The sequence below is a fragment of the Enterococcus sp. DIV0691 genome, assembly GCF_051711145.1.
Taxonomy (GTDB): Bacteria; Bacillota; Bacilli; order Lactobacillales; family Enterococcaceae; genus Enterococcus_B; species Enterococcus_B hirae.
In genome coordinates, this window is the sequence record NZ_JBIOLY010000001.1 from 1822570 (window position 1) to 2053255 (window position 230686).

Below are 230686 nucleotides of genomic sequence, written 5' to 3' on the forward strand. Positions count from 1 at the left end.
AATACATGCAACTGGATAATTTGTCCAGGGATCATTGGATCAGGCGTTCCCATTTCGTCAGCCCAAGCCCATACAGTAGCGTAATGCCCAAATGGAATATTCCAGAAACTATACTTCTCACTTAAGTAATTATCCTTAATTAAATGACCGGTTGCTTGTGCTACAGTCTCAGGTGAAGCAAAACCTGCATTTCTCTCGGTAGCAAGCGCATGTGCTTGCTGGTCGTTACCATCGCAATGAATAGCAAACTGATCCAACATATAATCAATTGCTTGATCTCTTGTCATATTTTCAAACATTATCCATCACTCCTTCAATATAAAAATGACCGTTTGGTTGCTCGTCCCACACCGTTCATTATCAATTTTCTTGCTGTTTTATCAATTGACAATTGATAAAAAGCTTCAAAATCAACACTAGTATCTTTAGTAAATGCACAAGTTCCAACTATCATTTTCAAAGTACCTAGATTTCTCACCGTTTCCCAATGTTCATGCCCGCAAATGTAGGCAATAACGACACCTGGTCCTTTTGTGCTAAAATCAAATACTTCACTTCCTGTAACGGACTCCGATGGTTCTCCAGTTAGCGAATCATAATCAATGGTTACTGATACACCTTGTTTAAACCCATCAATAAGTGTCCGTAATGCTGCAGTATTCCATACACCTGTTGCGGAATCATCTAATGGGATATGACCTACTAATAAAACATGATAGCTACGATCTAAGTTCGTGAGGAAAGTACCGAAGTCTTTCAATTGTTCTGCTCCGATTTTCCCTATTTCACCATCTTTTGTATGGCCACTGAATTCTTTGTACTGACCGTTGCTATCAAGTGCATCACTATAATCATCTGTATCAATGCGATAGATTGCAATTCCTTTATCTGGGAATAAACGACCACCGAATGTGCCATTATATAAATGGTGCATATCCGCACTATTTAAACAAGTTTCTGGTGTATGCCCTATCCAAGCATAAGGAATTTTTCCAGTATCATGATTTCCACGACAAACGATGACATCTTTTTTCCATACACTAGCAAAATTTGCGAAACGTTTTTGTATGGCCATTGAATGTGTTCTCCCAAAGTCACGAACACCAATCTTGAACTCTCCTGTACGCCCACTATTACAATCACAGTTATCTCCACCGTAAACAGTCACATCACAGTGTTTGGCCATTTCTTTAAATTTTGCTAAAGTACTCCAACGCCTAGGATTCGTTGAACTATCTCCTGTTGTAAAAGCACTGTCTTTCCCCATCCCATCGACGTGAGTATCTGTGATGAACGCAACGTTAAATAACTGATGATCAATGTTGGCAATAACTTCATCAAAATTAGACGGAACAGAATATCCACCGTCTGTAATCTGTCGCACAGAACTAGGCACAGAAAGTTTTTTATTTTGAATGTCATCTAAGCGATCAGCTAAACTCTCATAATTTCCTTTCGCTTCATTCAAAATGTTAATGATCGTACCACCAGGATCTATGTTTTCCAGTAATTCACGATTATTTTCTAACCACTGCTCCCAGTCACTTTTTCCCTGATTCATGTAATCTTTGAATTTTCTTAGCAAATCCTCAAAGGTCCACACGTAACCAGAATCCCGTAACTGACTTCTAGATATTCCAGAAATAACCTGATAAGTGAAATCCTGCGTGCTAAATTGTTCACTCCAAGTACCATCGCCGTTAAGTGAACGGAAACTGAAATGTGCAGTGTTTTCACCACCCCATTGCCAGTCAGGCTCACTTAACGTATAGACAAGCCTTGCTTGTGATGGACTATATTCTTGTACTTTTTGTTCCACAGGTTGGTTTTCACCAAATTTTGTTGTGTTAATAAAAAATGGCACTAAGCCATCGAATGTTTTTAGTTTTCCATGTTCTACTACTTCAACAACGAGCTTTTGAGTTAAAACATCCCCTTGACGAATCCGAATCAAATTTATTCCGTTATTTGATTCTGTGGTGGATAGGACTAGTTTATGCTGCGTTTCTACCACGACTATCCCTCCTTTAGAAATTGATATAGTCTCTTGCATTATGGAAATGGCCAGAAGAAGATGGATAAAATTCATCCATAAATTGGAAATGAAGATGTTCTCCAGTTGATGGTCCTGTTGTTCCCATAAGTCCAATTTGCTGGCCAGCAGTTACTTTTTGACCTTTTGAGACATCCACACGACTTTGGTGGGCATAGCCTGTATACATTCCATCAGCGTGTTTGATTACTGTCCAGTTTCCATACCAGTCATAATAGTTCGCATCTCCTGCAACAATCACTTCGCCATCAGCTGAAGCAAAGATAGCTGTATTAGGATTTCCATTTACAAGATCGATACCGTTATGAAATTCTTGTGCTCCCGTGATTGGAGAAGTGCGCCAGCCAAATTCGCTCGTCACTGTGATGGGATCCGCAATTGGCTTTATATACCCTTTTGATGCAGGAATTTCCAAATCTTTGAACTTGTCATACCATTCTTGTGCCCATGTCGTCCGTTCTGGATGTGGATCACGTGGTCGTTCAAAGTTAGCCACGAATGCTTGTGCTGATGTGTTGATATCCGTCAGATTCATGAATTGTGTCCATGTATAAGGATAAGCACTAGTTGCGATCCATTGCCCATTTGGTGCATGCCACATCAACAATTTGAACTGCGCAGTGATCGTGTCTGGATCATCACTTATGCCAGCCTTTGTCATTAAATTGATCATGTAGACACGTCCGCTAGTTGCCCCTGTGGAATCCGTCCATTGCCATACACCATAACCGAACCCAGGTGCGCCATTACCCTCATCGGCGGTTGGATTAGCATCTGATTCTCCTTGTGCATTTCCAAGCAGAGCTGCAGCGGCTTGTTTAGTAAAGCCTGCACTTATAGCCATTGCCCAAATCTGCCAATAACGTTTATCCCGATCAGTAGTTACTTCTGGTGGATATTGTCCATTCCAACCATTGTCGTTTCCTCCGCCACTGTTTCCACCACCGTTAGTATCAATTTTCACACCATTTACATAAAGCTCCTTGACATCTAGCCGGCCATCCACGGTTATATTTCCTTTTGAAAATTTACCATCACCGTAAAAATTATATTTGCGTTTATCAGCAGTAACATCTGCAGGAATTTGAAAAACGGGATTCCCTAGATCTCCACCGTTCCCAGCATTAATGGAAAAAATATAGTTCGGTTCCTTCCATACAGCAAAGCCGTTAATCCCTTTAGAACCATAAGTAGATACAATTGAACCTAGGCGTTCTCCATGTACATCATCTAAGCCAGTAGAGTTGACTTTTTTTTCAAAGGAAAGTTCTCCTCCTTCTGCCACTAATTGGAAATCTTTATCATCTAACGTCTTTAAAGCTACCCCTTGTACGAGAATACCCGAAAGAATTCCCGCTTGAATAAAATTAGCATTGAAGGTTCCATCCAACGTCCAAGCAGTTGTACTATCGCCGTTGTGTACATCTTGAATTGTTTTCCATTCACCTTTTTTACATTGTTTGAAAGATATTCCTGAGTTATTTTGAACCATAAAGAAACGCGACTCAGGAATGTTAGGTCCATTCATATAAACAGTTTCATAGATTTCTCTACTATCACTAACACCAGCTTCAATTCCATTTACCCAATAAATAGAACCACCATTATCTCCTGCACCTCGCATAATATCATCTTGATATTTTCCAATTTCAGTTGATTCATAGAAAGTCATTTTGCTGGATTCTAGACTATTAATATTATTGATAATCGATGCTGTTTGTTTCCTAGCATCTTTGGTTAGATTATCTCCTAACTCGATAGTGGTCTTTCCTGTCAGACGATTCAAAGTAGATTTATAAATGCGAGTCTTATAATGGTAGTCTTTATCATATCTGTGTATAGTAACTATATTGCCAATCACATCCCCCCCGACCACCTCAGCTTTAAACTGAACTAACGGTCTAGCAGATTCTACTAATGTGGCATAAGTATTCTTAAGTAACTCTTCAGGATCTTCGATGTCATCGAAAACAACTACCGTTTCTCGCTTTCTCATTGACCCGTCTTTTTGTGGAATACCATACTTTTGAGTCGCCTCGGGATCTTCAAGCCAATTTTGTCCTTTAGGTTTATCTAAAGGATCACCATTTGCTTTTTTCCATTCGATATCTGTGAATTCAATTCGTCTTCCATAGCCATCTCCTACCTCTTCCCCTCGTCCTCTACCAATCATAGAAGTGGAAATCGAACTACGGTCGATTTCTCTAACAACGGTTAGAGCTTTGCTTCCGTATACAAATCGTGTATTGGATTCCTCACCAATTTGTTCATATACTTCAATCCATTTATCTTTGATACCGTCAGCATCTAAAGAACATCTAAATAGAATTTCCATTCCTAAAGTCTGCAATTGTTTCAATGCTTCTTTAACTGATATATAGTAAAAAGTTGCTGTCACTGCTGGCAACATCGCATCCACATGACCGACACGCCAGTTTCCCTCTGTAAAACCAATCAAACGCTCAAGAACGTTTTTTATCGGTTCACCGCTAGGTCTAATATCTTTAATGATATAAGCGTCTAATTCATTCGGCGCAAATCCTATCCCAGTAAATTCTAAAGTCTCGGCGGGATCACTAATCTTTGTTATCCGATACAAAGAAAATGACGATTCGTTTTCACGAACCGCCATAAAACTCGCTTCTTCAATTTTTTTATCATACGTGGTTGTAACTTGTAGCGTGTCTTTCATTAAATCGCTTTTGTCAGAGGTGATTTCTTTTTCTTGGGAGTCTTCGATTATACTTCGTGTATTTTTTCTTTTGATAAGTTTCTGGAGATGATCGAAAAAATAAACTGTTTCACTCAAATTGTTGCCCCCCTATAAAAAACTTTAATTTTTCCATTATCACTAACTATTTTCTGCCCTTGCTCAAGATGAAAGTTCTCGAAATCACTTTCTAAATCAATGATTGAAGTACGGTTTTCGCCATTCACCAGTACTTGTTCCTCCATAAAATCAAAAACAAGCAAGTCACCAGCCTTTATGTCCGCATCCGTAATACTTATAGTTTGCATGCCATTTGTGATTTTAATTGAATTATCAAAACTTAAATTAGCTTCTATTCTGCGAGGAGTGACAGGAAATTGGATAAAGTTTCCAATGTATCCCTCACTGACAACCTCTCTCGTATACTTTAATGGATCTGAACAAAAGATTGTAAAGCTTGAAATAATTGAATTGGAGTCTCCTGGTACAATGTCCGCAGTTGTATAACGTCCATAGTAGTAATAATCCAATTCATCATGGAATCTAATTTCAATATCTTCAGTCCGATATAGGTAATTCAGTAATGTCTTGAATTTAAATTGTAATTTCTCTGGGTTTCTATCTTCCAATTTATAAGAAATTTTAAGCGATCTTGAAGGCAAGGTTTGGTTAGTTATAATTGATCCCACCTGTATTTCTTGTTGTTCAATTTCGACAGAAAGCATTTCTCTACCTTCTACGGTGAGCGTTTGATATCCATCTATCAAATCTTCTAAATACATTCCATCGTACATCATTGCAGACGTAGGAAGGAAGCGTTTAGAACTATTGAGATTAATGGTTGTATCTTTGAATGAGTACATTTTATTTTCTCGTTGATCCAAAATATTCCCTCCTAAAATTCCAGATTAATATCTGCACCTTCGCCCATAGCTTGTGAAATATCGTCTACAAACAATCTAAATGATTGTCTTCCAAGATTGAATTTAAATATAGCTGGTTTAGTAGAGCCGCCCATATTTACTTTATGTTCAACTTGTGTATCAATATTTCTATTTGCATTTTTAAGATTTGCAGCTATATCTACATCAGGATTTGCATTGAAAAGTTCCGCGATAAAGTCTGCCATACTTCCAACAGTATTCTGTACATCATTGAAACCTCCTGTCAGTCCTTTATTTAGACCGTTCATAATAGCCTGACCAGCTGGAATCAATAGCTTTCTATCGTATTGGATAGGTCCTTTGTGTTCACGAATCCAATCACCAATACCTCCAACAAAATCTTGCACAGATTTCCATGCATTTTGTAACCCTTCTAAAAAACTATCCATGATGGCTTTCCCGGCTGCTAGTAAATCAATATTTTTCAAGTTATCAAACCAGCCAGTTACTCTATCCACCGTATCACTAACAGCATTTACTAAATTATCCCATGCCTCTTGAGCACCATTTACTAAATTATTAAAAGTATCTATAGTACCTTGTTTTAGGTTTTCCCATCCATGAATGATATTATCCTTAGTTCCAATAACTAGATTAATAAACCAAGCTTTGAAAGAATTCCATAAATCCTTCGCTCCTTGAATCATATTATTAAACAGATCGATTGTCCCTTGTTTCAGGTTATTCCATCCCTGTTTAATACTATTTACAATATTATTAGTTGTCTCTTTGATCCATGTAGTAAAAGAATTCCACACATCTTTGATAGTAGTAGCTAACACATTCCAGATATTTATAACAGTATCCTTTAAGGAGGTGTAATAACCAACAACTATATCTACAAACGTTGTGATAATGTTTTCGATATTTGTAGTTAATGTAGTCCACAGCATTGAAGCATCTTCTTTTAACTGATTAAAATTACCTGTTATCAAATCAATTAAAAGTAGAATTGGACCCATTACAGCAGTTTTTATAATTCCCCATGCAGAACTTGCAATTGATCCAATTTGAGTCCATAGGTTCGTAAAGAAATCAATCATTGGCTGAAAAACATTTTTTATTGCAGTAACGTATGGCGAAAGTATGTTTAAGACACCTTCCCAAGCTTCGCTAGCTGATTCCTTGATACCTTTCCAAATATTTGAAAAGAATTCTTTAGTCTCAGACCATTTGCTAACAATCCAGTCTGCTGCTTTCCCAGGAGCTTCTTGAATGGTAGTCCAAACATTATCTGCGCCTTCTTTAATGGATTTCCATAAATTGTTAAACCATTCTCCTATAGATTTCCATGTGTTCTGAATCCATTCTACTGCCGAGCTTACAGCAGACTTGATTTCCTCCCATAAGCCAATCCAAAAGTTTCTAAAATCTTCACTCGTATTCCAAAGATAGATGAAACCTGCAACAAGTAGTGCTACCGCAGCTATAGTCAATCCAACTGGACCGGTAAGAAAACCTATAGCGGAACCAATCTTTTTAAAAATAGAGATAGTTGTACCCAATTCCCCTATAGCTACTTTTAATTTCACAAACCACATGATGGCTGAACCGATAATAAAAATTAAAGGTCCTATAGCAGCAACAATCAAGCCAAGCACTACTACAAATTTTTGTACCGGTTCAGGGGCATTGACAAAAGCTTCTGCGACAGAAGCAACTGCATCAGCAACTGTTCTAATAGCTGGTGCAATAATTTTCTGAATGACGATAGCAGCAGATTCCAATGCTCCCATCATTTGTTCAATAGATGAATTAGCATTATCCTGCATCGTTCTTGCCATTTCGTCAGCTGCACCATCTGAGTTTTGGAGACTCTTAGTTAACGAATCAAGTTTTTCTGGACCAGCATCAATTAAAGCTAACATCCCACTTAAGGCGTTTGTACCGAAAATAGTTGCCAGTGCAGAGTTCCGTTGATCATCTCCCAGACCTTTTGTTTTCTCACGTAACTCTGTAATAATTTCACTCAAACTCTTCATTGATCCATCATGATTATTAATAGCAATGCCCAATTCTTGGAACTTGTTGTACATTGCTTCTGTTGGATTCATTAAACGAGTTAACGCACCACGCAAAGTAGTTCCGGCCTGTTCACCTTTGATACCTGCATTTGACATAATACCAATAGCTGCTGCTGTTGATTCAAAGCTCCAACCAGCCGTGTGTGCTGCTGTACCTGCATATTTCAAGGCATAACCCATATCATTACATTCAGCGTTTGTATCTGCGGCCGCTCTTGCAAATACATCTGCCACATGTCCTGCATCACTAGCGTCTATTCCGAATTGTCTTAGTGCACTAGCGGCATTCTCTGAAGCCATAGCGACATCGCCGCCAGATACGGCAGCTAAATCCAACAGACCTGGCATGGCTTGCATGATTTCTTGTGCGTTAAATCCAGCTGAAGCAAGATTCTCCATGCCGGCAGCCGATTCTTTTGCGCTAAAAGCAGTTTTTGCTCCTAGATCAATCGCTTGCTGTTTCATCTGTTCGAATGTGTCGCCAGTTGCTCCTGATATAGCTTTTACACGACTCATTTGTGCTTCAAAGTCACCACCAACTTTAGCAGCTGCTACACCTACTCCTATAAGAGGTGTGGTAATATACTTTGTCATTGCAGCACCAGTACCTTGCATCACTTTACCAACAGCGGTTGTCATACTATTTGAATTCTTTTCAAAAGTTTTAACAGCATCTTGTGCATCTTTAAAAGTCTTTACAAATCCACTGTCTGTGGCTTTTAATAAAGCTTCAACAGAAAATTGTTCCATGATTTTCCTCCTTTCCTCAAGAGTTAGCTTTAGTTAGTAAGCTTTGGAATTTTTTATCTTGTTTTGAAAGTTCGGAAACTCCCATGATTGAATCTTCGATTTTTTGATAATTGAAGAATTCTTCAAAGGATCGATATACAGGAACTGTCTTTTTGCCTACTTTTTTCTCCGCTTGGACTTGCTGATTTGCCCACGCTAATTCGTGAATCAACTTTTCTTTGTCAAGCCAAGATAACTGGGCTGCAGTCATACGAATGTTGTATTCATATAAAGTCATTCTTTCGATATCTGAGATATTGGTCATTCCCAAATATCGAAAAGAATTGATAAGAATTTGTTCGTATGCAAGTGCAGAATCTATTCCGCTTGTTGTTTTTCCGCTTCTTTCAATTTCTGATTCAGGTTTTGGACCGCTAACTTTCCCGCATTCGACTCCGCCAATTCTTTTAGGACTTCATCAAACAATTTTTCGATGTCTTTAACTTCATCGATGTAATCATCCATTTCATCCAATGTGATAGTTTCATCTTCTGTTCTATTTGCTATTTCTAAGATTCGTGACAACGTGTTGACATTATAAGAACGTAATTCCGGTAAGACTTTTGCTGAGAGTCCCATTCCGAATTCCATATTTCCATCGATGAAAGGCATCACTTTGTCTAATTCACGTACAAATTTAGTGCCAAATTTAAACGAATATTCTTTACCTTTAATTTTTAATTTCAATATTTTTCATCCTCCTAAAATAAAAAAGAGATCATCTAAGACCCCTTATGCTCCTGTTGAAGTTGCTTTCACGGTATCTTTGAATGTATATTGAACGACAGCAGCTTGATCTTCTGTCAAGGTTGCATAACCATCTTGACCAATACCATTTACTGCAAATGATAGACTTAATTCAACGTTATCCTCTGCAGCAGCCGATGGAGTAAATTCAGACACATATGCTTGATAATAAGTAGCTTTGTATTTATTTGCATTATCATCTGTTCCCTGTTCTGCTTTGTTGATTTCCCAAATTTCAATGATATCGCCATTTAATAAGGCTTGTTTCATTTCATCTACATGAGGATCCCCTTTAGCAACTATTGAAGTAGCCGAAAAATCATATTCAACCGGACTCAAACTTTGAACGTTTCCGTCTTTTGTCACTGTAGAGTCTGAATCTCTTGATAAACCATTTTCGTGTTCTGTTTGAAATGCCATTTTCCAAGCAGCTTCCTGAGTTTCTTTTTTCAATAAGCGATAAAGCAAAATGACATCAATACCTTTTAATGCTTCCATATTCTTCCTCCTATCTAATTATGAATTCAAGCGTGATCAATGCTCTTTTTAACGGTGTGTTTGTCGTTGTATCATCCATCACTTGAATTCCACTTGCTTGATAATTCAAAGCCCAATAATAGCCTTCTGTGGCTTCTATTAATCTGGCTTCATTAAAAAGAGCAGATGCCATGTCGGACACCTGCTTTCTCTTCTTCTGTAATCCCCAAATGGATAAAACTACAATCACAGACCCCTTGATATCAGTTTTATTTGCTTCATGAGTAGTTTGAGTATTCTCAATTTCTACAAAAGGATAGCCAACATCATCTAAAGGTTTGTAATCGTATGTTTTATATCCAAGTTTGTCTTGGGATATTTTAAAAAGTTCATCAAAAATTGATTGATCTCTTGTTTTAATCATCATTTCACCAAGGCTTTCATTTCAGCCATAAATTTGACTTTTTGATAATTAAAAGCTGGTCTAACATAAGGCTTGGCCGACATAAAACGAGTTCCATATTCTACATAAGGAGCATAGTCTGCCGTCGGTCCTACAATACCAGTTAAACCAGCTTCTAAAAGACTCATGTTTATGGATCTTCGTAAATAACCTGTATCCACTGGCGCACCTTTTTGCATTCGTTCAGCCATTTCAGCAGTATTATTTTTCACGACTTTTTGAACATCATTAAGCGTTGCTGCTTTTTTCAGATGTCGCATCAGCTGATCGATTCCTTTATATTCAAGTTGTGCCTTCATCAAGAACCACCTCTTGCACAATTAAACTATTTCTATATGCCGGATTTCTAGCTGTTGTTTGTTCCCAAGTCTTTCCTTCAATCTCGATATAGTCAAATGTAGGGATAGAAAAAAGAGGCTGCGTCCTAATGACCTTCGCCCCTTCTTCTACACTACCAAAAATAGTCACACTTCTATCAGTGCCAATATCTGTCACGTTTGCCTCTGTTCTTGTTCTTTCTGGTTTGCCTTCAACCCACTCACCGAGATCTGGATCATATTTAGAGTCAGATGAACGTTTAACAAATATAATTTCATCTGTAAATCTCATATAAATTTAAACCTCCCTCGCTTTGGCTTGTATAACTCTTCCTGATCTTTACGCTTAAATTCGTCAATCTCATTTTGATACTCTGAAAAATCCGAATCAGGAAAAGCCATAGATAAACCTTCTTGAGAATATGACTGCATACCTTCTTGACCAATTCTATTGAATCTTTTCAACGATACTTCATATACAACTGTTTCAAATTCTTTTGGAACTTCTTGCGTATTTAACAAGGCTTTCATACGCTCATTCGTTCTTCGCTCAATAACTTCAAGCTTTTCATCTATTGTTCCTTTAAGAAGTTTTTTAATATCATCTGAAATCGTCATATTTTTACTTCCTAACTAGCAGGTTGCCCTGTCACATTAATTGAAGTAGTGAATTCTCCAGAAGTAAATGTGAATGTTGCTGACCCTTCTGCTACAATCGTTCCATTAAAATTACCATTTTCATTTTTGGTCACTGTTGCAATAGCTCCATCACTTGAAGTTGCTGTAGTAGCTGCAACAACAGTAGCTGCATCGCTAGCATCTGTAGCCACAGCTGAAATAGTAAATGTTTTAGTATCGCCTACTTTACCAGTCCATGTCTTTTGATTTGGCACAATACCGGTAGCAGGCGTTACGCTTTTGGGGAAATCTTCCCAAAAGCTTCATCTTTTACAATCATAAATCCAACATCCATTGTTGCACGCAAAGCAATTAGTTCTTGCTCAAACAAGTTAACTGGGGTTCCATCTTCATTAGTTAAAGTAGACAATTGGGCTTCTTCAGAAATCTTAAATGAAATATTATATGGGATTCCATAAAACATGTAGTTGAAGTCTCCAGCGTAAAGAGTCCCTTTATCTAAAGACTTAAGGTCTACTACTGGTAATCCGTCAATTGTATTAGCAGAGCGATCATAAATGAACTCAACATTTGACCCGACTGTTTGAGCTGCAGAACGTAATTCTGTACGATTTTTTCGGTTTGAAATAAACGCATTAGGTTCGAATTCATTTTCTGCTAACTTGTCTTCTAAGGCTAGGATATTATCATAAGTTAATCCGCCTTCAACCACATTCCCCGCACTAATAACTGATTCATCTAGTGACTGAGGAAATGGGTTTTCTTTATTTAATAAAGCAGCTGCATCAAATTTTTTATAAAAAGCTTCAGCAATTTTCGGTTGCATCTCCTCAAAGAAATCTGATAATTTATAATTTAAGTATTCACGAGAAACCGGAAGAATGACACCGAGTTTTTTTGCAGTCATCGTAGCTTGCATCCATTTAGGTTTAGATGTTTTAATTTTTTCACCTTCACCCACCCAGTATGCGCCTGGTCCTTCTGCAAAGTATTCAAATTTCTTTTCTTTGTCAGTCATTTCTTCATATTTTGCTAACTGCATGATCTTAGAGTTTTCCATAATTTCACTCAAAATGAGCGTATTATATTTATCAGGAATTTTCCCTTCTTTTGTTTCATAAACCATGACATTGTCTGGATCCCATGTTTGAGCAAACATTTGCAAGTTCATTGGTAAAAGTTGTTTCTTTTTCATTAAGTTTTCCTCCTATTTTATAATTCGATTTTTAGCAGCTAGTTTAGCTACGGTTTCTTTAGTATTTTTAGATGCTGTAAATTGTCCACCTTCATTTGGTGGTGTTTGTCTTGCATTTTCTTTCTTAATCAAAGAAGCAAAGTTAGTGATGACTGCTACAGCTTGTTTTGTGGCATCTGCATCATCAGAAACAATCAGTCCAAGCAAATCATCATCGTGTGGTAAATTTGCATCTGTCAGCATTTTAGAAGCTTCTTTCGTCATTTCAGATAATGCCTGCCCACGCTTTAATTCAGCGATTTCAGCTTCTTTTTGTTTCAACTCATGCTGTAGTTTTTCTTCCGCATTCATTTTTGCCAGCTTTTTAGCTTCTTCTTTTTTTGCTTCTAGTTCTTTTTCCCACGCTACTTTTGCTTTGTTCGTCTCAGCAGCAATCATTTTCGCTACTTCATCACGAGAAAATGTTTTGCCAGTATTGTTTTCTTCTTTTGCTGTGGGCGGTGTCTCTTGTGAGCCAGCTGGTAGGTTTCCTTTTTGTCCCTCATCACCAGATCCACCATCTCCTGGTTCAGAAAAAAATTGTAAGCTCATTGGCATAAATAAACGTTTTTTCATGATTAATCCTCCACGGTTACGCCGCTACCCGATAAATTTGACCAGTTACGCCAGTCAGCCGAAAAATAGCTTTCTCTTTAACGCCTGTAAGCTGTAAGAAGGCACAATAAAAAGCCGTTAATTTGTATTAACGACTTGATGTTTGTTCTATATAAGGTGCTGTACTGCATCGACAAAATGGATGCATATTAGGAGCGTTACTTCCTGGCTGCATATTGCCAACATCAAAAACTTGATTATTTAATGGTATACATAGTTTGCACGCCGTTGGTTCTGCTATATAGATATACTGGGTAATGCCTGCATCTCTGTAACTTCGCTCTTGGATCCCTACCTGAACTCTAGTCGTTTCAGTCACCATCAAACGCTGGGTATTGAATTTTGTATTTTCACGACCTTCAGCTGTTAAGTATTTTGATAGTTCTGATGCAAGTTGCTTCGGATTCTTGCCCATCGTTATGCTTCTGATTAATAATCTATCTAATTCTGCTTTCAATTCAGATTGATACATCCACAAACGATCGCTAAAAGACACGTCATCACTCAAAAAGGAGCTGTTTATTACTAGTTCTATCAGCTTTGCATATCCACTTGAAGCAATAGTCATTTCTAAAATGCCGGCTTGTCTCTTCAATTCATCTAAACCAGCTTTTGTTAATTCATTCGAAAAGTACTTATCCAATTCATTAAACAGTGAAATCAATTCAAGTCCGATATTAGCTTTTAAGAGCTCTAATCTATTTACACGCATCGTAAGATTGTATAGCTTTAATTCTTGGTTTGCTGTAGGAGAAAAATCTTTCTCTTTAACATACTTCTTTGCTTTGCGAGCGAATGCTTTGACATCCATTTCACTAGCACGCTTCATCGCTTCGCTACGTGTGATTTTCTGACCATTGGAGAAACTGTCCCACTGCGCGTCTATTTCTTTTTGTATCGCATCTTGTGCGTATTGCATGCGACTTTTAATTTCTGCCATGCGCTTTTTATCATCTTTAATTTGTTGCTTTTGCCATTCTTTTTCCCGTTTGATCCAATATTCTTGGGAGTTCATTTAATCACTCCCCTGTTTCATCTTTTTTGTTGTTAATTACTTCTTCACTATCTGAATCAAAAATGCCAATCTGCTTTTGCGTTTCTTTATTTACTCGTTTCAACTCTGCCTGTACATCTGGAACAAAAGAAGCGAGTCCTAAGATCGTCTCTTGACTAAGTTCAGCTCCAGCATCAACCAAAGATTTCAACTCTTCCAGAATCGCTTTAGGTAAATTAGGCGTAAATATTACACGTAAGCCTTTCAAATCGGAGTTATCCATTTCAGAAATACTTGATTTTAGGCTAAATAAAAGACGATAACGCCGCATAAGACCTTTTTTGAATAGCCTTTGCTTTGTTGCCGTCATTTGTTCAAATCCAAATAATTTATATTTCATTGCCTCTCCTGATTGCACTCCGGAAAAATTGTCATCAGTAAGATCAGGAACCATTGAGATTTCGTGGATATCCTTGCGTACTCTGTCTTTGTATGCTTCTACACCGTTCACATCATATTGTTTGTAAATATATCCTGCAGTCACACTTGTTTTATTACCGTTCACATCAGTTCCAGATTCAAGCAAAAGCATATTCGCTTCTTTCTGCTTGATAGCGTCCTCTGTGGATAGTCCTGCTGCTTCAATATCGCCACTAATAACTAGGAGAGCATCGTTTAAATCAGTCATATAGTTGGCGGTATCAGACTGCCCTGCATCGTATAGATCAATCAAAGATAGTACATCTTCATACAAGCCCATCCGAAAACGATTAGGAGAATACTCTGTAATAGGTACCTCTTTATATTCATGTGGTTCGTCTTGAGGATTCTTTAACTCAATTGCTGTTAGTGTCGTCTCATCATAAGTGATACTTTTTTCTTTCGTGTATACGATTGGTTGAATGTAGTGTTCATCACCATCCTTGCTGAATCTTGTCTTTGGATACCGTACAGCCAAAATAGGCTCTCGTTTTACTGTAGTATCATATACAACAAACGTTTCAAATACATTAGCCAAATCAACGTAATCTGTATCATCTGAATCTCGATAGATAATCTCATAGGCTCTCCCATACTTATCCATATCAAGCCATAGCTCAGCATTTAACCCATCTATGTCGTTATTAGTATTAAACTCTTCGATTTCTTTTTGTTGATTTGTGTCCTCGATTTGCACTTTTATAGGATTGCCTGTGTTGTACCCAACATCAAACGTACAAAGAACTTTTCCAAAGTTATGTGCTGATCGGTGATCCGCTTTTTCCTTTTCTCTACGTCTACGGTTATCCATGATATTTGTATTTCTAGCTTTGTAATAATCATCTAATACACTTAGCCGTTTTACCTGATATTCATGATGATGTTTTATCATTGCTGCTAAAGTATCTGAATCGTTAAGTAAATCTTCTGCTGAGCTAAACCTATAGTGAAGATTGGAATCTACGCTAAACTTTACATAATTTGTGTTTACGTCATTCGAATAATGTATATCAGCTCCGTATTCAAACTCGTTTACTTTATCCATTTTTCACTCTCCTTAAAACATGCGTTTAACACGTTTAATCTTTTCATTGACATTAACTTTTGGTTTCTTAAGAAGCTCATTAGTATATATCGCATATCGAACGGAGTCTAGCACATCATCATATTCTTTTATTGGCTCGCCTTTTTTCTTGTCCCAAATGTATTGATAAATTTCATCCCGAAATTTCATCACTCTATCTTGACAGATAAACAATTTATCTTGTTTAAATCTCTTAGCGACTTCCTCAACTCCAGATAACCGTGCTTTATGAGCATTTTTAGCATTAATCTTTTCTCTTTTAAACCTAGCCACATGCTCCGGTCTCGCAGAGTCACAATAAAAAGGCACTCGTAAGCCGTAACGCTCTTGAATGCCTTTTGCTACATCTACCCAATAATCAATCTCTTCAAACTGAGTAGCATGTTCTTCAATTAAATAAGACGTTCCATCATCTGTTTCACCTATAACCACGATTGATCCCCAGTGTTCATATCCCCAGTCAACACCACAATAATAATTGCTCAAAGGTGGCAAGTCTTTTGACTGGATATAGTGCTTGCTGGCATCAAAATCACGATAAACGACACCTTCAGCAGAAACCCATAGTCCTTTGATGTCACGATCATAAAACATCCCATTTGGAGTTGATTCTTTAATATTATTTCTATAGCGTTCAGATAAAAAAGTATTGTCATCCAATTCAAAGTGGAACGATTGGATGTTTTTGCTTGAATTATCAATATACTCTTTCTTTAGCCAGTGTTCTGGGTTGTCAGGGTTTGTATCAGCTAGAATTCTCGCTCCTGTTCCTGAACAACGTGAAATGATTTCTGCAAATACTTCCTGCCGAGCGAGCGAGGCTTCATTGATGTAAGCGCCATATGCTGTCATACCACGAATTGCCCCAACACCGCCGATGTTTCCTGTATATGCTTGTACTACCTTAACTCCAAACAACTTGAAGTTTCCGTGTTTGTCGAATTTAGGCTCTATGCTGTACATGTTGTATAGTTCCTGTAAGATGTTCTTTTGGATCGTTGCACTAGAAACTCCTGCTAGGATATACATCGGTTCCTTAATGCCTTCCTTATCTGCAATCTTTCGCACACGTCGCAATTCAAACAAAAACAAATCATTGTTTATTTTTGTTTTACCAGAACGTTTTGCTCCATGTAATAGCGTGATGAACCAATCATTCTTAATAGTTTTGTTTAACACGTCGATTTGCTTTGGATTATAAATATCAACTAGTGCCATCTAATTCACCACTAATCTTTTCTAACAACTCATCAAGTTTTTCTTCGGTAGATTTTTCTGAGTCACTGCGTAACAAGTTAGCTTTTAGTTTCAGCATATCAATTTCAACCTCTAGCTTATTGGCTTGGTTGTTATATACTTTGTTTCTTGATTCCTCTGTAGCTAACGCATTAAGCTGTTTAATTGCCTTCGTTAACTGGTTGCTGATTCTAGTAAGTGCATCTTCAATAGATAAAATGTCATCTATTTTTCGATAAGTCTTTCTTGAAACCTGTACGTCTTGCATAACCTCTCGTTTGATTTCTAGCTTTCTACCGTCTTTTTCAATCGGCGTTTTGATTTTCCTTAACTGTTGCAGACGTTCGATTTCTTCATCGTTTAAACCAGCCTCGGCTTGCTGTATTCTTTTCATCATTCGCAGCTGTCTTATCTTCAGCAATCGTATTTCCTCAGACAAAACAAAAGAAGGATCATTATTCAAATTAGAATAGATGTCCTTCTCTTCATCGCTTAATGTTTCATAAAATATGGTTTCATACTCGCCAGTTTTCAAAGCGTTCTTGTTCCCTACTGGCGGTGATGCTCGGCTATTGCCTTTATTCCCTTTTGCATTCTGATTACCAAAAGGAGCGCCACCTTTATTGGTAACGTTACTTTTACCAATGGTAACATTACCTTTCAATTCAGCACTCCATTTATCAATTGATTTCCATTTTCTAACTTGTGAATCTGAAACATTTAATTCTGATGCAATATCCTTTAATTGCTTTTCTCCGTTGGATTCTAACCAAATCCTTTTGGCTTTATCACGTCTTGGATCACGTTTTCTTGCCATTCAAATCACACCACCTCGCATTCTTTTTAGGTTGAGTTTTGTTTTCTATTTATAAATTTTTTCTAATTCATCTTTCACATTAAGAAGAATATTAGAAGTGATTGTGTTAATTTTTTCTACTTCTAAATTAGTTCTAAGTAAATTTATATGTTCTCCATCTTCGGTCAAACATAAATGTTTAAAACTATTAGTTCCATGTACCTCCATACATAAATATCTATACACACCGTCATACAAATGAGATTTACCCAGTCGTTTAAATAGGCTGGAAATATTACTTGTCTTTTTATCGTCGTTATACCACTTTTTTAATTTATGTCCATAGAGTGAATCAAGCTCTTTTAAGTTATTTTCAATTAATTCCTTATTTGTATTGTATAGTGTAATTTGCTTGTTAAGAGACTCATCTTGTTTTCTCATTTCTTCTAACGTTTTATTAGTTATTTGTTCTTTGACTTGTTTATCCATTTCTTTATAAAAACTCAGTTGATAGGCTCTGCTTCTCCTGAAAGAATCCTCTGACAGTATATATACTAAATAAATATAATTTTCTAACATATTCCGTGATAAAGTTAAGATTCCAGCATAACAATTTTCATTGAGTAAAGCATTAATAGATAGTTTCAAATCTAAAATTTCATAGCCAATTTCTGTCGCTACCATATAAGGCAAAGGTTCTCCTACTTCTGGTATCTTCCTTGCGATAGCTTCTAGCACTTTTTCATAATCTTTAATAATTCGATTGACTTCGTTAATATTATTTTGCAATTTAGTAGCCTCCCTTATTTCCAATATGTTGATTATCTCTCAATCATCAATATCTTTCAATATAAGGTCAACCTCAATCAATATCTTTAAACCGGAAACTTTGTCTAAATTGGTTTGTCCTGAATAGAGATTTTTAAGCCATTTTCCTAAAGTTACTTGAATTTCGCCTGGCCATCAACGTTTGGATGCGGATATTCATTTGATAGTAATACACACCAGTAACTTCTCATTAGACATTCTTCTCTTCAATCGCATTTAGATCATTATAAATAGCTTTTGCTGTAGCTAGCTCGACTCGCAATCTTCTTTGAATAACTCTAACAATTAGCTCACTAACAAGTTCTTCAAAGTCCTTCTTTAGTTGCTTCATTTCCTCAAAATCTTTAGCAGTCTATTGTTTCATAATTTTATTCCTCCTTTATGTAAAAAATTAGCTTAAAAATTTCCCCACCCAAGTGATCACCTTATCAAAGCCAAACATCTTACCAAACTTAACTTTCACTTGAACCCAAGCTTTTCTGAGATAGTTTAATGATTCATCGAATGTTTTACTCTCTGTCATGTTCTCGTTCCCTTCGAACAAAATAAAAAGACCACTCAACGAGTGATCTCATATGTAAAAACTACACCACATCAACAAGTCTATTCAACCAAAAATACAAAACCCACTTAGCTTTAATACAGCTAAACAGGTTTCGAGTCCTCTCACTTAAGGAGGTACTATTTCAGTAAGTAGTCTTTCAATCTCCGTACAGTTTTGCTAACTGGTAGCTTGGGATCACCGTAAACCCAAAGTCACTGGCAAGGATTTGCACCTTGCATGATATCTACCCTAATTTGAGCTAAGCTCCGCCCTTGACTGATATCCTTTGGAAGGACTAGTGCGTCTACCTATTCCGCCACAGCGACATGATATAAACAGACAGCAACCAGTTGATAAATACGAAGAAATTAACAAGGAGCTTGTCACTTCCTTTTCGTTTATTTTTTTGTTTGATTGGTTGCTGTCTATCAAAGCATAATTACAACGATGAGGGAGACTACCTCCCTTCGTTTATTCTGTCGAAGTCCTGTTTCCTAATCTTTCGACACTAACATAATATCACTGGTAAATGGCTAAAAACCGCCATCATTCCGCCAAAAAACCGCCAAATTATTTATAAGCAATTTTTCCCCCATGCCTATATGCTTCTGCAAACTCTATTAGAGCTTCCGACTTCATTCGTTGAATACTTCGTTCTGAATAACCTAATTCACGACTAATCCTGTAGTTTGAGAAACTATCTGGCACACAGAAACTGTAGTATAGTATCTGACGACTAATTAGACTAAGCGCCATCAAAGCCCTCAAAATCGCATCTCTTTCTGCTTCAGCATCTGCTAATTGGATCATGGCATCTTCTGCTCTGTTTCCATGACTAGGAACCTTAGGCATATCTGTTATAACTGGTGACTTAATATCTATCAAAGAGCGACCTGCTATGCGCTCTAAACGTCTAAAATTCTTTAAAACATTTCTGGCATTATCTCTTGTTTGTTTGAAATCTACTTCTCGTAATAAATTTATCAAGCAAAATCGCTCCTTTTATGTTATAATGAGAGAAACTTTCAAACAATTTCCATTTTATGTAGCGACAGCCAATTTTGGCTGTCTCTTTTTATGTTTTATATTAAGAAACATTATCCCATAGATCCATTTGAGGATAATGTCCCTCGTCTTTCAATAAGTTGTAAATAAATAATCTACCTTTTTGTGTCCACTTCGTACTCATGACTATTTTAACCGTACCGTCAGATTGCTTGATTTCGCTTGTATGTGATTTTGTATAACCACAATTCATATGCTTTTTATAAAGCAACCATTGACCACTAACCTTACGTTGTACGCCTAATTGATGTAGTAATTTGTTTAGCTGGATAGCGGACATCCCATAATCTGCCGCAATCTGAGAGGTACTAACTGTATCTTTTGAAGCCAGAATCGTATCAAGATAAGTAATTTTAGGCTCGTACTCCGCTACCTTTTGTTCGGCTATCAATCGCTTGGTTCGTTCTTCTTTAAGCTTAATTGCTACCTCAATCAGTAAATCAGGGTTGTCTAGCAGTTCGTCTGTGGCATACATACCGTGTTTTCTGATTTGTGGTAGGACTTCACTAGTTACCCAACGTTTGAATTTTTTTGATGATGGTAGCTTAGATTTAAGTATTAAGCTGTATAGCCCTGATTCGTTGATGATCGTCATGTTTTGTTTTCCTCCAAGGGTGTCCCATTTCGTTACCCCCTTGTCTTCTTCATCCACATGATTTAGGATTGCTTTTTGAGTGTTGCTATATCCTAAGACTTCTGCAACGTCTTTACCTACAAAATATGGTTCGTCGTTCACTAAAATTGTTCTAACTTGATTGTCTTCAAAACTAAAAATTTGTGGTTGATCCATTCTCTTTTTCTCCCTTCTTCAAAAGTTTTGAGTTAGCCGTTCCATTCTGAATGGCCTTTTGTTCCAAACGGCGTTTTTTCTTCTTGATTTTCGATTTCGTCTTTCCCATTATTTCTTGTTCTCCTCTTGTATGATTACTAGCATAGAAACAAAAAGTACAATAAAGATAAAAGGATAGATCATTCTTTTTCCTCCACATCAATTGCAATGACGATATCACTCTCAATCCCTACTCTATCTCCGTCAGGGTTCAATTTAAATCCAGTTGGAGTCATTAAACACTGCTTACCATTTGAAATTACCCAAAAATACAGCATAGCTTCTGCCGGCATATTTTCTAGTATTTCCAATGCTTCATTTACTTTCATTCCGCTTCCTCCTGTCCCAATCCCCATTGCGCGAATGCTGCTAGGACTTCGAATTGTTGATCATCATTTAATTCCATCAAAGGATCGCTTAATTCATCTAAATGCCCCCATGCTGTGTTATTGATCATCCAGAATATATTTCGTATTGGACCATTTGCTGATTCATTTTCTTTCAACCACTCCAACACAATTTTCTGGTTGTCGTTGAGTTTAATTTGTCCCTCTAACTCTCTCAAATCTTCTAATTCAGTTTTGAGATAACAAATTCGAGTCGTTTTCGCTTGCTCAATAATTGGAAATCCTAGACCTAAGCTATCTTCTAAACTTTGCAATTCCTTTTCTTTCTCAGATATGAGTTGTTTCAGCCCTTTCATTCTTCTACCACCTCATACGTTTTCTCGAAAATATCTGGCTTACATGGATAAAATTCGCCTTCCACACCTCGAATAATATAATCATTAATATCGGCGCACATGGTACCTTCTAAAGTTGAAATATATAGATCATATCCACTTGTTTCTGCATTAGGTACTAGTTCACCATTGCACCAATCTTTCACTTCTAACAAATTTTCTTCCGTAAGTTGCACCGCTTCAACTACTACTGGTTTCTTTCTGTATTTCACTCTCTCGACCTCGTATCCAAATAACCATGCTTGAGCAAAGATGTTTTGGTTCATGCTGTCATTTAACCAATCTACTGCTTTGTGAAGATACTCTGGAAGTTGAATTTTCCCAGTTATAAGTGCCTCTCTCAACGTCCACTCATTCGCCATACAATAATTTAGATATTCCGCCACGAACGAATCAATAACTGGCTTCTGAGGTTCGTCTAGTTGTTTTGCTAAGCCAAGTGCATTGTCATACGCTTCTGTTTTTCCCTGCCAATACAAATCACGACCATTTGTTCCGATGACGCGTTTAGAATTTTTCTTAAGCTCTTCTAATGTTTCAATCAATTCTTGTTTATTCATCTTGTTCCCTCGTTTCGTCTTTAACATCGTCTGCCCATATAGCATAAAAATCAAAATCATATCCGTCTTTTCTCGGATCTTCGTCTAAACGATCTGCGTCATGTATTATTGTTGCTTGTTCCAATACCTCGCTTGTTTCTTCCGCTCCCCATACCAATTCATCAGGTATTTCAATTGAAACTATCCTCACTGTTTCGTCTCCGCTTGGATCATCAGCCATCAAATAATCTTTTTCGTCTTCGTAGTCTTTGTACACTTGTCCGAACCCTTCGCTCCAATAACCAATATTCTCGGAGCTTTCATATCTATAGAATTTCATCTTGTTCCTCCTTCAAAGTCGAGCTTTTCGTTCCGCCGCTCCGCCGCAAGCGCAAACTATTGCTAAAGGCCAATCAATTTCTGCAACTTCTTTAACTTTCTGATCGGTCGGATCATATAATCTAAACTTCGGTATCATTTGCTGTCCTCCATATTTTCCAATCCCAATATATTGCATTCTTCAACTTCACCACCGAATTTTTCCGCAGTTTCCATTGCGTTTTCATAGCTATCAAACCACTGAGAATCTTGTAATAGAGAAGTTAAATTTAATGAAACAACATTTATAAATCGATCACTTTTTCTGTAAAAATATTGACCAAACTTAATTATATAAAAATTCATTCGCTGTCCTCCCCGTATTTTTCAATCAATTCCATTACTTTTTTTACTGTTTCAAACTCAACAGCTTTTGATTCTTCGAAATCATGTACAATTTCTGGATATAGCATATCGTCAACTACCCATATGATAATTTGACGTTCGTCAGCAAATTTTATGATTAGATGATCAGATTCCACAGATACTGTTGCTCCTGATTCGATATCATATAAATCCATGCTGAATTGAATGAGCTGTTTTATCATTTGATGTCCTCCTCCATGTATTCGTCTAATATCTCTTTATATTTCTCTATAAACTTGAAACGATCTTGATGAAGTTTCTTGCTCCAATTTGTTTGCTTATCCAGCTCACGCATCTGATCGAACCCTTTTTGAATTTCGTTGTAATAAAATTCAATATTAGACGCTGCTTTCCAATGTCGAGCGGTTCGAACTCCTGAACCAGTTTCAGCCATTTCCAATTTAACTATTTCAGCTCGTTTTTTTGCTTTTTTATCTTTCTGAATCTTCATCATAATTTTTTTGAGAATGGTATCACTGTATTGATTAATAAGATCCATTATTCGTTGTCTTTCTTTCGAATTAATAACATTGGTTCTGGCATAATCTGATCATCTTTCAAAAATTCATTTGGATAATGCTTTCGTAACTTTTTATTATTGGTAAATGTTTTCAACAACCATTGACTCGTTTCACTTTTGTTCTTGCCAACAAAATAAATTTTTCCAGTTTGTATTCCTGCAAGTTGAATCATCATCTTCACCTCAAATCAAATTTTTTTCTGCTATATGGAGCAAAAGTAATCCGACATCAAGAATCTTTTGATCCATTATTTCAGCTACTTTGCTTGGCTTAACTCCTTGAGAAAAGAGCAAGCGTGCTTGCTCTATCTCTTCATGAGTCCAAATAAATTTGGCTTCCTCAAGGATAATTACTGGATCAGTTGCTCTCATTGTTCCTCTGGAAAAATGATGTCATCTTTATGTTTAGACCAGGTATCTGCATATGGAGCAAAGTATTGTCTAGCTAACTCGATTTGATCAATTAAAGCTGTTTCTGATAATTCATGATCTGCAGCAATTTCATTCATACTATCGCCTTCATCTAAACGGATAAGAACGTCTCGAACATTTACAGTTACGTTTTCTGGCAGTTGCAATGTCGTTGCTGTTTTAATAAACTCATCAATCGTTTCTTTTGATACAAGGAATTCAATATTCTCAACTTCTTCCACTCCATCGCCAATATCCAAAGAAGTTTGCTCTTCTTTTAACATTTCAATTGTGCCATCTGAATTCACAACATATTCAATATTTGGTTTCTTCGTTTGCTTGTTTACTGGCACTGTGTATTCGATTGTTTCTGGTTGAATTACTACAGTTACTGTTGAGCCAAGAAATTCAGTTAAATTTTCAGTACTACCTCTCAATGATCCGTTGCTAACAACTAGTAATACTTCTGTGTTCCCATTTGATTTTGATGTTACTTTCTTCAATTCTGGTCTGAAATTCACTTGTTTTGTCATTTTATTTTCCTACTTTCTTTGATATGCTTTTTATTAAGGAGTTGAATAATTGTGTTTAATAAAATTAAAGAATCACTGAAAAAATATTTTAGAAAGATTCGTTATAAAACAGCGGAATCAAAACTCTATAAAAAATTTTTCAATAAACAAACAGATTCACGAAAAATGAAAAAGTTCTTAAAAAAAGTGTCTCAGAAAAAATATATCCCTACAGGTCGTGATTCAAAAGGGCATCCTATATTATACTTACCCCCAGGAGAAGACCCCGCTATTATTCAAATTGCAATTGATGACCAATTTGTCCGAGGAATAGAACTTAGTATTGAATCGGAATACTTTTTTGTCTTAAAAATAGAGTATCCGTCGGTTACTGTTCTTGGAGAGAACTTTTTACGTAATCAATCTTTTTATAACAAACACCCTATTTGGTCAGCAATTTTAATAGCAATTGTTTCATCAATGTTCACTATACTTATAAGTGAATTTTTTAAATAACTGATTCTAATGAAGAAGCTTCTTATTGGAGCTTTTTTTTCTTCGTTCTGCTTGTCTCTTTCGTTGCTGTCTAGCAGACTCAAAGCAGTCCATTTCAATGAACTTATTGATTTTTGAATCGAATTTTGCAAATGTCACTGGAAAACCGTATCGACGAGCGAACATCTTCATTTTCAGCATAGAAATGGCATCTTGATAACCTTTGACATCAATCACTTTTTTCACTTGGCCATTTTCATAAATCACAAAATCAGCTCGATAATAAATCGGTGCAATCTTACGATCGTTACATAGATAACCTTCTTGAAGCAGAACATTTTCTTGCATGGCACAGTAGGTTTCAGATAATGGCATAAAACTCATACCGTTTCGTTTTAACTTCATGTAATAACGAGCTTCTGCTTTAGAATCAAAAGTGATGCCGTCTACTTCGTGCTTTTTGTTTCCGTATTTGCTTCTTGTTGCCATTTGCTATGCTCCTTCTTTAGTCTTTCTAGTCGCTCTTTTGAACGTCGTCCATTTTCATTACATACTGGACAGGGTTCACAAGTTGACCATCCAAGCGATGTCTTATACCAAATAACTGTTTCATCGTTGCATTTTAAACAAGTCATTTTGCACCTCTCATCCATGCTTGGTTACTTTTCGGACAACAACACTCTTTTTTCACTGGCTTTGTCTTAGGTTTTGAAAATCGTCTTTTGGGTTTAATAACTTCGACTACTTCGCCGCCACAAACACTTGCAACAAGGTCAGCCTCTTCTTTAGTCGTGTGGTGTTTAGCAAACTCAACACTAGCTTCTCCTCGCCCTCGGCTATCTAAGTAGCACATTTTTTTCACTACAAAGGTCAAACTGGATTCCTCCTTTTGTCTGTCGTTGTTTTGAATACAGCGATGTTCCCTTTCGTTCCATTCATTACACGAGAGAACACTCGCTCACCGTAAGCGTGTTTTAATTGCTTCGATGATAAATTGGTTGTGAATATCGTAGCTTTGTTTAGACGAGCTTCTGTTAGAGATGTGAGAACATCAACATCGTATGGTGTTGCTTGATTGTTTTCTTCCATTCTTCCTAGCTCCGCACCTAAATCATCAATCACTACAAAATCCGTCTTTTTAATTTCAGCCATCAACGATCCTGTCACAGCTTTTCTTGCTTCTGGATCATTCATTGCAAATTTCAATTGCTCTAATAATTCTCGATAGCTTATAAATGAACAGGCAATTTTATAATTAGATGCCATCATTACTTCTTTGATCACTGCAGCACCTAGATGAGTTTTTCCGGCTCCTGTTCTACCCGTAATAACCGCGTGAATCGTGCTACCACTTACGATTTTTTTAGCCCATTCTTGAGCCATCGCTTTTATTTGTGCTGTTTCCTGATCAACTACTTTGTATCCATCAAAATCGAAGGTCCATATGGCATCATCTGTAATCATTGAACTGTTAAGCATTCGATTGATGGCATCCTTTTTCATTGCTTCATTCGCTTTTTTGATGGCTTCTTTTTGGTTTTTAGTTACCATTTCTCGGTAACCACAAATCTTATTGATACATGTAGGACCGCATCGATCAGTACCATCTTTATTTTTTGTTTTCCAGATATACAATGGATCGCCACATTTCGGGCAATTATGATCTGCTGTTTTTAATCCGCCGTAAGGTGCAGCCATTGCACTTAGTTTTTTATCCATTACCAATCCTCACCTGTTTCTGGTAACTCATCATTAGAAATATTTTGTTGCTTTCTTTTATTTTTTTGGATAGCCATCTTATCGAAATGCTTTCTTAAGCTAGTCGGTGATAAAATTACCCCTGACCAGAAATCATTGCTTGTGGCCCAAACAATCATGTCTTGAACTTCTCTACCAGTTCGTTTGTCAGATTCAATTGTTAAACGAATCGTATTCGCCCATTTATCCAAATCAGGTTCTTTGATGTTTTGATTTTTTCGAATTAGTTTTAATAAAAGAATGGCCAATTTTTTATTTGGATCGTCATCTGCGTACACGCGTTTTTTGCGTGTTGCGACATAATTATTATTCTTATCATTCTTTTCATTCTTATCATTCTTGTTTGTTGTCACTGGCTTGTCACTAGATTGTCCGTCGCTTGTCACTGGCTTGTCACTAGATTGATAGTCAGACCAATTTATTATTGTTATAACGCTATATCTAGCGTTCGATTGGATTGTCAATAATTCTTCGTTTTCAAATTTCTTAAGCCATCTCCATAGCGTTCGCCATGCAATTGCTTTGTCACTCGGTACTCCTTCGTTGTACTCTTTTGCCATTGCATGGGCTCCTGTGACGAATTGTCCGCTTGTCAAACGTACTTCTTGACCGTTAAATAAAAATTTTCTATCTTCATGACTAGCCTTCATTAAACACAATATCCATAGCTTGAACATATCGGAATTGGTCCAAACGAATGAACTAGTCACTTTACGGTATAACTTGATGTATCCTAGATTCATTCGCAAAGCACCTCCGTTTAAAGATCGTCCATGCTAGTGAATCCAGTAATTGGAATATTACCTCTACAGTACTCGCATAAACCGCAATGGTTCGGCTTCTCTTCACCATTCTTCACTCTGACAATTCTTTCAATTTTTTCTTTTAACATAACCAGCTCATAATCCATATTGTCCTGGTCAATTGTGATCAGTCTTGCTTCACTTGGTGTTTGTTTAGAAACTGCTGCAATAATCGGTGTGCACGTCTTTCCGTATTGTTGTAAAAGTAACTCCTGATATATAGCCATTTGAAGTACATATCCAAAATTGACTAGGAATGTTTCTCTTGATCCATAATTTTCATTCCATTTACGTTCGTGCATGTCTTTCGTTGTTTTGATATCGACAAAGTATTCTTCTTCTAAATTCAAGCAGTCAATTTTGCCTTTCCACTGAGTTCCAAATAATTCACCAGTTACAATCGTTTCTTTCTCACCTTGATAAATGTTCATGAAAGCTTCTTCTTGTTTTAGTCGAGCAATCATCTGTTCAGCAATCTGGAAATCTTTCAATAAGCCATATGGCTTCCGACTAGAAAACATTTTGGATTTATTTTCTTCTTTGAACGCTTCGTGTATCTCTTTCGATTCAAAATAAGAATGTACGTAGTTTCCGACTAAAAGAGCTTTAGGATCAGATATCGGCTGCCAATCGCCTTTGAGTTTGGCCAATGCTGCAGCTTCACATTTTAAAAAGGACTTATATTGTGATGTTGACATGTACTGCCAGTCAGCTTCATTTGAATAGTAATTCTCATCAGAAAGGATAGTCATCGTCATCGAAGTCAGCCACATCGTCTACACCTTCCTCACGTCCAAAGTCCGGAATATCTAATAATTCTTTTTGAATCGGTTCGTTCAATGTTTCTTTTTCAATAGGATGCGCTTGTTCAACTTCTGAATGTCCTGGAATAGTTGCAATACGAATATTTTCTTCTTGAATATCGTTAGGAATCACAATCTCTTCTGCTTCTTTTTGAATTGGTTCAACAGTTTTATTTGAAAAAAGTTTTTCTTCAAGTGTGGCCACTTTTTCTGTTTGTGGCGTTACGTCTTTCCGATCATTGTCAAATTCATTTTCTAACGTATCTTTTGCGGCTTGAACCAACAAATCGTTATCGTTGCTTGTGTTGATTAATGCTTTAGCTGCACGATTAATCACTGTTCGTTTAGCCATTTCTTCTGGAAATTCCTTTTGCGGTCCAGAACCCTTCATTTTTGACTTCGCCCAACTTTGATCAATTTGCTTTTTCGTCATAACTGTTGTTGTTTCTTTGCCATTTGCTAATTTGATAACTACGTATGCCGCGATGATTTCGTTGTCTAAATTCTCGAATTTTGTTTCATGCTTTTTGACAACCATGTTTGGTCCATCCATTGCAACTTCAAACTCATCATTTTGTCGAACGACTACAGGCGTAATATCTGCCCCTCCAGTTACACGATCAAGGACTGCCATTGTTCCAAAATATGAACGCATTAGCTGAACCTTGTTTCCGTACTTGATGAAGTAACACTGTTTCTTCGCTGGTGATAGTCCTTGAATAACCATGTCTAAGAGTGCATTAGAAATAGAGGTTTTCATTTCTTGATTATTTGTGGCCATCTGTAGCAAATTTCCACCTGTATTGTTAGTAAGCTCGAAAAAAGCACTCTTTAATGCATTTTGTGGACTGTATCCTGGAGGCATCTCTAAACCCTGTTCTTGTAACCGTCCAAGATTACTGATCACCTGCTCGTCTAATGAACGTTGTGTTGTTTGTGTTAAATCGTTTGCCATATTTTATTCTCCTTTGTTTTGCTATACTTATTTTGAAAGTGAGGCGATAAAAATGTATAAGTTAAAAAAAGATACCTATAATGAGCTTTCTGGAATCTGTCGATTAGTTATGCAGAACATTAGAGATCTAGAGGAAGGTAGTAAAATGGACTTATTCGATCCTCGTATTAGTAATGAAGAATATTATTTATACTCATCTGTTCTTAAAAACTATAATTCTTTAGGAAATCAGTTGCTCAATAATTGGGAAACTTTAAAGTTTGACGATATAGACGCTTTTTTCACTAAACTGAGTACGTATATTAAATACTTAGATTTGTTCATCAAAGAACCAACTATAGAAAATCAGTTGAGATTAACGTCTATTTACGACAGTCTTGATAAACTTAATCAGCGTATTTAAGATCATCATCTGCAAAAACAATCAGGATTGCATCTGTCATAATTTGTCCGATATGAAAATTTGCATCGAATCCATCAGATGGAATTTCTCTTCTGAATTCATTTAACTTTTTGTGTAAAAAGAACAGTTCTTCTTCTTTCATCGAAGGAAGAAGTTCTTTTTTTGTTTCCAAAACTTTATTGAAAAACTCTTTGCTTAGACTTTGTAATTCATTCGCTAATTTTTCTGATACATCATTGGTCATCCCTAAATTCCTCCTAGTTCAATCTTTGGAAAATGTTGTTGTACATATTCCAAAATGTCCTCTTCTTGTACATATCCATCTTCGGTTAAGTAGCAAGAGTCCCCTGAATATAAGGGATTCCCTTGCCAATCAACTACGACAGGGCTAGCTTCATTTGGCGGTTGCTGTCTAGCACCTAAAGAATCAAAGTCTTTCATCATGATCACCGCGATAATAAATCATTGCTCTCAACTCGCTTTCCAGTACTTCAATCCTTTTTTGAACTGATTTGGAAACAAGCTTACGAATTTCTTCTTGAATCTCTGTGATACCAAGATCACGTTCAAGCTGGACATTATGCCACCTACTTTGCTCTTCTTGGAAAAAACCTCTCCCTAAAAATTGAGTAGGTACACCGATGGAAATATCAGTCATAAGCTCATTAAGATTATTCAGTGCTGGTGATTTTAAACTGATAAGTAAATCTTCCGCCTCATTGATTTGATCAATGACATGCTCCATTTTTAAAATTTGCTTTTTAGCTACATCCTTTACGCTCATCATTTGCCTCCTAAAATTCCCAAAATAATTTGATGGTGCCATCATCTTGCTTGATGTTTGAAATGCCTTCACTTTCCAGTGCCACTAGAAATGATGGTGTAAGTCCTTTTGAACGAACAGTGCAACTCGTTTGTCCATAGCTTGCTGTGGTTAGAATTTTTTCTTGGATGTCTTGTTGCGCTTTATTCATCATTACTTCGAATATTTCATCGCCTAATCCCTTTACTGAAATCATTTATTTCCTCCTGTGGTATAATGGTTTAAAAGATTTTTATTTTTTTGACACGATTATGCTTGCCGGCGGTCGTGTCTTTTTTTGGTTCTATACTCAGCTTCATCAAGACCTATGAAGATCCATACCATGTAAACAATCGTGCCGATCAATGCTTGTTTGCTTCCCCAAAGACCTAAAGCGTAGATAATTAGCGGTGCGCTAAATACTAATGATCGATTAAACTTGCCCATGCTGTTCTCCTTTTAAATTTTGTGTTTAGCCATCAGTTCATCGATGTCTTTTTTGTCATACCTTAAAAAGCCATCTATACGAATTTCTTTTAAACCGTGAGCGACTAACTTCTCAAATCCTTGATCATTTACACCTCCCACATATTTTCTAGCTTCGATTTTTTTCAAGTATCGTGTTTCTGACAAATTCTTTTTTGAAAGCTGACTAAGTGCATCCTTCACAACTTCAACAATTGCGATTCTCAAACGAGTCAGAAACTCTTCGCTTAGAATATTCATGACTAGCCTCCTAACGAATTCTGTAATCACGAATGATCTCTAGAATAGTTCTGTTTGCCTTTGGTCCACTCCAGTGTCCATCAAGAATTTGTTGCATTCGTACACGCGTGTGACCATAAGCAGTAGCCAAATCATCCATGGTTATCCCGTTTTCTTTCATAAATTCTTTGATTGCCGCACGACCATTATCCAAGTTTGACATTATCTCACTTCCTTTTTTATAATTTTGTAAGTTAAAGTGATAGAAAAATATAATTTTCATTGACATTTTTAACCCTATCGGGTAATATCAAAGCATAGTTAAATAAGCCTATAACAAGCCTTTTATTTGCACTCGGTCTCCAAACTTAATGCTATAAGGTGTGTTTTTAGTTTGCTTTTTTTCTATCAAATTAACTTACAAGAAGATAATAACCCATAAAGGTAACTTTGTAAACAGTTTTTATCCCTTTAGGGTAAATTTATTCTTTTTGTGTTGGAGGATTGCTGATATGACAACATTTGAAAGGATAAAAAATATTTCGAAGCAAAGGGGGATAAGTATAAAAGAACTGTCAAAAAGAGTCGGATTTGGTGAAAGCACTATTTACAAATGGAAAAATCAAGAACCAAAATCAGAATACTTAAAAAAAGTTGCTGATTATCTAGATGTCTCTACAGATTATTTATTAGGTAAAACAGAAACTCCCGGAACCACAGCAAATCAAGTAACGGAAACCGAGTTAGAAGAGGCTCTGAAAGGTGCCATGACTTGGAATGGCCAGCCGCTTACCGAACAAGATAAAGAAGCGGTAAGAATATTTCTGGAAGGTAGAAAAAGTAATAAGTGAGGTCGTAGTGTATGGATAATGTTGAAGATTTGTTAAAAGAAAACGGGATTGATGTAGAAATTACCAATATTGGATCTGAAGGATTCTACCTTCCAGAACTAAGGACAATTTTCATTAATCAAAATTTAGTTGAAATAGAACGAAATAAAGTTTTACTACATGAATCGCGACATGCGCTAGGACACAATGAATTAATCGCATTATACAGTAAATCTGTTTTTCACTCGAAAATGGAAGATGAAGCAAATAGATTCATGATCGAAGTTTTATTGCAAGATTATATGAATCTATTCGCTTTAGCTGTAGATCAAATCAATTATATGAAGTTCATGGACTACTATGGAATCGATTATGATTGTGAAGAATGTATAAAAAAATTACTTGTGAATCATCTAAAAACAAGTACATATTTACATGTAATGTGAAGGAGAGTTTAGATGAAAATAGGACTGAGAAAACCAAGTATTAAAAAGTCTATCAGCGCTAGAACAACTGGAAAGGCTAAAAGAGCTGTAAAAAAAGCGGTGATCCCCGGTTACGGTAAAAAAGACTCTGGATGGATAAAAGATCCAAAGAAAGCAACGTATAACAAAGTATATAAGAAAACCACCTTCAGCTTTTGGGATCTATTCAAATAAAAAAATCCCGTGCTGGCACACGGACTAGAAACCTTATTTCTAAGATTCTCCAATAAAATAATATCATAGAGATAAGGAGTAGAAAATGAAATTTATTAAATTTGGAATTATTGGATTACTATCAGTAACAATTATGGGAGGATGTGGATCGTCAACAGCTGAAACAAAGGAATCAAAAAATTATAGTGAGACAAACAGTACTATCAAAGAAGTAGGCTCTGATCAAACTGCTGAGTTTGCAACTATTGCCGAGAAACACATTAAAGAAATATATTCAATAGATAATTTGAAGATGGATTTAAAATCTATCAAAGTTACTCAATTTCCTGACGATAAAAATGCAGAAACTGGTGAAGAGTACAAAAATGTCTACAATGGTACTGGAGATTTTACTTGGCAAGACAAAAAATACAACTTTTCTTTGATTTACTCAAAAAAAGATGCGACTAATTACACTGTCCTATATCTATATAGCAATTTAGACACTAATAAAGGCGTAGATACACCATTAGTAAGTGATCAATAAAAAAGCACATTTGCTGCCCGACCAAGAACGCAAATGTGCAAAGAGCTACGGTAAAGTAGGTCTATTTGTTGTACCCTATTTTACCATCTCGAAATCCGCTGTACAACCGAACAAACGTACGAAAGGAAAGATAAAGATGGCTAAACGAGAAATTGATAAACGCATTAAAAGCTATTTGACAAAAAAGAATGAAACAAAATACATGTTCTACATTTACGCTGGTGTAGATCCAATGACTGGCAAAAAAAGAAAAGTGAAAAAAATGGGATTCAAAACTGCTCTTGAAGCAGATCGAGCTTTAAGAAGAATTGAAACTCAAGTAAAAAATGAAGGTGCTGACTCAGTAAAAGTAAAACAAAGTAAAAAATTCTTAGAAATATATAATTTATGGTTCGAAAATTATAAAAAAACTGTAAAAGAAAGTACTTGGGCGTCTACTGAAGAAATTTTTAGGCTCCATATTCTACCCGTCTTTGGAGAAAACTTTATAAACAAAATAGACGTATTTTTTTGCCAAAAAGCTGTGAATGAATGGTCTGAACAATATCCAAAAACATTCAAAAAATATAAAAACTATACTTCCAATGTTTTTGACTATGCTGTTTCAATCCAGGAAACAGAAAACAATCCTATGAAAATTGTCACAGTGCCAAAAGGTGAAATCCTAAGCATAGAAAAAAAGGATATTGAATTCTACACTAAATATGAGTTACTAGAATTCTTGAGAGCAGCTAAGCAAGAAAAAGACACTATTTACATTTTTTTCTATTTGTTAGCTTATACTGGCTTACGTAAAGGCGAGGCATTCGCTTTGACATGGTCAGATATTAATTTTAATACAAATACCCTAAACGTCAATAAAACTATCACAAGGGGCAAAAATGGGCGTTTAATTGTAAATGAGCCAAAAACGAAAAATGGAGTTAGAACTATATATTTAGATCATGAATTATCAAACGCTCTAAAAAAATATAAAAAAAGCAGTAATAAACTTACTCATATTTTCGATAGTACAAATTTAGTTTTTTCCAATAATGGAGAATTGTATAATCCAACAATTACACGTTTTTGGTTGAAACAAATTTATAAGAAAAACGAAAAGCTGAAACGAATATCCGCTCATGGATTTCGACATACACATGCAAGTTTACTTTTTGAATCTGGGGCTTCACTAAAAGATGCTCAAGCAATATTAGGACATGCAGACATACAAACAACAGCGAATATCTATACGCACGTTACAGAAAACAAAAATAAGACCACTATTTCTAACTTTTCAAATTATATGAAAGGATGAATGGGATAATGTCAAAAGGGGTACTAAAAGGGGTACTCTTTTTTAAAAAGAAAGCTATCCAGCAAACGCCAGATAGCTCAGAAACGTTGATACAAAGGAAGGTACGGGATTTGAACCCGTGCGCCGGTGTTAGCCGGTTCGCCGGATTTCGAGTCCGGTGCATTACCACTCTGCCAACCTTCCATACCTATTATTTTTAAACTTTTTTTAGTAAAAAGTCAAGCCTATTTCCCGATAGAAATCAAAAACCGGCATATTTATTTTATGAGAAGACAAAAAAACACAAGAATCATTTTCTGCTCCTTCTTAAATAGTGCCCAATGTGAAGTAAGAAAGAGTATTGGAATGAACCTTGTGTTATCACACTTCATAAGTAGATCTAACTAATTGTTTCAGGATTTTCTAAAGAAAGAATAGAATCAATCGTTCGCTTGATGAACGAAATAATTTGTTCTTCAGTTGGGTGCATGATGTTTGAAGACATTAAAGATGCGATTCCAGTAACTGCAACCCAGGTTCCAGTGTGTAATGCATCAACGTATTCATCTGACAACTGGTTGTATCGATGATCTTGTTTGACGATTTCACGGAAATAGTTATAAGAAAAATCATGCATTTTTTGTCCATCGCCATGTTCGTCGATATATAATGCCATGTAAAGACTATGATGTTTTTTTGCAAAGTAGATATAGTTTAATCCTAGGTCAATAATTTTATCTCCAGTACGTTCAACTGGAAAAACATTTTCTTTGAGTTGTTCAAAAATTGAGTCTAATAAAGTATTTTTTAGATCCTCCATGTTTTTGAACTCTAAATAAATAGGTTGTGTGGATATACCCATTTTTTTAGCAATATTTCTCGCAGTAAACCCTTTAAAACCTTCCTTTGCAACAACATCATAAGCAGCTTTTAGAATTTGATCTTTAGTATAGACTTTTCTTCTCATTAAAACTCCCCCACTTCTTACTGCAGTATATGTTGTTTTATTGTAACCGATATACACAGTTTTTGGCAAATAATTTACTCAAAACGTTATATTTTAAGTTTTTTTCTTATTTATTTTTAACAATGATACAATATTATTTAAGAATAAACAAAAATACTGTTTCCCCTTACAAAAATTGATTTTTCTGTAACTGTTAGTTGACCAAAAGATTTCTTTCACGTTATAGTTAAAGAAAACGACAAAGAAGGTATGTAATGGTTAATAAAAACGACGTTATTTATATTCACCCCATCAAAAAAAAGCCATCTCAAAAAAATAAGTATTTTTATTTAACATTTACTGGCTTGTTTTTTCTAATAATCGGGCTTGTTTCTGGACATCCGGTTGAAACTATTGAGGGGCTCAGCAATATCCTTACTTCTCCTAGTAATCTGATGACCGATTATTTGGCAATAGGTGGTTTTGGAAGCGCATTTATCAATGTTGGTGTCCTGACTTTGTTGTCCGTACTTCTTTGCTATCATCATAAAGTCTATCTAAATGGACTAATCTTTGCTTCTGTATTAACCGTCACAGGCTTTTCTTTTTTTGGAAAAAATCTGTATAACTCTCTTTCCATTATTTTGGGTGTCTATCTCTATGCACATTTTGTACATAAACCTTTTTCACAGTATATTATGGTTGGCTTATTTGCTAGTGCCTTGTCACCTGTAGTTAGTTATATCACTTTCGGTATGAACTTACCATTGGGATTAGGTATTTTATTTGGTAATCTGACTGGTGTACTCGTTGGTTTTTTACTCCCTCCTTTGGCATCGCATACCCTTATTTTTCATCGTGGATTCAATTTGTATAATATTGGTTTTACTTCTGGATTGATCGCCATGGTCGTGGCTGGTATCCTTCGGTTATTTGATTTTTCAATTGAAGTTCAATCGTTCGTTTCAACAGGCTACCATCAAGAACTTACATTAGTCATTTTTCTTTTTTTTAGTTTAACTACGCTATTTGGTCTTTTTATTAATTCATGGAAGCTCACTGGTTTACATGACATTTTTCAAACTTCAGGAAAAGTAACTACTGATTTTATGGCGATCTCAAGTATCGGTGCCACCTTACTAAACATGGGGTTAGTAGGGCTAATGCTTTCCATCTATGTTCTTCTTATTGGTGGTGAATTCAACGGCCCGATTATTGGTGCAATCCTATCTTCAGTTGGATTCAGTGCCTTTGGTTGTCATCTAAAGAACAGTTTCCCCATACTTATAGGGATTTATCTTGCTTCATATCTGGCTACTATCCATGATGCCTCTCAAACAACAATGATCGTAGCAGCGATATTTGGTACTGCACTTGCTCCCATTAGTGGTTTTTATGGTAGTATTTTTGGTATTTTAGCTGGATTTTTGCATATTGTCTTAGTCCATAACGTCAGTGCATTACATGGCGGATTAAGCCTATATAATAGTGGATTCTCAACTGGATTCGTTGCAGGTTTTCTTGTACCGATCTTAGACAGCCTGACTGTTGGCAGAAAGGAAAAGGATGACATTGGAAAAAGAATTATCAAAAAGAATCATTAGTGAATTTTTAACCTATCTTTATTCTCACGAGATCACTGAAATAAGGATTGGGCTAGAATCAACACCCGAAGGATTATATATTGAAATTCAAGGAACTTGTTATTCTCCTCCTTCTGATTTGCATGAGTTAGCGGAAATGCTCAATGAACCAAGAAATCCTACTATGGATCTATATTACCAAGAGCTTGGAAATGTTTTTCTGGATCAATCAGATTTCCGATTACTTGGAAGTCTGATTGATGATGTGGAACTCATGTACGAACTTCCCATCTTAAATATAAAAGTATTTAGACGAATCCTTTGATTTAACAGGCTTAGTGAAAAGACAAAATGAGACACTGATTTTCACTCCCCTGAGATATTCCCTTTAGCTTTCATATAGTTATGGCGTTCAGAGTATTCTATCCACGTAAGTAAGCTAGAAACGCATAAGAGGTAAAGCAAAAACTTCTTCTTTTAGTTTCCTCAGCTTATTTTAAAGATTTAATACTTGAACGCCGATTTTTCATTTAATAGAGGATATTTTCCCTAAAACTACAGGCACAAAAATAATACTTCAAATACATCTCTAGTTGGATGTTTTTGAATCGTTTTTAAATTATACTTATTACAACTTACAAAATTGTTTGATAACTGTCATTTAAAATAGTGGCACAAAGAGTCACTAATAAAGTACATTAGTAATATAAGAAAACGTATCAAAGGAGTTGATAGACGTTGAACATTGCGGCATCACGGAAATTGATCAATTTTATATCTATCATTGGATTAGTAATTTCGATAGGCTTAACGATTTATTTTATCAATTTGGGTGTATTTAAAGATTTAAATTCTTTAAGAGGATTAGTTGGAGATTCAATTATCTTAGGTCCTATCATTTTCATCTTAATCCAAATCCTGCAAGTTGTTATTCCAATCATTCCTGGAGGGATAAGTACAGCAGCCGGTGTATTAATTTTTGGACCTTATGCTGGTTTTATTTATAATTATGTAGGGATTTGTATCGGTTCGATCATCATCTTTTTACTTGGTCGACGGTATGGTAAACCATTTATTTTATCTATGGTCAGTGACAAGACGTATAACAAGTATGTTGGTTGGCTCGATAACCAGAATCGCTTTGAAAAGTTATTTGCTTTAGCAATTTTTCTACCAGTGGCCCCTGATGATGCGCTTTGTTTAATGGCTGGTCTAACAAATATTTCTGTAAAAAAATATACTTGGATCATTTTATTGGCGAAACCCCTCTCGATTTTCTTATACAGCATGGCTTTGATTTATGGTGGACATTTCTTAAGTGGATTACTAGGATAGTTTATTATAAGTGGGCGTACTGCGTTAAGTATTTGCGCAATCTGTCCACTTATTTTTATTTTTACGTTATAATATTTATGGTAGGTGATTGAATGTTAATTTATTTAAAAAGAAGTTTAGGAAATGCTTGGGACTTTCTTAAAGGAACTCAAGCATATTTTCGTGATGTTTTGATTATGCATTTATTTATTTTATTTATTTGTTTACCCTTATTGAATAGTACGACCAGATTCATCTTGAATCGAGGAGCCATTGATTATATATCTAGTGATAATATCTCTACGATCCTTTCACAGCACCCAGGTGTCTTATTGTCTTTGACTGCTGTCTTACTAACTATCTTACTCCTAGTTTATTTTGAGTTTACTTTTTTATTGATGAGTGTTTACTTTATTAAGAAACAAACACCTATCTCGTTGAAACAGTTACTTCAAGCAACGTTTCGTCAATTAAAAAAAATACGCCCATTGACTTTTCTTTTTTTCTTAGCTTATTTCGTACTTATTTTACCGATTAGTGGGTTGAGTTTTAATTCTGATTTACTATCTAAAGTTAAAATCCCAGCTTTTATCATGGATTTTATTTTTACTAATCGTTGGATCGTGGTTAGTAGCTTCATTCTGTTTTATATCTTTTTAGCTTACATTGGTATCCGTCTCATTTTTGCCTTACCAGAAATGATTCTACGTGATCGACCATTTAAACAAGCGGTTAAAGAAAGTTGGTATTTAACCAAATCACGTTTTTTTGCAATCCTTGGACAGTTCATCATTATTGGTGGTAGTATTTTACTCATTTCATTTGCCGGCTATTTAATTGTGCTCCTCGCACAAATAATTGTAGAACAATTTTTCCCTAATTATTCATTGATTAGCGCTGTTTTTGCAATGACGATTCTTCAAGCTATCCTTTTATTCAACATCGTTATGTCAACAGTCGGAATTTTTTACATTATTATTGATTTCATGGATGATGAAGGTTTTCTTCCTGAGACTCCTAACTGGTTTCGTTTAGAATCTCCTAACAAACGTTTTTCTGTTCTTAAAAATACAAGCTTAGTTTTATTTGCTGTATTTTTTGGTGTAGGTGTTTGTCTCTACAATATGGATTATTTGACTTCTGCTTCTCAAACGAAACCTGTAACGATTTCTCATCGTGGTGTCAGTGGAGGTAACAGTGCCCAAAATACTTTAGCTGCTTTAGAAAAAACAAGTCGTACCTACCATCCTGATTATGTGGAGATGGATGTACAAGAAACCAAAGATGGTCAATTCGTTGTCATGCATGATTTTAACTTAAAAAAATTAACAGGGATAAATAAAGCACCACAAGATCTAACCTTGAAAGAATTAGAAAAGTTAAAAGTAACTGAAAACGGTGCGAAAGAACCTGTCGTTTCCTTTGATACTTATTTAAAGAGAGCCAATGAATTAAATCAAAAACTTTTAATCGAAATCAAAAATTCAAAAAATGATTCTAAAGATATCGTTGATCGCTTTGTCAAAAAATATGAAGAAAACATTTTAACTCATCAGCATATTCTACAAAGTCTTACGTATCAGACAGTATCTGATCTGAAAAATGCCAATCCTAATTTTTATGTAGGCTACATCCTACCATTCAATATTGTTGGACCACCAGTTACTCCGGCTGACTTTTTGACGATGGAGTATAGTACGATCAATCGGAATTTTATTGATTCAGCTCATCAAGATGGTAAAAAAGTGTATGTCTGGACGGTTAACGACTCAGATGGAATCAGTCGTATGATGTTTTATGGTGTTGATGGGATCATTACTGATCAAATGACTATCTTAAATGAAAATATCAAAGCAATGGATGAAGAGATCACCTATTCAGATAAATTATTGAATTTCGTTTTAGGTGTTGGTTAAAAAAAGAGCCCCATGGATTGAATCCATGGGGTTCTTTTTCAATTACTTTATCTTTCTCTCGCGCTTTTCACCGCACGAACCACTGCTAAGATTGCCGGAATAGCAGAAATAACTGCTAAGATAATGCCCATTTTACCTGAACTCTTTCTTTTTTGCATGTTTTTTCGCTCCCTTCTCTCTCCTCTAATTATAGAGAAGTTTACGATATTTCTCAAAAAAAGTGTTTATGAAACCAAAGCAGATTCTGCTACTGTATAAATTTCGTCCAGTTTAACTAGTAGACGAAACTTACTATCGTAAACAGCCAACCGATCTCTCTGATCATAGCTTTCTACAAAAATAACAGCCGTATTAGTATATGTACGTTCCACGCAACCAATCACTTCATAGTTCACTCCAATCGGTTTGCATATGTATGACTTGCCTATTTCTAATTTTAACATTTCTCAATTCCCTCCTTTATTTTGTTAATCTTTAATTTATAATAACAAAAAAAAGAAGATTTGAAAACGATTTATTGAATTTTTTTATATTTTTTCTTAGAATTACACGATTTCAATCTAGTTTCCCCTTTTCCTCACATAACTAATACCAAGATATAATTGTAATTTATAAGTGACAGATTTGTTTGAAACTGTTAGCCTTTTGTTCGTGTAAACCTCCGAAAAAGCATCTAAACTATTCTGTGAGGAGGGAATTTCATGATTGTTATTCAAGCTACTGTATTTATCCTATTATTGATTGGATTGCTTATTGGACTCACAGAAAATTAAGAATCCCTTGTTGACATAGCAATTAATTGCGAAAAAAAAATAAGGGTGCTACACTGATTACAGGAAGGAAAATTTAACAGAAAATTCCAACCACAATTTACATTAATAAAAAAAGAGGTGACTTACATGACATTTACTAAAACAAATATTGAATACCGAGTTGCATTTGATACTGTATCCAATCAATTTATGGCAATTGATGCTACAAATGAAAACAACGTGGCATTTGGTATCACGATTGAACAAGCTGTCCGTGCATTAAATGAATCCAAATAAGGAGTGAATCATTTCTAATGACCGAAAACAACTCGGGATCGAAAAAAGAATAAAGACGTTTGCAACTAATACAGTTAGCAAACGTCTTTTATTATTTATTCAATTTGAGTTTGTGCTTTATTTTCCCCCATGAAATTTTGCTGATTCCCAGAAAGATTAGAACCATCGCAATTTGCATGATTGGTACTCCTGCCCCCGTATACACACTTAGAAAATAATCTTTTTGCTCTGGCGAGTAGGAACAAAACCATGAAACCCCAAATAAAAATAAAAACTGGGTCAATATCAAACCACTAGTAATGACTAGTGCAGAACAATAAAAACCACGATCTTTTTTAGCATAGATTGAACCTAAGATCAAAAATAAAAATCCTAAAATCGCTAAACATAGAACAACACCACTTGTCTTTTGATAAATCGCAATCATAATATTAGAGATTTTCGCTGTTTTTGATAAAACTAAAATCGGCGGTTGTGGATCTTCACTATTAATCCAATTATTCAATAAAGGAACCCGCAAAAAGTTTTGCGCTGCTTCTACATCCGCATGGGTTCCAAAACTGTAATTCCCTCCTTGATGAAAATCTTTGTAAAATAAATTGTCACTATAAGCTGTCCTAAAAAAATCTAAGAGTACTGGAATATCCTCGGCAATCTTCCCATCTCCTGTACTCATTAAGTAGACTTCACGTTTCTTCTTCAAATCTCCCTTACGATAAGCAGCCCTTAACTCTTGATTGACTTGTTTCCAAAATTCATTGGTTTCTTTTGCGTTATTTTGATAGTAGCCAGACTCATTCAACACATCTCGCAGTGCCCAAAAAATAATGTCTCCCTTTAATTCCTTTACTTTTCCTGCCTGAGTCCAAGCATGTGTCGTATATAATTCTTTGATTCTAGCAGCTTCTTTAGCAAAAGCAGGTGACACAGCTAATGCTTTATTTAACGCTTCATGAGAAACCCAAATCCTACTGTTCTCTTTGTTTATGTTCGTTCCATCATCTATTCGAATCAAGTTCTTCATCAATTGAGCAAACTCTCCGCTCGTACGATCATTGACTACTGCAAGATGATAGACTTCTTCATTTTTATGCTTAATCATTTGATTTGTCACGATAAAGCTGATCATAGGAAGAAAAAACAAACTGAGCTTGATCAGTTTTCTTCGATCAAGGGTAATTTGTGAAAAAAACTTTTCAACAGTTTTCGTTGGTCTAAAATCCACTCCTAATAAAATCTGAACAAAACTAATGATTAAGGCTGCCAGAACAAACGGCAACAACCAGAGTGAATCTTCGCGAATATACCAGTAAAATGGAAAGATTAGAGACAACAAGAAAAACCAAGGTAAAATAGTTTTTGTTGCACGATATTTACGATAATAAATAGCTAATAAACAAGCAACGATAATTACGACAGATGGAATTACAATGGCGTTTCGATAAATACGTGTCGAATATTCATGGGTAAAACCGATTGGTGAAAATAAAAAAAAGACATAGATAAAAAACAAGATACTATTCTTTTTAACGATCGGCTTTACACTCAGTGTAATCAGCACGCTAGCTAAAATATTAAACCCACCTAATAATAGCGAGTATGGTAGCTGAATTTTATTGGCAAAAGCTAAAAATAAGCTATAAGAAATACCTTTTGATAAAGTTTTAGCATTGTACTCTCCTAACCACTGCCCGTCCACTAAATTACGGGCATAATGAATAAAAAGCTGGTCATCATAGCTAGCTGTCATATCGATGCTGTAAGTCGCTTTGTAATAGAGATAAAGACGTATTAGTGTAAGAATTAGAGCGATACCACAAATAAAATAAAGTTGTTTTTGCCTAACATACTGAAGCATTTCCTTTACTCTATCCATGTACCCTAACCTTTCCTCCGCCTTTCTTCTTGATACTAATCATATTTGATAATTTATTTTTAACCAATTCACTCAACTCCTTATTCAATAAGCCTCTAATAAGTATAGCAAAAATTCATTTCATTGATATTAACCTTAAAAGATTCTTATTAACTTGTTTGATTGCTTTTTTAGCAGGTTCTAAGCGTTAAAAACAAGAATTATACTGTACTAACTTAATGACTGATCTTTTCCACTTTGTAACTATCGTAATCTGCTGTTGTGCAAATCATTTCCTTTATATATCTATTTTTATCAATAGGTGATCAAAAATTCACATTTTTTATTTTGTAATTTAATTTTTAGATAAAAAACAACTTTGTATATCTTTAGACAAGTATTACAGAATGATATATTTTTTTATTAGGAGGTTTATTTCTTTCATTCCTACATGGAAGGAAAATATTTTTATTTTTGGAGGAAAAAAATGGGAACTTTTTTAGTGTTAGTAGGTTTAATTGGTATTTGTTGGGGGTTAGTAGGACTGATTCGATCATTTTTCAAAAAAGGGAATAAAAAACGAAACTTTATTATTATAGGAACAGCATTTATTCTTATGATTTTCGGAGCGTCTATCTCTCCTACCAGTCATTCCGATAGTTCAAAAGCAAGTACACAATCTGAAAAAAAGATCGAAACAAAAAGAACATCAAGTACTTCTAGTGAAGAACAGCTGAAACAAAAAGCTGAACATAAAGAAAAAGAAAAACGGAAGCTTGAAGCTGAGCGTAAGAAACAAGAAGAAGAAAAACAAAAACTTGAGGCTGAGCGCAAAAAACAAGAAGAAGAAAGACAGAAACTTGAGGCTGAGCGCAAAAAACAAGAAGAAGAAAAACAGAAAATTGAAGCTGAGCGTAAAGCACAAGAAGAACGTCAAAAACAAGCTGAAAATGAAGCAACAACAGCACTATCACAAGCTGAAGCTCATCCAACTAGAGAAAACTATAACTCAGCAGCTACTTTAATCCAGGCTATTCCAAACGGCAATCAACACTTGTCTGCTCGACTAGCTACAGTAGATGCAACGATCAAAGCAAATGAGGCAGCTGAAGCAGAACGACAACGGCAAGCTGCGGCCGCACAAGAACAAGCCAATCAAGTTGCAGCAGCACAAACACCGCAACAAAACAACGAACAAACGGTTTATATTGCTCCAGATCATGGTACAAAATATCATTTAAATCCGAACTGTTCGGGACTTAACAACGCAAATTCTGTCGTAGCTATCTCGCTGCAAGAGGCCCAAGCACGTGGATATACGTTGTGTAAGCGAGGTTAATCTAAAATAATAAAATGAACTGTGACAGCAGTGTCTAGCTCTGATAACTAAGCCGGAGAATCCGAAAATAGTCTCTACTATTTTGGACTCTCCGGCTTATTTCAAGGAGTTGATGCTTGAACACCGTGAATCAGAGGTTGTGAAAAGAGCGTTTTGACCTGAGCGTTAAGGATAAAAATCTCGAAACAGCTCTCCATGTTTTGAGATTTTTTGACTTATCGCCGAAGGTCAGCTCTTTGAACACCGTTTAGAGCAAGAGGTTGTGAAAACATCGGGGAGCTCCGATGACAATAAGAAAAAATTTTTTGAAATAGTTTCTCATATTTTGAAAAATTTAGGCTTATTTCAAGGAGTTGATGCTTGAACACCGTTTATCCATTTTCAAAGCACAATGTAAGATTTGTCTCCCTAATTTATTTTTTATTGTGAACATTTCCGGTGTTCGGTCTCTCCTAACTTTACTTAAGCATGGTCATACAAAAAAACAGAAAATTTTTACAGCCATTCCCCTGATATTAATAGTGGGATATTAGCTTAAATACCATAAATTTTTTTGCGTTTCTCCTTTACAAAAAGAACGTTTGTTCGTATAATGCTATTAAAGAATATTTACGGATTGTCATCCTCGAAATCGCTCATAAGGGAGAGTCCACAATGATTAAGAAATATGGCACAGTAACAAAAATAAAAATACTACAAATTGGGGCTCGTCCCTTGATAAGATTTAGCTTGAATGATACGAACTGTTTAATCGCTGGTCATGGTTTAAACTTTCTTGCTGAAGTAGATGAAGGAATGAAATTAGTAATCAGTGGCTATTATAATCAAAGAAACCAATTGGTCGTCAAAGAATATCATGTGCTAGGTCCCACGAAAATACTGATTGATTTTAAAAAAATCAAGAAAGAATTTATTGGTAAAAAATAAAAATTGGTTTTGAAGTATATAACTCCCGTCTAAAAAAATCAGAACTTTTTTGTAAAAGAAAAAAGGTATCCATCTGTCTCAGCGAGTAGGTTTGGATACCTTTTTAAATCAGCAAAATTAGGTTTATTTTTTATTTATACATAAATGCTGTTCTAGGATTACTTGTTGTTCCTATCTCTTTGGTACCTTTCTATCTTTAAACGGATGATATGGTTAATTGCTTACTTGATTAAAGTCAGAAATGATATCATTCAACTCCGTTTGAAGTGTCGAAACAATCAAATGAAAATTTTCTTCATCCGTTTTATCATATGGGGATGTTTTTGTTACATAAAGTAGCTTCTCGTTTTCTATTTTCATTAGAACCTGTGTTGCGGTTTGTACTTTGTTTTGATAATTAAACGCAGACATTCCACTTTGAATAATCGTTATGATTGCGGAAGCAATCGAAACGACTAATAACAAAGACTTATGATCAGATGCCTCGTGAATTAAAATAGGGATAGCAGCAGATAATACGATTTTTATAATATTCCCTATGCCAATGATTCTATTATACGATTGAATATCTTTTTTTAATTTATTAATTGTAGAATCAATTGATTCAATAAACGCTTTTTGATCCATATCATTTCTCCATTCACTTTATTAAAATTTGGTCGTAAAACTATTATAATTGGATTTACCTATGTTTCAGCTAATTACAAATCAAAACAAATGGCTATTAAATAACAATCATTATTTTATCAAAATAATGATATATTTGTCAATGATAGTATTCGTGCACGGATAAAAGCTATTGAAAAGATCTGAACAAAGATTTAATCATTACAGACGACAGAAAAATTACATTTGATGTATGCTCACAATCTCTGACCAACCGAGCAAAGTAAGCTTGATTGATTTAAAAAATTTATACTGTGAATACTATTGCCCACAGAATTGTCAAACGTGCCCATCTCTCCCCTAACTGTCTATAATGGTAGATATGTGTAAGCAGTGCCTAACCGAAAAGTTGGCATGAAGCATGAAGATATAAGTCATAAAGATATCTCTATTATTCAACTATATGATCAAGTGTCATATGAAAGTATTGAACGAACTTCGATAAGTCCAATGACTATATCAATAATCAACAACGAAAATTTTCTGGACAAAATATTTCTCTGCCAACAAACCAAAAAAGGATGGCTATAATTAGCCATCCTTTTTTATAAATACCTCAATGAGTATCATTTTTCATTTTAAAGGCAAATTGTTTGGATAATTATTTTTAATAATTACCTAAAACTCCTTATCTTAAAGACGTTCGTTCAATTCTTTGGCAAGGTCTTCAAAGCCTGGTTTGCCTAGAAGTGCGAACATGTTTTTCTTGTATCATGTGTACATTTATTACTTTTTTTCTCTTTTGTACCGTTAGAAAACGCCGAAATATCAGTATTTTATCTATCTCCTGCTTTTTCCATCTTTTCTGGTTTTTAATATCACTATCACCAAAACTATCACTAGTTTTTCTATTATTTTTACTTTTTTATATGCATATTGAAACCGGAGTTAGGACAATTAATATAAGAACGAAAAAAACTCAGCCAATAATGATCGGTTGAGGTCTTTAGCTACTCAAAGTCAGATTTGAATCTTTCGGTTTTAAATTTAGCAAAGGATTTAATGAAATCATTGATTTAATCTCTAAAGGCACAATTTCAGATCTCATATTATTTTTCCTTATTTGTAAAATTTTTTCTAGGTATTCTCTACATATATACCTCCGATTTGTAAGTAACGTTAGTGGTATAGAGATACCACTTAAGACAAATAACCGATCACAATCCACCAGAACTGCCATGCGAAATGGCGATTTAATTCTAGAAATCTCTTTATTTGGTAAAATTTCAAATCTATTTAAAGGTGGAAGACCTTTTTTAATATGTTTTAGTCTTTTTGAAGTACAAACAAAAAGACCTTTCCCCGTTTCCTGTCGTTCAGCAAAAATATAAATATGTACTTCTCCTCCATTTTGAGAGGAGATATTTTTATAGAATATTCAAATAAAAATTATTTAGCAACAAAATACTATTTTGTTAAAGAAATTTAAACTAAAAAATGCATCTATTTTCCTGTATGTTCAGTCACGATTTCTTGTGATCTGTTTGCTGTGTCTTCTACATCGCTTTTGGCTTTTTCCAGTTTTTCAATATAATTATTCAAATTACTGTTTTCTGATTGCTCTTTTTCTAGTTTTTGTTGAGTACTTTGCAATTGGTTTTTAATAGTATTTTTTTCATTTAACAATTGATTAATTTGTTGATTTAAACTATTAACAGTATTTTGAGCATCATTAAATTTATTTTGTTCTGTTTGTAAACGATTATTCCAATCAGTGTTTAATTGATTTATTTCAGCTATTTTTTGATTTATTTCATCAATTTTAGCATTGATTTCATTTTGTTTACCTTGCAATTCAGCATTTTTTCCTGATAATTGATTCTCTAAATTTGTTTTATCTATAGTTAATTGATTTTTCTCATTTTCCAAAGTCAACACTTTTTGTTTATATTCTTCAACGTTAGCCTTTACTTGCTCAAGTTCTTGATTATTTGAAGATAATCGTGAATTTAAACTACTAATATTTTGCTCTTTATTTTCTAGTGCTTTATCTAATGTCTCCAAATTATGATTGATTTGTTCAATATTATCTTCTCCACCCCATAACAAAATGTCATCGGCAAAGTTTTTCCCTGCGATCCCTGCTAACACTAATCCACCTATAATTAATCCACTTACTACAATTTTCTTATTCATATCACCATTCTCCTTAACACAAACTGAACCAATTATAGTTAATGATTTCACAATCAGTCAATTTAAATATATATTTTTTTATTTTATTTTTATAAATCTTTTTCTTAATTCGGATAAAGTCAGATGTAACTGCATACAAACATTATTTTTAAAACATTGTATTAATTAATTTAAAATTAGATACAGTTATTAAATTCACATAAAAAAGTCTACTCTTTCGGATAGACCAAAACATCTAACACATTTATTTTACCAATTTAAGAGATTATATATTCTATATTTTTGAAATAAAAAAAACACCCGAAGGTGTATAAAAAAATGGTTTAGTTATAGATAAATTAACTTAAGAGTACTGTTACTACAAGTGTTCTTCTCACTCTAAAGAAAAAACTATCCTATCAAATAAAATAAGCACTTTATTTTCTTATAAAAGCGGAGTCTTTTGCGGAAATATTTTTTATATCTGTTACATATCTTTCAACTTTCATATGCAAATCATATTTTTCTCTAAGTTTAGTAATATGAGCCATCATCGGAGATTCATGATGTTTGTCTAGTGCATCTTGATCTGTCCAACTATCAATTAGAAGAATTGTGTCCTCATCATTCATTGAAAAAAAGTATTCATATTTAATATTGCCTTTTTCTGCACGGATATCTTCTACAACTCCAGTTGAAACCATCTCTTTTGCAAATTTTTTCGCATTTCCATTTGTACCACTATAATAAATGTTCACAGTAATAGCCATTTCTTTACCTCCTTGTATATTTATCTATCCTTATATACCCTGTAGGACTCGAACCTACGACAGGACGGTTATGAGCCGTCTGCTCTGACCATTAGCAATAGAAGATAGCTTATTAATTAATCTCTATTATTCCAATAAAAACTACTTTAAAATCCCTGCTGCGAAAACGAGCATGAAGAAAGATGTATATTTGATATCGTGACGAATGTGTCAGACGCACGGAGCGGTCATCGGCGTTATGACTATATAAAGTATACTTTCGTTGATCCAGAAAGGTATAAAGATTAAAGTAGGCTACCTAAAAAGGTAGCCCGGAACGGATTTTATCACCATACTTATAAAAGGAGATATTTTTAAGTTAGTATTAAGATTGTGTAATATGATGATATCTATATTTTATAGTATCAGTGCTATAAAACCAAAAATAAGTCACTAATTAACTACCACTCCAATTATAAGTCTTTTTCCCATTATTTTTTATAGTTATATGGTATGCTTTTTAATGGCTTCAAATATAAAAGAGTTTAAAGCGTAATACACTTAAGGGAAGTGGTTTGGGGTGCGCTTTAAACTCTTCTTTATTATTATCTCACAGCATGCTTAAAAGGTCTATGGATTAAGTTATGTAAAAAAGTGCCTCTTTAAACGTCCTAAAATCCAAACAAGGATAGCATAATATACACTATTGTTGATCCAGAAAACAGGTAAATAAATTTTGCAAAAGCAATAAGTTAAAAACATTACAAAAAAGACAAGGATATCACATCAAGAAAAAATGTTTTGAAAATATCTTTGCCTTTTTTGTATTATATCTATATTAAATAATCAATCACAACACATTAACTAATTTATATATTTAATTTGTTGTTTTTCTATAATTGGATAACTAATTAACTTATGACTATCTAAGTCTTCTTTATTCATATCAATTGCAGTAATTTGACTGTCTTCATATGTTCGATAATAATAGATTCCTTTGTCAACATTGCAACAAGAAGAATAAATTGTATATTCATATTTTCCATCACCAACATCACACAAACCTTTTTGTTGTTCTACTGAACCTAAGATATGGAAAAATTGACTAATACTTTCTGACTCTGAATCTCCAGATACAGAATTCAGCTTCGTAAAAGTCGCTTTAACAAAACGAGATACTGAGGATAAATCTCCAGGCAAGCCTATCCCTCCCATACCGCGGCTATAGGCATTCAAACTTATTTGATTTGAAAAATTATTTTTAGGAGTTTCACTCGATAAGACACGATAATTGTTTAAATTAAATAATTGATAGTCAAATGAAGGATTATTGGTAAGAACGCCCACAGGGTTATCATATATATGAAGTCCATCTTTCATACTTTCAATGACAATTGATTTTTCTTTATCAGCTAATAGCCAATGTAAAGGGGATAAAGGAAGTTCATCACTATAATTTATATTTGCTAAATTGATATTTTTTAACAATTTTTTAGCTTCTCCTACTGTTGAGCATTGTCCTAAAATCCAAGGAATAAATTCAAAAGGAGATACATTGTCTTTCCCTTCTTGTATTTCTTTATAATCAGCATACCCAGAAAAATTTAGCCCAGCCATACTCAATCCTTTTTCATTTGTCGCATCGTAATAAAGAGGGTAGTCAGCTATACCAGCGGCAATACCAATCATTGCATAATGAGTATCCAAATCATTTACCTTTCGAAAATTCAACTTATAATTTCTTGGAGTAATAGTGACTACTTCATTGTAAGATATTTCATAATCAAAATTCCTTCCAAAATAATGATCACTTGTTACATAAGTAATAGACGTACACATAGTTTATTCCTCCTAAATATTTTTCTGTCCACGTTCATATTACTCCAAAGTTTTCCTCATTCCAAAAGAAAAGCACAGAATACACAAAGAAGCGTTTTTATTTGTATAAACTATATCAAAGTTCTATACTTAAATTATCAAATAAAAAGGACGTGAAGATAAATGTCAAATTTAGAAAACAAAGAAGAAAAAGTTGTAAACAAAATTGTTTCTGTTGTCAATAAACTGGATAAAGAGTTAGACGAACTTGATACGTTATCTGAAAATCCAGAAAAAAAACATAACCTAAAAAAATGGTTAGTTGAACGAAAGGCTATTCATGAAATTAAAAAAGTTCTTCATGAAGCTGATAAATATGAAAAATATGATGAAAAAGAACTTGATAAAGAATTTAAAGAAATCAATGACTTATTACTCTGATCTATTAAACGACTCATTATGAGTCGTTTTTTTATACAAAGAAACTATCTGGAGGTAATCCAAATATAAATATTGATTGTAGTACAAAAAAGAAGCGTCCGAAGACGCTTCGCTGTTTAAATGCGTAAAAAGATTGGGAAATTGATTCATCAGCTATTACGACTATTATTATAATCTCATCCTATAAAAAATCAATACTAAAAAACTATTCTTTCGAGTAGCTCTGAACAGATGTCATCATAACTTATGAAGGAAATAGACATAAGATTGTGTATAAAAAAATAACCGCCCGAAGGTGGCTGAAGAAAGCTTTTATTATTGTCTTTAGACCTAGTTTCACTCGCAAAGCGAGTGAAACATAAAACCACCTGCTATGCGGGTGGGGAATAAATGGTTCTACCAAAAAGCCCTTCATATCGTTAAAATATGATTGTTCAGGTCATATTGATAACGAAAGGAAGGGATAGAAATTGGCTAATAAAGCAAATAGTTTAGCCCATACAAAGTGGCTATGTAAATACCACATTGTATTCACACCAAAGTATAGAAGAAAAATCATCTATAATCAATATCGAGCAAGCATTCAAGAGATTATTAAACGGTTATGCAAATATAAGGGGGTAGAAATATTAGAAGGACATATGATGCCAGATCACGTTCATCTGTTATTGAGTATTCCACCAAAAATGAGTGTATCCAGTTTTATGGGCTATCTAAAAGGAAAAAGTGCGTTAATGATTTTTGACAAACATGCGAATTTAAAATATAAGTTTGGGAATCGACATTTTTGGGCAGAAGGCTATTATGTAAGTACAGTGGGACTGAATGAAGCGACCATAAGAAAATACATTCAAGAACAAGAGAAACATGATATAGCACTAGATAAATTGAGCGTACGAGAATATGAAGACCCTTTCAAGGGTTAAAGAGTAATACAACCACCTTTTTAAAGGTGAGCAAAAGTGGCAAAGGCAATATGGCTTGAACATGAAATGAGAAAGCCAGCGTCTTTAGGCGCTGGCCGGTGTAAAGGGCTTATAGCCCTAGTGCAAACCACCCTTTTGAAGGGTGGTTATGATTTTTACATAAATACTCTTCTAAATAATTTTAACACAGAACTAACTTAATTACTATATGTACCCTGTAGGACTCAACCTACGACCGGACGGTTATGAGCCGTCTGCTCTAACCAATTGAGCTAAAGGTACGAGAAGCCATCACAACTACTGCAAACAAAAAGAATGGACATAGACTAGATAATAATGGTTTTCATTCTTTGTTGTGATGGCACATTAATTATTACACATTTAATAGCAAAAAACTAGATTGTACTTATTCTTTGTAAAATATATTATTTTATGCTATTATTTCCAAGTCATAAAAAGAAAAAAGCTTCAGATACTTATCTTTTTGGGGAAAGACTCTAGGGTGAGGGAGTATCTGAAGCTTTTTTCTATGTTTATTATCTCACATAGTTATTTTTTAGTCTATTATTTGCTTAATTTTTTATATTATAATAATTTTATTTGCTCCTTAATTAGTAACGAACTACTCTAAATTGCTAGCAATAATTACGGTATCTAGCTTAAAATAAAAAAACACCTCAAATGAGGTGTTTAAAGTTCAACATTATTTTACAATATTTACTGCTTGAGGGCCACGTTGACCTTCTTCAATATCATAAGTAACTGCTTGGCCTTCATCTAAAGACTTGAAGCCTTCTCCCTGGATCGCTGAGAAATGTGCAAATACGTCATTTCCATCTTCTCCAGTGATAAATCCAAAACCTTTGTCTGAGTTAAACCATTTTACTGTACCGTTATTCATATATATTTCCTCCTGATACGTATATAATACGTGTTTTGTTGCAATTAATATTACTTTGTAAAAGGAGTTTTTATAGTGTGAATATATCGCTCAGATTACGTTTCAAATTAGATTACTTGTTTAGTATAACACGAATGTAATGGTAACACAAGGCTAACACGATTTAATATAAAGAACTATATTTAAGCATTTAGAAGAGTTAATTGCAGAACGAAAATACAAATACAATACTGATTAAAATTAAATAAAAAAACCACCTTTTGGAGGTGGCCCACAAGGGACGGCGTACTTACATTACGCTTAATAATTATTATCGTATTCCTTGTGTCGGCAGTGCGAAATTAATTCGCCTGTAAGTTAATCATAAAGTAACTATCTGCTAAATGCAATAGTTATGCTTAAAAAAATTTAGCTTATTTTTTAAGGCAACCTCATACAAGAATGTTCCGGTATATTTCTCATTTCTCTGTTATCAATCTTGAACGATGTCCATAATCTGTTTGCCAATATATCACTAGCTTGTATCAAATAATTATGTTTAGAATCGCAATAAGACACATTTATTTCTAACTTACCTTTCCAAATAGGTTCATAAAATACACCATAATTAAAATTATGAACACCATTTTTTAGTTCTTCATATACTGATTCCTCAAAATTATAATAGCCATTACTTGCAGTGGCTTGCTCATCCACACAGATACATAGCTTTAAGTCGTCCTCTGGATTCAATAATCCTCTATTTATCAGCAACTTAATTTTTTCTTTGACCAGTCTTTTTAATACATAATCTTTATATCTGTGTATTGATTTTTTATGATCTAAAATATTTGACTGTACCCTTTTGATATCAACTGTTAATCCCATACTATGTTCGTTTTTTAAAACCCTGTATAATTCGTATTTTTCACTTTTATCTAAATAACAAGCTTTTAATTCTTCTCTGTTACCTCGTTTGGTTTGGATTCGTTGAACCACTTTTTTATATTTTCTTTTTGCAATTTCTTTATTATCCTTGCCAATGAATGCGTATCCAGCGTAGACAAAAAATCTATTAGGTGCATTCCTATGCAAGACGCCTGAATCATCAAAAAATAAATGTAATTCTTCCAACAGCCGCTTCTCCGATCATTTGTTATAAATATATGTTAATTTTACATCTTAGCCGTCTTTATAACAATAACTAAAATTGCAGATGTAGCCTAATTATATGTACTGCCCCTCAACGAGGGGCCATTTTTTATCGTTGCGGAATATTTAAATACCAGCGTTTATCATGAAAATCTTGTGCTCCGCCTTTAGTGTTCCCTTCTGGATCATTCGTTGCCCGCATCATTACATAGACTTTCTTATTAGGAAAATTACGCATATTGAAAGATACATGATAACCAACATTTCCAGAAGTATTATAAGCTTGGTTTACATCTGGTCTATAAATTCCATCAGCTCTTACTCGAGCTAATTCTTTTCCAGTATTGTAATCCATAATGAAAATATACTCGTATTTATAGTTAGCAATATGCCATCCTGCTACATGCAAGTTTGCGTTTTCGATTTCTCCGAACTGATCAATGTGGGCGTAATTTGTTCCATCTGTCAGCGTAGGATTTGCAGCACCTGCTCTAGTTGGATCAATGACTGGTTTATCATCTGAAGTAGTTGGATTTTCATCGGTAAATCCATGAGCTAAATCATATGCTAATTTTTCTTTACTTACGCCCATTTCAGAAAGATAACCGTAAGGATCTGTATGATCGCCCCAGATATTTTGTGTTACCCATAAATGCGATTTGATTCCTGGTTGGTTATAAGGAGTGTCTAATGTTAATGGAATACCATATTTCATTGCTGAATCTCTTGCCAATTCAACGTATACTTTATAGTTCTTTTCAAAAGTTGCTTTATCATGTGTGTGTTGTAACTCAATCTGCACAGGACTATTGGCATTAGCATACGAACCAGCACCGTACTGTACATAACCAGGTTGACCGACTTGATAAACAATTCCGCCGTCTCCCACAATATAAGCAGTGTAAGCGCTAGTCCATGAACGTTGCATATACTGCGCTTCATTTCGTCCTGTTGCTGTTTCGTTAGCCGTCTCATGCAGTAAAATGTACTGATTATTTGCTACTTGTGAGCTACCTTCATTTACACCTAAATTAAATTCATTGTTAATAGTGTAGGCAAAAGCATTCGAAGGCAATAAAAAAAGAGCCGTTAACAGGCTCAATGATAAAATGATTTTCTTCTTCATTTGTTTCCTCCTATTTTTTCAAATTATAAGCAGACACACCAGTGATAACGCCTAAAAATGTTGCTACTGCATTGATAGTGAGTACTGTCATGTCTGTTCCATTCCATCCATATGCTTTCCCTAATGTGGCTACTAATACAGATAAAGCAGGCAATACCGTAAGTACTGTCCATTTAATAATTTGATAATATTTATCGGGTAAAATCATTACTTCTCGCCTCCTTTCATTTCCTGAATATCGTGTTCTGCTTCATTCATCCGTCCTTCTAATAGAAAAGTACGTTCAACAATATGGTTATGCTTCTCAACTTTTTTCTCCAATTGCTCAATTCGATAAATGGTCAGTTTATTTGAAAAAACAATGCCTGCAAACGTACCAACTAACGTTCCTGCAATACTTAAAGCAGAAATAATCGCATCAATACTCATCGTTCACCAACTTTCCAACAAAAAAGCATACTCCAGGGAGCATGCCTTAACTTTCTTTATTAATAATTTTGTCTGCTTCTTCCTCTGTAATGCACAACGGAACAAATTGTCGAACTTGATCTGCAGTAAAGCAATTCCAGTCATACATCATTTTGATATCTTCATAGGAATACATATTATTCTCCCCCTTCATTTTTCGATGATTGAAGTTGATCTTTCAATAAATCGATTTCTTTACTGTTTTGAATAGTTGTAAGCATCGTTTTTGAATTGATTTGTGCTAACGAATCAGCTCTTTTTGTTAATTCTTCATTCGCTTGTTTCAATATTTTATTATCATCTTGTAACCCTTCAGATAAATTTTCTAGCAGAGCTAGTTTTTTAGAAAAATCTTGTGTGACAACTTCTTCCCATTTCCGTTCACTCGGATTCCAAAATTGACGATCTAACGGAATATCTGGTAATGGTGGTACCAAGGTATACGGCACTCCTTCTGGAAAATCATCTGGCATGTTTTCCCATACCTTGCAACCTACCGGATAAAGATATTCATACATTGTTTTCATCATTCATTCCCCCTATTAATTTGGCCACGCATCATTTGTAAAATAGCTGACGGTTCCAGAACACTCTTGATTTTCTGGTAAATTTGTAGTAGAAACCATCACAGCAATTCCCGAAGCATTCGCATAAACAGATAATGCAGGATTTCGATTGGTTTTATTCGCCAAAGTTCCACCCCAATCCTTTAGCGAAGTTGGAGTATATCCTTTTGGAAAAGCCATTAAGTTTTTCCATCCAGCAAAATTTGCTGATTTATTTGTAATCGCAAAATTAGCCACTACACTTCGTCCACATCGTTCAAATCTGACTGAACTTTCATTGGTAAAATCTGTTGTATTCGTTGTTTTTACTGTTTTTGAAACAAAACGATCTAAAATTACTGGTACATCATTCACTGTTGGTGTTTGTAAAAAGTTTTTAAAACCATCAACAGACTGATTACCAGATGTTTGTACTAATGCTTCAGCTCCATCAATTGCTCTAAAATGAGTTTTTAAATATTTAGGCACACCATTTTCTTTTAATTGCACAATATCAGACATTAAACTTCGCCTACTTTCTCAAATGTAATATTTGCTATTCCATCTAATTTTGCTTTATCTTCTTTGGACATTAACCCATTAGCGTTCGTCGTAGCTACAGATGTCGTTGTTGCATTAACTCCAGGATCTCCCTTATCTCCTTTTGGTAATACAAAATTGAATCTAGCCACAGATGAGGTTCCTACATTTGTAACAGAAGCAGTAGATCCACTAGTAACTGTACCTACAGCAATAGTTGCGGACTGTCCGGGATCCCCTTTATCGCCTTTAATTGTTGTGGGTTTGCCTTCTACAGCATTCCAATGAGTTTGAGGGTAAACCTGAACATTATTCTGTTTTACTTTTACAATATCTGTCATTAGTTTATACCTCCCCTATTTTTTCAAAAGTAAAGTTTAAGCTTTTTTCATTTAATTCTTGGAGCTGTTTATTTATATATTCAATAGTCATGTTCCAAATATATTTATTTGGATCTTGAAAGTCTTCCAGTCCTATCCCTACATATTTATATTCTGTCGTTAAGCCAGCTCCCTCATCTTTTGTTAGATAATAAGGTGATTCAAATAAATTAGGCTGATATGGCGTAGCTATTGAAGCTTCTTCTAACTTGATATATTCTATGTTGATTGATCCATCTACTATTTGGGAATTACTATCTAAACGTAGATAAGTACGCTCTACTTGTTTCATTTCTACCACGCTACCAGTAACAGAAATAATTTTTGTTTCTCCCGCTAACATAGCAGATAAGTTCGTTCCCAGTAGAATATTGCCCCCGGGAAATTTTCTATAAGTTAGTCGAATTTTTGATAAGTCTCCTACAAAATCCTCATTCACTGTTATCTTAGCAGAAAGCGTATAGGTTGTTTTGGGTTTAATTTGCACAACATTACCTGTTTCAGCACCAAAACCAGAATTTCTGAATGTCAATTTTACACCTCTATTTTCGTTGGCAATTGTTACATTATCTTTTGTTGTAAAATAATCACTAGTTATAGTACTTAATAGATTTGGGTTTCCACTATAATCATAGTCTCCAAAGTCGATGCTGTTTGAATAAACTTTCTTAATTTGAGAACAAGAAGTTATTTCATTATCGTTTGTTGTACTAATAGTGCCATCTTCTGTAATCGAAATATTGGCTCCTGCTTTCAAAATTTTCAAAGACTCTAGCTTCTGTTTCAACTCTTTAGTAAAATTAAAATCTGTTTGCTTAGTTGCAGACAGAATACCTTCTTCAGTGACTTCTAAAAGTTCACCAACTTTTATACCTCCTAATTTTTCAGCAGTAGCAATTGGTAAAAGATATGTTCCACTTTCACCATTTACAATCTTTTGAAACATTTCGGCAGTTAAAATACCATCAGTATCTTCGCTTGCGTAAGGTAGTTTGGTAATCGCATTTTCTAATCCTAAATCAGCCTTCGTTAGAATGACTGCTCCAGATTTACCGTTAACCGAAAGAACTTTTGACTGTCCCGAGGTAATGTTTTCTAATCCTAAGACTGCAGAAACATGAGTAATTGGCATAAATTGACGTTGAACTCCTGTGTCGTCTGTTTCCATCATACGTTTAACCTTCACCAATTGATTCACCTTCTTCCTGAACAACAACTGATTTTCTTGTTAATTCTATAGTCATATTGTCATACAGTACGACTTGTACTTGATCACCTAATTGAATTGTTTTTCCAGTGTAGTATTTAAATGTGCCATTTTTTAATTCATTGGAAGGGACGATATCTTTTTTCTTACCATTTATTTCAATACCAATTTTTGTTGCATCAAATACTTTACATGTACCAGTAATCCAATCTGTTTTTCCAGCAATATATGGATTAATAGTCAAAATCTTATCTATTACTACTTCCTCCAGAGTAAATACACGCTGTTCTTTATCATCAATTGTGGCTACAATTAACGCTCCTTCGGATATATTATTTTCAATACTTTCTACTTTTTCTATCTCATGATTCCTAGAAAATAAATCATCTTGTAGAATATCCACTACTTCAATTTCAGCATACTCGATAGTAAATAAGCTTGTTCGTAGTTTTTGATACAAATAATTCATATCGGCAAGCAAACGTTCTGAAATTGAATTGTGTCGTTTTCCTTGAATATCTACTCTCGCATCCATTAATTCCGCAAGCATTGTTCCACCAGGATCAATCGTCTTTAAAATATCCTTGATTGATTCAAACCATGCCAAATAGTCTGATTCTTGTCCTTCTCTCCAATCTTGGAAACTGTGTTCCTGTTCTTGTCTCCAACGTTCAAATTCTTCTTTCCTTTCATTCATCCAGTCCGTAAAATCGCCTTTATTTTCATTAATAAAGTCCGTCATATCCGCAATTAAATCTTCGATTGATTGCCAATAAGAACCCATTTCTCCTTCTGTTTTTGAAACAGCATTAATGACAAAATCATAACCACCCTTCAAAAGGGTGGTTTGCACTAGGGCTATAAGCCCTTTACACCGGCCAGCGCCTAAAGACGCTGGCTTTCTCATTTCATGTTCAAGCCATATTGCCTTTGCCACTTTTGCTCACCTTTAAAAAGGTGGTTGTATTACTCTTTAACCCTTGAAAGGGTCTTCATATTCTCGTACGCTCAATTTATCTAGTGCTATATCATGTTTCTCTTGTTCTTGAATGTATTTTCTTATGGTCGCTTCATTCAGTCCCACTGTACTTACATAATAGCCTTCTGCCCAAAAATGTCGATTCCCAAACTTATATTTTAAATTCGCATGTTTGTCAAAAATCATTAACGCACTTTTTCCTTTTAGATAGCCCATAAAACTGGATACACTCATTTTTGGTGGAATACTCAATAACAGATGAACGTGATCTGGCATCATATGTCCTTCTAATATTTCTACCCCCTTATATTTGCATAACCGTTTAATAATCTCTTGAATGCTTGCTCGATATTGATTATAGATGATTTTTCTTCTATACTTTGGTGTGAATACAATGTGGTATTTACATAGCCACTTTGTATGGGCTAAACTATTTGCTTTATTAGCCAATTTCTATCCCTTCCTTTCGTTATCAATATGACCTGAACAATCATATTTTAACGATATGAAGGGCTTTTTGGTAGAACCATTTATTCCCCACCCGCATAGCAGGTGGTTTTATGTTTCACTCGCTTTGCGAGTGAAACTAGGTCTAAAGACAATAATAAGAGAAGTCTTGAGTTGTTCCAATCAAGTCTTCTCCTTTAAATATAATGAAATTGGCTGTTTGTCGATGTAAACACTGCATGGAATATTTATCAAAAATATAGTTAATTTTCCCTTTTTTAGCATCCACAATTTTTGTTTCTAATTGGACTGGATATTTCCCACCTACAACTGATTCAAAATATACCTTACATTCTGATAAATCGTAGGGAAGACCATTTTCAACTATAGTCGCTTCCATAACCTCTGTATTCTTATTGCCTTGTCGAACTTGAATCATCCCCACATAATTATATGGTTCTGTTGTACTTAAAACGACATTCCATTTACTCATAGAATCACCACCTTAAAATTGGATATAATTTCTTGGATTCTCAAAATCAACAACTGGCTGTGGCCAATAATTTTTCATAATTTGAAAATGTAGATGTTCTCCTGTAGATGGACCAGTTGTTCCCATCAAGCCAATTTGAGCGCCTTTCTGGACTTTTTGTCCAACAGAAACATCAATACGAGACAAATGAGCATAACCTGTCCACTTCCCATTATTATGTTTAATAACCACGTAATTACCATACCAGTCATAATAATTAGCACCAGCCTGAACAACTTCCCCATCTAATGCTGCAAAAATAGGTGTATTAGGATTTCCATTTACAAGATCAATTCCATTATGAAATTCTTGACCGCCATTTATTGGACTTGTTCTCCATCCACATTCTGAAGTAACTGTCACTGGTTTTTGAATTGGACAAATGAAATTCCCTCCAGGTTCTGGACTAGTTAATCCATGTAATTTGTTATACCAAGATTGGGCATAATTTTGGCGTTCTGGATGTGCAGAAACTGGGCGTTCGAAGTTCATTTCAAAAGCATACGCTGCACTTTTGGCATCATTGATCGATTTAAATCCTGATACTGTGGTTGGATTTACTTTTCCGAGCCATTGACCGTTGAACATACACCAATCTAATAATTTTACTTGGGCTTCAATACTTCGATAATCTTCTTGAATCCCTGCGGTGTTCATCAAACGCTGAACATACTCTCGTCCGTTCCAAGTTGGTGATCCGACTAACGGATAAGCAGAACCATCCCATTGAACAATCCCATAAGCTGGACCACCAAGTTGTTCTGTATCAGGGTTCATACTTGCTCCAACCTCCCCCTGAATATTTCCTAGAATACCTGCAGCTGCATATTCAGAATAACCACGAGCTTTCAACATTGTCCAAATTTTCCATGCTCTTTTTTCAGCTTCCGTCGTCAATTGAGGAGGGATAGTTCCAGGATCACTTCCTCCACTTCCACCTCCATTCTTATCAATTTTTACACCATTCACATAAAGCTCGCTTACATCTAACCGACCACTTATAGAGGTTCTGCCAAGCAAATCTATACGATCATTAATTAAAAACATGTTTTTTTTACCGATAATTATCCCTTTTCCTTTAGCCGAACTAATAGCAACTGCTTCACCATCAGAATTTAAATTAATTTGTAGTGCTTTACCATCAAAATCTGCATACACAGGATTTCCTTGAGAATCCATACCAACAACTAAGTCAGGAAACTGATTACCTTCAGTTCCCATTGTTCCGATAGACCTGTTACCATACCAGAACTCCATACCTTTTTTTGTTAACTGCATTATTTTTTGATTTTTATTTCTAATTTCCAACAATCCATTAACAAGGCGTAGAACGTCACCAGTTTTATTAAAAGAATTTTGGAATACATCGGCTTTAATAATTCCTGTTTGAATAAAATTAGCATTAAACTTACCATCTAAAGTCCATGCGGTATCAAATGGTCCTTGCCACCCTTTTGATGAAAAGCCTATTCCGCTTTTGTTTATTCGTAAAACAAGTTTTGCTTCTTCTAATTTAGGATGATCACAAAAGAATAAATCAGTCGGTCGATTCTTAGGCCACCATATAACATGACCCCCATCATTACCAGAAATAATATTGGTGACTACATCAATAAAATCACTTGCATATTTTTTACCTGTATACCCTTTTAACGTATTTGATATTTCTTGTTTCTGTTTCTCAAAGAAGGTATATTGTGTATCGCCGGCTTCTAAAGATTCAACTCGCTCGTTTAAAGAATCATAAATTACTTTAGTTATTTGAGCAGTAATATTAATCTTAAAACGTTCATGAAAAATATCAAATGTATCAAATAATCCAACTTCACGAAATTTTTTAAATCGTTTTGCTAAAGCTGTATCTTCCATTTTTCGAATGTTCAATTCAATAGATATATTTGGTTGATCACAATTAGGATTAATGGAACTAAAATATTTCTTTGATACTTCATTTAAACTTTTTTGATCTGTAACACCTTGATCTTCTGTAAATTGAACATATTCTGAATAAATCTCGCCATCATACTTATTGATATTAAGTGAATCTACTGGATTTCCAAATATACGTTCTGTTTCCCCTTCATTATTTTGAACATCTGCATAAGGAAAAATTCGAGTTAGTAACCCATCAAAATTAGTTTCAACTTTCAAACCAGTTAAATTTTTTCTGTATCTAAAAGTTGTCACATGATCTCTACCTCTTCGGTTTAATAAAGATAATTTGAATGGCTCATGTTTCATCTCTCCACCAAATATTTGGTTTAAAGACCCCTCTATTCCCTTAATACATTTTAAAGGATTGGATACTTCGATACTTATTGATCCTACACGAGTAATATCACTAAACAAACGAATATCACTAGATTGATCCATTGATTTTTCTAAACACTTCATTGCTTCTTGACAAGTAGCTCGCTCAAATTCTAATTTCTTCACCGCACGATTTCCAAGTTTCATAGTTCTAGATTTTCCGTAAACATATAATAATCCTGTAGCCATATCTTTATAATGATTGTAAATATAAAAAATATGAAAAGCATCCGTTGCGTTAGGTTTACATTTGATCTGATAATTATGATCTTCTAATTGACTTGAAAATTTAGCATTGATTGGAAAACTTAATTCGACAGTATAACTGCCATTTGCTTCCTCTGTCACTAGACATTTTTTACAATCAGATAATATGCCAATACCTCCAGCGGTAAAATCTGTGTCTGTAGGACTATATAATACTGGTTTCATATCTTAGTTTGCCACCTCGGTTCAATAACAATCTTTTTTACATTGCTATTCCAAATAATCCGATTCTCACCAGAATCTAAATAAGGATAAACTTGGTTACTTAACAACTTCTTATGTTCATTTACTAAAACACCATCTACCTCACGATAAGTTTCCATCACATCTGGATCAGAATCGATTGTAATATCTGAAGTTACATTGGAACATTTTGTCTCTCTTCCATTAATAGAAATTGTCACATTGCCTGATCCATATATTTTAATTTTGGGATAAGATGGATATCGTTCTGGATTATAAATTGAACCCTGTTTTTCTAAGATAACAGGGTTCATTCCTAGAACATTTTTTTTGAAAGGAGCAATACTTAAATCAAACGAAAAAGGAACTCCTCTTAATGTATGAAAAGTTCCTTCAAAATTTGGTTCATTTATTACAATCGCTTGATAAATATATATCGGATCCCAATAAGGTACAAAATCTACATATTCTCCTTTTGTATCCAGTGCTTCTGTAATCAAATCTTCATAATATTGAATGTGTTCCAGTGTAGGTGATAAATAAAAACAATTTAAAGTTTGTTCAACATTTGTATAGTAACCACCATCGTTAACTGCTAACTTATTTAATCCAGAAACTTCTTCTAAATTAAATACCCTTTTAGCTTTTTTCTTTTCTGGTCTCTCACAAATAAATGCATTAAATTCTTTACTCCAATGATTTCCGAGTTTAAACCAACCATCAATCATGATTATCACCCACTAAATTCATTTTTATTTTTTAAATCAACAAATTTATACATCAAATATTCAGCAATTTGATCTAATGTTTCTTTTGGTAAATTACCATAAGCTGTTAAATGTAAATGGATTTCATCTGTGGCTTGTTGTTTAGATAAACCTATATCTACAGCTTTTTGAATATAAGCCATTAGCTTATCTAGAGGCGCAATAGCTTCTTTACCAGCTTCACCGCCACCTAACAATTTATTTCCAGAAGCGCCAAAAATTGTCGGTTTAGTTAAAATCCCACCATCAGCAAACCATTTTACGTCAATCCCTGATGGATAAGAAAATTTTTTACCAAATATTTTATTAGAACTCCATTTCAAACTAAAATGGGGCATTGGTGGAAGTTCAATTTTAGGAATTTTTAATTTTAAAAATTTAAACAATTTTTTTATTGCGTTTAATTTATCATCAAAAGATCCGAACATAAAACTAGTAAGTGTTTTTACAGAGTTAGATAGTATCTTAAATGTTGCATCTGCAGGACCAGAAAATTGTGCCCAAAATTTTGACCACCATTCTTTTAGCTTGTTCCATTTATCAGAAAACCAATCAGTAATGGAACCCCAATTTTTTATTACTGTTATAGCTCCTGCTACAGCAGCTACAAAAATTCCTAATGCTACAATAACTGGACCGCCAACTATCCCTGCTAAAGCTCCCATAGCAACTACAACCCCAGTAATAACGCCTATTAGTGTACCTATTCCTAAAAAAGCTACAATAAAGGTTTTTACTGGACCTGGCAAATTTTGAAATATCTTTAAAATTTTTGTTAATGAATCTAACAGAGGTACTAAAGCTATTGCTAGTTCTTCACCTAATGGAGCTAAAGCTAACTTCAGCTCATTCCATGCTTCTTGCATTTTTCGACTAGTTGTAGTGGTATCATTATTTAATTTATCTGCTGCTCCTTGAACATCCTCATAGCCACCTTTAACACTCATTAGAGAAGTTAATACTTTTAAACTGTTATCCTCTCCTAAAGCGCTCCAAACAGTAGATGCTAAAGATAACGCTTCGGTTTTATTTTCCATCTCTCCTAAATCAGTAAGGAGCGACTGGATAACTTCTGCTTGAGAAGCTCCACCACTCTTATATGATTCAAATAACTCTTTAGATTTTTGAGAAAATGAATCAATATTTTCTTCTATACGTCCATCAGTTAAAGAAATTCCTATTTCTTTAACAACATCATTCACTTTGTCTAAATTATATGCTCCATTACGAGTACCATTCTCTAAAATTTGGAAAGTTTCTGAGGCGCTAAAGCCCATTTGAGACCATAACTGTGAGTATTCAGCCATATTATCTCCAACTTCATCTGCCCATGTACTGCCATTCCTTTGGAGAGCAACTGTGATCATATCCAATGCTTGTTTACCAGTAATTCCGTAATTTTGTTGCATAGCTGCAACTCCACGAATAGTTTCTTTTAAATCAACTCCAAAAGTATTTTCTAAAACTTTCGCATCTTGAACCAATTGACTCAAATCTTGGTTACTCATATCGCCAAGGTTTTTAGATACTAAAGCTACCGCATCTGCAGCATCATTCATGTCATCGAAAAGTCCACTACTAAAAATATCTTTTAAAGCTTGTTCGTATTTTTTTGAGGATTCTGTTCCTGCGACTCCCATAGAAGCGTTTAATTTCTTTTGAGCATCTTCTACTTCTGTAAAAGCTTCAATAGTTTTTCCAGCCATATCTTTGGCTTTATCAGACATTTCACTTAGAGACTCACCAGCATCCAACAGATTGCCTTTGTCGATTTTATCGTCAATTTCTTCTAAAGTGTCACCTATTTTATCTAAAGCATCATCTGCTTTATTAGCATCACTTTTTAAACTATTTAAATCAGAAGAAACCTTTTGAACAGAATTTCCATCATCAATTGAATCGAGTGCTTGTTTCATTTTGTTGATGTCTGCTGTTTGTCCCAATGCAGCTCTACCAATTTTATTTAATGCATCTTCAAGTTGAGAGGAATTGGCTTTTCCTTCTTTGATTGCTGCCGTTAGACGTGTTCCTAAAACGTCTGAAAAATCATTGATATCTGTTCCTGTAGCTTCAAAAAAAGTGGATAATCGCTGTGTATTTTGAGCAAGTTTTTCTTGTTCTACTCTCATACTCGATAATTGCCCTTTAAAACCATTTAGAGCACCTTCAGTGGCTTCAATTTCTCGCTTAAACTTCCGATATTGTTCCTCACCAATTTCTCCTGATTTAAATTGCCTTTCTACATCCGCTTGAGCGCCTTTCAGTGCTTCCAATTTATTGGTAGTTAATTCAACTTGTCGAGAAAGCAATTCTTGCTTCTGTGAGAGTAATTCAACGTTATTAGGATTTAGTTTTAACAAACGTTCTACATCTTTCAATTCTTTCGATACATTTGTCGATTGATTAACAATATCTTTCAATCCAGATGTTACGCCTTTAGTATCTGCATCAAGTGCAATTGTAATTCCTGAAATTTTCTTTTTAGCCATCCATCCCCCTCCTTTCTAAAATGCATCAAAGTCTGCTTGAGTCGCTTTTCTAGTTTTAGATTTTGTAGATGTTTTTTCTTGATGATTATCTATCCATTCTTGAACGAAATCTAAGCAGTCACCTATTTCCATTAACTGCATTTCTTCATTTGATAAACCTACTTGTTTGCAAATAAAAAGAAATGACTCCGTAGTAAGTGTTTCGTCACTAGAAGCCATTTCATCGTTTACTTTTTTTTAGTTTGTATACTATGGGAAATCAACTCTTGTAATTCTCCAGCAAAGTCTGCTAATGGTAAAGAATCCAAACTTTCTAACCAAGTGATTGGATCAGGAATAGTTGAATCTGCCGCTTTAGCATAAGTCCATACAAAATTATATAAAAGGGTTAATTCTACCCTTTTCAAATCATCATATGAAATATCATTTAAGTTAAAACTACCATCTTCATTTTGATTGTCTAAAGCTTTCGCTAAAGTTAAGAGGTCTGCAAAAAAATCACTTCCAAATTGCATCTTATACCGCAAAGGTGTTGCAGCATTAGAAGCTAATCGAATTTCAGTAGCACCAATCTTAATTGTTTTTTCCATAATTAAGCAACTGCTCCTTTTTCATAAACTTTTGTAAACCATTTGTCATAAACACCAGACGGAGTATCTGGTCTTGTTTTAGTTTTTACAGCTTTATCAGAAGGCCGTGGTCCGGCACTAAATGTTAATTCTGACGTATTTGGATCTCCTGAATCCTTAGTTGTCGATCCTACCGTTGGACGGTTTGCTGTACAATAATACAACACATGTCGAGTTGCTGTTTTATCTCCTTCAAATTGGAACATTAGAGCAAAAGGAGAAGTTTCAGCATTCGCATACTCTGTTTGAACTTTATCAGTATCATCTACTTTTTCTCCCAAAATATCTACAGCAAAATCTTCGGGAATTCGAGCGCAGGTATAGGTTCCGTCGTATCCTTGATTGTTTGGAGAAGTATAATAATCAACATTATCTGCTTTAAACTTAATCAGATCTCCAGAAGGTTCAATAGATAATTCAATTGCACCAGGAAAACGAACCGGCGTTCCATAAGTAATTTCTCCCGTTTCTAGATTTAAAGTCGCTTTAGCATAATAAACATTTTCCAATCCAAACTCTACACGATTCTTTTCAGCACTTACTGCTCTTTCTTTTTGTGCCATTTCTTTCACCTCTATTTTAAATATTGATTTCGTATGCTTTTAAATACATTTGTTCGGATGACAAATAAGTTTCATAAGTATCAAAAGGAATTTTGTTTGTACTAAGTAATTCCTCTAATTTATTTTCTTCACGAATATTCTTGGTATTTGTATATAATTCAACAATAACTTCCGTCTTTTTGAGAAATACCTCATTATCAGCATAAAAATTATCACTTGAATTTTCATAGTAAAGTAAATAGGGTAATTCTGGTACTTGCCCTGGTTTCCATTCACGATAAGAAATAGGTAAATTCATTTGATTCAGCAATTGTTTCAATTCAGTTAACAACATACTCATTTCAACCTCCTAATCAACTCTTTTTCTAACGAAGAAATGGCCTTTTCTTCTGCGATAGCTATATGAGGTTGCCCTTTTACTTTCCCTATGGTTCGTCCGCCTCGTTTTAGAGCGTGACCATTTTCTAACAAGTGTGTTAGCCGATAAGTAGGATCTTTTTGAAAAACAATTTGTCCAGTAGGACCTTTCTTTCTTTTGGTCCAATTACGTGCATATTTTCCAGAACGTTTTGGACTATTGCTCTTTAATTCCTGAACAGTTGATTTCGCCACAAGCTCTGTTGCTTCCCCTGCTTCTAATTCAACTTCTTTACTATATGATTTAACTACATTAGAAATTTCTTTTGATAATTCGCTAATGTGGATTGAATTACTCATTTCTATCACCTAAATTCAAACGGCAAATAACTTCTAACTCTTCATAATTTCTTTGATATGTTCGAATAATTTTGTATTTATTTCCTTCGAATTTAAGGTAGTTTTCTCTAGAATACTCATAAGGATGAATAATAAACAAATGAATGTTCTCTATACCATTTTGTCCAGCCTGATAAAATTCGCCTCTACTTACATTATCCTCGTAAGCCATTACTGGATTTTCTTTGTATTTAGCTATCTGATTTCCTATTTCATCACTAGTAAATCCATCATTTTCAAGAAGAAAAATATCTAAATCCCATGTCTTATCCATATTTATCCCTTCTTCATCGAAAGTACTAAATTATGCAATCTAAATTGTAAATTTCTTGGCATAACACCTTCACCTCTCGATCGATATCGCCAAGCTGAATAATCAACAATAAACATGATATGAAGATCATCATTATTATCAATTATAATTCCTTGTTCGCATTCTAATTCACTAATCACACTGTCAATAATTGATAACAAATACTCATTTCGCTTATCTGTCATGATACCTAAATTTACTTTTAATAACTCTAAAATTTGAGTATTCATAGTCGTCTCCTAATCATAACCACCCTTCAAAAGGGTGGTTTGCACTAGGGCTATAAGCCCTTTACACCGGCCAGCGCCTAAAGACGCTGGCTTTCTCATTTCATGTTCAAGCCATATTGCCTTTGCCACTTTTGCTCACCTTTAAAAAGGTGGTTGTATTACTCTTTAACCCTTGAAAGGGTCTTCATATTCTCGTACGCTCAATTTATCTAGTGCTATATCATGTTTCTCTTGTTCTTGAATGTATTTTCTTATGGTCGCTTCATTCAGTCCCACTGTACTTACATAATAGCCTTCTGCCCAAAAATGTCGATTCCCAAACTTATATTTTAAATTCGCATGTTTGTCAAAAATCATTAACGCACTTTTTCCTTTTAGATAGCCCATAAAACTGGATACACTCATTTTTGGTGGAATACTCAATAACAGATGAACGTGATCTGGCATCATATGTCCTTCTAATATTTCTACCCCCTTATATTTGCATAACCGTTTAATAATCTCTTGAATGCTTGCTCGATATTGATTATAGATGATTTTTCTTCTATACTTTGGTGTGAATACAATGTGGTATTTACATAGCCACTTTGTATGGGCTAAACTATTTGCTTTATTAGCCAATTTCTATCCCTTCCTTTCGTTATCAATATGACCTGAACAATCATATTTTAACGATATGAAGGGCTTTTTGGTAGAACCATTTATTCCCCACCCGCATAGCAGGTGGTTTTATGTTTCACTCGCTTTGCGAGTGAAACTAGGTCTAAAGACAATAATAAGAAAAGAGGAAACTAGTCTGTTTCCTCTAATAATGTTAATAACTCTTTTTTGCTCGCATTTGATTTATAACTAATATTTTTTTCGTCAAGAATATTTTTTAAATCAGGAATCGTGAAAGACTCGTAACTATTTTTTGCCAGTCTTGACTCTGGCATCGTTACTCCCCCACTGTATCTAATGTTACTTCTACAAACGCTTCAGGCACTACTGGTTTTCCATCATAACGCCCTAAACCACGAACAGCTGTTTGATCTTCCCTGAATTTATAATGACCTGACATATCTACACGAACCGATTCACGTTCTACCAAAGTATATTTATCAAACACTCCAAATAAGATTTTATCTTGAGGTAAGTAATTATTGAAAACTACTTTTAATCCTAAGAAGTTAGGTTGTGCTAAATTAGGTAATTGAACAACATCGACTCCATTAGAATTTACATGAAGCGTTAGCATAGCAATTCGATTATAGTAAGTTTGACGATGCATAACAGCTACAATCTCACCAGTAGCATCTTCCCCAGTATCAATCAATCCTAACACTGGAATTAGTTCTTCATAAGTTGGTTTTTTTGTTACTTTATTTTTGCTAGGAATTTTAGGAAGAATACCATCAGGTTGTTTATCATCTTTTCCTGTACCAGTAACAATGGCTTTATCCAACCCTTTTGCAATAGATCGTGCAATTCGTTTCGTTAAATAATCATCTAAATTAATAACAGAATCCTCTAATAGAGAATTATCAATATAGACAATTCGACCAATTTTGAAACCGTCAAACTCAACTGCAGTTAGTTTAGAATCATCATTTTCTGGTAATGCTCCTCGCATTTCTAACCAAGTTGCTTCACTAGTATCTACATCTAAAATTAATTTCACACGACCTTTAGCAATCACTTTGTCAACTAATGGATATAGCGTAGTAAAATCACCAATACGCTCACGAATACGGTTGACAATGACGTCTGGAATGATTAATTCTGCGCCACTTGGTCCATCTGGCAAAACTTGACCATTTGCACGCATTTGAAGTCTTTCGCGTAGTTCATTATAAAATTCTTTCACATCTGAACGTTCATGATAATCTGTATTAGTTTTTGCTCTGGTATTTTGTTTTACTGCCATATCTCTTTCCTCTCCTTTATTTGAAGGTTTCTTTTCATTCAACTGTGTTAATTCTTCTTCCAAAGAATTGATTTCTTCTTCTAGTTCTTGGATTTGTTGATCATGAGGTTTTTTTTCTTCATTAAATTTATTGACCTCATCTTCCACTACTTGTTGTTCTTCGTCTGTTTTAGCTTCTTCAATGGCGGTTTCTAACTCTTTTTCTCGCTTTTGAAATTCAGCATCTTTTTCTCTTAATGAATTAAGCATTTCTTTTTTATTAGTAATTTTTCTTTGTAACATAATTTGTTTTAATGCCATGACTATTTCCCCCTATTTTTTAATTGATCCAATAAATTTTTACGCCACTGCTGCGTCTGTTTTTCACGATATTGCTCTAGTTGATTGTGCCTAGCTTGTACTCCTGTGTCTTCATAAGCAGGAAATGTTACTACAGAAACTTCATGAAGATCAATTTCTTTTAACAACCACTTCACCGTGCCATCTTCTCTCCAATCAGTTTCTTCATTCAAAATGTTAAAACCAAATGAACATTGATCCACGTCACCACGTTTTACACGTTCATATAAATTTAAAGCATCTGAATCATTTTCGTTTATGGTGATCTGTCCCCATAAGCCTCTAGAATCAACACTTAATTTCAATGTCCCTGACTTGTTCCTACCTAAAACTAGAGTAGTTTCATGGTTTGTTAACGCTCGTATATCATTGCTCAAAGAGCTGTTGAAAGCTTCTGGTGAAATTTCTTCAAAAGCGCCTGGCCAAAGCTCTGTTTCTTGATTAAAAACAGCAAAATAACCTTCAATAATTTTTTCTCCTGTTGTTTCTTCTCTGGTAGAAAAATTAGTGGCCATGGAACGTGTTTGATTTTCTTTTACACTCACTCAGAATCACCACCCTTTAATTTATTTTGTTCTCCAATCATTCCTTGAGGAATAAAGTTTTCTAAGATAATCAGATCATCTAATCCTTTTTTAGGAGAATCACCTATCATATTCAAAACATCATTTCCTGTATAGATTCCTCGAATATATAAATTCATCCCAATTTCTGCTAATTCTTTAATATCGTAAGCCATTAAACTCTTAGAATTACATTTGAAATACCAATTTGGATTTTCAAGAAGCCCTTTAGTCAGTGTTTGTTGAAAAACATCTGCAATAGCTTTAATTCTTGTACGAACGAAATTGTTATACTCATCTTTATCAAAAGTACCTACTCCTAAAATAAACGCAGGTACATCTAGCAATGCTGCGACTGTTTTCTTATCGATTTCTACAGATTCATTGATTGCAATATCTTTTAACGATAATGGTTTTACTTGTTGTACATCCAATAGCTCTGCAGGAATAATCCATGGCTCTCCTGGTCGAGATTCACCTAAATATTTGTCCTTGATTTGCTGTCTCCCAGCTTCACTTGCAATACTTTCATTCATTGCATCAACCTTTACAATGACATTGGGCATATATTGACCACTCATGAATGATTTTTTAGTCGTATTTGCTTGACGTAAATTATGAGTAACATCTCGTAGTTGAATCCTATAACCCGTTCCTCTCCATGGTTGTTCTGGATCAGGATTGATTGCAAAATGTAAAACTTCATCTGGATTATAAGTTGATGCTCCATATTTAATTTGATATCCTTCATCCAGTTCTATAAAGCTTACTTTGGAAGGCTTTAGTGGTTTCAATTCATGAATAAATCCATCTCTCATTTCTGGAAATACAATCGCATTTCCATCTCCTGGAAGTAACATCGAATACACAATGTTATAGACCCAATTCTTTCTAGTCATATAAGAATAAGGTTCAATATCGATTTTTCTAGATAATTCATTTTTAATACGAATATCTCCACTATCTGAATTTTCCATTAAGTGAATCGTCATTCCTGATACTAAATCAGCAATTTTTTGACAAGCTGTTTTTACTTCTGGATTATCAGACAGTCGAGTATAACCTGGAACTAATACTTCTCTTGCAATATCTGACATAAAAAAACCAACCGTAGGATCACTTGATCCTGATGGTTGGGGTTCTGACCGTATTTTATTGGCTTTTCTTCTTTTTTTAGACAAAGGAAATCACTCTTTCTTCTTTTAATATTTACGATTTAACCATTCTGTGCCAACATTACCAAATGCCATATCTTCTAGCATCTGGCAACAGCTAAATACACTTGCATCAAACAAATCAACACGCTGAACTCCGCCGTCACCATCTAGTTTATCGTACTGAATCATATCATCTGTTTTTTCAATTGCTCGCACATTCTGAACACAATATTCATAGGCATCGGAATGTAAGTAATAGAACTGTTTATTTTTGACTTTTACCTCGATATGACGGAAGCCTTCTGATTTCTTATAAAAGTATTGTGGTTGATCTTTAATTTTAAATCCTGCTTTTTTCATTTTAAAAAAGAACTCTCGACCAAACTTTTTATCAAAACCAACAAGTTTAATTTTGAAGCCTTTTTGTTTCATAGAAATAAACCAATTAACAATATCATCATGTAAAACGGTAGGAGTATTACTCATTGTGAGCCAGCCATCTTCTTTCCAACCAAACAATGGTATTCCATCTTCTTCTGCTTTCTTTACAGCAGCTAATTTAGGGAAGAAAGCATGAGTAATACAGATATCTACTCCTTTATACGAACCATACAAAGCACCTGCAGTTAAATCATGTAGTTTTGATAAGTCCGCACCGCCGTACCAAACAATTGGTAATTTTGCTAGATCTTCTAATGTCCAATCATACTGCATATCAGAGCTTCTAAATTCATTAATATCGAAATAGGCATCCATTGCATTGGTGAATACATTCAACGTTTTATTTAAGAATTCTGCTTTTAATTGTGGTTCATTCATTGCTTGTGAGGCATCATCTAATAGTTCATCCAAAGTGACTGTCACATTGATAGAAGGAGTACACATTTCTAACACTTCTGGATCATCAATTGTAGTGATTTCTCCTTTACTATTTAGAATATTACCTTCTTCGTCTTGATCTGCTTTGCAAATGAAAATGAAATAGGAATCATATGCTGAATCAGTAATTGAACCATTCAATACCTTTTGTAATGTTTTTAAACGGTTAGCTAGAAAACCGTCAGGAATATCTCCTGCGGTTGAAATTCCTATTAATAATTTATTCCGATATGCTTTCATTGCATTTTTCATTAGAGTATATTTTTTAGCTCCTGCTCTTTTCCAAGAATGGAGTTCGTCTAATACTAAACAATTACAGTTTAATGAATCGAGTTTATCTTCTTGGTTCGCAATTGCAAATATGTCACTTGTACCATCACCGAAATTGATTGAAATGGAATGTTCTTGATTGTTATCACGTATTCTTAGTTTTTCAACATCTTCTTTTAATTCGTTGACGTTATCAACTAAAAAATTAAAGCATTCTAGCGTTTGTTTTACTGAATTAGCAACAATGTAAGCTTTAGAACCCGATCGTCTATCTAAAATGCTTTTTGCTTCGGTTAGTGCAGCACTAAATGCTGTTTTCCCCTGTTTTCGTGGTAAAAAAATAAGTGCTTCTTTAAAACGCCTAATATCTGAACCTTTTTCAAAAAATCCAAATAAATTCACACAAACAAATTTTTGCCAATCAGTCAGCAATAATGGTTGCCCTTTATAACTCACACCATTTTTATCTTCTCCTTGAACATGATGGATTGTACCTTCAATTAAATTAATGACAAAATCAAATTGTTCTTGCCTAAAATCAATATCTGTTCGTTCCAAATCTTTCAAAAAGCGTTCGCATGCTAGTCTTCTATCCAATTTAGCTAGTACTTTAAAATCAACAATTGATTTTGCATAATTTAAAGCTGTTTCAAAATGCTTAGATGTAATATTTGATAAGTCCATCTGATCACATCTGTTGTTGTTCTAAAAGTTTAGCAAAAGCGGATTTCTCTTTTTTAGGCATTTCTACTTCAGCTTGATAGGTTCTAGCATTCAGCATCAATCGATCAGAATAAGTACCTATATCTTTTCGAAGATTTTCTAAACTTGCTAAAATTGGCGATTTCTTCCCCCCGCTTTTTTCTGTTTCCAAAATAATTTCATAACCTTGTCTTTCAAACTCACGACTTAGATAATTGTATTGATAAACCATATCAGAATAAACTTCTATAATTTGATTGTATTGTGGCTTATATGTTCCTAATTCTTTCATATATTTAATTGTGCGTTTTTTTATACTTTCACGTTTTGGGATATTTTTAGACAAGTTATCACCTCCTCAAATCAAGATATATTACTGCGAAAAAAAGGGCTTTTTTCTGCACGGTTTTAAACGATAAAAACAGCTCTATTAATTGCTATTATCGTATTTCATCTCAAGGAAAAAATTTTTTCAAAAAGTCCTCGCTATTGGAAAAAGTTCCCATATCCGTTTCCCAAAAAGTAATTTTTAGATTTCAAAAGGAGGGGGGATTCTCTATCCTTTTTCCAACGCTCAAACTCTTTCTGCCTTTTTCTTTGCCAATATAAACCTTCACCAATAATCTCATCATTCTCTCGATCGTGAAACGTATTATGTTTTTTGTGTGTTAATGGTAATAAGTTCCAATCAACAAAAGCTAACTCAGGATATTCTTTTCTTGGATAAATATGATGGACCATTTCTGCTTTCACTCGAATACCATATCTCTTGCTTTCTTGACATTCATATTGATATCTTCTTAATATTGCATTCTTCTTTTTGATCCATCGTTTACTTTTATAAAACGAATCAATTGTCATTGTTACTCTTCTCTTGATTCTCTTTATAGTTTGTTCTAATTATTTCAGCCCCCATCTTCTCATACCATTCAACTGTTTCTTTTAAATTTGGCAATGTATGTGATAATAATTGAATCGTTAAATCAACAGTATCTTTCGAAAAACTGTTGTTAAAATATCGATCTACCTTATTACCAATAACCACATAGGCATAATTGCCATTCCAATGATCTCCCAAACCATTAGGATTATTTTCAGATTCAATAGCTATCTTATAAACTTCTGCCATATTTACATTTACGTTGATTGTTTTAGAGTTGTCTACAATTATTTGATGAATAGCGACTGACAGCTTGCATAGTTGCTCATCATGATCGAGACCTAGTTCATAGATGTCGTTGACTGCTTCAAGCATCTCGTGAATTAGCGTCTCGTCTTTTTGTTGTTTAGTTAGTCCTTCTGCAATGCTAATTCGTTGCTCGAAAGGAGAGTACTCTCCTACCCTCGATGCATTAGCAACTAGATTCTGATCGGTCACTACTTTAACTTGATAACCTGCTATTTTGATTTTCATTAGCGTTACCCGCTTTCGAAAGAATAGATAGACAGCAACCGTTGATAAACACGAAGAATTTAGTCTTTTTTATTTTTTGGTTGGCTGCTGTCTATCGAAGCATAATTTGTGAAACAATAGTAAACGATGTTCTCTGTTTATTATTTTTTGTCGATTTCCTAATCTTTCGACACTATCATAATAAATCATTTGCTAGGTAGTTGATTGGTATAAAAAAGGTATAAAAAGGAAAGCATTTGGGTAGTAAATGGGTATAAAAAGTGTAAAAACTGGCTACTTAAAAGCAACCAGTTCTAAGGAAGAAGCAAATTGAATGATGATTTTGTTTGATTCTGCTTTTACAGATTCCTCGCTCGTATTATTTCTTTGGGCAGTTACATAAATAGACATACCATTGATATAACGATCATAGAATATCTTTTTTCGTCTTTCCGTTACATCAGGTTTATGCGGATGCTGAATCGCGGAATATCCACGAATAAATAATTTGTGCAAGTACTCAAATTCTTTTTGTGCTTCCTCTTTCTCAATCATTATTCGTTCTGCCTCAAATGTATTATTGGCTGTAGAAGGCGGAACCAAGGAGTAAGATGCTGTTACCTTAGGTTCACGAGGTTGACCTACCCTATATCTAGCTGACAGATATGCGGAAAGGAATACAGCGACATTGTGTTTCGTTCGTTCCATATCCACATCTTTTGCCTCTGGTGTCTCATACTTCTTTACATCGAAAAGTACCATCCATTGATTCCTCCAATTATGATATAATAATTGTGTCAGAATTATTATTCATAGTCGGAGGAATCCGACTTTTTTTATTTTCTGTTTTTCCATACAATTGTTTTTTTAGAACAACATTTCGTTCGATTTTGACTATTTAATAAAAATTTGACAGAATTTATTGTTCGTCTTTTCTATTATTTCTTGTTCCCCTCTTGGATGATTATTAGCATAGAAACAAAAAGTACAATAAAGATAAAAGAATAGATCATTCTTTCCCCTCCACATCAATTGCAATGACGATATCACTCTCAATCCCTACTCCATCTCCGTCAGGGTTCAATTTAAATCCAGTTGGAGTCATTAAACACTGCTTACCATTTGAAATTACCCAAAAATACAGCATAGCTTCTGCCGGCATATTTTCTAACATTTCCAGTGCTTCATTTACTTTCATTCCGCTTCCTCCAGCTCTTTATTGCTTAAAAACGAATATCTAGAAATCGTAGTATATGCTTGAGCAATTCTACCAATTATCATTGTGTGAGATTTCTCTCTGCATTCAGGACATAAATCTAAAGATTCAATTAACAGCGTTTGTTCTTCCACTTTAGTGAGATGTCCACGCTCATCTAAAAATCCTATTTGTCTAACAGCGCTCTTTACAGGAAAAATGCTTTGTGGATCACCTTCATGGATAGTTTCTTTCTTTTTACAAACATCACATGTAATTTCAACTGTATATGTTTTTTTAGTTGCCATCACGCTTCCTCCTGTTCTAACGCATAGCCAGCAATATTTTTAGTATAGAATTTCGCCTCACGTCTCACTTGAGTGCTTATTCCATAATATCCAAAAGAAATTTGATCTCTTTGCCAGTCCTCTATAAAATTTGTTACTTTTTCAAATTTCATTGTTGATCCGTTTTTATTCCATATGATTAAACTTTTATCTTTTTCCATCTTATTTGCTCCTTTAGTTTACTATCGCTGACAATTGCTGATTAAAGTACAGTAAATATTTGACTAAAATATGTGGATTTGATATTTTTTACATAGTTTTATTTTAAAGGAGTCTAAAAATGCCATTTATAGTTTTCTTCTTTATTTCATTATTGACAATATACATACCATTTCCAACAGCATTGATGTATTTTCATAGGCTATCTGAAAATCATGACATTATAGTAACATTAGATAAGCACTTTTTATTACTACTTGTCCTAGTGGATTACTGGATCAGCTATTACTGGATCAAAAATTGTAAAATCAAAAAGAGGTATTATTTTTATCTTATTGGACTAAATCTTATAGAATGGTTAATACACATACTTTTGTATTTAAGATTTAGAACTGTAGATCTCACTTTAATTTTAATCTTCCAGACCATTCTTCTAGTGTGCATGTGCACCTTTCCTTTTTCTGTTAAATTCAGAAACTATATATTTGATCAATCTTGATTCCACTATTTCGTCGGATAGCTGACTAATCCTCCAACTTCACAATCTCAACTTCACGGGAAAATCTTTTGTAGTATACGCCGTTTGAATTGATCAGCTGATATATTTTTCCATCTCTCGATATAAAAGCAATTTCCACTATTGAACCAGTGACTTTATCTAATACTTTCATCATTTCACCACTTCCTCGCTCGGCTCATATAGCACCGCAAGCTTCCAGTAATCAGGATTCACTTACTTGATCTGTTCCTCGGTCAGCAACTCATGCCAGTCGCCTTCATTCTCATAATCCCAAATGATGTCATGCTCTCCTCTACGCTCGACTAGTATCTTTTTGTTACCTTCTTCATCTTTTAGGAATGGAACCATGTACAACGGCTCTTTCTCGACCTCATAGCCGTCTTTCATGCGAATGAGGGTTTCAATTGGTTTGTTTTTAGCAACATCTAACCAATTCTCAAAATCTGTCTTGTGTAGCCATTCTTCATCGTCTAATTCTCTGATTGCCATAAAAATCGCTAAATCCAATGCATCTTTATTATCTTCAAACCACTCCGCCACAAACTTCGGCACAACTTGCTTCTGCGGTTCGTCTAGTTTTTGATTACAAGAATGCCCGCCTTTATAGCCTCGTTATAACAAGCCGATCTTGCATCAGTTCCTATCATTTTATAGCTTTCTAATTCCTTCTTTTATGTTCATTGCTGTACCTCCTTGTGTGTTTACTTCCTACATTGAAAAAACTGGAATTTATATCCAACTAACAATTTTGTCATCTTTATTTTTTTCTTAATATTTTTAGTTTATATTCAGCATATCAAAGGAGGAGATGTGGATGAAATCATATACAATTCCCATTATATTTTTTACTGTCGGTTTACTTTTGTTTGCAACTCATTCATTTGTCGGTTCTTATGTTGATTCAAACGGTTTTTTGATTGAACCAGCATTCTTTTGTGTTCCTTTAGGTTATTTATCTTTTATGCTCTCCGTTTTTACCGCAATATATAGTTTCACCAGAAATAAGTTCTACAAAAAATCAGCAAATTAAACGACCAATTGGTCGTTTTTTTAGCGAAATATCTTCCTACTTCTTCTCAGTCACCGTAAACGGTATAATACTTTCTGGCATGTAATTTACTTTGTATTTGTATTCATTGACCTTCGCGCCTTCTAAATCTTCAACCACATACATGTTCCAACTAGTCATGTTTACAAGATGTTTTCTGTATTCATTCTTTCCTGTTTCAACTAGAATAACGAGTTTATTTTTATCTTCCGTATCCACATCTGTCGTAGACTGTCTTCACATATCATACAAATAGATAAATCCATGGTGTCTCATGTTCTGAGTCACACCAAAAGCATTCAACCTCTTAGTTAACTTCTGGAATGAATTTCTTTTTTCTGCTCATGCTTACTCATTTCTTGTTTCAACCAAGCCTGATTTGATTTTGACTGTTTTTCTTTTCTCAAATTTTTCCTTTTAAGTGGATTGATTTTATTAGTTTTTTGAGAATAATCTTTTACCTCCACTACTTCGCCATTACTCACATAGGCAGCTAATTCTGCCATTTCCTTTGATTCATAACGTTTAGCTCCTTTTAAGTTAGGAACTCCATATCCTTCTGAATCGACATAACACATTGCTTTTACAACGTATGCCACACTTAACCCTCCAATAGCTAATTTCTAAATGCTCTGCGTACTGTATACGCTTCGTTAATGATTTTCTTCAACGTATCCGATGGATAGATTCGATGACTTGTATTCTTGGTATCTTGTTCATATAACCAAGCAAGCTGTGATAGAGTATCATCATCAAGAGAAAATCTCGGTCTTTTCTTAGGTGTCCCACCTGTTTGCTTTGGCTGTCCCACCTACACGACTACTCCTTTTGGTTGATTTTCTAAATATTTCTGTAACCCTTGATAACACTCTTCGAATGACAAAAGAGAACATTTCATCTTTCGTACATGAAGCTCTTCCTTTTTCTTTTTTTCCTTTATCAAAATATGTTCCAGCTTTGTTCGGTCTACGTATAGCGCATAATAAACACGCAACTTACTCCAGCTTGAACGATCTTTTTTTATTTGGTCTTCGGTCAAATCTTTTAGCTGGCTATAAACTGCTTGCAAACATTGACGTTCATCACCTTGTTTGCATTCCCCCAGTTTTTTTACCAGTTTGAGATAGTTATATTCTTTCAAAATATCACCTCACGTTTAGAAAGGGACATCATCGTATCGATGCGCTTCTCTTTCTTTTCTGAGCCTTTCTTGTTCTTCATAGTCTGCCAGCCATTTCGGGATAGGTTCTTTTCGTGTTACGTTACGACTTGGCTGAGAGTTAGAGAAAGTCCTTTGGCTTTTCTTCGCTTCCCAATCTTCTTTCGCTTGGACTGCCTCCTGTAACGTAGAAACATTGTTTGACTTCCACGTAGCAAGAATTTTATCCACGTATTTTTTTAACCCTTGCATTTCTACGCTATTCTCATAAGCAGATTGAAATGCAAATAAAATCATTTCTGATCCCCATTCGCGAATCCACGGACCTAATGCGCCTTGCAAAATGCCAGTAGGTGGTTTTCCCCAAGATTTTTGAATGAACTCGTACACGCCCATATCTTCTTCATAATCTTTTATTTCATTTACTTTACTTTCTTTTTCTATTTCTCTTTCTATTTGTGTATTACGAACACCGTTAACTACAGTTGAAGTAGAGTTATTACCTCCATTAACTAAGTTATTGTCGTCATTAACTAGGTACTCTTTTTTTATGGATACTTCTTTTCGTTTTCTTGTTATTAATTTATATCTTTTTTGAATTCCATTTGATGTTAAAATTTGGTATTTTTCATACTTTTCCCGATTAAAAAATCCTACTTGAATCGCTTTAGATACAACTTCTTCTACTAGACCCTCTTTCGCCCCGACATCGTCAGCAACTAAGAACGCCGAATCTTCGTCCCACCGCAAGAAATACCCCATGTCTCCATAGATATAGCCGAGCAGGCAAAGTAGTATCTCACAAGTTTGTGATCCACACGACCTACGAATTTTTCGGTACTTAATATCTTTCAAAAAATCAACATCTAGTGAGTAGTAGTCAACGCCTTGTTTATATGGCCTTGCCACTTTATCACCTCCTTAGATAAGCGAGGGGAAACTCCCTCGCTATAGTGGTGGATTCATATCATCGAACAATGAATCCTGTTGTTCATCTGTATTTGCTGTTTCTTCGTATTCATCAAACGCTGATGATACGTCTTCCACTTTTTCTGCTTCTTTACGTTCTGGTTCGATTGGTTCTGCATCATTTAAAGTCACTTCTTCTACAAGATCATTATTTTCATCAAATCGAAAAACTCTTTCATCAGAAGTAACCGCATTTTGCATTTCTACAGATAAAATCCCCCATTTAGCTAACATGTTACGTAAGACGTTTTTTATCGCCATCGCATCATAATGCTCTTTCCACGCTCCAGTTAGCTTTGTTTTATCAAACCCTTTGGCATGTTTAATACGATGAGCTTCCACTTCTTGCTTTGTCCAATAAACAGTTTTTTTAAACCCATTTAGTAATTCAAAAAATCCAACATAACCGATTACTCGATCAGATTGTTTCGCATTGTAGTCAAACTGAAACTCTTCTGTCAGAGGATTCCATTCAATTAATTGCCCTTCATAAATTTCTATTGCATTAAGTGCTTTGTATTGTCCAGAACGTTGTGCTAACTGAATATAGCCTTTGTATCCTAGGATGAATTGGGCTTCGTTATGCGTAATCCAATCTTTTCCTACCTTTTCTTTCCGATTAAATGGAACAATATAGGCATATCCTAAATTTTTATCTATTGGTAAATCCATCGTTGCTGCTTTTAAAGCAGAAGCGATGATGGTCATCGGCTCTGCTTTAGATAAATAATCATCGCCACCAACTAACGTTAAAAGAGAACCCATAAAAGCATCTGATTTTTCGTGTAAAATATCATTGAATTTCTTTTTCATAGCTGGCTGACTCATCAATGTTTTAAAACCTAATTTTGAAACATCCACTGCTTGATTGTTTTTTTCTGTTAGTTGATTCTTTAAATCTTTACTTGTTGCCATATCACTGAATCTCCTTTATCACTAATCTATTTGAAGTTGATAAACTGTAAATTTCCTCATCTTTCATCACATATGGATATTTCTCTGCTATTTTCTTCAAGTCTTTTCGTTTAGAAACGACTGATTTTAAACAAATAATCCGATTAGGTGTGATACCTGTAGAGGCATTCTTTATTCCAAGTTCCTGAATAATTTGATTGTCGATTTGTCGAATACTCTTCTCTAGTTCCTTCTTATTTTTGAGTAACTCTTCTTTTTGATCGAGTAGAACATCATAATCAGCATGAAGCATAATTTCAGTTGAATCTAATTCTGAATAACGCTCTTTTAGAAAATCTGACGTTGCTTTACTTCCATCGATCAGTGGCTCTTCTCCGCCGATAATGTTCGTTTCCCAAAAATCAACTAACCGTTCTGTGATGATGTCAATCAGTTCTTGATCTCGTTCAACTCGTTTCCATATAAATCTTTGACCACCAATCAACACAGCGATATAACAATAATCCTTGTTCAAAACATTCATGTAATGTTGCACTTGACACAAATAACTAAGTGGCACTTCTTCTCCTTCCCATTCTTTGCTAAAAAATTGATTCGCTGTTTTACATTCAAGAATGGCATTTTCTCCTACTACATCACGATCGATATTTGCTCTTAAGAATGGATGTAACGGATGTTCAAACACTTGGTTTCTTCTACGGACCTTTTTGCCTGTTCGTTCTTGAAATTCTTTGGCAACAACTTCTTCTAAAACATTGCCCCAATAAGCTGGTTCGCTCTCTGAATCTTTTAATTCAATTTGACCCGTTTTCTCAAGCCATAATTGATAAGGGGATTTGTGTTTATTCAATCCAAGTACGGTTGCAACATCTGAACCACCAATACCTCTTTTGCGGTCTTCGAGCCATTCTTGATGGCTCATGTCTAAAGTTGATTTACTCATCTTCATCCTCCTCAGTTTGTGGTCTTCCCCAATCTGGAGTATTTAGGTATTGATCTAACGATGAGGCAAAGTCATTCATTAAACATCATCTCCTTTGTAGCCTTACATGCAGGACAATCGCAATCATTAGTTCGTATACTTTCTTTAAACTTATCGTTCATTAGTGTTAGTACAATTGTTTGCAAAGCAAATGTTCCACCAAATACAACAGTTGCTTCATCTACACTTGGATCAATCGCCCCAAGAGTGATGGCTACATCACTTTCGTTACACTCATGTATTAGTTCTTCAATTAAATTTTTAATTTTTGGATTCATATGGTAAAATCTCCTTAGTTATGTTTTTTTATGTTACCGATTAGCGACGGCCATCGCTGGTCGGTCTTTTTTGTGTTGGCATTTTGAAACTTTCTCTTACAGCAGTAACAACTACTAAAGTTCCCCAATAAATCAGCGCATATGCCGGGTTGATACTTGTCAGTATGATTGCTACAAGACACATAAGCAAAGCGCTTTTGACAGTCATTTTAAAAACCGTTCTCATTGCTTCACATTCCTTTCTAATTAGTATTGCGTTCTTCCCATTCCTTCACTAACTCGAAGTCATACTGCAAAACACCTCGAACCCTTCGAGAAGGTAACGGATCATTTTTTGAATTCGTCCATTTAGAAATAGTAGCTAATGAGACACCGAAATATTCAGCAATATCTTTAGCTTTCTTCCAAACTCTTTCTTTTGGTTGCTTTTTTTGAACTAAAGAGACCACTCTTTCCATTTGTGAAATCTTCATTTTAATTCTCCTTTCATGTATCCTTGACTGATCCAATAAGTTAAACGCTGCTCGCTTAGTTGACGAATATCAATTCCAAGAATTTCGCATAGTACACTGATCAGAGTCACTTCAATCATGATCTCGTCTAAAAACTCATATGCATATGAAATGATTTGCTGACGATCCTCAGCGGTTAAATAACCCTCATTTTTGAGAAGAATTTTCTCAACTTCTTGTTTCTTTTGTTTTCGCTCATCGGATTCTATCATTTGAAGCTTATCTAGTGACGAGGGGTCTCTTCAATAAACATCTCCATCAATTGATTTAAATAATCCAAAAAATTTATGGATTACATGGAGAGTAAAATCTGAATCTCGAAAATGATCAGTTAAAGCTTGAGCATTTTCTAACGTCACAGGCTTAGTATTATGTGGCGTTGTCCAATCACTCAATGACTGTTGAGACACATTAACTTGCTTTGCTATTTCTTTCTTCGTTTTGCCACTCTTATTTATCACCTTGATTAATGATTCTCGAATGACAGCTGATTGTTTTAACAGTTTAAACACCTCAATTTCTTATTCGCCCATATATCAATACGAGTAATTTTTTTATACTATTAATTTAAAGAATCAAACGAAAGCTGCTTCGTCTAATTCACGTTCAAGCTCTTTTTGAACTTCTTCAACTAAACGATCAAGTTGAACATCTGTGGCACATTTGATGATGTGTACTAGTCTAGGTCTTGCATCAAGTACAAGGTTTATTTTTTCTTGTCGTGTCATAAAAAATATCTCCTTACTTCTTATTATTTATAGAATGAATACTCCAAGCTGCATAAGCTAGTACTGATAAAGTTATTATTAAAACAAACAACCATATAATAGTTTTAATTAAAAACACATCCTTGTTATTTTTTGATATAATCTCACTATGGAAGGTGGTGAGATTATGGAAGACCATAAATTCTGCTTCAGTTGCAATAAATCTGACCATGAAAAAGGTGCACTGTATTGTTCTAATTGTGGTTTTGAATTAGATTCAAACCATTGTACAAATGAACGTTGCAACGCCAACAATGGACAATGTAGTGTGTTTCCTGAAGATGCTTGTTATTGTGATCTTTGTGGGACAGAAACAAGCTATTTCCTAAATGATTGGATTAGACCAAAAGTTTATGAGAAACAAGATTAATCTTTAACGTAATTTCTCTCCGCAATTTGCACAATAAATAGCTATAGGTCTATGCTTATCGTTGTCACATTTCTTGCAGAAGGATGTCTGAGTTTGCTCAGTTTCTTCCTTCTGTTCATTTAATATTTCTTTCATTAGTTTCATTTTCATTTGACCACCTCTCTATGTTTCGATTTTAGAAACTTTAGGTATAAAAATTTTTGATAAAGGTATACCCAGTAAATTAGCAACACATGGAATTTCTTCTGGTTTAAAGTTGTATTCACCAGCTTCCCGACGATAATATTTAGCTTTATCTTTGAATCCCATTAATTTAGCCATTTTATCTAATGAATATCCCTTTTCTTCACGTTTTTCTTTTATAAGTTTAAGGTTGACACTATACATTTATATCCCCCCTTCGGTTTCTTTTTTAGCAACCTACATATATAATACGTTGCGATTTTAGAAATGTCAATAAAAAAAGTTTCTTTTTTAGCACTTTTAAATATCTTTTATCGCAACTGTGATACAATTGTTGTGAAAAAAGCAACGTAAGGAGGCTTTTTAATAATGAATAACAAAGATTTAATCAACAGAATAATAAATTTAAGAGAATCAAAAGATTGGACACAATCCGAGCTAGGAAGAAAAATCGGGTTAGAAAAATCTGCTATGAACAAAATTGAAAGTGGATCAAGAAAAGTTTCTACCGAAGAATTAAAAAAGCTCTCAAAAGTATTTAATGTAACTACTGACTATCTTTTAGGAATTAATCAAGCCCCCGACTGGGCTGATGAAGAAGATTTAGTCGAACTAGACAAGCTTCTAGAATCTAACGTAAATATGGCTTATGGTGGCGAAACTTTAACAGATGAAGAAAAACAACGTGTGAAAGATGTGTTGACTGGTTTATTCTGGGAGTTTAGAAAAGAAGATAAAAGCAAAGAGAAGTGATTTTCTATGGAAATGGACGTAATTAGTCTAGTCGGTAGACTAAAACAAAAATATAATTCTGCTAATCCCTTTACTATTTGTGAAAAAATGGATATTCAAATTAGATACGTTCCTTTTTTGAATAATCCCAAGGGACAATTTCAAGAATTGTTAGGCCGATCGGTTATTCTTCTAAATCACGAACTGAAGTATTCTGAAGAACGGTTCTATATTTGCGCTCACGAACTTGGTCACGCTATATTTCATCGTGGGTTATCTAGCTATTACGTGTCAACAAGAACATCCAGAAGTAAATCAGAAAGCGAAGCGAATTGCTTTGCCGCTAATCTCATTGTTTCTCTTTATAAAGAAGACAACGATAAATATCCTAGAAAAATTGAGGAATTAACAAATTTGTATGGGCTTCCTGAAAGCGTGTATAGATTTTTAATTTAAATGGTAATAACCAAAGATTAGCCTTAGGGCTTTTCTTTTTAAACACAAAAGAACATAAGTTCGTATAAAGCTCTATTGATACGAAGATTTTCTAAATTTTCGTTCAAATAACATCCCTCCCCTAAAATATTCTTATTATTAGGACTGAAATACGAAAGGAATGATGTCAGTGGCCTCCATTAAAAAATATTACTTAAAGAAATCAAAAGAATATCGTTATGAAGTATATATATCAAATGGAATTAATCCTGGTACTAAGCTACAGAAAAAGATTCATAAAAAAGGGTTTAAAAGTCACGAAGAAGCAGAAAAATTCGCAAAAATTGTTGAAGGACAAATAGCTTCTGAAGAATATATACAAAATAATCCTAAAAATTTGACTATAGAAAAGTTTATGGACGATTGGATTAATAACTATAAAATGAATGTTAAAGAAGGAACAAGAATTGTTCACAGAGCAAATATAAAAATGTACATCAATCCATATATTGGAAAATACAAACTAGATAAATATACTAGAGCTGATCATCAAAGATTCATCAATCAGTTACTTACTAAAAAGGGTTTGGGGAGAACTAAGGAAGGTCTCTCAGTAACAACAGCCAAAAGTATTAACGCCACTCTTAGCAATGCTTTCAAAAAAGCTATTCAGTTAGGATATATAAAAAATAACCCTACTAGTTTTGTTGAGTTTCCAAGAAATCCATCTGATAAAAAGAAAGTTAAATATTATACTTTTGATCAATCTGAACTCTTTCTTGAATTTGCCAAAAAAGAAAAATCATTTATATGGTATCCCTTTTTTCTTATTATATTTGATCAAGGATTGAGAAAATCAGAAGTTTTAGGACTTCAATGGGCTGATATTGATTTTTCTCAGAATACACTTAATATTAATCGTGAACGCCTTGGGGCTGCTGAAAAAGGACCTAACAAAGGTTTAATTATTACAGATGACACAAAAACCCCATCTGGTACACGATCATTGCCTATGACAAAACGAGTAAAGAAAGCCTTATTGACTTTAAGAAATCAAGTAATAAAAGAATTTGGTTTTTTACCTGAAACAGATGCCCACGAAGCATTTATTTTTATAAATACTTACGGTAAAAATAAAGGTATTCCAATAAGAGATCGAACCGTTAACGGTGCTTCTCATAGAATTGAAAAACGTGCCAATCTCCCCCACATAACTGTACATGATGGTAGACATACTTTTGCAGCTAGAACGAGACAAGCAGGAATACCTTTAGAAGATATCAAAGATTTTCTAGGACATAAAGATGTTTCTACTACACAAGTCTATGCCCATATTTCTCCCGAAGTAAAAAAAAGATCCATGAATCAACTAGAAAACTATATAGAAGAGCAAATCATAACCACCCTTCAAAAGGGTGGTTTGCACTAGGGCTATAAGCCCTTTACACCGGCCAGCGCCTAAAGACGCTGGCTTTCTCATTTCATGTTCAAGCCATATTGCCTTTGCCACTTTTGCTCACCTTTAAAAAGGTGGTTGTATTACTCTTTAACCCTTGAAAGGGTCTTCATATTCTCGTACGCTCAATTTATCTAGTGCTATATCATGTTTCTCTTGTTCTTGAATGTATTTTCTTATGGTCGCTTCATTCAGTCCCACTGTACTTACATAATAGCCTTCTGCCCAAAAATGTCGATTCCCAAACTTATATTTTAAATTCGCATGTTTGTCAAAAATCATTAACGCACTTTTTCCTTTTAGATAGCCCATAAAACTGGATACACTCATTTTTGGTGGAATACTCAATAACAGATGAACGTGATCTGGCATCATATGTCCTTCTAATATTTCTACCCCCTTATATTTGCATAACCGTTTAATAATCTCTTGAATGCTTGCTCGATATTGATTATAGATGATTTTTCTTCTATACTTTGGTGTGAATACAATGTGGTATTTACATAGCCACTTTGTATGGGCTAAACTATTTGCTTTATTAGCCAATTTCTATCCCTTCCTTTCGTTATCAATATGACCTGAACAATCATATTTTAACGATATGAAGGGCTTTTTGGTAGAACCATTTATTCCCCACCCGCATAGCAGGTGGTTTTATGTTTCACTCGCTTTGCGAGTGAAACTAGGTCTAAAGACAATAATAAAAAAGCACTCAAATTGAGTGCTTTTTTAAGTTCACTATCACTAAAACTATCACTAATTTTATTCAGAAGCGAACATGTTTCTATCACTGATTTTTTAAATCTAGCGAGAAGCCCTTATCTTACAGGCGTTCGTTCAATTCTTTGGCAAGGTCTTCAAAGCCTGGTTTGCCTAGAAGTGCAAACATGTTTTTCTTATATGCTTCAACACCAGGTTGGTCAAATGGGTTAATTCCATTTAAGTAACCTGAAATACCTACAGCAATTTCAAAGAAGTACATTGTATAACCTAATGTGTAAGCATCCATTTCTGGAATTTTAACTAATAAGTTTGGTACGTCGCCATCTGTATGAGCCAATAAAGTTCCTTCAAAAGCTTTTGTATTGACGAAATCTACTTCTTTTCCTTCCAAGTATCCTAAACCATCTAGGTCTTCAGCTTGTTCTGGAATTGTAATTGATTTACGTGGTTTTTCAACTTTAACGATCGTTTCAAAGATGTTACGGCGTCCTTCTTGAATATATTGACCTAGTGAATGTAAGTCAGTTGAGAAGTTCGCACTTGAAGGGTAGATTCCTTTTTGGTCTTTACCTTCTGATTCACCGTATAATTGTTTCCACCATTCAGAGAAATATTGCATTCCTGGTTCATAGTTGATCAATAATTCAGTTACTTTCCCTTTACGGTAAAGGATGTTACGCATTGCTGCATATTGATAAGCTTCGTTTTCTTCTAGTTTATCACTTGAATAAGCTTTGCTTGCATCTGCAGCTCCTTGCATCAACGCATCGATATCTGCTCCACTAACAGCGATTGGTAGTAATCCTACTGCTGTTAAGACAGAGAAACGTCCACCGATGTCATCAGGAATCACGAATGTTTCCCAACCTTCTGCGTCGGCTTCTACTTTAACTGCACCTTTTGCTTTATCAGTTGTTGCATAAATACGTTTATTCGCTTCTTCTTGACCATATTTTTTAACAAGCAATTCTTTGAAGACACGGAATGCGATAGCTGGTTCAGTCGTTGTACCTGATTTTGAAATCACGTTTACTGAGAAGTCACGATCTCCGATTACTTCAATCAAATCAGCGATATAAGTTGAGCTGATTGAGTTTCCTGCAAAGAAAATTTGTGGTGCTTTACGTTGTTCACCATCTAATAAATTGAAGAAAGTGTGGTTTAAGAAATCGATTGCTGCACGAGCGCCTAGGTAAGAACCACCGATTCCGATAACTACTAAAACTTCAGAATCAGATTGGATTTTTTTCGCTGCTTCTTTGATACGAGCAAATTCTTCCTTGTCGTAATTAGTAGGTAGATCGATCCAACCACGGAAATCACTTCCTGCGCCTGTACCTTCACGTAATACTTTATCTGCCATTGATACTTGGCTTTGCATGTAACCTAACTCATGTTCATTAACAAATGGTGCTACTTTTGAATAATCAAAATGAATATGTGCCATTTTTTATTCCTCCTTTAAAAGATCAATATACAGCTTATACTTTACGTTTTTTTTTACAATTTTTCAAGCAAATAAATGAATTGAAGCTAATATTTACAAGAAAATTTCAAACACTAAACTAATCCTTGCGCATACATCACTTTCGCTACTTTTTCAAAACCTGCAACATTTGCTCCTAGCAATAGATTTTTTTCATTGCCATAAGCTGCTGCCGTTTGGCGACACGTTTGATAAATATTTTTCATGATTTCATCTAATTGGCGATCCACTTGTTCACTTTCCCAAGACAATCGTTGAGCATTTTGACTCATTTCTAATGCTGAGACAGCGACACCGCCGGCATTAGCTGCTTTCCCAGGACAATACCACACATTGGCTTTTTCAAAAACATTGACAGCTTCAAGAGTACATGGCATGTTTGCGCCTTCTGCGATGATTTTCACGCCACATTCAACCAAGTTGTTAGCAAGCGTTTCGTCTATCTCGTTTTGAGTAGCACAAGGAAGCGCGATATCTGCAGTTTCTTTCAAAGTCCAGACAGATTGACCAGCATGATAGACAGCAGAATCACGTTTTTCTGCATAAGCGGTCAACCGTTCCCTTTTTTCTTCTTTGACTTCTTTTAATAGTGGCAGGTCGATTCCTTCTGGATCATAGATAAACCCACTGGAATCAGAACATGTGACGACTTTCCCACCTAATTCTTGAACTTTTTCAATGGCATAGATGGCAACGTTTCCGCTACCAGATACCAGAACTGTTTTTCCTTCAAATGAGTCTTTTTCTGCTTGTAAAAGATGCTTGACATAATAAACCAAACCGTATCCAGTTGCTTCCGTACGAATCTTACTTCCCCAAAAATCTAATGGTTTTCCAGTAAGGACACCGGCATCATATTGTTTTAATCGTTTATATTCTCCAAACAAATAACCGATTTCTCTGGCACCGACTCCAATATCTCCAGCAGGTACATCGATGGAAGGACCGATATGCTTGGATAGCTCCAGCATGAAACTTTGACAAAAACGCATGATTTCATCGTCTGATTTTCCTTTTGGATCAAAGTCACTTCCGCCTTTTCCTCCACCGATTGGTAGACCAGTTAGACTATTTTTGAAAATTTGTTCAAAAGCTAGGAATTTAAGAATACTTAAATTCACACTCGGGTGGAATCTCAACCCGCCTTTATAAGGGCCGATTGCTGAATTGTACTGAATGCGGTATCCACGATTGACTTGCCAGTTTCCTTCGTCATCTTGCCACGGCACGCGAAATTGAATGATTCTTTCTGGTTCTGACAACAATCCTAAAATATTGCGTTTGATGTATTCAGGATGTTTTTCTAAAAATTGAGTAGCTGAAGGCATAAATTCATCAATGGCTTGTAAAAATTCGACTTGTCCTGTGTCTTTTTGATGAATATTATTTTGAATTCGTTGGACGTATTCTGTTGCGTTTGTCATTGTTTCACACTCCTTTTATAATCTTCTTTTATTTTAGCCTATTTTTATTAGATGCTCAAAACATTTCCTGCTTTCTTTTCATAAATATGCTACACTTTCTCTGAGGTGAGGAAATGGAAACAACCTATGATGTGATTGTAGTCGGTGCTGGAACTAGTGGTTTGATGGCTGCAATTAGTGCGGCTGAATATGGCGCAAAGGTTCTCTTAATTGAAAAAAATAAAAAAGCTGGAAAAAAATTATTAATGACAGGTGGCGGAAGATGTAATGTCACGAATAACCGTCCAGTTGATGATTTGATTGCTCATATTCCTGGAAATGGCAAATTTTTATACAGTACATTTTCCCAATGGAATAATTTTGATATCATGGAATTTTTCGAATCTCAAGGTGTTCATTTAAAAGAAGAAGATCATGGTCGGATGTTCCCTGTGACGAATAAGTCAAAAACGATTATCGAAGCTTTGATCCATCGTTTAAATGAATTAAATGTTACGATGCTCTTTGGCACCCGAGTCGAAAAATTAGTGCATAGCGACGGAAAAATCTATGGCGTACGAACGGAATTTGAAGAATTTCAATCCTCTTGTGTCGTATTAACTACTGGGGGGCGAACCTATCCGTCGACTGGTTCTACAGGTGATGGCTATAAAATCGTTAAAAAAGTCGGTCACACTGTCACTCCCTTGTATGCAACAGAATCTCCACTGGTTTCTGAAGAAACTTTTATCAAGGATAAAACCTTGCAAGGATTATCTTTACAAGATATTTCTTTAAGCGTATTAAACAAGAAAGGTAAAGTCATCACCGAACATGTTATGGACTTGCTTTTCACTCATTTTGGGATTTCTGGACCTGCGGCATTAAGATGTTCAAGTTTCATCAATCAAGAGTTGCAAACGACTGGAGAACCTGTCACGGTCGTCTTAGACTGTTTTCCGAATCGTTCGCTTCAAGAATTGATCAACGAATTGACTGCTAAAAGCCACCAATCGAAGAAAACATTGAGTAATGCTTGGCATGGCTTTTTACCTGAACGCTTGCTTCTCTTTTTCCTTGAAAAAAGTGGATTAACGGAACAAACTGGTAGTCAAACGACAGAAAAAGAGATCCAACAATTTGCGGAGCTTTGCAAAAATTTTTCTTTCAAAATAACCAAAACTTTTGCCATCGAAAAGTCTTTTGTGACTGGTGGTGGCGTTTCACTAAAAGAGATCAATCCGAAAACATTAGAAAGCAAATTGGTCAATGGATTATTTTTTGCTGGTGAACTGTTAGATGTTAATGGGTATACTGGTGGTTTCAATATTACTGCGGCTTTTGCAACTGGACATGTAGCAGGAATGAATGCCGCTTTTCTTAGCTGATTAAATGAAAACAGTAACGAAGGGAGTAGAAGATGTCTGACTCTTTTCGTTACTGTTTTTTCTTTTTTTAGTTGATAAACTGATGAATTGCCGACTGCATCACAGTACAAGATCAGCAAAAGTCCCTTTAGTTAAATCACAAATGGCTTGAGGTGCTAGCTCCATTTGGTGACCTCTTTTTCCTGCTGATACAATGATCGTTTCTTGTGATTGTGCTGTTTGTTCTAAATAAGTAGGAAATAATTTCTTCATCCCAATTGGCGAGCAGCCGCCACGAATATAACCAGTGGTAGCTTCTAAGTCTTTCAGATGTAACATTTCTACTTTTTTGTTTCCAGATACTCTTGCTAATTTTTTTAGATCTAACTCTCGATTACCAGGAATGACCGCTACGATCGTTCCTGTTTTGTTTCCAACCGCTACGAGTGTTTTATAAATGCGGTGTTCACTTTCAGAAAGTTGCTCAGCGACAGAAGATGCACTTAAATGTGCTTCATCCCAAGCATACTCATGTTCAGTATACTTGATTTTCTTTTGTTCTACTAAGCGGATCGCATTTGTTTTCACTTGTTTTTTCTTTGCCAACATTTTCACCTTCAAATTAGATTGTTTCAATTTAATAATTTGATTATTGATTTTAGTTCCTTTACAGTGATTTGTCCAGGTGCTGATGCTTTTTCAGAGGTTAACGCACCAAAGGTCATGACCGAACCAGTCAAATTTCCCGATAAGCGCGAAATCATTCCGAGCTGTCCCATTGACATTGTAATCAGAGGCATGGACACAAACGCTCCTGCCCGTCTCGTTAGCTCCATCAAACGTAACACATCTCGTTCGTTATGGGGCATTACCGCTATTTTACCGATATCTGCACCAAGATGTTCCATCATATTCAATTGATACAATAAGACTGGATCAGCTGGGGTCTCTTTAAAATTATGACTGCTGATAATCAACGGGATGTTGCGCTGTTTGATTTCTGCTAACAACTCTTTTTCAAGGCTTTCAATTTTGTCTAATTCTAAATCAACCATATCGACTAAACCAGAGCGGATCATCTGTAGGTACAACTCGTGATATGCTCGGATCGTTATATCTCGTTTGCCACCTTCTGCTATTGTTCTAAAAGTGAAAAGCACCGGTAACCCGTCGAGCATCTCATGGATCAGTACCAACGTTTCTGTGACTTTTTCATATTGAAAGACATCTTCATAATAATCAATTCGCCACTCCACTAAATCAGCACCAGCTTCTTTGGCTAAAATCGCTTCTCGCAAAAGTTCTTCACGAGTGTCTCCGATCATTGGCGCACAAATTTTAGGATGTCCTTTTCCTAAGTTTAGTCCTTTCACTTGCACCATCTGTCCTCCCCCCTTATTTCCTAATTTGATAGATAAATACTTTTAAATAATCCCCTTCTGGAAAGGCTTCAATGGTTTGGAAATCTTGTGGTAATCGAAAACGAGTGACTTCTTCATATTCAACATTGGCTAGCATTAGTTCATTTTCGATCATTTTTTTGAACTGATCGGTACTCACGTTAGCTGCGTTCGTTGAAGCGATAAGCGTTCCCTCGTCCGATAAAATAGCCAAGCTATCTTTAACCAATTCGCCATAATCTTTGGCTACTCGGAACACTTTCTTTTTATTTCTCGCAAAACTTGGAGGGTCAAGCACAATGAGATCATAAGTCAGCTGCTTTCTTTTAGCATATTTAAAATAGGCAAAAACATCCATCACAATGATTTTTTGTGTCTGAAGATCCAAACCGTTGATTTCAAATTGTTCCTGTGTTTTTTTCAAACTTCGCTTTGCTAAGTCAACACTCGTGGTCTCCAAAGCACCACCCATTGCTGCCGCAACTGAAAAAGCCCCAGTATAGCTAAACATATTCAAAACAGACTTTCCTAGACCAAGTCCATCGATCAAAGCTCCTCGGACTTCTTTTTGATCTAAAAAGATGCCTGTCATCAGCCCTTCATTCAAATAAGTGGCGTAAGAGACGCCATTTTCTTTGATGATTAAAGGTTCAGGAGCTGTTTCTCCATAAACATACTGACTTTCAGGAAATTCATTTGTTTCAAAACGGATTTTTTCGTAAGCACCCTTTATCTCAGGATAAACTTGTTGAAACGCTGAGAAGAGCAAATGGCGGTAAGTATAAAGAGTTTCATTATACCAAGAAAATACTGCATAGTGTTCATAATAATCAATGATCAGACCACCGATGCCATCCCCTTCTCCGTTAAATAAACGAAATGCTGTTGTTTGTTCATCTATGAAAAAAGCTTGTCTTTTTGCTTTAGCTTCAGAAAACTTTTTCTCAAAAAATGCCTGGTCAAACGTTTCATTTTGTTGACTCAAAACCCAACCGATTCCTTTGTTTTGTTTACCTAAATAGCCCTTAGCTAAGAAATTATCTTGTTGATCAACCAATTCGATCCACTGCGTGGTTTCATTGTACGACTGGACCAAATCTTCCTTTTGAATCAATGGATAACCGTTCTTGATACGATTTCCTGCTTTTTTCTTAATTTGTACTTTCATTGACTCACCTACTTTACCTTTATCATTAATCAGTATACCAAATATTAAGCAGGCTGTCTTAGTGCTAGCGTTCACAAAAGAATAAGAAATCCTTAATCACCGGTGTAAGCGTTTGGTTTCGATTGACACTGGATTTGCGTACTAGTAAAATAGGATGGAATATGTAGTTTGAGCAATCATAACTTCATAACACTCTGTAAATGAGAAGAGTGGGGAAAGGGAGATTACATTGAGACGAATAAAAACACCCGCCTTTTTGAATAAAAGGCTCGGATTTTTTTCTTTATTAGCTGTTTTACTTTGGCTAAAAACAATTTTTGCCTATTTGTTTGATTTCAATTTAGGCATCGAAAGTGGCATACAATACTTTATACTGTTTATCAATCCGATCGCTACCACGTTGTTGTTAATGGGGATTGCGTTATATGTGAGACGGACGAAAGCGTCTTATATTACAATGATGGTCATTTATTTCCTATTGACTTTACTGGTGTTCTCCAACGTAACTTATTATCGTGAGTTTACGGATTTTATTACGATCAATACCATCTTGGGGGCAGGAAAAGTAGCTAGCGGGCTTGGAGAAAGTGCTATTCGCTTATTTAGACCATATGACGTCCTTTATTGGATCGACTTTATCATTGTCGCTGCATTATTGATAACCAAAAAAATCAAAATGGATCCACAACCGATTCGTGCACGAATGGCTTTTGCGATCTCGACTTTGTCAGTCATGATTTTTTCTGGAAATTTATTTTTAGCAGAAGCCGATCGCCCAGAATTATTGACTCGTACTTTTTCTAGAGATTATTTAGTCAAATATTTAGGTATCAATGCGTTTACCGTCTATGATGGTATCCAGACTTACCAAACGAACCAAGTACGAGCAGAAGCAAGTCCTAATGATCTGAAAGAAGTAGAAAGTTATATCAAAGATCACTATGCTGAACCAAATGATGAAACATTTGGTATTGCTAAAGGAAAAAATGTGATTTATATCCATTTAGAAAGTTTCCAACAATTCTTGATCGACTATAAACTAAAAGATGCCAATGGTGTAGAACATGAAGTAACGCCATTTCTGAATAGTTTATATCATAGTAACAGTACATTTAGCTTTGACAATTTCTTCCATCAAGTTAAAGCAGGTAAAACCAGTGATGCTGAAACCTTATTTGAAAATTCACTATTTGGTTTAAATCAAGGATCGTTATTCACTCAATTAGGTGGAAAGAATACCTTCCAAGCTGCTCCTGATATTTTGAGTCAGACACAAGGTTATACGAGTGCCGCCTTCCATGGTAACGCTGGTACATTCTGGAATCGTAATGAGACCTATAAAAAATTAGGTTACAACTATTTCTTTGATGCTTCTTATTATGATGTCAATGACGACAATTCATTCCAATATGGATTGCATGATAAGCCGTTCTTCCAACAATCAGTACAATATTTAGAACATTTACAACAACCTTTTTATTCTAAATTTATTGCGGTATCTAATCATTATCCTTATTCTAAGTTCACAAACGAAGAAGCAGGCTTCCCGCTAGCTACGACAAATGATGAAACGATCAACGGATACTTTGCAACAGCGAATTATCTCGATACAGCAGTTGAAGAATTTTTCAACTATTTGAAAGCTAGTGGTCTTTATGATAATTCTGTCATCGTCCTTTATGGTGATCACTACGGAATTTCTAACTCTAGAAATAAATCGTTAGCGGAACTAGTGGGTAAAACCAGTGATACATGGACCAACTTTGACAATGCACAAATGCAACGAGTTCCCTACATGATCCATCTTCCTGGACAAACAAATGGTGGAATCAATCATACCTATGGCGGACAAGTGGATGCATTACCTACTCTACTCCATCTGTTAGGAGTAGATACCAAAAATTACAATCAGCTAGGACAAGATCTCTTTTCTAAGCAACATGATCAACTTGTTACTTTCCGTGATGGTGATTTTATTACTCCTAAATACACTTATTATGGTGGAACGATTTACGATAACAAAACTGGACAAGCCATTACAGAACCGACTCAAGAAGTTCAAAATGAGATTGATGCATTGAAAGAAAAAGCGAATAAACAGCTAGCTGTTTCTGATCAAATCAACAATGGTGACTTACTCCGCTTTTCTACAGATACTGGGTTAGACCCAATTGAAGCAAGTCAATTTGATTACAAAAACGGCATGAAACAGTTGCTTGAAAAAGAAAAAGAACTAGGTGACAAATCAACAAGTGTCTTTAGTCAAAACAATAACCAATCAACAAAAGATCTATATGAAACCAAAACTTACCAACAAATAAATGGGACACAGACGAGTGATTCAGTTCCTTCTTCTGAATCTGATAAGTAGCTAGCCTTTCTTTCAAAAGGATTACGTGCCCATAGAAGTAATGATTATAAAAGCTAAGATTGACGAAAACCAATTCTTGTTTTTCGTTAATTCTTAGCTTTTTTCATGCACTTTAATTTGAGTTACTCTGGCGTTTTTCTAGAAAATAGAGCTTAAACTCACGTATTAGAACCATCCATGAACATTGGATTTTATTCACAAAATATAGCGGAACAGTTGATTTATCGTCATTTTCGTTTATTAAAAAATAGGGATTTCCTGATTTTACTATATGAATTTCATACTTTATTCATATTCATTTTCTATAATTTAAAATGAGGTGAAAGTGATGAGAATACTCCGCTATTCAGTTGCAAGAATGCGTTATTATAAAAAACAGACACTCTTTAGTTGCTTATTTACAAGTGTCACTGCTTTTTTATTGATGCTTGTGTGTAACTTATATCATTTACAATCAACACTTTATGCACAAATTGAAGATCGTCTTAGTTTCTTGGACACGACGTCCTTAAAAGTACACTTTCCGTCTTTTCTATCAGTGAAACAATTTTATGTCGAGCTGATCTTGTTGTTACTGTTCTTGTTTGTTGGCGCATTTATCTTTTTCTTTCAGCGAACATTAAAACAAGACCAACGTGAATTGATCAACTGGCGTTTAGCTGGTTTATCGAAAACTAGAATTTTTCTTTTGATCATCTGGCAAATGATCTTACCATTACTGATCTGTTGCATACTCTTATTTATTGGAATTGTGCTTTTTCAAAACATTTATCAAGCACTGTTACAACATCTTAATTTTTGGAGTCTAAGATTATTTGAATTACCTGACACGCATTCACTTATATCGACTACTCGACCATTAGCCATACCGATGGATCAACAAACTTTTTTTAAAATTGATTTTGTAAACGATGCTTTTTTCTTCGATACGTTTAAGAGTTTCCTACAAACGGTTGGCCTTCTTATCTCCATCAGTCTATGTATTAGTCTCTTACAATTTACGATTTTCTATCAACGTTTAAAAAAAGGTAAGGTGATCTTTCATGAATACATGTAAGCCAAGAATGTCTTTAGGAGAATTAGCTGTTATTCTTTGCCCAAAAGCAAAACAAGAAGAACTATTAACAGCGCTAAAAGAACAAGCGATTGTATCGAGTCCCAAACAATTACTTATCGTCCAAAAAGATTGGCCTCTCTTCCCTTATTTAAAAACTAAAGATCAAGTACTACTGAATTTATCTGAAAATAAAAAAGAACGTTTATCTTTTCAAGAAATGCTCAAGATTGATCCAGCACTTCTTAACAGAGAACCTGATCAACTCTCTCTTTTTGATAAAATCAAACTTCAATTGTTGCATGCGTTACTTGCTAAAAAAGACAAACTCATCATTGAAGAAGTGCTGGATGAACTTAAAGTAATTGAAGCACAAGAAATTCTTGATCTATTTGATTATCTAGTCAAAAACAAAAAAATTGCCATTCTTTTACTGACTCATGATGAAACGATTGCTCATAGTCAGTATGTCGACCAAATCTATGATGAACGATAAAAAGAGGTCGTGGAAAGAGCAACTTGACCTATGTAATAAGGATGAAATTCACAGCTTCCTATGTTTTGAGAGTTTCATCCTTATTGCCGAAGATCAGTTCTTTGAACACTATTTAGCTCCTCTCTTAATTGTTGAGGAATTGCTTCTTGAACGCCGTTTATTCGTTTTTAGAGATACTAAAAGAGACTGAACCAATTTTTGGATCAGTCTCTTTGTTTATTTTATTTCTACATCTGGTAATTTAACTGTAAATGTTGTTCCTGTCCCCAGTTCGCTTTCTACTTCCAGTTTTCCTTTATGAAGCCGAACTAGCTGTTGAACGATTGGAAGTCCTAGACCTGATTCCCCGTATTTTGTATTCTTTCTTGAGGGATCAACTTTATAATAACGGTCCCAAATACTCTTCATTTGTTGTTCAGTCATTCCGATACCTGTATCCTTAATTCGGATAATCGTTTCTAGATAACCTTTTTCTAAAGAGATCGTGATCGTTCCATTTTCTGTAAATTGAATCGCATTTTGGATGATATTCACCATGATTTGCACAAATCGGTCATAGTCTGCATACACTTCCACATCATCTTCTGCTTGTAAAACTAAAACATTCCCTGCAGCTTCTGCTTTTGTTTCAAGCTGTGCCACAATATTTTTCAATGTTTCTGTACCATTGAATCTTTTAATAACCATACTGATTTGATTGGTTCTGATTTTTTCATAGTCTAGATTTTCGTTAACTAAGCGTATCAGTCGTTCTGTTTCATTTTTCATCAAGTTGATCGCATTTTCTCTTTGGTCTTCAGGAATTGCATTATATTTTAGACCTTCAAGTAATCCGTTGATTGTGGTTAGCGGCGTACGCATTTCATGAGAAGCATCTGCCATAAATTGTCTTCGGCGGTTTTCTTGCTCTTCGATTTCAGCCTGAGATTCTTTTAAAGAATTCGTCATTTTGTTGAAGTCATCCGCTAATTCATCAAATTCATCTTTATCATGAACTGGCAATTGGACATCAAAATTTCCATTCGTGACTTCTTTCGTTGCATTACGTAAACGATTGATCCTTTTAACCTGAAAAGCAGCAAACGCATAACTCGCTAATATAGCAACAATACTTGAAAAAATAAAACCTTTAAACAGATTCAATGTGACCGATCGAACACTATTATCGATATTTTTAGCCGGTTGACTAACAACCAAGCCACCATAAAATTCATGATTTAAATTAAAAGGTACTAAGGCATAAGACGTCGCTTGATTTTGTCCTAGTATATTTTTGTTGGAGGTAAATTTTACTTGTCTTCCATGACGCAGATTATCCCATTGTTCCGCTTTAATCGTAAAGTTCAATACCACATTATCAGTAGGATAAATGACCCGTTCGTTCTTATCGATAAAAATAAAATTGACATTTTGTTCTGATAAGACTTGTTCCGTTAATAATAATGCATTTTGAAACGCTTGATCTTGGCTTAATTGAGGAAACGTGTCTGTGTATGTCTGTGTTGTCTTCTCGACAGATTCTGCATAGCCAAAAAGTTGTTGATAATTATTTTCTTCAATGGTTTGCTTAGTCAGTTGCGTAAAAGAAACACCTACGATCAAAATGATCATCGCGATCATTCCGCAAAAGGCTAATAACTGCTGGTAAAGATAGCGCATTAGGCCACACCAGAATCATCAAATTTATAACCTACGCCCCAAACCGTTTGAATGACTTGTGGTCCAACCTTTTCGATTTTTTGTCGAAGCTTTTTGATATGCGCATCAACCGTTCGTTCATCACCAAAGTATTGATAATCCCACACTAATTCCAGTAATTGTTCCCGAGAAAATACTTGGCGTGGTTTTTTAGCTAGTGTAAATAGTAGATCAAACTCTTTCGGTGTCAAACCTTCGATTGGTGCTTTATTTAAATAAGCTTCACGTGTTTTTGTATTCATCTTAAAGTGATCTGTTTCGATATCGAAGTGATCGTCCGAGTTGTTTGTTTCTTCTTTTACCTCTACCAATTCACTACGACGGTGTAAAGCTTTCATTCGGGCAATCAAAGTTAGTGGACTAAAAGGTTTGGTCACATAGTCATCTGCACCCATCTCTAATCCAATAACCTGGTCACTTTCAGAATCACGAGCTGTTAACATAATGATCGGAACTGTACTAGAGACTTTCCGAATTTCTCTTCCAACAAGCATACCATCCATCGTTGGCAAGTTCAGGTCTAAAGTGATCATGTCCCAGTAATTCGGTCTTTCTAAAAAAGCATCTAGACCTTCTTTTCCGTCATATTTAAAGGTTGCTTCCCATCCTTCATTCAAAAAAAACATCTGCATCATTTCAGATACGGATTGATTATCTTCTATCATTAAAATATTCATTTTTTATTTCCTCCAATACTATCATCGAGTTCTTGTAATTTTTTTTCAGTTAAGATAAAAATCGGCATAATTGGAAAAACTAAAACCAACATCTCGATTATAAAATAGTTTGTCTGTCCAGTTAATTTTAGTAAATAGCCGATCAAGGCCATCAATAAACCGAAAATAAAAAAATATTTTCCACTTGTTTTTTGTGCTAACCGCCAGTGAACATCGGATTTTGTGGCTCGCGGTGAGTGGTAACCATAAAAAGGCAGATTCCCTTTAGAAGGGATAAAAAGAAACAAGCAACCTAGGATAGTCAAAAATACTCCGACAACTAAAAAAATCATATGATCCCTCCTAAATCTCTCTTTCTAGTATACTCTAAAAATCAACTTGAACCAATATATTCGGGAATTCTTCACGAAAGGTTTGTCTTTTGTTCATTCTTTGTTAAGATAGGGGTAATCGAATAAAAAAGGGGTTTTTTTTGTGTCAAATTATCGTGCAATTACTTTTTTTGATCTTGATGGAACACTGTTAGATGCTCAATCAAAAATCACACCAGAAGTGGCCGAAGCAATGCAAGCACTACAGGCAAATAACGTCCTGCCAGTCATAGCAACTGGACGAACTGAAGCTGAAATCAAACATATCATGTCAGATGCTGGTATTTCCTCTGCAGTTACGATGAATGGTTCTTACATCAGCGTGGATGGTCAAGAAGTTCATTCTGAAATAATCGCAACTGAAGACTGTCAAAAGATGCTCGAACATGTCCAAATACAAGGGCACCAGCTCTCATTTTATAACCATCAACATATTTGGTGTACCGCACACACACAAACGATGATTGATGCCTATAACTTTATCCATTCAAATGTACCAGAAATCAATCCGCAAGCTTATTTGGATCATCCAATCAATATGTTACTTATCCTCTCTCAATCTGGGGATGAATATTATCATGAACAATTTCCTGATCTAACTTTTTATCGAAATGGTCCTTACTCGATTGACACGGTCAAAAAAGGAATCTCGAAAGGTGCAGGAGTGAAACGTTTAAAACAAGAATTAAACCTTGTTGATGTGCCTACATTTGGATTTGGTGATGGACCAAATGACTTTGCACTGTTAGAAGCATGCGACAACAAGATCGCGATGGGCAATGCTTATAATGATCTCAAAGAACTATCCACTTTTATTACAAAGAAAAACACTGAGGGCGGAATCGTTCATGCGCTCAAACATTTTGACTTGATTTGATTTTTAATCGAAAAACGATGAAATTCTGCTGATAAGGATGCTAGCTAGTAGAAAGGTGATTCATCTAGCCAATATCAGGTGAATGTTGAAAGCTTTTTAACTAGATACGATGTATATTTCCGAGTAACTGAGAGATGATTTTTTACAGTATTAGCTATTGAGAATCATCTCTTGATACTTCGGACGATTTGCTTTTTCCGTGATCGTTTCTCATTGAAAAAATTCAATTTTGTGCTATAATATTAATTGTATGAAAAATACACGTAACCCTTGTTTATAACGGGGACGTTACGGATTCGACAGGCACAGTTTGAGCTTGAATTGCGTTTCGTAGGTTACGTCTACGTTAAAACGTTACAGTTAAATATAACTGCTAAAAACGAAAACAACTCTTACGCTTTAGCTGCCTAAAAACAGTTAGCGTAGATCCTCTCGGCATCGCCCATGTGCTCGAGTAAGGGTCTCAAATTTAGTGGGATACGTGACAACTTTCCGTCTGTAAGTTGTTAAAGAGATCATCAGACTAGCGATACAGAATGCCTGTCACTCGGCAAGCTGTAAAGCGAAACCACAAATGAGTTGACTATGAACGTAGATTTTTAAGTGGCGATGTGTTTGGACGCGGGTTCGACTCCCGCCGTCTCCATTGTGAGATTTCGGTAGATTTCACTAAATGCTTAAATCCTTATTTTAAAAGGATTTAGGCATTTTTTATTTTCGGTAGTTTTCGTTAAATGAAATTTATTCAAGCTCATTTTCAAGTCCGAAAGATTCATCTCTCACGCTGATTTTTCATTGGGTCCCACTCAACTATTTTTTGATTCATGCTAAAATTATATGGAAACAAAAAGACACGACCTAAATCGTGTCCGAACATTCATATATGAAATGAAAAATATTTGAATCCACTATTCTGTTTTTTCTTCTAGTCGAATACTGTTTACTCCCCAATATGCAGCAACGCTTCTATTTCTCTCGTTATTCTTATCCATAGTAATATCACCATCATTGTGAACTGGATAAATTGTTTGTGTCTTATAATTTAATGGTGGAACAACTATATCCATTTCGCCACTCTTCATTTGCTTTTTAATGGATTCAGTTTGGCGACTATAACTTACATAATTTTTATAGATGTCTGCAGTTCCATTGAAAAACAATAATAAAAAACTAACTAGTAAATAACTGAAAATCATAGAAAAAACAACTTTATTGCTTCTATCAAAATTTGTTAATAATTCAAAAAGACTAATTACTATAGATATGAAAAGAAAAATAACTCCTCCAAAATAAGATCTAGACCAAGATAATGCAGTTGGAGAAATTGCAAGCACTCCTATTGTCAATATACCTCCCACGAAAAATAACGAACTTAGAATATTACTAAGTGTAAAACTACTATTTAAGTATGATAAAACAAGCAAAGCTAATCCTATCGTTAGAGGGAACATGGCATTATCCTGTAACGCATGACTGATTGCAGGGATTGCATCAAGAATTTTCCAAGCAGTTGAAAGCGTACTTCTATGAAAATAAGTCGCTCTGATATCGTTCCCAGGTGCCATAACCATAAAAAGAAAACCTACAATATTTCCAACAATACCTGCGATCATCCATTTTTCAATTTTTTTCTTCTTATAAAAATAGGAAAGAACAGTATATGCTATAACAATGAACAACGTTCCTCCGGAGGTATTTTCGTTACACCAACCAGCTACTATACCTAAAAGAAGCATGCCTATTGTTTTAAAAAGACTATTATTTTGTTCTTCAGATTCTGCTATATATCGATGATAAACCAGAATAAAAGATAACATAATCACCATTGCAGTGAGATAATTTACAGAACCAGCCAACCATAAGTAAACATTATTGAAAGCTGGGGTAAATGTCCACATTAATGCAAAGATGATAAACGCTTTTAGATAAACATTCTTAGTAGTTCGCTCTTTTACTATGGAAGAAAACATAATAATTTGATAAACCAATAGGGAAAACATGCAAGAATTATACACATTAAAATATATTTTTGGAAGTTTAGTAAAAAAACGAAAAATAATATGGACTACCGATCTCCCAGTCCAAGTCATATATTGTTGATACTCATCAAACAAAATTGTTTTTATGCTTGAAGTCTTTACAAAATAGTAATAATCGTCGTGTACCAAAGGAGACATACTATTTAAAAGAAGCATAAAACCAAAAATACAAAATAAAACAATAAATAAATGTCTGTTGCTCTTAATTTTTTTAATCATACCACCCAATTAACTCCTCTTTATCTCGAAATATAACTTAGTATAACACAGATTTAATAGTGGTTGTGCCAAATTAAGAGATACAGAATTAATATCCTAACCAATCATTTATCCTACTGCTCAAATCAAGTAGCGCTATCCTTCAAATGACTTTCAACAGCTAAATGTTCTGTTTCCCCGACTCTCTTCTCATTTTTACTACAGTGCATTTGATTGTCTCTACGTCGCTCATAACATTTATTGATTTGTCGATAATACCTTGATGCTTCTCCTGTACATTGTTCTGACTCATTACAAATCATCAGTCCGATGAACAGAACTACAAAATGATTTGTTTAGAATTTGCAAATACAACATCCAATATATTTTCATTGCATACAATCCTTCATCGTTTTAAATAACACAATTCCTTAAATGGATATAGTAAAAACTATATCTGCTACAAAAATTTTACTAGTCGTTTGATAAAGTAATAAACGACATGCTGCGAATGTAAATGCACTATCTCTTGTACCCTCTCAATAAAAAAACTTACTTAATCGATTAATGATTTAGCAAGTTTTTTTATTGTTCTAGAAAGTTGACCAGAATTCGAACTGTTGATAAAAGTTGACTCTATACTTTTGATGTTAGTAAGATTCACCGCTATCAAAACATATACACAACAATTTTTTATTCAATTACTTGAAAAAACTAGTCCTATTTTTTCCATAGCACAGAAAAAGATTACGTTACTGCTAGTCGTATAAAGATTGCTCTGGTGATTCACCTACACTTTTGAGGAATAGCTACTAATAGTATATCGTTGGTAACGCTAAAAATTTCACTGCATTTTATGATTATCTCATCAATCGTCAATTTCAAAAATATCATCATCTAATTGATTGAAAGACGTTTTGCTTCCCAAATCCAGTTCGTCTAGTACATCTTTAGCCACATTGAAGAAACAATAAGTTCCCAAAAAAAGTAGCAGAAAAAATGGAACAGTGACTTTGCGAATTTTAATTACGCCATACATCAAGAGTAAGAATGCGGAAATAAAAAAGATAAACATAAATATTAGAAACATACATACCCCTCCTCATTTAATAATTGATTATAAAAGATAGGAACTGGCCTACTACCAAAGAAAATCAACGATGTGTAAAACCAACTCCTCAACGATAGACCTCGACTTTCTAACTAAAAGATATTTTGAAACTTGTTTACGTCATTTCAGCGCTCACTACATCATTTAATACCTTTTTATTTTCCAATAGTTTAACCAAAAATATACAAATTTTTTTCCTTTTTTTATAATTATTTCTTTGAATGAATCATTTTTTTGTTTTCAGAAATTGAAATACGCTGTACATTATCTTCTCAAGTTTGGTTTGGATTGGTCACTGAGCAAAATCAATTCTCTTTCTTCAATTTCTGATTGTCATGAAATCAGATAAGCTTTAAACTTAACTTAGAGATATTCACAACGAGAAACATGTTTCATCTTTGAATGGTTGCGTTATTTCTGATAAGAGAAGAATAATTTGATCCTGAACGAAAGGAGCCCACGTTTTCAATTTTTATAAATTATCTAAAAAGCAGGAGATTATTTATCTAATTTAAGCACTCGCAACTCTTTATTTGCTTAGAGGGCAAGTCTTCTTCTCTTGAACACTAAAGAAAATAGAAAGGAGGAAAGCAAGTGAAAAAAAAGAGCGTTCGTTTATTGGTTTTATTCACATTGTTGTTACTTAGCGCATGTGGATGCCAAAGGAAAAAAGACGAGCAAGCAAATCGTTTAGTTAAGGATCTAAAAGCAAATGCGTGGGTAATTGAAGGGACGGACTCTACTGATGATCCCAAAATGACCCTTACCTTTTCTAACCGTAAAGCTAGTTTTAACTTAGATTTTTCAAGTATCGATTACTCTGTAGACGATGAATCCAATAGTGTACATATGAAGAAATTTATCAAACAATTCAGTAAGCATATAAAAGAAGAGTTTCGTTATACGATTAAAGGAAATATAATGACTTGGAAGGAACTTTGGTCTAAAAGTGACATCATGTCTTACAAAGTCAGTAAGAAGAATGAAACGATTATTCTCACTCCTTTAAGCGAGGAAGAAACTACGGAGACAAAAAATCTCGTGCTTATCCCTTACAAAAAAATACCAAGTAATGAAAGATAAAATTTTATTATCTAGTCTCATTATAAAATTGAATGATTCTGAACATTTTCCTATACTAACGATTGAATCTAAGCATTTCCTGCTGACTGATACATATAAAGCGCATAATTTGAACAATAAGCAACCTTGAACTAGTTAGATTTTGGTTATTTCTCAGTCATTATGACAAAGTTTACTCACATAGATCAATAAAGAATTAACGGTTTTATCCGATCCCGAAAAAATAAGTATCCTGTCCGCTATCACTGCTAGTAAACAGGAAGCGAGAACAAAAACACAGGCCCCCGGAGGTATCTAGATACTTCTGGAGGTCTGTGTTTTTTTATTATTTTTCATTGAATGATTTTTAATCTTGTTTTATTCTATTTTTTCTCTTTAATATGTAACTGATCCCCATTACCGTTACTAAAAGTGCCATTCCTAAACTGCGTAATAAGCGATTTTGTTGCTCTCCTGTTTTTGGTAAAGTAGCTTTTCCAGATACGGTGGTTTTGGTCGTACCTGTAGAATTATTTTTTGTGGTGCTACCATTTTTTGAAGTTGACGTTTGATTTGAATCTTTCTTTTCGGTACTTTCTTTATTTTTATTCGTTTCTGTTGCGGTATCCACTTTACTTTGATCTTGTTTGTTGTCGTCATTCTCAGTTGGTTTATTTGTTTGATCCGTCTTTTCTTGGCGTGTAATTTCTGAGATGACTGATTTTTCTCCGGCTTCATTTTCTGTATAGTATTGAACTGTTTCCCCATTTGCTACAGCTTTAGATAAATAAATCGTCGTCGGTTCTTCTACTTTTACATCTACTAAACGAGAAGAATTGACCTTTTCTTGTTTGGCTTTTCCGATGATTTCCCCGTTCAAAACAACGTACATCGTTGTTCCTCCTGGAATAACCGCCGTCATTTGTTTTCCTTCTGTACCATAAATGAAAGCAACGTTTTCTGCTAACGCTACTGTTGTTTTGATTTTCTTATAGATAAACGTGATCGTGTTTGTTCCCTTTTCAATCATGACTTCTTGTATCGCTAACTTCGGATTAACTAGTTCATATCCTTTGATTAGCAACGCTTCTTCTTTGTGAAGCTTCCCAATCTCTAAATCAGTTATTACTTTTTTCTCCGCAATTGATTGACCTTGCTCATCGATATATTTGACAGTCAGATCGGCTTTTTCATTTTCTGACGGTGATGTTTCTTTGGCTTTATATATAAATGTAATGGTGTTGCCATCACTTTGTACTTCTATCGTTTGGACTTTGGCACTCAGCAATTCGTATCCTTCGATAAGTAACGCTTCTTCCGTATATGTAGAGCCAACCTCTAAGTCTTGGATTATTTTATCATTAGCAATCGATTGACCATGCTCATCAATATATTTCACAGTCAAATCGGCTTTTTCATTTTCTGGCGGCGTTGTTTCCTTAGTTTCATATATAAATGTAATGATATTGCCTTCGCTTTGTATTTCTATCGTTTGGACTTTGGTACTCAGCAATTCGTATCCTTCGATAAGTAACGCTTCTTCTGTATGTGTAGAGCCGACTTCCAGGTCACTTATTATTTTATCTTCAGCAATCGATTCCCCCTTCTCATTAATATACTTAACAGTTACAGCTGCTTTTTCTTTAGTCACTGGATTTTCATCATAACGGAAAGTAATGATATTGCTATTTGGATCCTCGGAAACATTGATTGTATAAGTTTCAGGCCCTACGATCGTGTAGCCATCAATCACCAGTGCATTTCCTATGTATTCTGTTCCAATCTCTAAATCATTAATTACCGTAGGTTCGGCAATCGGTTGACCAGTTTCATTATGTAAATACTGCACAGTGACTGATGAGAAGCTTTCTTCAGGACTATCTTCAATTTTTTTATAATAAAAATTGTGATACATCTCTGGCGTTTCCATATAAATAGTCACTCTATCTGGAGAGATCAATTCATACCCTTCTACAATTTCAGCGAATAAGGATACATCATTTCCGACAAAACTGACTTCCTCTGAAAACCAAAGTACTTTTTGTGTATCTACATCTATCCCATTGACATATACCCGTCCTACTTCCGGTTCAGGCATGGATAGGTCCAATGTTCCTGAATCATGTGATGGTTGTTGCATCTCATCAATCATTTCGATTTCGCTTATGACATTGGTTGCTGCTAATACATTCGGTGCTAACAAACCCACTACAGTAGTCATCAACAATGCTGAGTTCATAATTGTTTTCATTTTTTTTATTTTTTTATTTTGCTTTCTTTTCGTCATTTAATTTATCTGCTCCCCCAGTTATATTTGAAATTTGGCTAACCTAGCTTTTTCTTACTTTATTCTAAGGTTGGTTACTTTTATTTATGTACTTGAATCCGATTATCCACCTCCTTAAAAAACGTTATTTAAAATAAACAATAGTAGTTTAACCTACATATTAATGTTACCTGTAACATATAAGATTCGCAAGATTATTTTATTATTAAACCAAGGTTTTCTGTGTGTTAAAATAAAAAAATATCTAGTTAAGGAATTAAAATTATGATTTTTACATTCTTAAAAAAATTCACAAACGTTATTTAAAATCCGATTCTGTTTATTTAGTAAAAATGATTGATTAACAAAAAAAGCCCGTCACGGTAAATGATCAATCATTTTACCATGACGAACTGGAAATTATTTAGTTACATTTTATAAAATAGATTTAACACATAACTTCTTTAATCAAAAAATTAGTTTACTGTTTGAGAAACATTTATTTCTGTCTTCTTACTACTATACTGACTCATATTTTTAAATAATTGTTGAAGTAACGGACTTTGATTGTGTCCTTCAATCGCTGCTTGATCACGCCAATTTTCAACCATGACAAATTCATTTTCAATATCGATTGATTCGTACAATTGATAGCTTAAGCACCCGTCTTCTTTTCTTGTACTTGCAACAAGTTCACTGACTTCCGCAAGAAATTCATTTCTTTTTTCTGGCTTGATTGAAAATTTTGCATTGATAACGATCATTTTTCCACACTCGCTTTATTTAAAAGTTGTAATTTTTTCTGGAGCCAATCGAACAGATTCATACCCTTCTTCTACTGCTTTCCCAACAGATAAGATCATCACTGGAACATAACGTTCTTTGTCGAGATCAAAAGCTTCAGCCAATTGGTCTGCTTCGAATCCCCCGATTGGATTTGTTTCATAGCCGTGACTACGAGCAACTAGCATGAATTGCATTGCAGCTAAACTAGCATCAATTTTCACAACGTCATTCATTTGTTCACGTGTAAAGTTTTGGTAATAAGGAAGGATCGCAGCAAGTTGTTGGTCTCGAACTTCTGCCGGCATCTTACCTTCTGCTACTGCTTGGTCATAGATTTCTTCCCCATATTCGTAGCAGTTCATATCTCCAAAGATCATGACCATAGCTGATGAAGTATCATTTTGTCTCGTATTAAAACGGATCAATGGTTTCAATTTTGCTTTTGCTTCTTCACTTTCTGCCACCACAAAACGCCATGGTTGCATATTAACTGAAGATGGTGCTGTTGTTGTTTCTTGTATCATTTCTAACATTTCTTCATGAGAAATCTTAACCGTTTCATCATATACACGAACGGATTTTCTTCCAAATACAACACTTGAAAAATCATTGTTTACTAATTCTTTGCTCATTTCTCTCTCTTCTTTCTCCTAATGTAGTTAATAAAGTTTATTCAATAATTTTGTTAGTTCGGTGATTTCTTCATCGGTCAACGAAATGCACAAAGAGTCAGCGGACTGTTGATGATTATTTTCACACTTAGCCAGTTCTCGTTTGGCTGTATCCGTCAGTAGAACAAATACTTCACGATTATTCGCTGGATTGCGTTTTCGTGAAACATAGCCTTTTTCTTCCAATATCTTCAAATGTCTAGAGATAGCCGCATTGTCTATTTTCAGATCTGTTTGAATTTGATTTTGTAAACATTTGCCTTTTTCCCATAAAAACATCAGCATTTCATATCTCGTCAAACTGAATCCAGTTTCTTTCTCGAACAAAGCTGATCCTTCTTGACTGATAATTTTGATTTTATAGAGTAACTGACTGAGTTTTCTTAAATCCATCTCCATCCCCCTTCCGTTGACTTGTCAATTATTGACTTATCAATAATATAAATGTTTTAGTGAGACTTGTAAAGCATAAAAGTTTGAATAACAAAAAAAAAGAGAAAGCTATTCCTCTTTCTCTTTTAAACTATTTTTTATTTATGAGACGAGCGCTGGTTCATAAATTTTTGAAGAAGTTTCAAAAATGGCTTCTATAGTAGTTAAATCATATACATCCGCATATTTCACAACCACTTTCCCACATTTTTCTAATATTTCTTCATGATCACTTTCTTGGTATTTTTCCACACATAACACGATACAATTTTCTAATTTATTAATGACTTCACCTACTACTACATGCTTTAAACCGATTGGCTTACACGCATATTTTTGTCCCAAAATGATTTCTTCGTTATTCATATCTCATCCACCTTTAATCGTTCTAACATTTTATAAAATGATAATAACATTAAAATTAGATTATGAAAACCAAAAGCCATTATAATTTTAGAAAAAAATCAAAAGAACGACTATTTCGAGCGTTCTTTTGATTTCACTTGTTAAAGTTATTGAATTTTTTAAGAAATAACATCTAAAGGCACGATATCAATAAGCATTTCTACGTATTTCTCAAGATATTCTTGATCAATATGATCATACCCGCCTGTTACACCACAATCAATATCTAGAACGCCAATCAGATGTCCTTCTTTGATCATGGGCACAACGATTTCAGATTGAGCTGCAGAATCACAAGAAATATAGTTTTCATGTTTCTTGACGTCATCAACGATCAATGTAGTTTTTGTTTGTGCTGACTCACCACAAACCCCTTTTCCCATTGTGATCCTAGTACAAGAAACACGACCTTGAAATGGACCTAAAATCAATTCTTCGCCATTATATAGGTAATAACCTGCAAAAACTGTTTCTGGTAATGTCTCGTTCAACAGAGCAGAAGAATTCGCTAAATTTGCTAGCCAATGATCTTCCGCCTCTAATAATCCTTTTTGCTGTAATAATAAAATTTGATAGGCATCTTCTTTTTGCTTTTCTGTCCACAACATCTCAACCACTCCTTCTATGAAAAAATTATAGCTTAGAAATGATTTGCTGACTAGTCATTGAGAAAAAACTGACCTTACTAGACAGAAAGACGGGAAAAGAACATCCTTCAAATATAAAATACTTTCATTATTAATTTTTAGCACGGACTCATTAGAAAATTATTCTGCTTGCTGGATCTCTTGTTCCAAGTTTGCATAATCTATTGTCGTTCCAATAAACGTTGGATCATCGCTGGGAAAATGTTGAACAAGTGTTTCGATTTTACTGATTTCGACAGTGCCTTTTGTTAGCTCAAAATCAATGACATGCCCTCCGAATTGTTTAGCTTCATCGATATAGTGCAAATGAAATCCAGCAGCTGCTACTCCTTGAAACAGTTCTGGCGTATAAAATCCAACTAACGTTCCTTGACTATTTGTTTCATGAAATTCAGGTTGAGACTCTGATATTTTTGCTAATCTTCGGTAAGGCTTTTCTTGTTTTGGCATAATACGTGTGTGGACTGTTTTAAACAGCCCAGTAATTTTTATCGCTAAGAATAAGTTGTTTCCTGCTTGACTGGCTAAAATTGATTGTTTTAATTCTTCGCCTTTTGTTTGATTTTCGACTTCAAACCGTCCATCTGTAATGAATGGGGTGATTGCTGCATAAGGAGTGGTTTCTTTTCCTGTCAGCTTAACAACTACTCCATCTGAACGCCCTTGATAAGCTTCGCCATCCAAGAAGATGACTTCCCCATCTAATCCATGTAGCGTTCCCAAACCTAAAGTCCCGTGTTTGAGTATCTGTTCAATCGTCTCAGTACCATCCATTAGTCCTGCCATCAATGCTCCTAGTGTTCCATGTTGAAAAAGTATTCTTTCACTCATCTTAGCATCTCCTTAATAGAATTGATCTGGTAAAATCGTTTCACCAAGTTTTTCATTGTCACGGTAGTCGATTGGAATATCGATGATAACTGGACCTTGCGTTTTAAATCCTTCTTCTATTGCTTGTTCCAACTCAGCGACAGAGGTCACACGAAGCCCCTTAGCACCAAAAGCTTCTGCATATTTTACAAAATCAACCGGGCCAAAATCCACACCAGAAGCTCGTTGATATTTCATGATTTCTTGAAATTCTACCATATTGTAACGGCCATCGTTCCAAATCAAATGAATGATCTTCAAATTTTTACGAACAGCTGTTTCTAGATCTTGAGCAGAAAATAAGAAACCACCATCACCAGATACCGAAATGATTTGTGTCTTAGGACGTACTAATGCAGCGGAGATTGCCCATGGCAAAGCAACTCCTAGTGTCTGCATCCCATTGCTAAATAATAGATGTCTTGCTTCATAACTTCTAAAATGACGTGCCATCCAAATGTAGTGACTACCTACATCTACAGTAACAGTCATCTCATCTGTCACTTTATTTTGGAGTGTATTAATGACTTCTAGAGGATGTAAAATTCCTTCGCGGTCTTTTGTTGGCACAATATCACGCTCAGTTAATTTATTTTGCAAAAAGGCTAAGTATTCTTTCGCATCACGTGACACTTGATGCGGTGTTAAAGAATCCGTCAACAGATCCAATGTTTCAGAGATATCCCCGATTAATTCTCTTTCTGGCTGCATGTAAGAATCAATCTCAGCTGGTGTTTCATCAATAACGATTACTCGAGCATCTTTTTCAGCATTCCAGTTTCTTGCTTCATATTCGATTGGATCATAACCAATCGCAATCACTAGATCACTTCGTTTCAATAACATATCTCCTGGTTGATTTCTAAACAAACCGACTCTGCCAAAGAAATAGTTTTCTAATTTTCTAGAGATCACACCAGCGGCTTGGAAAGTTTCTACCACCGGCAAGCCTGTTTTTGCTACTAATCTACGGATCGCTGCTGTTTCTTTTTTACTTGAACCTCGCATCCCGATTAATAAAACAGGTAATTTCGCTTCTTGAATACGTTCCGCTAAATAATCGATATCGCCAGCAGAAGCAGAACCTAATTGTGGATCTTTTAGAGGTTTGATGACTTCATTTTTTACAGTCGCATCTACCACATCTTGTGGGATACTAATAAAGCTTGCTCCTTTTTTCGAACTTTTAGCCATTCGATAAGCATTGGCAATCACTTCTGAAATTGTTTCTGGATCTTGAATTTCTGCACTATATTTAGTGATTGGCTGAAATAAAGCAGCATTGTCCATGCTTTGATGAGTTAATTTAAGTAGATCGCTTCGTTTGACTTGTCCTGCAATTGCAAGAACCGGATCACCTTCAGCCGTAGCGGTCACTAGCCCAGTTGCTAAATTACTAGCTCCAGGACCACTAGTAGCAATGACGACACCTGGCTCGCCTGTGATCCGTCCAATTGCTTGAGCCATAAAAGCGGCATTTTGTTCATGTCTCGTAACGATTAATTCTGGTCCTTGATCTTCTAACTCATTAAACACCCCATCGATTTTTGCTCCTGGAATCCCAAAAACATATTCGACTTGGTGATTTGCTAAACTTTCTACTACAGCTTTAGAACCTTGTTTCATTTCATCATCCATTACAATATTACTCCCTTTTCATTAAACATTCTCTCGAAAAACGCTTTTTTATTAGTACAGTTTTACAAACTGTTTCATAAAAAGAGTGTAACACAAATTTTTTCATTTGTGTAGTAATATGAAAAATAAGCTGTAGTTTCAGAAAAATTCATGAAACTACAGCTTATTTGATTAGCGATACGATTTTCCCCAAATAGCTAACCCAAGCAATCTCTCATCGATTTGCGCAACTTCAGGCAGTAGACCCCATAAACAATAACCATTTTTTTCAAATAAACGTTGACTCGCTTGATTACTATCAAAAATAAAAGCTAGCACTGTTTCAATGTTTAAGTGAGGGAGCTGTTTTTCTACAAAGTTCACAGCGTATTGCCCAATACCTCTATGTTGATAGACCTCATCAATATAAATACTGATTTCTACCGTTCGATCATAGGCAGGTCGTCCATAAAAATCGCTCAAACTGATCCAACCAATGATTACTCCTGCTTCTTGCATGATCCATAGTGGGCGTTTCTTAGGATCATGGGCTTCAAACCATGCCAATTTATCCTCGATAGTTACGGGCGTTACATCGGCAGTTGATTGTTTCGTTAAAATCGATTGATTGTAAATCTCCACGATGCGAGGTAAATCTTCTTTAGCTGCTATAGAATAACGGATCATATAGTACACACCTTTTTTGTTTAAAAACTATTATACCAGTTCAAATTTTTAAGACAAGAATCTACTGATAGGATCACTAATCAAAACAAACACTTTTTTTAGCAAATGATAGTTTTTACTTATTTTTATTACGTTTGTATTGATGAATGATTTTTAACGCTCTTTTTTTCGTTTTGATATTGGGGCTCTTTAGCCGACGGTAGGCACTCGCTAAGTCTTGTTTTTCCATTGCTTTCTCCCTTTTTCAAGTCTATTTTTATCAAATAAACCGTTCACGAACTCAAATAGTAATGATTACGATTTATATAAACAATATAACTTCATCCAAAAAATTTGTCAATAAAAAATAAAATGAAATAACGATTATTTTATAATGTAAACAGCAAACAAAGATGGTATTATAAAGTAACAAAAAATTATCAAGGTGAGAAAATGAATAACACTCAATTAACGCTATATATATCCCTGGTCAAATTCCTCGGACAAGCTTTAGGGGAAAACTATGAAGTGGTTCTTCATCATCTGGAAGAAGGTCATTTTCATATCGCTGCCATTGAAAACAATCATATAAGTGGACGAGATATCCATTCTCCTGTTACTGGTTTCGCTTTAGAAATGGTGCGCTCAAAGAAATATCTTAAACAAGATTATTTAGTCAACTATGATGCACAAACAATCAACGGGAAAAAATTAAGAGGTGCCACTTTTTTTATACGCAATGATCAGCAGAAGATAGTCGGATTACTTTGCATTAATCAAGATATCAGCAAATATCAGTCACTCTCAAAGGAGATACTCGCATTAGCTGGCTTATCAACAGAAAAACAACCACTTGCAGTGTTTGATACGAATCACCTCCCCGAATCCGTTGAGATCTTGGAAGAAACCATTGAAGGGATTATCTACTCTATCGTCCCCTCCGATCTCTTGGACAAACAAACTCCTTTAAATAAAGAGTTGAAAATTAAAATCATTCGCCAATTAAATGAAAAAGGAATCTTCCAAATCAAAGGCGCTGTTTCACAAGTGGCTAAGATTCTCAACATATCAGATCCCAGCGTTTATCGTTACCTGAAGATTGCTGAAGGAGAAAAGTAAAGAGATTGCGAAAGCATCGGTTACCTCCAATGACAATAAGCAAGCATTTTTTTAACAGCTTCTCAGACATGATGGGCTTTGAAACTAAAGACGGCACTCCTCTTCACTAAGGCGTGCCGTCTTATTTCTTGGTTGTTTCACTTTTGAAACAGATGAAGACTATTGTAAAAACGATCCAATCAGCGAGTTGGTATCAACTCATTCCCTAGATATCGTTTGATCACTAATTGAACACATAACTTTTCCCATTGTCTATTACTCTTCTTCATTTTTTTTATTCAATGGTGCCAAAAACGCTTGTTTATCAAATGTTCCTTCCCACTTATCTACCATAATCGCAGAAACCATTGAGCCTGCGACGTTCAACATGGTACGTCCCATATCAACAATCGGATCGATACCAAATATCGCTCCAATACTTGTGATCGTGTGTCCAAACCCTAAGCCATTAAGAGTAACTGTCGCCGCAACGGTCGCCGTACCAGGCACACCAGCAATTCCGATGGATCCTACCGTAACGACAACGACCACCAAGAAATAAAAGGATAGATCCATTTCTGCGCCAACAGCTGATCCCATTAAAACACCAAGCATAGCAGGGAATACACCAGCACAACCATTCATACCAATCGAAGTTCCTAAAGTAGCAACAAAATTTGCCGTTTCTTGAGATACACCTAGATCTTCTTCCAGATTTTTCAAAGTATAAGGTAAAGTTCCTACACTTGAACGGGAAGAAAAAGCAAACAATAGTGTCGTAAATGCTTTTTTGTAAAAAACAATTGGATTCACACCCATGAATAGTAATAAAATGACATAAACGATCAACATCAAAAGAACACCAGTATATAGAGCTGCAATAAATCCGATCATTCCCATAATTGCTTGAATCCCTCTAGAAATAATTGTATTACTTACTAAGGCAACAACCCCATACGGCATCAACTTGATCACGTTAGTTAAAACGGAAATGACGGTTACTTTTAATGAGTCCAACAACGTAACAAAAGGTGCCACTTGATCCGGTTTTTTGACTTGTAAGAAGCGAATAGCTCCAGCAAACATAGCCGCTATGATCACAACCGATACAATACTCCCATTATCCCCCATCACGCTAACTATATTGTTAGGTATCAGTTTCAAGAAAAATTCTGGGAAACTTTGCGAAGCAATATTACTAATACTTTCTGCTTTATCTGCTGCCAAGTCTCCAGCAAACTCTGCACCGTTAAGCCGATAGAGTTTGACAACCGCAATCCCCAATGCCGCAGAGATAGCTGTAGTCCCTAGTAATGTTGCAAAAGTTTTTCCCGTCAAATATTTTAACCGTTCTCCTTTGACATCAATCACTACTTTGATAATCGATAAGAACACGACAGGAATAGCTAGCAACTGGATCATCTTCAAGAATCCTGAACCGACTAGGGCATACCAGGCATTGATTTCCGTTCGAGCAAATTCGGTATAAATTTCGCTATCGGAACCAATCAAATCAATGACAACCCCTAAAAGCAAACCAAGAATAAGAGCATAAATCATTCGTTTAGAGAAACTAATCCGTTTGTCTTTCAGGTACTTCATTACCCCGAGGGATAGAATCAGCAAAGCGATTCCTCCCGCAGTATAATAATTACTTACTTTCAGAAATTGAGTAAAAAAAGGTGCATCGATCAATTTATTCATCCCCTTTATTTTGCAGTATTTGCTACAACATTTAGTGCTTCCCACGTAGAAGAAAAAGGTGGTGCATAAGCAAAATCAACAAATCCTAATTCTTCAGTCGTCATTTGAGCGTGTATCGCAACAGCTAAGCCAGTCGCACGAAGAACTGTTTCATTTTTCCCGAATAGTTGGGCACCATACAACACTTTTGTTTGTCGGTCATAAACCAGTTTGATCATGATTTTTTCTTGAGTTCCATAATAATTCGAGTGATTCATGGTCTCAATACAAGTCGTTTTGATATCTAATCCTTTTTCTCTTGCCATTTTTTCAGTGATACCAGTCGCTGCTGCCTCGTACTCTCCTACTTTGATCGCACTACTGCCTAATGTCCCTGAATATTCCTGCATCTGTACACCGCTAAGATTGACCCCAACGATCCGTCCCATTTTATTCGCTGTAGTCGCTAAAGGAAGGTAAATATCCCCTAAGATTCGATGGGGAATCGAAGCACAGTCACCTGCCGCAAAGACATCTTTTTGAGACGTTCTCCCGTATGTATCGATTTTAATTGCACCATTTCCTAACAATTCCAATTGATCATTCAAAAAGCTGGTATTAGGAACAAATCCAGCAGCAACGATCACCGCATCCGCCTGATAACTTCCTCTATTCGTTTTGACAGCTACCACTTGTTCATGATTTTTTTCGATCTCTAGAACAGACTCCTCCAAGGAAACCCTTACATTTTCTTCTTCAATAGCTTCTTTAATTTTAGTAGAAAATTCCGGATCAAATGAACGATTCATCAAGTGAGGAGCCATCTCGATCAAATGAATATTTTTTCCTGCTTTCGTTAACTGATCAGCTACTTCAATGCCAATAAATCCACCACCCAGGATGACAATATTTTGATAATTTGATAATTCTTGCTGTAGTCGTTTGACTTCATTAAGTTTCGTAATCGTATACACATCACTAGAATCAATACCAGCAATGTTAGGAACAAACGGCTTTGCACCGACAGCCAGCATCAGACGATCATAAGTTTCATGACTTACTTCATTTGTACTTAAATTTTTTACAGCTAACGTTTTAGTGGCAAATTCGATTGATTCTACTCGATGGCGCAACAATAATTTAATTCCTAAACGTTCGATTTGTTCAGGCGTTCGAGCAAACATCTCTTGTTCATCATTAAATTCTTCGCCTAAATAATAAGGAAGCCCACAAGCGCCGAAAGAGATATAATCCTCTTGTTCAATCACGATGATTTCTGCATCTGGATTGACTCTCTTTGCTTTGGCCGCTGCGCTCATTCCTGCAGCAATTCCACCAATGATTATTATTTTCATTCTTTCTTCCTCTTTTCTTATGCTTTAGATAAAACCCATTCGATTTCTATTAAAGCATCTTTTGGTAAGGCAACGACTTGAAAAGCTGATCGTGCTGGGAAACGTTCACCAAAGTGTTCTGCGTACACTTGATTAAATGCTTCAAAATGATTCATATCAGTTAGAAAACAAGTCGTTTTAACCACTTGATTCATGGTCAAGTCTAGCTCCTCCAACACTTGTGATATATTGATCATGATTTGGTTCGCTTGTGCTTTAATCTCTTCAGAAACGATTTCACCAGTGGTTGGATCGATTGGTAACTGTCCAGAAACAAAGATCAAGTCTCCCGCCACGCGATATTTTTCATACGGTAATTTGTTGCTACTCATTCTTTTCCTCCTTTAATAATTTTTTATCACAGAATACAATTACACTAAAAAATTATCATATATTTTTAAGGCAGTCAACCACTTTCAAAGTTTTTAAAAACCGCAAAAATTCTTTTATTTAAAATAAAATTATAAAAACTGATGTTATTTAAAATCTAACGCAAGCAATTAATTTCATTGATAATTTTTTATCAAGAAAGCGTTGACATAACGGAAATGAATGTGTTATTTTTGAGATACATGAAGTAGGTTTGGAGGAAACCCATATGAATATCAATACAAAAATTCTACACGATTACCCAGTCATCGACCCAGTTACAGGCGCATCGTCGATACCTAAATATCAAACTTCCACGTTTCATCAAAAAAATGTCTTCACTCACACAGGTTTTAGTTACACTCGTTTTGGTAACCCTACTGTCGAAGCGGCGGAAAAATGTATTGCTTCATTAGAAAACGCGCAGTTCGGTTTAGCCTTTTCATCAGGAATGGCTGCTATTAACGCTGTCCTGTTCCTTTTATCCAAAGGAGATCATTTAGTACTAGGTAAAAATATTTATGGTGGAACCTTCCAAAGCATCCATCTTTTCTTAGCTCGTTTCGGGATCGATTGCACTTTTGTTGATGAAACGGATATTGATTCTTGGCAAAAAGCGATTAAAAAAGAAACAAAAATGTTTTACATTGAAACTCCTTCCAATCCATTATTAACAATCACTGATATAAAGAAAGTGACTGAATTGGCTAACGAGTATCAGATCTTAACAGTTGCAGATAATACATTTATGACACCCATTTCACAACATCCTTTAGATTTAGGTGTTGATATCGTGATACATAGTGCAACAAAGTTTATCAATGGACATAGTGACGTTGTTGCAGGTTTGGTCGCTACAAATAACGAGGAGCTGTATCAGCAATTAAAGGAACATCAAAAAGCACTGGGCGGGATTTTAGGTCCTGAAGATGCTTGGCTACTATTGCGCGGCGTTAAAACGCTGGGGTTAAGAATGGAAAAATCAGTTCGAAACGCTAGTGAATTAGCTAACTTTCTCGTCAATCATCCGAAAGTAACAAACGTTTATTATCCTGGTCTTGAACAGCATGCTGGACATTCGATCCATCAACAACAATGCGAAGACTGTGGTGCTATTTTGTCATTTGAAGTAGATTCAGTTAAGCAAATTGAAACCTTATTCACACACTGTCGTGTACCAATCGTAGCTGTCAGTCTCGGAGGTGTGGAATCCATCCTTTCTTATCCTTGGGCGATGTCTCATGCCAGTATGCCTGAAAAGGATCGATTAGCGATGGGTGTCACCGAAACTTTAGTTCGGCTTTCATGCGGGATCGAAGATGTAGAAGATTTGATCGCTGATCTTGATGATGCGTTAAATGCTATGTAGTTTCACTCACTATCTGATATTCATGGTGAGTTCTATCATCGAAAATAAGCCGGATAGTCCCAAAATAGTTCCTCCTATTTGGGATTATCCGGCTTATTTCTTAGAGTTAGACACTTCCGACACGCCTTCTTTTTCATCAAAATTTTTTATTTCATCATTGGTAAAAATTTCAGAACTGTTGTATTTGGGCTATAAAAGTTCTCTTAACCAACTGTTGGCTAACATGGACTAATATCTTATTGTTCTAATAAATACCGATCGTAATTCTCGATTTTCTTATGTAATCGTGTTAAACACTCTTGCATCTCATCGATCTTTTGAATCAAATGCTGTCTTTCTGTCATCAATAATTGCTTCCTAGCAGCAATTGTCTGGTCTCCTTGCTTACACAATTTATTGTATTCGATCAACGACTCAATGGATAAACCAGCATTTCTCATACAAATTGTAAAATCTACCCAGTTGAGGTCTTCTTCTGTATAATCACGAATTCCGCCTTTCGTGCGATGTACAGGTGGAATGAGACCAATTTTCTCATAATAACGTAATGTATCGGGCGAGATCCCTTTCGCTTCGCTCACTTGTTTGATGTTCATAGTTGATATCCCCTTTTTTCTGCTCCATCTCGTTCATAAACGACTATCCTAACATTTATCTGCTTGGCCAAAACCAATAAACGAATGGAGATTTATGCATGATCATCGTCGCTTTTGAAACAACGTACAAAAAATGATCTAGTCTTTCGGCTTTCACTATAAGGGATTTTTCTCAAAAAAGCTAGCAGACCTAAAAAATTCGAGAAGTAACGAACCATACAGCTCCTGTTACTCCTACGAATTTTCTCTTATCATTCACTCGTACATCAAGATGTGGATTTTATTCTTTGTACACGAAATGCTTGATTCTTTGCTAAATAAAAAGGGCGTAAGTATGCAACCGTATTGGAAAGCGGTAAAATGTCTTTACTTAAATCAATGTTTAGCACTTCTTTCAAATACGTTTGACGAATCATAATGCGTTGCCATAATTCTGGATACTTTTCTTTGATTTTTCCTTGCAGTACCTCATCAGCTAATACCACACATTCTTCCGCACTAACACCTGTATAGCCCGGAACTGAAGGAATGATATCTAGTTGAAAAATCATCCCACTTTCAAGTATTTCTTGCGACTCTTGATAAATAGGTGAAGCTAACCACTCTTCATCTGCTGTCAAGTGACCAGGATTTAAATGCCAATGGAACTGTTTTTTTGGTAAAACAGTCTCAACTAGTTGATAAACTTCTTCGCCTCTCATCCCCACTTTGATTGTTTCTAACCAATGAACAATTGCTTGAAAATAAGGTTTAGCCACTTTTTCTAAATAATCCGCTTGCTCTGATGGAAGTTGTTTTTCATGTTCGATGACAAACCCGGTTCTGCTAGATAGACCACCTTTAAACCCAGTAGTTAAAGACAACGCATCCCCAAGTTTAATTGTTTTATCGGTTGGGTAAAGATTAGCATATTCGAAACGTTGCCCTGTCGCAGCAATTGTCACTACCGTGTTCGGTTGTCCTTTTCCATTTAACAATGCTCCAATTTCAGACTCTTTTACACCTACTTCAATCTTGTTTAGTGCTTGTAACATGCAACTAGAAGCTAGATTGGCACCAAATTCATAATGAGCGATCTCATTGGCATTATTTGTTCTCCGTATTCCTTTTTCCCCGATCAACAGCGAACTAGCATTTAGTAGTTCAGTCGTTTCACCTTTTGCTTTTTCGATTGCTTCAATAATAAAGTGAGGAACATCGAATAGCTTGGTCGCTTCTTTCTTCCGTGTAGTAAACATTTTCCAACCAACTACCCCGATTTTTTTCTTTTCAACGAACCCTAACGAGGTAAATAATTGTTCTAAAGGTTGTTCGTGATCCATTGGTTGATTCGGCAATGAAAAAGGTGGATAATGAACCAATTCTGATTGGATTCGTGCATGTTTACATAGTTTCAGATTTTCATTTCCCAAAATCAAGGTACTTTTTCCACTATTTTCCATAACAAATAATCCTTCTTCAAACCGTGGAATAAATCCCGTAAAATATTCAAAATTGCTACCATGCTCACGATCTGCATAAATGATTAGTGTGTCAATCGCTTCTTCTCTCATCCTTTGTATCATTCGTTTTTTTCTCATCTCAATCGTTTCATCTGTTAAGAAAACCGGTGAGACATCTGCAAATGTTTTCGGCTCAGTCAACACATCTAAAATTATATTTTTCTTTTCCATACTTACTCCTTTATTGATCTAATATAAGACATTCCACCTGATTATTTATCAAAGCTTGTTGCAACTGCTTGCTGGGAGGTTGATCTGTTACTAGAAAATCAATCTCTTTTAAATCACAAACCTTAAAAAAACCGGTTTTATCCATTTTTGTATGATCTGCTAAAGCAACCACCGTTTTTGCCTGTTTGACCATTTGGCGTTTGACAAGTCCTTCTTCTTCCGTATGGATGAATATCCCCTCAGACGATAAAGCAAAAACACCTAAAAATGTATAGTCTACACTGTATTGTTTTAATTTCTCAATAGTATCTGCGCCATGTAAAAAAAGTTGTGTTTTGTGCAATTTTCCCGGCAATAGCGTAATCGTAGTTGCTGGCCTTTTTGCCAACAGCATCGCATGAGTCAAGGAATTAGTGATAGCTGTCAAAGGTTTCATCCCTATTTGATTGATCACACTTTCTACAGTAGTGGAGGAATCGAAAATAACCGATGAATTGTCCTTAATGATAGCTGCAGCGGTTTTTCCTAACTGAAGTTTCACTCCATTTAATTTAGTTGAACGTTGCTCATAATCAAAAATAGTTGCTTCTCTTTCTAATAAAATCGCTCCGCCGTGTGTTCTGCGAACTATATTTTTTTCTTCTAACTTCATTAAATCACGTCTGATTGTGTCTTTAGATACTTCCAGCTGTTCTGCTAAGTCATCAATCGCAGCATTTTGTTTTTCTTTCATGATTTTGATTATTTTTTTCAAACGAATTTCCCTCAGCATGAAACCGCCTCCCTTAAGTCACTTTACTACAGTTTGCAACACTTTGCAATATTTTGCAATTTATCGCATTTTGTCGCAAAAAAATTGCCAAATGTAATCAAATGATTTGTGCTATAATAAGCAGACAGCGATGATTCCGTTACTGATATGGAAAAATCTTATATAGGAAAGTAGATGAATCTATGAAAATCGTTCCTCCAAAAATTTCTCCCACATTACCACTTAAGCCCTTTTCTACAATCTATTCCGAAGAGGAACCAATGCTTGAAATGTGCAAAGTAGTCAATGACGAAGCAATCGAAGTATTTTTCGATCGTCCCCGTTTTTACAATATGGAATTTGATCACTGCCAATTTACAAATAGCGATTTTAGTCAGGTCGAGTTCGTAGATGTTCGCTTTAAAAATTGTGATCTTTCCAACGTCAATATGACAAAAGCCTCTATCCACCGAGTAGAATTTATCAATTGCAAACTACTTGGGACAACCTTTCAAGAATCAACGATTAAAAACGTTACTTTTAAAGATTGTCTAATCAATCTAGCTGCTTTTGGCTATGCTAAAATGGAGAATAATCAATTTTGCCATTGTTCACTGGAAAACGCCGATCTTTATCATTGTCACTTCAAAGGAATCATTTTTGACAATTGTGAATTGAACGAAGCGAATTTTCAGCAAACCTCTTTAAAAGGCGTTGATTTAAGCTCCTCTAATTTTGAAACATTAAGCATTACGATCAATGAATTAAAAGGTTGCCAGGTCTCAACCTACCAGGCCTTAAAATTCTCTACATTGTTAGGTCTAATTATAAAAGAGTAAGTGAATAACCTAGGTTTAATTCCCTAGAAGTAATACGATGAACACCATAAAAAGGTCATGAAAGATACAGTAAGCTCTGGTTTGTTCGGAGCTATTTGTTTCTTTCATGACCTTTTTGAACTATCTTTCTTGGATCTAATACTTATTAAACAGACTTCACTGTTTCATCTTTATGTTTACGAGCGGTAATCACGTAAACGATAACCAACACCAATTTCAGTAATGATATATTCAGGCTTCAACGTATTTGTTTCAATTTTTTTGCGGATATTTGACATATTGACTCGCAAAATTTGGGAATCTTCGCTGTATGGTCCCCATACTTGGGTCATTAATGTTTGGTAAGTGACTACTTTACCAATCTGCTCAAATAAACATTTAAGTAATCGATATTCGTTTTTTGTTAAATGGATTTCTTGGTCATTTTTATAAACCAACTGCTTATCAAAATCGATTTTCAATGCATTATTTACTACGATCAACGTCTGTTCTTCTTTGGTTTTCTTATGGCGTAAAGCTGTTCTTATACGAGCTAGAAGTTCGTTAGTCCCGAAAGGTTTGGTGACGTAATCATCTGCTCCTAAATCAAGGGCGGCTACTTTTTCATTTTCGTCCTTTCGTGCAGAAATCACCACGATCGGAAGATCCATCCGTTTCCTCAGTATTTTCAAGAGATCCATTCCATCAATATCCGGTAAACCTAGATCAAGTAAAATGACATCAAATGTTTCTGCCTGTAAAGCAGTTAAAGCTTCCATCCCATTTGCTGCTACCGTTAATCTATATTGTTCTCGCTCAAAAACCACTTCCATGAAGTCGGTAATATTGGGATCATCTTCAATCAATAAGATCATCTTATTCATAAAAAACTCCTTACTTTAAATAGATTCGGACAATCGTTTCCCCATTATCGGCAATCATCTCCATTTGTCCGTTATGAGCACGAATGATCGTGTTGACAATACTTAACCCAATTCCCAATCCGTTTTTAGAATCAACAGGCACCTCATTTGGTTGAGTCAGATTATTTTGGATTTTTTGAAATTGTTCGATAGGAATCTCACCCTTATTTCTAATCTCAATCCTCGTTTCTTCTCCATTTTGGCTCACAGTCAATCGTACAGGTTGCTGTTTTTCACCGTGTCTCAAAGCATTCTCAATCAAATTGAACAAAGCTTGTTCAATTAAAATAGGATCTGCTTGGATGAATAGCATGTTTTCTGGTAATACGACATCTAATTGGCTATCTGGATACACTTTTTTCAAATGACTATACACAGCTTCGATAATTTCTTCAATCGGTTCCGCTGATTTATTCACTTTCATTGTATTCATATTGATCCGTGTAATCGATAATAAATTTTCCACCATTCGAATCAACCATTGGGACTCATCTTGAATATCTTGCAATAATTTTTGTTGGGTTTCTTTCGACACACTTTTTTCATTGTTTAACGTCTCCGCAATCCCTGAAATTGCCGTTAATGGTGTCCGCAAATCATGCGAGACCGCTCGGAGCAAATTGCTGCGGACTCTTTCTCGTTCATTCTCAAGTTCGATTTGCTCTTTCTCATTTTTCAATTGATTTTGTTCCAGAATCGTTGCCAGTTGTGTAATGAGCAACTTTAAATAGTTTAGTTGATCGTTTTGTAGGTCGTGGGAATGACTTCGTTCCATTCCTAAAACAGCTACGACTTTTCCATTAGTAAGGATCGGTAAATAGAATCCTTTTGCTCCTCCGAGGGTATCGGTTCCATTTCCTGCTTCCTGTTGATTTTTTGCTGTCCAAACAGCTACTGCAATTTCTTCACTGATGTTAAGTCTTGATTTTTTCCGATCGACACGATGCACACTTTTCACTTGTCCTTCAGAATCAAAGAGAACCACTTCCCGATCTAACAAACGTGAAAGATACGTCGCAGTAATATCAAAAATTTGTTGTTGATCTTGTGCCAACACATATTGTTTATTCAATTCATAAAGAATTTCCATTTGATGCTCTTTTTCCATAGAATAAACTGCTTGTTTTTTTAACCGCACCATTAAGTTACTAATCATCAGAGCAACTAAAAACATGATCAAAAGAGTGAACGGATAGCCTTGTTTATAGACTGTCAATGAATAAAGCGGCTCAACAAAAAACCAATTGAACGATAGTACACTAAGGATTGATGCTAAAGCGCTCCAAAAATAACCGGAAGTCATCCGAGCGACTAATAAGACGAAAAAGAGATAGATCAACATCAGATTTTGATCACCGACGTTCAAATACTGCATCAACTCAGTAATTAAAGTGGCACAAAAAACAGCACCTAATGCATACCCTAGATCTTTTCCGCCGCCTTCAATGATTTTTCTTGTATGAAATAAAAAAGACGGTCTAGTTTCTTGAAATGGGATCAAATGGATCTCTGTATCATTCAATCGCTTCAGCAATCGGTTTTCAAACGATTCTAAAAATAATCGTTCATACCATGGTTGTCGTAGATTCTTTCCCATGATAATATCTGTAATACCAGTCATTTTAGCGTATTCAACGATCGTTTCAAAGCTTCCTTCTTCTTCCATACTGATCACTTCTCCACCAAGTTTGTCGGCAAGAGGTAAGTTTGTCGGCGTGTCTTCATGTGAACGAATCTGAATAACGACCCATTGCGCACCTAAGCCCTGCGCTAATCTTGCAGTCCAACGAATACACTTTTCTGCCATTTTAGGAAAATCGTCATTAACAATAGTCAACAACTTGCTTTGGATTCGATTGGTTTGACTACTGACTTGATTGATATGATCGGAAGCTCTTTGGATCGCTAAACCTCTCAGATGGTTCAACTTTTGTGGGGTAAAAAAATTTTTTAAGGCTCGTTTTGCATTTTCGTTGGTATAGATCTTTCCTTCTTCTAACCGTAAGATCAATTCTTCCGGCTCAACATCGATCACTTTCAAAGATGCTTGTTGAAAGAAAGTGTCTGGCACGGTTTCTTTTACTTCCACACCTGTTACATTAACAACAACATCATTCAAACTTTCGATATGTTGCACATTAATCGTTGTAAAAACGTTGATTCCAGCATTCAGTAACTCTGCCACGTCTTGGTAACGTTTCTTATTTCTTGAACCATGCGCATTGGTGTGTGCTAATTCATCGATCAAAACTACTTCGGGCTTTCGCTTGATCAAGCGATCAATATCAGGTTCAAATAAAGTGATTGATTTGTAATTGATTTCTTTGGGTGGGATCTGAGGCATACCTTCGAGTAGTTGATTCGTTTCTGGTCGATCATGAGGCTCTATATAGCCAATCACGACATCTTTACCTAAGGCAAATAATTCTCTAGCTTCTAAGAGCATCGCATACGTTTTGCCGACACCAGCCGCAAAACCAAAGAATACTCTTAGTTTGCCCTTCTTCCCTTGCTGTCTTTGCATAAAATCTTCTGATACACTCGATAACGACATCCTTTCCCCCTCCAACTTATCCTTTATGTAAGTCTGAGCCATTTTCCGATTGGCTAAAACCAATCAAGAAAATGGCTAGAACCGATTATGAATCAGACATCTGATCTAACAAAAGATTCAATTGTAATACATTAACGTATTTGCGATCTGAAAACCAATCCTTATGGCTGTTTTTTTCTATTATAGCATAGATATCCGCTTCTTTAAGACCTCGCTCTTGAGCGATTTTTGACACTTGAAAATTGGCTGCTTCCACACTGATATCCGGGTCTACACCACTTGCCGAAGCAGTCACTAGATCCACCGGAACTTCTTTTTGCGCTGGGTTTTCTTGAAGTTGTTTTTTCGTTCTCTGTTCCACACGTGAAGCTTGTTCTTTGGATACCGGCGACAGTTGGCTAACTTTCTCATTCCGTCCAGAAAAATAGCGAGTTGATTCAAAAGGTTGCCCAATCAACTTTGAACCTATGACTTTCCCATCATTGGTAACTTGGCTACCATTAGCTTGTTCATTGAAAAATAGTTGACCGACCCCGGTAACTAGTAATGTATAACCCCCTCCAAAAACAAGTAAACTTAACAGTAAAAAACGAATACTTCCCATAACTGTTTTTCGCATCACTTTTCTCCTTTACAAAATCACGAATGATAAAATGACATCAATCAGTTTGATAAAAATAAATGGTGCAATGACTCCTCCTAATCCATAGACAAGTAGATTATGTCGCAGGATTTGACTAGCTGGTTTTTCCTGGTAAGCAACACCTTTCAACGCTAACGGGATCAATGCCACAATCACCACCGCGTTATAAATGACCGCAGATAAAATAGCTGTTAAAGGCGTACTAAGTCCCATGATGTTCAATTGATCTAATTGTGGATAGATGCTATAGAACAAGACTGGGATCACCGCAAAATATTTAGCAACATCATTGGCAATACTAAAGGTCGTTAACGCTCCACGAGTCATCAATAGTTGTTTGCCGATTTGAACTACTTGCAGGAGTTTCGTAGGACTTGAATCTAAGTCGATCATGTTCCCTGCTTCTTTGGCAGCCTGGGTTCCTGTATTCATTGCCATCGCTACATCAGCTTGTGCTAATGCCGGAGCATCATTCGTTCCATCACCCGTCATTGCTACAAGGTGGCCTTTTTCTTGGTACTCACGGATTAATTCCATTTTGTTTTCTGGTGTTGCTTCTGCCAAAAAATCATCAACGCCCGCTTCTGCCGCAATCGCTGCAGCCGTCAAAGGATTATCCCCTGTGATCATGATCGTTTTGATCCCCATTTTCCGCATATCTGCAAATTTTTCTTTCACACCATTTTTTACAATGTCTTTGAGATAAACGACACCTAAAACTTGGTAATTTTTGACAACTACTAATGGGGTTCCCCCTGCACGTGCGATTTGAGCCACTAATTGATCGCATTCTTCAGGATAGGTATGTCCATTTGCTTCCACGTATTTTTTCATAGTGTCAGCCGCGCCTTTACGAATTTCGTCCCCGCGATAATCGATCCCGCTCATTCTTGTTTTGGCACTAAAATCAATAAATTTCACCTCAGATTGCTGAAATTCACGTTCCCGTAGATTGAATCGTTCTTTGGCTAAAATCACAATGCTTCTGCCTTCTGCTGTTTCATCTGCCAAAGAGGAAAGTTGGGCAGCATCCGCCAGTTCTCGTTCACTCACTTGATGAACTGGTAAAAATTCACTTGCACGTCGATTGCCCAGCGTAATCGTTCCTGTTTTATCCAATAATAAGACATCGACGTCTCCTGCCGCTTCGATTGCTCGACCACTCATGGCAATGACATTTTCTTTTGTCAATCGACTCATACCAGCAATACCGATCGAAGAGATCAACGCACCAATTGTCGTGGGTGCTAAACAAATCAATAACGCAATCACAATGATTAAAGAAAGCGGGCCACCTTTTCCTGCCAGCAGACTACTAAAGTGAGTAAACGGGATCAGCGTAATCGAAACTGTTAAGAAAATGATCGTCAAAGTGATCAAAAAGATTTGCAGCCCGATTTCATTCGGTGTTTTTTTTCGTTGGGTGCCTTCCACCATCGCAATCATTTTATCTAAAAATGATTGCCCGTTTTCGGAAGTGACCCGTATCACTAAATAATCAGAGACGACTGTCGTTCCTCCTGTCACAGCGCTTCGATCCCCTCCGGATTCCCGAATGACTGGTGCTGATTCTCCAGTAATGGCACTTTCATCGACGGAGGCAGCCCCTTCGATGACGTCCCCGTCTGCTGGGATTTGTTCACCTGCCTGGACATAAACCAGATCGTCTTTTTTCAAATCAGAAGAACGGATCTCAATAAAGTTTTTTTCTTGCACATCTTCTAAACGGGTGATCTTATAGGTCATTACTTCTTTCTTCGCTTGCTTCAAACTATCCGCTTGTGCCTTCCCACGACCTTCAGCAACGGCTTCAGCAAAATTGGCAAATAATAGAGTCAACCATAAGAAAACCGTAATCGCAAGACTAAACCATAACGGTACATCCATCGGGTAAAAACACAAAATGGTTGTCAAAATCGCGCCTAAATAGACAACAAACATGACTGGGTTTCTTAATTGCTGTCGTGGGTCCAACTTCTTGAACGATTGACCCACAGCCCATAAATAGATTTTTTTCATTTTTCTCACTCACTTTACTGTAAAATACTCAGCAATTGGTCCTAAGGCTAATGCTGGTAAGAAACTCAAGGCGCCGATCACTAAAATGACAATAATCAACATCGTAACAAACGTTGGACTGACGGTTGATAATGTCCCTGGACTCAACGCTGCTTTTTTCTTATTCCCCATGTTTTCTGCTAGGAATAAAATCGCAACGATCGGTAGATATCTGGAAAGCAGCATCAAGAAACTGCCTAAATAGTTAATAAACGGCGTATCTGCTAATAGACCGCCAAATGAACTCCCATTATTATTCGCTAAGGAAGTTGCACCATATAATAATTCACTAAATCCATGAGGACCTTCATTAGTTAACCAAGTGAAGACTTCACTGTGGCTGATCAAGGCCATAGCTCCAAAGAGGGTCAACATTAAAGGAGTCAAAATAACTAAACTAGCCATCTTGATGTCAAACGCTTCAATTTTTTTCCCTAAATATTCGGGCGTACGACCAACTAATAAACCAGCAATAAAAACGGCTAACAAAAGAAAAGCAAGCATGCCGTATAGTCCACTACCAATCCCACCAAAAATAATCTCTCCTAATTGCATCAAAAAGAGTGGGATCGCTCCACCTAAGGGCGTAAAACTATCTAGCATCGCATTGACCGAACCATTAGAAGCAGCAGTCGTGCTGACAGCCCATAAACTTGACCATCCCACACCGAAACGAACTTCTTTTCCTTCCATGTTGGCCGAACCTAACACTTGAGTAAAGTTTGGTCCATAATATTCACTAACTGTTACCCCGATAAACGCTAACAGAACAAAAGTGGTTGCAACGATCAAGATCGTCCGTCCTTGTTTCCATTCTTTTACCCAAAAACCTAGTGTAAAAATCAATGCAGCAGGAATGAGCAAAATGGCAATATTTTCCAAAAAATTCGCTAAAATCGTTGGATTCTCAAAAGGATAAGCTGAATTTGCTCCAAAAAAACCACCACCGTTCGTTCCTAACTGCTTGATAGCTACTTGGCTTGCTACTGGTCCTAGATACAACCACAAATCTTTTCCTTCTAATCCTTGATAAGCTAGCCCTGATTGAAACGTTTGGATCGTTCCTTGAGAGATCAATAAGATGGCTAAAACGATGGAAAGCGGCAATAAGATATAGACTAGACCTCTGGTTAAATCTTGCCAAAAATTCCCTAGTCGTTTATTTTTCACTTGAGTCAAACCTCTTAATAAGGCAATCAAAACTGCTAAACCAACACCTGCAGATACAAAATTTTGAACTGTTAAGCCAAACATTTGCGAAAAATTCGATAAGGTAGTTTCCCCAGCATAGGCTTGCCAATTAGTATTCGTTACAAAGCTAACTGCCGTATTGAGGGCTAATGGGAAAGAAAGATTTTTAACTGTACTTCCACCCGGCAACCATTCTTGTGTCATTAACAGACCAATCAGTAAAACGAGCGAAAAAAGGCTTAATGACAATACACTAAAAATGTAGCGTTTCGCCGTCATTTCTTTCTGACTTACTGGTCCGATTATTTTATAAAATAGTTTTTCAACGGGTTGCAAAAATCGTACGCCTTTAGGTATGTTATTTTGCATGATTTGTTTAATATACCACCCAAGAGGTAACGCTAGAATTAGTAACACAAATAAAAAAAACAATCCTTGATAAATGATACTACTCATAACTCTTCCCCCTTAAATAAAAACCAGAAAAGATAAATCATTAATAAAGCACTAATCAAACCAAATATAATCATCATTTTTCCTCTCTCCTTTATGATTTGATCATACAAAAAAAGATATAAAGATAGTGTGAAACTTTAAATCGTTTCTTTACACTATCTTTATATCTCTTGATTATTTATTCTTGTCTATTTTTCTCCATTATAAAAATAGAAGAAGCGTTTCAAAAAATGTTCATCCTATTATAAAGCTTACCGCTACGTTTATACCCGTTGTTACCCTCCGAACAAATGGTATTCATAGCCTTTTTTATAACGCTACTGGTGTTGCAGTTTCTTGCAGCACTTGGTTGAGTTGTTGGATTTTTTTACTTCCTTCTTCGTTCATCCACGTCATCGCCGCTTCTTTTCCGTGTTTGACAAAAGTTTCTACCCCAGCACTCCACGTTGCCCGACCACAAAGAACCCCATTGAAGGTCGATCCTGCTGCCTTGGCAAAACGTAGTGTTTCATAAAATAATTCTGCTTCGACACCGGCACTTAAAAAGATATAAGGCAAATGGGTAGCAGCAGCTTGTTCTTGGAAAAATTTCGCTGCTTCTTCTTTCGTATGTACGAAATCCGTTTGACCATATCCTTCTACATAGTGCATGTTGACAGGAACTTCCACTTTCAAGACATCAACATTGAATCGCTCTTCAGAAAATTTCTCCATCATTTTTATGACTTTACCAGGTTTTTTCATCGCATATTCTTTTGATTGACTATCAGAAATGTTTTGATCATATGAAACTAATTCTAAAAAGAATGGTAAATTTTCTGCCTGACATTCTGAGCCGATCCGTTCGATAAATACCTGTTTTCGCTCATTGATTTCGTCACTTTCATCAACATCATAATAAAGTAAGAATTTACAAGCATCTGCACCTGCCTCTTTTAGATTCTTAACTGAACAAGTAGGTAAAAGATCAGGAAGTCTTCCAGGCACGGTACTATCATATCCCGTTTTTTCATAGGCAAGAAGTAAGCCAGCTTCTTGCGCTTTCGCTTTCGCTGCAGGCAAGCCATACTCCGGGTCTAACAAAATCGCTGACGCATCTTTTGTTAGTTGCGAAGACACGATCATCTTAAATTCTTCCAGCTCTTTAGCACTTGCTTCTTCTCCTTTTGCTTTGGTAAGCATTTTACGTAATGCACCTCGCTGATCAATTGCTAAAGCGGCAAAGATTTGTTCTTTATTCCAGAGTTTTTTTAAATGTTTCATTTTTCCATCCATTGCTTCTATGTCACGCTCCTTTTAGTCTTCGTATTCGCCCATTTCCCATTTTTTAAGAAATTTTGCAAAAAATTCCGGCTTCTCTTGCGAAGCATTTGTGCTTTCACACTGGTTGATTTTTTCGATCAACTGTTTGTTTTTATCTGTTTCTTGATATTCTGCCTGAATAAAGGCTTCGATGACATCACAAATCAAAAATTCTCCTGTGATTCTGGCACCAAAACCAATGACGTTCGCATTTAGTTGCTCTTTTGCATAGATGGCACTGGTCATATCACGAACCAACGCACCTCTTACTCCAGGTACTTTATTGACTGCATTGGTAATCCCGACACCTGTTCCACATAAACATACGCCTAAATCAACTTCTTTTTTAACTACTGCTTCTCCAATTTTTTTCCCATATATCGGGTAATGTGTGCGGGTAAAATCATAGGTCCCTACATCCACTACTTCATGCCCTTTTGATTTCAAAAAATCCGCAACTGCTATTTTTGTATCTGTTACGATGTGGTCACATCCAATTGCTATTCTCATTATCTGCTCCTTTCTTAACCCATTTCATTTAACATATCTACACGAATCTGATGACGACCACCACTATAAGATGCGGTCAAAAATCCCTTAACGATATTTAACGCAAGCTCTTTACCAACAATCGCTGCGCCTAAGGTAATCATTCGGGCATCATTATGATCTCTAGTCATATAAGCACTTCTTTCATCCGACACTTCAGCTGCCACGATTCCTTTTATTTTTGTTGCGACCATAAAGCTCCCTGCACCATAACCATCAATAGCGATCCCTAGACTTTCCGGGTGTTCTTTTAAATCTGTTGTGATAGCTAATGTAGATGCAATAAAATCTTCTGCTGGTTGAATACTTTTATCTTCTACTTCAAATCCCTCTTTCACGAGCTTATCTTTTAACCATTCTTTTAATTCCATTCCGTCGCTATCCGCACCAATGACTACTCGCATACTCATTTTTCCTCCTGTTTAGTTTTCTCATTTCTCGCTTGTTTCATTTTTAATCGGTTGATCCAATACTTTTTCTTTGCTGATTTTTTGGTACCAATAAGCACTCTTTTTAGGAAATCGTTGCTGCGTATCAAAATCTACGTAAAATAATCCATAACGTTTATTGTAACCATTCGTCCAAGAAAACATATCCATCAACGACCAAATAAAGTATCCCTCAATTCTCACACCTTGGTCGATCGCCCGTAAAATAGCGGCTAGATGAAGACGAACATAATCGATCCGCTCCTCATCATTGATTTGTCCCGCTTCAAAATGATCCTTACTCCCTAAACCATTTTCTGTTACATAGATTTTTCCATAGTTCGGATAATTCTGTTTGATCAAGAGAAGCATATCTTCCAACCCTTGTGGATAGATCGGCCAATCCCAGTCAGTCGTTGGGATTACAGGATTTGTTACCCTTTCTCCTACACCTTGCAAGGCAAAGATACTACTTCCTTTTTCACCAGTTCCGTTATGTTGGATTTTTGATGTTCCTGTATAGCCTTTTAAAAAATGACTCGCATAATAATTGACTCCTAAAAAATCAATCATTTTTGCTGCTTCTTTTAGATGATCAAAATCTTCTATTTTGAGTTCAAGCTGCGCCCCATTTGCAGATAAGATCTCATTGATCACACGCATCGTTTCTGCTGAGTATTCCCCTTTAAACGTCGCATCCAATAGAAATTGATTCGCCAAGATATGTTCTTTCTTCGCTGACAGGCTATCTTCTCTCTGATCAGTTATCCCGTACTTTGATTCTAAAATATGAACGATCCCGATCTCACCTTGGTAATTAGCTTCCTTGTATTTTTTGACTACGCGAGCGTGGGCAACCATCATGTTGTGCATCGATTGGATCGCTTTACCCAGCTCATATTGATTGTTCGGCGGAAAATGACCGATGATGTATTGACCGGCAACCACTGACCAAGGTTCATTGATCGTGATCCAATGTTTCACTTTGTCCCCGTATTCTTCGAAACAAAATTGCGCAAAGTCAACATAATCATCCACCATATTTGCAGACAACCAATCACCATCTTTAAATTGCTTCTCTGGTGTATCAAAATGGTGCAAAGTCACAAACGGCGTGACTCCATTTTTGATACAAGAATCGATCAAACGATGATAAAATTGGACACCGATCGAATCGACCTTCTCCCTCCCACTAGGAAAGATCCTAGACCAGGCAATCGAAATCCGAATGCCATTGATGCCAAACTGATGACATGCTTGTAAGTCTTCTGCATAACGATTATAGAAATCACTTGCTTGACTAGGGTCAAACGTCCCTGTCTTTTTAAGGTAATCATCCCAATAATTTTTCCCACGGTTTCCTATTGAAAGGGCACCCTCAGCTTGATAAGCGGCCGTTGCCGCTCCAAAAATAAAATGTTCTGGAAATTTATTCATCGCATCCTCCACATCATGTTAGATTTTCAAAAACAAAGTTGACCGCATCAGTAGGTGCTTTTGCAAGTTTGACGTACTCGATTCCCGTAGTAGAAACAGTTTGTGTTTTATGGTCCTTCGCACTTTCTCTCAGTTCCTCAAGCATCGAAGCCATTTGCGGAGCTAAGATAATCAAGTCAAACTCGCCAATCTGATCTTTATGTTGCCCATAAGCCATTGCCGTCGCATCCACACCGATACTCAATTCCTTCGCACCCTTTTTAATTGCATTGGCTAACATCGAACTAGTTGCTCCATTGGCACAAAGTACAAGAACATTAGTCTGATCATTCTTTTGTTTAGCAAATGCCGGTGAAACGACTGCTGGTTTGACAGTTGTACTTTCCAACTGATCCCCGTGCCCTATTTCTTTTTCTTTCACTAATAATTCATTGTCATAGGCTTTGAAAAATGGATAGTAAATCGCAAAATCAACGGTTAATAAAACAATCATCAAAACGATCGATAGTCCAGCAAAACCTGTCCCTAAGATCAACCCTACTGGTCCAGGAGTTGTCCATGGCAGATTGTAGATGAATCCATTCATATCTAACACCTCAACAAAAAATTTAAAGATCCAGACATTGAGGATCGGTGCAAGAATAAAAGGAATAAAAAAGATAGGATTCAATACAATTGGTGCACCAAACAGCATGGGTTCATTCACACCAAACAAAACGGGAATCGCTGAGGCACGTCCCATTGTTTTTAACTGCTTTGACTTTGCTAGAAAAGCAAACATCAACGTAATGACCAATGTCGCACCCGTTCCACCTAGTGTGGCAACAAAGTATTGTAAGCCTTGAGATAAAATTTTCGGTGCATGTTCACCACTTTGATACAGTTGAAAATTCATCTCTACATTTGTTATGTAGATGGCAGCAACAGCTGGCTCAACAATAGAGGGACCGTGGATACCGACAAACCAGAAAAACGCCATTGCCCCAAAAATGAGTGCTAACCCAAAATAGCCATCGGCCGCTGAGAAAATTGGTTGGAACAGCTCAATCAATTTTTCTGAAAACCCACTACCGACAAGGTTACGAAAACCCAAATCAAATCCCCAAAAAAAGACGGTCGACAGTGTAATCGGGATCAAATCCTTAAATGTCTGTGAGATATTACCAGGAACTTCCTCTGGCATTTTCACTGTCAAATTCTTGCTAACACAGAATCGATAGATATTAGGAACAATAAAACCAACAATGAACGCTGTCATCAATCCTTTGGTCCCCATGTAATCAGAAGCAAATCCACCTTCTAACGAATCAACCCCAACAATCAAGAAACCAATAAAAGCAGCGATCATGGTTGAAGTACTATTGATTTGATTCGTTTTTGGCAATTTAGTATTAAAGTTTTCTGTCAAACTCTTGGTCACTGTAGCAGCCATTAAGATCCCTAATATCCCCATGGACCCGTTATACGCTTTCATTAGAATGGACTCTATTTCTTCTCCCCAATGAAAATTAAATGCGTTGGGAACATATGCTACCAATAAAAAAAAGCTTGAAAAAAGAATGACAGGGATAAGACTGATAAAACCATCCCTAATTGCTCTTAAATAAGAATTATTAGAAATTTTCTCAAAAAACGGTTTCATTTTTTCGATACGTTTGATCATTGCATTCATACCCAGGCTCCTCTATGATTTTTTATAAATATTAAAGAGATGTTGAATGACATCTTTCAATAGCAACGTGGTCATTAGATGATCTTGGGCGTGAACCATAATAAACCCTACTTCAATTGTTTCACCACTCGCTTCAGCAGCTAACATTTTAGTTTGAGAATTGTGCGCTTCAACCAAACTCTGATTTGCTTCTTCAACTAATCCATTGGCTTCTTCAAATTCCCCCTTCTCTGCTTTAGCTAACGCTTCGATCAATTTCGATCTTGCTTCACCAGCAAAAGCTACCACTTCAAATCCAATCATTGCTACTGTTTCTTTATCCATTTTTCTTCCTCCATTCTCTTACAAGAACATTATATTTGTTCCAGTTTATGTTTGTTTGTGTTCGTTTTTGTCCTTTACAAACAAATAGTAACCGAATGTTTTTAACATGTCAATCTATTTTCTTATACAAACCTTTAATATTTGACAACCTTCTCTGAATGTTTTATGTTTATTTCAAACAAAAAAATAAGAACCACGAAATATCAGGGAGTTTATATCATGTTAAAAGAAGAACGACAAAAATACTTATTAGCACAACTAGAGAAGAACGGCATCGTGAAAGTGGCCGATATTGTTCAAGAATTGAAAGTAGCTGATATGACTGTTCGTAGAGATTTGCAGGAATTGGAGGATAAGGGGTTAATCATTCGCATTCATGGTGGTGCCAAACTATTAAATCCTAAAACTTCCGTGATCGAACTAAGTCATCGGGAAAAAAAGGATCTTCATTTGTCAGAAAAAATAGAAATTGCCACAATCATTGCGAATCATATCCACGAAGGCGATACTGTCTTTTTAGGACCTGGAACAACGATTGAATTAGCTTATGATTTCTTGACGATTAACCATGCTAAAATCATCACCAATTCGATCCATGTGTTTAACAAATTCAAAAGTGATCCTCGATTTGAGATTATCTTGATCGGTGGCTCCTATCGAAATAAGACCGGCGCTTTCGTTGGGACGATCGCCAATGATTTTATTGCAAATATCCATGTAAAAAAAAGTTTCATCGGGGTAAATGGATTAGATAAAACATCCGTTTTCACTTCAAATGAAGATGAAGGATTAACTCAACGTTACGCATTGAACAGCGCTGAAACACGATATATCGTAGCAGATCATCATAAACTTGATAAAAAAGATTTCTATGGCTTTTATCCACTCCAAGAAGTCGACTATTTGATTACCGATTCTGCTATATCCGATAGTCAAAAAGAAACTTTTGGCAAACATGTTCAATTATTAATTGATTAAAACTCTTTTAAGTAGTTAAAGAAACGAAAAATTAAAGGAAGACAGCGCCCAAATGGCCCTTTTATCGGGCCAATCCAAACGCTGCCTTTTTCGTTTTCTTCATTCCCTTGATCAATCAAGGCTCTTTATGTATTTCGATTAGAATCAATATTTCATATGCTTTCTTTGATACACTAATTTTTTTCAAGAAATTTTATCCTTTATCATGATCCAGCTCAATTTTTCCGTTATCGATCTAGCTCATTCGCTAATATTGTTTCAACAATCAACTGAACCACTAAGTCAAAACCTTCTGTCTGGATTGGCACATCCGTTTGTTGCCTAAGCTTCACAATCTCTATCTTTCTCAACGGAACAGCTGCTTTATTTTCTGTAAGAGCTCTGTTCACCGCACTGCTCAAGCCACCAATAACTGCATAATTTTCGATAGTGACCACTTGTGTTTTCCCTTTCAACTCGTTAAGGATCAACTGTTTATCGATTGGTTTGATCGTAAACATATCAATGACTTCGCAACTAATTTGACAGGACTTTAACCGCTTAGCAACATTGAGGGCTTCGTAAACTAATCTGCCAGCGACAATAATTAAAATATCTGTTCCATGCCATACAATATTTCCTTTGCCTAATTGAAAAGTCGTTTCTTTTTTATAGATATTAGGTATCCTTTTATTTTCTCCGCGTACATAGTGAATACCGCTCAATTGGCTAAATTCTTTGATGATCCATGCCATTTGCACCTCATCTGTTGCTTCACAAATAATTGAATTTGGGATCATTGTCATCAACGCTAAATCTTCCCCTAGTTCATTGACGCGTTCCTTTCCATTTCGATTAGAAGCGAAATATTCCCCAAAAATATTGATGGTATTTCCACCGTATCCTTCGGAAATAAATAATTGATCAAAAATTTTTCGAATCGCATGAGAATCAAAAAGATGGATAAAAGGTTGGTAGCCAGCTAAACTTAACCCCGCTGCAATACCTACCATGTTCTCTTCATCCACAGGCATGTTGAGATATCTCTTTGGGTGTTCATTTTTTAAATCAACCCAATTACTAAATGATTCAAACTTATTTTCTAACGCAACGATATTGTGGTTTTTTTTCATTAATTCATTTAATGTATCAACTATGCAAGTACGAAGTTCTTTCCTTACAGATAACGAGTTACTTAACTGAACCATTTAGCTCATCCTTTCAAGCTTTTCTTGTAATTTCAAAATCGTTTTTTCTATCTCTTGATGGAATGTTTTAGGAATTTTTTTACTTGAATCCTCATGATCGTCCATTGTTAAGTCTGATAGCACTCGCTCTGGATAACTTTCTAAAACAATACAGAAGGCTTGTGTCGTCCTCATTTTATACTCTTCAATCGCCTCATTGATTGCTTTGATATTTGTCCCATCAACGAGCAACGTATAAAACCCAGCCTTCTCTGCTTTTCTTTTCAATAGATAAGATTTCTCATACCTTTTGCTTAACTGTTCTCGTTTTCTATAACCACTATCAATAATTACCAAGCAATGATCTAATTTAAAATGAGCAATACACTGAAATACTTGCCAGCAACGTTCATCTTTTAATTCGTCTTCATCCATCACTAAATAAACATCATTTTCCTTATTTGCTATTTTTAATCCCATCGCAAGACCTGTAGCTATTGCAACACCGTTATTTAAGTTCCCGATTGTCACATCGATTCCAGGAGTCTTTGAACGATCTAACTTTTTAGGGAGTCTGTCCCCTTGATGACTCATCGTCCATAGCCACTTCTTATCAAAATACCCTAGATTAGATAAAGTACTATATAATTCCAATACCGCATGACTTTTAGCTAAAACTAATTGATCACGATTTCCCCAATCTGGTTTTTTCGGGTCAATCTTCATCTGTTTGCCGTATAAAACAGCTAACAATTTGATCATAGAAAAAGAACAATCCATTGATTCTTCTCCTCTTTGTTTAACACTTATCAAAATATCTAGTTGAATGTTTAATGCTAATTTTTCCAATTGAGTCACTTGTTTATGATCAATAGCCATAACGATTCCTCCTATAAATGAATTAGAGAATAATTCATGATGCCATACAGATTTTTCACATGATATGTATACTTGCTCTTTTATGATCTGATCAAAATAAGATGATACTCCTTAATCTACAACCTCACTGGACACTTCCCTCCTTTTGAACTGAGTGTAAAGCCATTTTATGTCATCTTATGTCCCCTTTTCCTTCCCTACCCCTTCATATATAACATAAGTACACATCTCATAATATATTCAGTATATTCATTTATAAAATAAAAAAATAGAAAATATTTAATAAGATAAATTTGTTATAATAAAAACAAAAAGTCTGTTATCATAAAAAAATATTACAACAAAAAAATTACATTATCAACATTAAGAATAAAGATACATATAATAAACGAGATACACCTTCCTATTAAAAACGTTATTTTAAAATAACGATAAAAAATATTTCTCTTATTCCATTACCAAACTACCTCACTGAAACCGGAGTAAATTGTTTTGTTAAAAATGAAAATGACTCACCCTATAAAAACTCTTTCGGTATTTCCCATCTGAATATTCCGATCCCTCTTCAATCTCACTGCTCCTAATTATTTTAGGCTTTTTGATTTCCGGCTGTACTAGGACATACTGGTGCGTTGGTTTACTCATTGAATCTTCTATTTTCAAAATAATTTGCAGTTGTTCGTATAGCTAAATGAAATTTCTTACTAATGTTCATTCAATCGTTGCTTGAACAATTAGTAAAAACATAGAAAAACAATCAGGTATCTAATTGACATTCCGTCGTTTTCATTTACGTGGAAAACAGGATCCATTAATTAAGCACCTTCGCACTCATGGTACTTAATTGAAGAAAATTCGTGAAAGATCGTGCCTAGAACAGAAAAAATAAGCCTGACTTTGACGTAATGAATCAAAATCAGGCTTACTTTCTTTTTAGGTTAATGATTGTTTCAGACCTTTCATTTTACAAAAGAATACGCTACGCTCTCAACTACTATCCCAGTTACTAATCAATGTGTGATAGTTAAACAATTCGTGCACAATACTGAAAATGGCTTCTGGTTTTTTGAACAAAGCGATGAGCTATTTATAGCCAGTAGATCTATGGGAACAAATAAACGAACACCAAGCGTTTTTTGTGTTTCTCTTGAGGTCGTGAAAAGAGTGTCTTGACCTGAGCGCTCACCAAGTAAAACTGCGACGAGTAATCGCAGGAGCATTAAGGATGAAAATCTCGAAACAGCTCCTCATGTTTTGAGATTTTTTGACTTATCGCCGAAGGTCAGCTCTTTGAACACCGTGAATCAGAGGTCGTGAAAACATCCGGTAGCTCTGATGATAATAAGAAAGAATTTTTTGAAACAGTTTCTCATGTTTTGAAAAATTCAGGCTTATTTCAAGGAGCTGATGTTTGAACACCGTTTATTCGTTTTTAGAGATACTAGAAGAGACTGAGAGAACTTTTGTCCCAGTCCCGATGCTTATTTGAACAATCCCATTGAATGAATAACTCTATGGTTTCTAGATAAAAGATTTTCAAACAAAAATACAAGTTTTTCCACTCATTTTTTGCTATACCAATCGATCAATATCATACTCAAACCCATTTTGATTGCTTAACTGTTTGTAGAACTCACCACTTTTCTTGATCGTCCGTTTTTGGGTTGGCAGATCAAGAGAAATTAGTCCATAACGGTTCTTATATGCATTGATCCAGGACCAGCAGTCAATAAAGGTCCAAAGATGATACCCTTTGATATTACAGCCGTCATTGATTGCTTTCCAAAGATAAGCGAGGTGATCTTGGATATATTCGATCCGGTAATCATCAATCACTTGCCCACTTTCATCCATAAAACGTTCCTCATCTGCTACGCCCATCCCATTTTCAGAGATAAAGGATTCGATATTCCCATAGTTTTCTTTGATATCCATGCATAAATCATGGATACCTTTTTCATAAATTTCCCAACCACGATATTCATTCATCCGTCGTCCCGGCATCACATGATTCTCAAAAAACCAATCCGGTAAGAACGGACCCTCTTGATTGATTGCAGTTAAACGAGCCTTCACACGACGTGGTTCATAATAGTTCAATCCTAAGATTTGTGCCGTGTTCTCTTTGATACAACGCAGGTCTTCCTCAGTATAATCCGTTGGCAATTGATCATATTCACGTAAAAGGTTAATTAATTTTTCTGGATAAACACCCTTGACCATTGGATCTAAAAAACTGCGAACATAAAAAAGATCCGCAATTTCAGCTGCCTTCACATCAGCGGGGGTTTGACTCCTTGGAAATGTCGGGCTTAAATTCAAGATAACACCTATTTTACTGTTCAAATTCAACTCTTTGTGTGCCGCAATTGCTTTCGCGTGAGCCAAAATAGTAAAGTGAGCCGCTTGCGCTCCTCGTTTGAAATCAATCAAATTTGGATAATGGAAGTCTTCCAAATATGACCCTAAGATCGGCCCCAACGGTTCATTGAAAGTGAACCAGTGGTAGACGAGATCGCCAAACTCCTTGAAACAAGTAACTGCAAATTGCACATATGCATCGACAACTTCCCGTGATTCCCAACCGCCTTTATCCTGTTGGGCTGCTGGCATATCAAAATGATAAAGATTGGCGAATACTTTAATACCATTGTTATTCATCTCAGTAAATAAATCCCGATAAAATTCAACCGCTTTTGGATTTACCTCCCCTACTCCATCATTTGGGAACATCCGCGCCCAAGAGATCGAGACCCGAAAGGAATTATGTCCGGTTTGCTTCATCAGTTGAACGTCTTCTTTATAACGATGAATGTGATCTGTCGTAATTTCTGAACTAATCCTTTGATAAAAACGGTATGGTTGTTCTTTGTACCAACGTTCCCAAACCGTTTCGGCTTTTCCAGTTTCACCACGACCTTCTGCTTGCTCAGCTGACCAAGCAGAACCCCACCAAAAGTTTTCTGGAAATGTTAATTGTTGTTTGTTCATTGTATCCTCCTAAAATGACATTCTCTTGAGTACTACTCCATCATAACACCGCTTCCAAAAAATTGGAATATTTTTTTATTAAAAAATATATACTTTTTATGAATGTTAATTGTTTTACCCTTTAAAGATTGCTAAAATTAAAGAAAGGTATATAATTATTTATATCTTTACGCGATAACTATAGGAGGGAAAAAATGAAGAAGAATGCGAAATATATGGAAGTTTATTCTGATGTAAAAAAGAAAATTGAAAACGGTACTTACGCAATCGGTGAAAAATTACCAACTGGTTCCGAATTGGCAAAACAATATCATACGAGTAAATTGACAGTAAAAAAAGGATTAGACATGTTAGTTTCTGAAGGAGTTTTACATAGTCGAAGTGGATTTGGAACCGAAGTTTTGCGCAAACCGATCCATAATTCGAAAGTTTTCGGTCCAAGCGAAGGTTTTATGAGCGTAGTTGGCGAAGAACATGTAGACTCTGAAATTCATATGTTTTCAATTGAATTACCGTCAAAAAAAATTGCAGAGCGATTACAGATTAACGACAAGGAATACATTTATAATATTGTTCGCAGTCGTTTTGTCGATCAACAACCCTATTCATTGGAACAAACTTTTATGCCGCTATCAATTATTCCTGGTTTGGAACCTAAACACTTGAAAAAATCGGTTTATTCCTATATTCGCAATGAACTGCAGTTAGAGATCAATGCTTCTCACGTTTGGATGAAGGGCGTACTGGCAACCGAGTTTGATGCAAATATATTAGGAATTGATGCCGGAGACTTTATGATCGAAGTTGAAAAAAGTGTTTCTTTGGCAAACGGGACTCCTTTTGAATACTCCATTACAAGGCATTTATATCAAGATTTTGTTTTTGAAGCCGTTTTTGTTGAAAAATGATTGAAAGAGCTGAGGAAATCAGCTCTTTTTTTTGCCCTTTTTCATTAAAGTATATAATTTTAAAAAAAGTTATTTACTTTTATCAAATTCCGTTCTATTATTGAACTACGGTAAGTGCTTACAAATAAAAAACAAGGAGAATATACCATGAAGAAAACAAATAAGAAGGAACAGGTGTTTGAACGATTTGGTATGATCGCATCGAAGCTAGGAAATCAAATTCATATGCGTACATTACGCGATGCATTTGCAACATTCATGCCATTTATGATGTTAGCTGGATTCGTGACTTTGATTAATTACGTTATCTTAGAACCAACTGGTTTTATGGGTAAAATTGTTAAACCCGAAACATTAATGAAAGTTCAAGAAATTGGCATGTCGATCGCCAATGGAACATTGAGTATTACGACGCTATTAATTGTAGCTGCAGTTTCTTATCATATGTGTGTTAGCAGAAATTATACAAATCATATCGCAGCAGTTTTAGTTTCGATCTCAACTTTCATCGTTTTAACACCAATGAAAATGATGTTCACTCCGGAAAATGCAAAAAAAGCGATTGAAGTAACCGGAGTTATTCCAGGTTCCCATACAGGTGCATCAGGAATGTTTGTCGGAATCTTTGTTGGATTAGTAGCTACTGAGCTATTCATTAAATTATCTACAAATGAAAAATTGCAAATCAAACTATCTGGAAATATCCCGCCCGCAGTGTTGAAGTCATTCAATGTATTGATCCCGATCATGATTACTGTTACTGGTTTTGCGATTCTATCTTTCGCTGTCAATCAGTTATTCAACATGGACGTAAATGGCTTGATCACTAAAGCGATCACGGGACCTTTAAGTCACATCACAACTGGTTTACCTGGCTTTATCTTAATCACATCAATCGCCAATTTATTCTTTGGTTTTGGAATTCATCAAGCTGTAATTTCAGGTTCTTTACTTGATCCGTTCTTATTACAAAACATGCAAGAAAATATGGCAGCTTATGCAAACCATGAACACATTCCACATATTATCAACATGGCTTTCAAGGATACTTTTGCTGTTATGGGTGGTTCAGGAAATACGATCGCCTTATTGATTGCGATTTTCATCTTCAGTCGTCGAAAAGATTATAAAGACTTTGCTAAACTATCGGTAACACCAGCGATGTTTAATATCAGTGAGCCGATCATCTTTGGATTACCGATCGTATTTAACTTGAGTCTAATTATTCCGTTTGTGTTAGCACCAATCTTCTCATTAGTAACTGCCTACTTTGCGACTGCAGCCGGCTTAATCAATCATGTGGTAGTTCAGATACCGTGGACCACACCACCAGTTATTTCAGGATTCCTTGCGACAGGTGGGGATTGGCGAGCAGCAGTATTGCAAGTTCTAATCATTGCGGTTAGCGTATTTATCTATCTACCATTCCTACGAATTGATGAACACGTAACGGCAAAAATGGCTCAAAAGGAAGCTGAAATCACTAATCAATAATTGACACCTCCACTCCTAAAAAAGTGTCCTTTCTCGTTTAGTAAATATGTAAAAAAACGTCCTCAATTCACTTAACAACCGACATTTGGGATCATCGTTGCATTTTGAATAAGTTGAAATTATGAGACTGATGAATCAGAACAGATTTTTCAGTCTCATTTTCAGTTAACTTGCCAATGACAAAACGATTGTTAGTAAAAACATTCAAAAAAAGTTCTTATTATTCAAGGACTGTCGCAATTTATATTTTTAGACACTCTCTAGCAGGATTTTTTTCTGATCTCTTTAATCCGCATAGCGTTTGCGTGTAGTACATATAAACTTGATAAGCTGATTACGTTCACCTACCAGATCTGTCGCCCCTTTGGTATGAATAGGACTGTCATCGTGTCATCTGATTGACGTATATTTAAGATATACCAAAGTGACTCGACTTTTTGCTCCTTGTTTGCCACTCTTGCAAATCTATAATGTCAAACAATCTAGATTTACTGCTTATAAAAATAATCAAAAAAAGAACCCTTGAAAATCAAGGGTTCTTCCACTATCAGATAACGATAGATTAACGACGGATTTCTTTGATACGAGCAGCTTTTCCGTGTAATGCACGTAAGTAGTACAATTTTGCACGACGTACTTTACCGTAGCGAACGACTTCGATCTTTGCAACACGTGGTGTATGCAATGGGAATGTACGTTCAACGCCTACTCCGTTAGAAACTTTACGTACTGTATAAGTTTCGCTGATTCCAGCTCCGCGGCGTTTGATTACAACACCTTCAAATAACTGGATACGTTCACGTGTACCTTCGACAACTTTCGCATGAACACGTACAGTGTCACCAGGGCGGAAAGCTGGGATGTCAGAACGTAATTGTTCTTTTGTTAATTCTTCGATTAATGGATTCATTGATCTTTTCTCCTTATTCCAAACATTCTTATGAGTTTTCCCTCACAGCGGAACATCGTAATAGTTAAGTGCTTTTGCACTCACCATAAAATATTATCACACTATCAATTTAGTGTAAAGAGTCATATTGATATTTCTTATTCTATTTCGTCTGATTCTTCTTTTTTGACTTCTTCTAACAATTTCAGCATTTGTGAGGTCATTGTTAATTGTTCCAATAAGTCAGGTCGGCGTTGATAGGTTCTTCTTAAGGATTCTTTCAGTTGCCATTCTTCAATCAATTTATGGTTTCCATTTGTTAAAACTTCTGGGACTTTCATCCCGTTAAATTCTGCTGGCCGTGTATATTGAGGATGTTCCAATAATCCCGTTGAATAAGAATCTGTTTGAGCGGATGTTTGATTTCCTAAAACATCCGGTAGTAAGCGGACTGTTGCATCAATCATCACCATTGCGCCAAGTTCGCCACCAGTCAAGACATAATCACCTAAAGAGACTTCATCCGTAACTAGCGAACGGATTCGTTCATCATAGCCTTCGTAATGTCCACAAATAAATACTAAATGTTCTTCATTCGAAAATTCTTCCGCCATCGCTTGATCAAATCGTTTACCAGCTGGATCCAATAAAATCACACGTTTTTTTGTTTCAGGATTTGCTTGTTCAATTGCTTTGATATTGTCATAGATAGGTTGGACTTTTAACAACATCCCTGCCCCGCCACCATATGGATAATCATCGACCGTTTGGTGTTTATTATCGGAATAGTCTCTAAAATTAGAAACATTGATCTCTAACAATCCTTTATTGACCGCTTTACCGATGATCGATTCACCCATTGGTCCTTCAAACATTCGTGGGAAGAGTGTTAAGACATCAATTTTCATCATCGATCAATCCTTCTGGAATCTCGACGTAAATGACCCCATTTTCTAAATCAACTGTTTTAACCACTGAGTCAATATAAGGAAGCAAAACATCCTTTTTCTTTGGTCGTTGGACTACCCAAACATCGTTAGCACCTGGTGAAAGAATTTCTTTGATTTTACCTAATTCATTTCCATTTTCCTCAACGACCTTTGCTCCAATGATCTCATGATAATAAAATTCATTTTCTGGCAACTCGATCGTTTCTTCTTTTGAAACTTTTAAAATACCGTCTCGATATTTTTCAACATCATTGATTGAAGGATGCCCTTCAAAACTTAACAAGTCAAAATTTTTATGTTTACGATGACTTTTGACGGTTAATTCAATTGGCGCTTTCTTCTCTTGAAACAAGGTAAGTACAGCACCTTTTTTATATCGTTCTTCTGGAAAATCTGTGGTAGAAATGACGCGCACTTCTCCTTTGATCCCTTGAGTATTTACGATTTTTCCAACATTTAAATATTCAGTCAACTTGTATCCCCTTTTCCTTTTCACACATGTTTCAACCAAACAATGGTTTTTAAATGGCTGAACGTGTTTTTGACGTATCTGCCTTATTTTAGCATGTGTGCATATGCAATTCTACTTTCTTTTCGCTTTTTGATGTCATTTTCCAATCATTTATTGGTTCATAGAAACAGCCATTTTCAATGCGGAAAGAGTATCTTTGTGGGTAACAGTATAAACATTTTTAGGCTCTTGCCAGCTTACTTGTGTAGCTTGTTGGGAAGAATCATTCATTTCAACCGTAATTTTCCCGTACTTCTCAAGAGCAGGCAAACTTGCTTTTTCTAAGTAAGCAACGATTTCTTTGGCTAACGGTACAGGATCTTGTCCTTCAATATTACTTGCCCGGACACGAATACTCCAATTTCCTTCTTGCCATTCTAGAATACTAGATCCCGCTGCTCCTTGTTGATAGCCAGTAATATTGTAGCCCAAATCGACTTGTCGGCCGTTTGTATCAACCGTAACTGGTTGCAAGGCATCAATTGCTTCTTGACTAGAAGCAAAGCCATACTGGTAAAGATAAGAAGCCATCGGGGTTTCTTGATTTAACTCTTTGGCATTTAAGACATAGGCTTTGGGTAGGTCATAGTATAAGATTGAAAAGCCCTGTTTGGTTTCGGCAGCAGCGATGTTTAATTTCCCTGTTGTAATCGGTATCTCTTGTGGCATCGGTGTTGTTGGGTATTTTTCTTTCAGTTCTTCAAATGCGGTTTGTGCTTGTTTATTCTGTGTAGATGTTTCTGTTTTTGTAGTCGCCGTTTCCGTTGTATTTCCAGACATCTCAGAGCTTTCACTCTTTTTGGTTGTTGATTGAGTATCTGTTTCTTTGGAACTACTATGACTCGTTGAATGAGTCTCTGGTGTCGCCGTATCAGTTGTTTCAGTAGAATTATTTGTTCCTTGACAGGCACTTAAAAGTAAAAGAGCTGGTATCAATAATGCAACTTTTTTCATAGGTATCTACTCCTTTCTATACTTTAAGGATACGCTTTCTATAATCATTTGCCAAGTAGTCCCCTCAAAAAGAAAAAAGCTGTCTCGTCAAGACGAAACAGCTTTTTTTATTCCTTATGATCGATAATATTTAAACGCACTTTTTTCGGTGCATTTGTTCGTACCCCGTAAACGATCGTACGAATTGCTTTCGCAACACGCCCTTGTTTACCGATGATACGACCAATATCTTCAGGAGCCACAGTTAGGTTATATTCATAGAAGTCTTTTGACTCAGTGACTTCTAACTGGACTTGTTCAGGATAAGTGACTAACGGACGAACGATTGTTAAGACTAATTCGCTTAAATCTTTCATATCCGATCACCTTATTTCTTTGAGAATTTAGCTTCGTGGTGTTTTTGCATAACGCCTTCTCTTGAAAGGATGTTACGTACAGTATCAGAAGGTTGCGCACCTTTAGATAACCAGTTAAGAACTAAATCTTCTTTTAAAACTACTTCTGCAGGGTCTTTCAAAGGATTGTAAGTACCTACAGTTTCGATGAAACGTCCATCACGAGGAGAACGTGAATCAGCTACGACGATACGGTAAAAAGGACTCTTTTTAGAACCCATACGTTTTAAACGGATTTTAACTGCCATTATATATTTCCACCTCCATTGTTTTATTCACAAGTTGTAGTGTAACAGTTTTTTTTTACCCTGTAAAGCTTTTTTTCTTTACAGCTAATAAAAAATTTTTTCAACTCTCTTTTTTATTGAAAAAAAGAATTCCTGTCACTAAAAAGGCAGCAATCATCAAACCTGTTACCACTAAAGAAAAAGAATAGTTACTCGAATCAATCCTTTCCCCTAATGCGTTCGAAACTGTCGTTAAATAAAAAGGAGAATACTCAGCAACTTTTGTAAACATAGATAACAGATAACAGCCAGCCACACAAATCCCTCCACAAGCTAGCACAAAATAGCCAGAAGAAATAAAGGAGGACAACCATAGAAATAAAGTATATAACCACACACCCCATAAATAATAATAAAAACTTCTTGTCCCTAATTGAACAACCAGCTCATTATCCCAATAAATAGCAGTATAAAAGTAAGTAATGAAGGAGCAACCCCAAAAACCAACTGCCCAAAAAAACTGTCCCATGATCCATTTAGTAAAATAAATTTTCCAGCGAACCATTCCTTTGGTTAAAAGATTAATCAATGTTCCTTTTTGATATTCATTCGTCAATGTCGAGCTAAACAATAACAAAAACAATAAAAGAAACATAGGCATGTTTTTATAAAATTGTCCCCAAGAAGTCAGCGCATCTACATTGACTTCCCCGATTTTCATACCAGATGCTGCTAAATTTTCTGACATCGATTGAACGATGTAGGGTGTTAATTTGGCTATCAGTGGATTCATGATCCCAAAAATGATCGTTAATGAAAGCAACAGTAATAATCTACCTGTACGCCAATTTTCCTTCCATTCTTTTTTTGAAAATGCGAGTAATTGCTTCATTTGTCCACCACTTCCATAAAAATTTGTTCTAAGGAAGGTTCTAAACGATGAATCGATTGAATCGGTAATTTGTGATCAACAATTAAAGATAGTGCACGAAGTAAGTCTTCGTTAGTTCTGCCAGGATAAATAAGGGTTTCATTTTTCATGATTGCTCCCGGCAAAAGCGATAAAAATTCTTGAGAATGTTTCACAGTTGGAAATTGGATTTCAAATCCTTCATTTTTAGGATGGGTTTTCAATTCTGCTACCGTGCCTGATAAAACGATTTCTCCTTTATTTAAGAAAGCCACTTCATCACAAATTTGTTCCACGTCTGATAGAATATGTGTGGAAAAAAGGATCGTTGTTTGCTCTTTGACACGTAATAAGATATCCAAAATTTCTTTACGCCCCAATGGATCCAACGCCGAAGTCGGCTCATCACAAATAAACAGTTTTGGTTCGTTCAGTAACCCTTGGGCAATCCCCAAACGTTGCTTCATCCCTCTTGAAAAAGTCCTAATCCTTTTTTTCTCGTGAGCCAATCCGACTAACGCTAATAACTCTTGCGTTTTTTGTTGGATTTTATGTTTAGGCATCTCGGTGATTTCCCCGCATAATTGCAAATACTCTTCGGCGGTAAGGTAGTCATAAAACATCGGAATATCTGGCAAATAGCCGATCCAGCGATTCGTTTTTGTTTGACCATAGTGAACCGTTTCATCATTAACCTTGATTGTTCCAGCATCTTTTTTTAGCAACCCCAAAATCAATTTCATCGTTGTCGTTTTCCCTGCACCATTTTTTCCAATAAACCCAAAGATCGTCTTTTCCTTTACGGTAAGGGAAAGATGGTTCAACACTTTTTTTTCACCAAAAGATTTTGATACATCGATTAGTTCAAGGATCGCCATTATGCCTCCTCCTTACCGAACACGAAATACAAGATTGGACCAACAAATTGAAATCCTATGAGAATTACGATGATCCAGAGTGTTCGACTGCCAAATCGATAATGCGTATGAGTCAAAATATGATAAAGGGCATAAAAAAATAACCCAAGTTGTATGATCACTAACGGGATCAAAAATGGTAAAAACTCGTTAATATGCATTTGTTCCACCTACCAATTTCATCTTTTTATTTGATGCTGCGTTACCCCAAGTCATGCGATGATGTGTACCGATGTTTCAATGAGAAACATTCTTTATCAAAAGTTCATGTACTACACTCTTTTCTAAAAAAATCACACAAACTCCTTCAGACAAGACTTCTATTCACTAATTATAGAAGATCCATGTCAAGTGAAGCAAATATATATACGCAATAACTACTATAAGTAGTCGAAAAAAGTAGTTAAGTTAGTCACTATGTTCCTCAAGTGTTTTTATTTGCTGAGTTTACTTATTTTTTGTAAGATAAATATAGAAAGTTTGAAGGAGGAATTGTTTTATGACTAAAAAAATTGGATTTTTTGTAGGTAGTTTGCGTAAGGATTCGTACAATAGAAAAGTAGCAGAGGCTTTCGCTAACTTGCTACCTGAAGGATATGAAGGTGTTTTTGTAAAGATCGATGATCTTCCTTTTTATAACGAAGATCTTGAAACTCCAGAGAATGCTCCTGCTGAATGGAGTCGTTTCCGTGATGAGGTCAAGGAATTAGCAGGTGTTGTTTTTGTTTCTCCAGAATACAATCGTTCGGTTCCTGCTGTACTTAAAAATGCACTAGATGTAGGCTCTCGCCCTTACGGTCAAAGCGCATGGGACGGCAAACCTGGGTTAGTTGTCACTGCTTCCCCTGGCGGTATCGGTGGATTTGGCGCGAACCATCACCTACGTCAATCACTTGTATTCTTAAATGTTCCTACCTTACAACAACCTGAAGCTTATATTGGCAATATTGCAAACTTAGTTGATGAAGAAGGTCATATTGTGGAAGGAACACTCAGCTTCTTCCAAACGATTCTAGATGCTTATCTTGATTTTTTAAATAAATTAACTAAGTAAAAATTAGCTTTGATAAGCGATGGGTCGAATCAAATAGATCATATATGAAGGAAACAATCGAAAAAAGGTTGTGACCTGTCTAGCTCTGAAAAACAAGCCGAAGAATCCGAAAATAGCTTCTCCTATTTTTGGAATTCTTCGGCTTGTTTTCCTATTTATGGTCAAAGTACTATCACTACTAGAATCTGTCATACTAGCATAGCCCCCGCGATCTAATTATTTACTTATTTGTTCAGTTTTGAGCTGAGTAAATTGTTTCATTCTATTTTCTATCTCATTATAGGCCTTATTTCCATGAAGTACTTTGACAATTTTACCACCTTCCATAAAGATGACTGCTGGCACGCTAACCACACCAAGTTCATTATAAAACTTTTTAAAATTAGATACTTCTTCTTCATTTCCAGTAGTATTCAGGTAATTGATTCTCAGACCTTCTTTACTTAAAAATGAACTTAATTTTGGCTTAAAAATGATACATTCTGGACAATTGTCTCTTCCCACATAAATAACTGTATCTTCATTACTTTTAATTAATTCCTTGATTTCATTTATAGATGTTTCCTTAAACGGTTCTTTATTTAATACAATACTATTCATTAAGAGAACTTGTAGCAAAATGGCAAACAATGAAATTATTAAATATATCATTTTCTTATAGCGTTTTGTATATGTAATTCCTAATATTACAAAAGTGAAACAAAAATAAAATAATAGAATTTGTATCCCAAAATTCTGATTAAAATTAAATTCAATTGCGTTTCCTAAATCATTCGTATTCCCTATGACAGTAAATAAATTATAAGGTGCGTGAAAATTTGTTCCATAAAAAAAACTGATCAAGCAAATAGGGATAATTGACATGATTAACATCAAAAATGTAATAAAAAATGATATACCGCTACATTTTAAAAGATCAACGAATATTTTTCTCATAGACTTTCCTTCTCCCATCTAAAATTAATAATAGAAATAGTTACTAATATACCGATTAATAATAATAGTACTATCAGAAAGAGATGGATAGAAATTGAAAAAACATTAATCCAATCAAATCTCCTTAATTTATCATTTTATAGAAAGTAAAGTAATCGTTTACTTTTATATATGTAAATCGTATACCCTTGTATTATTTTAGTAAAGGGGAAAATTTCCCCACACAACACCTTTTAAATACAATATGTTACCTATATAATTCAAGGTGAAGTGCTTTATATTAAGGGGTGATTTGTATTTTCTATGCAAGGTGGTTAAAACGAAAAAGATTAAAGGCAAATTATACTCAAACATTTGTTGCAAATTATCTCAATGTAAGTCGAGAAACCGTTTCTTGTTGGGAAAGAGGAAAAGGAAGACCTAATTACGAATGTTTGCGCAATATTTTTAATCTTTATCGTTGTAGTGATAAAGAAATCGCTCAATTTATTAACATGAGAGACGATTAAGACTTAAGTTAGTTATAATATACATCATACTAACTTAAGTCTTAATCGCCTTCTCTCTTGATTTAATCAAACTATTTTTAAACAATAATACTTGCCATCACAACATAATCTTTCCCATCATATTCCACGATTACTTACATAATGCAATTCAATGAACTCTCCAAAATAATTAGTATCAACTAGTTTCAAGCGTTCTTCGTATGTGCCTTCTTGAAACAATCGAATACCTTCTCCTAAAAGCACAGGTGCGATTTGGATCCACCATTCATCGATCAAATGATTTTCGATCAAAGGTTTCAACAAATTCCCACCACCAACGACCCAGACTGTTTGGTTAGAATGTTCTTTTATGTTTTTCACGAATGAAACGGGATCTTCATGAACAACTGTTGCATCATTTAATATCAGCTCTTTATTAGAAGAAAATACAAAATTCTTTTTTTCAGGATACAGATGCTCAGTTGCTAACAATTTTTTGGCTTCCTGATAAGTTTTTCTTCCCATAATCGTTTGATCAATTGTTTGATAAAAAGCCTCGTAAGTTGTTTTTTCTCCAGTTGGTGTGTCAAATAACCACTGTAAACTATCCTCTTTTGTTGCTAAGTAGCCATCTAAACTAATGGCACCATAAAAGACGATTTTCCCCATCATATTCACTCTCCTTTTCCCATCTGGCTGACTTCTTGTTTGCGAAAGCAATGATCTAAATGATCATTGACAATTCCCACAGCTTCTAAAAAAGCATATATCGTTGTGCTTCCGATGAATTTAAATCCGCGTTGTTTTAGATCTTTGGCGATTTGATCAGATAACGGGCTCGTTGTTGGTACCTCATTTTGTTCTTTATACGAGTGATTGATCACTTGATGATCCGAAAATGACCACAAATAATCCGCAAAACTACCAAATTCATGTTGGATTTTTTGGACACCCTGAGCATTGGCTACCGCTGCTTCAATTTTACGACGGTTACGAATGATCCCTTTATTTTCCATCAACTCAATGATTTTTGCTTCTGTATATTCGGCTACTTTACCGATCGAAAAAAAGTCATAAGCTTCATCAAAGGAGGCACTTTTATTCAAAATCGTTTGCCAGCTTAATCCCGCTTGATTGATATCTAACATCAATTTACGAAAAAGTAATTGATCATCATATTCTGGAACACCCCAAACTGTGTCATGATAATGTTTCATACTTGCTGTTTGCTCACCCCAAGGACATCTTCGTTTCATTCTCTTCACCTCTTAGCTTTATTGTACCATTCCTTTGTTTCTCTATCTAAAATGAGGAACGCTATGGCAGGTAGTTTTTGAATTGGGTTTATCTAGTATGCAAAAAAAGAATCGCAAAGCCAGCAGAAGCTAACTCAACGATTCTTTCGATGGATGAAACGGTAAACAAAATTCTACTATTATAATAGAAGTACGATAGACGTACGATAGAAGCTTTATTTCCGTTTTTTCTTTTTCTTTTTGTTTTTCTTGATCATGCGATTCATCGCCATTTTTCCAAGTTTTCCTTTGACACCTGTGCCAAACATTTGGTCCATTCCAGGAATATTCATATCTCCCTTAGACATTTGTTGCATCATTTTGCGTGATTCTTTAAATTGCTTAATCATGCGGTTAACTTCAACCACACTGTTACCAGAACCTGCGGCAATCCTTCTGCGACGACTTGGATTCAATAAATCAGGGTTTTCTCTTTCTGCAGGTGTCATTGAGTAAACCATTGCTTTTTTACGTTCGACATCTTTAGGATCTACTTTGACATTTTCAATCCCTGGTACTTGGTTCATCCCAGGAATCATTTTGATCAGATCCTCTAACGGTCCCATCCCCATCACTTGATCCAACTGTTCAATGAAATCATTGAAATCAAATGAATTTTCCCGCATTTTTTTCGCTAATTCTTCTGCTTTTTTCTCGTCATAGTCTTGTTGCGCTTTTTCGATCAACGTCAACATATCGCCCATACCAAGAATACGGCTTGCCATACGGTCTGGATGGAAAACTTCAAGATCTGTTAATTTTTCCCCTGACCCGATGAATTTGATTGGTGCGCCAGTCACAGAACGGATCGAAAGTGCTGCACCACCACGTGTATCACCATCTAATTTAGTAATAACTACCCCAGTGATCCCTAGTTGTTGGTTAAAACTATCTGCCACATTGACAGCATCTTGACCGGTCATCGCATCGACAACCAACAAGATTTCATTTGGTTGTGTTAATTCTTTGATTTGTTTCAATTCATCCATCAGGGTTTCATCGATATGCAGACGCCCCGCCGTATCGATCAGAACATAATCATTTTTCTTTTCTTTTGCTAATTCCATCCCTTGACGAACGATCTCAACTGGACTAACATCTGTTCCCATATCAAAAACAGGTACATCTAATTGTTGCCCTAGAACTTTCAATTGATCGATCGCAGCTGGACGATACACGTCACCTGCGATTAGTAAAGGACGTGCATTTTCATTTTTCTTTAAATAGTTGGCTAGTTTACCAGTAAACGTCGTCTTACCTGCCCCTTGCAAACCTGCCATCATGATGACTGTTGGAATTTTTGGTGATTTATTCAATTCAACAGTTTCTGCTCCTAAAGTGATCGTCAATTCTTCATCAACGATCTTAACGATTTGTTGTGCAGGTGTTAAACTTTCTAATACTTCTACACCAATCGCCCGTTCTCGAACACGCTTCGTAAAGTCTTTTACTACTTGTAAGTTTACATCGGCTTCTAGTAATGCAAGGCGGATCTCCCGCATCATTTCTTTGACGTCAGCTTCTGAAACTTTCCCTTTTTTTCTTAACTTGCTCATTGCCTGTTGAAGGCGCTCAGTTAAATTTTCAAATGCCATGATTTCTTCATTCCTTTATTCTTCAATTTCTTGGATCTGTTTCACATAATCAAGGAGAACTTCATCTTTAGGATAAGTTTCCTTTACATAAGTTTTCATTTTTTCTAATAACTGTTCCCGAACAATATAATTAGAGAAAAGATGGAGTTTCTTTTCATAATCTTCTAAAATCTTACTGGTTCGTTTGATATTATCGTATACTGCTTGGCGACTTACTTCATACTCTTCTGCTATTTCTCCTAATGAAAAATCGTCTGCATAATACAACTCCATATAATTCATCTGTTTTTCGGTTAAAAGCGTAGAATAAAATTCAAAAAGTGCGTTCATTCGGTTCGTTTTCTCGATTTCCATTCTGTTCACCTCGCAATTTCAACCATTCTTCATCAGAGAGTACGGTCATCTTTTGTTGGATAAAATAAGCAGTTGCCACACCAGTTCCAGACTTCAAGGTTCCTGAAAAACTCCCATCATAAATAAGAGAGGAACCACAAGAAGGACTTTTCGCTTTTAATATCACTAAATCTATTTCTTGCTCTTTTAATTTTTGATAAGCATGGATTGCCCCTTCTTGGTAGGCTTTTGTGACGTCTTCACCATTTGTAGTGATCACTTTTGCCTGACCATTCCAAACGTCAAATCCATCGCCACCAACGATTTCTGCTGGGGCTCTAGGAGTTGAAAGACCGCCCATTACTTCAGGACAAACCATGATCGCTTTACCTTCAGCGACCAGTTTCTTTAATTCCGGCACAGCTTTTTCTTTTCCATCATACCGACATAAGACACCGCCTAAACAAGCGCTAATTCCGATCAATTGCCACTCACTCCTTTATCCAACAAAGTGCCTTCCTATTATACCATTTATTTAGTTGGTAAAATAGTCCTTCTACTGGATTCTATGCTAAAATAAGAAATGTCTATTCATGACACTTAATAAAAAAAACCAGGCATTAGTTGATAGCTGTTTTTAAATAAACAAAAAGAATGAACGCAAGAAAAGGGAGAAGTTATGAAAAAAGTATTAGTGGTAGATGATGAACCTTCAATCGTCACATTGTTGACATTCAATCTGGAAAAAGAAGGGTATCAAGTAACAAGTGCTTTAGACGGACAAAAAGGACTGGAATTAGCACTGGAAGAACCTTTTGATTTTATGATTTTAGATGTGATGCTGCCTTCTATAGATGGTATGGCAATCACCCAAAAGTTAAGACAAGAAAAAATTGATACTCCAATTTTAATGCTAACAGCCAAAGATGACCAGGTCGATCGGATCATCGGTTTGGAAATTGGTGCTGATGATTATTTAACAAAGCCTTTCAGCCCTAGAGAAGTACTTGCTCGAATGAAAGCTATTTTTCGCCGCATCGAACCACGCCATGTCCAACAAGAAGAAGCAGAACCTGCTTACCTAACGATTGGACAGATCAAAGCAGATTTAACGAATTTCCAAGTAACCGTAGAGGAACGACCGATCGAATTAACGCCAAAAGAATTTGAACTGCTCGTTTATTTTATGAAACGAAAAGATCGTGTAATTGATCGTGATACGCTGCTAAATCGCATCTGGAATTTTGATTTTGCAGGTCAAAGTCGAATCGTTGATGTCCATGTCAGTCACTTAAGAGAAAAAATCGAAAGAGACCCTAAACATCCAAAATATTTAGTGACAGTTCGCGGTTTTGGCTATAAATTTCAGGAACCAAAACGATGAATTGGAAAAAAATTTCTGAGCGTGTCTTCTTTTTCATTCTCTTAGTGGGACTCTTTTTCGGTGGCTGGCAAATGATTTCTCAATATTTCAAACAACAAATCATCGAGCAACAAGAAAGCTATCTTTCAAAAAAAGGGCAATTGCTGATCCAGCAATTGACTATTGATGATTTATCTTCGAAGCATAATCAAGCAGTTTTAACAGACTTTGTTCATCAATCAAATGAACGACTAACCTTATTAGCTCCAAATGGTACAATCCTATTCGATACGACCGATCACTCACTACGAGGGCAGCGAAATACTCGTCCAGAAATCAAAGCAGTCCTTGATGGCGGCTCACTAGGTACTTCTTTAAGAATGAGCAGTACGTTAAAGGAAGAACTATTATATGTAGCACTACCGATCAAGAAGAATGGGCAGTTGGAAGCCATTATTCGAATCGCAGAACCAACAAATGGCTTTTTGCCAAGAACAGAAAATTTTCGTCGTTGGGTCTTTTTCTTCTTTTTGGTTTTCTTCGTTGTTTTGTCCAGTATGAGCTATTATTTGGTTTATCAACGTAACCGTCCCTTGAAAACCGTGCTGCCCGTCTTAAAGAAAATGGTCAAAAACCCTGATAAAACCGAGACCATCATGCAAACTTCTGATCAATGGGAAGAACTTTACCAAACGATCAATGCTTTGAGTGAACAAATGAGTAAAGTCTATCGTGCCTATACGACCACTGAAGAACAATTGTATACTCTATTGAATGAATTAATGATTGGTGTCTTTTTGATCGATTCAGAGTCACATCTGCGGTTATTGAATCCAAAAATGCAGGCACATTTAGGGGTACATGATTATCAGCCTAATCAACGGTATACTGAGATCATTCAAGAGCCAAAATTAATCCAATTGATTCACCAAGTTACGCCAAATGAACCATTGATCCATCAAGAAATTACTATTTCAGAGGGACAACAAACATTAGACATCAGCTTACGTTACTTCAATAGTTCTGAAGAGACTGGGCAGATTCTAGGCGTGGCTTATGATCTCACAAAAGTAAGACGATTAGAAAAACTGCAAAAAGACTTCGTAGGAAATGTTTCTCATGAACTTAAAACACCGGTTACTTCATTGATCGGATTTACTGAAACACTGCTAGATGGAGCCAAAGATGACCCAAAAATATTGAATGAGTTCCTATTGATCATGCAAAAAGATGCGATTCGTTTAGATAAGCTGATCCGAGAAATCATTCAGCTATCAAAAGATGAAGAAACAGCACACGAAACGCAAACCATCCATTTAGCAACTTACTTTGAACAAATCATTCAAAGTTACCAACCAATGATCGAAAAGAAACACTTAACCCTGGAAATGCAACAGAAAGAACAATCATTTACAACTCAAACTGAACTCTTATACCCGATCATCAAAAATCTGATCGAAAATGCAATCCAATATTCTAAAGAATCAGAGAAAATAATCATCCGTTACGAGGTTGACAACCAATTGACATTCTCCGTCCAAGACTTTGGTATTGGGATTGATCGTGAAGATCAAGAAAGGATCTTTGAGCGCTTCTATCGAGTGGATAAAGCACGTAGTCGACACTCAGGTGGTACTGGTCTAGGTCTGGCTATTGTGAAAGATTACGTCAATCTCTTGGGTGGTACGATCAAAGTGGAAAGTCATCCAGGAATGGGGTCGACTTTTACCGTCACCATCCCTCCAGCATGATCACCTTTAAATCTTCAAAAAATGAATGAACAAGTGAAATAGCGGAACAGAAAAAAATAGGCGGTTGGCATAACCGCCTATTTTTGTTTTGTCTATCTGTTAATCGTGTTTATTGTCTACTGAAAACAGCACTTTGAGCCAGAACCAAGCAGACCGTTTTTTCTTTCCATCCTTCAATTGGCTGTAATTTTCGATCATTCGCGTATACTGCCGGAAAATCGAGTCCGCCGCAAAAAATAGAATCAAAAGCAACAGAATCGAAACGGGTGAAATAGCGGAGATAGAAAATAATTTATGCAGAAAGACGACTGAAAATAAGATACCTGCTGCACAAAATAAAATGATCCGCCCTCTGAATTGGTTCAATGGGTGACAAATTTTATAGAGTACGAGAAAACCAACCGCTGTCAGTAGCATCGTTGAAGCAGTGGAAACATCTGTCTTATTCAAATGCAAGATGACACCACCTACCACTAAAGTCCCCACGACAGTCATATCTGTTAGCCCACCAGGAATGGCTTTTTCTAAGACATTCACAATAAACTTTCCTTCAATTCGATTTTTGTTTTCTTCAAGAGCAAGTAAAAACGATGGCAAACCAATCGTAAACAGACTAATCAAGGTAATTTGAGAAGGCTCCAACGGATAAGTCAATGCGAACAAGACAGAAAAGACGGAAAGTAAGAAAGAAAAAATATTTTTTACTAAAAACAAACTAGCAGATCGTTCAATATTATTAACAACTCGCCGACCTTCTGCTACGATCTCAGGCATTCTAGAAAAATCAGAATCTAATAAGGCAACTTGCGCAGCTTGGATCGTTGCTTCGTTGCCAGAAGCCATAGCGATACTACAATCAGCTTCTTTCATTGCTAAAATGTCATTGACACCATCACCAGTCATCGCAACTGTATTTTTTTGTTTAAGAAGCTGAACGAACTGCATTTTTTGTTCAGGCTTAACCCGTCCAAATACGGTGTATTTTTCCACTGCTGAGAGATAATCTTCCTCAGCAAGTTGAGAAACATCAATATATTGGTCTGCATTAGCAATGCCCGCCTGTAATGCGACAGTTGAAACGGTCTGCGGATTATCCCCTGAAATCACTTTGATTGCTACCCCTTGTTCCTTAAAATAAGCAAATGTGTCAGGGGCTTCTTTTCGAATTGGGTTGGCAATCAAAAGATAAGCAAGCGGAATCACTTCTGCTTCTAAAAGTGCTTCGCTCAATATTCCTTGGTAACTACCGAAAACCAACACACGGTAGCCTTGATCAGCATATTGACTAAATTCATTTTTAACTGTTTCGAAACGTTCACGTAAAACCATTTCTGGCGCTCCTAATACATAGACCCCATCCGCAAATGTTACGCTACTGAATTTTTGTACCGACGAAAAAGGCAAGATAGATAAAGGCTCTTGATCTGTAGGCTTATTAAAGTACGTTTTGATTGCTTGCATCGTCGCATTGTCATTTGCCATAGCTTTAGCATAATCTGAAATGAGTTCTTGAATCCTAGTTGCCTGTTGCTCCGCCTGCTCATTTTTAGCAATCACTAGTTTTTGTACAGACATCTGATTTTCAGTAATAGTTCCTGTTTTATCTACACATAGTACATTAACCCTTGCTAAAGTCTCTATGCTTTTCATATCATGTAATAATACTCGTTGCTTAGCTAAACGAGCGGCACTCATTGCTAGAGCGATCGTTGTCAATAAGTACAAGCCTTCTGGTATCATCCCGATTAAAGCTGCTTCCATGGCTACCACACTTTCTTTGATCGTGTTGCCATTAAAAAAGTAACTTTGTGAAAACAAAGTGATGCCGATGGGAATAATAATGATCCCGATCCATTTGATTAATTTATTCAGCGAAGCAATCATTTCTGATTGTTCGCCTCCTCCCATTTTTTTTGCTTTTGCTGTTAATTGGGAGATGTAAGAGTCATAGCCAACCTTGTCTAATCGTACATAAGCCTTACCAGAAACGACAAAGCTCCCTGACATCAAATAATCATCTACTTCTTTCACGATCTCATCTGCTTCACCTGTCAAAAGTGCTTCGTTGACTTGTAATTTACCGTCTAAGACATAACCGTCTGCAGGAATCTGTTGACCCGTTTCGAGCAAGATGACATCATCTAAAACTAATTCCTCCATATCGATCTTATTGGCTACGCCGTTTCTTACGACTGTAACTTTTGCTGCATTCAGTACACTCAAATTATCTAATATCTTTTTTGAGCGAATCTCTTGATAGATAGCAATTCCCGTGTTTGCAAGAATCACTGGCAAAAAAGTCAAATTTTTATAGGAACTAACTAGACATAATAAAACTGCTAAGACGATAAAAATCAAATTAAAATAAGTAAATATATTTTGCAAAACGATTTGTTTGTTCGTTTTAAATGATGGGTCGATCGTTTCATTTGTTGCTTGAGCATGCACTCGTTCTGCAACTTGCTCATCTGTTAGCCCCTCTCGATAATCGGGAGCATACCTTGTAATATTTTTAACTGAAGTTTGATCTTTTTCAACTTCCGTTTGATGACTAAATATTCTCATTTACCGTTTACCTCGATTATTAGTATTATATTTACCTTAATACATTTGTAAAAAAAAAGCCTATGAAATGACTAATAAATATCTTTCATTACTGTCATATTCATTTGCAGGAAATAGCTAAAAAAAAAGCATGCCTGTTAAAGGCACACTTTTAGGGGTAGCAGATTTGAGTACATGATTGCTTATTTTAAGTTTCCTTCAGCATCACGTTCTACTTTCATCGCAGTAATTGGTAAGTAACCGAGTTCTTTCACCGGTCCTTGTTGGATTTCGTCTGTCATCATATAATCTAAAAATTTTTGAACTTCTGGGGAAGGCTCACCTTTTGTATACATGTGTTCATAAGACCAAATTTTCCAACTGTTGTCAGCAACATTTTCTTCTTTTGGTTCTACACCATCAATACTTAAAGCCTGTGTTTTATCATCCAAATAAGAAAAAGCAAGGTAGCTGATTGCGCCAGGAGTTTGGCTAACAATTTGTCGAACAGTTCCTGATGAATCCTGTTCTTGTGATTGTACTGGAGTAGCACCATCTAATCCCCACTTTTCAAAAGTAGCTCGTGTACCACTACCATTTGCCCGATTGATGACATTGATTTTTTCATCTTTCCCACCTAGTTCTTGCCAATTGGTAATTTTTCCAGTGAATATATCAATTAATTCCTGTTTTGTAATATTTTTGACGTTCGTGTCTTTATTGACGATTGGCGCCATACCTACCACCGCAACTTTATGATCCTTTATTTTACTTGCATCTACGCCTTCTTTTTCCTCAGCAAAGACATCGGAGTTTCCTATTGTCACTGCCCCAGACTCGACCTGACTTAACCCAGTACCACTTCCGCCACCTTGGACAGAGATTTGATAGTTGGGATTTTTTTGGACAAAACTTTCTTGTGCTGCATCGACTAGAGGTTGGAGCGCAGTAGATCCGACAGCCACGATTTTGACTTGATCGCCAGAAGTTGCAGAATTATTTTGTGCTGCGGAGCCATCCGTGCTACCAGAACCGGAACCACAGCCAGCTAACATAAGACCTAAAACACCTAAAGAAAATAATACTTTTTTCATTGATATACCCCTTTCTTATTTACAAGTAAATTGTAGCAATCCACTGTAAATCCTGCATATTGAAGGTGTAAATATCCAGTTAATTTATGTAAAGTTATCGTAAATCCAAGCCAAATAAAAAGGCTCCGTACTTTTTGATGTTGGTGAAATTCACCGACAAATTTTTTATGATGTAAAAACAGAGAGAAGAGCCCCCCTGAAATCCTTTAAACCATGATCCGTCACGTAAAACTATTTTAACCAAAAAAAAAACACAGAAAGAAGTTTTCTTCTTTCTGGCCAAATGATTCTAGACTTTCTCTTTACCAACGTCATTTGACAAAAAGCCCTATTCAAGTAATAGAATAGCAATTGGGATTAATGATTCTACTATGATTGAAGAAGTAGCAATATGCTATATTTAATGTCATGCAGAACAACACTTCGCAAACAAAGTTACTTTTCAAATTTAGATAAATGGGTTATAATAAAAATGAAAGGGCATGCTGTAACATGCCCAGTGTAGTCCGTTCAAAGCGGATGGCATTTTTTAACAAGTTTAGAGCCTGTCTACTCTGCCAAAAGTTGAGACGGCTCTATTTTTTTTGTTCTTTTTTGAACTTTAACCATGCTAAAATCGAATCACTAGCTTTCGCTATTGCAGTAATTATTACTGCTGCTCCGATAATAGCAATGATTTGATCCAATGAGAAAAAATCAGGCATTTCCTTTCTAAAGAGTACGTCCAACAAGCTAATAAGCTCATAGGCACCACGCCCCCTCAATTGGATTTGCCAAACCGCCACAAACTTTCTACAATAATATTATATCATAGAATAAAGATCTTTAGCTTGCCTAAAAAGGCTATTTGAATTTTTTAAATAGGTTGATTATTATACGAAAAGAGATATTTCCTTTGCGAAATATGTAATACATTCAGTTATTCGTTCTTTTATATTTCGATTTGATTTTCTTCATTGTATTCTTCTTCAGGCAACATTACTTCATTCATATCTTCATCCATTGATTACGTATCTAACTTCTTACTTAGTGAATACTCCATTTCTATGTTTATTCTAGTTTGTTCTACCACTTTTTCTTTGAGTTCTTCCTTTTGTGGGAAACGAAGCTGTTTTTTCGCTATTTCTAACTTCTCTTCTATTTCCTTAAGTTGTTCTTGCTTTCCTGCCATCCTTTCAGGTATTTTTGTACAGTGTTTTCAAAACGTCGAATCCTGCCAACGCCTGTTTTGGGATCAAAAATCTTTGACAAAGAGCAAAAAAACACTGTTCGCTACTATCATTTGCTCACAATGTTTCCTCTTTATTGAACCTATTTATTAACTTCGCCGGACAGTTTTTCTTCTATTCTTAATTTTGCTATAGAATAAAAAATGACTGCTAATAAAAACGAAAGAATCGCTAGATAAAAACTTGGTTTAATGGTCAAAAAGTACATCGAAGTTTCCCCTGTATCTTTCAATCCACTTTCACTTAAGCCATTCGGTCCAACAATGATTCGTGGCAGAATAGAAAAAAAGGAAGTAAAAACCAACATACAAGAAAAATGAATCAAATGCCAATTATAACTATTCATAAATTTATTTGTCAAAATCAAGCTCATACTCACTAAAAAATAGAATAGTGTTAAAATTGGAAAATTTTTCGATACTACAATCCCAGTACCATGAATTAGCCCCAAAATTTCTGCTCCCTGAACAACGGCATTCACCCAAGTAAACGGCAACAGCAGAATTGGAAAAAACCAAAAAAATAAATACAATTGTTCAAGTTTTATTTTCTTTTTCATCACTTTACTCCTACGCGATTTTTTCTTTCACCTACTATAAGCGTTTTCTCTAAAAAAATTAGGGGGAAAATCTTTTTTTTTAGAGATAAGGCTATGAGAGTTTATTCATTTAATCTACAAATTTCAAAAAAGTGTTTGATTATTAGCTGGTTGATTTTAGAATGAAAGTAGAAGAAATCGGATTCACCTGATTGGGGGAACACACCATGAAAAATCATGGAAAAAAATTAATTTTGCTCTTACTTTTCATTCCGTATGTGTACTTCTCTTTACTACTAGATTATCGGTATCATTCTGTTTTTGGCTTGATTTTTTTGATTTTTCTGTCTTTTTACGCTGGCTTTAGCTTCCAGAAAAAGCAACAGTTACTCTTTCTCTTCTTTATTAATATTAGTTCAACATTCATTTCTTATTTGATTTGTCACTATTACTCTGATTGGCATTTCTTTTACCAGCCATTCAAACCAACCCAACTGATTTTACTGCTTTCGGTTTTGTATTTGATCCCTCAAATTCTTGGGGCTTTTTGGGCAAGAATTTTCACTCGTTAAATCAGTGAATCGAAAAAATATGACTAGCAAAGGATCGGTAACCACCCAATTTTTATAGAAAATCAGCTATGATTTCTCATTGATCCTTGTAAAAAAGTCTGAAAAATCATAGCACCGAAAGAAGCAAAAAATAAAAATTTACGCTATTCATTAAAGTTCATGTAGATAAATTTTTTTTATAATAATTTTATCAAATAATTGTGATTGACTGTCTTGTTCACCAATAATCTCAGCAATTACTGTACGACTGTTTGGTTTTCTACGTAACTGATAATTGATCTTTCCAGTTGCGGTCAATTCGTTTAACATATCGACCACTCCTCCAAAGCCCGTCTTTTTCGTAATGAAACCTAGTGTAACCATTCGTTCATCTAAATTTTTAGCAGAAATCGTTACACCAGTAATCAAATAACGTTTCAGTGTTTGTACCAACTCATCTAGACCATCAGAAGTCGAAACGACAGCAGCTGTTTGGTCAGTGTAGTTTCCAAGTAGTTCATTACTTTCTATAGGTGCCTGTACTTCTTCATTTGCCTTCTGACGTAAATCTGCTAATTCTTGTAACAGTGTTTCATATTGCTCTTGTGTCAACATCACTCCTGCAACTTTTTCACGATTAAATATATATACACCGTTTTCAGCTTTTCTTGCCTGATCAAATACATCCATCGGTGATCGTTTTACTTCAGTGATTGAAGATGTAGGAACTTCTAATTTCTTTAAATCCAAAAGACATCCTCCTTTACTCATCTTCTTTATTATAACACACCCTTTTCATATGATAAAAATCAATTTTTCGTATCAATCCAATAATCAATATCTGATAGTAGACGATCTACCCCAAAAGAAGGTTGGTAGAAATAAGTCTTTTGATGTTTACTATTATTTAATGGAAAAAAATGGTCCGTAATAATCAATTGTGCATAACTTGGAGGGATTGATCGAGTACAAACATGTATGGAGGTCCGTTTTCGATGTCGCAAGGTCTTATCCAGAACAGAAGCTAGGCGGCGCGCTTCCTCATGATCGTAACGAAAAAAAAAGACGATTTTTACTTCTGGTGGATAGATTTCCAGGTATCCTCTTTCTTGCAAAACTTTAAGTAAAAGTAGGCCCCATTCATACGATGGATATGTAAGTGCTTGTTGTAAAGCCATCCGGTATTGATAAAGTTTTTCATTAACATTCGGCACCAAACGCAAGCTTTCCTGATACTCATGAAATTCCTCTTTGACTACTCTTTCGTGTAGCCCAATTGAGTAACGGAGCCACTCTTGATAGATAACTCGCGTGATCGTTGTTTTATTCGTACTTTCAAATTCACTAGCCAACCAAAACAACGAATCCAATTTCTCTGTTAAGGTCATTAATTTTCGGTAGATTTTCGTTTCTTCAATTTTTTTCCAGTATTTTTCGATAATGATGTTGCAACTTAAACGAACGATACAGCGGTAATTTTTTTCGCGGACAGATAAACGTTGTTCGTGTCGGAATAACAACTCTGGAAAAAGTTCAAAAAAAAGCGTGCGATGTTCGTCTAATATTTTGATTTCGGCATTTTGGGCACGTGTCTCCAACAAATGGATAAATAATTCGGAAAAAGACTGTTCTGTATCCCCAATAAAAAAGAGGGGAAAATCTTTAAGAAAACAGAAAAAAAGATAGCGTATCTTTCTTTCAGAACCATAAAGTTGTTGTTTTCGATAAGAAAAAGACAAATGATATTCACCCAGCCATTTTCTTAGACGCTCTTGTGAGGAGCGATCATACTCTTGTTGATACTCCGTGTTCAAAATCAAATCCTTCAATAAGCAAAAGGACGAAGAGTGGATCAGAAAATCAAACAACAAATAGGGCTCACTGTAGCCTTTATTATAAATCAGCTTTACGCTTTTTTTATGTTGAATCAGTTGGATCGGAAAATCTCCTTCTTCTAATCTTTTTAAATATCGATCGATCGTTTTTACATCAACTAATAGTTTTTCTGCTAGATCCGTTTTTTTCCACGATAAATCTTTCATTTGATGGATCAATATAAATAGATTTTGTACATTTTTTGACAATAATCTTTGCCACTTCATTGGCGTTCCCTCACTTATTTTTTACTGTGTGTTTCAGGAGTACGATCAACTATAGATTAATACATCTCCCTATATATAAATTACGAAAAAAAACATTTTTTCTTCTTTAATTCAAACGAAATTCATTAAATTCTAATTTAACAGATCGAAAAAGTTAACTACTGCTATTTTTTTCTTACCGTCACACATTGAACTGTGCAAAATTTCGTACAATGGGAACAACTATGGTTACTGATTATTTCTTGAATCCCTCTCTCAACCCTTCTCCTGCCATTTTTTCTTTTCATTTTGTCTACATAAATAAAAAAGACAATCTTTAACGACCTTTGCTAAAATTGATTCGCTGAAAAATAGCTGCTTGCCAGTTTTCATTTGAATAAATTTGCTTGTGTTTGTCCTTAAAGATTGTCTTTTTTCTATTCTTACACTCACTCGTTAATCAAGTAACGTTAACAACTTATTTTAAAGTTAAGGCGTTGAGCGCAACGACCACTGTACTTAGTGACATCAAGACTGCTCCCACTGCTGGGCTTAAAATAAGTCCGATCGGTGCTAAGATTCCTGCTGCTAAAGGAATAGCAATAATATTATAACCAGCGCCCCACCAAAGATTTTGGATCATTTTTCTTCTTGTTTCTTTTGCTAATTCTAAGAAATGCAAGATATCTTTGGGGTCACTGTTCGTTAAGACAACATCTGCAGAATCAATCGCAATATCAGTTCCTGCTCCGATTGCCATACCTATCGTTGCCCGTGCTAAGCTTGGCGCATCATTGATGCCGTCACCAACCATGATCACTTTTTTTCCTTGATCAAGATATCTTTGAACGATCGCCTCTTTGTCATCTGGCAGTAGACCACCGTAATATTCATTGATTCCAAGATATTCCGCTACTGCTTGGGCTGCTTTGGGGTTATCCCCAGTCAACATGACTGGGATAATATTTTTTTCTTTGATCGCTTGGATAAACTCTTTTGCTTCTGGTTTAATGACATCTCCTAGAGCAATCACAGCCACTAATTTATCTGAAACTACTAAAAAGCTGACAGTGTTTCCTTGAGCTTCATAGTTTTTTAATCGTTCAGGGTCGATTTTTAGTCCTAAACGTTTTGCTTCTTTTTCATTAATAATTTTAACATCTTTGTCTTCCACAGTTGCTTCTAAACCAACACCTGCTAAATTTTTTTGTTCCTGTGCTTGATAAGGAGTAATCTTTTTTTCTTTTAAATAATTCATTATCCCAATCGCTAAAGGATGATTTGCATGTGCTTCTAAAGCACCGATATATTTCAAGATTTCTTCTTCTTGATAAGCTTCATCTAAAATCTCAATACCAGTTACAGTAAATTTCCCTTGGGTCAACGTGCCTGTTTTATCTAACATGATCACATCTAGATCATTGGCTTGTTCCATCGCATTCCGATTTTTCAAAAGCAACCCATTTTTAGCTGCGATCGAAGTCGAACGAGCAACGACTAATGGAATTGCAAGTCCCAGTGCATGCGGACAAGCAATGATGAACACGGTGACCATTCGTTCTAGTGCATCTGGTAGATTTGCTAGGAAGAGCCAAGCAATAAAGGCGATGATCCCAACTACTAAAGCCACATAAAATAACCATTTTGCTACTTTATCTGATAGAAACTCTAATTTAGATTTTTCTCCTTGGGCTTTTCGTACCATCTCCATTACTTTTGCAAGGTAACCATTTTCGCCAGTACCTGTTACAGTAATTTCAATTGTTCCGTCGCCATTAATTGATCCACCAATGACCGAATCGCCCACTTGCTTTTTAACCCCTTTGGATTCACCCGTAACAGCAGATTCATCAACAATGGTATGTCCTTTGTCGATCGTCCCATCCGTTGGCATCTTGTCTCCAGCACGAACAATTAGACGATCACCTTCATGGACTTCTTTTAAAGAGACGGTTTCTTCAGTCCCGTCTTTTTTCAATCGTTTTACCGATTCAGGTAATAATTCTGCTAATTTTTGTAAAGCATCGCTGGCATTAGAGACTGCATTCATTTCGATCCAATGTCCCAATAACATGATTACGATTAACGTTGCTAATTCCCAGAAAAAATCCATGACATGTGTATGGGGGTTGATGAGGTTGGCTATAAAAGAATACACACTATAAACATATGCGACGGTAATCCCCATAGCAATCAGTGTCATCATTGCTGGACTTTTTTGTTTCAATTCCATTTTGGCTCCGCTTAAGAATGGTTGTCCGCCATAAATAAATAAAATCGTTGCCAGAACCAACACCACCCAATTAGAACCAGGAAACGTCACTTGAAAAGGAAAGGACATCCCCATCATCGGTGAAAAAAGAATAATCGGAATCGCTAAAATCAGAGAAAGCCAAAATTTTTGCTTAAAGTTCCCCATGTGCATAGAATGATCCATTCCACCCATATTTTCATGACCCATGTGGCTATGATTCATTCCACTCATATCTTCATGATCCATATGGCTATGATTCATTCCACTCATATCTTCATGATCCATATGGCTATGATCCATTCCGCTCATGTGTCCATGCGTATGGTGTTGATCCATATTTTCCATTTTTCCATGTTCCTGTAAATTATTCTTGGTATTCGTTTGTTCTACAGTTATTTTTTCCTCAGGATTCTTTCCAATAGCGCCCTTTTTATTTGTTTCATTCTCAGGATCTATTCCATTATTCATCTTTTTCCTTCCTTTCCTCTGAAACGATTTATTTGATCGTTTTTCGATTTAAGCTTAAAGAATTCAATAATACACTGATTGAACTAAAGGCCATTGTGCCACCAGCAATGATTGGGTTTAAAAAACCAAAGGCAGCAAAAGGAATCCCGATCGTATTATAAATGAATGCCCAAAACAAATTTTGTTTGATTTTTTTTAATGTGACAGCTGACAAAGAAATCATTTGATTGATAGAAGTTAAATGACTATTCATTAATGTCACATCGGCTGTTTCCATCGCAATATCGGTTCCACTTCCCATTGCAATCCCAACATCTGCTAAAGCTAGCGCTGGGGCATCATTGATTCCATCACCGACCATGCCAACTTTCTTTCCAGCTTTCTGTAGTTTTTCTACATAGTTGGCTTTTTCTTCAGGTAAAACTTCTGCAAAGATATGGTCGGAATCAATTCCTACTTGTTTGCCGATTGCTTGAGCGGCTCGTTGATTATCTCCCGTAACCATAAACACATCTACACCTTTTTGTTGTAGTTGCTCGATTGCTTGTTTTGCATCTTCTTTGATTTGATCAGCAACAGCGATCATTCCAAGAACCTGTTCTTCGTTGGCTAAAAACATCACTGTTTTCCCTGCCTGTTCTAATTCTAACGCCTGTTCTTGAAATTCATCAAATGAAAGGTTCATTTCAGCTAGTCTCTTTCTAGTCCCAGCAAAATAATGAACACCGTTGATCGTTCCACTGATTCCTGCACCAGGATGAGCAACAAAATCAGTGATTGGCTGAGTTTTTGCACCGACTTTTGCACCATAAGCAACAATAGCTTTTCCTAAAGGATGTTCAGAAGCATGTTCAAGGGAATAGAAAAGGGAAATGATCTCTTTGGGACCGATGACATCTGTTACTTCTGGTCGGCCTTGTGTAATCGTTCCAGTTTTATCCAAAATAATACTATTTAGATGAGCGGCTCCTTCTAACGCTTCGCCACCTTTGATCAATATCCCATTATGAGCACCGACTCCTGTTCCTACCATGATGGCGGTTGGTGTTGCTAAACCAAGCGCACAGGGGCAAGCAATGACCAAAACGGACACACTATGAAGTAATGCTAACTGCCAATCCTTCGTGAGCCATCCTGTAACTAATAGTGTCACCAATGCTAAAAACAAAACGATCGGTACGAAAATCCCTGAAATCTTGTCAGCAATTTGTTGGATCGGTGCTTTACTTCCTTGAGCATCTTCCACCATTTGGATGATTTGTGCCAACACCGTATCTTTTCCTATCTGAGAAACTTGTATTTGGATCAATCCATTGGTATTGATCGTTCCACCAAAAACCATATCTTTTTCTTTTTTCTCAACAGGTACACTTTCTCCTGTCAACATGCTTTCATCCAATGCACTAGTGCCAGCAATGATCCGTCCATCTGTAGGTACTTGTTCACCAGGACGAATCACTAAGATGTCATCGATCATGACCTCATCAATTGCAATCGTCTCTTCTTTGCCATCTCTTAAAACTTGTGCTGTTTTTGTCTGAAGGGACATCAACTGTTTGATCGCATCGCCTGTTTTACTTTTTGCTGTATGTTCTAAATACTTTCCAAGTAAAATCAAGGTAATGATCATACTGCTACTTTCAAAATAAAGATCATGGGAATGGCTAGGGAAAAAACCATTATAAATGCTTAATGCGAAGGCTGCAGATGTTCCAATCGCAACTAAGACATCCATATTCGGCGCTTTAGTTTTTAATGCATGATAGGCTCCTTTATAAAAGCGCCAACCTACATAAAATTGCACAGGCAAAGCAAAGAGCAACTGCACAAGAGGCAGATGGAAGAACGACACAATTGGTCCATGACTTCCAAGCATCATGGCAATCATTGCTAACATCAAGGGTAAAGTCAAGATCGCACTAAAGATAAGATCAAACTTCATTTTTCTTAAATAGGTTTGTTTCTCCTCAGCAATTTTTTGTTTATGCGCTTCGTCATATAAAATTGCCCCATAGCCGATATTTTCGACACTTTTGATCAATCTTTCTGTAGTAGTGTCGGTATATTTCACACTTGCCTTTTCAGTGGCTAAATTGACAGTAGCGGACATGACACCAGGTTGTTCATTTAGTTCTTTTTCGATTCGAGCAGAACAATTCGCACATGTCATTCCAGTAATGACAAATGTTTCCATTTTAGTATTCGTTGCCATCAAATCACCTCTGCTTGATAGCCTAATTCATTGATTGCTTGACAAATCTCTGTCGCTTGAACATTTGCTTCATCAAATTTCACAACGGCTTTTTCTTTTTTCAGCTGAACTTTTACTTTTTTGACACCACTGATTCTTCCGACCGCTTCTTCAACCCGAGCCACACAATGGTTGCAACTCATCCCTTTAACTGAAAATTCTTGTTTCATTCTTGTTTCCTCCTTATTACTGTTTCTTACATTCACATTGGCCAGGTATACAATTACATTCAATCGTTTCGACTGGCTCTTTTTTATTGAGTTGTTTCATGATCTGCTGAATATCTTCTTGGGTCAATGTCGCTTCTTCAACCAAATCAGCAATCGTCGCACCGACTCTTTTTGCACAAATATGTGAAAAGAGATTTTCAGTAGCACTTCGAACGGTTTCCATCTCGGAAACAGCTGGATGATAAATAAATTTCTTTCCCTCTTGTTCAGTCCAAAGCGCTTCTTTTTTCACCAAACGCCCTAGAAGGGTTTTAACAGTTGCTACTTTCCAATCCATCGAATCAGCTAATATCTGAGTGATTTGTTGGGCATTTGCTTGACCTAAAGTCCAGATAACTCGCATGACTTCCCATTCAGAATCACTGATTTTAATTAATACTCTCTTTTCTTCCATTGGTTTTCCACCTCCATCGATTACATTTGTAAACTTAACTTCGATAATAGATTACAACTGTAATCGTAAATTGTCAAACAATAGGCTTATTTTTTTTCAACTGGTTAATATACTTTTGTCGATCACGTTTATTATCTAAAATGAGTAACTTATTTTTTACTTGCAATGTATCAATCAGTTGGAAGATTCGAGGTTCATTCTTTCGCTTAAAACGCCAAACAAAACACAAAAAATCCAAGTATTCTTTATCCAACTTTTCAGTAAAGTCATTAGGCATGTCAGGTCTGGTCGCACGATCTCGCTTTCTTTTTAAAGTTCGTTTGATGACACGAGCCATTGCAAGATACGTTGGCACTCGTAATAAGATGATTTGATCTGCTTCTTGCAGCCTCTTCCTAGCAGTAGCAAGATAGTTTCCTTCGATGATCCAGTTCTCATGTTTAGCCATAAAGTTTTCTTGCTCTAGTTGAAACCAAACTTGTGCCTTTTCACTATAATCTGTACCATGCCATAAAAAATCTAAGGGTAAAAGAGGAATCTTTGCCGTTTCTTGAATAGTTCTTGCCAGTGTCGATTTTCCAGAGCCACTTTGTCCTAAAATTACTATCTTCATCTTATTCCTCCTCCACTCAAAACTTTTTCTTTTTTTATTTATGATAACATGAGGCACAAAAAAAGAGAGAAACGATCGTTTCTCTCTCAACTCATTATGTTTCAATCAATGTTTCTTTTACATTTTTATTTTTATCACGACGGGCAATCGCTGGTAAGATCATTCCCAACATGATCAAAATAATTGGTGTAACGACATTTGAGATCAACTGGAACCACCAAGCTTTAGGATCAGCCGCATACTCGACTTTGGGAACCATTCCCAGAATACAAGCAAAAGCGGTAAAGGCAAAACACCAAGCACCGAAAATAAAACCAACCTTTGGATTCTTCACGAATTTATACTCAGAAGTAAATTTCTTGTAAGCTTTATTCAACATCATATACGCTAAGAATACCCATAAATAACGCATAGGCATTACTACTGAATTTAGATTAGTCAACCATTTCACTAATTCGTTCATGTCTTTGATTCCAAAAATGGGTAGTAAAATGATGATGCTAACTAAAATCCCAGTCAATAAATAGCCATTGACGAGTGTTCCTTTATTGCTTCGTTTACGTAACCATGAAGGAACAAATTCTGGATCTGCATCTGCTAATAAAATTTTCAGTGGTGCATCGATTGAGAAGGCTAATGCGGAAATTTGACCAACCATATTTGTCAAAGCATAGATGATCATCAACGAATTACCAATGCCATAATAGTTGCCTAGGATTTGGAAAGCACTGTAAGCACCATTTGCCATTAAGTCTTTCGGAATATTGTCACTCGCAAATAACATTCCCATCGCTACAGAACCTAAAACCGCACAAACACCAACCATTGCAGCCAAGAAAATCATTCCTTTTGGAAATTCTTTGGCTGGATTTCTTGTGGAATTAACATAAGGAGAGATTTTTTCTGCCCCACCTACTGCAAATACAAGCATCGAAACGGTCGTAAAATAGCTAAAGTCAAATGTCGGGATGTATGTTTTGACCTGATTCATTCCTGTAGTAGCAAATTCCATATCAGTAGTAATAAATGGAGCTGTTACTGCCATCAAAATAAATAAAAGTGACATGACAAACATCGCAGTTCCTGCTAATCCACCAATGACCTTCAATGTGGATAATCCTTTTGTAGAAAGATACAAGAAGGCTAAGAAAATTACTAAGGAAATCACTGCTACCATTTGAACAGTCATTGTGTTAACAATATTTCCATTTCCTTGAACTGCCCATCCAGCAGCAATCAAAATTGCCTGAGGTTTTTGTGCAAGATAAGGAATGTGGACGACCCAATAAGTCCATGCAGCATAGTATGCCAACCGTTTATTTGATGTCGTATTTTCGACCCAAGAGCTGACGCCACCTTTACTGTCTTTAAATGCGGAACCAAGTTGCCCTACGATCAAGGCATAAGGGATAAAATAAATAGCAAGAATCAATAGCCAAGAAGTAACAACTGAAATTCCTTGTTGCGCATAGTTGTTTACTACATTCCCCATGCCCCAAACCATGTTGAAAGCAATGAGTGCTACGGTAAACCAACGTAGTTGTTTATCGTTCATCTGTTTTCTCCTTTTAAATTTTTTTAAATAAAATATTTATCTATTTACAATCATAAACAAATTCTTATCTATTTACAATAGTTCGTTATTTTATGTGTGTATATTTTTAATTTTCCCACACTATTTTTCCATCTTTTTATCATTTTACACAAGATAACACCTTGTATAAATTAGTTAATCCCTTTCAAACTGAACGATGTAAAAGAATTTTCTAAAAATTAGATCAAATAGTTATTTTAATATGCTTACTTTCTAATCAAAAAACAACAACTGGTAGTACAATTCAAAAATCGTTGCTTTTACATAAAAAAAAGAAATTCCCCTTTCATCCGAACAGTCATCAAGCTGACGAATAAAGGAAAATTTCTTTTCTATTGATCAATAACAAACAAAATACACCTATAGAACTTCATTTTAAACACGCATATAAATAGTTTGGTTAAAGATTTTCACTTATTTTCTGATAATCCTACTCCGTAGGCAAGAAAAGTTCACTTTAACGATGCTTGTGTTTAGATCAACAGTCGATCGTTAGAGTTTTAAACATCTCATAGCGTTTAAGACTGCTAGTACAGTGACACCTACATCAGCAAATACGGCATCTCCCATTGTGGCAATCCCGAATGCGCCTAAAATTAAGACAACACTTTTGATCCCGATCGCAAAGATAATATTTTGTTTAACGATTTTCAACGTTTTTCTTGATAAGCGAATAGCATCTGCGATTTTTCCAGGTTCATCATTCATGATCACTACATCAGCCGCTTCGATTGCTGCATCACTTCCAAGACCTCCCATCGCTATTCCGACATCAGCTCTAGCTAGCACAGGTGCATCATTGATTCCGTCACCAACAAACGCAGTCTTTTGCGATGCGTTCGTGAGGATTTGCTCTAATTTAGCCACTTTGTCTTGCGGTAAGAGCTCGCTATAGACCGTGTCGATTCCTAATTCATTTCCAATATGTGTCGCAATTGCTTGTGCATCCCCGGTAAGCATCACAGTTTGTTTAACTCCAAGTTTTTTTAGTTTTTGTAAAGCTGCTTTTGCATCTTCTTTGATGGAATCTGCAATCACTATGCTTCCAACATACTGTTGATCAATTGCCACATATACTAAGGTACCAACTGCTTGATTGACTGGAAAGGCTATATTGTATCGAGTGAAAAGTTTATGATTTCCTACTAAGACTACTTTCCCATCCACAACTGCCTTGATTCCTTCGCCTAAAACTTCTTCCATTTGATCCGTGGGTAATAATGCTCCTTCATAATCAGCTAAAATCGCTTGTGCAATCGGATGTGTCGAATATTGTTCTACACTTGCAACATATTGCATGAATAAAGGTTCAACCATAGTAGTTTCAATTGATTGAACAGAAAAATCACCTTTTGTCAGAGTTCCTGTTTTGTCAAAAACCATGGTGTCTGTATGAGCTAATAATTCAAGGTAATTACTACCCTTCACTAATACACCCATTTTACTAGCTCCACCAATCCCTCCAAAAAAGCTTAAAGGTACCGAAATTACTAAAGCACAAGGACACGAAATCACTAAGAACGTCAAAGCTCGGTAAATCCATTCATCAAATCCTGTATTTGATAACACAAGTGGTGGTAAAATGGCTAATAAAACAGCTAATACTACTACCACTGGCGTGTAGTAACGAGCAAATTTAGTGATGAAATTTTCTGCTGGTGCCTTTTTACTACTTGCATTTTCTACTAATTCGAGCAATTTACTAATGGTTGAGTTTTGATAATTTTTTTCTACTTCAACAACTAATGGTTGATTGATATTGATAAAACCACTTAATACTGACTCTCCTTCAAAAACTTCTTTTGGAACCGATTCTCCCGTTAATGCAGAAGTGTCAACTAATGACTGCCCACTGATGACTTTCCCATCTAATGGTACTCGTTCTCCTGGTTTGACAAAAACATGCTCCCCAATCATTACTCTTTCTGGCTGGGTTGTCACCAATCCAGCTTCTGTTTCAACATGAGCCACTTCTGGTCGAATCTCCATCAATGCACGTATCGATTTTCTTGATTGGTTGACTGCAAAGCCTTGGAAATATTCACCTACTTGATAAAACAACATGACCGCTACTGCCTCTGGATATTCACCAATCAACATCGCACCGATCGTTGCGATTGCCATCAAAAAATTTTCATCAAACAATTGACCTCTCGTAATGTTTAATGCAGCTTGTTTAATAACATCAAAACCAATAAATAAATAGACAAGTAAAAATCCAATAAAACGAATCGGTTCAGCTGGAGCCCAAATAAACAAGCCTAATAAGCCAATAGCTGATAGGACAATACGAATCAGATCCTTTTTTTCTTCATTTAATGTTGAAGTCACTTCTTCCATCTCTTTTACCTCAACTTCTGGTTCTAATTCCTTGATCACTTTTCTAGTTTCAGTTTCGATTTCACCTATCTTATCCTGATCTGCGTCAATCGTTAATTTACCTACAGCAAAGTTAACATTTGCTTGCTTTACCCCATTGATTTCGTTGATTCTTTTTTCGATTTTCATTGCACAGTTTGCGCAATCCAATCCTTCTAATCGATAGCTTTTCATGCTCTGACCTCCTCACTTTAAACATGAACGTTTATTCATGTATAATTATATATGAGTGGTCACTCATTTGTCAAACTAATACTTCTTCTATTTTTTATCAATCAAAAAAGCATTACCTTTACAATAAAAAAAGCGACTCATAAAGTGAAAACCATATCATCCATTGTAAGAGTACAGGAGTGTCACAAATAAAAAAGAACTGAACAACGGAATCTACACTTGTCCTTACCCGAACTAATCCATACCTAATAGCTATCTTATCAGCAATTAAAAAAATAAGCATTTCTCCTATTTGATTAAAACTCCCCCACTAGCCAAACGAGTGAGGGAGTTTTTTTATTGTTGTCGTATCTCTTCATCCTAAGCGATATCTATTTTACTGGGATTATTCCACTTCTATAGTCGCTAGTAGTTGTTGGAAACTATTCGTAGTACTTGTTCCTGGTCGATTACCTACTAATTTAACTGAAATGATATCGCCAGCAACCACGCCTTTACTGTAAGTCACCCGAACAGTCTCATTCATTTTTTTGACTGATGAATAGTAAGCTTTTCCTTTATAAGTTTCCGCGATATATGCATCATTTTTATAAAGTACGATTCGATTGTCTTGCTCAAATATTTCTCGATCAATATCCATCACTACTTTATTTCCAACTACTTGAATATCTTTCACGATCTGATCATATTCAGTCGCTGCTGATTCCAATTTTTTCTCGACTACATAGGTTTCTAACAATACTTTACCTGCAGAGCTTTGACCAGGTGAACCAGGTGCTAAATAAACTTCAATTTTTTCGCCTTTGTTGCCTTCAAACGCACGACGTATCTTTACTAGTTCGTCTGTTATATCTTTATAAGAATAGTATGCTTTACCATTATACGTTTCAAAATAATAGTTACCATCCAAATAAACCATCAGGCGTTGTTTGCTATTAAATTGTTCTGGCGTTAAGTTTAAGTAGATATATGGTTGGTGACTTTCTACTCCAACAGATAACAAAGTATTTTGGGATGTGTCATCTTCTGATTGGACATCGATATTTTTAAAAGTTGCCCAACCATTTCCCGTAGAAGAAAAACGGATAATATATGTATTGTCTTTTTCTGGTGTCGTAAAAGTAAACGAATGTCTTTCCCATTGTTCATTATTATGTGCCGATTCTTGTAAAGAAACAAATTCTTCTCCGTGATTCAATGTACCAAACTCGACTTTACTCGGAAAATTTTTGCTTCCCGCAGCGTCATAAGAAAATGTGTAGGTCGTATTGAGTTGTAATTTCACATATTGATGGATATTTTCGCCCAACATTGCTTTCACATAAGAAACCCCATTTTCGGTTACCAGTGTTGGATTGTTCGATTCTGGGTTTGACACGATCCAATGATCTAAACCAGCGTTAAAATCCCCGTTACTGATAATCGAATCCTCAACCACTTCTTTCAAGTTATCACTGATAGCAATAGCTTCCTTGCCTATGGTTGTTGCATGTACGCCTATAGAAGTTCCTAAAGACAGACAGGCAATACTTGCGACAAATACCTTCTTCATGTTATTTTTCATTCTATTTTCCCCCACTAATTGATTTCTGCTGTTACGATTAGGTAACGAGACTCATTCTATATTATCTCTGGAGATACTCTTTTATTTGCCTTGAATTTTCATGAACATTTTATTTTAAAGATCCTTTTTTACACAAAAAAAGAAATAAATCGCCAAATTCCCATTTTTCATCTCTCTATTTAGCAATCCTGCTAATGTTTACTAATTTTTTGGAATTGTCCATAATTTTTTTTTCAAAAAAAAGAAATTATCATTGCCGATAGCAGCTATTTCATTAGTACAATCCTTATAACGAGTAAGGAGGTTCCAACCAAGATGAAAGCGATATTATCCAAAAAACATTATATCCAATTAATTATTTTAGAAACATATTTAGCAAATGGACAAGTGACCGTTCAACAACTAGAAGAAACAACCCAAGCAACCAAGCAAACGATTCTTAAACAATTGAATGAGCTGGAAAATCGTGGCTTTTTTCAAGTGGAAAAGAAAAAAGATCATTTATTGCTGAGAAAAAATAAACCAATCAGCTATAGTGAAATATACAGTTATATTTATCAAGATTCTGTACAGATTCAATTTATTTCTCTGGTTTTTTCTTGTCCGTTTATAACAACTTCGGAAATTTTAAAAAAACTAAAAATCAGTAAATCTCAATTTCGCCGTATCAAAAAACAAGTAGCTGATTTTTTGAACTGCCATGATATTTGTCTGACTGACTCTCCTTTCTACTTTACAGGAGATTCATCTAAACTATATCAGTTTTTTTATGTCTTTTTTTCAGAAAAATATCACGCTAATACTCAATATATTCTTCCGAAAGAACAATTAATTCTTGATCAACTGTTGCAAGCATTTACCGAATTGCCCAACTTCTCTACTTCTCGAGAACAACAACGATTAAGTAGCTGGATCTGGGTGATTATTAAGCTTAGTGTCCATATACAAAAATCAACGACTTATTATAAATCAGCGGATAAAAATGCAATATCCTCAGCAACTTTACCATTTGATGATTCACGAATCGTCATTGATTATGCACACTTCAAAGAAGTATTCAAGCTTTCATATACGGGTGTCGTCCAATCAAATCTCTTAACATTTCAGTCAATGATGAAAGAACCAAAGCTTTCACTAGAAATGCAAGGGAAAAAGCAATCCTTGATTCAGTTGACAACTGAACTCTACCAGCTATTTGGAGAAAATAAAGAAATTGAGCTCCATTATTCGATCGATCAATCACTAACTTTGTCTGGAAAAATCAAATATTTGTTAAATGATCAAAAAAAACGATTTGTGATTGAATTTTTTAAGCAAAATGGGCGCTTTTCTGCCCATACTGCTAACCGACTGTTACAAAAATTGATCACTTTCAGAAATGAAATAAATGATGATCCTTTATTTTATGAATGGCTCTATCTTACAATTATCTATGATAAACACTTAAAGGAACTTATTAGAAAAAATCAACAGAAGAAAAAAATTGGTCTTGCTTTTACCTACGACCAAGTACATAGTGAATTACTGATTACGCTTCTTAAAACGAAATTGAATGAGTACGCAGTTTTTGAAATCATTGATGTCCAAGATTCTGTAATGAACGATCAAAATGCAGATTCCATCGATTACTGGATTTCTAATATTCCAATAGCTCCTCAGAAAAACTGGCTACTTTTAGACAATTATCCTTCGCTAAAAGAGATTCGTACCTTAGAATTGCTTCTTCAGCAATCAACGATCCAACCATTAATCGAAGCTTTAAAAAAGCCATTACCAACTGACTAAGTTATAAAAAAACTGCAGAAAGTTAACCTCCTAAGAGGCCACTTTCTGCAGTTTTTTGTGGTTGAACCAGCTATTTCATTTTTATGGATAGATACGGTTCAACAAACGTGGGAATGGAATTGCTTCACGCACATGGTCGATACCTGCGATCCAAGTAACTGTTCGCTCTAAGCCCAATCCAAATCCAGAATGTGGCACTGAACCATATTTACGCAAATCAAGATACCAAGAATATTCATTTTCGTCTAAACCATGATTTTTGATCTGTTCTAATAAGAATTCATAATCCGTTGCCCGTTCACTACCACCAATGATCTCACCGTATCCTTCTGGTGCGATCATATCAGCACAGATCACTACATCTTCACGAGTTGGATGTGGTTTCATATAGAAAGGTTTGATTGCTTTTGGATAATTCAAGATAAATACGGGTTGTTCAAATGAATTGGCAATGAATGTCTCATGCGGAGAACCAAAATCATCGCCCCACTCAATATCATCAAACCCATTTTTCTTCAATAATTCAATCGCATCATCATAAGAGATACGTGGGAATGGTAACTTCGTATAAGTTTTCAATACTTCTTTGTCTCGTTCCAAGACATCTAATGCGTAATCACAGTGATCCAATACATTTTGTACTAAGAAAGCAACATATTGTTCTTGGACCTCTAGACTTTCTTCTTGATGTGTAAATGCCATCTCAGGTTCAATCATCCAAAATTCGATCAAATGACGACGTGTTTTTGATTTTTCTGCACGGAATGTTGGACCAAAGGAGAATACTTTACCAAAAGCCATCGCTGCAGCTTCCATATATAATTGACCACTTTGTGATAAGTACGCTTTTTGGTCAAAATAGTTCGTTTCAAATAAGTCAGTCGTTCCTTCTGGTGCAGAACCAGTTAAAATTGGAGGATCGATTTTGACAAAGTTATGGTTATTAAAAAACTCATATGTTGCACGAATAATTTCATTTCTGATTTGCATGATTGCATGTTGTCTGGAAGAACGTAACCATAAATGACGGTGATCCATCAAAAAATCAGTTCCATGTTCTTTAGGTGTGATGGGATAATCATGACTTTCACTGACAACTTCGATTGTCTTAATCCCGATTTCGTAGCCAAATTTTGAACGGCTATCTTCACGGATTTCTCCGGTCAAGATGATTGATGTTTCTTGGTGAAGATTTTTCGCTAATTGAAATACTTCTTCTGGAACTTCACTTTTCACAACTACTCCTTGAAAATAAGCCGTTCCATCTCTTAGTTGTAGAAAAGCAATTTTTCCGCTTGAACGTTTATTTGCTACCCAAGCGCCAATCTTTACTGTTTCTCCTACATGATTTTTCGAATCAATGATTTGAATTGTTTCCACTTATGACTCTCCTTCGCTCTACCTTAATTATTAGGATTATATTTGACTTTTACTCTCAATAAATTGCGCAATACGTCGGACTGCTTCTTCCAAAGTTCCAAGATCCGTTGCATAACTTAATCGCACATTTTCTGGCGCACCAAACCCTTCACCAGTTACTAAAGCAACACCCGTTTCCTCTAATAGATCTTCTACCCACTTCGTGACATTCTCATAACCGCACATAGCCAACGTTTCTTTTACATTCGGAAACAAATAAAAAGCACCTTGTGGTTTATTAAGTGTCACTCCAGGTAAGTTTGAAACAAGTGGATATAAGATATTTAGGCGTTCTTCAAATGCCAGGCGCATTTCTTCCACTGGATCTTGCTCACCAGTCAACGCTTCAATCGCAGCATATTGACTGACTGCTGTTGAATTACTTGTTGATTGAGAAGCAATTGCAATCATCCCATCGATGATTTCTTGGTTCCCCAAAGCATAGCCGATTCTCCATCCCGTCATTGCATAAGTTTTTGAGACCCCATTGATGATGATCGTTTGCTTACGAATAGCTTCAGAGATTGTTGCAATTGGAGTAAACTCATTGCCATTATAAACTAAACGTCCATAAATATCATCTGCAACTATCAAAATATCATGTTTGACAGCCCATTCTCCGATTGCTTGCAGCTCTTTTTGATCATAGATCATTCCTGTCGGATTCGAAGGAGAGTTGATGATCAATGCTTTCGTTTTAGGGGTTAGTGATGCTTCTAGCTGGGAAACAGTTATTTTAAATCCATTGTTTTCCTCGCCTTTAACAAATACCGGTCGACCTTCTGCTAATTTTACTTGCTCTCCATAACTTACCCAATAAGGTACTGGGATGATCACTTCATCTTCAGGATCTAAAATCGTCTGAAAAAGGGCATATAACGCAAATTTTGCACCATCCGTTACAATTGTTTGAGAAGGTTCATAGGTGATCCCATAGTACTCCTTGATATAATCGACAATTGCTTGGCGTAGTTCAGGAATCCCTGCGCTCGGCGTATAGTAACTTGCTTTGCCGTTTCTAATTGCCTGAACCGCCACTTCTTGGATATTTTCGGGCGTTGCAAAGTCAGGTTCTCCGACCGTTAGACTTAAGATATCTTTTCCTTGTGCTTTCAAAGCTTTTGCTTTTGCTGCTGCAGCAAGCGTCACAGAAGGTTCTAATTGTTGTACTCTTTTTGACAGCTTCATCCTACTCATCCTTTACAAATTATATTCCAGTGATAGTTTTTATTTCTTTCCCTGACTCGAAAGAAAGCAAATAATAATTGAATTGATCCTTTGAATTTTTTCCAACAACTTCCCAGACAGCTTGATTATCGTACATTCCTAGTGAAGCTTTTTCGATTTGGACTTCTGGATGAGCTTGACCAATTTTTTCTTTTGCTTCTTGTTCAGTTATCCCATCTTTTTGAGCTAATACTTTGACCTTTTCGCCCGATTTAGGAATAATGACCGCAATTTCTTGCCCTTTATCGTTTTTACCAGTCAAAGAAAAGTAAGTATGATTCCGAGTAAACCAATAAAAGTGATCTGCTTCTTCAAGTCCTGCGTATTTTTTAGCAATCTCAATTGCTTCTTGTTTGGCTTGCATCCTTGGGCGGCTCGCACGTAAATAAAAAATCGAACTAAATACGATGATCGCTAATAAAGCGATAATCAACCCTAGTAATACATGATTAATTGTTTTTTCTTTCGGAGATTCTTGCTTTTGTTTTGATTGTTTCTTCAAGGATCGTCGCTCCTTTTATATTCGCTAAGTTTTATTATAGCAGATTTTTCATGCGAAAATAGATTGTCTGAAGAAGTTTATTCTTCGTTTTTCTTTAAGAATTTTGGGATATCTTTGCAAATATCGTCCAATGTTTCTTCTTTGATCGTAATATTCTTCGGTAAGGCCTGCAAGATCCGATTACTGTATTTCGCAGACAGTAATCGACGATCCAGAATCAATAAAACGCCTCGATCTTCTTCACCACGAATCAATCTTCCTAAGGCTTGTCTCAATTTTAAAGCAGCTTTAGGGATCGATTCTTGATAGAATGGGTTGATTCCTTCTGATTCAAGGTAGGTATTCCTTGCCTTCACCATCGGTCGTAACGGATTGTCAAAAGGTAAGCGGGTAACCACGACAATCTGTAAAGCATCCCCCGGTAAATCCACACCTTCCCAAAAACTATCAGCTCCAAATAAAACACTCATTTCAGACAGCATGAATCGTTTCAACAATTTCTGTCGGCTACCGCCGATCCCTTGGGCTAAGATTTCCCGTCCTTGCTCTAACATGGATAAATGAATCGCCTGATAAACTTTTTGTAAAATATCATGTGACGTAAACAAAACCAAGATTGGCCGCTTTTCTTGTAAGATCAATTGAGACAACGTCTGAGACAAATAGTCCACGTATTGTTGCTGATCAACTTGACTAATTGACGGTGCTTCTTTGGGTACATAGATACGGGCTTGTTTTTCGTAATCATAAGGAGATGCGATCACTTTCAATGGTGTACCTTCAATTCCTAAACGTTTCGCAAGATACTGACGATTCGGTCCCACTTTAAGCGTGCCGCCAATATATAAAATATGTGTGTAGCGCGGATACCAAACTGTTCTTTTCAGTGAGGCTGCCTTGAAATCGTGAAGATGAAAAATCGTTTGTTGCGCCGTTTTGTTGGGAACAAACCAATGGATCAAATTTTCATGCCAATCTTCCAGCCACTGTTCCATCAAAGTTGCTTGCTTTTCCATTTGATCGAATAATTGATAAAGAGTGGCTAAATCAATGCGCATTTGTTTCGTCCAGCTTTCTTGAATGATTGTCAAACTTAAGCGCATTTGGTCTTGTAGTTGTTTGATTTCACGATAAAACACATGGAGATGGTCAATTGCAAGGCTCGACTCAAATGGTAACTGCGAAAGCATTTCTTGAGTAACCATCATTTCTTCTGGATACTGACCGTTTGTTTGCTTTGCCGCAAATTGATTCAGTCCTTCTGCCAGAAAAATTTGCGCTTCGTTAAGTGCGTTTAACTCCTCTTGGTAAATCTCTAACCAACGTTGAACTTCGTGGTTTTCTGGTAAATACGCTTTGATCCGGTCAAACAAATGATCCGATTCGTTAAATTGTTGGATTTGTTTGAAAAAATACGCAATACTTAAGCGGCGATCATTGACTTTCTCTGCAATATCAGGCAAATGATGCGCCTCATCGATCAATAAATATGGACTCTCTGGTAACAATGGTCGCTTTCTTTGGGTTTCTTGGACTAAAAAGGCATGATTCACAATCAAAAAATTGCTTTGCTGGATCTTTCTCTCTAAAAAACGAACAAAATCTTGTGCATAAAACGGTTGATTTTTAGCTAAAAATGAAGTCCCCCGATGGGCAATCTCACTAAAGAGAAGATGATTCAAGTTGGTCAAATGCAATTCGTCTAAATCACCGGTTTTTGTTTGAGTCAACCAAACAAGGATTGCCATTTGGTAAAGTAAATACTGTTTTTGTTCTTTTGGCGCTTCAAGGGTCGCTTTAAACCTTTGTAAATCGATATAATGGCGATAACTTTTAATCACTGTTGCTTGAATCGGCTGATCCAACAATTGATTTAACAATGGGATATCTTTCTCCAAGATCTGCTGCTGGAGTACCAGTGAGACAGTACTGATGATCGCCGGCTTTTCAGGAGTGGCTAAATAGCTGAGTGGGAGTAGATACCCGATCGTTTTTCCCATTCCAGTAGCGGCTTCAATCATCAAATCTTTGGACTCATCTTTGGTAAAATGATCGTATACTGCATTCATCAAGCGATTTTGTTCCTTACGATACATCAATGTTTTCCCAAATATCTTTTCTTTAGCTTGTTTCTTTCTAGGATAAACTTGCTCGTTGTAATGAATGCTGGTATAAAGATCTACTTCTTTTTTTTGCAAAGCTAACCCATCGATTATCTCTAATTCTTCGTTTAACGGCTGAGGTTGTTCTCTCATCTCTTCCATCACACTTTGAATAAATCGACTTGTATCCATTCCAGTTTGCCCACTTAATGCATAAATGGCTTCTAATGTGACTAATGGTAAACGGCGCATCCGTTCTTCAATCAATAGAAGAAGTTGGGCAGTCACTTCGGCATCACTATCAGCTTGGTGTGGGTTTTCATGAATAAAGCCTAGACTCTCTGACAGATCAGCCAATCGAAAGCTTGGCTCACTTGGCAAGAAGATTTGAGCTAATTCAACAGTATCGATGCCAGGAATCTTTAATCCCGGTGTTTGGCACCTTAATAGCTCCTGATTAAGAAAGTTATAATCAAAATAAATATTATGAGCAACAAAAATCGTATCCGCCAACAGATTATAGATGGTTGCGGCCACATCTTCAAAATAAGGTGCTTGTTGGACACGACGATTGGTAATTCCTGTCAGATGTTGGATTTGTTTGGAAATCTTGCGTCCGGGATTAATATCAATCGAAAAACGAGAAGTGATTCGACCACCTTCAATCATGACACATCCAAATTGGATAATGCGATCTTCTTTTGGATTTGTCCCAGTCGTTTCAATATCGACAACTGCATAAGTTTTTGATTTCAAATTTACTTCCTCTTCTCTTGCCTTTAAATGTTCTCTTGCGATTATACTACAATCACCAGAAAATTTCTTAATCTCTCTTTCCATTTGTGAAAAAAACCTTTATATTATTGGTTTACTTTCTAAATCATCTGATCACCTTAACTGCCGGCTGATTACTCAACTACCTGTTGATGCAGAATCAATTCCACTTATCTGAAGAACGTATTTAACTTCGTGATTGATCCAAAACAAAAAAGCTCGACAACTACAAAGTAGTTATCGAGCTTTTATTCAAATCAATTAATTAAGCTTTAACAACGTTAGTTGCTTGAGGGCCACGTTGACCTTCTTCAACGTCAAAGTTTACTGTTTGACCTTCTTCAAGAGTTTTGAATCCGTCGCCTTGGATAGCTGAGAAATGAACGAATACATCGTTACCGTTTTCTGCTGTAATGAATCCAAAACCTTTTTCTGAGTTAAACCATTTTACTGTACCTGTTTCCATAATAAAAATCCTCCTTGTGTTTCAACACATATTTTGCAATTACTTGAATGGTGTATATCTGGAAGATGTTTATTTGAAACATGCCACAGATTACCGAACAAAAACTACACTCTTAATATATCATATCGGTTACAAAATAGCCACTATTTTCCCTTCTTTTTTTCCTTTTCATCTGGTGTTTTCTGACAAAAACGAGAAAAAGAGTGATATCTCTGTATTCCGTCCTAACAAATATGGAATCGTTTCCTTATAATTCAGACTTTCTCTAACGATTTTTTTTGATAAGATTCCCCTTAAGAACGATAGTTGATAGTAAAATAACACCGGTTGAATTAATTTTTTCTACTTTTTATTTTTTTACTATAAAAAAAACTGAGGAAAAAAAATTTCCCCAGTCTTGTTCTATCATTTCTTTATTCAACATTCAAAATCTCATGGCACTCTATTAGTAACGAAGGATTGCTACTAAACTTTTCTCATCTGGTGCCTCTTTTTGTTCAAGAATGACTACTTGTCCTCCGTTCATGATGACATTATCTGCCAATTCATTTAAAACTTGACGGCGATCATACTCTGTTTCTGGATCTTCTCCAAATCCATCCACTAAGTTAGACGTAGCAATAAACAAGTGAGAAATTTTCCCTTCTTTAGCAGCTGGAACGATATCCACTAGTTGATCGATAAATTTCTTATCTAACAAACGATTATACCCTTCTGCTTCTTTCGCAGCTAATTCCTCAGAGAGTTTTTTAGCTCCTGCTTCGATTTCTTTTAACGATAATTGTGCAGGTGAGGCAGAGATCGCCACATCAGAACAATAGTACGGATTTTTAGCAATTTTTTTGAACATCGTTTGGTTTTCCGGTAATGCAAAGAGATAAATTGGGCGTTTTTCAGGATTGTCAAAGGTATCCTTAAGATAATCATCAACTGCTTGATAATAATTGACCCAGTCGATCTCTACTTCCTCATCTTTTGGATTGACACCATGAAACGTAGCTCCCTCACTACCATTTGAAGTATAGTTTAATCCGCCACCTGTTAACTCCGAACCTAAAGCTGTTACTACATCTTTCGGTGCATCTTCCGGTAATTTTACTTCAGTTACCTGCTTATTGTTTACTTCGTACAACTTCATTGAATCACGATTCAATCCTAGTAGATAATAAGCGTAGTTAAAGTGACTATTTTTGATAATCGCTAGAAGATATGGCAGATCACTCACATAATATTGGTCATCTACAGGAATACCTAAGCGATGGATATACGTATGTTCTGGAGATAAGATGACAGCCACGCTTGTTGTAGCGCTTCGCCAAAATGAAGCATCTTCTAACAAACTAGTGATTTTTTCTTGGAACAAAGACCAGTCATGTTCAGCATATTTTTTTTCAAACCGTTTTTTTGCTTCTTTCGCAAAATTTTTGAACTTGATTTGATCTTTTTCTACATCTTGATGTGCGACATGGGTGTTCAACATAATCGTGACGAATGGGCCTGTAGCACCTTCTGAAGTCAGCTGTGACAATAATTCTTTCGCCATTTTTGTCATAATCGTATCCCTCCTAAAAAAAGTCATTCCTTTACTATAAGTAAAGTCTACCACAACAAATTTTTTCGAGATAATAAAACGAATTTTAATAAAACGACTTATTTCTATTTTTGTTTTATTTAATTAATTTCATAATTATTTCATACTTTACTCAATCACTCCTTTCATTTCTTAAAAAGAAATTCAATTCTTTTTGCTATACTAATAGAAAATAAATGAATGAGGTGATCACATGCACATATTCATGATCTTCAGTTTATTAACCCTAACTGCTGTTACTATTTTTGTTGCTTCTCGATTGAATGAGCCAGAAGTGCAACCGGTAAAAATTCGTAGCAAAGATCAAGAGAAGTAACCACTTTTCTCCTTTTTCTATAAATATCTTTTATTATGTTTTTATCAGAAATATTGAAACTACTCTATCTCTTTGATAAAATTTTAATTTATAGGAAAACTATTAGAAAACAAGGAGAAAATAAATGCCCCAAAAAAAATTACGATTGTTCATGTTATTAACAAGTTTGATCTTGTGCCTCACTGCGATTTTACCAATCACAGCAGTTCACGCTGACGAATCATTCAAAGTCAATGCAAAAGCCGCTTTTGCTGTTGATGCAGAGAGTGGTAAGATCCTTTATGATCAAGATGGAGAAAAACCAATGGGAATTGCTTCAATCACCAAAATAATTGGTCTTTATATCGTTCTTGATCAAGTAAAAGAAGGAAAACTGACTTGGGATGAAAAAGTGTCAATTTCAGATTATGCTGAAAAATTGAGCGTTGTTCCTGACTTGTCAAACGTACCGTTGCACAAAGAGAACAGCTATACGGTCAAAGAACTTTTTGATTCAGCCTTTATTCAATCTGCTAACGCCTCAATGGTAGCTTTAGCCGAAAAAATAGCTGGCAGTGAAACAAAGTTTCTTGAATTGATGAAAAAACAATTAAAAGATTGGGGTATTAACGACGCGACGATTGTGAACGCCTCTGGATTAAATAATTCCTATCTCGGTGAGAATCGTCCTGAAGGTACCTCGGAAACAGAAGAAAACCAAATGTCAGCCAAAGATGTTGCGATTGTTGCCAGACACTTGATCTTAGATTTCCCTGAGGTATTAAAAGTGACAAATACTACTAATGAAACATTCGGCGAAGGGACTCAGTCACCTGTCGAAATGGTGAATTGGAATTGGATGCTTTCTGGGTTTGTTAACTACAAAGAAGGCGTAGATGGTTTAAAAACTGGTACAACTGAATTTGCTGGTGCTTGTTTTGTTGGAACGATCAATAAAGAGGGTAGACGAGTCATTACGGTTGTTTTAAATGCCGATGACCATGCAACAAATCCAAGTGCCCGTTTCAACGAAACCGGACGCTTAATGGATTACTGCTATGATAATTGGTCAATTAAAGAACTTGGAAAGTCCAATGCAAGTATTCCAGATTTAAAAAACTTAGCAGTGAAAGATGGCAAAGAAACTTCAGTAGCTGTTGCCTTAAAAAATCCTGTAAAAGTTTGGGTAAGAAATGGTATGGATACTGGTAAATTAAAAATTACTCCTACCCTTGATAAAAAAGTCGTAACGAATGATCAAGTAGCAGCTCCCGTCAATAAAGGTATGAAGGTAGGGACAGCAACGATTACCTTAGCCGATGATTCACTGGGCTATTTGGAAGACAATAAAGAACCAACCACAGATATTATTACTGCTAAATCAGTTGAAAAAGCAAATATCTTTGTGATTGGTTGGCGACATGTTACTGATTTTTTTAGTAATTTGTTCTAATCCAGCTAAAATACCAACAAGTAGAACGTAGAATTTTAAGTACACCTCTTAAGTCAGAATGTCATTGTCTAACTTAGGAGGTGTACTTTTATCTAACAATCCCTGCTACATGCCTCAAGTTTTCCTTTTTTTAGTTTTTAATTTTTCAGAACAGCTTTTTTCTCTAATTTTAGCTATAATAGTAAAGGTTGTGTCAATTTTATTGATTTTATCTTTCAATCAATCGTTTTTGCGTAAATTGGTATCAACCTAAACAAAACACGTTTTATTTCGTGTTCACTAAACGAAAGGAGTTAATTCTATGAATTTGACAAGAGACCTGACTTTCTTGGTTCTCTATGTTTTAGGGTTTACCGGTATTCTTTATTGGCGCCGTCGTCAAAGTGATCCTGCTCTGTTCTTTTATTGTGGATCTTGGACATTTATGATGATGGTCACTTACTTCATTGTTTTGGAAATTTTTTATTCCACCTTTTACTTTTTGATCCCACTTGTTTTTTTCAGTATTTTTGCATTCTCCTATTTTACTGAAAAACGCAAACTATTGAACGGGGTATTGTTCAATTTCTTTTTAATTAGTTTTGGTGGCTACTTAGTCACCTTGCTGCTTGAAACACAAAATATTTTTATTGGTGGTTTATTTGCAATAATTGCTATCCCCGTTTTGTTGATCTTGTTATTTGGCGTTTACATTTTGATCGTCTTTTTATTTTGGAACGGGTTATTAGTTTTAAAAAGAGAATCTCGCTCATTAGCCAATCTCTTAACTTTATTATTAGCAATCTTTTTGACGTTATATACTATATTTCAAATCTTCTTTATCCAATATTTCCCACAATGGTTCAATGTATTATTCACGGCTGTCCCATTGATTCTGTTTTATCTTTTTGTGGTTTTCTATAACTTTATAACCGTTTCTTTTTTGTATCAGTTCAACCGTCCACGATACAACCAAAATTACATTATCGTTTTAGGGGCTGGTCTACTAAATGGCGAAACGGTATCCCCTCTTTTAGCAAAAAGAATCGACAAAGCGATCGCCTTTTATTGGGCACAAAGTAAAGCAACCTTGAACCCGCCTATTCTATTGATGTCTGGTGGTCAAGGATCAGATGAAAAAGTGCCGGAAGCAATTGCGATGAAGCAATATGCTTTAGCTAAAGGCATTCCTGAGAGAGATATCTTGGTGGAAGCCAATTCAAAGACAACTTTAGAAAATATGCGTTTTTCTAAAGAACTCATGGATCAACAAACTGGTGGGCCATATCGAGCGATTTTCACTTCTAATAATTACCACATCTTCCGTGCAGGTCTTTATGCAAAGCAAGCTGGTTTAAAAGCGGATGGAATCGGAGCGAAAACTGCCTTTTACTACTTGCCGAATGCATTTTTGCGAGAATATATCGCCATCTTGGTTCTGCACAAAAAAAGACACTTGATCGTTGGTGGCTTAATCGTGCTATTTACCGTATTATTCGCAGCTTTGAGCATCTTTATTTAAATAAGGCATTTGGGTGCCCCCCAAATGCCTTTTACTTTTTGTAATCTTTCCTTTTGCGACAATTATTTTCGTGTTTTCGTTCTCCCCTTAGATCGCTCAGACTGTTTCTGACTTCCCATCATTGGCAGGAAAAGAATTCCCTTTTTCACTACTACTTTTTGTGCTGAATAAATTCCACTATTACCAGAACACATGAAGCTCACCAGACAGATCATAAAGAAATAACTGGCTGCTTGTCCACCGAACAATTCGATTCCCATAACAAAACAAGCAATGGGTGTATTTGTTGCTCCTGAAAAGACGCCAATGAATCCCAAGGCTGCTAAAAAAGGAATGGACACATGTAAGATTGGTGCTAGAGCAGCACCTAATGTCGCTCCGATTTCAAATAAAGGAGTTACCTCTCCACCTTGATAACCAGCACCTAAAGACAAGACAGTAAATCCAAGCTTTCCAAGAAAATCATAGAAATGGGCGGTACCATTAAAGGCATCAGTTAACAAAGGCAAACTGAGCCCCAAATATCTTTGGGTTTGCAATAAGAGCGCTGCGATGACGACCACAGCTCCGCCAATAAAATTACGTAGAACTGGACTAGCCATTCTTTTGGCATACCAAGTTTTCAAAAAAACAATCGAACGACTAAATACCCAACCAATAAGACCAAAAGCAATGCCTGCAACGAATAATTTAAAGAAAAGAGATACATCCCAACTTGGAATCGTCCCCATAGGGTAATGGATATGTTTCACCCCAAAGCTTTCAGTCACAAAGTTAGCAAATAGTGCTGCAAAAAAACTTGGAAATAAGGCTTCTGTTCTAACTTTTCCAATTGCTAAAACTTCTAACCCAAATAGTGTTCCAGCCAGAGGCGTACCAAAAACGGAACTAAAACCTGCACTGATCCCGCTGATCACCAATAACTCCCGTTCCACTTTATTTAACCGAAAGAGACGGGCTAAATTTTCTGCTAAAGCGCCTCCCATTTGCACAGCTGTTCCTTCTCGTCCGACAGAACCACCAAATAAATGGGTGGTAATCGTTCCAAATAACGTTAAAGGAATCAGGCGTAAAGGAATTTTTTCTTCTCCACCATTTCCTTGATCAATCACTAAGTTATTTCCTCTACCAGAATTTCCTCCGTACTTACTATATAAAAAAACAAAAATTCCACCACTTACTGGTAAAAGAAACAACAACCAGGGTGAAGCAAGGCGTATATTAGTAACCCATGTTAAACTATTGAGAAAAAAGGCTGATAAACTTCCCATAAAAATTCCCAATAGCAATGTGATCAATAACCATTTGATCATGTATACGACGACCCTAATTGGATCAGGTAATCGATTTTCCATCTCTTTTCCTCCTCAAAAAAAACGCCTACTAAAAAAAGGGGTATCCCGATTCTTAGTAGGCGTCATTAGTTATCTTAAGATTAACGTTTAAAGGCGAACACCATCACCTATTCACTTCATCAATTAAAATAGCATATATTTATGAAAAATACAATGAAATTATCCTTCTTTTTTTACAATCTCAGTAAATTCATAAAAAGGAGTCAATTGGACTAAATTGTGGTTACAATGCTCACTATCATGGCAAATATAGTTTCCTTTTTTCGTATAGGTGCCATCTGAATTCGATTTTGTTGTTGCTAAAAAGAGTGACACACTCGAAGTTTTTTTACAAATCGTACAAATCCCTTTCGTGATGGTCGGGGATAAAGTCCCGCGAATACCATTTAACTTCCCTGATTCATCATAATAAACAAGAAATTTTTTCTGGGTACCAGGATCATTCCATCCAATATAGGTGTGTTCTCTTAAATCCAAATGATTCCAATCAGGTTGTTTTAACTTTTTCACTTTTCGGAATAATTTTTCAATTTGAGCTTTCGAAGGTTGCTCAAAAGGTTGAACTGATTCTTTTAATTCTTCTAATAAGCGTTCAGCAGTTTCTTTGGTCAAAGAAGTATCTAAGATATTTTCTAAGAAAAGGTTCATCCTTTGTGAGGGTTCTACTAGTTCCTCTATTCTCTCCACAGCTAATGCTTGGACCGTTTCGATCGTTTTAGAATCGTTTACTGAATGATAGACTGATATTAATTGTTCGACTTCTCTTTTAATAAAATAATATTGATAAGGTTTAATTGTTTTTTCCATGACTTTGAGTCCTTTCTTCTTTCAAGTGAATGTACTTTGAAGAAAAGAACTTCAACAAAGTACGTTAGTTAAAGCTTTTCCACTCTTTTAAATAAGATCCATATGGCATCTTATCATCACCCCCTTTAAGTTTGTTTCAACAACTTGTACTTGATACAAAGTAAACCGTAAAAATCATGGTTCGTCAATAAAAAAAAACCTGAGAAATTTTATGAAATTTCTCAGGAAGAATTCTTAATCACATCGTATTAAATCGATTGTTCTTTGCCGAAATATCTTTGCCATTTTTGTTTCATCGAAGCAGTCATCGGCTGTGCTGCTTCTTTCACAGCACAATATTTGTCGACAAACGTCACAATATAGCTTTCTTTATACTTAGGCGGTGCGATCGTAGCGCCCCACATATGTTTTAAGATGATATCACGCTCTAAATCGGATAGGTCAGTAATTTTTTCTGCATTTTTCACTGCGATCCTTGGATGGATATAAGCATGCGTTCCTTCATCAAATTTTGTTGTACGCCAATCATAGTAGAAAAGATCATGCAAAAGACCTGCACGTGCGGTCGCTTTTGCATTACCGCCCCATTTTTTGGCTAATTTATAACTATAGTAAGAAACACTAAGAGAATGCTCTAATCGAGTGGAGTGGACATGTTGTGTATAATTGGCTAATTTCTTCACTGCATCTGTTGCTAATAGATCTTCTACATAAGACATATATTCTTCGTCTTCACGCCATTTTTCTGTCATAATTATTGATCTGCCACCTTTTTTGAATTTCATTTTCCTTTGAAATTGATCCTAGTATACCATTAGTGTTCGGAATATTCTAGTGAGGTTCCATCAAAATGTAGAAAGCTTAATAGTTCCTTAATCATAAAGAGAAATGGTAAAGTACGATGCCTGCTGCCACTCCTACATTTAATGATTCAGCATTTCCGCGAATCGGAATATAGATATTTTTATCCGTCAAGGAAAGAATTTCGGGCCGCACGCCTTGCCCTTCATTCCCCATGACAATTGCATACTTCTCAGGAACAGTTACCTGTTCTAATGAACGAGCATCCTCGTTCAATTCCGTTCCATAGATATTAAAATTGTGTTCCTTTAAAAGCGGGATCATTTGCTCAAGGTCTGTTTGAAGTATTGGTAGATGGTAATTGCTCCCCTGCATACTTCTTAACACTTTTGTACTATAAATGTCAGCTGATCCTTTTCCTAAAACGACACCAGATAGTCCAAAAGCATCTGCCGTACGAATCATTGTTCCAACATTCCCAGGATCTTGGACATTATCTAACAATAACCATCCTCCAGTTAATTCGGGCATGTTTACTTTTTCGTAGAGCATAACGGCTAAGATACCTTGGGGTGTTGGCAAATCTGATACCACAGCCATGACTTCATTCGTTACCAAGGTACAAGGGATGTCTAAATGGTTTTTAAGCCACTCCTCCCACTCTTCTAACCCTTTTTCTGTGATTAAGATTTCTTTTACTTTGGCATGAGAAGCAACTGCCTCTTCAACCAAATGGAATCCTTCGAGTAGATACTCGCCTGTTTCTTCCCGGTATTTTTTCTTATGTAGTTTTTTCAATTCTTTGATTCTTGGATTTTTTGCTGATTGGATTTCTTTCACATTTTTCACCTCACTTAATTATAGCATGAATTCGAACCTTGAACTTGTTACAACATCAAAAAATCGGTATCATTAATTTAAAAAGCAAGGAAAGAAAGGTGGATATGATGAAAAAAATCAAGATGAACGTTCAAGGACGTGTCCAAGGTGTTGGCTTTCGTTATATGACAAAAATCGTTGCCGATCAATTAGGGATCACAGGCACAGTTAAAAACGAAGAAGATGGTTCGGTGACAATCGAAGCATGTGGCGATGAGGAAACGATCAAAAGATTCATTGAAGAAGTAAAGGATTCTCCAAGTCCTAGTGGTCGCGTACAATACGTTGACTTGCAAGATAATCCGATGATGGAAGAACGAAAAAAATTTGATGTGATCGGCTAATTTACTGATTCTGAATGGACGAAACACGCAAAAGGTAGTTCTATTTACACTATGAGAAGGCTCACATGACTTTAAGAAAGTTTGACGATAAAGAACTTTTTTTAAAGAAACAACGTGCCTTCTCTCTTCTAATCGTCCCTCACTCGTTTGATCGTTTTTGCTTCTGTTTAACCGATGGCTTTTCTCCCTTTCCTTTTTGTGGTTTGACAAATAACTTTTTTATTTTTTTAAGACCATATAGGTAGGAATCTATGAATTTTCTATAAAGTAGATTGAATTGTGTGTGCTTTTTTAGTATAGTTAATTTTGTGTAAAAATTATAAAAGAGGAAGTATTTTATGAATAAATGGAAAAATTGGGTATTGGGTTCTGGCCTTGTCACAGTCATGCTTTTCTTATCTGGTTGTGTTCGTCTGGATTCAAATGGTAACCCTGACACATCAGGTATCGTGTACCGAGTATTAGTCCATCCAATGGGACAAGCGATTACATATTTAGTGGAGAACTTCAACTGGTCCTATGGTTGGGCTGTTATTTTAATGACAGTCATCGTTCGTATCATCATTTTGCCATTAGGTATTAGTCAATCGAAAAAGACAATGATCCAATCTGAAAAAATGCAAGCATTGAAGCCGCAAGTCGAAGCCGCTCAACAAAAACTAAAAACGGCGACTACTCGTGAAGAACAAATGGCTGCACAAGCTGAAATGCAACAAGTTTATCGTGAAAATGGGTTAAGTATGACTGGCGGGATTGGCTGCTTGCCTCTCTTGATCCAAATGCCGATCTTTTCAGCCCTTTATTTCACAGCTCGTTATACAGAAGGCATTCGTGAATCCTCTTTCTATGGGATCGACTTAGGACACCCTAGTTTTGTATTAGTTGCGATTGCTGGTGCTGCTTATTTACTTCAAGGATATATTTCAACAATCGGTATCCCTGAAGAACAAAAGAAAACAATGCGTACGATGCTTATCGTTTCGCCTGCGATGATCGTCTTCATGTCGATCAGTGCGCCAGCTGGAGTCACACTTTATTGGGTAGTTGGTGGTATCTTTAGTTGTTTGCAAACCTTCATTACAAATGTCATCATGAAGCCTAAATTAAAAGCTCAAGTGGCAGAAGAGTTAAAACAAAATCCACCGAAGCAAGTCGTAACACCTCGTAAAGACGTGACACCTGCGGATAGCGAACAACCAGTGAAGAAACAAGTCAAAGCACCTAAAAACCAAACAGGTCGTAACGCTGGAAAACAACAAAAACGGAAATAACTAAGCATTTCGTTTATTTCTCAAAATAGCTAAAATAAAAAAGGAAGAGAGAACGCCTCTCCTCCTTTTTTATTTTGTCCTCTGATCATTGACTATTCTTCGCTATATTGCCGAATCAATGGTTCGGATTGAATAAAAATCAGTGTAAACATTTTTCTTTTCACTAGCAGCAACCACTTTCAAGGTCTTTGACCTGTTGTTTGTCATCATTAGATTTTCTTTTTGATCTTCAATAAATCAACTAGTGGATTGACTTTCGTTATCGTTGTGATTGCGAGATAGATTGGACAAGCAATGACGAATTGGATCAGATTGGTTCGGATATTACTCGTTAAATGACCTGTTAAAAACCTGGTGATCAAACACATGATCAATCCAGCAATTATAAACATCCCGATTTTTCTGAGAGAAAAGGTAAACGTCGTCTGTTTTAGAAAAGCTCTTGTTCTTACAACTGTAACGAAACTTTCGGCGAGAATAGTTGAAAATACGACGCCCAAAAAGCCAATAGACGGCAATAGTATGAGATTTGCCACAAGATTGATGATAGCTCCAATGATTACTGAACGATTATACTCTTTAACCTGACCGATTGGCATTAGATATTGTCTAGAAATCGCCATGCCTAAAGGAACGATCACAATCAAAACCGTAAAATATGGAATAATTTGAGTGATGTAGCTAAATTTTTCGCCAAAAAACCAAGGAACGAGCTTGTCATAAACTGTCAACATCCCAAACATGATTGGAATCGAAAAAAACAATTGTAAATGAATCGTTTTTTCCATCGTGCGAACGATTTTCTCCATATTTTTTTTTGCAAAAAAACTTGTCATATGGGGAAGTAAGACGATGTCTAAGGTAGTTATGATCGTGATGAATACGGTATTCAATTGCAGAGAATTGGTAAAATAGCCCACTGCAACACTTCCTAATGTGAAACCTAAAAGTGTCTTATTCAAATTGGTATACAACATGATCGCAATTTGAGGAATAAAATAATCAAAAGAGCCCTTTAAATGACTAAGACTTTTCTTTAAATCAACTTTCGTCAAATGAATGTATTTAGGAATAAAGAACCAGACACTCACTTGTGAACAAACTAAACCTAGTCCTTGAATCAAGGTATATTTTAACGTGTCGTCTTCGTTTTTAATCAAGAAAAGAATGAGAAAAAACGTGACTAGTTGGACTACTAAATTAGCTATACTAGTTTTCTTAAAATCTTCAATTCCCATAAAAAACCAAGATACGTCAAATAATACGGCAAAAATCGCCAAGGATTGGACAAACAAATACGAACGATTATTTAATAAAGAGGCAACAATAAAGTAAGCGACTATGACAATTAAGCTCGCTAATGCCTTAAAAAGCAGAATTTCCCAAAAAACTTCTGATAACGCTTCTTTCTTACGGTTGTAAGTCAAAGTTATTTCCCGGTTCCCGTACATCGTTACCCCTAGCCCCGCAAACAAAACAAAATATTGGACAATTGAAAACGTATAATTATAAAGACCGATCCCACTTGGCCCTAAAGCATTAGAAACGATTGGAATGGTAATAATCGGAAGAATGATTTTCGTCAGTTGAAACAAGCTCTGATAAAAAAAATTTTTGGCTATATTTTTCATTTATTCATCCCGTCTAAAAATATCTCTCGTATAGACTTTTTTGATCACATCTTTTAATTGATGGTCCATCCGATTTGAGACGATCACATCCGATAGTTGTTTGAATCGCGCAAGATCCGAAACGACAGGCGCATGATGAAATTCTTCAACAGGTAACGTTGGCTCATAGACAACCACCGAAACTCCTTGTTCCTGGATTCGTTTCATGACTCCTTGAATCGATGAATAACGAAAATTGTCTGAATCGGCTTTCATCGTTAACCGATAGATTCCCACAGTCTTAGGCTTTTGGGCTAAAATTTGTTCTGCAATAAAATCTTTTCTGGTTGTATTTGCTTCAACGATCGCTTGGATAAGATTGTTAGGCACATCGGTATAATTTGCTTTCAACTGTTTCGTATCTTTTGGCAAACAATACCCTCCATAACCAAATGAAGGATTATTGTAATGAGAGCCGATACGTGGGTCCAGTCCGACGCCTTCAATGATTTGTTTCGTATTTAAGCCTCGTATCTCCGCATAACTATCCAATTCATTGAAGTAAGCCACACGCAACGCCAGATACGTATTTGAGAATAACTTGATTGCTTCCGCTTCTGTTGAATGAGTCAATAAAACTGGGACATTATCTGCTTGCGTATTCTTTTTGAACATATTCGCAATCTCTGTCCCTCTATCTGAACATTCTCCTACAACAATGCGGGAAGGATAAAGATTATCGTACAATGCTTTACCTTCACGTAAAAATTCTGGTGAAAAAACAATATTTTCTGTTTGATATTTTTTCTTTAATTCGGCCGTATACCCTACTGGTACCGTGGACTTAATGATAAATTTTGCTTCTGGACGAATGGCGAGAGCTTGTTCAATGATGCTCTCAATCGATGAGGTATTAAAATAATTTTTCTTTTCATCGTAATCAGTGGGTGTGGCAATAATCAAATAATCACCAAAAAGAACCGCTTCTCGGAAATCCTTAATAAATTCGATTGCTAGGTCTTCTCTTTGAAGAAAATTATGTACTTCACGGTCTTCAATTGGTGACTCCTTCTTTTGTAGTCGTTCGATCTTTTCTGCTACGATGTCATAAGCTTTGACATTCTCATGCTGGCTAAGTAATAACGCATTGGCTAGCCCTACATAGCCTAGGCCGAAAATTGATACGTTCAATTGGTTTCACCTCTATAATTAGTTTTATTAACATAAAAAACACAAACTGGAACGTTATTGGTAGTTCTTCGTTTCATTCGCTTTATCATTCTTCTAAAAAAACAAAGCCATTTACTTTTCCTTTGAACCCAGGCTCGTTTCGTCAGTCACTCTTACAAATAATGAAAACATCTCTGAAATTAAGAAGTTTTCCTCCTCATTTTTCTTTTTTCAAGTGATTGATTTGTTATTTGTATGAAATGTCTATAGTTATAAAGTTTCATAAAGTTCTGCTACTTGATTGATGATTACATTTTCGCTGAATTGTTGGATATGAGCAGCAGCGTTCTCGGAATATTTTGTAACAGGTAACGTTCCAGCAAAAAAATTTTGAAGAATATTCACTAGTTCTTCTGACTCTTTGACATCAAACAATTTTCCTGTGTTCTCATCATAGATCAGATCTTTATTGCCTCGTATATTTGAAGCAACTACCGGTAAACCAACGCTCATAGCCTCCATGATCGATACGGGCAATCCTTCTCTTAAAGAAGGAAAGAGAAATAGATCACTCATTTTCATGATCTCAATAATATCCTTACGATATCCGAGTAAACTGACTTTCTTTTCCAAACCTAAAAATTTAATTTTTTGTTCCAGCGTTTGTTTCAAAGGCCCCGTTCCACAAATAAAATAGTGGAAATCTTGGTCTTTAAATGAAGCGAGTGCATGAATCACCAGTTCGTGGTTTTTGTTTTTATTCAATTCACCGACTGAAAGGAGTACTTTGGTTGTTGGCTGAGCTAGTGAAAGTACCTTACTTTTTAGCCGTTTATCAACCAAGGTTTTCTCGAACTTTTCGACTTGGATTCCAACACCCTGAATCAAATGAGTTTGTGTTGCTTTAAATTTTTGTGAAGCAAGCAAATAATCTTCCTGATTAATGGTAATAAGCTTACTTGTATAACGAGATAAGTATTTTTCAACTGGGTAATAGACGAACCAATTAAGCATTGGGGCTCCTTGATAAAAGTGAAACCCGTGTGCCGTATAGTAGATAGGAATATTGATCCGCTTACAAGCAAGTCTTGTCACCATCGAAGCAACTGGCGTATGCGTATGTACGATATCGATATTCTCTTCTTTGATCAGCTGTTTGATTTTCTTATAGGCTAAAAGATTGCTTTTAGCTAATGGATTCCTATTGAATGGTATTTGAAACACAGGTATTTTTTTATCAGAAAAATAAGATGCCAACGGTTGTTCAAGCGCACATGCCACACTCACTTCATGTCCATTTTTGATTAGTTGATCAATATGCGGGATTAAAAAAGCATTGAGTGTATTGGAGATCGTCGTCACATATAAAATTTTCAGTATGGTTCATTCCCTTCAAATTTTTCACTTGTTGGTCCAAAATTTGAGCTAATCCCTTCTTGTTTGAACACTTTAAGGACTGTTTGTAACAAGATCCAAACATCTTTGCCAAACGAATAACTTTTAACGTACAAACAATCATACGTAAACTTTTCTTCCCAACTGATCGCATTTCTACCACTGACTTGGGCCAATCCGGTCAAACCTGGGCGAATGTTGTGGCGTTTTCGTTGCTCTTCATTATAAAGTGTCAAATATTCTACCAATAATGGACGAGGACCAACAAAAGACATTTCGCCTTTAAAGATATTCCAAAGCTCTGGCAGCTCGTCAAGGCTAGTCGCTCTAAGTAGTTTGCCGAATTTTGTTAGACGAACTTCATCTGGAAGATACGCGCCATGTTGATCTTTCTCGTCTGTCATCGTGCGAAACTTGTACATAAAAAATAATTGTTCATTCTTCCCTGGTCTTATTTGCTTAAAAATAACCGGTGAACCTAATTTTAATCGCACACACCCTGCAAGTATGAGCATCAGTGGTGCAAGCAAAAGCAATAAAAGACCTGAGAAAAAAAGATCGAACCCACGCTTTCCAAAAAGTCGATAAAAGGTTGGTTTACTCATAACGCATCACTCGCTTGATCGTTGCAACGACTCTATTTAACTCTTCATCCGTCATTTTAGTATCTGAGGGAAGACAAACTCCAGAAGAAAAAAGCGATTCTGCAACTTCGCCGCCAATAAAATCAAAAGAGTCAAAAACAGGCTGTAAGTGCATCGGTTTCCAGACAGGACGTGCTTCGATCTGTTTTTTTTCCAATTCTTCAATCAAATAAGATGGATCTATTCCTTCTAAACGAATGACACTCAACCAATAGTTAGGTTCGTTCCAAGAGTTTTCCGGCATAAATTGTATATTAGGAAACTTGGACAATTCTTCTTGATAAAATTGATAGATGGCACGCTTCTTTTGGATTCTTTCATTTAATACTTTTAATTGACCACGCCCGATTCCTGCTAATATATTGCTCATACGATAGTTATAACCGATTTCTAAATGTTGATAATAACGTTCATTTTCACGAGATTGAGTGGCCCAAAATTTGACTTTTTCGATTTTTGATTGATCGTCAGAGATTAATGCTCCCCCACCTGAAGTTGTGATGATCTTATTTCCATTGAAGGAATAAATCCCATAGTCTCCAAACGTTCCTGTATATTTACCTTGGTAAGTCGTTCCTAATGATTCGGCAGCATCTTCAATCAACGTCACTTGATATTCTTGACAGATCTGCATGATTTCAGCTAAGTTTGCAGCTAATCCATATAAGTGAACGACGATCACCGCTTTCGCTTTTGGATATTTTTCTAAAGCTGCGCGTAAATGGACAGGACTCATATTCCAAGTTTCGGCATCACTATCCACAAAGATTGGGACGGCTCCTTGATAAAGAATCGGGTTGACCGTAGCTGCAAAAGTCAAGGATTGACAAATCACTTGATCTCCTTTCGTGACACCTGCTGCCTTTAATGCTAAATGAATCGCTGCCGTACCTGAAGAAAGCGCAGCAACATGCTTGGCTCCCACATGATCTGCCAGTTCTTGCTCAAAACCATCGACATTGGCACCTAAAGGGGCAATCCAGTTCGTATCAAAGGCTTCTTTGACAAACGCTTGTTCATAGCCTGCTTCACTCATATGGGGCGAAGCTAATAATATTCGCTTTTTTCTCACATCAACTCCACCTTTCAATTATCTTTGCTGGTACCCCCACCCATTTTGAATGATGAGGGATATCTCTGATGACAACACTGCCAGCCCCAATAATGTTGCCATCACCAATCGAACATTCTTGAATAATCTTTGTACCGACACCTAGTTCATTTTTATCTCCTAAAGTGACTGCTCCCGAAATATTGACATTAGGAAAAATGGCATTGTAACTACCTATAATGGAGTCATGACCGATTGTTGAACCAATATTGATCATATTGAAGTCACCGATTGAAATATCTGCAGTATAGGTCGTGTAAGGCATCAATATGTTCCCAATGCCCAGTTGAACATTTAAGCCAATCAATGCGCTAGGGGCAAACAAATTTGGAAAAAGCAAGTGAGGGTTTTGTCGTAACTGTTCATAGATGTTTTCTTTGACCGTCGGAGCCGCAATCCCAAGAAAAACTGCCATTGGTGTTTTGACTTGAAGCAAGTCAGCAATTTTGCCAATCACAGGTTTTCCTAGAACATCGCTTTGCTCACTTTTACGATCATCGACAAAACCGACCCACTGATACTCATTTTGTTGTTGGAGCAAAAAAGCAATTTCTTTACCAAACCCACCTGCTCCTACTATTATTGCATCCACTCGCTTTCTCCTCTCGTTTCTTTTTTTGATGGTCAAACGTTTTTTTACATGCGATTTGAATAACGTATCCCTATGCAATTTTTGATCGCAGGAATCGTATAACCCAGCACATAAAGCAATGATTTTACTACTTTACTAATAGTACGTTCAGCTTAAAACAGCTAGTTTCTATTGATTAGAAGCATTGGCAAAACGAATCACTTCTCTTGCTAATTGTTTCTCATCTTTTGGCAAATGACGGATAAAATCCATCACTTTTTGATTTGAATAACCTTTGATGTTTCCGACAAAAATTTTTTCATAGACAGCTTCATCGTTTCTCTCTTTATCCAACAGTAGTTCTTCATATAGTTTTTCCCCAGGACGGATACCCGTTTCAAGAATCTCAATTTCGTCTTCACGATAGCCACTCAGGCGAATCATATTTTTGGCAAGGTTGACGATTTTGACTGGTTCACCCATATCTAAAATAAAAATCTCTCCACCTTTAGCCAAGACTCCTGATTGAATGACCAATCGACTTGCTTCAGGAATTGTCATAAAGTAACGTGTCATCCGAAAATCAGTAATCGTGACTGGTCCACCTTGCGCAATTTGTTCACGAAAGACAGGAATCACACTTCCTCGTGAACCTAATACATTTCCAAAGCGAACAGCGGAAAATGTTGTTCCATTTTTTTCGTTCAATCCTGTTACAATCATTTCTGCAATCCGCTTTGTCGCTCCCATCACATTAGGTGGATGATTCGCTTTATCTGTTGAGACCATCACAAAATTTTTGACTTTCGCTTGTTTGGCTGCTTCCGCAACATTTTTCGTTCCAAGAATATTATTTTTTACTGCTTCTTTGGGATTTACTTCCATGAGAGGAACATGCTTATGTGCTGCAGCATGATAAACGATATCTGGGCGATAGTTTTGCATGATCTCATTGATTTTGTCACGATCTTGAATATCTGCAATGAGCGGGACGATTTTTGTCTGCTGATTTTGCTGATTCATGCGGAGTTCCCGATCGATCAAATAAATCGAATTTTCCCCATGTCCTACTAGTAATAATTGTGCTGGGGAAAACTGGATAATCTGCCGACAAATCTCTGAGCCGATCGAGCCACCCGCACCAGTCACAAGAATGGTTTTCCCTGTCAAATGACCTTTGATCGATTCAATGTCCAATTCAACTTCATCTCTTTCTAGTAAATCAACTACGTCAATTTTTTTTAATTTTGTGACACTGACTTTTCCAGAAGCGATTTCTTCCATTGAAGGCATCGTGTTTACTTTGACATGCAAGGATTCTACCATTTGAAAGATATTCCTGATTTTTGTTTTGGATAAGGAAGGAATGGCGATGGTAACGATTTGTACATCATGTTTCTTGATTAGTGCAGGGAGGTCTTTGATCATACCGATCACTTTTTTTCCTGAAAGATATGTATTTTGCTTATTAGGATCATCATCAACAAAACCAATGACATTGGTGTCACTTGCTGTTTTTGATCCAAGTAAGATATTTGCCAAAATTCTACCGCCTTCACCAGCGCCTACGATGATCGTCTTCTTGGCAGTGGCTCTAGGTTGTAGCTTTGTCTGCTTTTTCTCAATGTAAAGACGCCACTCCAGACGGCTTCCCATGATTAAAAGCAAAGACAAAATATAGGTAAAGATCGTTAGACGTAACATATACTGATGATTGATAAAAAACAAGACAAAAAGATTTGAAATCATAGTGATCGACAAAGAAACAAAAATCGCCCTGATTTCTTCTAAATTCATATAGCGATTGATCCTTGTAAAGACTTTAAATAAACTCCCATAAAACAAATAGAAACCTATTGAAACGCCTGTAGAGATGAACATAAAATCCGTTGATACTTCTGCGAATGGCTTCATGAATCTAATTGTAGCAATGTTTGCCAAAAACAACAATAAGCTATCAACTCCTATCAAAATAGCAATCTTTCTTTTTCTTGTGACTTCAAACACCTTTACTCCCCCTAAAATAACCCAAACTTCTTCTTTTTTATCGCTTGATAAGTTGGATAATGAATCTGCTCCCCATTGATTAAATCTTTGGCGACTTGTTTCATTTGCTCAACTTTTTCGTTATTGAAGTCTTTAGCGATTTGTTCATAACATTCTTTTAAACAAAAAGAACGTCGCTCAACACCGTGAGCATCCGAAGCAATCATTTGTACAAGATTGTACTTGACCATTTTTTTTGCTGTTTTTTGGATTTCTTTGCCAAAGCGCCCCAGATAACTTGGCGCTGTCAGCTGTGTCAAACACCCCATTTCTAGATAAGGCAACAAACGATTCGGATCTTTTGCAAAATAAGTATTACGCTCAGGATGCACGATTACTGGTATTTTTCCTAGTTTCAACAGTTCAAAAAAAAGGTTCTTTGCATATAACGGTACTTCTAATGTAGGAAATTCAATCAACAGATAAGTATCATTTAAATCTGTAAAAAGAAGTTCATCTCGGTGAAGCGCTTCAAGCAATTCTCCAGTAATACGAACTTCTTGACCTTCTAATAACACCAACGGTAAATTTCTTTTATCCAGCTCTTTTTGTAAAGTGGCGACTAGGGGAATGACTTTTTTCTTTTGATTACAATACTTGCCATTGTTATGGTGCGGTGTACATAAAATATGAGTAATCCCTTGTTCAACCGCTTTTTCAGCCATTGCCAGGCTTTCTTCCAGGTTTTGCGCACCATCGTCAACTGCTGGTAATAGATGACAATGTAAATCGATCATTCCCTTTACCTCCTCTTTATCATTCATAATAATAACTTGTATCTTTGCTTTGTTCGACTCCGTTATAAACAATTCCCAGTACCTTTGCCTGAGCCATCTCTAATAATTTTTTGGCTTTCACAACTGCTTCTTTTCGTGAAGTCTTTTCACGTACTACCAGAAGCGTACCATCTGCCTTTGATGACAAGATTTGAGCATCTGTCACAGTTACAATCGGAGGCAAATCAAACATCACGATATCATAGAGCTGACTTGCTTCTACCATTAGTTGATCCATTCTTTTCGAGCTTAACAGCTCTGATGGATTAGGAGGAATCGGTCCACTTGGTAATACCGATAATTCCTTGATTGCCGTTTTTTGGATCCCTTTACTGATCGTTTCAGTTGAACTGAGTAGATTACTTAACCCATAATGATTATTTATTTGAAATGCTTTGTAAATAACTGGTTTTCGCATGTCAGCATCAACTAATAACACTTTCTGACCAGCTTTTGCAAAGACAACAGCCAGATTTGCAGCCGTGGTCGATTTCCCTTCACCTGGTCCAGATGACGTGACCACGATCGTTTTGACTTGTTGATCATTGATTGAAACAAATTGGATATTGGTTCGAATCGTTCGGTAGTGCTCAGCCGCTGCTGATGAAGGATTAGTTAAAGTAATCAAACGAATCGGTTGAAGTAGTGTTTCTTTTTGTTTTATGACGCGTCGCATGTTTTCCCTCCTACACTCTCGAACGAGCTCTACGAGAAGCTCTCGCTTGTTCACCAGTTTCATCGTTTATTGTCACCGGTGCGTTGTTGTTTTTGTCATTTCTATTGAAATCTTTGGCAGTCATTTCTGGTACCGTCCCTAAAATTGGAAACCCTATGACCTCCGAAAGATATTTTTCATCTTTCACAGTCTGGTCGAACAATTCCAATAACAGAGCTATCCCCATGCCAATCATCAGACCTAAAATAAGGCCAAGGGCAATATTTATTTTTTTATTTGGTGACACCGATGTTCCGTCCGCAACCGCTTCAGAAATGATCGATATTTTATCGACATTCATCACATCTTTTGCTTTCGTTTGAAACACCTCAGCTGTGGTATTCGCAATTTTCTGAGCATTATCTGGAATCGAACTAATCGCTTGGATAGAAAACATTTGTGAATTTTCGGATTGATTCACTGTGATTGCTTGTTTGATTTCTCCAACCGTCATTGCTAGCTGATCTTGCGTTTCTAATTGATCTTTCACTTCACTTAAAACTAAGTCACTAATGATCATATCTTTGTAGGTGTTAATCATTTGTAAATTCGTATTCACATCATTGACATTCGTAATATTTGACTGAGGCAACGTGACAATCAATTGGGCTTGTGAACTAAACTTGGGTGTTAAAATAAAGAATGTAACGAAACTTGCTACCGCCAAACCAACTAACGTTGAAATAAATAAGGTCAACAAACGCTTACGAAATACTCCGATGATCTCTTTTATACTAATTGTCTCTTCCATTTCTCTCCACTTTCCTGTTACTTTCCTAGATTCATTTTTCTTTTAACACATGACATCCTGCTGATGTTACTTGTTCTCATAAAATATACTCATTTCAGTGAAGCTTCGTGAGACTTTCATCCTATGAACATACTTAGATAATAAAATGACATCGATTTCTAAAAAAATTTTTAGTTTATCATTCAGATGATAATTATTATCATCTAGAGTAAGATACTGGATCCCATCGTTTTAAAAACTTTTTATTCCCAAAAAAATAAATCGTTACTTTATCTAATCGCTTCCAAATCACGGGAAATTTGCTAATTCTATTAGACAAGTAAAGAATTTCTACCTGAGACCCTATTTACTATTATCCCATTCATAACAAGCTTTTCTTGTTATGAATAACAATTTTTCTATATTAATTATACCTAACTTTCATTTTTAAATAAAGGATGATTTAAAAATAACAAAAACTATGCATTTCACTCAATAGCACTAACCGATTGTTCTCTTTTTATCAAAAAATGTCATATTGTTCTGATTCGTGAAAGAAAAGTCGCTTATTGCTAGATAGCATGAATAAAAACGATATACACTACATAAAAAGAGTCTGAGGTATTAAGACCTTAAGCTTACTTTTTACACTAAGATGAGTAATTGCTATGAAAGCATCCACTCTGGTACTTTCACAATCTTATTGACGGCGTTCAAAGATCTGCACTTCGGTAATCAGTCAAAAAATAAGCCGAAGCATTTAAAAATAGAAGAAACTATTTTCGGATGCTTCGGCTTATATCTCAGAGCTAGACTTGTCATAACGCTTGTTTCAAATCAAGTTGGCAAAGGGCTACCTGATTTATTTAGTGATAATCTGATCTAAGCTTGCTATTGATAGTGCCATTTCAGCAATTTGTTTCAGCTGTGCCAAACGATTGTTACGGACAGCAGGATCGTCTACCATGACCATGGTTTGGTCAAAATACGTTTCGATCAATGGACGTAAAGCAACAAGTTGATCATAATCTTCTTTCAGCGTTTGTGTACCAAATTGTTTTTTCATTTCTGCTACCGCTTGATAAAGTGCTGTTTCAGCTTCATTTTCAAATAACGCAGGATTAATCTCTGTTGTCGTTGTTTCTTGCGCTTTCTTCGCTAAATTAACCACTCGAGTCAATGCTTCCATCGATGGCTTAAACTCTTCCTCATCTAAACGTTCTTTAAACAGTTGAGCTGCTGCAAAAACTTTTGTCAAATCGCTTTGTTTTGCATTTAAAACTGCATCAATCACATCGTGTCGGATTTGTTTTGTAGTTAGTAACTGACGGAAACGTCCTTTGATAAAATCAATGACTGCCTGTTGTCCATCCGATAACTGGACGCCAAAACGTTCTTGATCTTCATTGATTGCCTGGTCGATTTCACGTTGTAAACGAACCAATGGAAATGACCAATTTTTTGCTTCGATGATGCGGACAATCCCATACGCTTGACGACGAAGAGCATACGGATCATTTGACCCACTTGGGATCATTCCAACTGTAAAGAAAGAGAAGATACTATCTAATTTGTCTGCAATCGCTAATACTGCACCAATTTTGGTTTCTGGTAAGTCACCTTCACTTGAAATTGGCAGATAGTGTTCCTTGATAGCTGTTGCTACAGCTGATGTTTCGCCGTGTAATCGCGCATATTTTTCACCCATGATCCCTTGAAGCTCTGGAAACTCACCTACCATGTTGGTCACTAAATCAAATTTATAGATTTCAGCAGCACGTTGTAAATCCGTTAACTCTTCTGGTGATAAGCCGACAGATTTACCTAAAATACGAGCAATAACTTGTACTCGTTGCATTTTTTCGTAGATGCTTCCAATTTTTTCATGGAAAGTCACTGATTTTAATTTATCAACAAAAGTCTCGATTTCAATCTTTTTATCTTCATTGTAGAAAAACTCTGCATCTTCTAAACGAGCAGTCAATACTTTTTGATTTCCACGGATCACGTTTTCTAGTTTGACACGATCCCCATTTCGAGCAGAAATAAAATGTGGCAAGAGTAATCCTTGGTCATTTCTTACTTCAAAATAACGTTGGTGCTCCTTCATTGAAGTAACCAATACTTCTTCAGGGACAGACAGATATTTTTCTTCAAAATCGCCAGCAAAAACTGTGGGATATTCGACTAAATTATTCACTTCTTCTAATAACTTTTCGTCTAAATCGATCGTCCAATGGTTTTTCTCTGCTAATTCTGTTGCTTGTTGGACAATCATTTCTTTTCTTTTATGTGGCGCAGCTATCACGAATTGTTCTTGTAATTTTTCTTCATACTCATTGGCATGAGCGAAACGAACTGTTTCTCCTAAGAAACGATGACCACGTGATGTGCGATCTGTTGTAACATCTAAAATCTCGAAAGGAATCACTTCATCATCTAGTAAAGCAACAATCCAATGAATAGGACGAATATATTCAAAGTCAAAATTTGCCCAATGCATCGTAACAGGAAATGTCAAACTTTTGATGACATCTGCAAGTCCAGTCAATACTTCTTTCGCTGGTTGTCCATGTGTATATTTGGTTACGTACACATACTCTACACCCTTCAGCTCTTTAAAGGTAATATCGTCAGTCGTCAAACCTTGACCACGTACAAACCCTTCTGCGGCTTTCGTCCAATTTCCATCTGAATCCAATGCGATTTTTTTAGCCGGACCCTTTAATTCTTCTTCGCTATCTGCTTGACGTTCTGGGATATTGGTTACTTTGATCGCTAAACGTCTTGGCGTTGAAAAAGTTTCGATTGTATCATAAGACAATTGGTGTTCATCTAAAAACTTTGCTGTTTTTTGTTCCAGTTGTTTCATGCTTGGTGTAACTACATGGGCAGGCATTTCTTCCAACCCGATTTCTAAAAGTAACTCTTTTGCCATGTTATTCAGCCTCCTTAACCGTTTCTGGATTTGCTGTGTTTTTATTCAATAAAGGAAATCCTAATTTTTCACGCTCTGCCACAAAAATCTTTGCAACAGATTTTGCCATATTTCTGATACGTGACAGATAACCAGCACGTTCTGTGACAGAAACTGCACCACGAGCATCTAATAGATTGAATGTATGGCTGCATTTTAAAATGTAATCATAGGCAGGATGAACTAAATTTTCATCAATGCATCGTTTAGCTTCTTTTTCAAAACGATCAAAATTACTTAATAATAGTTCTTGATCACTGACTTCAAATGAATATTTGGAGTGTTCGTATTCAGGCTGTTTGAAAATCTCCCCATATTTTACGCCATCTGACCATTCAAGATCATAGACACTTTCTACTTCTTGGATGTAGGATGCCAAGCGCTCCAAACCATAAGTAATTTCAGATGTCACTGGTTTACATGGCAGACCGCCGACTTGTTGGAAATACGTGAATTGTGTAATTTCCATTCCATCGAGCCAAACTTCCCAACCAACACCGGCACAGCCCATCGAAGGGTTTTCCCAGTTATCTTCGACAAACCGAATGTCGTGTTCCAAAGGATCGATCCCCAATAAACGTAAACTTTCTAAATAAAGTTCTTGGATATTTTCAGGTGATGGTTTCATCACTACTTGGAACTGATGATGTTGATACAGACGGTTCGGATTTTCCCCATAACGACCGTCGGCTGGGCGACGAGAAGGCTCTACGTATGCTGCATTCCAAGGCTCTGGTCCAATTGCTCGTAAAAAGGTATATGGGCTCATTGTACCTGCCCCCTTTTCTGTATCATAGGCTTGCATCAACATGCACCCATTTGATGACCAAAATTTTTGTAACGTCAAGATCATGTCTTGTACAGATAATTTTTTGCTCATTTAAAATGACTCCTTCCACTTCTAAATAGTTTGCTGAGAATTTGAAACAACAAAAAGTCCCTATGCTTGTCTAAACAAACATAGGGACGAATAACTTCGCGGTTCCACCCTACTTCCGAAAATTTCGGCAGCTTCATTGTCAGTACTCCCAAGTGCCTCTTCAAAAACCGACAGCATTCGGCTCACACCCTTCCGAACTCGCTTTTGCTACGTATTTTTTACTGATCTTGTTCAACGTACTTTATTCTTTTATTTAGCCAATCAAGTTTTTGTACAAAACTCTCATTTATCTAGGTTCCATAATAGACGTATAGTTAGGCTTTTGTCAAATAGTTTTGAATGTTGATTGAATATTCTACTCATTTTTTTGGTTTTCAGAAGCACTTTCTCCTTCCGGATCAGGCTTTTTTAGGACATGTTCCCATGATTTCATTTGATCAATGAACTTTTTACTTTTTAGATGAATCCCTACGTATTCTTCGTATAACTGGTCAATCAGTTGCCTGATCGTTGCTTTGGTTTCGTCTTTTAAATTGATCCCTGTGATCTTATCATAAGAAATAGCAGAGAACATACGCACGAAATAAACAGCTCTTGGATCTGCATGATAACGACAGTGATCCATTGACCAATGTTCTTCGCACAGCACGCCTCCATATTTGGAAGAATAATCAAATTTACCTTGTGTTTTGCCACACACCACACAATGTGTCCAAATCGGTGCAATCCCAAAGCGTTGCAATAATTGTACCTCAAAGATGTTGGTGATGATTTCCGCGTCGTCCCCCTGATCCATCCGTTGCAATGCTGCTTGTGTAAATTGAAAAAGATGGGGATCATATTGATGGTCTTCGATCGCTGCATCCACTAAGTTTAACAAATACGTGCCGTAACCACTTAAAAAAATGTCTTCTTGAATTTTTCTAAAGGAGTGAACATCTTTTACGCTGGTTATAAACGAAAGTCCTTCACTTTTAAACGTACCAATGTAGATTCCTTCAGTAAAAGGGAGTAGTGCAGGGGCTAATGGTTGGTTTTGCCGGTGAATTCCTTTGACATAAAACATCAGTTTCCCCGCAGACTCAGTAAAAATTTTCACTAATTTATCTTTTTCTTTATAATTTCGACTGGACAATATGATCCCTTTTGATTCGGCTAGCTGGCTCATTTTTTTCGCCCCCCTTTTAGAAAAAGAATAAGGAAAAGAAAAATCATTCACTGAATCATTTTCCTTTCCCACTTATTCTACTCATTTTCTTGTCTTCTGACTTTTACACGCGGTTTCGTCTATCGAATAATCACGTTCAACTCATTTTTATCTACTTAAAGTTAATATTCCTCTTTGCGGTAACCAAAATCTTGTAAATAAACTCTTTTATCGCGCCAATCTTTTTGAACTTTAACCCATAGTTCTAGAAATACTTTGTCACCAAGCAAATTCTCAATATCTTTTCTTGCTTTCGTCCCAATTTCTTTTAGCATTTTACCACCTTTACCGATGATAATCCCTTTTTGACTATCACGTTCAACGATAATGGTTGCTTGAATTTGGATTTTATCATTTTCATTGCGTTTCATTGAGTCAACAACAACAGCCACTGAATGTGGGACTTCATCTCTAGTCAAAAACAGGACTTTTTCACGAATCAATTCCGAAACGATAAAGTATTCTGGATGATCCGTTACTTGATCATCCGGGAAGTATTGAGGACCTTCTGGCATCTCAGCGATCAACACTTCCATTAGACGGTCCACATTGTTCCCTTCTGTAGCCGAAATCGGTACAACTTGTGCAAAAGGCATTTGTGCCGAATAATCTTCGATGATTCCTAATAATTCATCTGGATGAACTTTATCGATTTTATTGATAATCAAATAAACAGGTGATTGAACATTTTTTAATCGTTCAATAATAAAATCATCCCCACGTCCACGTTTTTGATCCGCACTGATCATAAATAAGACAGCATCCACTTCTCTTAGTGCACTGTAGGCTGATTCCACCATAAAATCACCCAAACGATGTTTTGGTTTATGGATTCCCGGAGTGTCGATAAAAATCAACTGTGCTTCTGGTGTCGTATAAACACCTTGGATCTTATTTCTGGTCGTTTGTGCCTTGTCACTCATGATAGCAATTTTTTGCCCAACGATTCGATTTAATAATGTTGATTTGCCAACATTTGGTCGTCCCACAATAGCGACAAAACCTGATTTATGTTCTAACATATTATTCTCCTTTTAATTAAAAAACATTTGATAGATTTTAGGTACAAATAAAATGAGACCGACGATCACTGCAAAACAAGCGGTGACTAACACTGCTCCTGCCGCCATATCTTTGATTTTTTTCCCAATTGGATGGAAATGAAAATCGGTAAACATATCCACCACATTCTCAAAAACAGTATTTAAAATCTCAACGATCCATACCAGAAAAACTGCTAAAACTAACCACAGCCATTCTATTTGATTCAGTTGAAATACAACTCCCATAAAAAACGCCAGCAACCCAAAACCTACATGTTTTTTCATATTACGTTCCTCATCAAAGACTGTTTTAACCCCTTGAAGAGCAAATTCTACTGACATAGCGAAGTGCTTATTTTTCTCAACCTTTTTCTCGCACTCTTTATCTTTTAAGTCCATAAGCATCTAAAATCTCTTTCTGTAAACCAAACATCTCTGCTTCATCTTCGGGTGTCATGTGATCATAACCATTGATGTGCAAAAAGCCATGCACTGCCAAAAATCCCAACTCTCGATCATACGAATGACCATATTCTTCCGCTTGTTCCTGGGCACGCTCAATTGAGATCATGATATCTCCTAATACTCGTGGTAAAGGATTATCGCCTTCTTCAAAAATCACGGGAATTTCGTCTTCCCCTTCGTCTTCTAATGCAAAACTAATCACATCTGTTGGGGCATCTTTGCCACGGTAGACACGGTTGATTTCTTGGATTGCTGCATTGTCCATAAAAGTAACAGACATTTCTGTTTCCTCGGATAATTTCAAATGAGCCGCTGCAAATTGCAGAAGGTCCTCGATCTCCTTGATTTTTTCTGTTGAAACTTTCTGTGTTTCATCCATAAATGTGATGTCCATATTTATCGCTTCTTTCTTACTTATTGCTGATATTTTTTATTTTAGCCATTTTCTTTTTCTACTTTCATCGTTTCCGCTTCCGATTTCATTTTAGGATATTTGATCCGTGAATGGAAGGTACTACTTAACCCACTGATCAAAGATTTTTCCACTTTGCGAATTTCTTTTAATGTTAAACCACTATCATCAAGTTGACCATCAGAGATTCGTTCTTCAATCAAATTATGGACAAATTTTTCGATTTTTTCACCTGTTGGATGATCCATTGCCCGTACTGCCGCTTCACAACTATCTGCAATATTCACGATACCGGCTTCTCGGGTCTGTGGTTTGGGACCAGGATAACGAAATTGTTCTTCGGTGACTTCAGGATTTCTTTCTTTTGCCTTGATATAGAAATACTTCATCAATGTTGTTCCATGATGCTGTCGGCAAATATCGATTACCATTTGCGGCATGCCATATTCCTCTAAAATTTTCGCTCCATCGGTCACATGACCAAAAATGATCTGTTTACTATCTTCCGGTAATAAGAAATTATGTGGATTTTCAGCACCAGAAGGCAAGTTTTCTACAAAAAAGCTAGCATGTTTGATTTTACCAATATCGTGGTAGTAACAAGCTACACGCGTCAATAATGACCGCCCATTGATCTCAGCCACTGCGTTCGCGCTTAAATTGGCGACCATCATACTGTGATGATAAGTTCCTGGTGCTTCTTCCAATAGCTGTTTTAACAATGGATGGTTAGGATTACTTAACTCATTCAAGACGATCACACTATCATCGTTGACCATCAATTCGATATACGGATGTAATCCCATCGTTAACAGATACGACAGCAAAGCCCCCATAAAGCCACAAATCAGTGTTAACCAAGTTGTTCCATTACTAAAGCTCATACCTTGATAAACGATCAGCACAACATCCATCATCAACGGAAAAATAATGACCCACATCATAGCTGAAAACCATTGTTCTGACACTCGTTGGCGTTTTAAAACCGTCGCTAATAAACCTGAAAAAAGATAAGCCATCAAGATAACGGTCAAAAAGTTGGTCCCAATCGAGCCATAAAAAATAAACAATGCAGATACGGCTTGGAACAAGGCAGCCATGATTCCTGCCCTCCGGTTCAAAAAGAAATTTAAAACTAAAGGAACAAAAGCTGCAGGATAAAACAGCGGGATAAAAGCTGCTTGTTCCGTTTGGAATAGTTGGAAAAATTTCATTAATAACACACTGATGGACATAGCCGTAACATAAAAGAGAACATACTCTGTTCGTTTTCCGGCTTCATGGTACTGCATTGAGTTGTAAACTAAAACAGCAATTTGCAATAAGACTGCTAAGATCATTGCTACTAAAGGAAAAATTGACGTTGTTTGACTGGTCAATCCTAATAATTCAAGCTTTTTCATTGCATCTGCATCGATTTGATTTCCTTCACGAACAATGATTTCGCCTTGATAGATCATGACCGGTTGAACCGCACTCCTTGCTGATTGTTTCAATTCCTCTGTTTTCTTTTCATTTAAGACATCATTTACGACGATTCCTTGATCGACAAGATAATGGATCGTTTGTTGTTGGTCAGGTGTCACGTTCAAATATTGGATCTGTTCTTCCGCCTGTTGCTTGAAGGTTTCTAAATCACTTTCTCGAACTTGTTTTTTCATTTGTTCATTGATCAATCGAAGACTTTCATCTCGGACTGTCGCAATTTGACTATCTGACATACTAAAGATTTTTGTGTAAAAATTAGTCGGTAATTTTTGATAAAATGCCACGTTTTCAGCATTGGCATTTTCAAAACTCTTCTTTAAAGCTGCAATTCGTTCGTCGATAGTTGGCTTAGGAACATTTTCATCTTCTTTTGCTTTATCTACTTTTTCTTTATACGCTTTATTGATCGAATCATTTGTTTTATTGATCAATTCAAAAAGCTGCTTGATGCGACTACTTTGTTCACTAGCTAAATCTTGTTGATACGTATATTCTGGCGTAACAGCTTCCGCTGCTAATTTTCTTTTTTGTTCGGTTTCTTCTGTATTCTCAATCGTTTTATTCGCACGGATACTTTCTTCTGCCACTTGTCCTTCTCTGAAGTCATTGGCTTTTTGCTTGACGCTACTAAACGTAACGCCACAAACGATCACAAAAAACAAAAGCAATAAGAAAGGCATTGCCGCCTTTCCTAATTTTGCTTGCAGTTGTTGGAGTATTTTATTCAACATTCGCTTATCCCCCTAAGCCTTACTCTTGATGAAGATCTGCCTTTTCATAAGCTTTGATGATTTCGGCTACAACAGGATGACGAACGACGTCACTTGCTTCAAAATTGACGAAAGCAATTTTTTTGATTTGTTTCAATGTACGTTCTGCATGGATCAAACCACTCATCGTCCCTTTAGGTAAGTCAATCTGACTTGTATCGCCGTTTACGATCATTTTTGATTGATACCCCAAACGAGTCAAGAACATTTTCATCTGTGCCACTGTTGTATTTTGAGCTTCATCTAGTATTACAAAAGCATCGTCAAGTGTTCGCCCACGCATATAAGCTAATGGCGCAATTTCGATGATCCCACGCTCCATCAAACGATTGGTATGATCTAAACCAAATATTTGATACAGTGCATCATACACTGGACGTAAATAAGGATCAACCTTTTCTTTCAGATCACCCGGTAAGAAACCAAGATTTTCTCCTGCTTCCACCGCTGGACGAGTCAAAATGATTTTTTGGACTTCGCCTTTTTTCAACGCAGCAATTGCTAAAACGACCGCTAGAAATGTTTTACCTGTTCCAGCAGGACCGACACCAAATACGATGTCATGTTTAGCAACGGCCTCGACATATTGTTTTTGTCCACTATTTTTCACTCGAATCGGTTTACCATTGCGGTCTTTGACGATTTCTTCTTCATACATTTCAATGAAGTAATCCAATGTCCCTTTTTGCCCCATTTTTAAGGCAGTAACAACATCAGGTGTACTGACATGTATCCCCCGCTTGATCAATTCTTGTAAGGTACGTATCACCGATTGTGCTAACGAAAGCCCCGGCTCTTCTCCAATAATCTGGATCATTTCGCCTCTCGTATGAATCGTTGTTTCAGTCATTTCTTCAATTAATTTTACATGTTTGTCATGCGAGCCTAACAACATACTGATATCGTCAGCAGCTGTTAATCTAATTTCTAAAGAACTGGATGCTTCTGTCAAAAATAGACATCTCCTTTACTTCAATTCATTCCTTCCTATTTTACCATATTCATAAAAAACTATATAGCAAATAAAAAAGGTTGTCTCACTCCTTATTCGTTTCATTCATTTTAACCTAAAATTACTTTGCTGAACTTCCATGATTTACTTTATGTTATTCCATGATTGAGAGATTCCTGCCTATCAATAAACAGCTTTTACTTAATAGATAAGGCAACGAACCAATCTAACCAAGCCTAGATCTATCGAGTGAGGAAGAGAGATAAAAGAAGGATATGTATGATTGCATGGGGAACAAGGCGTACCGATTGATGTTGCCTTGGCGCTCACCGTGAGGAAATTGGGACATGCATGAAAAAAAATCTAAAAAAAATAAGTCTGATTTTGACGTTGTGGATCAAAATCAGGCTTATTTTCTTTTTAAGAGAGGGCGGTTGTCCCAAACTCTTTAAATGATAAGTTTAAGATTGTAATAGCTCTTTCACAATCGCATTCACTTGGTTCCCATCTGCTTTTCCTTTGACTTTCGGCATGATCGCACCCATGACTTTGCCAAATTCTTTGACAGAAGAAGCTCCAGTTTGTGTAATCGCTTCTTGAACAAGTTGACGAATATCATCCTCAGAAAGTTGTTCTGGCATGTATTTTTCAACAATTACTATTTCACTTTTCACTTTTTCAGCTAAATCGTCACGTCCAGCTTCTTCGAACTCATGTAAAGAATCACGCCGTTGTTTCATTTCACGAGACAACACTGTTAATTCTTCATCTTCAGTCAAGTCGTGACCTTCTTTGATTTGCTCGTTTTGAATGGATGACTTAATCATACGTATGACTTGTAAAGATTCTTTATCTTTTGCTTTCATCGCTGTTTTCATGTCATCGTTCAATCTACTTAGTAGTGACACACTACCAACTCCAATTCATAAAGGAACTAGTTTTTTTGCGTTTTTTTGCGTTTTTTCGCTGCTTTTCTAGCTGCTTCAGATTTTTTCTTACGTTTTACGCTTGGTTTTTCGTAGAATTCACGTTTACGAGATTCTTGTAAAGTACCCGCTTTTGACACGGAACGTTTGAAGCGACGAAGAGCATCGTCAATTGATTCGTTTTTACGAATGACTGTTTTTGACATGTTAATTCCCTCCCTCCGAGCTTAAAAAGTAACCGTAATTGTTATTGAAATTATAATCCAAAAAACAAGACTGTTCTATAAAACATTATATCTAATGCTGATTTGACCGTCAAGGGAATCTTTGGATTTTTTAAAATAATGATATGTTATTTTATTATAAAACAACTACTGACAGTTTTCACATCGACCGAAAATTTCAAACCGATGCCCTTCGATCGTACAACCTGATAATTGATTTTCAAAATAGTCCATTGGACACATATGGATTTCTTTTGTCATCCCACAAACGGTACAAATAAAATGATGATGGTGACCGATCTCTCCCTGGCAACAATGAAAGCGAAACTTCATTTCGCCATTCAAATCGGTTTCTTCTAATAAGTCTAACTCAGAGAAATCATGGAGATTACGATAAATCGTATCATAACTCACTCCTTTAAATTCCTCATTCATAAAATCAAATACTTCTTTTGCTGACACATAACGATTTCTTTTGACCAAATAAGTCAATAATGCTTCTCGCTTTTTCGTGTATTTAAATCCGTTATTTTTCAAAATTTCTAACGATTGTTCGATTAATGTTTGGTTTTTCAAGTCTTTCCCTCCAAATCAAAATGATTACGAAGTACATATTCCACAGTATGGTATACTAAAGATAAAAAAAATGCAAGTGAGGTTTTTTATTTATGGCTTTTGATTCTACTGAGATCGTTACTTTTTTTGTCATTTCTGATTCAGCTGGTGAAACAGCAACAAAACTCGCACAGGCAACCATGGCACAATATCCTACAGTTGAATTTAATTTATTTCGTCGAACGTTTGTCACTGACCAAGACACCCTCGAACAAGCCTTACAAGATGCGTTAGCAGAAAAAGCGTTAGTTCTTCATACCTTGATCAACCAAGAGCTGATTGATTATACCCGAAGTTTTTGCGAAGAAAACAACTTATTTAGTTTTGACGTGATGACTCCACCGATCGAAGAAATCCAACGATTAACAGGAATTCAACCCACTCGTCAACCTGGAGCCCTACATTTATTGAATGAAAATTATTTTAAACGAATCAAGGCAATGGAATTTGCTGTAAAATACGATGATGGGAAAGATCCAAGAGGCTTCTTAGAAGCAGACGTGGTGTTGCTAGGAGTTTCCAGAACGTCAAAGACACCGTTAAGTCTTTTTTTAGCGAATAAAAACTTAAAAGTGGCGAATCTCCCACTCATTCCTCAAGCCCATATCCCAAAACAACTTTGGGAGATCGATCCTAAAAAAATTGTTGGTTTAACCAATAATCCCGATATTTTAAATAATATTCGAAAAGAACGGATGCGTTCCTATGGATTAAATCCTGATACGGCTTATTCTGATATCGAAAAAATACGAGCAGAATTAGATTTTGCTAATGATTTGTATGAAAAATTAGGTTGCGTTGTGATCAATGTTGCTTCTCTCTCAATTGAAGAAACGGCTTCGTTGATTCTAAATGCCTTAGATTTAGAGGACCACAGTTATTATGGCACGGATACTTCAGGAGAAAAATAAAGAGCAAATAATTGTATCCAGTAAGCAGCTATAACAAACAACCAGAACCAAACGCATAACTAGTTGAAAAAAAAGCCAGCAGACACGTGTCTGCTGGCTTTTTTTTCAGTATAATCTATTTACATTCCCTTAGAAATGCCTCATTCTTATTTTACTGATGTTCCACATGTTTCAAGGTTTGTTCCAAGATATCCAACACGTGAAAATCATCTAAACTATACAATATTGCTTTGCCTTCACGATGCGATTTTACCACATGGTTTTCCCTTAATAAACGTAGTTGGTGGGAAACAGCGGATTGTTCCATTTCCACCGCTTGGCTGATGGCCGTCACATTTTGTTCTCCATCTTTTAAATACATCAATATTTTCAATCGGGTAGGATCACTTAAGACTTTAAATAATTGACTCACTTTTTCTATTTCGCTTTTTGGTGTGTCTGTCAACCGATTCACCTCCATAAAAAAAGACTGACTTCTAAAGTTTACCACTTTTTCCATCAGTCTCAATTATTTTATTCTTCTGTCATTGATTTGATGATTGCTTCATAGGTATCGATCTTTTCTTGTGCCTCTTGTGCGGAATTGCCTTTTACACCGATATAGAATTTGATTTTTGGCTCTGTTCCTGAAGGACGGATCGCTACCCAACCATGTTCTTCTAATACATATTTTAATACGTCAGATGGAGGTGTCGTTAATTTTTCCACTCGTCCAGCTGAATCTGTTTTCGTTAATTCTTTGAAATCTTCTGTTTGAAGAACTTTTGCTCCAGCAAATTCTGATGGGGCATGGTCACGGAATTTCTTCATCAAAGCAGCGATTTTGGCTGAACCTTCTTGACCACTCATCGTGACTGAGATTGTTTTTTCAGCAAAATAACCATATTTTTCAAAAATCATTTGTAAGCCGTCATAAAGTGTCTTCCCTTGTTTTTTATAAAAAGCAGCCACTTCGGCTAACAATAAGAGTGCTTGGATTGCATCTTTATCACGTACAAATGGTTTGACCAAGTAACCATAGCTTTCTTCAAAACCAAACATAAATGTATGAGAATGATCTTTTTCAAATTGATGGATTTTTTCTGCAATAAATTTAAAGCCTGTTAAGACATTGATCATCGTAGCGCCATAGCTTTCAGCGATGGCTGCAGGAAGTTCACTTGATACGATTGACTTAAGTACGGCTGCATTTTCAGGTAAAGTCCCTCGTGATTGATGTGCTTCTAAAATATATTGAATCATTAACGCACCGATTTGATTACCGGTCAAAACTTTATAAGAGCCATCAGGTTGGCGAACTGCTGCTCCTAAGCGATCCGCATCAGGATCAGTTGCAATCAATAAATCAGCGCCTTCTTTTTCACCTAAACGAATCGCATACTCAAATGCTGAATGTTCTTCAGGGTTTGGTGATTGAACCGTTGTAAAGTCAGGATCAGCTACAGCTTGTTCAGGTACAAGCATAAATTGTTCGAAACCAGCTTGTTGTAATGCTCTTTCTCCTAGCATTTTTCCTGTACCATGAAGGGGTGTAAACACCAATTTTAAGTCTTTCCCCATTGTTTGGACTAATTCTTGATCAATCGTGACTGCTTTGATTTCTTCCAAATATGCTTTATCGACTTCTTCACCAATGATCGTAATCAATCCACTAGTTTCTACTTCGTCATCAGCTAAAACAGCGACTTTTAAAGGATTACTTACTTCACGTACATATTTTGTCAATGCATCCGCATCAGCGGGTGGCATTTGTCCGCCATCTTCTCCATAAACTTTATAGCCATTGTAAGCTGCTGGGTTATGAGAAGCTGTCACCATGATTCCCGCAAACGTATTCAAATGACGAACAGCGAAAGAAAGTTCAGGTGTTGGACGTAGACTCTCAAAGACAAAAGAAGGAATATCGTGTTGTGCCAAAGTCTTCGCTGCTTCCATCGCAAATTCAGGCGATTGATGACGTGAATCATAAGCAATCGCTACACCGCGACGTTTTGTTTCTTCTCCTTGTGTATCCATAAAACGTGCCAGCCCTTCTGTTGCTTGTCTGACCGTATAAATATTCATTCGATTGATCCCAGGACCTAAAATCCCCCGCATTCCTGCTGTTCCAAATTCTAAAGGAGCATAAAAAGCATCTTCCAGCTTTTCAGAATCCTGACTAAGATCAGTTAATTGTTTTTTTAAATTTTCTTCTAAATTTTCTTCATTGGCCCATTGTTGGTATACTTGTTCCCAAGACATGAAGCGAACACCTCTTTCTAAAATATCTACCTCTTTCAGTATAGCATTCTCTTTTTAGATAGAAAAGTCAGAAGGAAAAATAAGCGCAGATGGGGACTTCTTTTCTTACACAAAAATCATGATTATCCTTATAACATTAAAACAGCATCTTTCTTTTGACGTTGCAATAAATCGTTGTGATCATCTGATTGACATTTTGTATTTTTTAAAATATCCAATAATGTTCTTTTTTTATTTGTTTGTCCTTCTTTCTTTTGCAAAGTTCCAAGATTATTCCAACTTTTCGGCTGGTATGCTTGCCAAACTTCTGGTTCCTGTTCCCAAGGGGCTTTTACTTTTTCTCCTTGAGAAATAAAAGTAACTTTTCCGCGTAATTTCTCCCAATTGCGGTAAACATAACGTAGTTCGCCAGAGGTTGTAGACTTTCTTCCCTCATCTTCAAAATTACATTTGGCTAGATAATCTTCGGTTAGAACAAGCTTAATATCTATTCCATCTAAGCAAAAATAAAGTTCCATATCTTGCTTTTCCATCACTATATCCAAACCAATTTTACAGCCTCTATCCACGTGCAAAAAATGTTCACGACGAGCTTTATTCTTAAGGACATCTTGATAGATAGTTTTTAATTCATTTTTCTGATTCATTTGAGTGCCACGAAAATAATTTTCCCATAATGGCCAGTGTTTCTTGCTTTCATCCACATAATTAAACCATTCTTTGGAAAACTTTGAAAAAGTTTCTTCAGAACACCAGATACTATCCTCTTTCGCCTTTAATCTAGTATTTTCTCTGTCTAATATATCCCTAATTTCGTTATTGTAATCATCAATAAAAATGGGAACATGATTTTTTTTTGCTTCCTCTTTTGCTTGTTCTAAATTTCCCAGTTTTTCTTCCGCTAGCTCTATTGCCTCATCTAGATCAACTGCAGAGTAACCTTGACTTCTCGCATACGCCACTCGTGCATTAGCTAATCCATAAATTAAAATAGTTTATTTTGTCATATTTCCCTCTCCTTTTCATTTATTTCTGACAACAATAGTCATTTTCTGGAAAGTCAGTTCCGGGAACAACGAGCCATTTCTATCGTTTGAATATGTGTCTCTTTTCTTTGACTGGAAGTGGCTAGCTTTTTATGTAGTTTACGAGTAGCCTCTGTTCCCATAGTTATTTCATCACCGAGTACTCTTTTTTCCTTGTCCTTCTCCTTTCCCTATTTCCATCAAAATGCCCGTTCATTGTATCACGTATGAATTTCACTCGGATGGTAAAAAATCCTATTTTCAAAAAAAAGAGTTCTCTCTTAATGATTGAAGTGCCAGTAACAAGCGATCGTAAAAAAACAATTCCTCTTTCCATGAATAAATTCTGTCCACAAAAGAGCTGAGGACAATGTTTGTCCTCAGCTCTTTAGTAGTATAAAAATGAATAGTATTCAAGAAGCTCTTCATCTCTTTTGATCACTTTACGCTTGTGTTGTTTCTTCTAATGATTCTAAATATTTATAAACTTGTTGACCAGCAATGCCGCCATCGCCGACTGCTGTCGTGATTTGTCGTAAATCTTTTTCACGAACATCCCCAATAGCGAACACACCAGGCATAGTCGTACGCATGTCTTGATCTGTTGGAATCCAACCAGCTGCATTAGTTAAACCAGCTTTTTTAAATGGTTCAGTCAATGGATCTAATCCTACGTAAATAAACACGCCATCTGCTGCTAAATCAACGGTTTCATTCGTTTTCACATTATGCGCTTTAACCCCAGTGACCACCATGTCATTACCAACGATTTCATCTGTGACAGTGTCCCAGACAAATGAAATCTTTTCGTTAGCGAATGCGCGATCTTGGATGATTTTTTGCGCACGTAATTCGTCTCTTCGATGAACGATCACGACTTCAGAAGCAAATTGCGTTAGGTAGATGGCTTCTTCTACCGCAGAATCGCCACCGCCGATCACGACTAAGCGTTTGTTTCGGAAAAAAGCACCGTCACATACTGCACAATAGGAAACACCTCGTCCAGCGTATTCTTCTTCTCCAGGAACACCTAACTTACGATGGATACAACCCGTTGCGATAATCACTGTTTTGGCTTTATAAGATTGATCTTCACAGATCACTTCTTTGTAATTTCCATGGTCTTTGATGTCTTGCACAATTCCATAGACATTTTCTGTTCCAAATTTAGTGACACCTTCATACATTTTATATGCAAGGTCAGGTCCCATGATGGAATCAAATCCAGGGTAATTTTCAACTTCAGCGGTGTTATTCATTTGTCCACCCGGTGCGCCTTGTTCAATCATAGCAACTGAAAGATTTGAACGTGACGCATATAACGCAGCAGTCATTCCAGCAGGTCCAGCACCAATCACGATAACATCATACATATGTACATTCCTCCATTATAAAAATCAAGTAAGCTTACTTTACAGCCTATAGAAAAAAAAGTCTATTGTTCTGCTTACTCTTTCCTCGAATAGATTTATTATACTCGAAAAATTAGTTTAAAAACAATAGACTTTTATTTGATTCACTATTCGTTACTTAAATCTTCCCCATTTGTTGCAATGACTTTTTTATACCAGTTGAACGATTTCTTCTTCGTCCGTTCCAATGTCCCATTCCCTTCGTTGTCACGGTCAACGTAGATGAACCCATAGCGTTTCTTCATTTCGCCTGTCCCAGCAGAGACAAGATCGATACAGCCCCAAGTCGTGTAGCCTAAGAGATCCACACCATCGAGCTCAACCGCATCTTTCATTGCTTGGATATGTTGTGCTAAATAATCGATCCGATAGTCGTCTTCTACATAGCCATTTTCATCTGGTGTATCAATCGCACCTAATCCATTTTCGACGATGAACAATGGCTTTTGATAACGATCATAAAGATCATTCATCGTGATACGTAACCCCAATGGATCAATTTGCCAGCCCCATTCACTGGCTGAAAGATAAGGATTTTTAGCCGATTCAAAAATATTACCAGCCGTTTGCTCTAATACTTTTGGATCAGTAGTAGCTACCCGGGAAGAGTAATAGGAGAATGAAATAAAATCAACGGTATGTTCTTTTAATATTTCTAAGTCAGTTGGTTCCATCTCGATTTTGATTCCATTACGTGCCATTTCTTTTAAGGCATAGGCGGGATAACTTCCCCTTGACTGGACATCAATAAAGAAATAGTTTTCCCGGTCCGCCTTTCTTGACGCCCAGACATCTTCAGGTTTACAAGTGTAAGGATAATTTGCGCCAGCTGCTAACATACAGCCAACTTTATTTTCTGGATCCACTTCATGAGCGATCTTTGTAGCGATTGCACTAGCAACTAATTCATGATGGGCTGCCTGGTATTTGATTTGTTCCACATCGTCCCCTTCTTCAAAATACAATCCAGCGCCCATAAATGGAGCATGTAAAATCATATTGATCTCGTTGAAGGTCAACCAGTATTTCACTAGTCCTTTGTAACGATTAAAAATGACATGGCAAAGTCTTTCATAAAACTCTATCAACTTTCGAGAACGCCAAGCACCATATTCTTTGACTAAATGCATCGGACAATCAAAATGAGTAATTGTCACTAACGGTTCGATTCCATATTTTTGACATTCTTTAAAGACATCTTCATAGAACTTCAACCCTTCTTCATTTGGTTCCTTTTCATCACCTTTTGGAAAAATACGACTCCACCCGATGGATAAACGATAAGTTTTAAATCCCATTTCCGCAAAAAGTGCAATATCCTCTTTGTAACGATGGTACATATCAATGGCTGTTTTTGCTGGATAAAAATGTTCCTCATCAAAGTCAAACATTTTTTGTTTCCCAGTAATCACTGAAAAACGATCTTTACCGATCGGAACAACATCAACATTAGCTAAACCACGTCCACCTTCAGCGTAGCCTCCTTCACATTGATTGGCAGCCGTTGCGCCACCCCATAAAAAGTCTTTCCTAAATGCCATCCTACTTCCTCCATTATTGTTTTTGATAAGTTTTTGTCAGGTTGTTTGCTATTTCATCTTGTACTTCGATCCCCTCTTCTTTTAAGCGGTGGATCGTTTCCTTAAATTGTGACAAATACGCTTCGTGAGCAACAAACAATTCATCCATGATCCGTTTCGCTGTTTCACCCGA

The 230686-nt window shown here is 35.9% G+C and carries 254 protein-coding genes, 2 tRNA genes, 1 other RNA gene, 9 pseudogenes and 1 riboswitch (2 of these 267 running past the window's edge); of the genes and pseudogenes, 48 read left to right on the forward strand and 218 right to left on the reverse strand.

Going from position 1 to position 230686, the window contains the following annotated elements; translation table 11 throughout:
- The 36 genes and pseudogenes from IGJ11_RS08130 to IGJ11_RS08305 all read right to left on the reverse strand — a co-directional run.
- Positions 1 to 299, reverse strand: partial view of a hypothetical protein gene (locus IGJ11_RS08130; protein ID WP_438772489.1) — the 5' end (the start) only. The gene continues 475 nt to the left of window position 1, outside the view; only the first 299 of its 774 coding nucleotides appear in the window; its start codon is at positions 297 to 299; its stop codon lies beyond the left edge, outside the window.
- 14 nt (positions 300 to 313) lie between these two features.
- Positions 314 to 2053 (reverse strand): BppU family phage baseplate upper protein, encoded by a 1740-nt coding sequence (locus IGJ11_RS08135; protein WP_438772490.1) that lies wholly within the window; start codon positions 2051 to 2053, stop codon positions 314 to 316.
- Entirely contained in the window at positions 2028 to 4862 is a 2835-nt protein-coding gene (locus tag IGJ11_RS08140; RefSeq protein WP_438772491.1) for a phage tail spike protein, read from the reverse strand. The genes IGJ11_RS08135 and IGJ11_RS08140 overlap by 26 nt, the downstream gene beginning before the upstream one ends.
- Complete coding sequence (locus IGJ11_RS08145) at positions 4859 to 5647, reverse strand: distal tail protein Dit (protein ID WP_226062882.1); 789 nt, start codon at positions 5645 to 5647, stop codon at positions 4859 to 4861. Before IGJ11_RS08145 ends, IGJ11_RS08140 begins: the two co-directional genes overlap by 4 nt.
- Positions 5648 to 5658: 11 nt before the next feature.
- Positions 5659 to 8481 carry a phage tail tape measure protein gene (locus IGJ11_RS08150; RefSeq protein WP_438772492.1) on the reverse strand — a complete coding sequence of 941 codons (2823 nt, stop codon included), beginning with the start codon at positions 8479 to 8481 and terminating at the stop codon, positions 5659 to 5661.
- Between the two features lie 16 nt (positions 8482 to 8497).
- Positions 8498 to 8785: a hypothetical protein gene (locus IGJ11_RS08155; RefSeq protein WP_002318903.1), complete on the reverse strand. Its 288-nt coding sequence runs from the start codon at positions 8783 to 8785 to the stop codon at positions 8498 to 8500.
- A 53-nt stretch (positions 8786 to 8838) separates the two neighbouring features.
- Positions 8839 to 9207 (reverse strand): tail assembly chaperone, encoded by a 369-nt coding sequence (locus tag IGJ11_RS08160; RefSeq protein ID WP_081115375.1) that lies wholly within the window; start codon positions 9205 to 9207, stop codon positions 8839 to 8841.
- Positions 9208 to 9252: 45 nt separating this feature from the next.
- Positions 9253 to 9765 carry a phage major tail protein, TP901-1 family gene (locus IGJ11_RS08165; protein WP_081115374.1) on the reverse strand — a complete coding sequence of 171 codons (513 nt, stop codon included), beginning with the start codon at positions 9763 to 9765 and terminating at the stop codon, positions 9253 to 9255.
- Between the two features lie 10 nt (positions 9766 to 9775).
- Complete coding sequence (locus IGJ11_RS08170; protein ID WP_081115373.1) at positions 9776 to 10168, reverse strand: phage capsid protein; 393 nt, start codon at positions 10166 to 10168, stop codon at positions 9776 to 9778.
- Entirely contained in the window at positions 10168 to 10506 is a 339-nt protein-coding gene (locus IGJ11_RS08175; RefSeq protein WP_438772493.1) for an HK97-gp10 family putative phage morphogenesis protein, read from the reverse strand. Before IGJ11_RS08175 ends, IGJ11_RS08170 begins: the two co-directional genes overlap by 1 nt.
- Positions 10490 to 10816, reverse strand: coding sequence for a hypothetical protein (locus IGJ11_RS08180; RefSeq protein ID WP_438772494.1), 327 nt, complete (start codon positions 10814 to 10816; stop codon positions 10490 to 10492). The genes IGJ11_RS08175 and IGJ11_RS08180 overlap by 17 nt, the downstream gene beginning before the upstream one ends.
- Entirely contained in the window at positions 10813 to 11142 is a 330-nt protein-coding gene (locus IGJ11_RS08185; RefSeq protein WP_081115371.1) for a phage head-tail connector protein, read from the reverse strand. Before IGJ11_RS08185 ends, IGJ11_RS08180 begins: the two co-directional genes overlap by 4 nt.
- Before the next feature lie 11 nt (positions 11143 to 11153).
- Positions 11154 to 11417, reverse strand: coding sequence for a hypothetical protein (locus IGJ11_RS08190; protein ID WP_081115370.1), 264 nt, complete (start codon positions 11415 to 11417; stop codon positions 11154 to 11156).
- A 17-nt stretch (positions 11418 to 11434) separates the two neighbouring features.
- Positions 11435 to 12358, reverse strand: a complete 924-nt coding sequence (locus IGJ11_RS08195; RefSeq protein WP_081115369.1) for a phage major capsid protein — start codon at positions 12356 to 12358, stop codon at positions 11435 to 11437.
- Positions 12359 to 12370: 12 nt separating this feature from the next.
- Positions 12371 to 12973, reverse strand: coding sequence for a DUF4355 domain-containing protein (locus IGJ11_RS08200; RefSeq protein WP_438772495.1), 603 nt, complete (start codon positions 12971 to 12973; stop codon positions 12371 to 12373).
- Positions 12974 to 13100: 127 nt separating this feature from the next.
- Entirely contained in the window at positions 13101 to 14027 is a 927-nt protein-coding gene (locus IGJ11_RS08205) for a minor capsid protein (RefSeq protein WP_438772496.1), read from the reverse strand.
- Positions 14028 to 14031: 4 nt separating this feature from the next.
- Positions 14032 to 15531, reverse strand: a complete 1500-nt coding sequence (locus tag IGJ11_RS08210; RefSeq protein WP_438772497.1) for a phage portal protein — start codon at positions 15529 to 15531, stop codon at positions 14032 to 14034.
- Positions 15532 to 15543: 12 nt separating this feature from the next.
- Positions 15544 to 16788, reverse strand: coding sequence for a PBSX family phage terminase large subunit (locus IGJ11_RS08215; RefSeq protein ID WP_438772499.1), 1245 nt, complete (start codon positions 16786 to 16788; stop codon positions 15544 to 15546).
- Complete coding sequence (terS, locus tag IGJ11_RS08220) at positions 16775 to 17623, reverse strand: phage terminase small subunit (protein ID WP_438772501.1); 849 nt, start codon at positions 17621 to 17623, stop codon at positions 16775 to 16777. Before terS ends, IGJ11_RS08215 begins: the two co-directional genes overlap by 14 nt.
- A gap of 45 nt (positions 17624 to 17668) precedes the next feature.
- A complete protein-coding gene (locus tag IGJ11_RS08225) occupies positions 17669 to 18391 on the reverse strand; it encodes a DUF5677 domain-containing protein (protein ID WP_438772502.1) in 723 nt (240 codons plus the stop codon).
- Positions 18392 to 18620: 229 nt separating this feature from the next.
- The gene (locus tag IGJ11_RS08230; RefSeq protein ID WP_438772504.1) at positions 18621 to 18761 is read right to left on the reverse strand and encodes a hypothetical protein; all 141 of its coding nucleotides are present in this window, start codon (positions 18759 to 18761) and stop codon (positions 18621 to 18623) included.
- A gap of 60 nt (positions 18762 to 18821) precedes the next feature.
- Entirely contained in the window at positions 18822 to 18953 is a 132-nt protein-coding gene (locus IGJ11_RS08235; protein ID WP_438772505.1) for a hypothetical protein, read from the reverse strand.
- A 591-nt stretch (positions 18954 to 19544) separates the two neighbouring features.
- Entirely contained in the window at positions 19545 to 19958 is a 414-nt protein-coding gene (locus IGJ11_RS08240) for an ArpU family phage packaging/lysis transcriptional regulator (protein ID WP_207427674.1), read from the reverse strand.
- 103 nt (positions 19959 to 20061) lie between these two features.
- The gene (locus tag IGJ11_RS08245; protein WP_438772506.1) at positions 20062 to 20829 is read right to left on the reverse strand and encodes a phage antirepressor KilAC domain-containing protein; all 768 of its coding nucleotides are present in this window, start codon (positions 20827 to 20829) and stop codon (positions 20062 to 20064) included.
- Entirely contained in the window at positions 20807 to 20938 is a 132-nt protein-coding gene (locus tag IGJ11_RS08250; RefSeq protein ID WP_438772507.1) for a hypothetical protein, read from the reverse strand. Before IGJ11_RS08250 ends, IGJ11_RS08245 begins: the two co-directional genes overlap by 23 nt.
- Positions 20939 to 21008: 70 nt before the next feature.
- Complete coding sequence (locus tag IGJ11_RS08255; RefSeq protein ID WP_438772509.1) at positions 21009 to 21197, reverse strand: hypothetical protein; 189 nt, start codon at positions 21195 to 21197, stop codon at positions 21009 to 21011.
- Entirely contained in the window at positions 21194 to 21571 is a 378-nt protein-coding gene (locus IGJ11_RS08260) for a hypothetical protein (protein ID WP_438772510.1), read from the reverse strand. Before IGJ11_RS08260 ends, IGJ11_RS08255 begins: the two co-directional genes overlap by 4 nt.
- Positions 21568 to 21822 carry a hypothetical protein gene (locus IGJ11_RS08265; protein WP_438772575.1) on the reverse strand — a complete coding sequence of 85 codons (255 nt, stop codon included), beginning with the start codon at positions 21820 to 21822 and terminating at the stop codon, positions 21568 to 21570. Before IGJ11_RS08265 ends, IGJ11_RS08260 begins: the two co-directional genes overlap by 4 nt.
- A 9-nt stretch (positions 21823 to 21831) precedes the next feature.
- A pseudogene (locus IGJ11_RS08270) lies at positions 21832 to 22230 on the reverse strand (DUF1642 domain-containing protein); the annotation flags it as partial.
- Positions 22163 to 22489: a DNA-directed RNA polymerase subunit delta gene (locus IGJ11_RS08275; RefSeq protein ID WP_438772511.1), complete on the reverse strand. Its 327-nt coding sequence runs from the start codon at positions 22487 to 22489 to the stop codon at positions 22163 to 22165. The gene IGJ11_RS08275 and the pseudogene IGJ11_RS08270, both read right to left, overlap by 68 nt.
- A gap of 134 nt (positions 22490 to 22623) precedes the next feature.
- Positions 22624 to 22833 (reverse strand): hypothetical protein, encoded by a 210-nt coding sequence (locus IGJ11_RS08280; protein ID WP_438772512.1) that lies wholly within the window; start codon positions 22831 to 22833, stop codon positions 22624 to 22626.
- The gene (locus tag IGJ11_RS08285; protein WP_438772513.1) at positions 22830 to 23075 is read right to left on the reverse strand and encodes a hypothetical protein; all 246 of its coding nucleotides are present in this window, start codon (positions 23073 to 23075) and stop codon (positions 22830 to 22832) included. Before IGJ11_RS08285 ends, IGJ11_RS08280 begins: the two co-directional genes overlap by 4 nt.
- Positions 23072 to 23392, reverse strand: a complete 321-nt coding sequence (locus IGJ11_RS08290) for a DUF1140 family protein (RefSeq protein ID WP_438772514.1) — start codon at positions 23390 to 23392, stop codon at positions 23072 to 23074. The genes IGJ11_RS08285 and IGJ11_RS08290 overlap by 4 nt, the downstream gene beginning before the upstream one ends.
- A complete protein-coding gene (locus IGJ11_RS08295) occupies positions 23392 to 23589 on the reverse strand; it encodes a hypothetical protein (RefSeq protein WP_010718796.1) in 198 nt (65 codons plus the stop codon). The genes IGJ11_RS08290 and IGJ11_RS08295 overlap by 1 nt, the downstream gene beginning before the upstream one ends.
- Before the next feature lie 7 nt (positions 23590 to 23596).
- On the reverse strand, positions 23597 to 23785 hold the full coding sequence (locus IGJ11_RS08300) for a hypothetical protein (RefSeq protein ID WP_201701188.1): 189 nt from the start codon (positions 23783 to 23785) through the stop codon (positions 23597 to 23599).
- Positions 23782 to 24357: a hypothetical protein gene (locus IGJ11_RS08305; RefSeq protein ID WP_113821315.1), complete on the reverse strand. Its 576-nt coding sequence runs from the start codon at positions 24355 to 24357 to the stop codon at positions 23782 to 23784. The genes IGJ11_RS08300 and IGJ11_RS08305 overlap by 4 nt, the downstream gene beginning before the upstream one ends.
- A 51-nt stretch (positions 24358 to 24408) precedes the next feature.
- On the opposite strand from IGJ11_RS08305, the gene IGJ11_RS08310 reads away from it, so the two are divergent.
- Positions 24409 to 24852, forward strand: coding sequence for a hypothetical protein (locus IGJ11_RS08310; RefSeq protein ID WP_081201969.1), 444 nt, complete (start codon positions 24409 to 24411; stop codon positions 24850 to 24852).
- A 6-nt stretch (positions 24853 to 24858) separates the two neighbouring features.
- Here the strand turns inward: IGJ11_RS08310 and IGJ11_RS08315 are convergent, their stop codons facing one another.
- From IGJ11_RS08315 to IGJ11_RS08340, 6 genes are all read right to left on the reverse strand, one after another.
- On the reverse strand, positions 24859 to 25320 hold the full coding sequence (locus tag IGJ11_RS08315) for a DUF1064 domain-containing protein (protein ID WP_113821314.1): 462 nt from the start codon (positions 25318 to 25320) through the stop codon (positions 24859 to 24861).
- A gap of 142 nt (positions 25321 to 25462) precedes the next feature.
- The gene (locus IGJ11_RS08320; RefSeq protein ID WP_002301754.1) at positions 25463 to 25705 is read right to left on the reverse strand and encodes a hypothetical protein; all 243 of its coding nucleotides are present in this window, start codon (positions 25703 to 25705) and stop codon (positions 25463 to 25465) included.
- Complete coding sequence (locus IGJ11_RS08325; RefSeq protein WP_317751251.1) at positions 25702 to 26550, reverse strand: ATP-binding protein; 849 nt, start codon at positions 26548 to 26550, stop codon at positions 25702 to 25704. Before IGJ11_RS08325 ends, IGJ11_RS08320 begins: the two co-directional genes overlap by 4 nt.
- Positions 26550 to 27332, reverse strand: a complete 783-nt coding sequence (locus tag IGJ11_RS08330; protein ID WP_223603512.1) for a hypothetical protein — start codon at positions 27330 to 27332, stop codon at positions 26550 to 26552. Before IGJ11_RS08330 ends, IGJ11_RS08325 begins: the two co-directional genes overlap by 1 nt.
- Before the next feature lie 17 nt (positions 27333 to 27349).
- Positions 27350 to 28165, reverse strand: coding sequence for a PD-(D/E)XK nuclease-like domain-containing protein (locus tag IGJ11_RS08335; RefSeq protein WP_438772516.1), 816 nt, complete (start codon positions 28163 to 28165; stop codon positions 27350 to 27352).
- Positions 28128 to 29150, reverse strand: a complete 1023-nt coding sequence (locus IGJ11_RS08340; protein ID WP_368026303.1) for a recombinase RecT — start codon at positions 29148 to 29150, stop codon at positions 28128 to 28130. Before IGJ11_RS08340 ends, IGJ11_RS08335 begins: the two co-directional genes overlap by 38 nt.
- Positions 29151 to 29202: 52 nt before the next feature.
- On the opposite strand from IGJ11_RS08340, the gene IGJ11_RS08345 reads away from it, so the two are divergent.
- The gene (locus tag IGJ11_RS08345) at positions 29203 to 29553 is read left to right on the forward strand and encodes a hypothetical protein (protein ID WP_104660618.1); all 351 of its coding nucleotides are present in this window, start codon (positions 29203 to 29205) and stop codon (positions 29551 to 29553) included.
- On the opposite strand, the gene IGJ11_RS08350 is transcribed toward IGJ11_RS08345, so the two are convergent.
- The 7 genes from IGJ11_RS08350 to IGJ11_RS08380 are packed head-to-tail and all read right to left on the reverse strand — an operon-like array spanning position 29537 to position 31283.
- Entirely contained in the window at positions 29537 to 29797 is a 261-nt protein-coding gene (locus IGJ11_RS08350) for a hypothetical protein (RefSeq protein WP_223603510.1), read from the reverse strand. The genes IGJ11_RS08345 and IGJ11_RS08350 overlap by 17 nt on opposite strands.
- Before the next feature lie 2 nt (positions 29798 to 29799).
- Entirely contained in the window at positions 29800 to 29994 is a 195-nt protein-coding gene (locus IGJ11_RS08355) for a hypothetical protein (RefSeq protein ID WP_368026302.1), read from the reverse strand.
- Positions 29981 to 30337, reverse strand: coding sequence for a hypothetical protein (locus tag IGJ11_RS08360; protein WP_088762512.1), 357 nt, complete (start codon positions 30335 to 30337; stop codon positions 29981 to 29983). The genes IGJ11_RS08355 and IGJ11_RS08360 overlap by 14 nt, the downstream gene beginning before the upstream one ends.
- A gap of 10 nt (positions 30338 to 30347) precedes the next feature.
- The gene (locus IGJ11_RS08365; protein ID WP_081204301.1) at positions 30348 to 30572 is read right to left on the reverse strand and encodes a hypothetical protein; all 225 of its coding nucleotides are present in this window, start codon (positions 30570 to 30572) and stop codon (positions 30348 to 30350) included.
- A 53-nt stretch (positions 30573 to 30625) separates the two neighbouring features.
- Positions 30626 to 30802 (reverse strand): hypothetical protein, encoded by a 177-nt coding sequence (locus IGJ11_RS08370; RefSeq protein ID WP_164907431.1) that lies wholly within the window; start codon positions 30800 to 30802, stop codon positions 30626 to 30628.
- A 12-nt stretch (positions 30803 to 30814) separates the two neighbouring features.
- The gene (locus IGJ11_RS08375) at positions 30815 to 31081 is read right to left on the reverse strand and encodes a hypothetical protein (RefSeq protein WP_010718784.1); all 267 of its coding nucleotides are present in this window, start codon (positions 31079 to 31081) and stop codon (positions 30815 to 30817) included.
- 10 nt (positions 31082 to 31091) lie between these two features.
- Positions 31092 to 31283 carry a hypothetical protein gene (locus IGJ11_RS08380; RefSeq protein ID WP_010725712.1) on the reverse strand — a complete coding sequence of 64 codons (192 nt, stop codon included), beginning with the start codon at positions 31281 to 31283 and terminating at the stop codon, positions 31092 to 31094.
- 289 nt (positions 31284 to 31572) lie between these two features.
- On the opposite strand from IGJ11_RS08380, the gene IGJ11_RS08385 reads away from it, so the two are divergent.
- The 5 genes from IGJ11_RS08385 to IGJ11_RS08405 all read left to right on the forward strand — a co-directional run bounded on the left by IGJ11_RS08385 (position 31573) and on the right by IGJ11_RS08405 (position 34372).
- Complete coding sequence (locus tag IGJ11_RS08385; protein WP_128701690.1) at positions 31573 to 31911, forward strand: helix-turn-helix domain-containing protein; 339 nt, start codon at positions 31573 to 31575, stop codon at positions 31909 to 31911.
- An 11-nt stretch (positions 31912 to 31922) separates the two neighbouring features.
- Complete coding sequence (locus tag IGJ11_RS08390; RefSeq protein WP_181934948.1) at positions 31923 to 32336, forward strand: ImmA/IrrE family metallo-endopeptidase; 414 nt, start codon at positions 31923 to 31925, stop codon at positions 32334 to 32336.
- Between the two features lie 12 nt (positions 32337 to 32348).
- Positions 32349 to 32549: a hypothetical protein gene (locus tag IGJ11_RS08395; RefSeq protein WP_181934949.1), complete on the forward strand. Its 201-nt coding sequence runs from the start codon at positions 32349 to 32351 to the stop codon at positions 32547 to 32549.
- Positions 32550 to 32634: 85 nt separating this feature from the next.
- A complete protein-coding gene (locus IGJ11_RS08400; protein ID WP_181934950.1) occupies positions 32635 to 33075 on the forward strand; it encodes a hypothetical protein in 441 nt (146 codons plus the stop codon).
- A gap of 136 nt (positions 33076 to 33211) precedes the next feature.
- Positions 33212 to 34372 (forward strand): site-specific integrase, encoded by a 1161-nt coding sequence (locus tag IGJ11_RS08405; RefSeq protein WP_288322593.1) that lies wholly within the window; start codon positions 33212 to 33214, stop codon positions 34370 to 34372.
- 95 nt (positions 34373 to 34467) lie between these two features.
- Here IGJ11_RS08405 and IGJ11_RS08410 read toward each other — a convergent pair.
- Positions 34468 to 34555 (reverse strand) — tRNA-Ser (locus IGJ11_RS08410).
- A gap of 196 nt (positions 34556 to 34751) precedes the next feature.
- Entirely contained in the window at positions 34752 to 35318 is a 567-nt protein-coding gene (locus tag IGJ11_RS08415) for a TetR/AcrR family transcriptional regulator (RefSeq protein WP_010737811.1), read from the reverse strand.
- A gap of 254 nt (positions 35319 to 35572) precedes the next feature.
- On the opposite strand from IGJ11_RS08415, the gene IGJ11_RS08420 reads away from it, so the two are divergent.
- The 4 genes from IGJ11_RS08420 (at position 35573) to IGJ11_RS08435 (ending at position 40110) form a co-directional block, all read left to right on the forward strand.
- Positions 35573 to 36901, forward strand: coding sequence for a DUF1576 domain-containing protein (locus tag IGJ11_RS08420; RefSeq protein ID WP_178285980.1), 1329 nt, complete (start codon positions 35573 to 35575; stop codon positions 36899 to 36901).
- A complete protein-coding gene (locus IGJ11_RS08425; protein WP_025480148.1) occupies positions 36870 to 37205 on the forward strand; it encodes a hypothetical protein in 336 nt (111 codons plus the stop codon). Before IGJ11_RS08420 ends, IGJ11_RS08425 begins: the two co-directional genes overlap by 32 nt.
- Positions 37206 to 37618: 413 nt before the next feature.
- Positions 37619 to 38215, forward strand: coding sequence for a TVP38/TMEM64 family protein (locus IGJ11_RS08430; RefSeq protein ID WP_010737813.1), 597 nt, complete (start codon positions 37619 to 37621; stop codon positions 38213 to 38215).
- A 92-nt stretch (positions 38216 to 38307) separates the two neighbouring features.
- Positions 38308 to 40110: a glycerophosphoryl diester phosphodiesterase membrane domain-containing protein gene (locus IGJ11_RS08435; protein ID WP_034698405.1), complete on the forward strand. Its 1803-nt coding sequence runs from the start codon at positions 38308 to 38310 to the stop codon at positions 40108 to 40110.
- Positions 40111 to 40334: 224 nt separating this feature from the next.
- Here the strand turns inward: IGJ11_RS08435 and IGJ11_RS08440 are convergent, their stop codons facing one another.
- Positions 40335 to 40553, reverse strand: a complete 219-nt coding sequence (locus tag IGJ11_RS08440; protein ID WP_010737815.1) for a hypothetical protein — start codon at positions 40551 to 40553, stop codon at positions 40335 to 40337.
- A 456-nt stretch (positions 40554 to 41009) separates the two neighbouring features.
- On the opposite strand from IGJ11_RS08440, the gene IGJ11_RS08445 reads away from it, so the two are divergent.
- Positions 41010 to 41159, forward strand: a complete 150-nt coding sequence (locus tag IGJ11_RS08445) for a hypothetical protein (protein WP_010718765.1) — start codon at positions 41010 to 41012, stop codon at positions 41157 to 41159.
- Between the two features lie 91 nt (positions 41160 to 41250).
- Here the strand turns inward: IGJ11_RS08445 and IGJ11_RS08450 are convergent, their stop codons facing one another.
- Positions 41251 to 43035, reverse strand: coding sequence for a hypothetical protein (locus tag IGJ11_RS08450; protein WP_063627272.1), 1785 nt, complete (start codon positions 43033 to 43035; stop codon positions 41251 to 41253).
- A gap of 466 nt (positions 43036 to 43501) precedes the next feature.
- Here IGJ11_RS08450 and IGJ11_RS08455 point away from each other — a divergent pair, with 466 nt between their 5' ends.
- Both IGJ11_RS08455 and IGJ11_RS08460 read left to right on the forward strand, forming a co-directional pair.
- The gene (locus IGJ11_RS08455; protein ID WP_063627713.1) at positions 43502 to 44353 is read left to right on the forward strand and encodes a hypothetical protein; all 852 of its coding nucleotides are present in this window, start codon (positions 43502 to 43504) and stop codon (positions 44351 to 44353) included.
- Between the two features lie 654 nt (positions 44354 to 45007).
- A complete protein-coding gene (locus IGJ11_RS08460; RefSeq protein WP_010737819.1) occupies positions 45008 to 45280 on the forward strand; it encodes a hypothetical protein in 273 nt (90 codons plus the stop codon).
- Between the two features lie 213 nt (positions 45281 to 45493).
- On the opposite strand, the gene IGJ11_RS08465 is transcribed toward IGJ11_RS08460, so the two are convergent.
- The 3 genes from IGJ11_RS08465 to IGJ11_RS08475 form a co-directional block, all read right to left on the reverse strand.
- Positions 45494 to 45907 (reverse strand): DUF4231 domain-containing protein, encoded by a 414-nt coding sequence (locus tag IGJ11_RS08465; protein ID WP_010718761.1) that lies wholly within the window; start codon positions 45905 to 45907, stop codon positions 45494 to 45496.
- A gap of 1482 nt (positions 45908 to 47389) precedes the next feature.
- Positions 47390 to 48082: a DNA-directed RNA polymerase subunit omega gene (locus tag IGJ11_RS08470; RefSeq protein WP_034698411.1), complete on the reverse strand. Its 693-nt coding sequence runs from the start codon at positions 48080 to 48082 to the stop codon at positions 47390 to 47392.
- A 416-nt stretch (positions 48083 to 48498) separates the two neighbouring features.
- A complete protein-coding gene (locus IGJ11_RS08475; protein ID WP_010718759.1) occupies positions 48499 to 48831 on the reverse strand; it encodes a putative quinol monooxygenase in 333 nt (110 codons plus the stop codon).
- A gap of 91 nt (positions 48832 to 48922) precedes the next feature.
- Here IGJ11_RS08475 and IGJ11_RS08480 point away from each other — a divergent pair.
- A pseudogene (locus IGJ11_RS08480) lies at positions 48923 to 49119 on the forward strand (DUF5960 family protein); the annotation flags it as partial.
- 555 nt (positions 49120 to 49674) lie between these two features.
- On the opposite strand, the gene bsh reads toward IGJ11_RS08480, so the two are convergent.
- Positions 49675 to 50649, reverse strand: a complete 975-nt coding sequence (gene bsh / locus IGJ11_RS08485) for a choloylglycine hydrolase (RefSeq protein ID WP_002295271.1) — start codon at positions 50647 to 50649, stop codon at positions 49675 to 49677.
- A 162-nt stretch (positions 50650 to 50811) separates the two neighbouring features.
- Here bsh and IGJ11_RS08490 point away from each other — a divergent pair, with 162 nt between their 5' ends.
- Together IGJ11_RS08490 and tnpA (IGJ11_RS08495) are read left to right on the forward strand one after the other, a co-directional pair.
- A complete protein-coding gene (locus IGJ11_RS08490; protein ID WP_002295273.1) occupies positions 50812 to 51069 on the forward strand; it encodes a hypothetical protein in 258 nt (85 codons plus the stop codon).
- A 470-nt stretch (positions 51070 to 51539) separates the two neighbouring features.
- Positions 51540 to 51995 carry an IS200/IS605 family transposase gene (tnpA, locus tag IGJ11_RS08495; RefSeq protein ID WP_251850107.1) on the forward strand — a complete coding sequence of 152 codons (456 nt, stop codon included), beginning with the start codon at positions 51540 to 51542 and terminating at the stop codon, positions 51993 to 51995.
- Between the two features lie 209 nt (positions 51996 to 52204).
- Here tnpA (IGJ11_RS08495) and IGJ11_RS08500 read toward each other — a convergent pair.
- The 38 genes and pseudogenes from IGJ11_RS08500 to IGJ11_RS08685 form a co-directional block, all read right to left on the reverse strand.
- Positions 52205 to 52277 (reverse strand) — tRNA-Ile (locus IGJ11_RS08500).
- 421 nt (positions 52278 to 52698) lie between these two features.
- Positions 52699 to 52896 carry a cold-shock protein gene (locus IGJ11_RS08505; protein WP_002293041.1) on the reverse strand — a complete coding sequence of 66 codons (198 nt, stop codon included), beginning with the start codon at positions 52894 to 52896 and terminating at the stop codon, positions 52699 to 52701.
- Positions 52897 to 53316: 420 nt separating this feature from the next.
- The gene (locus IGJ11_RS08510; protein WP_002325016.1) at positions 53317 to 54009 is read right to left on the reverse strand and encodes a DUF3800 domain-containing protein; all 693 of its coding nucleotides are present in this window, start codon (positions 54007 to 54009) and stop codon (positions 53317 to 53319) included.
- Positions 54010 to 54136: 127 nt separating this feature from the next.
- Positions 54137 to 55153, reverse strand: a complete 1017-nt coding sequence (locus tag IGJ11_RS08515; protein ID WP_161440307.1) for a peptidoglycan recognition protein family protein — start codon at positions 55151 to 55153, stop codon at positions 54137 to 54139.
- A 10-nt stretch (positions 55154 to 55163) separates the two neighbouring features.
- The gene (locus IGJ11_RS08520; protein WP_034698416.1) at positions 55164 to 55361 is read right to left on the reverse strand and encodes a phage holin; all 198 of its coding nucleotides are present in this window, start codon (positions 55359 to 55361) and stop codon (positions 55164 to 55166) included.
- Entirely contained in the window at positions 55361 to 55582 is a 222-nt protein-coding gene (locus IGJ11_RS08525) for a hypothetical protein (RefSeq protein WP_010718827.1), read from the reverse strand. Before IGJ11_RS08525 ends, IGJ11_RS08520 begins: the two co-directional genes overlap by 1 nt.
- A gap of 46 nt (positions 55583 to 55628) precedes the next feature.
- Positions 55629 to 55757 (reverse strand): XkdX family protein, encoded by a 129-nt coding sequence (locus IGJ11_RS08530; RefSeq protein ID WP_080292486.1) that lies wholly within the window; start codon positions 55755 to 55757, stop codon positions 55629 to 55631.
- Position 55758: 1 nt separating this feature from the next.
- Positions 55759 to 56148, reverse strand: a complete 390-nt coding sequence (locus IGJ11_RS08535) for a hypothetical protein (protein ID WP_081125323.1) — start codon at positions 56146 to 56148, stop codon at positions 55759 to 55761.
- Between the two features lie 15 nt (positions 56149 to 56163).
- Positions 56164 to 56688 carry a hypothetical protein gene (locus tag IGJ11_RS08540; RefSeq protein ID WP_164885458.1) on the reverse strand — a complete coding sequence of 175 codons (525 nt, stop codon included), beginning with the start codon at positions 56686 to 56688 and terminating at the stop codon, positions 56164 to 56166.
- The gene (locus IGJ11_RS08545; RefSeq protein WP_178305844.1) at positions 56688 to 57047 is read right to left on the reverse strand and encodes a hypothetical protein; all 360 of its coding nucleotides are present in this window, start codon (positions 57045 to 57047) and stop codon (positions 56688 to 56690) included. The genes IGJ11_RS08540 and IGJ11_RS08545 overlap by 1 nt, the downstream gene beginning before the upstream one ends.
- Before the next feature lie 742 nt (positions 57048 to 57789).
- Positions 57790 to 58275 (reverse strand): annotated as a pseudogene (locus IGJ11_RS08550) (hypothetical protein); the annotation flags it as partial.
- Positions 58262 to 58537, reverse strand: a complete 276-nt coding sequence (locus IGJ11_RS08555) for an immunoglobulin-like domain-containing protein (protein ID WP_306453878.1) — start codon at positions 58535 to 58537, stop codon at positions 58262 to 58264. The pseudogene IGJ11_RS08550 and the gene IGJ11_RS08555, both read right to left, overlap by 14 nt.
- Before the next feature lie 15 nt (positions 58538 to 58552).
- Positions 58553 to 59113 (reverse strand): annotated as a pseudogene (locus IGJ11_RS08560) (phage baseplate upper protein); the annotation flags it as partial.
- Between the two features lie 153 nt (positions 59114 to 59266).
- On the reverse strand, positions 59267 to 59722 hold the full coding sequence (tnpA, locus tag IGJ11_RS08565) for an IS200/IS605 family transposase (protein WP_251850107.1): 456 nt from the start codon (positions 59720 to 59722) through the stop codon (positions 59267 to 59269).
- Between the two features lie 145 nt (positions 59723 to 59867).
- Positions 59868 to 60212 (reverse strand): annotated as a pseudogene (locus IGJ11_RS08570) (BppU family phage baseplate upper protein); the annotation flags it as partial.
- A gap of 12 nt (positions 60213 to 60224) precedes the next feature.
- The gene (locus tag IGJ11_RS08575) at positions 60225 to 62993 is read right to left on the reverse strand and encodes a phage tail spike protein (RefSeq protein WP_251850043.1); all 2769 of its coding nucleotides are present in this window, start codon (positions 62991 to 62993) and stop codon (positions 60225 to 60227) included.
- On the reverse strand, positions 62990 to 63739 hold the full coding sequence (locus IGJ11_RS08580; protein ID WP_228011826.1) for a phage tail protein: 750 nt from the start codon (positions 63737 to 63739) through the stop codon (positions 62990 to 62992). The genes IGJ11_RS08575 and IGJ11_RS08580 overlap by 4 nt, the downstream gene beginning before the upstream one ends.
- A 5-nt stretch (positions 63740 to 63744) precedes the next feature.
- Entirely contained in the window at positions 63745 to 66267 is a 2523-nt protein-coding gene (locus tag IGJ11_RS08585; protein WP_251850044.1) for a phage tail tape measure protein, read from the reverse strand.
- Positions 66268 to 66282: 15 nt separating this feature from the next.
- Complete coding sequence (locus IGJ11_RS08590) at positions 66283 to 66486, reverse strand: hypothetical protein (RefSeq protein WP_081186458.1); 204 nt, start codon at positions 66484 to 66486, stop codon at positions 66283 to 66285.
- An 8-nt stretch (positions 66487 to 66494) separates the two neighbouring features.
- On the reverse strand, positions 66495 to 66857 hold the full coding sequence (locus IGJ11_RS08595; RefSeq protein WP_010720111.1) for a hypothetical protein: 363 nt from the start codon (positions 66855 to 66857) through the stop codon (positions 66495 to 66497).
- Positions 66858 to 66859: 2 nt separating this feature from the next.
- Complete coding sequence (locus IGJ11_RS08600; RefSeq protein WP_178285966.1) at positions 66860 to 67459, reverse strand: major tail protein; 600 nt, start codon at positions 67457 to 67459, stop codon at positions 66860 to 66862.
- A 16-nt stretch (positions 67460 to 67475) separates the two neighbouring features.
- Positions 67476 to 67799: a hypothetical protein gene (locus IGJ11_RS08605; protein WP_178285963.1), complete on the reverse strand. Its 324-nt coding sequence runs from the start codon at positions 67797 to 67799 to the stop codon at positions 67476 to 67478.
- On the reverse strand, positions 67796 to 68176 hold the full coding sequence (locus IGJ11_RS08610) for an HK97 gp10 family phage protein (RefSeq protein ID WP_178285961.1): 381 nt from the start codon (positions 68174 to 68176) through the stop codon (positions 67796 to 67798). Before IGJ11_RS08610 ends, IGJ11_RS08605 begins: the two co-directional genes overlap by 4 nt.
- On the reverse strand, positions 68169 to 68489 hold the full coding sequence (locus tag IGJ11_RS08615; RefSeq protein WP_178285959.1) for a phage head closure protein: 321 nt from the start codon (positions 68487 to 68489) through the stop codon (positions 68169 to 68171). Before IGJ11_RS08615 ends, IGJ11_RS08610 begins: the two co-directional genes overlap by 8 nt.
- A 2-nt stretch (positions 68490 to 68491) precedes the next feature.
- Entirely contained in the window at positions 68492 to 68758 is a 267-nt protein-coding gene (locus tag IGJ11_RS08620) for a hypothetical protein (RefSeq protein ID WP_178285957.1), read from the reverse strand.
- Between the two features lie 165 nt (positions 68759 to 68923).
- A complete protein-coding gene (gene tnpA, locus IGJ11_RS08625; protein WP_251850107.1) occupies positions 68924 to 69379 on the reverse strand; it encodes an IS200/IS605 family transposase in 456 nt (151 codons plus the stop codon).
- A 170-nt stretch (positions 69380 to 69549) separates the two neighbouring features.
- Positions 69550 to 69693 carry a HeH/LEM domain-containing protein gene (locus IGJ11_RS08630; protein ID WP_178285955.1) on the reverse strand — a complete coding sequence of 48 codons (144 nt, stop codon included), beginning with the start codon at positions 69691 to 69693 and terminating at the stop codon, positions 69550 to 69552.
- A gap of 2 nt (positions 69694 to 69695) precedes the next feature.
- Positions 69696 to 70964: a phage major capsid protein gene (locus IGJ11_RS08635; protein ID WP_251850045.1), complete on the reverse strand. Its 1269-nt coding sequence runs from the start codon at positions 70962 to 70964 to the stop codon at positions 69696 to 69698.
- Between the two features lie 2 nt (positions 70965 to 70966).
- Complete coding sequence (locus IGJ11_RS08640) at positions 70967 to 71548, reverse strand: HK97 family phage prohead protease (protein WP_178285951.1); 582 nt, start codon at positions 71546 to 71548, stop codon at positions 70967 to 70969.
- Positions 71545 to 72663, reverse strand: coding sequence for a phage portal protein (locus tag IGJ11_RS08645; RefSeq protein ID WP_373191433.1), 1119 nt, complete (start codon positions 72661 to 72663; stop codon positions 71545 to 71547). The genes IGJ11_RS08640 and IGJ11_RS08645 overlap by 4 nt, the downstream gene beginning before the upstream one ends.
- 105 nt (positions 72664 to 72768) lie before the next feature.
- Positions 72769 to 74556, reverse strand: a complete 1788-nt coding sequence (locus IGJ11_RS08650) for a terminase large subunit (protein WP_438772520.1) — start codon at positions 74554 to 74556, stop codon at positions 72769 to 72771.
- Between the two features lie 4 nt (positions 74557 to 74560).
- A complete protein-coding gene (locus IGJ11_RS08655; RefSeq protein ID WP_002341976.1) occupies positions 74561 to 74920 on the reverse strand; it encodes a P27 family phage terminase small subunit in 360 nt (119 codons plus the stop codon).
- A 140-nt stretch (positions 74921 to 75060) separates the two neighbouring features.
- Complete coding sequence (locus tag IGJ11_RS08660) at positions 75061 to 75435, reverse strand: HNH endonuclease (RefSeq protein WP_251850049.1); 375 nt, start codon at positions 75433 to 75435, stop codon at positions 75061 to 75063.
- A complete protein-coding gene (locus IGJ11_RS08665; RefSeq protein WP_251850077.1) occupies positions 75425 to 75703 on the reverse strand; it encodes a hypothetical protein in 279 nt (92 codons plus the stop codon). Before IGJ11_RS08665 ends, IGJ11_RS08660 begins: the two co-directional genes overlap by 11 nt.
- 558 nt (positions 75704 to 76261) lie before the next feature.
- Positions 76262 to 76729 carry an ArpU family phage packaging/lysis transcriptional regulator gene (locus tag IGJ11_RS08670; RefSeq protein ID WP_251850051.1) on the reverse strand — a complete coding sequence of 156 codons (468 nt, stop codon included), beginning with the start codon at positions 76727 to 76729 and terminating at the stop codon, positions 76262 to 76264.
- 247 nt (positions 76730 to 76976) lie between these two features.
- Positions 76977 to 77165, reverse strand: coding sequence for a hypothetical protein (locus IGJ11_RS08675; protein ID WP_251850053.1), 189 nt, complete (start codon positions 77163 to 77165; stop codon positions 76977 to 76979).
- Entirely contained in the window at positions 77162 to 77470 is a 309-nt protein-coding gene (locus tag IGJ11_RS08680) for a hypothetical protein (RefSeq protein WP_251850055.1), read from the reverse strand. The genes IGJ11_RS08675 and IGJ11_RS08680 overlap by 4 nt, the downstream gene beginning before the upstream one ends.
- Positions 77470 to 77670: a hypothetical protein gene (locus IGJ11_RS08685; protein ID WP_251850057.1), complete on the reverse strand. Its 201-nt coding sequence runs from the start codon at positions 77668 to 77670 to the stop codon at positions 77470 to 77472. Before IGJ11_RS08685 ends, IGJ11_RS08680 begins: the two co-directional genes overlap by 1 nt.
- Positions 77671 to 77789: 119 nt before the next feature.
- Here IGJ11_RS08685 and IGJ11_RS08690 point away from each other — a divergent pair, with 119 nt between their 5' ends.
- On the forward strand, positions 77790 to 78167 hold the full coding sequence (locus tag IGJ11_RS08690; protein ID WP_251850059.1) for a hypothetical protein: 378 nt from the start codon (positions 77790 to 77792) through the stop codon (positions 78165 to 78167).
- Positions 78168 to 78192: 25 nt separating this feature from the next.
- Here the strand turns inward: IGJ11_RS08690 and IGJ11_RS08695 are convergent, their stop codons facing one another.
- Positions 78193 to 78342: a hypothetical protein gene (locus IGJ11_RS08695; RefSeq protein WP_251850061.1), complete on the reverse strand. Its 150-nt coding sequence runs from the start codon at positions 78340 to 78342 to the stop codon at positions 78193 to 78195.
- 59 nt (positions 78343 to 78401) lie between these two features.
- Positions 78402 to 78835 (reverse strand): annotated as a pseudogene (locus IGJ11_RS08700) (DUF1642 domain-containing protein).
- A gap of 167 nt (positions 78836 to 79002) precedes the next feature.
- Between IGJ11_RS08700 and IGJ11_RS08705 the strand changes: the two are divergent.
- Positions 79003 to 79218 carry a DUF3955 domain-containing protein gene (locus tag IGJ11_RS08705; protein ID WP_251850065.1) on the forward strand — a complete coding sequence of 72 codons (216 nt, stop codon included), beginning with the start codon at positions 79003 to 79005 and terminating at the stop codon, positions 79216 to 79218.
- A 36-nt stretch (positions 79219 to 79254) separates the two neighbouring features.
- On the opposite strand, the pseudogene IGJ11_RS08710 reads toward IGJ11_RS08705, so the two are convergent.
- The 12 genes and pseudogenes from IGJ11_RS08710 to IGJ11_RS08765 form a co-directional block, all read right to left on the reverse strand.
- A pseudogene (locus IGJ11_RS08710) lies at positions 79255 to 79455 on the reverse strand (hypothetical protein); the annotation flags it as partial.
- 92 nt (positions 79456 to 79547) lie between these two features.
- Positions 79548 to 79835: a hypothetical protein gene (locus IGJ11_RS08715; protein ID WP_053813067.1), complete on the reverse strand. Its 288-nt coding sequence runs from the start codon at positions 79833 to 79835 to the stop codon at positions 79548 to 79550.
- A gap of 17 nt (positions 79836 to 79852) precedes the next feature.
- Complete coding sequence (locus tag IGJ11_RS08720) at positions 79853 to 80047, reverse strand: hypothetical protein (protein ID WP_251850067.1); 195 nt, start codon at positions 80045 to 80047, stop codon at positions 79853 to 79855.
- Positions 80048 to 80377 (reverse strand): hypothetical protein, encoded by a 330-nt coding sequence (locus IGJ11_RS08725; RefSeq protein ID WP_251850068.1) that lies wholly within the window; start codon positions 80375 to 80377, stop codon positions 80048 to 80050. It lies immediately after the preceding gene.
- 15 nt (positions 80378 to 80392) lie between these two features.
- The gene (locus tag IGJ11_RS08730; RefSeq protein WP_081248825.1) at positions 80393 to 81304 is read right to left on the reverse strand and encodes a Lin1244/Lin1753 domain-containing protein; all 912 of its coding nucleotides are present in this window, start codon (positions 81302 to 81304) and stop codon (positions 80393 to 80395) included.
- Positions 81305 to 81343: 39 nt separating this feature from the next.
- Complete coding sequence (locus IGJ11_RS08735) at positions 81344 to 82279, reverse strand: recombinase RecT (RefSeq protein WP_228196784.1); 936 nt, start codon at positions 82277 to 82279, stop codon at positions 81344 to 81346.
- Position 82280: 1 nt separating this feature from the next.
- Positions 82281 to 83228, reverse strand: coding sequence for a YqaJ viral recombinase family protein (locus IGJ11_RS08740; RefSeq protein WP_228196783.1), 948 nt, complete (start codon positions 83226 to 83228; stop codon positions 82281 to 82283).
- Between the two features lie 65 nt (positions 83229 to 83293).
- Entirely contained in the window at positions 83294 to 83539 is a 246-nt protein-coding gene (locus tag IGJ11_RS08745; protein WP_010718397.1) for a hypothetical protein, read from the reverse strand.
- 40 nt (positions 83540 to 83579) lie between these two features.
- Positions 83580 to 83765, reverse strand: a complete 186-nt coding sequence (locus IGJ11_RS08750) for a hypothetical protein (RefSeq protein WP_010718398.1) — start codon at positions 83763 to 83765, stop codon at positions 83580 to 83582.
- 16 nt (positions 83766 to 83781) lie between these two features.
- Entirely contained in the window at positions 83782 to 84012 is a 231-nt protein-coding gene (locus IGJ11_RS08755) for a DNA-binding protein (RefSeq protein ID WP_251850071.1), read from the reverse strand.
- Positions 84009 to 84563: pseudogene (locus tag IGJ11_RS08760) on the reverse strand (hypothetical protein). The gene IGJ11_RS08755 and the pseudogene IGJ11_RS08760 overlap by 4 nt, the downstream one beginning before the upstream one ends.
- Before the next feature lie 63 nt (positions 84564 to 84626).
- Positions 84627 to 84779: a hypothetical protein gene (locus IGJ11_RS08765; protein WP_178285930.1), complete on the reverse strand. Its 153-nt coding sequence runs from the start codon at positions 84777 to 84779 to the stop codon at positions 84627 to 84629.
- A 166-nt stretch (positions 84780 to 84945) separates the two neighbouring features.
- On the opposite strand from IGJ11_RS08765, the gene IGJ11_RS08770 reads away from it, so the two are divergent.
- On the forward strand, positions 84946 to 85188 hold the full coding sequence (locus tag IGJ11_RS08770) for a hypothetical protein (RefSeq protein ID WP_178285928.1): 243 nt from the start codon (positions 84946 to 84948) through the stop codon (positions 85186 to 85188).
- A 162-nt stretch (positions 85189 to 85350) separates the two neighbouring features.
- On the opposite strand, the gene IGJ11_RS08775 is transcribed toward IGJ11_RS08770, so the two are convergent.
- Positions 85351 to 85575, reverse strand: a complete 225-nt coding sequence (locus IGJ11_RS08775; protein WP_178285926.1) for a helix-turn-helix domain-containing protein — start codon at positions 85573 to 85575, stop codon at positions 85351 to 85353.
- A 165-nt stretch (positions 85576 to 85740) separates the two neighbouring features.
- Between IGJ11_RS08775 and IGJ11_RS08780 the strand changes: the two genes are divergently transcribed.
- The 3 genes from IGJ11_RS08780 to IGJ11_RS08790 all read left to right on the forward strand — a co-directional run bounded on the left by IGJ11_RS08780 (position 85741) and on the right by IGJ11_RS08790 (position 87967).
- The gene (locus IGJ11_RS08780; protein WP_251850073.1) at positions 85741 to 86124 is read left to right on the forward strand and encodes a helix-turn-helix domain-containing protein; all 384 of its coding nucleotides are present in this window, start codon (positions 85741 to 85743) and stop codon (positions 86122 to 86124) included.
- A 6-nt stretch (positions 86125 to 86130) separates the two neighbouring features.
- Positions 86131 to 86559: an ImmA/IrrE family metallo-endopeptidase gene (locus tag IGJ11_RS08785; RefSeq protein WP_178285922.1), complete on the forward strand. Its 429-nt coding sequence runs from the start codon at positions 86131 to 86133 to the stop codon at positions 86557 to 86559.
- 169 nt (positions 86560 to 86728) lie between these two features.
- Positions 86729 to 87967, forward strand: coding sequence for a tyrosine-type recombinase/integrase (locus IGJ11_RS08790; RefSeq protein WP_251850075.1), 1239 nt, complete (start codon positions 86729 to 86731; stop codon positions 87965 to 87967).
- A 117-nt stretch (positions 87968 to 88084) separates the two neighbouring features.
- Here IGJ11_RS08790 and tnpA (IGJ11_RS08795) read toward each other — a convergent pair whose 3' ends face one another.
- The 3 genes from tnpA (IGJ11_RS08795) to gdhA form a co-directional block, all read right to left on the reverse strand.
- Positions 88085 to 88540 (reverse strand): IS200/IS605 family transposase, encoded by a 456-nt coding sequence (gene tnpA / locus IGJ11_RS08795; protein WP_251850107.1) that lies wholly within the window; start codon positions 88538 to 88540, stop codon positions 88085 to 88087.
- Positions 88541 to 88817: 277 nt separating this feature from the next.
- Entirely contained in the window at positions 88818 to 90164 is a 1347-nt protein-coding gene (locus IGJ11_RS08800) for a glucose-6-phosphate isomerase (RefSeq protein ID WP_010718407.1), read from the reverse strand.
- Between the two features lie 113 nt (positions 90165 to 90277).
- Positions 90278 to 91627 (reverse strand): NADP-specific glutamate dehydrogenase, encoded by a 1350-nt coding sequence (gene gdhA / locus IGJ11_RS08805; RefSeq protein ID WP_207431908.1) that lies wholly within the window; start codon positions 91625 to 91627, stop codon positions 90278 to 90280.
- A gap of 113 nt (positions 91628 to 91740) precedes the next feature.
- Between gdhA and IGJ11_RS08810 the strand changes: the two genes are divergently transcribed.
- A complete protein-coding gene (locus tag IGJ11_RS08810; RefSeq protein WP_207431906.1) occupies positions 91741 to 92994 on the forward strand; it encodes an NAD(P)/FAD-dependent oxidoreductase in 1254 nt (417 codons plus the stop codon).
- A gap of 99 nt (positions 92995 to 93093) precedes the next feature.
- Here IGJ11_RS08810 and ybaK read toward each other — a convergent pair whose 3' ends face one another.
- Genes ybaK through IGJ11_RS08825 form a run of 3 tightly spaced genes read right to left on the reverse strand, consistent with a single transcriptional unit; the run spans position 93094 to position 95541 of the window.
- Positions 93094 to 93579, reverse strand: coding sequence for a Cys-tRNA(Pro) deacylase (ybaK, locus tag IGJ11_RS08815; RefSeq protein ID WP_025480513.1), 486 nt, complete (start codon positions 93577 to 93579; stop codon positions 93094 to 93096).
- A gap of 26 nt (positions 93580 to 93605) precedes the next feature.
- On the reverse strand, positions 93606 to 94355 hold the full coding sequence (gene aroD / locus IGJ11_RS08820; protein ID WP_053766634.1) for a type I 3-dehydroquinate dehydratase: 750 nt from the start codon (positions 94353 to 94355) through the stop codon (positions 93606 to 93608).
- Positions 94356 to 94368: 13 nt separating this feature from the next.
- Entirely contained in the window at positions 94369 to 95541 is a 1173-nt protein-coding gene (locus IGJ11_RS08825) for a class I SAM-dependent rRNA methyltransferase (RefSeq protein ID WP_207431902.1), read from the reverse strand.
- Positions 95542 to 95770: 229 nt separating this feature from the next.
- On the opposite strand from IGJ11_RS08825, the gene IGJ11_RS08830 reads away from it, so the two are divergent.
- The 3 genes from IGJ11_RS08830 to IGJ11_RS08840 all read left to right on the forward strand — a co-directional run bounded on the left by IGJ11_RS08830 (position 95771) and on the right by IGJ11_RS08840 (position 99462).
- Positions 95771 to 97912 carry an LTA synthase family protein gene (locus IGJ11_RS08830; RefSeq protein WP_010718413.1) on the forward strand — a complete coding sequence of 714 codons (2142 nt, stop codon included), beginning with the start codon at positions 95771 to 95773 and terminating at the stop codon, positions 97910 to 97912.
- Between the two features lie 328 nt (positions 97913 to 98240).
- Entirely contained in the window at positions 98241 to 98969 is a 729-nt protein-coding gene (locus tag IGJ11_RS08835; RefSeq protein WP_178285914.1) for a hypothetical protein, read from the forward strand.
- On the forward strand, positions 98956 to 99462 hold the full coding sequence (locus IGJ11_RS08840) for a hypothetical protein (protein ID WP_178285912.1): 507 nt from the start codon (positions 98956 to 98958) through the stop codon (positions 99460 to 99462). Before IGJ11_RS08835 ends, IGJ11_RS08840 begins: the two co-directional genes overlap by 14 nt.
- A 216-nt stretch (positions 99463 to 99678) precedes the next feature.
- Here IGJ11_RS08840 and IGJ11_RS08845 read toward each other — a convergent pair whose 3' ends face one another.
- From IGJ11_RS08845 to IGJ11_RS08855, 3 genes and pseudogenes are all read right to left on the reverse strand, one after another.
- Positions 99679 to 101121, reverse strand: a complete 1443-nt coding sequence (locus IGJ11_RS08845; RefSeq protein ID WP_010718416.1) for a sensor histidine kinase — start codon at positions 101119 to 101121, stop codon at positions 99679 to 99681.
- The gene (locus IGJ11_RS08850; RefSeq protein ID WP_010718417.1) at positions 101121 to 101837 is read right to left on the reverse strand and encodes a response regulator transcription factor; all 717 of its coding nucleotides are present in this window, start codon (positions 101835 to 101837) and stop codon (positions 101121 to 101123) included. The genes IGJ11_RS08845 and IGJ11_RS08850 overlap by 1 nt, the downstream gene beginning before the upstream one ends.
- Positions 101812 to 102169: pseudogene (locus IGJ11_RS08855) on the reverse strand (SdpI family protein). Before IGJ11_RS08855 ends, IGJ11_RS08850 begins: the two are co-directional and overlap by 26 nt.
- A 142-nt stretch (positions 102170 to 102311) precedes the next feature.
- Here IGJ11_RS08855 and IGJ11_RS08860 point away from each other — a divergent pair.
- Both IGJ11_RS08860 and ssrA read left to right on the forward strand, forming a co-directional pair.
- Positions 102312 to 103085: a Cof-type HAD-IIB family hydrolase gene (locus IGJ11_RS08860; protein WP_010737850.1), complete on the forward strand. Its 774-nt coding sequence runs from the start codon at positions 102312 to 102314 to the stop codon at positions 103083 to 103085.
- Positions 103086 to 103366: 281 nt separating this feature from the next.
- Positions 103367 to 103734: a transfer-messenger RNA gene (gene ssrA, locus IGJ11_RS08865) on the forward strand.
- 259 nt (positions 103735 to 103993) lie between these two features.
- Here ssrA and IGJ11_RS08870 read toward each other — a convergent pair.
- Entirely contained in the window at positions 103994 to 105343 is a 1350-nt protein-coding gene (locus tag IGJ11_RS08870; RefSeq protein WP_034700773.1) for a DUF3329 domain-containing protein, read from the reverse strand.
- Between the two features lie 847 nt (positions 105344 to 106190).
- A complete protein-coding gene (locus tag IGJ11_RS08875; protein WP_438772523.1) occupies positions 106191 to 106412 on the reverse strand; it encodes a hypothetical protein in 222 nt (73 codons plus the stop codon).
- Positions 106413 to 107027: 615 nt separating this feature from the next.
- On the opposite strand from IGJ11_RS08875, the gene IGJ11_RS08880 reads away from it, so the two are divergent.
- A complete protein-coding gene (locus IGJ11_RS08880; RefSeq protein WP_207431899.1) occupies positions 107028 to 107516 on the forward strand; it encodes a hypothetical protein in 489 nt (162 codons plus the stop codon).
- 346 nt (positions 107517 to 107862) lie between these two features.
- On the opposite strand, the gene IGJ11_RS08885 is transcribed toward IGJ11_RS08880, so the two are convergent.
- The 10 genes from IGJ11_RS08885 to IGJ11_RS08930 all read right to left on the reverse strand — a co-directional run bounded on the left by IGJ11_RS08885 (position 107863) and on the right by IGJ11_RS08930 (position 116105).
- A complete protein-coding gene (locus tag IGJ11_RS08885; protein ID WP_207431897.1) occupies positions 107863 to 109782 on the reverse strand; it encodes a MucBP domain-containing protein in 1920 nt (639 codons plus the stop codon).
- Between the two features lie 455 nt (positions 109783 to 110237).
- Positions 110238 to 110525 (reverse strand): putative quinol monooxygenase, encoded by a 288-nt coding sequence (locus IGJ11_RS08890; protein WP_063627329.1) that lies wholly within the window; start codon positions 110523 to 110525, stop codon positions 110238 to 110240.
- A 15-nt stretch (positions 110526 to 110540) separates the two neighbouring features.
- Positions 110541 to 111179, reverse strand: coding sequence for a nitroreductase family protein (locus IGJ11_RS08895; protein WP_010718426.1), 639 nt, complete (start codon positions 111177 to 111179; stop codon positions 110541 to 110543).
- 27 nt (positions 111180 to 111206) lie between these two features.
- Positions 111207 to 111611, reverse strand: a complete 405-nt coding sequence (locus tag IGJ11_RS08900; RefSeq protein WP_010737892.1) for a MarR family winged helix-turn-helix transcriptional regulator — start codon at positions 111609 to 111611, stop codon at positions 111207 to 111209.
- Between the two features lie 141 nt (positions 111612 to 111752).
- Positions 111753 to 112016: a hypothetical protein gene (locus IGJ11_RS08905; protein WP_207431895.1), complete on the reverse strand. Its 264-nt coding sequence runs from the start codon at positions 112014 to 112016 to the stop codon at positions 111753 to 111755.
- Between the two features lie 158 nt (positions 112017 to 112174).
- Positions 112175 to 112660 (reverse strand): GAF domain-containing protein, encoded by a 486-nt coding sequence (locus tag IGJ11_RS08910; RefSeq protein ID WP_025480112.1) that lies wholly within the window; start codon positions 112658 to 112660, stop codon positions 112175 to 112177.
- 162 nt (positions 112661 to 112822) lie between these two features.
- Entirely contained in the window at positions 112823 to 113533 is a 711-nt protein-coding gene (budA, locus tag IGJ11_RS08915; RefSeq protein WP_207431893.1) for an acetolactate decarboxylase, read from the reverse strand.
- A 12-nt stretch (positions 113534 to 113545) separates the two neighbouring features.
- Positions 113546 to 115210 carry an acetolactate synthase AlsS gene (alsS, locus tag IGJ11_RS08920; RefSeq protein WP_181934677.1) on the reverse strand — a complete coding sequence of 555 codons (1665 nt, stop codon included), beginning with the start codon at positions 115208 to 115210 and terminating at the stop codon, positions 113546 to 113548.
- 171 nt (positions 115211 to 115381) lie between these two features.
- A complete protein-coding gene (locus IGJ11_RS08925; protein WP_010718432.1) occupies positions 115382 to 115876 on the reverse strand; it encodes a GNAT family N-acetyltransferase in 495 nt (164 codons plus the stop codon).
- A gap of 115 nt (positions 115877 to 115991) precedes the next feature.
- Positions 115992 to 116105 carry a putative metal homeostasis protein gene (locus IGJ11_RS08930; protein WP_010718433.1) on the reverse strand — a complete coding sequence of 38 codons (114 nt, stop codon included), beginning with the start codon at positions 116103 to 116105 and terminating at the stop codon, positions 115992 to 115994.
- Between the two features lie 203 nt (positions 116106 to 116308).
- Between IGJ11_RS08930 and IGJ11_RS08935 the strand changes: the two genes are divergently transcribed.
- Positions 116309 to 116974 (forward strand): helix-turn-helix transcriptional regulator, encoded by a 666-nt coding sequence (locus tag IGJ11_RS08935; RefSeq protein WP_010737898.1) that lies wholly within the window; start codon positions 116309 to 116311, stop codon positions 116972 to 116974.
- 255 nt (positions 116975 to 117229) lie between these two features.
- On the opposite strand, the gene IGJ11_RS08940 is transcribed toward IGJ11_RS08935, so the two are convergent.
- From IGJ11_RS08940 to IGJ11_RS08950, 3 genes are read right to left on the reverse strand one after another with little or no spacing between them, the layout of a single operon-like run.
- Positions 117230 to 118648, reverse strand: a complete 1419-nt coding sequence (locus IGJ11_RS08940; protein ID WP_207431889.1) for a cation:dicarboxylate symporter family transporter — start codon at positions 118646 to 118648, stop codon at positions 117230 to 117232.
- A gap of 14 nt (positions 118649 to 118662) precedes the next feature.
- Positions 118663 to 119991, reverse strand: coding sequence for a CoA-disulfide reductase (locus tag IGJ11_RS08945; RefSeq protein WP_010737900.1), 1329 nt, complete (start codon positions 119989 to 119991; stop codon positions 118663 to 118665).
- Positions 119992 to 120008: 17 nt separating this feature from the next.
- Positions 120009 to 120362 (reverse strand): Rid family detoxifying hydrolase, encoded by a 354-nt coding sequence (locus IGJ11_RS08950; protein WP_010737901.1) that lies wholly within the window; start codon positions 120360 to 120362, stop codon positions 120009 to 120011.
- Positions 120363 to 120628: 266 nt separating this feature from the next.
- Here IGJ11_RS08950 and IGJ11_RS08955 point away from each other — a divergent pair, with 266 nt between their 5' ends.
- Entirely contained in the window at positions 120629 to 121768 is a 1140-nt protein-coding gene (locus IGJ11_RS08955) for a trans-sulfuration enzyme family protein (RefSeq protein WP_207431885.1), read from the forward strand.
- A 236-nt stretch (positions 121769 to 122004) separates the two neighbouring features.
- Here IGJ11_RS08955 and IGJ11_RS08960 read toward each other — a convergent pair whose 3' ends face one another.
- The 3 genes from IGJ11_RS08960 to IGJ11_RS08970 form a co-directional block, all read right to left on the reverse strand.
- Entirely contained in the window at positions 122005 to 122364 is a 360-nt protein-coding gene (locus tag IGJ11_RS08960) for a MerR family transcriptional regulator (RefSeq protein ID WP_010718439.1), read from the reverse strand.
- A 266-nt stretch (positions 122365 to 122630) separates the two neighbouring features.
- The gene (locus IGJ11_RS08965) at positions 122631 to 124037 is read right to left on the reverse strand and encodes a M24 family metallopeptidase (protein ID WP_207431883.1); all 1407 of its coding nucleotides are present in this window, start codon (positions 124035 to 124037) and stop codon (positions 122631 to 122633) included.
- Positions 124038 to 124047: 10 nt separating this feature from the next.
- Positions 124048 to 124809: a DeoR/GlpR family DNA-binding transcription regulator gene (locus tag IGJ11_RS08970; protein ID WP_207431881.1), complete on the reverse strand. Its 762-nt coding sequence runs from the start codon at positions 124807 to 124809 to the stop codon at positions 124048 to 124050.
- 260 nt (positions 124810 to 125069) lie between these two features.
- On the opposite strand from IGJ11_RS08970, the gene IGJ11_RS08975 reads away from it, so the two are divergent.
- Complete coding sequence (locus IGJ11_RS08975) at positions 125070 to 125627, forward strand: pentapeptide repeat-containing protein (RefSeq protein ID WP_242697148.1); 558 nt, start codon at positions 125070 to 125072, stop codon at positions 125625 to 125627.
- A gap of 176 nt (positions 125628 to 125803) precedes the next feature.
- On the opposite strand, the gene IGJ11_RS08980 is transcribed toward IGJ11_RS08975, so the two are convergent.
- From IGJ11_RS08980 to IGJ11_RS09030, 11 genes are all read right to left on the reverse strand, one after another.
- Positions 125804 to 126490: a response regulator transcription factor gene (locus IGJ11_RS08980; RefSeq protein WP_010718443.1), complete on the reverse strand. Its 687-nt coding sequence runs from the start codon at positions 126488 to 126490 to the stop codon at positions 125804 to 125806.
- Between the two features lie 10 nt (positions 126491 to 126500).
- The gene (locus IGJ11_RS08985; protein ID WP_274456562.1) at positions 126501 to 129083 is read right to left on the reverse strand and encodes a sensor histidine kinase; all 2583 of its coding nucleotides are present in this window, start codon (positions 129081 to 129083) and stop codon (positions 126501 to 126503) included.
- Between the two features lie 85 nt (positions 129084 to 129168).
- Positions 129169 to 129702, reverse strand: coding sequence for a potassium-transporting ATPase subunit C (locus IGJ11_RS08990; protein WP_207431876.1), 534 nt, complete (start codon positions 129700 to 129702; stop codon positions 129169 to 129171).
- 12 nt (positions 129703 to 129714) lie between these two features.
- Positions 129715 to 131745 carry a potassium-transporting ATPase subunit KdpB gene (gene kdpB, locus IGJ11_RS08995; protein WP_207431874.1) on the reverse strand — a complete coding sequence of 677 codons (2031 nt, stop codon included), beginning with the start codon at positions 131743 to 131745 and terminating at the stop codon, positions 129715 to 129717.
- 9 nt (positions 131746 to 131754) lie between these two features.
- Complete coding sequence (gene kdpA, locus IGJ11_RS09000) at positions 131755 to 133431, reverse strand: potassium-transporting ATPase subunit KdpA (RefSeq protein ID WP_207431872.1); 1677 nt, start codon at positions 133429 to 133431, stop codon at positions 131755 to 131757.
- Between the two features lie 309 nt (positions 133432 to 133740).
- A complete protein-coding gene (gene lacD / locus IGJ11_RS09005) occupies positions 133741 to 134694 on the reverse strand; it encodes a tagatose-bisphosphate aldolase (protein ID WP_242694012.1) in 954 nt (317 codons plus the stop codon).
- A gap of 33 nt (positions 134695 to 134727) precedes the next feature.
- A complete protein-coding gene (gene lacB / locus IGJ11_RS09010; RefSeq protein ID WP_063627351.1) occupies positions 134728 to 135243 on the reverse strand; it encodes a galactose-6-phosphate isomerase subunit LacB in 516 nt (171 codons plus the stop codon).
- Positions 135244 to 135257: 14 nt separating this feature from the next.
- A complete protein-coding gene (gene lacA, locus IGJ11_RS09015; RefSeq protein ID WP_207432531.1) occupies positions 135258 to 135686 on the reverse strand; it encodes a galactose-6-phosphate isomerase subunit LacA in 429 nt (142 codons plus the stop codon).
- A gap of 27 nt (positions 135687 to 135713) precedes the next feature.
- Positions 135714 to 137147, reverse strand: coding sequence for a 6-phospho-beta-galactosidase (gene lacG / locus IGJ11_RS09020; protein ID WP_207431870.1), 1434 nt, complete (start codon positions 137145 to 137147; stop codon positions 135714 to 135716).
- Positions 137148 to 137160: 13 nt separating this feature from the next.
- A complete protein-coding gene (locus IGJ11_RS09025; RefSeq protein ID WP_034700817.1) occupies positions 137161 to 138819 on the reverse strand; it encodes a PTS transporter subunit EIIC in 1659 nt (552 codons plus the stop codon).
- Positions 138820 to 138831: 12 nt separating this feature from the next.
- Positions 138832 to 139143, reverse strand: coding sequence for a PTS lactose/cellobiose transporter subunit IIA (locus IGJ11_RS09030; RefSeq protein WP_034700819.1), 312 nt, complete (start codon positions 139141 to 139143; stop codon positions 138832 to 138834).
- A gap of 219 nt (positions 139144 to 139362) precedes the next feature.
- On the opposite strand from IGJ11_RS09030, the gene IGJ11_RS09035 reads away from it, so the two are divergent.
- Complete coding sequence (locus IGJ11_RS09035; protein ID WP_034700821.1) at positions 139363 to 140121, forward strand: DeoR/GlpR family DNA-binding transcription regulator; 759 nt, start codon at positions 139363 to 139365, stop codon at positions 140119 to 140121.
- A gap of 227 nt (positions 140122 to 140348) precedes the next feature.
- On the opposite strand, the gene IGJ11_RS09040 is transcribed toward IGJ11_RS09035, so the two are convergent.
- The 3 genes from IGJ11_RS09040 to IGJ11_RS09050 form a co-directional block, all read right to left on the reverse strand.
- A complete protein-coding gene (locus IGJ11_RS09040) occupies positions 140349 to 141308 on the reverse strand; it encodes a transketolase family protein (RefSeq protein WP_034700823.1) in 960 nt (319 codons plus the stop codon).
- Entirely contained in the window at positions 141309 to 142166 is an 858-nt protein-coding gene (locus IGJ11_RS09045) for a transketolase (RefSeq protein WP_207431867.1), read from the reverse strand.
- A gap of 1572 nt (positions 142167 to 143738) precedes the next feature.
- On the reverse strand, positions 143739 to 145157 hold the full coding sequence (locus IGJ11_RS09050) for a glycoside hydrolase family 1 protein (RefSeq protein WP_034700827.1): 1419 nt from the start codon (positions 145155 to 145157) through the stop codon (positions 143739 to 143741).
- Positions 145158 to 145351: 194 nt separating this feature from the next.
- Between IGJ11_RS09050 and IGJ11_RS09055 the strand changes: the two genes are divergently transcribed.
- Both IGJ11_RS09055 and IGJ11_RS09060 read left to right on the forward strand, forming a co-directional pair.
- Positions 145352 to 146065, forward strand: coding sequence for a GntR family transcriptional regulator (locus IGJ11_RS09055; protein ID WP_010718458.1), 714 nt, complete (start codon positions 145352 to 145354; stop codon positions 146063 to 146065).
- Between the two features lie 147 nt (positions 146066 to 146212).
- The gene (locus IGJ11_RS09060) at positions 146213 to 147559 is read left to right on the forward strand and encodes a PTS sugar transporter subunit IIC (protein WP_207433505.1); all 1347 of its coding nucleotides are present in this window, start codon (positions 146213 to 146215) and stop codon (positions 147557 to 147559) included.
- 562 nt (positions 147560 to 148121) lie between these two features.
- On the opposite strand, the gene rplS is transcribed toward IGJ11_RS09060, so the two are convergent.
- From rplS to IGJ11_RS09105, 9 genes are all read right to left on the reverse strand, one after another.
- A complete protein-coding gene (gene rplS, locus IGJ11_RS09065; protein ID WP_002286913.1) occupies positions 148122 to 148469 on the reverse strand; it encodes a 50S ribosomal protein L19 in 348 nt (115 codons plus the stop codon).
- Between the two features lie 137 nt (positions 148470 to 148606).
- Complete coding sequence (trmD, locus tag IGJ11_RS09070) at positions 148607 to 149356, reverse strand: tRNA (guanosine(37)-N1)-methyltransferase TrmD (protein WP_094940995.1); 750 nt, start codon at positions 149354 to 149356, stop codon at positions 148607 to 148609.
- Positions 149346 to 149870, reverse strand: a complete 525-nt coding sequence (gene rimM / locus IGJ11_RS09075) for a ribosome maturation factor RimM (protein ID WP_010718461.1) — start codon at positions 149868 to 149870, stop codon at positions 149346 to 149348. The genes trmD and rimM overlap by 11 nt, the downstream gene beginning before the upstream one ends.
- A 150-nt stretch (positions 149871 to 150020) precedes the next feature.
- Entirely contained in the window at positions 150021 to 150863 is an 843-nt protein-coding gene (locus tag IGJ11_RS09080; RefSeq protein ID WP_438772525.1) for a hypothetical protein, read from the reverse strand.
- 107 nt (positions 150864 to 150970) lie between these two features.
- Entirely contained in the window at positions 150971 to 151219 is a 249-nt protein-coding gene (locus IGJ11_RS09085; RefSeq protein ID WP_010718463.1) for a KH domain-containing protein, read from the reverse strand.
- An 11-nt stretch (positions 151220 to 151230) separates the two neighbouring features.
- Positions 151231 to 151506: a 30S ribosomal protein S16 gene (gene rpsP / locus IGJ11_RS09090; RefSeq protein ID WP_010718464.1), complete on the reverse strand. Its 276-nt coding sequence runs from the start codon at positions 151504 to 151506 to the stop codon at positions 151231 to 151233.
- A 100-nt stretch (positions 151507 to 151606) separates the two neighbouring features.
- Positions 151607 to 152377: an ABC transporter permease subunit gene (locus tag IGJ11_RS09095; RefSeq protein WP_010718465.1), complete on the reverse strand. Its 771-nt coding sequence runs from the start codon at positions 152375 to 152377 to the stop codon at positions 151607 to 151609.
- Complete coding sequence (locus IGJ11_RS09100) at positions 152374 to 153273, reverse strand: ABC transporter ATP-binding protein (RefSeq protein WP_010737913.1); 900 nt, start codon at positions 153271 to 153273, stop codon at positions 152374 to 152376. The genes IGJ11_RS09095 and IGJ11_RS09100 overlap by 4 nt, the downstream gene beginning before the upstream one ends.
- On the reverse strand, positions 153273 to 153473 hold the full coding sequence (locus IGJ11_RS09105) for a PLDc N-terminal domain-containing protein (RefSeq protein WP_010737914.1): 201 nt from the start codon (positions 153471 to 153473) through the stop codon (positions 153273 to 153275). Before IGJ11_RS09105 ends, IGJ11_RS09100 begins: the two co-directional genes overlap by 1 nt.
- A gap of 338 nt (positions 153474 to 153811) precedes the next feature.
- Here IGJ11_RS09105 and IGJ11_RS09110 point away from each other — a divergent pair, with 338 nt between their 5' ends.
- Positions 153812 to 154366 carry an NADPH-dependent FMN reductase gene (locus IGJ11_RS09110; RefSeq protein ID WP_010718468.1) on the forward strand — a complete coding sequence of 185 codons (555 nt, stop codon included), beginning with the start codon at positions 153812 to 153814 and terminating at the stop codon, positions 154364 to 154366.
- A 216-nt stretch (positions 154367 to 154582) separates the two neighbouring features.
- Here IGJ11_RS09110 and IGJ11_RS09115 read toward each other — a convergent pair whose 3' ends face one another.
- Positions 154583 to 155320 (reverse strand): thioredoxin family protein, encoded by a 738-nt coding sequence (locus IGJ11_RS09115; RefSeq protein WP_438772526.1) that lies wholly within the window; start codon positions 155318 to 155320, stop codon positions 154583 to 154585.
- A 269-nt stretch (positions 155321 to 155589) separates the two neighbouring features.
- On the opposite strand from IGJ11_RS09115, the gene IGJ11_RS09120 reads away from it, so the two are divergent.
- Positions 155590 to 155811, forward strand: coding sequence for a helix-turn-helix domain-containing protein (locus IGJ11_RS09120; protein WP_228196763.1), 222 nt, complete (start codon positions 155590 to 155592; stop codon positions 155809 to 155811).
- 117 nt (positions 155812 to 155928) lie between these two features.
- On the opposite strand, the gene IGJ11_RS09125 is transcribed toward IGJ11_RS09120, so the two are convergent.
- From IGJ11_RS09125 to IGJ11_RS09145, 5 genes are all read right to left on the reverse strand, one after another.
- On the reverse strand, positions 155929 to 156459 hold the full coding sequence (locus tag IGJ11_RS09125) for a dihydrofolate reductase family protein (protein WP_207433555.1): 531 nt from the start codon (positions 156457 to 156459) through the stop codon (positions 155929 to 155931).
- 5 nt (positions 156460 to 156464) lie between these two features.
- Positions 156465 to 157046 (reverse strand): DNA-3-methyladenine glycosylase I, encoded by a 582-nt coding sequence (locus IGJ11_RS09130; RefSeq protein ID WP_207433511.1) that lies wholly within the window; start codon positions 157044 to 157046, stop codon positions 156465 to 156467.
- Positions 157047 to 157261: 215 nt separating this feature from the next.
- Positions 157262 to 158680 carry a signal recognition particle protein gene (ffh, locus tag IGJ11_RS09135; RefSeq protein ID WP_010718476.1) on the reverse strand — a complete coding sequence of 473 codons (1419 nt, stop codon included), beginning with the start codon at positions 158678 to 158680 and terminating at the stop codon, positions 157262 to 157264.
- Between the two features lie 15 nt (positions 158681 to 158695).
- Complete coding sequence (locus IGJ11_RS09140; RefSeq protein ID WP_010718477.1) at positions 158696 to 159034, reverse strand: putative DNA-binding protein; 339 nt, start codon at positions 159032 to 159034, stop codon at positions 158696 to 158698.
- Positions 158994 to 159497 carry a DUF523 domain-containing protein gene (locus IGJ11_RS09145; protein ID WP_207433513.1) on the reverse strand — a complete coding sequence of 168 codons (504 nt, stop codon included), beginning with the start codon at positions 159495 to 159497 and terminating at the stop codon, positions 158994 to 158996. Before IGJ11_RS09145 ends, IGJ11_RS09140 begins: the two co-directional genes overlap by 41 nt.
- Positions 159498 to 159692: 195 nt before the next feature.
- Here IGJ11_RS09145 and IGJ11_RS09150 point away from each other — a divergent pair, with 195 nt between their 5' ends.
- Together IGJ11_RS09150 and IGJ11_RS09155 are read left to right on the forward strand one after the other, a co-directional pair.
- Positions 159693 to 160397 (forward strand): response regulator transcription factor, encoded by a 705-nt coding sequence (locus IGJ11_RS09150; RefSeq protein ID WP_010718479.1) that lies wholly within the window; start codon positions 159693 to 159695, stop codon positions 160395 to 160397.
- On the forward strand, positions 160394 to 162127 hold the full coding sequence (locus IGJ11_RS09155) for a sensor histidine kinase (protein WP_034700840.1): 1734 nt from the start codon (positions 160394 to 160396) through the stop codon (positions 162125 to 162127). The genes IGJ11_RS09150 and IGJ11_RS09155 overlap by 4 nt, the downstream gene beginning before the upstream one ends.
- 99 nt (positions 162128 to 162226) lie before the next feature.
- On the opposite strand, the gene IGJ11_RS09160 is transcribed toward IGJ11_RS09155, so the two are convergent.
- The 5 genes from IGJ11_RS09160 to IGJ11_RS09180 all read right to left on the reverse strand — a co-directional run bounded on the left by IGJ11_RS09160 (position 162227) and on the right by IGJ11_RS09180 (position 167553).
- A complete protein-coding gene (locus IGJ11_RS09160) occupies positions 162227 to 164692 on the reverse strand; it encodes a cation-translocating P-type ATPase (RefSeq protein ID WP_094940362.1) in 2466 nt (821 codons plus the stop codon).
- Positions 164693 to 164874: 182 nt separating this feature from the next.
- A complete protein-coding gene (locus IGJ11_RS09165; RefSeq protein ID WP_010737921.1) occupies positions 164875 to 165765 on the reverse strand; it encodes a phosphate ABC transporter substrate-binding protein in 891 nt (296 codons plus the stop codon).
- A 575-nt stretch (positions 165766 to 166340) separates the two neighbouring features.
- Complete coding sequence (locus tag IGJ11_RS09170; RefSeq protein ID WP_207433515.1) at positions 166341 to 166550, reverse strand: hypothetical protein; 210 nt, start codon at positions 166548 to 166550, stop codon at positions 166341 to 166343.
- A gap of 221 nt (positions 166551 to 166771) precedes the next feature.
- Complete coding sequence (locus IGJ11_RS09175; RefSeq protein ID WP_207433517.1) at positions 166772 to 166936, reverse strand: hypothetical protein; 165 nt, start codon at positions 166934 to 166936, stop codon at positions 166772 to 166774.
- Positions 166937 to 167076: 140 nt separating this feature from the next.
- Complete coding sequence (locus IGJ11_RS09180; protein WP_010718484.1) at positions 167077 to 167553, reverse strand: hypothetical protein; 477 nt, start codon at positions 167551 to 167553, stop codon at positions 167077 to 167079.
- A 206-nt stretch (positions 167554 to 167759) separates the two neighbouring features.
- Here IGJ11_RS09180 and IGJ11_RS09185 point away from each other — a divergent pair, with 206 nt between their 5' ends.
- Positions 167760 to 168104 carry a hypothetical protein gene (locus IGJ11_RS09185; RefSeq protein WP_014834534.1) on the forward strand — a complete coding sequence of 115 codons (345 nt, stop codon included), beginning with the start codon at positions 167760 to 167762 and terminating at the stop codon, positions 168102 to 168104.
- A 150-nt stretch (positions 168105 to 168254) separates the two neighbouring features.
- Here the strand turns inward: IGJ11_RS09185 and IGJ11_RS09190 are convergent, their stop codons facing one another.
- From IGJ11_RS09190 to IGJ11_RS09235, 10 genes are all read right to left on the reverse strand, one after another.
- The gene (locus tag IGJ11_RS09190; protein WP_438772527.1) at positions 168255 to 168833 is read right to left on the reverse strand and encodes a type II toxin-antitoxin system Phd/YefM family antitoxin; all 579 of its coding nucleotides are present in this window, start codon (positions 168831 to 168833) and stop codon (positions 168255 to 168257) included.
- 59 nt (positions 168834 to 168892) lie between these two features.
- Positions 168893 to 170185, reverse strand: coding sequence for a helix-turn-helix domain-containing protein (locus IGJ11_RS09195; RefSeq protein WP_010737923.1), 1293 nt, complete (start codon positions 170183 to 170185; stop codon positions 168893 to 168895).
- Positions 170186 to 170642: 457 nt separating this feature from the next.
- Positions 170643 to 172886: a copper/silver-translocating P-type ATPase CopB gene (gene copB, locus IGJ11_RS09200; RefSeq protein WP_207433521.1), complete on the reverse strand. Its 2244-nt coding sequence runs from the start codon at positions 172884 to 172886 to the stop codon at positions 170643 to 170645.
- A gap of 28 nt (positions 172887 to 172914) precedes the next feature.
- Positions 172915 to 175098: a copper-translocating P-type ATPase CopA gene (gene copA, locus IGJ11_RS09205; RefSeq protein WP_207433523.1), complete on the reverse strand. Its 2184-nt coding sequence runs from the start codon at positions 175096 to 175098 to the stop codon at positions 172915 to 172917.
- Positions 175098 to 175307 carry a copper chaperone CopZ gene (gene copZ, locus IGJ11_RS09210; protein ID WP_207433525.1) on the reverse strand — a complete coding sequence of 70 codons (210 nt, stop codon included), beginning with the start codon at positions 175305 to 175307 and terminating at the stop codon, positions 175098 to 175100. The genes copA and copZ overlap by 1 nt, the downstream gene beginning before the upstream one ends.
- 16 nt (positions 175308 to 175323) lie before the next feature.
- The gene (locus tag IGJ11_RS09215; protein ID WP_010718491.1) at positions 175324 to 175761 is read right to left on the reverse strand and encodes a CopY/TcrY family copper transport repressor; all 438 of its coding nucleotides are present in this window, start codon (positions 175759 to 175761) and stop codon (positions 175324 to 175326) included.
- Positions 175762 to 175834: 73 nt separating this feature from the next.
- The gene (locus IGJ11_RS09220; protein ID WP_088745559.1) at positions 175835 to 176374 is read right to left on the reverse strand and encodes a topology modulation protein; all 540 of its coding nucleotides are present in this window, start codon (positions 176372 to 176374) and stop codon (positions 175835 to 175837) included.
- A gap of 94 nt (positions 176375 to 176468) precedes the next feature.
- Positions 176469 to 177929, reverse strand: coding sequence for an APC family permease (locus tag IGJ11_RS09225; RefSeq protein ID WP_010718493.1), 1461 nt, complete (start codon positions 177927 to 177929; stop codon positions 176469 to 176471).
- Between the two features lie 531 nt (positions 177930 to 178460).
- The gene (locus IGJ11_RS09230) at positions 178461 to 180521 is read right to left on the reverse strand and encodes a heavy metal translocating P-type ATPase (protein ID WP_178285863.1); all 2061 of its coding nucleotides are present in this window, start codon (positions 180519 to 180521) and stop codon (positions 178461 to 178463) included.
- Positions 180522 to 180906: 385 nt separating this feature from the next.
- Positions 180907 to 182085, reverse strand: a complete 1179-nt coding sequence (locus IGJ11_RS09235; RefSeq protein ID WP_207433527.1) for a carbohydrate binding domain-containing protein — start codon at positions 182083 to 182085, stop codon at positions 180907 to 180909.
- Positions 182086 to 182400: 315 nt separating this feature from the next.
- Between IGJ11_RS09235 and IGJ11_RS09240 the strand changes: the two genes are divergently transcribed.
- Positions 182401 to 183870: a MarR family transcriptional regulator gene (locus tag IGJ11_RS09240; protein WP_242697213.1), complete on the forward strand. Its 1470-nt coding sequence runs from the start codon at positions 182401 to 182403 to the stop codon at positions 183868 to 183870.
- Positions 183871 to 183951: 81 nt separating this feature from the next.
- Here the strand turns inward: IGJ11_RS09240 and asnS are convergent, their stop codons facing one another.
- The 6 genes from asnS to IGJ11_RS09270 form a co-directional block, all read right to left on the reverse strand.
- Complete coding sequence (gene asnS, locus IGJ11_RS09245; RefSeq protein ID WP_010718497.1) at positions 183952 to 185250, reverse strand: asparagine--tRNA ligase; 1299 nt, start codon at positions 185248 to 185250, stop codon at positions 183952 to 183954.
- Positions 185251 to 185286: 36 nt separating this feature from the next.
- The gene (locus IGJ11_RS09250) at positions 185287 to 186477 is read right to left on the reverse strand and encodes a pyridoxal phosphate-dependent aminotransferase (protein WP_178305807.1); all 1191 of its coding nucleotides are present in this window, start codon (positions 186475 to 186477) and stop codon (positions 185287 to 185289) included.
- Positions 186478 to 186496: 19 nt separating this feature from the next.
- Positions 186497 to 187018: a cell wall elongation regulator TseB-like domain-containing protein gene (locus tag IGJ11_RS09255; protein WP_207433531.1), complete on the reverse strand. Its 522-nt coding sequence runs from the start codon at positions 187016 to 187018 to the stop codon at positions 186497 to 186499.
- 77 nt (positions 187019 to 187095) lie between these two features.
- Complete coding sequence (locus IGJ11_RS09260; RefSeq protein ID WP_025480124.1) at positions 187096 to 189876, reverse strand: helicase C-terminal domain-containing protein; 2781 nt, start codon at positions 189874 to 189876, stop codon at positions 187096 to 187098.
- Positions 189877 to 190159: 283 nt separating this feature from the next.
- Positions 190160 to 190360 carry a cold-shock protein gene (locus IGJ11_RS09265; protein WP_005875554.1) on the reverse strand — a complete coding sequence of 67 codons (201 nt, stop codon included), beginning with the start codon at positions 190358 to 190360 and terminating at the stop codon, positions 190160 to 190162.
- 445 nt (positions 190361 to 190805) lie between these two features.
- A complete protein-coding gene (locus IGJ11_RS09270; protein WP_010737935.1) occupies positions 190806 to 191912 on the reverse strand; it encodes a baeRF6 domain-containing protein in 1107 nt (368 codons plus the stop codon).
- Positions 191913 to 192144: 232 nt separating this feature from the next.
- Here IGJ11_RS09270 and IGJ11_RS09275 point away from each other — a divergent pair, with 232 nt between their 5' ends.
- The 3 genes from IGJ11_RS09275 (at position 192145) to IGJ11_RS09285 (ending at position 195200) form a co-directional block, all read left to right on the forward strand.
- Positions 192145 to 192267 (forward strand): hypothetical protein, encoded by a 123-nt coding sequence (locus IGJ11_RS09275; protein WP_010718502.1) that lies wholly within the window; start codon positions 192145 to 192147, stop codon positions 192265 to 192267.
- 124 nt (positions 192268 to 192391) lie between these two features.
- Positions 192392 to 193699 (forward strand): serine hydrolase, encoded by a 1308-nt coding sequence (locus IGJ11_RS09280; RefSeq protein WP_207433533.1) that lies wholly within the window; start codon positions 192392 to 192394, stop codon positions 193697 to 193699.
- Positions 193700 to 194000: 301 nt separating this feature from the next.
- Positions 194001 to 195200, forward strand: coding sequence for a YdcF family protein (locus IGJ11_RS09285; protein WP_010718504.1), 1200 nt, complete (start codon positions 194001 to 194003; stop codon positions 195198 to 195200).
- A 62-nt stretch (positions 195201 to 195262) separates the two neighbouring features.
- Here the strand turns inward: IGJ11_RS09285 and IGJ11_RS09290 are convergent, their stop codons facing one another.
- From IGJ11_RS09290 to IGJ11_RS09305, 4 genes are all read right to left on the reverse strand, one after another.
- Positions 195263 to 196555, reverse strand: a complete 1293-nt coding sequence (locus tag IGJ11_RS09290) for a voltage-gated chloride channel family protein (protein ID WP_207433535.1) — start codon at positions 196553 to 196555, stop codon at positions 195263 to 195265.
- A gap of 49 nt (positions 196556 to 196604) precedes the next feature.
- Positions 196605 to 196672: riboswitch (Fluoride riboswitch) on the reverse strand.
- 42 nt (positions 196673 to 196714) lie between these two features.
- The gene (locus tag IGJ11_RS09295; RefSeq protein WP_010718506.1) at positions 196715 to 197362 is read right to left on the reverse strand and encodes a FusB/FusC family EF-G-binding protein; all 648 of its coding nucleotides are present in this window, start codon (positions 197360 to 197362) and stop codon (positions 196715 to 196717) included.
- A gap of 248 nt (positions 197363 to 197610) precedes the next feature.
- Entirely contained in the window at positions 197611 to 198114 is a 504-nt protein-coding gene (locus IGJ11_RS09300; protein ID WP_010737939.1) for an HD domain-containing protein, read from the reverse strand.
- Between the two features lie 124 nt (positions 198115 to 198238).
- On the reverse strand, positions 198239 to 199003 hold the full coding sequence (locus tag IGJ11_RS09305; protein ID WP_034700883.1) for a TrmH family RNA methyltransferase: 765 nt from the start codon (positions 199001 to 199003) through the stop codon (positions 198239 to 198241).
- Between the two features lie 107 nt (positions 199004 to 199110).
- Here IGJ11_RS09305 and IGJ11_RS09310 point away from each other — a divergent pair, with 107 nt between their 5' ends.
- On the forward strand, positions 199111 to 199386 hold the full coding sequence (locus IGJ11_RS09310; RefSeq protein WP_010718509.1) for an acylphosphatase: 276 nt from the start codon (positions 199111 to 199113) through the stop codon (positions 199384 to 199386).
- Between the two features lie 338 nt (positions 199387 to 199724).
- A complete protein-coding gene (gene yidC, locus IGJ11_RS09315) occupies positions 199725 to 200657 on the forward strand; it encodes a membrane protein insertase YidC (protein WP_010718510.1) in 933 nt (310 codons plus the stop codon).
- 209 nt (positions 200658 to 200866) lie between these two features.
- Here the strand turns inward: yidC and IGJ11_RS09320 are convergent, their stop codons facing one another.
- From IGJ11_RS09320 to IGJ11_RS09420, 21 genes are all read right to left on the reverse strand, one after another.
- On the reverse strand, positions 200867 to 202288 hold the full coding sequence (locus IGJ11_RS09320; RefSeq protein ID WP_126343525.1) for an oligosaccharide flippase family protein: 1422 nt from the start codon (positions 202286 to 202288) through the stop codon (positions 200867 to 200869).
- A complete protein-coding gene (locus tag IGJ11_RS09325; protein WP_207433543.1) occupies positions 202289 to 203458 on the reverse strand; it encodes a nucleotide sugar dehydrogenase in 1170 nt (389 codons plus the stop codon).
- A 249-nt stretch (positions 203459 to 203707) separates the two neighbouring features.
- Positions 203708 to 204799 carry a glycosyltransferase family 4 protein gene (locus IGJ11_RS09330; RefSeq protein WP_207433545.1) on the reverse strand — a complete coding sequence of 364 codons (1092 nt, stop codon included), beginning with the start codon at positions 204797 to 204799 and terminating at the stop codon, positions 203708 to 203710.
- A gap of 11 nt (positions 204800 to 204810) precedes the next feature.
- The gene (locus IGJ11_RS09335) at positions 204811 to 205437 is read right to left on the reverse strand and encodes a sugar transferase (RefSeq protein WP_207433547.1); all 627 of its coding nucleotides are present in this window, start codon (positions 205435 to 205437) and stop codon (positions 204811 to 204813) included.
- Complete coding sequence (locus tag IGJ11_RS09340; RefSeq protein ID WP_286011567.1) at positions 205430 to 206548, reverse strand: DegT/DnrJ/EryC1/StrS family aminotransferase; 1119 nt, start codon at positions 206546 to 206548, stop codon at positions 205430 to 205432. Before IGJ11_RS09340 ends, IGJ11_RS09335 begins: the two co-directional genes overlap by 8 nt.
- Before the next feature lies 1 nt (position 206549).
- Entirely contained in the window at positions 206550 to 207179 is a 630-nt protein-coding gene (locus IGJ11_RS09345; protein ID WP_063627379.1) for an acetyltransferase, read from the reverse strand.
- Between the two features lie 168 nt (positions 207180 to 207347).
- Positions 207348 to 209165: a polysaccharide biosynthesis protein gene (locus IGJ11_RS09350; protein ID WP_207433549.1), complete on the reverse strand. Its 1818-nt coding sequence runs from the start codon at positions 209163 to 209165 to the stop codon at positions 207348 to 207350.
- 11 nt (positions 209166 to 209176) lie between these two features.
- Entirely contained in the window at positions 209177 to 209941 is a 765-nt protein-coding gene (locus tag IGJ11_RS09355) for a tyrosine-protein phosphatase (RefSeq protein WP_010737946.1), read from the reverse strand.
- 19 nt (positions 209942 to 209960) lie between these two features.
- Complete coding sequence (locus IGJ11_RS09360; RefSeq protein WP_010718519.1) at positions 209961 to 210656, reverse strand: CpsD/CapB family tyrosine-protein kinase; 696 nt, start codon at positions 210654 to 210656, stop codon at positions 209961 to 209963.
- Positions 210657 to 210666: 10 nt separating this feature from the next.
- Positions 210667 to 211446, reverse strand: coding sequence for a YveK family protein (locus tag IGJ11_RS09365; RefSeq protein WP_010737948.1), 780 nt, complete (start codon positions 211444 to 211446; stop codon positions 210667 to 210669).
- 841 nt (positions 211447 to 212287) lie between these two features.
- Complete coding sequence (gene glyS, locus IGJ11_RS09370; RefSeq protein WP_438772530.1) at positions 212288 to 214363, reverse strand: glycine--tRNA ligase subunit beta; 2076 nt, start codon at positions 214361 to 214363, stop codon at positions 212288 to 212290.
- Between the two features lies 1 nt (position 214364).
- Positions 214365 to 215282 (reverse strand): glycine--tRNA ligase subunit alpha, encoded by a 918-nt coding sequence (gene glyQ / locus IGJ11_RS09375; protein ID WP_010718522.1) that lies wholly within the window; start codon positions 215280 to 215282, stop codon positions 214365 to 214367.
- A 355-nt stretch (positions 215283 to 215637) separates the two neighbouring features.
- Positions 215638 to 216450 (reverse strand): DNA repair protein RecO, encoded by an 813-nt coding sequence (recO, locus tag IGJ11_RS09380; RefSeq protein ID WP_207433559.1) that lies wholly within the window; start codon positions 216448 to 216450, stop codon positions 215638 to 215640.
- 161 nt (positions 216451 to 216611) lie between these two features.
- On the reverse strand, positions 216612 to 217511 hold the full coding sequence (gene era, locus IGJ11_RS09385; RefSeq protein ID WP_010718524.1) for a GTPase Era: 900 nt from the start codon (positions 217509 to 217511) through the stop codon (positions 216612 to 216614).
- Between the two features lie 12 nt (positions 217512 to 217523).
- Positions 217524 to 217937, reverse strand: a complete 414-nt coding sequence (locus tag IGJ11_RS09390) for a diacylglycerol kinase family protein (protein WP_034700929.1) — start codon at positions 217935 to 217937, stop codon at positions 217524 to 217526.
- A complete protein-coding gene (ybeY, locus tag IGJ11_RS09395) occupies positions 217915 to 218391 on the reverse strand; it encodes an rRNA maturation RNase YbeY (protein WP_025480127.1) in 477 nt (158 codons plus the stop codon). The genes IGJ11_RS09390 and ybeY overlap by 23 nt, the downstream gene beginning before the upstream one ends.
- A 41-nt stretch (positions 218392 to 218432) precedes the next feature.
- Entirely contained in the window at positions 218433 to 220628 is a 2196-nt protein-coding gene (locus IGJ11_RS09400) for an HD family phosphohydrolase (protein WP_010718527.1), read from the reverse strand.
- A 19-nt stretch (positions 220629 to 220647) separates the two neighbouring features.
- The gene (locus IGJ11_RS09405; protein ID WP_010718528.1) at positions 220648 to 221619 is read right to left on the reverse strand and encodes a PhoH family protein; all 972 of its coding nucleotides are present in this window, start codon (positions 221617 to 221619) and stop codon (positions 220648 to 220650) included.
- 461 nt (positions 221620 to 222080) lie between these two features.
- Positions 222081 to 222527 carry a GatB/YqeY domain-containing protein gene (locus tag IGJ11_RS09410; protein ID WP_010718529.1) on the reverse strand — a complete coding sequence of 149 codons (447 nt, stop codon included), beginning with the start codon at positions 222525 to 222527 and terminating at the stop codon, positions 222081 to 222083.
- A 26-nt stretch (positions 222528 to 222553) separates the two neighbouring features.
- Positions 222554 to 222751, reverse strand: a complete 198-nt coding sequence (gene rpsU / locus IGJ11_RS09415) for a 30S ribosomal protein S21 (RefSeq protein WP_010718530.1) — start codon at positions 222749 to 222751, stop codon at positions 222554 to 222556.
- 165 nt (positions 222752 to 222916) lie between these two features.
- A complete protein-coding gene (locus tag IGJ11_RS09420) occupies positions 222917 to 223345 on the reverse strand; it encodes a Fur family transcriptional regulator (protein WP_010718531.1) in 429 nt (142 codons plus the stop codon).
- A gap of 92 nt (positions 223346 to 223437) precedes the next feature.
- Between IGJ11_RS09420 and IGJ11_RS09425 the strand changes: the two genes are divergently transcribed.
- Positions 223438 to 224295: a pyruvate, water dikinase regulatory protein gene (locus tag IGJ11_RS09425; protein ID WP_010718532.1), complete on the forward strand. Its 858-nt coding sequence runs from the start codon at positions 223438 to 223440 to the stop codon at positions 224293 to 224295.
- A gap of 151 nt (positions 224296 to 224446) precedes the next feature.
- Here IGJ11_RS09425 and IGJ11_RS09430 read toward each other — a convergent pair whose 3' ends face one another.
- From IGJ11_RS09430 to IGJ11_RS09455, 6 genes are all read right to left on the reverse strand, one after another.
- Positions 224447 to 224794 carry an ArsR/SmtB family transcription factor gene (locus IGJ11_RS09430; RefSeq protein ID WP_025480128.1) on the reverse strand — a complete coding sequence of 116 codons (348 nt, stop codon included), beginning with the start codon at positions 224792 to 224794 and terminating at the stop codon, positions 224447 to 224449.
- A gap of 14 nt (positions 224795 to 224808) precedes the next feature.
- The gene (locus IGJ11_RS09435) at positions 224809 to 226536 is read right to left on the reverse strand and encodes a phospho-sugar mutase (RefSeq protein WP_178285840.1); all 1728 of its coding nucleotides are present in this window, start codon (positions 226534 to 226536) and stop codon (positions 224809 to 224811) included.
- Positions 226537 to 226664: 128 nt separating this feature from the next.
- Positions 226665 to 227498 carry a hypothetical protein gene (locus IGJ11_RS09440; protein ID WP_438772532.1) on the reverse strand — a complete coding sequence of 278 codons (834 nt, stop codon included), beginning with the start codon at positions 227496 to 227498 and terminating at the stop codon, positions 226665 to 226667.
- 506 nt (positions 227499 to 228004) lie between these two features.
- Positions 228005 to 228934, reverse strand: coding sequence for a thioredoxin-disulfide reductase (gene trxB, locus IGJ11_RS09445; protein WP_207431636.1), 930 nt, complete (start codon positions 228932 to 228934; stop codon positions 228005 to 228007).
- A gap of 146 nt (positions 228935 to 229080) precedes the next feature.
- On the reverse strand, positions 229081 to 230514 hold the full coding sequence (locus tag IGJ11_RS09450; RefSeq protein WP_010718537.1) for a 6-phospho-beta-glucosidase: 1434 nt from the start codon (positions 230512 to 230514) through the stop codon (positions 229081 to 229083).
- Positions 230515 to 230527: 13 nt separating this feature from the next.
- Positions 230528 to 230686: the final stretch of a 6-phospho-beta-glucosidase gene (locus IGJ11_RS09455; RefSeq protein WP_207431638.1), read on the reverse strand. It continues 1236 nt past the right edge of the window; 159 of the gene's 1395 nt are visible here — the last part of the coding sequence; the start codon falls outside the window, past its right edge; its stop codon occupies positions 230528 to 230530.

Coding starts and splice junctions, on each gene's coding strand:
- IGJ11_RS08325 (WP_317751251.1), bottom strand. CDS start 26,550: ATGGATAAAAAACTAAGTGCAATGGCTGCACCTTACGGCGGATTAAAA.
- IGJ11_RS09175 (WP_207433517.1), bottom strand. CDS start 166,936: ATGGCAGGAAAGCAAGAACAACTTAAGGAAATAGAAGAGAAGTTAGAA.
- IGJ11_RS08305 (WP_113821315.1), bottom strand. CDS start 24,357: ATGACAAAACAAGTGAATTTCAGACCAGAATTGAAGAAAGTAACATCA.
- terS (WP_438772501.1), bottom strand. CDS start 17,623: ATGGCAAGAAAACGTGATCCAAGACGTGATAAAGCCAAAAGGATTTGG.
- IGJ11_RS08205 (WP_438772496.1), bottom strand. CDS start 14,027: ATGAACTCCCAAGAATATTGGATCAAACGGGAAAAAGAATGGCAAAAG.
- IGJ11_RS08460 (WP_010737819.1), top strand. CDS start 45,008: ATGATTAAGAAATATGGCACAGTAACAAAAATAAAAATACTACAAATT.
- IGJ11_RS08675 (WP_251850053.1), bottom strand. CDS start 77,165: ATGAAAGTAAATGAAGCACTGGAAATGTTAGAAAATATGCCGGCAGAA.
- IGJ11_RS08660 (WP_251850049.1), bottom strand. CDS start 75,435: ATGACAATTGATTCGTTTTATAAAAGTAAACGATGGATCAAAAAGAAG.
- IGJ11_RS08280 (WP_438772512.1), bottom strand. CDS start 22,833: ATGAATTTTTATATAATTAAGTTTGGTCAATATTTTTACAGAAAAAGT.
- lacB (WP_063627351.1), bottom strand. CDS start 135,243: ATGAGAATAGCAATTGGATGTGACCACATCGTAACAGATACAAAAATA.
- IGJ11_RS09125 (WP_207433555.1), bottom strand. CDS start 156,459: ATGGGGAAAATCGTCTTTTATGGTGCCATTAGTTTAGATGGCTACTTA.
- IGJ11_RS09035 (WP_034700821.1), top strand. CDS start 139,363: ATGTTAAAAGAAGAACGACAAAAATACTTATTAGCACAACTAGAGAAG.
- trmD (WP_094940995.1), bottom strand. CDS start 149,356: ATGAAAATTGATGTCTTAACACTCTTCCCACGAATGTTTGAAGGACCA.
- IGJ11_RS08405 (WP_288322593.1), top strand. CDS start 33,212: ATGGCTAAACGAGAAATTGATAAACGCATTAAAAGCTATTTGACAAAA.
- alsS (WP_181934677.1), bottom strand. CDS start 115,210: ATGGATGATGAAATGAAACAAGGTTCTAAAGCTGTAGTAGAAAGTTTA.
- IGJ11_RS08680 (WP_251850055.1), bottom strand. CDS start 77,470: ATGGCAACTAAAAAAACATATACAGTTGAAATTACATGTGATGTTTGT.
- copZ (WP_207433525.1), bottom strand. CDS start 175,307: ATGAAACAAGAATTTTCAGTTAAAGGGATGAGTTGCAACCATTGTGTG.
- IGJ11_RS08955 (WP_207431885.1), top strand. CDS start 120,629: ATGAATATCAATACAAAAATTCTACACGATTACCCAGTCATCGACCCA.
- IGJ11_RS08695 (WP_251850061.1), bottom strand. CDS start 78,342: ATGATGAAAGTATTAGATAAAGTCACTGGTTCAATAGTGGAAATTGCT.
- IGJ11_RS08445 (WP_010718765.1), top strand. CDS start 41,010: ATGACATTTACTAAAACAAATATTGAATACCGAGTTGCATTTGATACT.
- IGJ11_RS08350 (WP_223603510.1), bottom strand. CDS start 29,797: ATGACCAATGATGTATCAGAAAAATTAGCGAATGAATTACAAAGTCTA.
- IGJ11_RS08170 (WP_081115373.1), bottom strand. CDS start 10,168: ATGATTAAAACAAGAGATCAATCAATTTTTGATGAACTTTTTAAAATA.
- IGJ11_RS09105 (WP_010737914.1), bottom strand. CDS start 153,473: ATGCATATTAACGAGTTTTTACCATTTTTGATCCCGTTAGTGATCATA.
- IGJ11_RS08385 (WP_128701690.1), top strand. CDS start 31,573: ATGACAACATTTGAAAGGATAAAAAATATTTCGAAGCAAAGGGGGATA.
- IGJ11_RS08300 (WP_201701188.1), bottom strand. CDS start 23,785: ATGAGAGCAACTGATCCAGTAATTATCCTTGAGGAAGCCAAATTTATT.
- IGJ11_RS08465 (WP_010718761.1), bottom strand. CDS start 45,907: ATGGATCAAAAAGCGTTTATTGAATCAATTGATTCTACAATTAATAAA.
- IGJ11_RS08610 (WP_178285961.1), bottom strand. CDS start 68,176: ATGAGTAATTCAATCCACATTAGCGAATTATCAAAAGAAATTTCTAAT.
- IGJ11_RS08685 (WP_251850057.1), bottom strand. CDS start 77,670: ATGGAAAAAGATAAAAGTTTAATCATATGGAATAAAAACGGATCAACA.
- IGJ11_RS08390 (WP_181934948.1), top strand. CDS start 31,923: ATGGATAATGTTGAAGATTTGTTAAAAGAAAACGGGATTGATGTAGAA.
- budA (WP_207431893.1), bottom strand. CDS start 113,533: ATGAGTGAAAGAATACTTTTTCAACATGGAACACTAGGAGCATTGATG.
- IGJ11_RS08515 (WP_161440307.1), bottom strand. CDS start 55,153: ATGAAGAAGAAAATCATTTTATCATTGAGCCTGTTAACGGCTCTTTTT.
- IGJ11_RS09280 (WP_207433533.1), top strand. CDS start 192,392: ATGCCCCAAAAAAAATTACGATTGTTCATGTTATTAACAAGTTTGATC.
- IGJ11_RS08540 (WP_164885458.1), bottom strand. CDS start 56,688: ATGTCTGATATTGTGCAATTAAAAGAAAATGGTGTGCCTAAATATTTA.
- ffh (WP_010718476.1), bottom strand. CDS start 158,680: ATGGCATTTGAAAATTTAACTGAGCGCCTTCAACAGGCAATGAGCAAG.
- IGJ11_RS09050 (WP_034700827.1), bottom strand. CDS start 145,157: ATGAACAAACAACAATTAACATTTCCAGAAAACTTTTGGTGGGGTTCT.
- IGJ11_RS08250 (WP_438772507.1), bottom strand. CDS start 20,938: ATGGGAAAGACGAAATCGAAAATCAAGAAGAAAAAACGCCGTTTGGAA.
- IGJ11_RS09335 (WP_207433547.1), bottom strand. CDS start 205,437: ATGAGTAAACCAACCTTTTATCGACTTTTTGGAAAGCGTGGGTTCGAT.
- IGJ11_RS08525 (WP_010718827.1), bottom strand. CDS start 55,582: ATGAGTATTGATGCGATTATTTCTGCTTTAAGTATTGCAGGAACGTTA.
- IGJ11_RS08375 (WP_010718784.1), bottom strand. CDS start 31,081: ATGAATATTCTAAGCGAAGAGTTTCTGACTCGTTTGAGAATCGCAATT.
- IGJ11_RS08195 (WP_081115369.1), bottom strand. CDS start 12,358: ATGAAAAAGAAACAACTTTTACCAATGAACTTGCAAATGTTTGCTCAA.
- IGJ11_RS09425 (WP_010718532.1), top strand. CDS start 223,438: ATGGCTTTTGATTCTACTGAGATCGTTACTTTTTTTGTCATTTCTGAT.
- lacD (WP_242694012.1), bottom strand. CDS start 134,694: ATGAAACATTTAAAAAAACTCTGGAATAAAGAACAAATCTTTGCCGCT.
- IGJ11_RS08835 (WP_178285914.1), top strand. CDS start 98,241: ATGAGAATACTCCGCTATTCAGTTGCAAGAATGCGTTATTATAAAAAA.
- IGJ11_RS09290 (WP_207433535.1), bottom strand. CDS start 196,555: ATGGAAAATCGATTACCTGATCCAATTAGGGTCGTCGTATACATGATC.
- IGJ11_RS08900 (WP_010737892.1), bottom strand. CDS start 111,611: ATGGATTTAAGAAAACTCAGTCAGTTACTCTATAAAATCAAAATTATC.
- IGJ11_RS08135 (WP_438772490.1), bottom strand. CDS start 2,053: ATGCAAGAGACTATATCAATTTCTAAAGGAGGGATAGTCGTGGTAGAA.
- IGJ11_RS08380 (WP_010725712.1), bottom strand. CDS start 31,283: ATGTCAAACTTGGATAATGGTCGTGCGGCAATCAAAGAATTTATGAAA.
- copA (WP_207433523.1), bottom strand. CDS start 175,098: ATGGCAACGAATACTAAAATGGAAACATTTGTCATTACTGGAATGACA.
- IGJ11_RS08980 (WP_010718443.1), bottom strand. CDS start 126,490: ATGAATAAGATGATCTTATTGATTGAAGATGATCCCAATATTACCGAC.
- IGJ11_RS08615 (WP_178285959.1), bottom strand. CDS start 68,489: ATGGATAAGACATGGGATTTAGATATTTTTCTTCTTGAAAATGATGGA.
- IGJ11_RS09225 (WP_010718493.1), bottom strand. CDS start 177,929: ATGAACGATAAACAACTACGTTGGTTTACCGTAGCACTCATTGCTTTC.
- IGJ11_RS08335 (WP_438772516.1), bottom strand. CDS start 28,165: ATGTGGCTGACTTCGATGACGATGACTATCCTTTCTGATGAGAATTAC.
- IGJ11_RS09265 (WP_005875554.1), bottom strand. CDS start 190,360: ATGGAAACAGGTACAGTAAAATGGTTTAACTCAGAAAAAGGTTTTGGA.
- IGJ11_RS09095 (WP_010718465.1), bottom strand. CDS start 152,377: ATGAAGCAATTACTCGCATTTTCAAAAAAAGAATGGAAGGAAAATTGG.
- IGJ11_RS09295 (WP_010718506.1), bottom strand. CDS start 197,362: ATGGAAAAAACAATTAAACCTTATCAATATTATTTTATTAAAAGAGAA.
- IGJ11_RS08745 (WP_010718397.1), bottom strand. CDS start 83,539: ATGAATCCAAAAATTAAAAATTTAATTGAAGAACTAATACATGAGTGT.
- IGJ11_RS08970 (WP_207431881.1), bottom strand. CDS start 124,809: ATGCTGAGGGAAATTCGTTTGAAAAAAATAATCAAAATCATGAAAGAA.
- IGJ11_RS08230 (WP_438772504.1), bottom strand. CDS start 18,761: ATGAAGCAACTAAAGAAGGACTTTGAAGAACTTGTTAGTGAGCTAATT.
- IGJ11_RS09040 (WP_034700823.1), bottom strand. CDS start 141,308: ATGGTTCAGTTAAGTAACTCGTTATCTGTAAGGAAAGAACTTCGTACT.
- IGJ11_RS08840 (WP_178285912.1), top strand. CDS start 98,956: ATGAATACATGTAAGCCAAGAATGTCTTTAGGAGAATTAGCTGTTATT.
- IGJ11_RS08750 (WP_010718398.1), bottom strand. CDS start 83,765: ATGAGAACGGTTTTTAAAATGACTGTCAAAAGCGCTTTGCTTATGTGT.
- IGJ11_RS08450 (WP_063627272.1), bottom strand. CDS start 43,035: ATGGATAGAGTAAAGGAAATGCTTCAGTATGTTAGGCAAAAACAACTT.
- IGJ11_RS09195 (WP_010737923.1), bottom strand. CDS start 170,185: ATGAAGTGGCAAAGATTATTGTCAAAAAATGTACAAAATCTATTTATA.
- IGJ11_RS09180 (WP_010718484.1), bottom strand. CDS start 167,553: ATGAAAAAGAAAATAAAACTTGAACAATTGTATTTATTTTTTTGGTTT.
- IGJ11_RS09215 (WP_010718491.1), bottom strand. CDS start 175,761: ATGGAAGAAAAGAGAGTATTAATTAAAATCAGTGATTCTGAATGGGAA.
- IGJ11_RS08740 (WP_228196783.1), bottom strand. CDS start 83,228: ATGAAGATGAGTAAATCAACTTTAGACATGAGCCATCAAGAATGGCTC.
- IGJ11_RS08690 (WP_251850059.1), top strand. CDS start 77,790: ATGCCATTTATAGTTTTCTTCTTTATTTCATTATTGACAATATACATA.
- IGJ11_RS08200 (WP_438772495.1), bottom strand. CDS start 12,973: ATGAAAAAACGTTTATTTATGCCAATGAGCTTACAATTTTTTTCTGAA.
- IGJ11_RS09110 (WP_010718468.1), top strand. CDS start 153,812: ATGACTAAAAAAATTGGATTTTTTGTAGGTAGTTTGCGTAAGGATTCG.
- IGJ11_RS08895 (WP_010718426.1), bottom strand. CDS start 111,179: ATGAGCAAAGAATTAGTAAACAATGATTTTTCAAGTGTTGTATTTGGA.
- IGJ11_RS08775 (WP_178285926.1), bottom strand. CDS start 85,575: ATGTATAGTGTCAACCTTAAACTTATAAAAGAAAAACGTGAAGAAAAG.
- IGJ11_RS08930 (WP_010718433.1), bottom strand. CDS start 116,105: ATGGAAAAACAAGACTTAGCGAGTGCCTACCGTCGGCTAAAGAGCCCC.
- IGJ11_RS08275 (WP_438772511.1), bottom strand. CDS start 22,489: ATGAAATTCTATAGATATGAAAGCTCCGAGAATATTGGTTATTGGAGC.
- IGJ11_RS08825 (WP_207431902.1), bottom strand. CDS start 95,541: ATGAAAGTACAAATTAAGAAAAAAGCAGGAAATCGTATCAAGAACGGT.
- IGJ11_RS08330 (WP_223603512.1), bottom strand. CDS start 27,332: ATGAATCTAGGATACATCAAGTTATACCGTAAAGTGACTAGTTCATTC.
- IGJ11_RS09275 (WP_010718502.1), top strand. CDS start 192,145: ATGCACATATTCATGATCTTCAGTTTATTAACCCTAACTGCTGTTACT.
- IGJ11_RS08585 (WP_251850044.1), bottom strand. CDS start 66,267: ATGGCTAAAAAGAAAATTTCAGGAATTACAATTGCACTTGATGCAGAT.
- IGJ11_RS08885 (WP_207431897.1), bottom strand. CDS start 109,782: ATGACGAAAAGAAAGCAAAATAAAAAAATAAAAAAAATGAAAACAATT.
- IGJ11_RS09390 (WP_034700929.1), bottom strand. CDS start 217,937: ATGCTTATGGACTTAAAAGATAAAGAGTGCGAGAAAAAGGTTGAGAAA.
- glyQ (WP_010718522.1), bottom strand. CDS start 215,282: ATGAGCAAAAAATTATCTGTACAAGACATGATCTTGACGTTACAAAAA.
- IGJ11_RS09060 (WP_207433505.1), top strand. CDS start 146,213: ATGAAGAAAACAAATAAGAAGGAACAGGTGTTTGAACGATTTGGTATG.
- IGJ11_RS09360 (WP_010718519.1), bottom strand. CDS start 210,656: ATGCGACGCGTCATAAAACAAAAAGAAACACTACTTCAACCGATTCGT.
- glyS (WP_438772530.1), bottom strand. CDS start 214,363: ATGGCAAAAGAGTTACTTTTAGAAATCGGGTTGGAAGAAATGCCTGCC.
- IGJ11_RS08845 (WP_010718416.1), bottom strand. CDS start 101,121: ATGCGCTATCTTTACCAGCAGTTATTAGCCTTTTGCGGAATGATCGCG.
- IGJ11_RS08365 (WP_081204301.1), bottom strand. CDS start 30,572: ATGATTTCAGTAAAGGGATTAGGCGATGAAATATTCGAAGTAATGATG.
- IGJ11_RS08180 (WP_438772494.1), bottom strand. CDS start 10,816: ATGAGATTTACAGATGAAATTATATTTGTTAAACGTTCATCTGACTCT.
- trxB (WP_207431636.1), bottom strand. CDS start 228,934: ATGTATGATGTTATCGTGATTGGTGCTGGACCTGCTGGAATGACTGCT.
- IGJ11_RS08290 (WP_438772514.1), bottom strand. CDS start 23,392: ATGGATCTTATTAATCAATACAGTGATACCATTCTCAAAAAAATTATG.
- IGJ11_RS08965 (WP_207431883.1), bottom strand. CDS start 124,037: ATGGAAAAGAAAAATATAATTTTAGATGTGTTGACTGAGCCGAAAACA.
- copB (WP_207433521.1), bottom strand. CDS start 172,886: ATGAATAATGGAATAGATCCTGAGAATGAAACAAATAAAAAGGGCGCT.
- IGJ11_RS08770 (WP_178285928.1), top strand. CDS start 84,946: ATGGAAGACCATAAATTCTGCTTCAGTTGCAATAAATCTGACCATGAA.
- IGJ11_RS08535 (WP_081125323.1), bottom strand. CDS start 56,148: ATGAAAACAATGTATGAATATCTTTATCCGGTAGGTTGCAAGGTATGG.
- IGJ11_RS09185 (WP_014834534.1), top strand. CDS start 167,760: ATGAAAAATCATGGAAAAAAATTAATTTTGCTCTTACTTTTCATTCCG.
- IGJ11_RS09080 (WP_438772525.1), bottom strand. CDS start 150,863: ATGAAAAAAGTTGCATTATTGATACCAGCTCTTTTACTTTTAAGTGCC.
- IGJ11_RS09430 (WP_025480128.1), bottom strand. CDS start 224,794: ATGGAAAAAGTGGTAAACTTTAGAAGTCAGTCTTTTTTTATGGAGGTG.
- ybeY (WP_025480127.1), bottom strand. CDS start 218,391: ATGGACATCACATTTATGGATGAAACACAGAAAGTTTCAACAGAAAAA.
- IGJ11_RS08870 (WP_034700773.1), bottom strand. CDS start 105,343: ATGATTAAAAAAATTAAGAGCAACAGACATTTATTTATTGTTTTATTT.
- IGJ11_RS08925 (WP_010718432.1), bottom strand. CDS start 115,876: ATGATCCGTTATTCTATAGCAGCTAAAGAAGATTTACCTCGCATCGTG.
- IGJ11_RS08315 (WP_113821314.1), bottom strand. CDS start 25,320: ATGGCAACAAGAAGCAAATACGGAAACAAAAAGCACGAAGTAGACGGC.
- IGJ11_RS09300 (WP_010737939.1), bottom strand. CDS start 198,114: ATGACAGAAAAATGGCGTGAAGACGAAGAATATATGTCTTATGTAGAA.
- IGJ11_RS08400 (WP_181934950.1), top strand. CDS start 32,635: ATGAAATTTATTAAATTTGGAATTATTGGATTACTATCAGTAACAATT.
- IGJ11_RS08990 (WP_207431876.1), bottom strand. CDS start 129,702: ATGCGAAAAACAGTTATGGGAAGTATTCGTTTTTTACTGTTAAGTTTA.
- yidC (WP_010718510.1), top strand. CDS start 199,725: ATGAATAAATGGAAAAATTGGGTATTGGGTTCTGGCCTTGTCACAGTC.
- IGJ11_RS08210 (WP_438772497.1), bottom strand. CDS start 15,531: ATGGATAAAGTAAACGAGTTTGAATACGGAGCTGATATACATTATTCG.
- IGJ11_RS08665 (WP_251850077.1), bottom strand. CDS start 75,703: ATGGCAGAAGTTTATAAGATAGCTATTGAATCTGAAAATAATCCTAAT.
- IGJ11_RS09085 (WP_010718463.1), bottom strand. CDS start 151,219: ATGAAAGATTTAAGCGAATTAGTCTTAACAATCGTTCGTCCGTTAGTC.
- IGJ11_RS09400 (WP_010718527.1), bottom strand. CDS start 220,628: ATGTTGAATAAAATACTCCAACAACTGCAAGCAAAATTAGGAAAGGCG.
- IGJ11_RS09235 (WP_207433527.1), bottom strand. CDS start 182,085: ATGAAAAATAACATGAAGAAGGTATTTGTCGCAAGTATTGCCTGTCTG.
- IGJ11_RS08165 (WP_081115374.1), bottom strand. CDS start 9,765: ATGGAAGCATTAAAAGGTATTGATGTCATTTTGCTTTATCGCTTATTG.
- IGJ11_RS09155 (WP_034700840.1), top strand. CDS start 160,394: ATGAATTGGAAAAAAATTTCTGAGCGTGTCTTCTTTTTCATTCTCTTA.
- IGJ11_RS08950 (WP_010737901.1), bottom strand. CDS start 120,362: ATGAGTAGCAACAAATTACCGTATGAAAAATATCGCGTGGCGGGAGAC.
- gdhA (WP_207431908.1), bottom strand. CDS start 91,627: ATGACAAACGCAACAGAATACGTCCAACGAATTCAAAATAATATTCAT.
- IGJ11_RS08800 (WP_010718407.1), bottom strand. CDS start 90,164: ATGGCACATATTCATTTTGATTATTCAAAAGTAGCACCATTTGTTAAT.
- IGJ11_RS08545 (WP_178305844.1), bottom strand. CDS start 57,047: ATGACAGATATTGTAAAAGTAAAACAGAATAATGTTCAGGTTTACCCT.
- IGJ11_RS08355 (WP_368026302.1), bottom strand. CDS start 29,994: ATGAAAGACTTTGATTCTTTAGGTGCTAGACAGCAACCGCCAAATGAA.
- IGJ11_RS09140 (WP_010718477.1), bottom strand. CDS start 159,034: ATGGAAATCGAGAAAACGAACCGAATGAACGCACTTTTTGAATTTTAT.
- IGJ11_RS08395 (WP_181934949.1), top strand. CDS start 32,349: ATGAAAATAGGACTGAGAAAACCAAGTATTAAAAAGTCTATCAGCGCT.
- IGJ11_RS08960 (WP_010718439.1), bottom strand. CDS start 122,364: ATGAACATCAAACAAGTGAGCGAAGCGAAAGGGATCTCGCCCGATACA.
- IGJ11_RS08590 (WP_081186458.1), bottom strand. CDS start 66,486: ATGGCTTCTAGTGACGAAACACTTACTACGGAGTCATTTCTTTTTATT.
- rplS (WP_002286913.1), bottom strand. CDS start 148,469: ATGAATCCATTAATCGAAGAATTAACAAAAGAACAATTACGTTCTGAC.
- IGJ11_RS08630 (WP_178285955.1), bottom strand. CDS start 69,693: ATGCCAGAGTCAAGACTGGCAAAAAATAGTTACGAGTCTTTCACGATT.
- IGJ11_RS08670 (WP_251850051.1), bottom strand. CDS start 76,729: ATGGTACTTTTCGATGTAAAGAAGTATGAGACACCAGAGGCAAAAGAT.
- IGJ11_RS08905 (WP_207431895.1), bottom strand. CDS start 112,016: ATGAATAACGAAGAAATCATTTTGGGACAAAAATATGCGTGTAAGCCA.
- IGJ11_RS08785 (WP_178285922.1), top strand. CDS start 86,131: ATGGAAATGGACGTAATTAGTCTAGTCGGTAGACTAAAACAAAAATAT.
- IGJ11_RS08755 (WP_251850071.1), bottom strand. CDS start 84,012: ATGAAGATTTCACAAATGGAAAGAGTGGTCTCTTTAGTTCAAAAAAAG.
- rpsU (WP_010718530.1), bottom strand. CDS start 222,751: ATGTCAAAAACAGTCATTCGTAAAAACGAATCAATTGACGATGCTCTT.
- IGJ11_RS08810 (WP_207431906.1), top strand. CDS start 91,741: ATGGAAACAACCTATGATGTGATTGTAGTCGGTGCTGGAACTAGTGGT.
- IGJ11_RS08985 (WP_274456562.1), bottom strand. CDS start 129,083: ATGTCGTTATCGAGTGTATCAGAAGATTTTATGCAAAGACAGCAAGGG.
- IGJ11_RS09250 (WP_178305807.1), bottom strand. CDS start 186,477: ATGAAGCTGTCAAAAAGAGTACAACAATTAGAACCTTCTGTGACGCTT.
- IGJ11_RS08650 (WP_438772520.1), bottom strand. CDS start 74,556: ATGGACTTATCAAATATTACATCTAAGCATTTTGAAACAGCTTTAAAT.
- IGJ11_RS08360 (WP_088762512.1), bottom strand. CDS start 30,337: ATGAGCGTAAAGGATGTAGCTAAAAAGCAAATTTTAAAAATGGAGCAT.
- IGJ11_RS08850 (WP_010718417.1), bottom strand. CDS start 101,837: ATGAATATTTTAATGATAGAAGATAATCAATCCGTATCTGAAATGATG.
- IGJ11_RS08605 (WP_178285963.1), bottom strand. CDS start 67,799: ATGAGTATGTTGTTAACTGAATTGAAACAATTGCTGAATCAAATGAAT.
- lacA (WP_207432531.1), bottom strand. CDS start 135,686: ATGCGAGTAGTCATTGGTGCGGATAGCGACGGAATGGAATTAAAAGAA.
- IGJ11_RS08155 (WP_002318903.1), bottom strand. CDS start 8,785: ATGACCAATATCTCAGATATCGAAAGAATGACTTTATATGAATACAAC.
- IGJ11_RS08345 (WP_104660618.1), top strand. CDS start 29,203: ATGTATAAGTTAAAAAAAGATACCTATAATGAGCTTTCTGGAATCTGT.
- IGJ11_RS08530 (WP_080292486.1), bottom strand. CDS start 55,757: ATGTATTCCTATGAAGATATCAAAATGATGTATGACTGGAATTGCTTT.
- IGJ11_RS09030 (WP_034700819.1), bottom strand. CDS start 139,143: ATGGATAAAGAAACAGTAGCAATGATTGGATTTGAAGTGGTAGCTTTT.
- IGJ11_RS08150 (WP_438772492.1), bottom strand. CDS start 8,481: ATGGAACAATTTTCTGTTGAAGCTTTATTAAAAGCCACAGACAGTGGA.
- IGJ11_RS08420 (WP_178285980.1), top strand. CDS start 35,573: ATGGTTAATAAAAACGACGTTATTTATATTCACCCCATCAAAAAAAAG.
- IGJ11_RS09435 (WP_178285840.1), bottom strand. CDS start 226,536: ATGTCTTGGGAACAAGTATACCAACAATGGGCCAATGAAGAAAATTTA.
- IGJ11_RS08765 (WP_178285930.1), bottom strand. CDS start 84,779: ATGACACGACAAGAAAAAATAAACCTTGTACTTGATGCAAGACCTAGA.
- IGJ11_RS08945 (WP_010737900.1), bottom strand. CDS start 119,991: ATGAAAATAATAATCATTGGTGGAATTGCTGCAGGAATGAGCGCAGCG.
- bsh (WP_002295271.1), bottom strand. CDS start 50,649: ATGTGTACGTCTATTACTTATGTAACAAGTGATCATTATTTTGGAAGG.
- IGJ11_RS08735 (WP_228196784.1), bottom strand. CDS start 82,279: ATGGCAACAAGTAAAGATTTAAAGAATCAACTAACAGAAAAAAACAAT.
- IGJ11_RS08415 (WP_010737811.1), bottom strand. CDS start 35,318: ATGAGAAGAAAAGTCTATACTAAAGATCAAATTCTAAAAGCTGCTTAT.
- rpsP (WP_010718464.1), bottom strand. CDS start 151,506: ATGGCAGTTAAAATCCGTTTAAAACGTATGGGTTCTAAAAAGAGTCCT.
- IGJ11_RS08600 (WP_178285966.1), bottom strand. CDS start 67,459: ATGGCACAAAAAGAAAGAGCAGTAAGTGCTGAAAAGAATCGTGTAGAG.
- IGJ11_RS08255 (WP_438772509.1), bottom strand. CDS start 21,197: ATGAAAGTAAATGAAGCATTGGAAATACTAGAAAATATGCCGGCAGAA.
- IGJ11_RS09130 (WP_207433511.1), bottom strand. CDS start 157,046: ATGAAACGAAGATGTCCTTGGGGTGAGCAAACAGCAAGTATGAAACAT.
- IGJ11_RS09045 (WP_207431867.1), bottom strand. CDS start 142,166: ATGGCTATTGATCATAAACAAGTGACTCAATTGGAAAAATTAGCATTA.
- IGJ11_RS09355 (WP_010737946.1), bottom strand. CDS start 209,941: ATGATCGATTTACATTGTCATCTATTACCAGCAGTTGACGATGGTGCG.
- IGJ11_RS08215 (WP_438772499.1), bottom strand. CDS start 16,788: ATGGCACTAGTTGATATTTATAATCCAAAGCAAATCGACGTGTTAAAC.
- IGJ11_RS08175 (WP_438772493.1), bottom strand. CDS start 10,506: ATGAAGGCACAACTTGAATATAAAGGAATCGATCAGCTGATGCGACAT.
- IGJ11_RS08935 (WP_010737898.1), top strand. CDS start 116,309: ATGAATAACACTCAATTAACGCTATATATATCCCTGGTCAAATTCCTC.
- kdpA (WP_207431872.1), bottom strand. CDS start 133,431: ATGAGTAGTATCATTTATCAAGGATTGTTTTTTTTATTTGTGTTACTA.
- IGJ11_RS09310 (WP_010718509.1), top strand. CDS start 199,111: ATGAAAAAAATCAAGATGAACGTTCAAGGACGTGTCCAAGGTGTTGGC.
- IGJ11_RS09115 (WP_438772526.1), bottom strand. CDS start 155,320: ATGGGAGAAGGAAAGTCTATGAGAAAAATATTCGTTGATCTTTTAAAA.
- kdpB (WP_207431874.1), bottom strand. CDS start 131,745: ATGAAAAAAATCTATTTATGGGCTGTGGGTCAATCGTTCAAGAAGTTG.
- IGJ11_RS08490 (WP_002295273.1), top strand. CDS start 50,812: ATGTCAAATTTAGAAAACAAAGAAGAAAAAGTTGTAAACAAAATTGTT.
- IGJ11_RS09320 (WP_126343525.1), bottom strand. CDS start 202,288: ATGAAAAATATAGCCAAAAATTTTTTTTATCAGAGCTTGTTTCAACTG.
- IGJ11_RS09150 (WP_010718479.1), top strand. CDS start 159,693: ATGAAAAAAGTATTAGTGGTAGATGATGAACCTTCAATCGTCACATTG.
- IGJ11_RS08475 (WP_010718759.1), bottom strand. CDS start 48,831: ATGGCTATTACTGTGAACATTTATTATAGTGGTACAAATGGAAATGCG.
- IGJ11_RS09365 (WP_010737948.1), bottom strand. CDS start 211,446: ATGGAAGAGACAATTAGTATAAAAGAGATCATCGGAGTATTTCGTAAG.
- IGJ11_RS09230 (WP_178285863.1), bottom strand. CDS start 180,521: ATGAAAAGCTATCGATTAGAAGGATTGGATTGCGCAAACTGTGCAATG.
- IGJ11_RS08975 (WP_242697148.1), top strand. CDS start 125,070: ATGCTTGAAATGTGCAAAGTAGTCAATGACGAAGCAATCGAAGTATTT.
- IGJ11_RS08295 (WP_010718796.1), bottom strand. CDS start 23,589: ATGATGATTCAACTTGCAGGAATACAAACTGGAAAAATTTATTTTGTT.
- IGJ11_RS09160 (WP_094940362.1), bottom strand. CDS start 164,692: ATGAGAATATTTAGTCATCAAACGGAAGTTGAAAAAGATCAAACTTCA.
- IGJ11_RS08340 (WP_368026303.1), bottom strand. CDS start 29,150: ATGGCAAACGATTTAACACAAACAACACAACGTTCATTAGACGAGCAG.
- lacG (WP_207431870.1), bottom strand. CDS start 137,147: ATGAATAAATTTCCAGAACATTTTATTTTTGGAGCGGCAACGGCCGCT.
- IGJ11_RS08595 (WP_010720111.1), bottom strand. CDS start 66,857: ATGGAAAAAACAATTAAGATTGGTGCTACTGAAATTCGATTAGCTTCT.
- IGJ11_RS08575 (WP_251850043.1), bottom strand. CDS start 62,993: ATGAAACCAGTATTATATAGTCCTACAGACACAGATTTTACCGCTGGA.
- IGJ11_RS08185 (WP_081115371.1), bottom strand. CDS start 11,142: ATGACGATTTCAGATGATATTAAAAAACTTCTTAAAGGAACAATAGAT.
- era (WP_010718524.1), bottom strand. CDS start 217,511: ATGTTAGAACATAAATCAGGTTTTGTCGCTATTGTGGGACGACCAAAT.
- IGJ11_RS09240 (WP_242697213.1), top strand. CDS start 182,401: ATGAAAGCGATATTATCCAAAAAACATTATATCCAATTAATTATTTTA.
- recO (WP_207433559.1), bottom strand. CDS start 216,450: ATGAGCCAGCTAGCCGAATCAAAAGGGATCATATTGTCCAGTCGAAAT.
- IGJ11_RS08235 (WP_438772505.1), bottom strand. CDS start 18,953: ATGACAGAGAGTAAAACATTCGATGAATCATTAAACTATCTCAGAAAA.
- IGJ11_RS08580 (WP_228011826.1), bottom strand. CDS start 63,739: ATGATTGATGGTTGGTTTAAACTCGGAAATCATTGGAGTAAAGAATTT.
- IGJ11_RS08520 (WP_034698416.1), bottom strand. CDS start 55,361: ATGATTTTACCCGATAAATATTATCAAATTATTAAATGGACAGTACTT.
- IGJ11_RS08470 (WP_034698411.1), bottom strand. CDS start 48,082: ATGAATAAGAAAATTGTAGTAAGTGGATTAATTATAGGTGGATTAGTG.
- IGJ11_RS08645 (WP_373191433.1), bottom strand. CDS start 72,663: ATGTCAGATATTGCAAGAGAAGTATTAGTTCCAGGTTATACTCGACTG.
- IGJ11_RS08285 (WP_438772513.1), bottom strand. CDS start 23,075: ATGATAAAACAGCTCATTCAATTCAGCATGGATTTATATGATATCGAA.
- IGJ11_RS08440 (WP_010737815.1), bottom strand. CDS start 40,553: ATGTTAAAATTAGAAATAGGCAAGTCATACATATGCAAACCGATTGGA.
- IGJ11_RS09055 (WP_010718458.1), top strand. CDS start 145,352: ATGAAGAAGAATGCGAAATATATGGAAGTTTATTCTGATGTAAAAAAG.
- IGJ11_RS08245 (WP_438772506.1), bottom strand. CDS start 20,829: ATGGATCAACCACAAATTTTTAGTTTTGAAGACAATCAAGTTAGAACA.
- IGJ11_RS09100 (WP_010737913.1), bottom strand. CDS start 153,273: ATGGCGATCCTTGAACTAATCGATGTATCAAAATCTTTTGGTGAAAAA.
- IGJ11_RS09270 (WP_010737935.1), bottom strand. CDS start 191,912: ATGACAAAAATGGCGAAAGAATTATTGTCACAGCTGACTTCAGAAGGT.
- IGJ11_RS08260 (WP_438772510.1), bottom strand. CDS start 21,571: ATGAAAGGGCTGAAACAACTCATATCTGAGAAAGAAAAGGAATTGCAA.
- IGJ11_RS08705 (WP_251850065.1), top strand. CDS start 79,003: ATGAAATCATATACAATTCCCATTATATTTTTTACTGTCGGTTTACTT.
- IGJ11_RS09220 (WP_088745559.1), bottom strand. CDS start 176,374: ATGAAGATAGTAATTTTAGGACAAAGTGGCTCTGGAAAATCGACACTG.
- IGJ11_RS08505 (WP_002293041.1), bottom strand. CDS start 52,896: ATGAATAACGGTACAGTAAAATGGTTTAACTCAGACAAAGGTTTTGGA.
- IGJ11_RS08635 (WP_251850045.1), bottom strand. CDS start 70,964: ATGGCATTAAAACAAATTATGTTACAAAGAAAAATTACTAATAAAAAA.
- IGJ11_RS08370 (WP_164907431.1), bottom strand. CDS start 30,802: ATGGGCAAGTTTAATCGATCATTAGTATTTAGCGCACCGCTAATTATC.
- IGJ11_RS08890 (WP_063627329.1), bottom strand. CDS start 110,525: ATGATCGTTATCAATGCAAAATTTTCAATCAAGCCAGAAAAAAGAAAT.
- IGJ11_RS08780 (WP_251850073.1), top strand. CDS start 85,741: ATGAATAACAAAGATTTAATCAACAGAATAATAAATTTAAGAGAATCA.
- aroD (WP_053766634.1), bottom strand. CDS start 94,355: ATGGTGCAAGTGAAAGGACTAAACTTAGGAAAAGGACATCCTAAAATT.
- IGJ11_RS08620 (WP_178285957.1), bottom strand. CDS start 68,758: ATGAATACTCAAATTTTAGAGTTATTAAAAGTAAATTTAGGTATCATG.
- IGJ11_RS08455 (WP_063627713.1), top strand. CDS start 43,502: ATGGGAACTTTTTTAGTGTTAGTAGGTTTAATTGGTATTTGTTGGGGG.
- IGJ11_RS08435 (WP_034698405.1), top strand. CDS start 38,308: ATGTTAATTTATTTAAAAAGAAGTTTAGGAAATGCTTGGGACTTTCTT.
- IGJ11_RS08875 (WP_438772523.1), bottom strand. CDS start 106,412: ATGTTTCTAATATTTATGTTTATCTTTTTTATTTCCGCATTCTTACTC.
- IGJ11_RS09025 (WP_034700817.1), bottom strand. CDS start 138,819: ATGAATGCAATGATCAAACGTATCGAAAAAATGAAACCGTTTTTTGAG.
- IGJ11_RS09285 (WP_010718504.1), top strand. CDS start 194,001: ATGAATTTGACAAGAGACCTGACTTTCTTGGTTCTCTATGTTTTAGGG.
- IGJ11_RS09450 (WP_010718537.1), bottom strand. CDS start 230,514: ATGGCATTTAGGAAAGACTTTTTATGGGGTGGCGCAACGGCTGCCAAT.
- IGJ11_RS09165 (WP_010737921.1), bottom strand. CDS start 165,765: ATGAAAAAAGTATTATTTTCTTTAGGTGTTTTAGGTCTTATGTTAGCT.